The following is a 230,686-nucleotide window of genomic DNA, read 5'->3' on the forward strand; positions in this document are numbered from 1 at the left end:
ATGTTCCCCACGAACATGGCCGGGCAGCGGGACCGTCTGGTGGCGGCGCTGGGGCACGTGGTGTCCCACGTGGACCAGGTTGACCGGCTCGTCGGGTTCCTGCGGGACCTGGGCGCGGATCACCGCAAGTTCGCGGTGCGCGCCGAGCACTACCCGGCGGTCGGTGAGGCGCTGCTGGCCACGTTGCGGCACTTCTGCGGTGACGCGTGGACCGAGGAGCTGGCCGCCGACTGGACCGCGGCGTACGGGCTCGTGGCGCAGGTGATGACCGAGGGTGCGCAGGCCGCGGAGTCGCAGTCACCGCCGTGGTGGGTGGCGGAGGTGCTGACGCACGAGCAGCGCACGTTCGACGTGGCGGTGCTGACGGTGCGTCCGCAGTACCTGTTGCCGTTCACGGCGGGCCAGTCGATCGGGGTGTCGCATCCGGCGGTGCGGTCGTGGCGGTACTACTCGCCGGCGAACGCGCCGCGCCCGGACGGCACGGTGGAGCTGCACGTGCGGGCCGCGCCGGGTGGTGTGGTGTCGTCGCGTCTGGTGTACGGGTGCGCGGCCGGTGACCAGCTGCACCTGGCGTCGCCGGTGGGGGACCGGTTGACGTTGTGGCAGGCCGGGTCGTCGGATCTGCTGCTGCTGGCCGCTGGTACCGGCTGGGGGCCGGTGAAGGCGCTGGTGGAGCAGGTCGCGGCGGAGGGCTCGGGGCGGCGGGTGGACCTGTATGTGGGTGCCCGTTCGCGGGCGGAGTTCTACGACAGCGAGGCGATCGACAAGCTGGCGGCGACGCATCCGTGGCTGCGGGTGTCGTACGTGGCGGGTGCGGATCCGGCCCGGCCGGGGGAGTCGGTGCGGATCGCCGACCGGGTGCTCGCCGACGGGGACTGGCGGTCGCGGCACGTGTACGTGTGCGGGTCCGACGAAATGGTGGCTCATTCGGTGGCGGCGTTCACCGGCGCCGGCTACCAGCCGGGCCAGGTGCATCACGAGGGCTACGGCAAGCACTGGTACGGCCCGGCGTGGCGGACGATGACCGGCGCCGAGGGGCCGGGAACAACGGAGGTGGGCCGGTGAGCGCGAGGAGTGAGCCGGTGTTGCGAGCCCCGCAGCCGCGAACGGAGGTGGACCGGTGAGCGCGGGTCCGATCAGCAGTTACGACGCGCAGCAGGTGTCCGGTCCGGTGCAGGTGCGGTTGACCTCGGACCGGGTCCGGCGGTGGGAGTTCGGGTCGGCGGCGTTCACCCGGCGCGGCTACGACCAGACCGACGTGGACCGGTTCCGGTTGCAGGTGGCCGACGAGCTGGATCTGCTGGCGGCGCAGGTGGCGAACCTGCGGGCGGAGAACGAGCGGCTCAACGACCATCTGGAGCTGCATCGGCACGGGGTGATTCCGAGCGCCGAGGCGGCGGTGGCGCCGGCGGCGAAGGAGGTCAACCTGTTGTCGGCGGCGCAGCGGGAGGCCGAGCAGATCATCGCGCAGGCCCACGACTACGCCCGCCGGGTCGCCGAGTACGCCCGTACCCAGTACGAGAGTTACATGCGGGCGGCGGCGGAGGAGGCGAAGCGGGAGGCCGAGCGGGCGGTGACGGAGTACCGCAGCGCCGCCGGCAGCGGCTTCGACGACTCGGTGGCGACGCGTGAGGCGTTGCGGATCTTCGGCGAGATGATGATCTCGCACATGCAGGCGGCCGCCCGGCACCTCGACGACGGCAGTGAGCAGTTGTCGCGCACGATGGAGCGGATCGCCCGGGAGTTGCCGCAGGGCGGCGGGGGCGCGCCGCAGCCGGCGTTGTCGCGCCACCAGCGCTGATCCGGTGTCCCGGTCCGCCGCGGCGGCGGGCGGGCCGGGACGTACCCGGTGGGTCAGGCGTCGACCGCGGCGACCGCTTCGGCGATGGGGGTGTCTCCGCCGACGAGTTCCAGGGTGTGTCCGGCGGTGGCCGGGGCGTACAGCAGGGCGAGCAGCACCCGGGCCACGTCGGCGCGGCTGATCGCGCCCGATCCGGCGTGCCGGGTCAGGGTGATGCGGCCTTCGGGTTCGTCGTCGGTGAGCCGGCCGGGCCGCAGGACCGTCACGTCGAGGTCCCGCGCGGTGACGTCGTCCTCGGCGGCCTTCTTGGCGCGCAGGTACGCCGCCCACACGTCGTCGGTGCCCTCGGCGGGTGCGTTGTCCACGCCCATGGAGGAGACCAGCAGGTAGCGGCGTACCCCGGCGCGGACGGCGGCGTCGGCGAGCAGCACGGCGGCGCCGCGGTCGACGGTGTCCTTGCGGGCGGCGCCGCTGCCGGGTCCGGCGCCGGCGGCGAACACGACCGCGTCGGCGCCGGTGAGGTGGCCGGCGAGGGTGGCGACGTCGGTGTGTTCCAGGTCGCAGACGACCGGTTCGGCGCCGGCGGCGCGCAGCGCGGCGGCGTGGTCGGGGTTGCGGATCAGTCCGAGCGCGGTGTCGCCGCGTCCGGCCAGTTCCCGCTCCAGCAGTTTGGCGATCTTCCCGTGCCCTCCGGCAATCACGACGCGCATGCGCTCAACCTAGCCCGGGCCCGGCGGCCTCGCCGGGCGACGGGCCGCCGATCATGAGGTTGGCGGTACGACACGCCGGGCCGGACCGCCGCCAACCTCATGATCGACGGCACCGGGCGGGCGAGCGGTCGGGTGAGCGGGTGGGAGGCGCGGGGCCGGCGAGGGACCATGGACGGGTGAGTGAGGCGTTCGAGGAGTTGACACGGCTGGTGGCCGCCGGTGACGTGGTGGTGCTCAGCGGCGCGGGCCTGTCCACCGAGTCGGGCATCCCGGACTACCGGGGGCCCAGCGGCGCGGCCCGCCGGCACACCCCGATGACGTACCAGGAGTTCACCCGGGATCCGCTGGCGCGGCGGCGGTACTGGGCACGCAGCCACCTGGGCTGGCAGATGATCGCCCGGGCGGAGCCGAACGACGGGCACCGGGCGGTGGCCCGGTTGCAGGCGGCCGGGCTGCTCGGCGGCATCATCACCCAGAACGTCGACGGGCTGCACACCGCCGCCGGCGCCACCGGTGTGATCGAGCTGCACGGCCGCCTCGACGAGGTGACGTGCCTGGACTGCGGCAACGCCACCGGCCGCGACGAGCTGCACCGGCGCCTGTCGGAGGCGAACCCGGGATTCGACGCGCGGGTGGCGCGTGTCAACCCCGACGGCGACGTGGACCTGCCCGACGAGGCGGTGACCGGGTTCCGCACCGCCGACTGCGGCCTGTGCGGCACCGGCATGCTGAAACCGGACGTGGTGTTCTTCGGCGAGACGGTCCCCGCGCCGCGGGTCGCCGACTGTTTCGCGCTGGTCGAACGGGCCCGGGCGCTGCTGGTGCTCGGGTCGTCGTTGACGGTGATGTCGGGGCGGCGGTTCGTGCTGCGCGCGGCCCGCCACGGCATCCCGGTGGCGATCGTCAACCAGGGCGTCACCCGCGGCGACGGGTACGCGGCGCTGCGCCTGGACGCGCCGCTGGGCGCCACCCTGCGGGCGCTGGCCGACCGGTGCGCGGCGGCCCCGGCGCCGGTGTGATCAACCCCCGGGACATGAGCCGGAAACACGCCCGCTGGTAGCGTTGGGGGTGCCGGTACCACCCACGTGGGAGAGACCGTCGATTCGACGGCGCCGAAGGGGCAGATTCTCCCCGGAACCTCTCAGGCAAAAGGACCACGTGGGCAGGCGCTGTGGAGCGCGTCAGCGCGACTCAGGGGGAGGCCGACCCGTCGACCTCGCCCCCATCAAGGAGCGCAGCGCATGACCGCAGAGCAGTTCGCCGACCGGCACATCGGTCCCGGCCGCGACGACGAGCGCCGGATGCTGGAGACCGTCGGATACAGCTCCGTCGACGAGCTGATGGACGCCGCGATTCCCGAGGTGATCCGCTGGCACGGCACTCTGGACCTGCCCGCCCCGGCGAGCGAGCGGGAGGCGATCGCCGAGCTGCGCGCCCTGGCCGCCCGTAACACCGTCGCCGTGTCCATGATCGGCCTGGGTTACCACGGTACGCACACCCCGGCGGTGATCCGCCGCAACGTGCTGGAGAACCCGGCCTGGTACACCGCGTACACGCCGTACCAGCCGGAGATCAGCCAGGGCCGGCTGGAGGCGCTGCTGAACTTCCAAAGCATGGTGTCCGGCCTGACTGCGCTGCCAGTCGCGAACGCGTCGATGCTCGACGAGGGCACCGCCGCGGCCGAGGCGATGACGCTCGCCCGCCGCGCGTCCAAGAGCAAGAGCCCGGTGTACGTGGTCGACGCCGACGCGCTGCCGCAAACCGTCGCGGTGATCGCCGGCCGGGCCGAGCCGCTCGGCATCGAGGTGCGCGTGCTCGACGTCGAGCGCGACGAACTGCCGGCGGAGTTCTTCGGCCTGCACCTGCAGTACCCGGGCGCGTCCGGCACGGTCCGTGACCATCGGGCGCTGGTCGAGGCGGCGCACGGCGCGGGCGCGCTGGTGACCGTCGCGGCGGACCTGCTGGCGTTGACGCTGCTGCGCCCGCCGGGCGAGATCGGCGCCGACATCGCCGCCGGCACCACCCAGCGCTTCGGCGTACCGATGGGCTTCGGCGGTCCGCACGCCGGTTACCTGGCGGTGCGTTCGGGCCTGGAGCGGATGCTGCCCGGCCGGCTGGTCGGGGTGTCCCGCGACGCCGACGGCAACCCGGCGTACCGGCTGGCGTTGCAGACCCGCGAGCAGCACATCCGCCGGGAGAAGGCGACAAGCAACATCTGCACCGCCCAGGTGCTCCTCGCGGTGATGGCCGGCATGTACGCCGTCTACCACGGCCCGGACGGGCTGCGCGCGATCGCCCGGCGTACCCACGAGGCGGCGGCGCGGCTCGCGGCCGGCCTGCGCGCCGGCGGCGTCGAGGTCGCGGACGTCGCGTTCTTCGACACCGTCACCGCGACCGTGCCGGGCCGGGCCGCGCAGGTGGTGGCCGCCGCGGCCGAACGCAACGTGAACCTGCGGCTGGTCGACGCCGACCGGGTCGGCATCTCCTGCGACGAGACCACCACGGCCGCGCACCTGCAGGCGGTGTGGGCGGCGTTCGGTGTCGCCGGGTTCGACGGCGACACCGACGCGGCAGTGCCGGACGGCCTGGCCCGCACGTCGGATTTCCTCACCCACCCGGTGTTCCACAGCCACCACTCGGAGACGGCGATGCTGCGCTACCTGCGTCGCCTGGCCGACTTCGACTACGCGCTGGACCGGGGCATGATCCCGCTGGGGTCGTGCACGATGAAGCTCAACGCCACCACCGAGATGGAACCGATCACCTGGCCGGAGTTCGCGCACCTGCACCCGTTCGCGCCGGACACGCAGACCGCCGGGTACCGGGAGCTGATCGCGCAGCTGGAGGGCTGGCTGGCCGAGGTCACCGGCTACGACGCGGTCAGCGTGCAGCCGAACGCCGGGTCGCAGGGTGAGCTGGCCGGACTGCTGGCGATCCGCGCCTACCACCGGGAGCGCGGCGAGGGGCACCGCGACGTGTGCCTGATCCCGTCGTCGGCGCACGGCACCAACGCCGCGTCGGCGGTGATGGCCGGCATGCGGGTCGTGGTGGTCGGCTGCGACGCCGACGGCAACGTCGACCTGGTCGACCTCGACGCGAAGATCGACAAGCACCGGGACGCGCTCGCCGCGATCATGGTGACGTACCCGTCGACGCACGGCGTGTACGAGACCGGCATCGCCCAGCTGTGCGCGAAGGTCCACGACGCGGGCGGGCAGGTGTACGTCGACGGCGCGAACCTCAACGCGCTGGTCGGGTTCGCCAAGCCGGGCCGGTTCGGCGCGGACGTGTCGCACCTGAACCTGCACAAGACGTTCTGCATTCCGCACGGCGGTGGCGGCCCGGGCGTGGGCCCGGTGGCGGTGCGGTCGCACCTGGCGCCGTTCCTGCCCGGTGACCCCCTCGGAGCGCGCTCCGACGGACGGCCGGCGATCGCGGCGGCCAAGCACGGGTCGGCGGGGATCCTGCCGATCCCGTGGGCGTACCTGCGGATGATGGGCGCCGACGGGCTGGCCCGCGCCACCGGCGTGGCGGTCCTCGCGGCGAACTACGTGGCGGCGCGGCTGCGGGCGCACTTCCCGGTGCTGTACGCCGGCAACAAGGGCCTGGTCGCGCACGAGTGCATCCTGGATCTGCGGTCGCTGACCAAGGCGACCGGCGTGAGCGTCGACGACGTGGCGAAGCGGCTGATCGATTACGGTTTCCACGCGCCGACGATGTCGTTCCCGGTGGCCGGGACGCTGATGGTGGAGCCGACCGAGAGTGAGGACCTGGCCGAGCTGGACCGCTTCTGCGACGCGATGATCGCGATCCGGGCGGAGATCGACAAGGTCGGCTCGGGGGAGTGGCCGGCGGGGGACAACCCGCTGTCCAACGCGCCGCACACGGCGGCGATGGTGTCGGCCGACGAGTGGCCGCACCCGTACCCGCGGTCGGTGGGCGCCTATCCGGCGGGTGTGGACCGGGCGGGCCGGTACTGGCCTCCGGTGCGGCGCGTTGACGGCGCGTACGGCGACCGGAACCTGGTCTGCTCGTGTCCCGCGCCGGAGGCGTTCGAGGACTGAGCGGCGGACGCCGGGGCGGTGGGCTGTCGCCGCCCCGGCCGGTGCGCGCGCCGGTCATGACCGGCGCGTACGCTCACTGACGCTGCGTGATCGCTCAGGCGACGAGGGCGTGGCGGGCCGGACCCCGGTGCGGGGCGATGGTGCGCCCGTCGGGGAGCAGCTCACCGGTGTCCTCGAAGACGATGACACCGTTGCAGAGCAGGCTCCAGCCCTGCTCAGGGAAGCAGGCGAGGACGCGGGCGGCCTCTCGGTCGGTCGCGTCGGCGGAGGGGCAGGTGGGCTGGTGCTGACACATCGGGTTCTCCGGACTGTGGGGGCACTGTGTCATGGTTCACATGACCAGTGACGCACAGTACCAAGGAAAACTGAGCGGCAACGAGCAAGGATGCGTCTTGTTCACCCAGAATGGGCTGAACGGATGACCCGTAACCGCCCGGACGTCGTGGAAGCGCTCCCACTGGTGGAGGTCGATGCTCCCGGCGCGCCTCCCGGATGCCGCCGGCGGCTCGTCGAGACCGCCCGGCTGCACTGGTCGATCGGCGACGGGGGCGACCCCGCCGACCTGGCACAACGCTTCCTCGCCGCGCACGGCGTCGACCGCGTCGACCTCGCCCGGCCCGGTCGCCACGACCCGGACGCCGCGGTGTGCGGTGCCGCGCTGTACCTGTCCGCCGCCGCCGGCGCGTACGCCATCGGCGTGTCGCCCGGCGCGCCGAGTCCCGCGCCGGCGCTGCCCGACCTGGTCGTGGTCGTCTACCACCACACCGACATGCCCGCTGCGCCCCGGCCGGCGGCCCCGGCGCCGTGTCGGCTCGGGCCCTGGCGCGACAGCTGGACCCCGGCCGCGCACGCCGACGCCGTCGGCGCGGTCCGCGCCGCCATCGCCCGCGGCGACGTCTACCAGGTCAACGTCGTCGGCCACGCCGCCGCCGGCTACCGCGGCGACCCGCGCCCCGCGCTGGCCCGCCTCGCCGCGCTACCCGGCGCCCGCTACGGCGGCACCCTGCACGGCCCCGGCTGGGCGCTCGGCTGCGCCTCCCCGGAGACCCTCATCGCCGTCGAGCACGGCCGGCTGGTCACCCGCCCGATCAAGGGCACCCGCCCGGCCACCGCCGCCGGACGCCGCGACCTGCTCGCCTCGGCCAAGGAACGCGCCGAACACGTCATGATCGTCGACCTGGAACGCAACGACCTGGCCCGGGTGGCCCGTACCGGCTCGGTGCGCGTCGACGAGCTGTTCGCCGTACGCCGCTGGTGTGACCTGTGGCAGGCGGAGTCCACGGTGTCGGCGGCGCCCGCCGACGGCCTGGGCCTGGCCGACCTGCTGCGCGCGGTGTGCCCCGGCGGGTCGGTCACCGGCGCACCCAAACGCGCCGCCCTGGCCCGCATCGCCGCGCTCGAGCCCGTCGGACGCGGCGCGAGCATGGGCGCGCTCGGCTGGGTCGGCCCCGACCGCCTCGACCTGGGCCTGACCATCCGCACCGCCGCCGCCGACGGTGACCTGCTGCACCTGTGGGCCGGCGGCGGCATCACCTGGGACAGTGACCCGGCCGCCGAGGTCGCCGAGGCCGCCGCCAAGGCCGCCCCGATCCGCGCCCTGCTCGCCGGCTGACGGGCCGCCCGGGCGCCGGCGGGCCGCGCGCGGCGGCTCGGGAGCTGGCGGCCGCGCGGCGGCTCAGCCCGCGGCGGCGAAGGAGTCCAGGGCGGCGACCACGCGCTCGCTGATGCCGTGCCCGCCGCCGTGGCCGCCGGACTCCACGATCTCCAGCCGCGCGTCCGGCCAGTCCCGGGTCAGCTGCCAGGCGATGTCCGGCGGACCGCTGACGTCCAGCCGGCCCTGCACCAGCACCCCCGGAATGCCGGCGAGGCGGCCCGCCTCGCGCAGCAGCTGCCCGTCGGGCAGGAAACCCCGGTTGGCGAAGTAGTGCGTCACCAGCCGGGTGAACCCGTACCGGAAGACCGGGTCGGCGAACCGGGGACTCGGCGCGTACCCGCCGGCCAGGGACACGTGCACGTCCTCCCAGTCGCACCAGTCCCGCGCCGCCCGGTCCCGCACGGCCGGGTCCGGGTCGGCGACCAGCCGGGCGTACGCGGCGGACAGGTCACCGTCGCGGTCGGCCTCGGGCACGCCGTCGCGGAACCGCGCCCACTCCTGCGGGAAGACCCGGCCCATGTCCCGGGTCACCCACTCGATCTCGCGGCTGGTGTTGGCGACCACGCTGAACAGCACCAGCGCGCTGACGCGATCCGGGTGCCGCTGCGCGTACGCCAGGGCAAGGGACGACCCCCACGACGCGCCGCACAGCAGCCACCTGTCGATCCCCAGGTGTACGCGCAGCGCCTCCATGTCGGCCAGCAGATGCGCGGTGGTGTTCACCGACAGGTCGGTGGCCGGATCCGACGCCGGGGGAGTGCTGCGCCCGCAGCCACGCTGGTCGAACAGCACGATCCGGTAGGCGGCCGGGTCGAACAGCCGCCGCCAGGACGCGCCCGCCCCGGAGCCGGGCCCGCCGTGCACCACGAGCGCCGGCCGCCCGTCCGGGTTGCCGCACGTCTCCCAGTACACGTGCTGCCCGTCGCCGGCGTCCAACATGCCGTGGGCGTACGGCTCGATCGGTGGATACATCAGTGGCCTCCCCGAGTCAGATACAACAGCGCTGTTACATTAGTGGACGTGACCGCCCCCGACCGCGACGCCCTCGGCACCCTGCTACGCCACGTCCTGGACGTCCTCGACGGCGACGTCGCCGCCGTCCACGACCGGCTCGGCCTCACCGACTACCGGCCCCGCTACTCACCAGTCGTGCGCGCGCTCGTCGCCGACGGCCCGCTGCCCATCCGCGACCTCGCCGCCCGCGTCGGCGTCACCCACTCCGCCGCCAGCCAGACCGTCGCCCAGATGCGCCGCGCCGGCCTCGTCGACCTGCGCCCCGGCACCGACGCCCGGCACCGCATCGTCACCCTCACCGACCGCGCCCGCGCCCTGCTGCCCGCCGTCGAAGCCGAATGGGCCGCCACCACCGCCGCCGTACGTCACCTCGACACCGAACTGCCCGTGCCGCTCGCCGACGAGCTGTACGCCGTCCTCGACGCCCTGCGCCGCCGCCCCCTGCGCGACCGCATCGCCGACACCGGCCTGCTCGACACCGCAGCGGACACCCGGAACCGGTAAGCAACGGATAGCCTTCCGGACATGACTATGCGCCCGATCCGGATCATCGGCGACCCCGTGCTGCGCACCCCCAGCGAACCCGTCACCGCCTTCGACGCCGAACTGCGGGCCCTCGTCACCGACCTGATGGACACGCTGCTCGGCGCACCCGGCCGCGCCGGCGTCGCCGCACCCCAGATCGGCGTCAACGCCCAGGTGTTCGTCTACGACGCCGACGGTCACCGCGGCCACATGGTCAACCCCACCCTGGAGGTGTCCGACGAACTCCAGGACGACGAGGAAGGCTGCCTGTCCATCCCCGGCCTGTACTTCCCGACGCCCCGCGCGCTGCACGCCACCGTCCACGGCTACGACCAGCACGGCGAACCGCTCACCGTCACCGGCAGCGGCTTCCTCGCCCGCGCCCTGCAACACGAGACCGACCACCTGCGCGGACGCCTCTACGTCGACACGCTGCGCGGCGACACCCGCCGCCGCGCCCTGCGCGAGATCCGCGCCGGCCGATTCGACTCACCCAGCCGCGGCCGCTGACGTCAACGCGCACTCGGTGAACCCGGCCACCCGGGAGAACCCCAACCGCTCGTACAGCCGCACCGCCGCCGCGTTGTCCGCCCGCACGTTCAACGTCACGTGATCCACCGACGCGCGCAGCCGGGCGCACAACGCCGCCACCACACCCGCACCCAGACCCCGGCCCCGCACATCCGGATGCGTCGTCACGTTCCCCAGCGCCGCCACCCGCCACCGCGGCGAGAACACGTGCACCCCCGCCACCGCCACCAGCCGGCCACGCTCCCGCACACCCACGTACTGGCCCGTCTCCAGCATCCGCGCGTCGAACCAGTTCCCCGGATACGCCACCGCGTACAACCCGGAAAGCTCCGCCGCGTCCGCCGGACCCAACGGCTCACCCACCGCCGGCACCGCCGCCAGCCGCCCCGGATCCGTCAGCACCATCCGGTGATGCGCCGCCGCCTCCGACACCACGAACCAGCGCGACACCACCGCCTCCAGCCCGGGGGACAGGTGCGCCCACATCCGCGCCGGCAACACCGGCGCCGCCTCCGCCAGCAACCCCGCCAGCCCCGCCACCCGATCCGGCGCCGTGAACGCCAGCAACGTCGGCAACTCCACCCCGTGATACAGCAGCACCACCTGGTCGTCACGCCGGAACCACGACGTGTACGGCCAGAAGAAATCGTCCAGATCACCCAACTGGTACGCGTGCAGCACCGGATCCCGGCCCAGCAGACCCGCCAGCACCGCCCGGTCGTGCTCCGCCCGCACCGCCACCGCGATCAGCCCGCCATCCACTGGTCGTAACCCAGCCGGGCCACCAGCGCCAGCACCACCACCAGCAGCACCACCCGCACGAACCCGGCACCGCGCCGCAACGCCATCCGCGCGCCCACCGCCGCCCCCACCACGTTGCACAACGCCATCGCCGCGCCCAACGCCCACCACACGTGCCCGGTCAACCCGAACACCACCAGCGCACCCAGATTCGTGCCCGCGTTCACGACCTTCGCCATCGCGGAGGCGTGCACGAAATCCGAACCCAGAATCGCCGTGAACGCCAGCACCAGAAACGTCCCCGTACCCGGCCCGATCAACCCGTCGTACAGGGCGATGCCCACACCGGCCACCGCCACCGCCACCACCACCCGCTTCGGGGTCCGCCGCTGCGGCGACGCCACCACACCCAGCGACGGCCGCGCCAGCACGAACACCGCCACCGCCACCAGCACCACGAGCACCACCGGCCGGTACGCGCTACCCGGCACCGCACCCGCCAACGCCGCACCCAGGCCCGCCGTCAACACCGCCAACCCGGCCGCCGGACCCGCCACCGCCCAGTCCAGCTTCGTCCGCCGCGCATACGTCACCGCCGCCGTCGACGTACCGAAGATCGCCGCCAGCTTGTTCGTGCCCAACGCCGTCGCCACCGGCACACCCGGCGCCGCCACCAGCAACGCCGGCAACAACAACAGACCGCCGCCACCCACCACCGCGTCCACCCACCCGGCCAGCAGGGCAGCGCTCAGCAACGTCGTCAACGACAGGGCATCCACCGCCGCATTCTGCCCACGCCACCACCAGCCACGACGCCGCCTGTGGCCAGCCTCACCGCCCCCGGCGACGCCGTAACCACACCCCCACCGAGCCCACCGCCACGAACACCAGCATCGAACAGCACAACAGTTTCAGCACCCGGCAAGACTCCCACGACGACGTAGGGTGTCCAGGTGCGCCTGGCCACCTTCAACCTGCTGCACGGCCGATCCCTCACCGACGGGCTCGTCGACCCCGACCGGCTCACCGCCGCCGTCACCGACCTCGACGCCGACGTCCTCGCCCTGCAGGAAGTCGACCGCGACCAGACCCGCAGCGGCAAACTCGACCTCACCGCGGTGGCCGCCCGCGCCCTGCACGCCGACCACCACCGCTTCGCCGCCGCCGTCGTCGGCACCCCCGGCGAACAGTTCCGCCCCCTCACCCACGACGACGACGGCCACGGCGAACCCCTCTACGGCATCGGCCTGATCAGCCGCCACCCCGTCCGCTCCTGGCAGGTCACCCGGCTGCGCGCCGCCCCCGTCCGCTCACCCATCTACGCACCCGGCCCCGGCGGCGGACTCGTCCTGCTCCGCGACGAACCCCGCGTCGTACTCGCCGCCGTCCTCGACACCCCCCACGGCCCGCTCACCGTCGCCGCCACCCACCTGTCCTTCGTGCCCGGCTGGAACGTCTGGCAGCTACGCCGCGTCGTCCGCGTCCTGCGCACCCTGCCCGCACCCCGGATCCTGCTCGGCGACCTCAACCTGCCCGCCGGGCCCGCCGCCGCGATCAGCCGCTGGCAGCCCCTCGCGCGGCGCCCCACCTACCCGGCCGGGCAACCCCGCGTCCAACTCGACCACATCCTCGCCGACCGGCACGCCCTCGACCGGCTACCGGCCGTCACCGCCGTCCACACCCCGCTGGCCACCATCTCCGACCACCGGCCCCTCGTCGTCGACCTCGGCTGACCACTCAGCCCAGACCACTCTGCCGCCGCGCCGCCTCCACCGCGTTACGGAACAACATCGCCACCGTCGTCGGACCCACCCCGCCCACACGCGGCGTGATCGCCCCCGCCACCTCCGCGCACGACTCGTCCACATCCGGCAGCAGCCGCCGCCCCTCGTACCGCACCCCGCCGCCGACCACCACCGCACCCGGACGCACATGCTCCGGCCGCACGATCCCCGGCACCCCCGCCGCCGCGATCAGGATCTCCGCCCGCCGCGTGTACCGCGGCCAGTCCGCCACCCCCGTGTGCACCACCGTCACCGCCGCGTTCGCCGTCGGCCGCTTCTGCGCCAGCAACATCGCCAACGGCCGCCCCAACGTCGCACCCCGGCCCAGGATCACCACCTCCCGGCCCGCCACCGGCACACCGTGGAACGCCAGCAACGCCTCGATCCCCGCCGGCGTACACGGCAACGGACCCGGCAACCCCAACGCCAGCCGACCCATGTTCACCGGGTGCATCCCGTCCACGTCCTTGTCCGGATCCAGCACCGCCAACGCCCGGTCGTAGTCCAGATGACCCGGGATCGGATACTGCACCAGCACCCCGTGCACCGTGGCGTCCGCGTTGAAATCCGCCAGCACCGCATGCAGATCCGCCTGCGACGCCGACGCCGGCAGATGCACGTGCGGCGACACGAAACCCAGCTCCGCCGCCTGACGCTGCTTGATCCGGATGTAACCCGCGCTCGCGTCGTCGTCACCCACCAGCACCGTCGCCAGCGCCGGCGTCACCCCCGCCGCACACAGCTCCGCAACCGACGCGGCGACCTCCGACAACACCCGCTCCGCCACCGGAGCACCCGGCAACAACCGCGCAGAAGACATACGACACCTCGCCCGCGGAGGCCCAGGCGGTCGACCCCCACGACGAGCTCCCCGATGGTTCACCCATCCCCGTGCCGCCAGTCGCGTTGCCCCTCAGCCTGCCACAGCCTCCGCCGCCACCGCATCCACCACCGCCTGCCACCCCGGCAACGCCGCCAGCACCGCGTCCGCCCGCCGCCGCCGATCCGCCGCCGACGCCACCCCCAGATCCGCCAGCACCGCCCCGAACGCCCGCTCCCGCTCCGGTGCCACCGCCCCCAACACCACATGACACCGCGCGTACGTCACCAGCACCCAGAACATCGCCTCCCGATGCCGGCCCGCCGCGATCAGCTCAGCCGCACCGTCGAACACCACCGGCCGGCCCGCCGCACCCAGATCCGCCCCGAACGCGAACCCCTCCCGCGGCAACCGCGACGCCTCGTCGAACACCACCGCCAGCCCGTCCAGGTGCTCCCGCACCCGCGACGCGTCCACACCCGCCCCGCCGCCGTCGAGCGTGTCCAGCAACCCCGCATACCGATCCGCGAACCCGAACCGCGACAACACCCGATCCGCCCGCACGTACCGCCGCCGCACCGTCGGATCCGCCAGCCCCGCCACCGCCGGCCACACCGCCAGCAACGACGTCGGAAACACCCACGCCAACACCTGCTCCGCGGTCGACCGCTCGGCGTCGACCGCCCGCAACCCGCCCTCGATCCGCCGCCGCACACCCGCACAACGCGCCCGCACCCACACCGGATCCGCGAACCCCGCCGCCACCCGCTCCCGCACCGCACCCAGCCGGCCCGACGGATCCGCGATCACCCCATCGGTACGGAACATCGGCGCGAACACCCACGACCCCAGCACATCCTCCGGGCCGCCCAACTCCTCCCACGTGACCGTGCTGACCTCCAGCAGCACCCCCCGGTGCACGAACTTGCCCACCTTCACACCGGGCTCCCGGCGCACCAGCAACACGTCCACGTCCGACCACACCGGCAGCAGCGCGTCGCCCGGCAACCCCACAGTCGACCCGCTGAACAACGCCCCCTCGATCGACGGATCCGCCCGCATCCGCTCCCGCACCCACCCGACCGCCACCGCACGCGCCGCATCCACCCGCATCCGGCCGATCCTGCCAGCGCACCACCCCTCGCGCCGACCGTCACCGCCGCGGCGCCAACCCCGACAACGCCCGATTGGTACGGTTCGCCGCCACCGCCGCCCGCTGCTGACCCGCCGTCACCTCGATGTACGTCTGCGACGACGCCAACGACGCATGCCCCAGCAACCGCATGATCTCCGCCGCGCTCGCCCCGTCCTCCGCCAACCGCGTCGCGAACGTGTGCCGCAACGCGTGCAACCGCGCACCCCGCGGCACCCGGTCACCAATGCCCGCCCGCCGGTAACACGACTCCACCAGGTACTGCAGACCGCCCCGCCGCAACGCCTCACCCTGACGGTCCACCAGCAACGGCGAGTCCGGCCGCACACTGCGCGACCCGAACCGGTGCCGCCGGCTGTCCAGGTAACCCACCAGCACCCGGTCCACGGCGTCGTCGATCGGCACCGTACGCGGCCGCCCACCCTTACCCGCCACGTCCACCCGCCGCTCACCGTCGCGCCCGGCCACCGACGACACCCGCAGCGCCAGCAGCTCCGACAGCCGCAATCCCGCGCACAACGCCAGCGCCAGCACCGCCAGGTCGCGCTCCGGCCACGGATCGCGCTGCCGGCCCTCCGCGCGCGCCACCGCCGACAGCAGCTCCTCCGGGGTGTCCTCGCCCCGCAGCGGCTTGGGCCGGGGGAGAGGCGTGCGGGGCCGCCCCACCGCCGGCATCGGATTTCCCGGTACGACACCCTCGGCCACCAGGAACGTGAAGAAGCTGTTCCATGTCGACCAGGCGCGGTGGACCGACGCGGCGGCGCGGGGAGCGGCGAACCGCGCGAACGCCGCGCGCATCACGCGGGGGGAGAGGGCGCTGACCGCCAGCCGGTCCAGGGGGAGGGGAGTGGTGTCACCGTCCGCCGCGACCAGCTCGGCCACCGTGGTCAGATCCCTGCGGTACGCGGCCAGGGTGTGCGGGGAGGGCTTCCGGGTGGCCCGGGCGGTCAGGAACTCCTCGATCAGAGCACTTACCGTTTCGTCCGGTTTGTCATGCATAAGGGATATTATGCATGATTCTCGCGTTCCCGCCAGAAGTGGCCGCCGGGGGAGAGTGGCCCAATCCCGCCTTCGAGTCGACGCGCCCGTTCGGTGTCCGCAAGGGGAGGTGGGGACTCCATTGCGGGCGGTCGCGCAGACAGTGCCCGGACCAGCGTCGACCCGGCACCCGCCTCGCCGGCTCGCCCGACTCGTCGATCATGAAGTTGGCGGCGACAAAGTGGACGCCGACTGCCGCCAACCTCATGATCGACGAGGCGTGGGGGCGTGTGAGTGGCATGCCGGCTGCGGTGCGCGTGACCGAGCCCGACGCGTGGTTCGTGCTGCGACAGCGCTACGAGCGCGCCAGCGGCTCGACGTCGCCGGTCGGCCACACGTCGGTCCGGGTGTCCCTGCGCCGACGGCTTGCGTTCGCCGCGGTCGGCGGTCGCATGCTCCGGGTGCGCCCGGGGAGGCCCTTACCCGGGTTACTTGACATAATGTACATTATCGAACCCGGACGCCGGAGGGGATCAGGAGTGCTTGGCGTCCTCGTCCGTGGCGCTGAGAGCGTCCGATATCGCTTTGAGGACGTCGTCCAGTCGGGGCTCGCCGTCTCCGGCCGGCGCTGCGGGCCGTCGTCGCGCGAGTGCCGCGTCGACCTCTGCCTTGAGCGCCTGCCGCTGCGACGCGTCGCCCGAGTCGAGCGCCTTCTGCGCTCGCGGCATCAGCTCGGCCAACACGTTCAGCCCATCCAGGTCCGGCGCGTCGTGCCGGTGCGGAACTTGCTGCCGCGCGTCGGTGAAGCGGCTTCCCCCGAAGTGGGCCAGGGCGGCTGCCACCTCACCCGGCGGCTGCCGCACCTGGTCGGGAGATGGATGAGCACCAGGGCCGGCCGGCCGTCGACGGGGCTGCGGCCGGTGAGCCTGCGGTCGATGGTCGATGCGGTGGCCGGCACCAGCAACACCGATGCGGCTCTCTGTTTCCGGCCACCGGACGGCAGCGGCTGGTCGAGGACGACCGAGTCGATCTCGGCCCACGCCACCAGCCGGTTGAGCCCGGCGACGCGCAGGTCCAGTCCGTCGGCTCCGATGCGGAACCGGAACGGCCTGAGCTGGTAGGCGACGAACACGCCGGCCGCCAGCAGCCAGAGAAGGACGAGAACCCACCTCACGGTTGACGAGGGCGTCAGGTACAGCAGCGGGGCCACGCCGACGGCGAAGATCGCGAGGCCGCTCCACAGCGTCTGTCGGGTCTTGCGCAGCTCCATGCCGGACCTCATCCCTTGTGGCCGGTGACGGGAAGGGCCCTACATGGTGGCACGGGCGCCGTGTTCTGGTGATCATCCGAACGTCCCGGCGCGGTTCGGAGGAACAGAACCGGCGTCTCTCCCCTCCTCCCCCTCCCGGGCGTCCTCGACCGACCGCAGGTCCGGCATGGCGTGCACGGCGGGCGCGGTGGTCAGGCGCCGACGTAGTCGGCGAGGTGTTCGCCGGTGAGTGTGGACCGGGCGGCGACGAGGTCGGCCGGGGTGCCCTCGTAGACGATCCGTCCGCCGTCGTGCCCGGCGCCGGGACCGAGGTCGATGATCCAGTCGGCGTGTGCCATGACGGCCTGGTGGTGCTCGATGACGATGACGGATTTCCCCGCGTCGACGAGCCGGTCGAGCAGGCCGAGCAGCTGGGCGACGTCGGCCAGGTGCAGGCCGGTGGTGGGCTCGTCCAGGACGTACACGCCGCCCTTGTCCCCCATCCGGGTGGCGAGCTTGAGACGTTGCCGTTCCCCGCCGGACAGGGTGGTCAGCGGCTGACCGAGCGTGAGGTAGCCGAGGCCGACGTCGGCGAGCCGGTCGAGGATGGTGTGGGCGGCCGGGGTGCGGGCCTCGCCGTCGCTGAAGAACGTCTCGGCCTCGTTGACGGACATGGCGAGGACCTCGCTGATGTCGCGGCCGCCGAGGCGGTATTCGAGGACGGCCGGCTGGAAGCGCTTGCCCTCGCAGTCCTCGCAGGTGCTGGCGACGCCGGCCATCATGCCGAGGTCGGTGTAGATGACGCCGGCGCCGTTGCAGGTCGGGCAGGCGCCTTCGGAGTTGGCGCTGAACAGGGCGGGTTTCACGCCGTTGGCCTTGGCGAAGGCCTTGCGGATGGGGTCGAGCAGGCCGGTGTAGGTGGCCGGGTTGCTGCGGCGGGAGCCGCGGATGGCGGTCTGGTCGACGCTGACGACGTCCTCTCGCTTGGCCAGTGAGCCGTGGATGAGGCTGCTCTTGCCGGAGCCGGCGACGCCGGTGACCACGACCAGGACGCCGAGGGGGATGTCGACGTCGACGTCGCGCAGGTTGTGGGTGCGGGCGCCGCGGATCGGCAGGGCGCCGGTGGGCGTACGCAGCTTGTCCTTGAGGGTGGCGCGGTCGTCGAGGTGGCGGCCGGTGGTGGTGTCGCTGGCGCGCAGCCCGGCGACGGTGCCTTCGTAGCAGATGGTGCCGCCGGCGGTGCCGGCGCCGGGGCCGAGGTCGACGACGTGGTCGGCGATCGCGATGGTCTCGGGTTTGTGTTCGACGACCAGAACGGTGTTGCCCTTGTCGCGCAGCTGCAGCAGGAGGTTGTTCATGCGGGCGATGTCGTGCGGGTGCAGCCCGATGGTGGGTTCGTCGAAGACGTACGTGACGTCGGTGAGGGACGAGCCGAGGTGGCGGATCATCTTGGTGCGCTGGGCCTCGCCGCCGGAGAGGGTGCCGGCGGGGCGGTCGAGGCTGAGGTAGCCGAGGCCGATCTCGACGAAGGAGTCGAGGGTGTCCCCCAGTGCCTTGAGCAGCGGGCCGACGGAGGGTTCGTGCAGGTCGCGTACCCAGGTGGCGAGGTCGCTGATCTGCATGGCGCAGGCGTCGGCGATGTTGATGCCGTTGATCTTCGAGGAGCGGGCTTCCGGGGCCAGGCGGGTGCCGTCGCAGTCGGGGCAGGTGGTGAACGTGACGGCGCGTTCCACGAAGGCGCGGATGTGCGGCTGCATGGCGTCGACGTCCTTGGCGAGCATCGACTTCTGGATGGCCGGGATGAGGCCGGTGTAGGTGACGTTGATGCCGTCGACCTTGATCTTGGTGGGTTCCTTGTGGAGCAGGTCGCTCAGCTCGCGCTTGGTGTAGTCGCGGATGGGCTTGTCCGGGTCGAACAGGCCGCTGGAGCGGAAGATGCGGCCGTACCAGCCGTCCATGCTGTAGCCGGGGATGGTGATGGCGCCCTCGTTGAGCGACAGCTTCTCGTCGTAGAGGACGGTGAGGTCGAAGTCGGTGACGGCGCCGCGGCCCTCGCAGCGGGAGCACATGCCGCCGAGGCGGTTGAAGGTGCCCTTCTGGGTCTGGGTCTTGCCGGGGCCGCGGTCGACGGTGATGGCGCCGGCGGCGCGGACGGAGGGGACGTTGAACGAGTAGGCGTTGGGCGGGCCGATGTGGGGGTCGCCGAGGCGGCTGAACAGGATGCGCAGCATCGCGTTGACGTCGGTGGCGGTGCCGACGGTGGAGCGGGGGTCGGCGCCCATGCGTTCCTGGTCGACGATGATGGCGGTGGTGAGGCCTTCGAGGACGTCGACCTCGGGACGGGACAGGGTGGGCATGAAGCCCTGGACGAAGGCGCTGTAGGTCTCGTTGATGAGGCGCTGGGACTCGGCGGCGATGGTGCCGAAGACCAGCGAGCTCTTGCCGGAGCCGGACACGCCGGTGAAGACGGTGAGGCGGCGTTTGGGTATTTCGACGTCGACGTTGCGCAGGTTGTTCTCGCGGGCGCCGTGGACGCGGATGACGTCGTGGCTGTCGGCGTGGTGCAGGCCGGTGGTGGCCTTGCTCATGGTGTCTCCGTCCGGTGTTGCGGGTGTCAGTCGAGCCAGCGGCCGTCGCGCATCAGGGTGCGGCCGGGCAGCTCGTCGGCTTCGCGCCAGGCCTGGATGCGGCGTGGCGTGACGCGGTACCAGCGGTAGGGCGTGGTCAGGGTACGGGGATCGAAGCCGGTCCGGGTGGCGAAGCGGTCCCCTCGTTCGGTGGGCAGGGCGTCGATGGCGAGGGTTTCCACGTCGCCGTCGATCATGGTGACGTCGCGGGTGGGGCCGATGCCGATGCGGACGCGGCCGGTGGCGAGGTTACGGCCGGTGGGGCTGTCGGCCGGGGTGGCGACCAGCAGCGTGTCGCCGTCCCAGTCGAACGACAGCGGCACGAGGTACGGGGTGCCGTCGGGGTCGGCGGTGGCGACCCAGCAGTCGACGTCGTGGTCGAGGCGGTGGGTGGTGTCCTTGCGGCGCTGGGCGCGGGGGCGGGGTGCGTCGGTCATGGTTCAGCGCAGCTCGTTGATGCGGATGAGGTTGCCGGTGGGGTCGCGGAAGGCGCAGTCGCGGACACCGTAGGGCTGTTCGGTGGGTTCCTGCACGACGTCGGCGCCGCTTGCCTGGAGGCGGTCGAACAGGCTGTCGAGGTCGTCGGTGGCGAGGGTGAGCGCGCCGTAGCTGCCCTTGGCGATGAGTTCGAGGATGGTGCGGCGTTCGTCGTCGGTGATGCCGGGGTCGGCGGCCGGCGGGTGCAGGACGATGCTGGTCCCGGGCTGGTCGGGTGGGCCGACGGTGAGCCAGCGCATGTCCTGGTAGCCGACGTCGTTGCGCAGTTCGAAGCCGAGGACGTCGCGGTAGAAGGCGAGGGCGTCGTCGGCGCCTGTGTGTGGCAGGAACGCGTAGTGGATGGTGATCGTCATGGTGGTCACGCTAACGGTGGGCGGCCAGGGCGGGCTTCTCGATTTCTGATCGGTCGGCTGGCCTGCTTGATGAGGCACGGGGGTGGTTCGGCGGTGTCGGGCACGTGGCGGGCGCGGTAGGCGCTGGGTGGTTCGCCGACGAGTTCGGTGAAGCGGGTGCTGAAGGTGCCCAGGGACTGGCAGCCGACGGCGAAGCAGACATCGGTGACGCTGAGGTCGCCGCGGCGCAGCAGGGCCATGGCGCGTTCGATGCGGCGGGTCATCAGGTACGCGTACGGGGACTCGCCGTAGGTCTGGCGGAACTGGCGGCTGAGGTGCCCGGCGGACATGTGTTCGCCGCGGGCGAGGGCTTCGACGTCGAGGGGTTTGGCGTATTCGCGGTCGATGCGGTCGCGGACGCGGCGCAGCCGGGTCAGGTCGCGCAGGCGCTGGGCGAACGCGGGGTCGTCGGTGACCGGGTCCGGTGGCACGTCCGCATCTTGCCTGCTCGCCGGTGGGGTCGTCCACCTGTTCGAGCGGCGAGTCGCCGCCGGGTGCACCCGGCGGCGTCGCGGCGACGGCGGGTGCACCCGGACCGGGGTCAGCGCAGCCGGCGGGCGGTGAAGCGGGTGGGCGGGTCGGCGATGGCGTCCTGGGTGGCGACGAGTTGCAGTTCGCGGGTGCCGGCTTCGAGGGTCGCCTCGAGTACCGCGTAGATCGAGTTGGTGGTGCGTTCCAGCGCGGTCGGGGGTGAGCCGGTGGTGGCGAGGTGGGCGAGGTAGAGCGCGGCGGTGACGTCGCCGCCGCCGTTGGGGGCGATGGGCAGCAGCGGGGTGGTGACGGCCCAGGCGCCGTCGTCGGAGACGGCGACGACTTCCAGGTGCCCGGCGGGCAGGTCGCCGTGCAGGACGCTGGTGACCAGGACGTGGCGGGGGCCGGTGGCGCGCACGGTGTCGACGGCGGCGAGCAGGTCGTCCAGGGTGTCGGTGGTGCGGCCGGCGAGGAACTCCAGCTCGAACTGGTTGGGGGTGACGATGTCGGCGTGCGGGACGACGGTGTCGCGCAGGTACTCGGGGATGCCGGGGCGGACGAACATGCCGCGGCCGACGTCGCCCATGACCGGGTCGCAGCAGTAGACGGCGGCCGGGTTGGCGGCCTTGACCTGGGCGACGGCGTCGAGGATGACGGCGCCGACGGCGGGGTCGCCCTGGTAGCCGGAGAGCACGGCGTCGGCGGTGCCGAGCACCCCGCGGTCGGCGATGCCGGCGATGACGTCGGCGACGTCGGTGGGGGCGAGCAGGGGGCCGCGCCAGGCGCCGTAGCCGGTGTGGTTGGAGAAGTGCACGGTCAGTACCGGCCAGACCTCGTGTCGGAGGCGTTGCAGCGGGAACACGGCGGCGGAGTTGCCGACGTGGCCGTAGGCGACCGACGACTGGATGGACAGGATCTTCACCCGGTCATCGTCGCATCTCCCGGTGTGGTGACGGGTAGTCGTGGTGCGATGACGGGCGGGCGCGGCGGTGACCGTTCGGCTCACGGTTCCGACCGCCGGGCGCGGGGCGGGTTTGGGCGCAGCGTGTGGTGGGGGCATGAACTCCGGTGGTCTCGCCTTCTGGACGGAGGAAGCAACGATGCTTTCCGCACTCGATCGTCGGCACACCGTCGCGCCGCCGGGGTACAGCCGCTGGCTGATCCCCCCGGCGGCGCTGGCGATCCATTTGTGCATCGGGCAGGTGTACGCGACGAGCGTGTACAAGAACTCCCTTATCGCGCATTTCGACACGAGTCAGACGGCGATCGGGGTCATCTTCAGCATCGCGATCGTGATGCTGGGGCTTTCGGCCGCGGTGGCCGGTACGTGGGTGGAGGCGAACGGGCCGCGTAAGGCCATGTTCGTCTCGGCGTGTTTCTGGGCGGCGGGGTTCCTGGTCGGGGCGCTGGGCATCGCGACCGGGCAGCTGTGGCTGCTGTACCTGGGGTACGGGGTGCTGGGCGGGGTCGGTCTGGGGATCGGGTACATCTCCCCCGTCTCCACGTTGATCAAGTGGTTCCCGGACCGGCCGGGTCTGGCGACCGGGTTGGCGATCATGGGGTTCGGTGGCGGGGCGATGGTGGCCTCTCCCCTGTCCCGGCAGCTGTTGTCGTTCTTCGACTCGGGTTACGACCCGTCGAACAGCGGTTCCACGGCGTCGGGGTCGGCGCTGGTGTGGCTGTTCGTCACGCTCGGCATCGGCTACTTCGTGATCATGATGTTCGGGGTGTTCAACGTGCGGGTGCCGGCGCCGGACTGGCGCCCGGCCGGGTTCGACCCGTCGCAGGTGGCGGAGAAGCCGCTGGTGACCACGGCGAACGTGTCGGCGGCCAACGCGGTGAAGACGCGGTCGTTCTGGCTGCTGTGGGTGGTGCTGTTCTGCAACGTGACGGCCGGCATCGGCATCCTGGAGCAGGCCAGCCCGATGATCCAGGACTTCTTCCGGGACAACGGGACCTCGGCGGTGTCGGTGGCGGCGGCCGGCGGGTTCGTGGGGCTGCTGTCGCTGTTCAACATGGCGGGCCGGTTCGTGTGGTCGTCCACGTCGGACGTGATCGGCCGCAAGCCGATCTACATGGTGTATCTGGGTGTGGGCATGGTGCTGTACCTGCTGCTGGCCCTGGTGGGGCAGACCGCGACGGCGTTGTTCGTGCTGCTGGCGTCCGTGATCCTGTCGTTCTACGGCGGTGGGTTCGCGACGATTCCGGCGTACCTGCGGGACCTGTTCGGCACGTTTGAGGTGGGCGCGATCCACGGCCGGCTGCTGACCGCGTGGTCGGCGGCGGGGGTGGCCGGGCCGCTGATCGTCAACGGGTTCCTCGACGCGCAGGGTGAGCCGGGCACGTTGACCGCGGCGGCGTACCGGCCGGCGCTGTTCACGATGGTCGGCGTGCTGGCGGTGGGGCTGGTGGCGAACGTGCTGGTGCGGCCGGTGCCGGAGCGCTACCACGAGCCGGCGTCGGGTCGGGACGGAACAGCACCGGGTGCGACGGAGAGGAGCGGATCGTGAACGAGCACAGCGGTGGCGGGCAGCTGGTTCGCCTGGTGGTGTCGTGGCTGGTGGTGTCGGTGCTGCTGGGCTACGGCGTGGTGCAGACGGTGATCACGGCGGCGAAGCTGTTCACCGACTAGGAGACGCGACGCGGCGGCCCGGGGGCGGAACCCCCGGGCCGCCGTCGTGTCAGAGGCCGCCGCCGACGCGCAGGACCGCGCCGGTGGTGTACGAGGCGTCCGGGCCGAGCAGGTACGCGATCGCGCCGGCGACCTCCTCGGGTTCCCCGGCGCGGCCCATCGGGATCCGGCCGGCGGCGGTGTCGGGGCGGTCGGGCGCGCCGGAGCGGGCGTGGATGGTGGTGCGGATGATGCCGGGGGCGACGGCATTGACGCGGATGCCGCGCGGCGCGAGTTCCTTGGCGAGCCCGACGGTGAGGGTGTCGGTGGCGGCCTTGACGGCGGCGTAGTGGACGTACTCGCCGGGTGAGCCGAGCGTGGCGGCCACCGAGGAGACGTTGACGATGGCGCCGCCGTCGGTGAGCCGCCGGGCCGCCTGCTGGGCGCACAGCACGTACCCGATGAGGTTGACGTCGACGACGTCGCGCAGGTCGTCGACGCGCAGGTCGGTGAACGGGCCGATCGGGCTGGTGACGCCGGCGTTGTTGACCAGGCCGGTGAGCGGACCGAGCCGGTCGGCGGCGTCGAAGATGCGGCGTACCTGCTCGGGGTCGCATGTGTCGGCGGCGACGGTGACCGCGCGGCGGCCGGCGGCGCGCACGTCGGCGGCCACGGATTCGGCGGCGGTGTGATCGGTGCGGTAGCCGATGACCAGGTCGTGCCCGTCGGCGGCGAGCCGGCGGGCGGTGGCCGCGCCGATGCCGCGCCCTCCCCCGGTGACGATGGTGACGGAGGTCAATGCCCTTCTCCCCTGCCTGGCGGTGGGGGCGACGTTACCGTGGGCGGGACCATCCGGGGTGGAGAGGACTGTCACATGGGGCGCGCGTTGGTGCTGGGTGGCGGCGGGGTGACCGGGGTGGCCTGGGAGCTGGGTCTGCTGGCCGGGCTCGCCGGGCACGGGCTGCCGTTGGACGAGGCGGATCTGGTGGTGGGCACGTCGGCCGGGTCGGTGGTCGGGGCGCAGGTGCGTTCGGGTACGCCGGTGGCGGAGTTGTACGCGGCGCAGTTGCGGCCGCCGCGCGACGAGGTGCCGGCCCGGCTCGGGGCGGGGGTGCTGTTGCGCTGGGCGTGGGCCGGTGGGCGGGGCCGGGACGCGGCGCGGGCCCGGGCGCGTATCGGCGCGATGGCGTTGTCGGCGCGTACCCCGTCGGAGCAGTCGCGGCGGGCGGTGATCGCGGCCCGGTTGCCGTCGCCGCAGTGGCCGGCGGCGCGGCTGCTGGTCACCGCCGTGGACGCGGCGTCGGGTGAGTTCGTGGTGTTCGACGCGGACAGCGGGGTGCCGCTCGTGGACGCGGTCGGCGCCAGTTGCGCGGTGCCGGGGGTGTGGCCGCCGGTCACCGTCGGCGGCCGGCGTTACGTCGACGGCGGGGTCCGCTCGCCGGTGAACGCGGACCTGGCGGCCGGGTGCGATCGGGTGGTGGTGCTGGCGCCGACGAGCGCGGCGGTGGGTCCGATGCCGCGGCTGTCGGCGCAGGTGGCGGCGTTGCGGGAGGCGGGGGCGCGGGTGGCGGTGGTGGCGCCGGATCGGGCGGCGCGGACGGCGATCGGCCGCAACGTGCTGGATCCGGCGCGGCGGGCGGCGTCGGCGCGGGCGGGTTTCGCGCAGGCCGACGCGGTGGCCGCCGAGGTGGCCGGGGTGTGGCGGTGACCGCGATCAGGAGCCGGTCAGGCGCGCCAGCCGCCGGTTGAGGTAGCGCTGTTCGGGCAGGCTGCCGGTCAGCCGCGCGGCCAGCCGGTAGTGCTCGGCGGCGGCCTGCGCGTCGCCGTCGAGTTCGAGCAGGTGGGCGCGCACGGCGTGCAGCCGGTGGTGGCGGCGCATCGCCGGGTCGGCCAGCAGCGGTTCGAGCAGCGCCAGCCCGACGTCGGGGCCGTGCGCCATGGCCACGGCGACGGCCTGGTTGAGCGTGACGAAGGAGCTGGGGGCGACCCGGCTCAGCATGTCGTAGAGGACGCTGATCTGCAGCCAGTCGGTGTCGCCGAAGGCCGGTGCCTCGGCGTGCACGGCGGCGATGGCCGCCTGGAGCTGGTAGCGGCCCACCGGGCCGTGGGGCAGGGCCCGGCCGAGCAGCGTGACGCCCTCTTCGATGAGGTCACGCCGCCAGCGGGCGCGGTCCTGGTCGGCCAGCGGCACGAGGTCACCGGCGGCGTCGGTACGGGTGGGTGAGCGGGCGTGGGTGAGCAGCATCAGCGCCAGCGCGCCGGTGACCTCGTGGTGGTCGGGCAGCGCGGCGTGGACCTGCCGGGTGAGGCGGATCGCCTCCTCGGCGAGTTCCACGTCGACGAGCTGGTCACCGGAGGTGCGGGTGTAGCCCTCGCTGAACACCAGGTGGCACACGTCGAGCACGGCTGCCACCCGGTCGGGCAGCGCGTCCGGTGGCGGCATCGTGAACCGGGCGCCCGCCTCCCGCAGCGTCGCGCGGGCCCGGCTCAGCCGCTGGGTCATGGTCCGGGCCGGCACCAGGTAGGCGGCGGCGATCTGCTCCACCCGCAGTCCCGCCACCGCGCGCAGGGTCAACGCGACCTGGGAGGGGCGGCTCAGCGCCGGGTGGCAGCACAGGAACAGCAGCCGCAACATGTCGTCGGCGCCGGTCACGGGCGTGTCGTCGTCGACGGGTGGTACGACGCCGGCGCCGGGTTGCCGGACCGCGTCGAGCCGCTCGCGGCGGGTCCGGGCCTCCTCGGCGCGCATCCGGTCGATCAGGCGCCGTGCGGCGACCTGGATGAGCCAGGCGCGGGGTTCGTCGGGGACGCCGGTGAGCGGCCACCGGGCGGCTGCGGCCTCCGCCGCGTCCTGGACGGCGTCCTCGCAGGCGTCGGGTTGCCCGTATCGGCGCAGCAGCGCGGCGCGGACGTGCGACGCCTCCCGGCGCCACACGTCCGCGAGCGCCGCGGACTCACTGATCGGAGCCGCCCGGCCACATCAGGGGCCGCAGCTCGACCGTCTCGCCCGGGCCGGCGAACTTCGCGGCGACGGCCTCCGCGCGGGCCTGGTCCTCGACGTCGATCAGGAAGAAACCGGCGAGGTGTTCCTTCGCCTCGGAGTACGGGCCGTCGGTGGCCAGCGGTGCGCCGTCGGCCCACCGGTAGAGCCGCGCGGTACGGGGGTCGGCGAGCGCCTCGCCGACGACCAGTTCCCCGTTGGCGTGCAGCTCGGTCATCACCTGCTCGAAGTCGGCGTTGAGCCGGTCGCGTACCTCGGCGGGCAGCTCCTGGTGGGCGGCGAGGTATTCGGAGGTGGGGTGGCCCCACGGCTCCGGGTTGGAGTGGATCATGATCACGTACTTCACTGTCTGTCCTTCGCGTCGTGCGGCGGTGCCTCCCCGCCGCTCGCCAGGTACGACGGAGCGGGATCGCCGATGTCTACATATCCTCACGTCATGAGTGACGCGGTGGGTGTCGGTGACCTGGTCGAGGATTTCACGCTGCCGGACGAAACGGGCACGCCGCGGCGGCTGTCGGAGTTCCTGGCCGCCGGGCCGGTGGTGCTGTTCTTCTACCCGGCGGCGATGACGCGGGGCTGCACGGCGCAGAGCTGCCACTTCCGGGACCTGGCGGCGGAGTTCGCGGCGGTGGGCGCGCAGCGCGTGGGGATCAGCCGGGATCCGGTGCAGCGGCAGGCCGAGTTCGCCCGCCGGCACGGGTTCGACTACCCGCTGCTGTCCGACGCCGACGGGTCGGTGGCGCGGGCGTTCGGGGTGCGGCGGCGGCTGCCGCTGGGCGCGCTGAGCACCCGGCGGATGACGTTCGTGATCGGCACCGACCGGCGGGTCCTCGCCGTGGTGCACAACGAGCTGAACATGAACGAGCACGCCGACGCGGCGCTGCGGGCCCTCGGGGGCTGATCATCGAGGTGTCGCAGCCGGCTGGTATCAAGGCTGCGTCAGACAGGTGTACGGAAGAGGGCGTGATGGCGGGTCAGGGTTTGTCCACTGACGAGGTTCAGGGAATCCGGGAGGCCCTTGCGGCGGGCCGCAAGCCCCGGGTGGTGTTCACCGAGGCGGCCGGGCAGATGGCCGGGCAGCTCGGGCAGGTGGTGGAGCTGACCGACCCGGAGGCGTCGGAGGAGTTCGTGGTGGTGCGGTTCGGCCGCGACGAGCTGCCGTTCTCCCCCGCCGACGTGGCGATCGCCCCCAAGGGCGCCGGGCGGCGGCCGGCCACCGAGGCGAAGCCGGAACCGGAGCAGCCGCCGGCCGCGCCGGAGCCCGCGTTCGTGCTGGACACCCCGCGGGTGCCGGCGCCGCGGCGGGAGGAGCCGAAGACCGAGGCGCCGCCGGCGGAGCCGAAGCCGGCGAAGCGGGCGGTGAAGGCCGCCAAGCCGAAGACGCCGCCGGGGCTGACCGTGACGCTCGCGTACGCCGAGGGCGAGTGGACGGTGGCCGCGCAGCAGGGCGCGAAGGCGCTGGCCCGGCCGTACGTGGTGAAGCCGGCCGAGGCGCTGCGGATGGTGGCGCTGGTGGACGTACCGGGGGTGCAGGAGGCGGTGGAGCAGATCCTGGCCGCCGAGCGGGCCGAGGCCGAGCAGCAGGCGGAGAAGCTGCGCGCCGAGCTGGCCGAGATCGAGGCGCGACTGGCGGAACTGCGCGAGGCGCGCTGAACGCCCCGCGGGGCCGGTGCGACCCCCTCGCACCGGCCCCGCGTACCCCTGCGCCCACAGGTCGATCAGTGTTGCGGAATGTTCTGTACCCCGATTCGGCGGCGGAACACCCAGTACGTCCAACCCTGGTACGCCAGCACGATCGGCGTGAAGATCACCGCCACCCAGGTCATGATCTTCAAGGTGTACGGGGTGGACGCCGCGTTGGTGGCCGTCAGCGTGCCGGCCGCGTCCAGGGTGGACGGCATCACGTTCGGGAACAGCGCGGCGAACAGCGTCGCCACGGCCAGCGCGATCGCCACGGCGGTGCCGGTGAACGCCCAGCCCTCCCGGCGTACCTTGGCCGCGGCCAGACCGCCGAGCAGGGCGAGGGCGGCGCCGACGGCGAGCACGACGGCGGCGGCGCTGGAGCGGATGGTCAGCGACCAGCTCAGGAACGCCACGGCGGCCACGGCGGTGCCGACACCGAGCTTGACGGCGAGGGCGCCGGCGCGCTCCCGGATGTCACCGGTGGTCTTGAGCGCCAGGAACACCGCGCCGTGGGTGAGGAACAGCCCCAGCGTGGTCAGGCCGCCGAGCAGCGCGTACGGGTTGAGCAGGTCGACCAGGCCGCCGACGTACTCGTGGTCGGCGTCCAGCGGCACGCCGCGGAAGATGTTGGCGAACGCCACGCCCCACAGCACCGCCGGGATCGCCGAGCCCCAGAAGATGGCCTGGTCCCAGCGGCGCTTCCAGGACGCCTCGGGCCGCTTGTGGCGGTACTCGAAGGCGACACCGCGGGCGATCAGGGCCAGCAGGATCAGCAGCAGCGGCAGGTAGAAGCCGGAGAACAGGGTGGCGTACCACTCGGGGAAGGCGGCGAACATGGCGCCGCCGGCGGTGATCAGCCACACCTCGTTGCCGTCCCAGACCGGGCCGATGGTGTTGATCAGGACGCGGCGCTGCCGGTCGTCGCGGCCGAGCACCGGCAGCAGCATCCCGACGCCGAAGTCGAAGCCTTCGAGGATGAAGTAGCCGGTGAAGAGCACTGCTACGAGGAGAAACCAGACGGTAGTCAGTTCCACGGTTGGGCTCCGGGGTGTCAGTAGGCGAACGCCAGCGGGCGCTCGGCGTCGTCGGTGTCGTCGTCGGTCTGCGGGGTGACGTCCGGGACGCCGGCGCGGGCGTAGCGGACCAGCAGTTTGAACTCGACCACCGCGAGGACGGCGTAGATGAGCGTGAACGCGGTGAAGGAGGTGAGCACCTCGGTCAGGGAGACGCTGCGGGACACGCCGTCACGGGTGAGCATCTCGCCGAAGACGATCCACGGCTGACGGCCCATCTCGGTGAAGATCCAGCCGAAGGAGTTCGCGAGCAGCGGCAGCACGGGCATGACCAGGCCGGCGCGCAGCAGCCACTTGCTGGTGGGGGTGCGGCCCTTGCGCTGGCTCCACAGCACCAGCAGCGCGATCGCGGCGGCGGCCAGCCCGAAGGCGATCATGAACCGGAAGCTCCAGTAGGTGACCGGGATGATCGGGGCGTAGTTGCCGGGGCCGTACTGGCTGGCGTACTGGGCCTGCAGGTCGTTGATGCCCTGCACGGTGCCGTTGGGGTCGCCGGTGCCGAGGAACGACAGCAGGTACGGGATCTTGATGGCGAACAGCTCGCGGCTGCCGTCGAGGCTGCCGACGGTGAGCACGGAGAACGAGGCGGGGCTCTCGGTGGTGTAGAGGCCCTCCGCGGCCGCCATCTTCATCGGCTGCACCTCGGTCATGATCTTGCCCTGGATGTCGCCGGTGAGGATCACCAGCGCCGAGGAGACCAGGACCGTCCAGGAGCCGAGCTTGGTGGCGAAGCGGTACGCGCCGGTGTCGGCGCTGTCGCGGTTGCGCATCACGTGCCACAGGCCCACGGTCACCATCAGCGACCCGGCGACCAGGAACGCGCCGGCCAGGGTGTGCGGGAAGGTCACCAGGGCGACCTTGTTGGTGAGCACGGCGACGAAATCGGTCAGCTCGGCGCGGCCGCTCTCCGGGTTGATCCGGAAGCCGACCGGGTTCTGCATGAACGAGTTCGCGGCGAGGATGAAGTACGCCGACAGGTTGGTGCCGATCGCGGCGGCCCAGATCGAGGCCAGGTGCAGGCGCTTGGGCAGCCGGTCCCAGCCGAAGATCCACAGGCCGATGAACGTGGATTCGAGGAAGAACGCGACAAGGGCCTCGATGGCCAGCGGCGCCCCGAAGATGTCGCCGACGAAGCGGGAGTAGTCGCTCCAGTTCATGCCGAACTGGAACTCCTGCACGATGCCGGTGACCACACCCATCGCGAAGTTGATCAGGAACAGCTTGCCGTAGAACTTGGTGAGTTTGAGGTACCGCTCGTTGCCGGTGCGGTGCCACATGGTCTGGAGGATCGCCACCAGCACGGACAGGCCGATGGTCAACGGCACGAACAAGAAGTGGTAGACGGTGGTGACACCGAACTGCCAGCGGGCGACGTCCAACGCGTCCACCAGAAAACCCCCAGCTGTGCATACTACGAGACGTAGTAGATACTACTCGTCGTCGTAGAGAAAGCAGCAGGGCCGCAGGGCCCCACCCGGCCCGGGACCAATGACCCTGATCACCCTTGCCGGAGGACCTGCCGGTCCCGGGATCACCGTGGCGGGTGCCCGGGTCGCTGCGGCTCGTGCGACCATCCAGCACTGATGAACAGCACCCTCTGGCGCGCGCCGCTGCTGTGGCGGGGCGCGCAGACGCTCGCCCGCGCCGCCGTCGGGCTGGTCGGCCGGCTGGAGGTCACCGGCGACGTGCCCGACGCGCTGCGCCACGGCCCGCTGGTCCTGGCCGCCAACCACATCAGCCCCTTCGACCCGGTCGTACTCGCCGCCGCCTGCCGGGTCCGGCGCGTCGCGCCCCGGATCATGGCCACCGGCGGACTGTTCCGCGCCCCGGTCATCGGCGCGCTGATGCGCCGTGCCGGGCACATCCGCGTCGACCGGGGCACCGCCGCGGTGCACCGCTCCCTGGAGGTCGCCGCCCAGGCCGTGGCCGGCGGCTCGGTGGTGCTCGTCTACCCGGAGGGACGCATCGGGCTCGACCCCGGCATGTGGCCCGAGCGGGGCAAGACCGGCACGGCCCGGCTCGCGTTCGCCAGCGGCGCCGCCGTCGTACCGGTCGCCCAGTGGGGCTCGCACGAGGTGCTGCCGTACCGCGCGCCCAAGGGAATGCTGCGCGGCGTGGCGCGGGCGCTCGTGCGCCGGCCCGTCATCCGGGTGCACTTCGGCGCCCCGGTGGCGATCGACGACCTGCGGTCGGGCTCCCCCGGCGCGGCCCGGCAGGCCACCGACCGGATCATCGACGCGATCACCGAGGACCTGGTCCCGCTGCGCCCCGACGAGCCGGACCTGCCACGTCACGTCGACCCCGGGCGGCCGGTCGACACCGCACGGGCGCACCGCCGCCACCGCGCCGGCTGACGCATCCCGGCCCCGGTCGCGGGTATCAAGTCCCCGCACTCCCGAGGCGGAGAGGACCCGGCTATGACCGCTGTTCGCGCACTCGTACTCAACTGCACCCTGAAGCGTTCCCCGGCGACGTCCAGTTCGCAGGTGCTCGGTCAGGAGGTGCTCGACGCACTGGCCGATCAGGGCGTCGACGGCGAGATCGTCCGGGTGGTCGACCACGACGTGCGTTTCGGGGTCTCCGTCGACGAGGGCGACGGCGACGGCTGGCCCGCCATCCGCGCCAAGTTGCTCGCCGCCCAGATTCTGATCATCGCCACGCCGATCTGGCTCGGCCAGCCCGCGTCGGTGACCAAGATGGTCCTCGAACGGTTGGACGCCGAGCTGTCCGAGACCGACGAGCAGGGCCGCCTGCGCACCTACGGCAAGGTCGCCGGGGTGGCGGTGGTCGGCAACGAGGACGGCGCGCACCACACCATCGCCGAGGTGCAGCAGGCGCTCAACGAGGTGGGGTTCACCTGCCCGGCCGCCGGGGCGACCTACTGGGTCGGGGAGGCGCTGCACAAGACCGACTACGTCGACGCCCGCCCCAAGCCCGACACGACCGGCCGCACCACCGCCGCGCTGGCGCTCAACAGCGCCCACCTGGCCCGGCTGCTCGCGGAGCGCCCCTACCCGCCGCCCGGAACCCGCGACGCGGCCGTCGGCCCCAGCGCCCAGCCCGGCTGACCCCGCGCCCCGACCGCGCCGACCGCGCCCGCTGGCCGCCGCTGATCTTGCACTCGGTGCCCGGGCAAACCCGGCAATCCGCCCCCGACGAGGGCCGCAAGTGCAAGATCGGCGAGGCGCGGCGAGGCGGGGGCGAGGTGGGGCGGGGGTCAGGGGGTGGCGCGCAGGCGGGCGTCGAGCGCGTCGAGGTCGGGGACGAACCACACCTGGTCGTGCCGGTTGGACTCGGCCACCAGCGCCCGCAGCGCGCCACTGCGCTCCAGGTGCTCGGAGATGTCCCCGACGATCGCCAGGCGCAGCCGGTAGTTGACGAACTTCTGCATCACCTCACCGGCGAAGCGGGTGCCGAGCGCGAAGAAGTCGGGGTCGAGCCGGGCGGCCGGCACCGCCACCACGGTCGCGCCGAGGAACGCCGCGCCGATGAGGTCCAGCGCGTCGCGTTCGGTGGCGATCGGCGGGCCGTCCGGGTCGCAGACCAGCACCTGCTCGCCGGCGCGCTCCTGCATCAGGTCAGCCACGGTCGCGCTCCCCGCCGGCGAGCAGGCCGTTGCCGCCGTCGAGCACCCCGTCGAGCAGGCGCAGCAGGTCGGCGGTGGCGGTGAGGTCGCCCAGGATCACGATGGTCATGCGGTGCCGCTCCTCGTCGTGGACCGTCTGCACCCGCAGCGGACGGTCCGGGTCGTGGTGGGTGTTCACACCGGCCAGCACCAGCGTGCCGAGCCGGTCGGCGGCGACCCGGTCGACGCCGTCGAGCCGCACGACGCTCGACACCTCCGCCCCCGGTGCCGGCGCGGCCGGGGCGGGCCGGCCGGTCAGCGCGTCCAGGTCCGCGCGGGCGATCCGGTACTGCTTGCCGATCCGCGTCGCCCGCAACCGACCGGAGCGGATGTAGCCGCGCACGGTGCGCACGTGCAGGCCGAGCAGGTCGGCGACCTGCTCCACCGAATACATGTCGTTACTCATCGCACCCTATCCTAGCCGCGATAGGGAAGGATAGGTAATTTCACCTCCCGGCCATGTGCGCGCCAACCTGGACGGGCATACTGCCCGCGTGCAGCCCCGTCCCGGCTACCTCGACGCGCCCGCACCGCTGGCGTTCGCCCACCGCGGCGGCGCGGCCGACGGCGACGAGAACACCGCCGCCGCGTTCGCCCGTGCCGTCGCTCTGGGATACCGGTACGTGGAGACCGACGTGCACGCCACCGCCGACGGCGTACCTGTGGTGTTCCACGACCCGACGCTGCGCCGGGTCACCGGGGAACCCGGTCGCATCGCGGACCTGCGCTGGGCCGACCTGTCCTCGGTACGCGTCGGCGGCGCCGCGCTGGTGCCCCGCCTGGACGAGGTGCTCGGCGCCTGGCCGCAGGTGCGGTTCAACATCGACGTGAAGTCCGACGAGGGCGTGGCGCCCACCGTCGCCACCGTGACCCGGGCCGGCGCGGGCGACCGGGTGCTGCTCGCCTCGTTCAGCGACGCCCGGCTGACCCGGCTGCGGGCGCTGGCCGGGCCGACGGTCGCGACCAGCCTGGGCATGCGCGGCGTGGCCCGGCTGCGGCTGGCCTCGCTGCACGGACGGCCGCTACGACTGCCCCCGTCCGTGGTCGCCGCGCAGGTGCCCGTCTCCTTCGGGCGGGTGCCGGTGGCGGACCGGCGGTTTCTCGCGTACTGCCACCGGATCGGGTTGCAGGTGCACGTCTGGACGATCGACGAACCCGCCCAGATGCACCACTTACTTGATCTTGGGGTGGATGGCATCATGACCGATCACGTCAGCGTGCTCCGTGACGTCTACCGCAGTCGCGGCCACTGGGCCGCCTGAGCCCCCGAGGACGACCCCGATGGCCGATACGGTCACCCCCGCCGTCGCCGACCCCGCCGGACCGGGCAGCACCCGCCGCGAGCGCACCGGCTGGTACTTCTACGACTGGGCGAACTCCGCGTTCCAGACCACAGTCATCACCGTCTTCCTCGGGCCGTTCCTGACCACCGTCACCGAACTCGCCGCCGGCTGTGAACTGGGCGCGGACAGCTGCGACGGCGCCGTGTACCCGCTGGGCATCAAGGTCGCGGCCGGCTCGTTTTACCCGTACCTGATCTCGCTGTCGGTCTTCCTCACCGTGTTCGTGCTGCCGGTGATCGGCGCGATCGCCGACCGGTCGGCGCACAAGAAGCGGCTGCTCGCCGCCGCGGCGTTCACCGGCGCCGGCGCGACCATCGCGTTCGCGTTCGTCACCGGCGAGCGCTACCTGCTCGGCGGCGCGCTGTTCCTGATCGCGAACATCTCCTTCGGCGCCGCCGTGGTCGTCTACAACTCGTTCCTGCCGCAGCTCGGCGGCCCGGACGAGCGCGACGGCATCTCCAGCCGCGGCTGGGCCATCGGCTACCTCGGCGGCGGCCTGCTGCTCGCGCTCAACCTGGTCGCCGTCACGATGCTCAGCGAGGAGGGCAACGCCCAGCGCACCCTGGACCTGGCCCGCTGGTCGATCGTGTCGGCGGGCGTGTGGTGGGCCGCGTTCACCCTGGTCCCGCTGCGCTGGCTGCGCGAACACCCCACCGCCGCCGCCCTGCAGGCGGGCGGCAACGTGCTCACCGACGGGTTCCGGCAGCTCGGGCGCACGCTGCGCGAGATCAAGGCGTACCCGCTGACGCTGTTCTTCCTCCTCGCGTTCCTGGTCTTCAACGACGGCATCCAGACCGTCATCACCCTCGCCAGCCAGTACGGCACCGAGGAACTGCGGCTGGACCAGAGCACCCTGATCGTGACCATCCTGCTGGTGCAGTTCCTCGCCTTCGGCGGCGCGCTCGCCCTCGGCGCGCTCGCCAAGCGCATCGGCGCCTGGAAGACGGTGCTGCTGTCGCTGGTGCTCTGGACCGGTGTGATCATCGCCGCGTTCCGGCTGCCGGCCGAGGCGCCCGTACCGTTCATGATCCTCGGCGGCTGCATCGGTCTGGTGCTCGGCGGCAGCCAGGCGCTGAGCCGGTCGCTGTTCAGCCAGCTCATCCCGGCCGGCAAGGAGGGCGAGTACTACGGCTTCTACGAGATCAGCGACAAGGGCACCAGCTGGCTCGGCCCGCTGGCGTTCGGCCTGGTCTTCCAGCTGACCTCGTCGTACCGGGTGGGTCTGGTCTCGCTGCTGATCTTCTTCGTGGTCGGGTTCGCGCTGCTGGCCGCCGTGCCGATGCGCCGGGCCATCATCGCCGCCGGGAACACCCCGCCCCGGGTGCTCTGAGCCGCCGCGCCGTCCGGCCTGTGGATCATCGCGGGCCGGATCAGGCGGCGTCGATGGACTAGGCTGCCCCGACGTGACAGACGACGCCGCCCCGACCTGCCTGGCCCGCCCCCTGCCGGGGCCCGGCGACGACCGTGCCGCCGGCTGCGCCGCCGCCCGCGGCGTCGACGGCCGGCCGCTGCACGCCGCCGCGCTGAAGTTCTTCTGGGGGCCGATGGACTGCGGCAAGTCCACCATGGCGCTGCAGATGAACCACAACCACGCCCGGCAGGGCCGCCGCGGCCTGGTCACCACCCGCATCGACCGCTCGCTGGGCCCGCAGGTCACCACCCGCATCGGCCTGGCCCACGAGGCCGTCGAGGTCACCGACGACCTCGACCTGCGCGTCCTGGTCCGCGACGCGTGGGCCGAGGGGGTACGGGTCGACTACCTGATCTGCGACGAGGCGTCGTTCTACAACCTCGAACACATCGAGCAGATGGCCGAACTGGTCGACCGGTTCGACGTCGACGTCTACGCCTTCGGCCTGGCCACCGACTTCCGCTCCTGCCTGTTCCCGGCCGCGCAGCGGCTGTTCGAACTGGCCGACGAGGTGGCCCGGATCCAGGTCGAAGTGCTGTGCTGGTGCGGCCGGGAAGGGCTGCTCAACGCCCGCGTGGTCGGGGGCCGGGTGGTCCGGGAGGGCGCGCAGGTCGTCATCGGCGACACCGTGGACACCGCCGACGTGCGCTACCAGGTGCTGTGCCGGCGGCACTACCGCTCCGGGGACCTCGGCCCGCGCGCCTGACGGGCACCCGCCTGGTACAAACGGTCCGTGCGCACCGACATCGATGCCGCGACGCCGGCGCAGACCGCTGCCCCGCGACCCGCCCGGCTGCTCCCGCAGGGCGTCGGCGTGATCGCCGACGTGGCCGCGGTGGCCGCGCTGCTCGCCGGCGGCGGCCGGCCCATCGTCCTGGCCGCCAGCGCGGGCGCCGTCCTGGCCGGCGGCTATCTCGTGGTACGCCGGCTGGGGCAACCGGTCGACCGGTCCGCGCTGGTGGGCCTGGCCGTCGCGGTAGCCGGCGCGGCGATCTTCGGCTACGCCGTGCGGCCCACGCCCCAGGCGACGACACCAGCCGGCGCGGCACCCACCGGTGCGGCGGCCCCGGCCACCGGAACCCCGGTCGCGGCCACCACCGGCGCCGCGTCATCGCCCGTCGTCGCCGCCGGCACCTGGCTGTTCGACCTGCCGGCTGTCGACGGCGGGAACGGCTGGGAGCAGCGCGCGGAGACGGTCGACGGCAAACGGTACGACCACAGCCTCGTCGCGTCGACCTGCAGCGCCACCGACGACGAGTCGGAGTCGTTCAACCTCGGCAAGCGCTTCGCCGCGTTCCGGGCCACGGTCGGGGTGCCCGACGACGTCCAGGACTCGTTCCGCGCCCGGTTCACCGTCCTGGTCGACGGCGAGGTGGTCTTCCGACGCGATCTGGGGCTGGGCGGCACCGCCGCGCTGGACGTTCCGGTCACCGGCGCGCTGCGGCTGACCCTGCGGGTCGACAACGTCGGGCTCAGCGGGTGCGACGACGCCGCCTGGATCGAGCCGCGCCTGCGGTGACGTCCGGTGGTCAGAAGGGATCTCCGCACACCCGCCAGCCGCCGCCCTCCGGCACCACCGGCAACTCCCGCTCCTCACTGCCGCCACCGTCGCGGTTGATCCGCACGACTACCGTCCCGCGCGGGCGGCCGGACCGGGTCGCCACCGACACGTCAACGATCTCGTAACCGCTGACCTGCGGCGGGGTCCGCACCCAGCTGCCGAAACCGGTCTTGCTCCACCTACCCCGGGCCTCGGCGCACAGCCGCTCGTACGCCGCGTCGGTGTCACCGGAGGCGACCTCGCGGAAGAACCCGTCGGCGGTCTCCCGCACCGGACCGTCGGACTGGAGCACCACCTGCGCGTTCCACGCCGCCAGACCGGCCACCCCGATCAGGCAGGTGCCCACGCCGAGACCGGCGATCAGCACGCCCGCGCGTAGCGGCCGGCGTCGCCGGGCCGTGTGGTGCCACTCCTGCTGCCTGCCCATCACCGTCGACGGTAGGCAACCGGGACGCGCCGCGCAGGCGGTTGCGACGCGCGCTCGTGGCGGGCCGGAGATGTCAGGGGCCGGGGGCAGACTGTCGGCATGACAGTCAATGCCGACATCGCCATGATCAGCCTCGACAGCTCCGACCCGGCCGCGCACGCGGCCTTCTACGCCACGGCGCTGGGCTGGGAGATCACCCACAGCGAGGCCGAGTACGCCATGATCGTCAAGGACGGCACGTCGATCGGCTTCGGCCTGGTGCCCGGGTACGCGCCCCCGGCCTGGCCGGACGAGAGCGGCGGCAAGCGCTACCACCTGGACCTCTACGTCGACGACGTGGCGGCCGCGGAGAAGGAGCTGGTGGCGGCCGGCGCGACCCGGCCCGGGTTCCAGCCCGGCGGCGAGCGGTGGACAGTGCTGCTCGACCCGATAGGGCAGCCGTTCTGCCTCTGCCCCCGTCCGCAGGGCTGACCGGTCGGCGCAGCGGGCCGCGCAGCACCGCGGCCCGCATCGCGTCCGGTGACGGTTCAGCCGCGACGGCGCGCGCGGGCCGCCCAGATCGCGTACGCCGGATCGCGGTCCAGGTTGTGCCGGTCCCGGTCGTAGCGGCGGGTGGTACGCGGATCGGCGTGCCCCATCGCGTCCTGCACGTCCTCCAGCGGCACCCCCTCGGAGCGGGCCGTGGTGGCGAACGCGTGGCGCAGCGAGTGCGGCGACAGTTTCGCCCAGGCGGCGATCCCGGCGCGCTGCGCGAGGCGGCGCACCAGCCGGAACACGGCATGCCGGTCCATCCGGCCACCGGTGGCGGTGACCAGCAGCGGGCCGGTCAGCTCCGGCACCGTGACACCCTGCGCGGCGGCCCGGGCGGCCAGGTAGGCGTCGACCGCGTACGCGGTGCCCGGGGTGAGCGCGCGCCGGCGTACCTTGCCGCCCTTGCCGACGAAGCGGACGCTGCGGTGACCGCGTTCCGTGCCCAGGTCGGACACGTCCAGCGCGACCAGTTCCCCCACCCGCAGCCCCAGGTCGGCCAGCAGCGCGACGGCGGCCCGGTTGCGGGCGGCGGCCGGGCCGGTGTCGGCCTCAGCGGCGGCGATCAGCGCGTCGACCTCCTCCGGCGTCAGGCCGACGGTCGCGGAGTGGTCCCGGTCCACCCGGGGCCGGTCCGCCGCCGACACCGGATTGGCGGTGACCGCGCCCAGCTTGGCCAGGAAGTCGTACCAGCTCGACAACGCGGACAGCCGGCGCGCCACGGTGGCCGGCGTGAGCGTCCGGCCGTCGCGCCCACGCGGCGTGGACTCCAGTTCCCGGCCGTAGGCGTTGACATCGAGGAAGGTGGCCCGCAGCGGGTCGAGCCCTCGCTCGGCGCACCAGCTCAGCCAGCCGGTGACGTCACGCCGGTACGCGTCGCGGGTGTGCTCGGACAGGCGCCGGTTGCGCAGCCACGCCTCGGTGACGTCGGCGGGGCCGGCGGGCAGGGCGGCGGCGCGGGCGCGGGGCAGCACCTCGGGGCGAAGCATGTGAGAAAGGTTCTCAGCCGCCGGGGTGTTTGGCGACGAGGCGCGCTGAGCCGCCGGCGAGCAGACGCGGGGTCGGCCGGCGCTCCGGCCTCCCCCGCGTCGGCGTGACGTGCTCAGGCGGTGGTGAGCTGACGGTGGCCGTTGCTCTCGGCCGGCGTGCTCACGGCGATCCGGCGCGGCTTGGCGCGCTCGGCGATCGGGATGCGCAGCGTCAGCACCCCGTTGTCGTAGCCGGCCTCCAGCCGGTCGGTGTCGAGCGTGTCGCCCAGGAACAGCTGCCGGGTGAACGTGCCCATCGGCCGCTCGGCGGCGACCAGCTCGACGTTCTCGCCGGTCGGGCGACGGCGCTCGGCGCGGACGGTCAGCACGTTGCGCTCGACCGTGCAGTCGATGCTGTCCGGGTCCACGCCGGGCAGGTCGAACGCCGCGTAGAAGTGGTCACCGTCGCGGTAGGCGTCCAGGTGCATCACGGCGGGCCGGGCGGTGGTGCCGAAGAACTGCTCGGCGATCCGGTCGATCTCGCGGAACGGGTCGGTACGCATCAACATGGCTCTTGCCTCCTCGGTTCTCCTGGCCCAAGGTCTCAAGTTGAGTCCTAGTGACTCAAGTTCCTGGTTCCGTTTTAGCGCGCCTCCGCCGGGTCGTCAACTCGTCCCGCGAGCGCCTTCTCGAACCAGTGCTGCGCGTACGGGCCGCTGGTGAAGGCGGGGATCTCCCGGTAGCCGTGGCGGGCGTACAGGGCACGGGCCTCGACCAGGTCGGAGCGGGTGTCCAGCCGGATCCGCCTCGCCCCGCCGGCGGTCGCGTACGCCTCGACCGCGGCGATCAGCGCCGCACCGCCACCGGCGCCCCGGTGCTCCGGGCGCACGTACACCCGGGTCAGCTCGGCCCAGCCCGGTTGCCACCGCAGCCCGGCGCACCCGGCGAGCCGCCCGTCGCGGCGGGCCAGCACCAGCAGCCCGGTCGGCGGGGCCAGGTCGTCGCTCGGGTCTTCGGCCAGCGCGGCGTCCACCTCGTCGGGCCGCTCCGGACGGCCGTACCAGCGGCGCACCATCTCCACCATGTACTCGCGCAGCATGAGCGTCGCGTCCGGCTCGCCCGGATGAGCGACGTGCGTGCTCCAGACGCTCACGGCCCGGTCCGCCAGTAGACGCCCTGCTCGCGGGTGAGCAGCATGTCGTCGATCAGGTAGCGGCGCAGCGTCACGTGGTCGGCCTCGCCGCCCTCGCACCACCGGCGCAGCGCGTCGTCCACCTCCCGCTCCGGGTAACGGCGTCCCGGCTCGAAGGTGCGTTCGGTGATGTGCTCCAGCAGGACGCGACGGCGTCCCCGCTGCGCGGGCAGCCGGGTGAGCGCGCCGTCGCGCAGGAACGTGCGCAGGATCGTCTCGCGCGGGTTCGCGGCCGGAGCCGCCGGGGACGCCGCCCCGGCCCGGGCGAACTCGCGCAGCCGCTCGGCGTCGACCCGCAGCCCGTCCCCGTCGTCGGCGAGCACACCGGCGTCGGTGAGACGGCGGACGGCCACGGCGGCGTCGCGGGCGGGCAGGCCGGTCCGGGCCACCACGGACGGCACGTCCCGGGCGCCGAGCACGATCGCGGCGAACACGGTCCGGCGGCGCTCGTCGGCGAGCGCCCCGGCGAGGGCATGAGCGGTCATGGCGGGCAGCCTGTCAGCAACCCGCCGGATCCGGCGAGGCGTTTTCCGGCCGCCGCCCCGGTCGCCGCCGTGACGTCCGGTGCCGGCGGGTCAGGCCGTGAAGTCCACGTCGGCGGCCTCGACGGTGCCGGCCGTGCGCCCCGGCGCGGTCTGGAAACTCCAGTAGAGGTTGGTGTGGGCGATCACCTGCGCTGGCGGCGGTGCGCCGTAGGCGGACAGGTCCTCGGTGGTGTGCGCGTCGCCGACGAGCGTGGCGTCGTAGCCGCGGGTGAACGCCCCGTGCAGCGTGGAGCGGACGCACGCGTCGGTCTGCGCGCCGGTCACGACCAGCCGGCCCACCCGGGCGGCGGCGAGCACCGATTCCAGGTCGGTGTCCTCGAAGGAGTCGCCGTACGCCTTGTGCACCAGCGGCTCGTCGTCGCGGCGCGACAATTCCGGCACGATCCGCCACTGCTCGCTGTCGGGCGGCAGGTCGTCGCTGCGGTGCTGCACCCACACCACCGGAACGTCGGCGGCGCGGGCCCGGTCGACCAGGCCCGCGATGGTGGCGACCACCCGGTCACGGTCGTGGGCGCCGCGCACCACGCCGTTCTGCACGTCGATGACGAGCAACGCGGTGCGCGGGCGGTCGGTGAGCGTGGTCATGGCGCACGTCCTTCCGGACCGGGAATCGCGGTCAACCTATCCCCGGCCCCCGACAGGAAGACGCCGCCGCTTCACAGCCGACGGTGCATGACGTGCAGCCCCACCAGGCCCCGCGTCGGATGGGCGAACGACTCCGGCACGGTGCCGATCACCGTGAAGCCGAGCCGCCGGTACAGCTCCACCGCCGCCGTGTTGGTCTCCACCACGGCGTTGAACTGCATCGCGGCGAAACCCTCCCGCCGGGCCCAGTCCAGCGCCTCCTCGCACAGCGCGCGGCCCACACCCCGGCCGCGGGCGTGCGCCGCCACCATGAAGCTCGCGGTCGCCACGTGCGACCCCGGCCCGGGCCGGTTCGGGCCCATCTTCGCGGTGCCGCACACCGCGCCGTCGTGGTCCACCGCGACCGAGGTACGCCCCGGCGGGCGCTCCACCCACACCTCCCGCAACGTCTCCGGCGGCCAGTCCGGGTCGTACGCGAACGTGTCGGCGGCGGTGACGACATCGGAGATGATCGGCCGGACCTGGCCCCAGTCGGCACCTGTGTAGTCACGAATCAGCATCGGCGGGCACGCTAGCTGTCGCCCCGGCCGTCCGGCCACCGGTTTCCGTCCACCCGGCCGAGGGCGGCGGGGCACCGGCGGACCCCCGGCCCGGGCCATCATGGACGGGTGGCCGAATCAGTCGCCGACATCGATCGGAGCGAGGCCGCCGCGCCCGGTGGCCCGCCGACCGCCGGACCGCGTACCGCCGCGCCCCTGGTGGTGGGCGGGGTCCTCACCGCCGTGCTGTTGTCGCTGGCCGGCCGCTACGGCTACCACCGCGACGAGTTGTACTTCCTGCTTTGTGGCCGGCACCTCGACTGGGGCTACGTCGACCAGGGGCCCCTCGTGCCGGCTCTGGCCCGGCTGGCCGACACGATCGCACCGGGCAACCTGGTGGTGCTGCGTACCCCGTCGGCGTTCATCGGCGGCGCGGCGGTGGTCCTGGTCGCCGCGATCGCCCGGCAGTTCGGCGCCGACCGGGTGGCCCAGACGGCCGCGGCGGTGCTGGCCGCCGCCTCGGGCATCGTCCTGGCCGGCGGTCATTTGCTCAGCACCACGAGCGTCGACCTGCTGGTGTGGCTGGCCGCCACCCTCTGCGTGGTACGGATGCTGCGCACCGGCGACACCCGGTGGGCGCTCGGCGCCGGGCTCGCGCTCGGTGTCGGCCTGCTCAACAAGCCGCTGCCCGCCCTGCTCGGCGTGGGCCTGGTCGCCGGGCTGCTGATCGCCGGGCCGCGCGGGCTGCTGCGGGACCGGTGGGTGCTCGCCGGAGCGGGCGTCGCCGCGCTGCTCGCCGTGCCGTACGCGGCGTGGCAGGCCACGCACGGGTTCCCGCAGCTCGACGTCGCGTCGTCGATCGCCGGCGGCGACAGCTCCTACAGCGGCCGGGTCGACGCGGTGGTGCTCCAGTTCCTGATCATCAGCCCGTTCGCGGTTCCGGTGTGGGTCGCCGGGCTGGTCGCGCTGCTGCGCCGGCCGTCCTGGGCGGCGTACCGGTCGCTGGCCTGGGCGTGGGTGGTGGTGGTCGCGATCGTGGTGGTGGCCGGCGGCAAGGGCTACTACGACGCGCCGCTGCTGCTGGTGCTCACCGCCGCCGGGGTGGTGGCGGCCGTCGAGTGGGCGCGGCGGGGTGCGGCCCGGGTGCGGCGGGCGGTGCTGGTCACCGCCGTCGTGCTGATGGCCGCGAGCAGCGCGGTGCTGCTGCTGCCCACGCTGCCGGCCGACCGGCTGCCCGGGTTCGTGGTCGCGGCCAACTACGACGCGGGCGAGACGATCGGCTGGCCCGAGTTCGCCGACTCGGTGGCCGCCGTGCACCGCGCCCTGCCTCCGGCCGAGCGCGACCGGGCGGTGGTGCTGACCGGCAACTACGGCGAGGCCGGCGCGCTGGCCCGGTACGGGCCGGCCCGGGGACTGCCCCGCGCGTACTCCGGGCACAACAGCATGGCCACGTTCGGCCGGCCGCCCGACGACGCCGACGTGGTGATCGTCGTGGGCTGGTCCCGCCCGGAGCCGCTGCGCGCCTGGTTCACCGAGGTCACCGAGGCGGGCCGGGTCGACCAGCGGGTCGACGTCGACAACGACGAGAACGGCGAGCCGATCTTCGTCGCCCGGGGCCTGCGGCGTCCGTGGTCGCAGATCTGGGACACCGAGGTACGCCACGGCTCCTGAGATACTTGCCGTCATGCTCTGGGGAGTCAGCGGGCCGATCTTCCTCCTCGACTACCTCGGCGCGGTCGCCGTGGCAGTCGTGATCGCCCTGGCGGTACGCGAACTGACCGGCCGCCACGCGCGGGGTGCGACGCCCGACCGGGTCGAGCTGGCGTACCTCACCGATCGGGCGCTGCTGGCCTGCCAGGTCGGGGTGGCCGCGCTGCGCCGCGCGGGCGGGGTCGAGATCGGTGAACTCGCCACCCTGCAGGCGCAGGGGCGCCCGCCTGCCGGTTCGCCCGCGCTGGTGCGCGCCCTGCACTCGGCGTTGCGCCGTCCGCAGACCTGGGCGGCGGTGCTCGCCGATCCGGACGTGGGCCGGGCGCTGCGCCGTACGGTCGGGCGGCTGGTCCGCGACGGCTGGCTGCTCACGCGCGCGCAGCGACGGCGGATCGCGCTGGGTACGGTGCCGCTGTTCGCGGTCGCCGCGGTCGGGTTGACCCGGCTCGTGGACAGCGCGGTCGAGGGGCGTTCCGCCGGTGGTCCGGCTTCCGTCGCCGGGCTGCTGTTGTGCTGCCTGGCCACCGCGCTCGGCGGCTGGTGGCTGACCGAGGTGCCGGAGACCGGCGCCGCCGCCCGCGCGCTGGTGCGGCGGCTGCGCCGCGAGCACGCCGACCTCGACCCGGAGCGCCGCCCGGTCTGGCAGGGCCGCGACACCGGCACGCTGCTGACCGCAATGGCCCTGTTCGGCCCCAGGCCGCTGCTCGCCGTGGACCCGGCGTTCGCCGTGCAGGTGGGCGTCGACCCGGAACGGGACCGTCCTCGTCCCGACCGCAAACCCGCCCGCCGCTGACCGAACCTCCCATTTCGCGTCGATCATGAGGTTGGCGGCGCCGGGCGCCCGGTTTGTCCGGTACAACTTCATGATCGACGCGGGTAGGGGCAGGCCGTCGGCGAGAGCCGGTTTCCTTGTCTTGAGCGCCGGGAAGGCTCGGGCATGGCCGAGACATTCGTGAGCGAAGACCTGAAGACACTGCAGGCGATTGCGCGCGGGGCCGGGATACAGGAGGTCGACCGCCTGTCGCCGGACCAGCTGGTCGAGGCGTTGCGCCGGGCCGGGGTGACCAACGGTACGCAGGACCAGTGGCCGTCCCAGCCGATCGAGGACCCGGCGCACCTGGCCGGGCTGCCCCGCAGCTCGCTGACGCAGGGCGACGAGAGCACCGGCGGCCGGGCCGCCGAGGAGGCGATCGGCGCCATGCCGGGCGAGTCCGGCACCGAGATCAACGACCGTACCGAACGCTGACCGTACGCAAGGAAGGGGCCGCCCCCGGTGCTCCCGGGGGCGGCCCCACGCTCGTTCGGGCCGGGTCAGTGCATGCCGGCGGTGGCCGCCGCCTCCTCGCGGGCCCGGCGCTCGTCGCCGCTGAGTGTGTTCAGCGGCTTCTCCTTGATGAACAGCACGACGACCAGGGCGAGCAGCGCGAACGGCGCGCCGATGAGGAACATCTCCGACGTGGCGGTGCCGTAGACCTCCTGCACGATCCGCAGCACCGGCTCCGGCAGGGCCGACAGGTCGGGCACCTCGGCCGATCCACCGCCGGTGGCCAGCGGGCCGAGCTTCTCCGTGGTCAGCGACGTCACCCGGTTGGCCAGGACCGCGCCGAGCGCGCTGACCCCGACCGCGCCGCCCATGCTGCGGAAGAACGTCAGCACCGAGGTCGCCGCGCCGAGTTCCGCGGCCGGTACGTCGTTCTGCGCGGCCAGTACCAGGTTCTGCAGGAGCATGCCGACGCCGACGCCCAGCACCGCCATGTACACCGAGAGCATCGGCACGCTGGTGTTCGCGTCGATGGTGCTCAGCAGCAGCATGCCGACCGTCATCACCGCGGCACCGGCGACCAGGAACATCTTCCAGCGCCCGTACTTGGTGATCAGCTGGCCGGCCACCGTCGAGGAGACCAGCAGGCCGAGGACCATCGGCAGGCTCATCAGGCCGGCCGCTGTCGGCGACTTGCCGAGCGAGGTCTGGAAGTACTGCGACAGGAAGACGGTGCCGCCGAACATCGCCACGCCCACGAGGATGCTCGCGATCGTGGTGAGGCTGACGGTGCGGTTGCGGAAGATGCCCAGCGGGATGATCGGCTCCTCGGTGCGGGACTCGACGAAGACGGCGAGCGCGAGCAGCGCCAGCCCGCCGCCGACCAGCAGCGCGGTCCAGCCCGAGGCCCAGTCGAACTTGTTGCCGGCCAGCGACGACCAGATCAGCAGCGTGGACACACCCGAGGTGATCAGCAGGGCGCCGAGCCAGTCGATGCGGACCTTGCGGCGCACCACGGGCAGGTGCAGCGTCTTCTGCAGCAGCGCGATGGACAGCAGGCTGAACGGCACACCGATCAGGAAGCACCAGCGCCAGCCGAGCCAGGACGTGTCGACCAGGACGCCGCCGATCAGTGGGCCGGCGATGGTGCCGACACCGAAGACGGCGCCGAAGATGCCGGCGTACCGGCCCAGTTCACGCGGCGGGATCATGGCCGCCATGACGATCGTGGCGAGCGCCGTCATGCCGCCCGCGCCGATGCCCTGGATGACCCGGCTGAGCAGCAGCACCTCGACGTTCGGGGTGAAGCCGGCGACGAGCGAACCGGCCACGAACAGGCCGAGGGACAACTGGATCAGCAGTTTCTTGCTGTAGAGGTCGGCCATCTTGCCCCACAGCGGCACCGTCGCGGTCATCGCCAGCAGCTCGCTGGTGACGATCCAGGTGTAGACGGTCTGGCTGCCGTTGAGGTCGGCGATGATCCGGGGCAGCGCGTTAGCCACCACCGTCGAGGCGAGGATCGCCACGAACATGCCGACCATCAGGCCGGACAACGCCTGGAGGACCTCCCGGCGGGACATCCGCGTACCCGTCTCGGCGGGTGGAACAGTGGCGGTGGTCATCGAACTCCTTGTCGGTGTGCACGTGCGAGCGGCCGCGCGCGACGGCGGCGGCCGGTACGGATGGGAGGGGTCAGGACGGATCGGGCAGGCCGGCGGCGACGACGGCGAACGCCTCGGCGGTCAGTTCACGCAGCGTCGCCGTGTCGGGTCGCTCGACCCACTGCATCAGGGCCGTGCGGAACACCGCGCCGGCAACAGTGGTGACGAGCGTCGGGTGGCCGTGGCACGGGTCGAGCCCCAGCCGGGCGGCCACCGCCGCGACGATCACCTGCTCCGTCTCGGCGTTGCCGCTGATCAGACGCGGCAGCAGTGACGGGTTCGCCGCGATGACGCGCAGCCGCAGCAGCCACACCTCCCGATCGGCCTCGATGGCCTCGACCACCTCGTCGAAGGCCCGCCGCAGCGCGTCGAACGCGGACATCTCCGGCGGCGCGGCGACGATGCGGGCAGCGAGCACCTCGCGGTCGGCCGGCTGGTCGCCGAGCAACGCCTCGTCCTTGCTGGGGAAGTAGTTGAAGAAGGTGCGGGCCGACACGTCGGCGGCCTCGCTGATCTCCTCCACCGTCACCTGGTCCAGGCCGCGCTCGGCGACCAGACGCAGCGCGGCGGCGCTGAGGGCGGCGCGGGTCTGCCGCTTCTTGCGGTCACGCAGGCCGGGACGGGTCTGATCCGAGGTCACGCCACGAGACTACGAGCGATCTTGCAGAGCGTGCAAACTTTTAGTCAGTGAAGTGATGCGGCACGCATCGGTCCCGGAAAACGGGTTGAGAGTGGTTCCGGACGTCCCGTACGTTTCCCGCACTCCTGTCGCAGCGAAGAAGGACGATTCCGCGTGACCCCTCCTGCTCTCTAGAACCTGACACGTTCCCCACGCCTGTAGCCGGCCGTTGCGCGCCGGCTCCCCGGGCTGCCCTCGCGCGCCCGGCCACAGCGTCCGAGGCCGCGCGTAATCGGCCTCGCGTCAGGTCTTCAGAGATCAGGTCTCATGTCTTCCCAACCTCATATCGTGCTGCCCTGGGTCGTGCGCCGGACCCGCCTTCCGCTGCTGTCGCTGCGCTGCGTCACCTGCCGGGCGGAGTCGGCCACCGCCGCCCGGGGCCGGTTCCGCGTCAACGCCAACGGCAAGCTGCTGGACGTGTGGCTGCTGGTGCACTGCGTGTCCTGCGACCGGACCGTCAAGCTCACCGTCCGGGAGCGGGCGACTGTCGGTTCGTTCGACCCCGTCGATCTGCACGGCCACCACCTCAACGATCCCGACCTGGTGGCGGCCACCCTGCTGGACCCGGCGTTCGCCCGGCGCTGCCGCTTCACCCTGGACTGGACCGGCGCGTGGCGCCTGGACGCGCCGGTCGTGCCGCTCGACGTGTGGCCGGTCCAGGTGAACGTCACGTTCGACGACCCGGTGCCGGTACGCCCGGACCGGCTCATCGCGCACCGGTTCGGCCTCACCCGGTCCGAGGTGCTGCGTCGGGTCAAGTGCGACATTCCGCTGAAGCGTCCGACGAGCTCCGCCTTCACCTTCACCGTGCTGGCGGAGGACTGACCGGGCGTGGTCGCGGCGGCCGGGTTGCCGCCGCGACCACGCCTCACCGGCCGCTCGCGGCACCGCCCCGTACCGCGGCGAGCTCGGCCTCGATCAGATCGGCGGCCCGGTCCGCGCCGCCGGCGGCGCGGGCCTGCCGCTTCAGCTCGGCGGTGCGGGCCGCCACGGCGGGGTCCGAGGTGAGGGCGAGCAGCGCCTCCCGCAGCTCCGCGGCGGTGACGCCGGCCGAGTCGACGACCCGGGCGACGCCGAGGGAGGCCAACTGCTCGGCGTTCGCGAACTGGTCGGCCGCCTGCGGTACGGCGATCATCGGCGTCCCGCAGAAGAGACCCTCGCTGCTGCCGCCCATGCCGGCGTGGGTGACGAAGGCGTCCGCCTGCTCCAGGACGGCCAGCTGCGGCACCCACCGGTGGACCTCGACGCTGTCCGGGACGGCACCGAGTTCGGCGGGATCGACGTGCGTGCCGATCTGCAGAACGGTGTGCCAGCCGGGCAGGTCACCGAACGCGGCGACGCAGCGGCGGTAGAACTCGGGCTGCCGGGTGAAGGCGGAGCCGAGCGAGACGAGCAGCACCTTCTCGGCGTGCGCCGGTCGTACCCAGGAACCCTGGTCGGAGCGGTCGCCCAGCACCGGGCCGACGAAGCTGTAGACCGACCGGTCCACCCGGTCGGCGTTCGGCTGGAGCGCCTCCGGCGGCAGGACGAGGCTGCGCACCGGCCGCCCCTGGAACGCCATGCTGTCGGTGACCGACGAACCCTCGGCGGTCAGCCACGCCGTGAACCGCCGGTAGTAGTCGGCGCCACGCGGATCGGCCCGCATCGCCTCCACGGCGGGTGCCATCTCCTGCTCGTAGCCGTCCCAGGCCACGAACGTCGAGGAGAGCTGGACGGCCGGAATCCCCCACTGCTCGCCGAGCAGGCGGGCCGGCGCACCCGCGATGTCGTAGAGGAACAGGTCCGGCCGGTCGTCGGTGTAGGCGGCCCGCAGCTGCGGCAGCATGGCGATCGCGTCGTCGAGGAAGAGCGTGAGCTGCGCGATCGGGTCGTCGATGCCGGCGCCGCCGTCGGCGGGCAGCGTTGAGGCGTACGGCTTCAGCTCCGCCCCGGTGCGCTGGACGACCTCGGCGAAGGCGGGGTCGTTGGCGTAGGTGACCCGGTGGCCGCGCCGCACGAGGGTACGGATGATCTCCAGGCTCGGGTTGACGTGGCCGTGGAACGGAATGCTGACCATGGCGATGTGCGGCACGTGAACTCCTGATCTCTGCTGAGACGAGACGTCCCGTCTCGCTCGACAAGCAGAGCACGGCGGAGCCGCGCCGTCAAGACGATACGTCTCGTCTCGCTGTATGCTCGTGGCGTGACCCCGCAGCCCGCCCGCCGCAACGAGCAGTCCCGCCGCGCGATCCTCGCCGCCGCCCTGGAACTGCTGACCGAGACCGGCTACCCGGCCCTGACCGTCGAGGCGATCGCCGCCCGCGCCGGCGTCGGCAAGCAGACCATCTACCGCTGGTGGCGCGGCAAGGGCGCGGTCATCCTGGACGCGCTCGCCGAGGACCTGCCCGAGGTCATCACCCTGCCCGACACCGGCGACCTGCGGGCCGACCTGCGCCAGGTTCTGCGGGCCACCGTCGCCGAGTTCGCCGATCCACGGCTGTCGGCCACCACCCGCGCCGTCACCATCGAGACACTCGCCGACGAGGATCTGGCCGGCCAGGCACGCGACCGGCTGCTCCGTCCTCAGTTGAACGCGGTCCGCGCCCGCCTGGAGGCCGCGCGCGAGGCCGGCCAGGTCCGGCCCGATGCCGCGTTGGACCTGGTGGTGGAACTGCTGTTCGGCCCGCTGTACCACCGCTGGCTGCTGCGCAACGGCCCACTGACCGCCGACTACGCCGACGGCATCGTCGACCTGGTCGTCGCCGCCGTCACGCCGTCACCGAGCACCGGCTAGCCATTCACCTGCGGCCTGTCGCGGGCGGCCAGCTCCTGCGACAGCCGATCGAGTCCGTCCCTTATCAGCTTCCCGTAGCCGTCGTCGCCGAGCGCGCCGATCCCCTCCCGGGCCCGCCGGACGTGGTCCCGCGCCTGGTCGAGTTCGCCGAGCTTGCGGTAGCACTCCGCCAGGTTGAGATGCAGCGACGGATACAGCCCGGCAACCGACATCGGCACCCCGGCCTGCGCGACCCGCTCGTCGGTGAGCAGGTCGGCCGCCGCGAGCGCCCGCCGGTCCCAGGCCAGTTCCTGGCGTACGTCGTCCTGCACGTCGGCCATCGCGTGGGCGAGGACGCAGACGTGCAGGGGGTCGCCCCGCTCCCCGCCGATCTCGTCCCAGATCTGGGCGAACAGGTCGCGGGCGTCCTCCCGTCGGCCGTACTGGTGGTGCATCTGTACGCCGTCGTTGATCCGGGTCAGCGTCGCGTCGAACACCATCGCCTGCTTCCTGGGGGTCGGCTGCGGTGGCGTGATCGTACGCCGACAGCGGTCTCTGAACCCGCGCGCACATAACTGTCATTATGGTGTGCTGACGATTCGTCCCTTTTGGCCAGACTATTTAAACAATTGGCGTTACTGGAAATCCAATAATCTACGTCCGGTGCGGGGTTGCCTCGGCGCTGATGTTTGGAAGGATCGAGGCGTGCGAGCCGCGAGCCGGAGACGAGGTCACGTCGCCGTGACCACCTGCCTGCTGATCGCGGCGGCCGGCTGCACGAGCGAGAACGATGCGCGGCGACCCGAACCTGCCGTGTCCGGCTCCGTCGCCCCGGCCACGCCGCTGCCGCCACTGCCGGACGGCGGGCAGCGCCTGCGGTGCGCCGACGCGGTCACCACGACACCGGCTCCCGGTGAGCACTACCGCGTCGTGGCCGACGCCGTGACGGTGCCGTCGACTGTGGTGCAACCCAACGCGTCGTCCGAGGCACCAGGTCCGACGCGTCTCTTCGCCAAATGGGGCCTGCACGTACGGGCCGGAGCGGCGGTGGAGGTGCGGGTGGCGCCCGGCTGGGAGGACCGCGCCCGCATCGGGTGGGGCCCGGGTGCCGTCCCGACGACCACGGTGCAGGTCGAGGCGTGCCCGGCCACGAGCGCGTCGGCCGCATGGTCGGTCTACACGGGCGGCACCTGGGTGGCGAAGCCGGCGTGCGTACAGCTGGTGATCCAGTCTCGGGGACGGCAGGCCGAGGTGCGCCTCGCGGTAGGCGCCGCGTGCGACGGGGGCACCTAGCGTACGAACGGTCTGATGACCTCGAAGGGCTCCGGGAACCGTACGGTGATGCCGGTCTCCCGGCTCTTGCGGTCGAGAAACGCCCTGGCCACGGCGAACCTGTCGAAGAACCTCGGCAGCGGCCGCAGCCCACGGTCCAGGGAGACGAAGAAGTCGTCCCAGTGGATCGGCACGATCAGGCCGGGCCGGGTCGCGTCCACGGCGTGCCGCCAGTAGTCGTCCCGGAACCGGTCGGACTGCGCGCCCAGTGCGCCGATCGCGAGGTAGAGGACGTCGACGTCGAGCCCGTCGAACGCGTGCGGTACGACGTTGGCGCTCGGGTGGATCAGCAGCGAGCCGTCGGGGTGGGTGACGAGGAAGGAGAAGCATCCGCCGTCGCGGTATCTGCTCGCCCTGACCGGGGGGACGAGCGGCTTCGCGATCGTGCCCGGGAACCGGTTGCCCGGGCTGTGAACGCCGCCGAGTACGCGGACGGTGAACGCGCCGACGCTGTACTCGTCCCCGTCCTCGATCCGCGTCATCGACTCCTCGCCGAGGCCCGCGCCGCGTCCGACGTTCAAGGTCGACTCGGAGCCGAACAGTCTGCCGCCGAGATGCTTGACGACCTCGGGGGCGTCCATGACGTGGTCGTAGTGGGAGTGGGCGACGAAGAGCGCGTCGAGACGTTTCAATCCGGCCCGGGCAAGGGTGCTGGTGATCCGGCCGAGGTCGGGGGCGATGCGGCCGAACGCGACGCGGAGCAGGGAGGGCCTGCTCAGGAAGCCGTCGATCAGGATTTCCGACGTGCCGTCGGACAGCCAGACGGTCGAGGTGCCGAAGAAGACGACCTCCACAGATGCCCCGCCGGAGCCCACGCGCAGATGGTAGTGCGCGGGATCTCGGGCTACCGGGTGCCACCACGGGTGCTGCGCAGGCTCCACCCGATCGACACCGCGATCGTCGCCACGATCACGCCGAGGGTCACCGGGATCGGCAGCTTGCCGACCGGCGTCTCCGAGAGGATCAACTTCACGCCGGCGAAGGCGAGCAGCACGGCCAGGCCGTAGTGCAGGTGCACGAAGCGGCGCAGGAGCCCGGCGAGGCAGAAGTAGAGGCTGCGCAGGCCGAGGATGGCGAACGCGTTGGCGGTCCAGACGATGAACGTGCTGGTGGTGATGGCGAGGATCGCGGCGACGCTGTCGATCGCGAAGATCAGATCGGTCGCCTCCACGGCGATCAGAACCACGAACAGCAGAGTCGCGACCCGCCTGCCGGCAACCCGGGTGAAGAACCGGTCACCGTGGAAGGCCGGGTCGGTCGGAACGACCCGGCGGACCAGCCGGACGACGGGGTTGCGGTCCGGCGGGGTCTGCTCGTCGTGGCGGAACGCCATCTTGTAGCCGGTCCAGACGAGGAACGCGCCGAACACGTACGCGGTCCAGAAGAACGTCTCGAGCAGCTCGGCGCCGACGAAGATGAAGACCAGCCGGAAGGCCAGGGCACCGATGACACCCCAGAACAGCACCTTGTGCTGCAACGCGGCGGGCACGGCGAAGGAGGTGAAGATCAGGGCGAAGACGAAGACGTTGTCGATCGACAGTGCCTTCTCGATCAGGTAGCCGGCGTAGTACGTGCCGGCCACGTCACCGCCCTGCCAGGCCCACAGGACGACGCCGAAGAGCAGGCCGGCGGCGATCCAGATGCCGGACCACACGGCGGCCTCACGGAAACCGATGACGTGGTTGTCGCGGTGCAGGAACAGGTCGACGGCGAGCATCGCCGCGATCGCCAGCATGAGGAGGGCCCAGATCCACCAGGACACGGACATCGCGAAGAGACCTCTCGCCCGGCCGGCGGATGCCGGCGCTGCTGGACGAAGGTCTCCCCGGGCCGCTCGCAGCAGCGGCTGCATCGCCGGGATCCGGATGGGCCGGGCCCGTACTGACGGCGGTGCGTGGGTCGTCGGGTACTCCCCCTCGAACTACGATCCAGTATTCACGAAGCGCTGTTCGTACGTCAAGGGACACGTCCCGTCGCTAGGGTGACCGGATGGACGAAGACGCACGACGTCGGCACTCCTCGTCGTTCGGCGCGGCGGCCACCGCGTACGCCGAACACCGCCCCGACTACGCGCGGGCCGCCCTGCGGTGGGCGCTCGAGCCCGCGCCCGGCGCGCGCGTGCTCGACCTCGGCGCGGGCACCGGCAAGCTCACCGCCACGCTGGCCGAGGTGACCGACGACGTCACGGCCGTGGAGCCGGACCCGGCGATGCTCGCCGAGCTCCGCCGCACCCTGCCGGGCGTACGGGCGCTTCCCGGCAGCGCCGAGGCGATTCCGCTGCCGGACGCCTCCGTCGACGCCGTGGTCGCCGGCAACGCCATGCACTGGTTCGACATGGCGGTGGCCGGGCCGGAGATCGCCCGGGTCCTCTCCCCCGCCGGTGTCCTGGCCGGGCTGTGGAACGTGGTGGACGACCGGGTCGACTGGGTGGCGGGGCTCGCGACGGTCAGTGGCAGCGCCGCCATCGGTCCCCGGGACACGCGCGCGAGCTGGCGCGCCGCGACGGCGACCATGCACCTGCCGAAGACGGGCGAGGCACGGTTCGACTCGCCCGAGCAGGCGGAGTTCCCGCACGGGCAGCGCCGTACCGCCGACTCGCTCGTGGCGACGCTGGCCACCCGGGCCGGGATGCTGGTCATGCCGGAGCGGGAGCGCGCGGCGGCGCTCGACCGCATCCGCGCGTACCTGGCGAGCCGGCCGGAGACGGCCGACGGGGAGTTCACGCTGCCGATGCTCACCTGCGTGCTGCGGGTGCGGCGCCGGTGAACGGCGCGGATGTCCGGTCCGCCGCCGCCGTGATGACCGCCGTGCTGCGGCCCGCCGCCGACCGCGACTGGACGGTACGCGCGGGAGACCTGGACTGGTCCTGCTGGACCACGGCCGCGCACATCGCGCACGACCTGGTCGCGTACGCCGGTCAGGTGTCCGGCCGGCCCGACGGCGGCTACCTCCCGTTCGACCTGCGGGTACGCGCCGACGCCGCGCCCGCCGAGGTGCTCACCGTCGCGGCGGCCGCGGCCGGGATGCTCGCCGCCACGATCGACGCCGCCGATCCGGAGGACCGGGCGTGGCACTTCGGCCCGTGCGATCCGGGCGGGTTCGCCGCGATGGGCGTGGCCGAGATCCTGCTGCACACCGACGACCTGACCCGGGGGCTCGGCCTGGACTGGTCACCGCCCGCCGGGCTGTGCGCCGAGGTGGTGCGCCGGTTGTTCCCCGACGCGCCGGACGGCGACCCGGCGCCGGTGCTGCGGTGGCTGACCGGCCGCGCGCCGCTGGGCGACCGGCCGCGACGGACCGCGTGGACCTGGCAGGCGGCGCGTCCCTGAGCGCTCTCAGCGGCGCCACCAGCGCCGACGACGGCGCGGGCGGGCTGACGTGGCGCGCTGCGGCTCCGGCGCCGTGACGACCGGCGCGGCGCGTTCCCGGTCGGCGCGCCAGCGGCGTACCGCCTCCTCGACGTTGACCGGGCGGACCACCACGCGTGGCCCGGTCGGGGTACGCAGCCAGGCCACCACCTCGGTGTTGAGTGCGGCCACGTACGAGCGGACGGCGTCCTCGGTGGGCAGGTCGCGCAGCTCGGCCGGAAGCTGTTCGATGCGGCGGCGCAGCTGCAACGGTGTGGGCAGCAGCAGGTCGGACGGGATCTGCTCGCGCTCCATGAAGCTGCGGATCCACCAGCCCTCGTCGTAGGGCATGTCGCGCCCCGGGATGGGCTTGCCCGCGCCCGGCAGGTTGTCGAACTCGCCGCGTTCCTGGGCCGAGCGGATCTGCGCCTCGACCGCGGCCTCCCAGCCTGTCGTCACCGCCGTCACCTCCCGTACCCACGATAACCGCCACCGTCCGACAAGAGTCAGCGTCGCGCGGGGCCGGGCTGTTCCCGGGCGCCGGGCGGGGCCGCCGCGTAGCGTGCCCCGGGTACGGAAAGGGGTGTCGGCGTGCGCGACTGGCTCATCGGTCTCGGGGTGGCGACGGTCGGTCTGATCGTGAGCTGGGCGGTGCTGGTGCTGCTCGACGCGTGGCCGGGTGAGCCACGGCTGCTGCTGCGTCTGCTCGGCTCCTGACCGCGGCCGCGGGCCGGCCCCGGGTCAGGCCAGGTGCCGGACGTGACGGTGGCCGTCCCGGGGGAAGGGCGCGCGGGCCGGCAGCACCTCGGCGAAGGCGTACCCGCTCTTCTCCGCCACCCGGCAGGAGGCCGGATTGTCGACCTGGTGCAGCAGCTCCAGGTGGGTCAGCCCGGCGGCGGCGAACCGGGCGAACGCCCACGCGGTGACCGCCTCCACCGCTCGCGGCGCGACGCCACGGCCGCGCGCCGGCGCGGCCGTCCAGTAGCCGACCTCGGCGGCCGGGCGGCCCGGGCGGACGTCCTTGAGCACGACGCAGGCCGCCACCCGATCCTCCTCCAGCACCGCGAACATGAACCGGTGCCCGGCGGCCCACCCCTGGTGGCTGCGGCGCAGGAACAGCCGCGCCTGCGCCGGGCCGGTCACCGGATGCCTGGTCCAGGCCCGCAGCACCGGATCCCGGTACGCCTCGATCAGCGCGTCGGCGTCGCCGTCGCGCCACGGGCGCAGCAGCAGGGCGGGCGCGGTCGCGGTGGCCGGCGCGGACAGCACGATCGACATGCGACAAGTATCACCGCCACCGCGTCCGACGCCGACCCCTGCGGCGCCCCGAGCGCCCGCCGCAGCCTCCGGCGATCATGAAGTTGACTGCTGTCGGCGACCGATTTGTCGCCGCCAACCTCATGATCGCCGGGGAACAAAGGGGGGCGGGGACAAAGCGGGAGCGGGGCGGGGGTGCGTGGGCGTAGGGTCCGGTGCACGGGCGGGGAACGGGGAGGCAGCGTGGTCACTGTCGGTGCGGTGATGGGAATCGGCCTGGTGGCGCTCGGTCTGGTGCTCACGCCCGGGCCGAACATGGTCTACCTGGTGTCCCGGTCGGTGACCCAGGGCCGGCGGGCCGGGCTGGTGTCGCTGCTCGGTGTGGCGGCCGGTTTCCTGGTCTACCTGACCGCAGCGGTGGCCGGCATCGCCACCGTGTTCGTGCTGGTCCCGCCGCTGTACACGGCGGTGAAGCTGGCCGGTGCGGCGTACCTGCTGTGGCTGGCCTGGCGGACGCTGCGCCCCGGTGGCACGTCGGCGTTCACCCCGACGCCGCTGCCGCCGGACCGGCCCCGGCGCCTGTTCACCATGGGGCTGGTCACCAACCTGCTCAACCCGAAGATCGCCATCCTGTACGTGTCGCTGCTGCCGCAGTTCGTCGACCCGGCGCGCGGGCACGTCGCGGTGCAGAGCCTGCTGCTCGGCCTGACCCAGATCGTCGTCGCGCTCACCGTGAACGCGCTGATCGTGCTCAGCGCCGGCTCGGTGTCGGCGTTCCTCACCCGCCGCCCGGGCTGGGCGCGTCTGCAGCGCTGGGTGATGGGCACCGTGCTGGCGGCGCTCGCGGTGCGGATCGCCGCCGACCGCTCCCGCGCCGCCGTCGCCACCCCCTGACCGGGGTACGCGCCACGCCGTCAGCCCGCTACCGCCTCCGGGGCGGTGTCACGGGACCTCCTCGCGTACCACCGCCACGCCACCCGGCGCCACCGTCACCACGCCGTCGACCGTCGCGCCGGTGAGCATCTCGCACCCCGCGGCCGGCACCCGCTGCGGTTCGTCGGTGTGGTTGAGCAGGTAGAGCAGGCCGTCGTCGCGGCGTACCGCCTCGACACCCGGCGGCGCGCCCGGACAGGTGGGTGTCACACCCGCGAGCCCTGTTGCCTCGGTGAGCAGGTGCCGGTACGTGTCGTCGTCGAGGCGGGTGGAGACGTACCAGGCGTACGCGTCGCCGACGCGGTGCCGGGTGATCGCGGGCCGCCCGTCCAGCACTCCCCCGGCGTACGCGCTGACGGTCTCGGCGCCGGCCGGGTGCACCGTCTCCGACCAGATCCGGCCGGTCCCGCCGCCGCTCAGCGGCACGTGTTCGTCGTCGGCGAGGGGGTGGAACTCCTCCACCCGCACGCCGAGCAGGTCCCGGTACGCGCCCGGGTAGCCGCCGAGGCGTACCCGGCCGTGCTCGTCGGCGACGCCGCTGAGCCAGGTCACCAGCAGGTGCCCGCCGGCGTGGACGTGCCGGCGTACCCAGTCGACTGTGGCGTCCGACGCCAGGTAGAGAGCGGGGAGCACGAGCAGCCGGCAACCGTCGAGCGGGGCGCCGGGCGGCACCACGTCGGCGGTGACGTCCGCGTGCCAGAGGGCCCGGTGGGCGGCGGCCGCCTCGCCGGGGTGGTCGAGCCCGTCGCGGGGCATCCCCGGGTGCCGCAACGCCCAGCCGCTCGCCGCGTCGTACGCGATGGCCACCGCCGCCTCGACGCGGCCCGGCGCGGTCCCGGCGAGCCGGGCCAGCGCGGCGCCCAGGTCGGCGGCCTCGCGGAACACGCGGGTGTCCGCGCCGGCGTGCGACACCACCGCGGAGTGGAAGCGTTCCGCGCCGCCGGCCGGGGCGCGCCACTGGAAGAACATCACCCCGGCGGAGCCGCGTGCGACGTGGGCAAGGCTGTGCCGGGTCATCCGGCCGGGCTCCTTGGTGTGCATCCGCCCGGCGGTGTGGATCTGGTTGGGGGCGCTCTCCATCAGCAGCCACGGCCGCCCGGTGCCGTGACGGGCCCAGCCACGGGCGAGGTCGGCGGCGAACGCGGTCTGCTCCTCCGCGCCGGCACCGGTCGCGGACGGGTAGTGGTCGACCGCGACCAGGTCGACCTCGCGCGCCCAGCGGGCGTGGTCGACGGGCACCCAGTCGCCGAGCACGTAGTTGGTGGTGACCGGCAGCGCCGGGTTCGCCGCGCGCAGCAGGTCCCGCTGCTCGGTGTACGCGGACAGCAGCGTGTCGGACCAGAAGCGGCGGAAGTCGAGCAGCTGGCCGGGGTTGGCGAGATATTGCGTGGCGCGGGGCGTGCCGATCTGCGCCCAGCCGGAGTAGTGCTGGCTCCAGAAGCTGGTGACCCAGGCGTCGTTGAGCGCGTCGAGGTCGCCGTACCGGGTGGCCAGCCAGCGGCGGAACGCCGCCTCGGTGTGCGGGCAGTGGCAGGTGGTGCCGTACTCGTTGTGCACGTGCCACAGCGCCAGCGCCGGGTGGTGCGAGTACCGGGCGGCCAGCACCTCGGCGATGCTCCGCGCGGCGTCGCGGTACGCGGGCGCGGCGGCGCAGTAGGTGTCGCGGCTGCCGTGGGTCAGGCGGACGCCGTCGGCGGTGACCGGCAGCGCGTCCGGGTGGCGCAGCGAGAACCACGGCGGCGGCGACGCGGTGGGGGTGGCCAGGGCGGCCCGGATGCCGGCCGAGTGCAGCAGGTCCAGCACGCGGTCGAGCCAGTCGAGCGTGTACCGGCCGGGCGAGGGTTCCAGCCGGGACCAGGCGAACACCCCGACCGTGACGAGGTTGACCCCGGCGGCGCGCATCAGGGCGACGTCCTCGCGCCACACCTCGGGCGGCCACTGTTCCGGGTTCCAGTCCCCGCCGTAGCAGAGCGGACCGTCGTCCCACGGCGCTTTAGTTGTCATCCCGGCCAAAATAGGAACAGGTGAGAAGGAAAGTCAATGGCGTCGATCATTGACAGTTAGTTGGGCTTCCAAAGAAACTGGCGGGACCGCCCGTGGACGCCGCGAGGAGACGCCCATGCCGTACCGCCCGCCGCTGGTCCCGTACGAGACGTTCGTGGCCGACCCGCCCGACCTGCCGGTCCGCGCCCCCGGCGAGGAGGGCGCCGACGACGTGCTGCGGGCCACTGTGGCCGGGACCGACGCGCACGGGGTCACGCTCACCGCGACCTGCGCGTCCGGCCGCACGCTCGTCGCGCGCATCGAGGCCGCCGGGGACGGGATCATCCGGGTACGCCTCGCCGACGACCTCTCGGTCCGCAGCCGGTCCGCAGCCGCGCTGACGCTGGTCCACCCGCAACCGCACCCGGCCACCGTGACCGTCGACGGCACGCACGTGCGCGTCGGTGCCGGCGGCGTGGTCGCCGAGGTGCGCCTGGACCCGTGGGAGCTGTGCTTCCGCACCCCGGACGGGCGGCTGCTGCTCGCCTCCGACGCCGGTACCCGGGACATCAGCGGCCGGCGCCGGACGCTGCCGCTGGGCCGCTCCACAGTCGACGGCGAGCCGGTCGCCTGGCACGAGAGCTTCGTGGCGCCGGGCGACGAACGGTTCGCCGGCTTCGGTGAGAAGTTCACGCCGCTGGACAAGCGCGGCCAGCGGCCGCTGATGTGGAACTTCGACGCCTTCGGCGGGGAGTCCGACCGGTCGCACAAGAACGTGCCGTTCTACCTGTCCGACCGGGGCTACGGCGTGCTTGTCGACAGCGGGCTGCCGGTGCAGTTCGACGTGTGCGCGAGCACCCACAGCAGCGTGCAGATCCTCGTCCCGGACGACCTGCTCGACTACTACGTGCTCGCCGGACCCGCCCCGGAGCGGGTCCTCGACCGGCTCGACGCGCTGACCGGGCGGCCGTACCTGCCGCCGCGGTGGGCGTTCGGCGCGTGGATCTCGTCCGGCTTCTTCCCGGACAGCCAGCAGCGGGTGCTGGAGCGGGCCCGGCGCCTCCGCGAGCGGTACGTCCCCTGCGACGTGCTGCACCTGGATTGCTACTGGCAGGTCGCCGGGCACTGGTCGGACCTGCGCTGGGACACCGACGCCTTCCCCGACCCGGACGGCATGCTCAAGGACCTCACCGAGCAGGGCTTCCGGGTGTGCCTGTGGATGAACCCGTACCTGATGACCGGCAGCCCGCTCTACGCCGAGGCCGAGGCCGCCGGGTTCTTCCTGCGGCACCCCGACGGCGGCACGTACGTCGCCGACACCTGGCACGGCAGCTACCCGGCGGGCGCCATCGTGGACCTCACCAACCCGGCCGCGGTGCGCTGGTTCCAGGGCCTGCTGCGGCCGCTGCTGGCGCAGGGCGTCGCGGTGTTCAAGACCGACTTCGCCGAGGGCGTACCCGCCGACGCGCTCGCCCACAACGGCATGACCGGCGTGGAACTGCACAACGTGTACGCGCTGCTGTTCAACGACGCGGTCGCCGACGTCACCGAGGAGGTGGCCGGGCACCGCACCGTGTGGGCGCGCTCGTCGTACCTGGGCGGGCAGCGGCACAGCGCCCAGTGGAGCGGCGACGTCAACGCCACCTGGCCCGGCATGGCCAGCACGCTGCGCGGCGGCCTGTCCCACGGGCTGTCCGGGGTGCCGTTCTGGAGCCACGACACCGGCGGCTTCCACGGCACGCCCGAGCCGGACCTGTATGTGCGCTGGACCCAGTTCGGCGCGCTGTCCCCGCTGGTGCGGCTGCACGGCACCACCAGCCGCCTGCCGTGGGAGTTCCCGCCCGAGGCGGAACGGCACGCGGTGGACGCGTTGCGGCTGCGCTACCGGCTGCTGCCGTACCTCTGGTCGGCGGCCGTGGCGAGCGCCCGCACCGGCGGCCCGATGATGCGGGCGCTGCTCGTCGACACCCCGGACGACCCGGTCGCCTGGACCACCGACCTGCAGTACCGCCTCGGCCCCGATCTGCTGGTGGCGCCGGTGCTCGACCCCTCCGGCGAACGCGCCGTGTACCTGCCGGTGGGCGACGACTGGCTGGACGCGTACACCGGGCAGCGGCACCCCGGCGGCCGGCACCTGCGGGTGAGCGTGCCGCTGGACCGGCTCCCGCTGTACGTGCGCCACGGCGCGCTGATCCCCACGGTGGCGCCCGCGGCGACGGCCGGGACCGGCCCGTTCCGGGACGTGACGCTGGTGGCCTGGGGCGGCGTCGACGGCGTGAGCGTGGTGCGGGACCCCGACGGCGACACCACGATCACCGCCGTGCGCGACGGCGACACGCTGCGCGTCCGGGTGGACGGGCCGCTCGACGTACGGCAGGTGAGCGTGGTCGGGACGGACCCGCCGCGCCGGGTGGTGCTCGACGGCGAGCCGATCCCGGTCACGCCGTTCGCGCCGTGGTTCCCGGGCCGGGCCCACCCGGCCGGAATCGCGCCTATTTAGTTTAAGCTGTAGCCGAACCCACGGCCGGGCGCAGGAGGCGGGCAGTACGTGATCAGCATCGACCGGCCGACGGCCGACCTCGGCGACGTGCGGGTGACCAACCGGGCCGCGGTGCTCCGGCACGTGCGCCGGCACGCCCCCTGCTCCCGGGCCGACGTCGCCGCGCGCACCGGGCTGAACAAGGCCACCGTCTCCAGCCTGGTCGCCGAGCTGATCGAGCACGGCCTGCTGCGTGAGACCGGGCTGACCGAGAACCGCGTCGGCCGCCCGGCCACCATGCTCGTCCTCGACGGCTCCCGCTACGTCGGGCTCGGCCTGCGCGTCGGCGCGGACGAAATGGTCGCGGTCGCCGCCGGCCTCGGCGGCGACCCGGTGCTCACCTGGCGGCGCGCATTCCCCGCCGCCACCGCCGGCCCCGAGGAGACGGTGAAGGCGCTCGTCGCGCTGGTCCGGCGCGCCGTCACCCGGGTCGGCGCGGACCGCACGGTGCTGGGCCTGACCGTGGCCGTGCCGGGGCTGGTGAACCCCGACGGCGACGTGCCGGTTGCCCCCGCGCTGGGCTGGCGCGGCGTGCCGCTGGCCGCGTCGGTGCGCCGCGCGCTGCGCGACCCCGGCTTCCCGGTCGCCGTCGACACCGAGGCCAACCTCGCCGTGCTGGCCGAGCGGCGGCACGGTCCGTACGCCGCCACGGCCGACCTGATCCACCTGACCGGTGGCCCGTCGATCGGTGCGGGCCTGATCAGCGGCGGCCGGCTGCTGCGCGGCGGCCGGGGCTTCGCGGGCGAGATCGGGCACCTGCCCCTCGCCGCGGACGGCCCGCCCTGCGACTGCGGGCGGCGCGGCTGCCTCACCGCGCTGCTCGGCGTGGACGCGGTGATCGGCCGCCTGCTACCCGGCGACGGGCCGGTCACCGACCACCTGCCGGAGATCGAACGGATCCAGGCCCTGGCCCGAGCCGGCGAGGAGCCGGTACGGACCGGGCTGACCGAGATCGGCCGGCTGCTCGGGCAGGCCGTGTCGGTCCTGTCCGGACTGCTCGACCCGGAGGTGGTGGTGGTCGGCGGGCACCTGGCGGCGCTCGCGCCGTGGCTGCTGCCGGCCGCCCACGCCGAACTCGCCGCCCGCACACCGGTCCCGCCCGGGGTGCGGCTGGAGGCCAGCACGCTCGGCTCGGCCGCCGGTGCGCTGGGCGGCGCCACCGCCGCACTCGCCACAGTGGAGGCGGGACGCCTGCCCGCCGGATGACCCCTTGACCGCACCCGCCGGAAGGTGTCAACCTCGGTAGCGCCGCGTTCCGGGACCGGGCAACCTGCGAAGCGGCGTGTTTTTCGGCGGTTGTCGAAGCGCTTCACCACCGCTCCGGGCCGACACCGCCGACCCCACCACCACCCCTTTTTCGCGTACGCGTCGCCGCATCACCGGCTCGTCCGTCGAAGCGCTTCGACGGACGAGCGGCGGCCCGAACGCCGACCGGAGGCGCCCGCCATGACCGACCCCGTCCCCCACCGTCTCGACGACCTGCTGGCCCGGCTCACCCTCCCGGAGAAGCTCGGCCTGCTGCACCAGTGGCAGGCACCGGTGCCGCGGCTCGGCCTGCGCGCCTTCCGCACCGGCACCGAGGCGCTGCACGGCGTCGCGTGGCTCGGCACCGCCACCGTCTTCCCGCAGGCGATCGGTCTCGCCGCGAGCTGGAACCCGGATCTCATCCGGGCGGTCGGTGCCGCCGTCGGCGACGAGGTGCGGGTCAAACACCGGGCCGACCCGGACCGCGTCGGCCTCAACGTGTGGGCGCCGGTGGTCAACCCGCTGCGCGACCCCCGATGGGGACGCAACGAGGAGGGCTGGTCCGAGGACCCGTGGCTGACCGGCGAGCTGGCCACCGCGTACGCGCTCGGGTTGCGCGGCGACCACCCGATCCGGCTGCGCACCGCGCCGACGCTCAAGCACTTCCTCGGCTACAACAACGAGACCGACCGGGCCACCACCTCCAGCGACCTGCCGCCGCGGGTGCTGCACGAGTACGAGCTGCCGGCGTTCCGCGCCCCGCTGGCCGCCGGCGCGGCGGTGGCCGTGATGGCGTCGTACAACCTGGTCGACGGCGTACCGGCGCACCTGAGCCCGCTGATCGAGGGCGAGCTGCGCGGCTACGCCGACGACGAGATCATGGTGGTCGGCGACGCCGGAGCGGTCGGCAACATCGCCGGAGTGCAGGAGTACCTGCCCGACCACGTGGCCGGCTTCGCCGCCGCGCTGCGCGCCGGGATCGACAGCTTCACCGAGGACGAAGAGGACAGCACCCCCACAGTGGAGCGTCTCACCGAGGCGTTGGCGCGCGGGCTGATCGAGCCCTCCCACGTGGACCGGGCGGTGCGGCGGATCCTGTCCGTCCGGTCCCGCCTGGGCGACCTGGACCCCGATCCCCACGACGACGTACCGCCCCACACCCTCGACAGCCTCGCCCACCGCGAACTCGCCCGCGAGGCCGCCCGCCAGTCGGTCGTGCTGCTGCGCAACGACGGCCTGCTGCCGCTGCGCCCCGGCACCCGCGTCGCGGTGCTCGGCCCGCTCGCCGACGCCGTGCTCACCGACTGGTACAGCGGCACCCCGCCGTACACGATCAGCGCGTACGCCGGGCTGCTCGGACGGCTGCCCGAGGTGACCACCCACCCCGGCACGGACCGGATCACGCTGCACGCCGGCGACCGCGCGGTACGCCTCGACGGCGACGGCCCGCTGGCGCTCGGCGACACCGCGACCGAGTTCGAGGTGGTCGACTGGGGGCAGGACGTGGTGGCGCTGCGCGCCGTGGACACCGGCCGGTACGTCGGCGCCGACGACACCGGTGCCCTGGTGGCCGACCGCGACGGACCGGGCGGCTGGGTGGTCCACGAGACGTTCCGCCTGCACCACCGGCCCGACGGCTCCGCGCTGCTGCACCACCTGGCCACCGGACGGCACGTCGGCGTCACACCGGACGGACGGCTGAGCGTCGCCACCGGCGACCCGGCCGCGTTCACCGTGACGCTCCTCGCCGACGGGGCCGCCGACGCCGCCGCGCTCGCCGCCGCCGCCGACGTGGCCGTGGTGGTGCTCGGCAACCACCCGATGGTCAACGGCCGGGAGACCGAGGACCGCGCCGACCTGGCGCTGCCCACCGGCCAGGCGGAGCTGCTGCGGGCCGTGCACGCCGCGAACCCGCGTACCGTGCTGGCGCTGACCAGCAGCTACCCGTACGCGGCCGGCTGGGCGCAGGAGCACCTGCCGGCGGTGCTGTGGAGCGCCCACGGTGGACAGGAACACGGCAACGGGCTGGCGGACGTGCTGCTCGGCGCCGCCGACCCGGGCGGGCGGCTCACCCAGACCTGGTACGCCGACGCCGCCGAACTGCCCGACCTGCTCGACTACGACGTCATCGGCGCCGACACCACCTACCTCTACCACCGGGGTGAGCCGCTGTACCCGTTCGGGCACGGGCTCAGCTACGCCGAGTTCGACTACGCTGACCTTCGGTTTAGCACCGCCGCGGCGCGTGCCGGCGAGGAGGTGGAGGTGAGCGTCGAGGTCACCAACACGGGCCGCCGCCCGGGCACCGAGGTCGTGCAGCTCTACACCCGGCAGCGGCGCTCCCGGGTCAAGCAGCCGCTGCGGCAGTTGCGCGACTTCGCCCGCGTCACGCTCGACCCGGGCTGCGCCGCCCGGGTGACGCTGTGCCTGCGTACCGCCGACCTGGCCTGGTGGGACGAGACCAGGGCCGCGATGGTGGTGGAGGACGCGGTCCACTCGGTGCTGGTCGGCCGGTCCGCGCGGGACATCCGGCTGGCCGGCGCGCTGACGGTGACCGGTGGCGACGCGACCGCCGAGCCGGCGGGCTCCCGCTCCGGGGCGGCCCGGTGAACGGGCGGACCCCCGGTGAGCAGGTCACCATCGCCGACGTGGCCCGGCACGCCGGGGTGGCGGCCAGCACGGTGTCGTACGTGCTGAGCGGCAAACGCACCATCTCGGCCACCACCCGCGTGCGGGTGCTCGCCAGCGTCCGCGCGCTGGGCTACCACCCGCACGCCGGGGCCCGCGCGCTGGCCAGCCGCAAGGCGAACGTGATCGCGCTGGTGCTGCCGCTGCGTACCGGCATGCAGGTGCCGGTGGTGATGCGCTTCGCCACCGCCGTGGTCACCACCGCCCGCCGCTACGACCACGACGTGCTGCTGGTCACCGCCGACGAGGGCCCGGCCGGGCTGCACCGCATCGCCGGCAGCGCGCTCGTCGACGGCGTGCTGCTGATGGACGTGGAGCTGGAGGACTCCCGGGTGCCGCTGCTGCGGGAGCTGGCGCTACCCGGCGTCCTGATCGGGCACCCCGCCGACAGCACCGGGCTGGCCTGCGTGGACCTCGACTTCCGGCGCGCCGGTGAGCTGTGCGTGGAACACCTGGCCGCCGCCGGGCACCGGCGGATCGCGCTGCTCGGCGCGCCCGCCGCGGTCTACGACCGGGGCACCGGGTTCGCCCACCGCACCCGCGCCGGGGTACGCGCCGCCGCCGAGCGGCTCGGCGTCGACGCGGTGACCCGGCCTTGCGAGGAGGGACCGGCTGCGGTGCGCCGCGACCTGGAGGCGCTGCTCGCCGACCACCCGGACGTCACCGGGCTGGTGGTGCAGAACGAGTCGGCGGTCGGGCCGGTGCTCGCCACGCTGCCGCTGCTGGGCCGCCGGGTGCCCCGCGACGTGTCGGTGGTCGCGATCTGCCCGGACGAGCTGGCCGAGCAGTCCGGGCTCACCTGCGTACCGGTGCCCGCCGAGGAGGTCGGCCGGCAGGCGGTGGCGCTGCTGATGCGGCGGTTGAGCGGCGAGGCGGTGCCGGAGGTGACGCTGCTGGAACCGCACCTCACCGTGCGGGACACCAGCGCCGGCCGGTGACGGCGCACCGCATCCACGACACCGCCCCGGCCGCCGACTGGACCGACGCGTTCCTCACCGGCAACGGTGAGCTGGGCCTGATGGTCCACGGGCAGCCGTACGCCGAGCGGATCGTGGTCAATCATCACCGGCTCGTCCTGCCCAACGGCACCCGGGACGCCCGCGCGCCCGAGCTGGCCGGCCGGATGCCGCACATCCGCGCGCTGGTGCTCGCCGGACGCCGCGCCGAGGCCGCCCGGCTGCTCACCGGCGGCCGGGAGCTGGAGTGGACCCAGTCGTTCCACCCCGGGTACGCGCTGACCGTCGACGCGCCGCCCGGCCCGGTACGCGACTACCGGCGCCACACCGACTTCACCACCGGGGAGGTGACCGTCGAGTGGTCGGGCGGGCGGCGGCGCTGCTTCGCCTCCCGCGCCGACGGTGTCGCGGTGCTGCACCTCGACCAGGGCGACTGCGTCGTCGGGGCGACGGGTGAGCTACCCGGCAAACCGGCCGACGTGGTGTACGAGCAGGCCGCGTACGGCCGTGACGGTCTGGTGTTCCTGCGGGTCCGTGCCCGCTACCCGGCTGCCGGCGGGGCGTACGGGTTCGAAGGGCTCACGCTGCTGCGCGGCGACGTGAGCGTCGACGGCGACCGGGTACGCGTACGCGGACCGGCGCTGCTCACCACGCTCGTCGACCGGCCCGACGCGCCGCCCTGGCGGACCCGGGCATCGGAGCAGCGGCTCGCCGCGGCGGCCGGGGACTACGACGCGCTGCTGGCCCGGCACGTGCCGCGCCATCGCGGCCCGTACACCCGGGTCGGCCTGGACCTCGGCGTGCCCGCCGCCGACCGGGCGCTACCAGTGGGTGAGCTGCTGGCCCGGCAGGCCGCCGCGCCGGACCGGCTGGACCCGGCGCTGCTGGAACGGCTGTTCCACTCCGGCCGGTACCTGCTGTTCAGCGCCAGCGGGGTGCTGCCGCCCCGGCTGACCGGGCTCTGGCTGGGCTCCTGGAACGCCGCGTGGGCCGGTGACTTCACCACCGACGCGAACCTGAACCTGCAACTCGCCGGCGCGAACGTGGGCGCGCTGCCGGAGGTGACGGCCGCGCACGCCCGGCTGGTCGCCGCGCAGGTGGACCACTGGCGCGCCAACGCCCGGGCCGTGTACGGGGCGCGCGGGCTGCTCGCGCCCAGCCGCACCGACGGCGAGCACGGGCACCTGTTCCACGTACACCCCGACTGGCCGTTCACCGCGTGGCTCGCCGGCGCGGACTGGCTGCTGCATCCGCTGCACGAACACCACCTGGTCACCGGTGAGCCGCTGGGTGAGGTGGCCGGCTGGCTGGCCGAGGTGGCGGACTTCTTCGCCGACGTGCTGACCGATGTGGACGGGCAGCCGACGCTGGTGCCGTCGTACTCGCCGGAGACCGGCCCGTACGACGACACCGGCCGGACCGCGCCGGTCGCAGTCAACGCCACCATGGACGTCGCCGCCGCCCGGCACGCGCTGCGGCTGGCCGCCGAGGTCACAGGCGAGGACCGGTGGGCCGGGGTGCGGCCGCCCGGCTACCTGGTCGACGGGCGCGGCGCGCTCGCCGAGTGGGCGTGGCCCGGCAGCACCGGCGACGAGGACCACAGGCACGTCAGCCACCTGTATCCGGTGTGGCCGCTGCACGAGATCGATCCGGACGACACACCGGAGCTGGCCGCCGCCGCGCACCGGGCGCTGACGCTGCGCGGCGACGAGAACATGTCCGCACACGGCAGCCTGCACCGGGCGCTCGCGGCGGCGCGGCTGCGCGACGGCGACCTGGTCGCGGCGAACCTGCGCAAGATCGTCGGCGCGGACATGTTCTTCCGGTCGCTGATGAGCGCGCACAACCCGGGCCGGAGGACGTACAACGCCGACGCCGCGCACGCGCTGCCGGCGGTGCTGATCGAGTCGCTCGTGCAGTCCCGGCCAGGGACGCTGCGGCTATTGCCCGCGCCGCTGCCGGGCCTGCCCGCCGGGACGCTGCGCGGCGTCACCTGCCGGGGCCGGGTCACCGTCGAGGAGCTGACCTGGGCGCCCGGCCTGATCCGGGCGCGGCTGGTGTCGCCGGTGGCGCAGCGCGTGGTGGTGCACGCGCCCGGCGGCCACCGTGCGGTGGATCTGGCCCCGGACCGGCCGTGCGAGATGGCGTTCGGCTAGAGGTTGTCGGGCTGGCGCAGCGCCGGGTGGCTCTGCCCCGGCGCGGCGTACCAGGGCGGGGCGTCCTCGGTCAGCGCGGTGCCGATCCGCAGCCGCGCCCAGTCGTCCAGGGCGGGCAGCGCGTCCGGGGCGAACCAGGCCACCGCCAGCGACTCGTCGCCGTCGGCGGCCGGCGCCCCGCCGATGGCCCGGCAGCGGAACCAGATGTTCAGGTATTCGCAGGCGTCGCCGTTGGGGTAGACCACCGGGTGGGTGGCGACACCGGCGAGCCGGTCGATCGCCACGGTGACGCCGGTCTCCTCGTGGACCTCGCGCACCAGCGCGTCGGCCGGTTGCTCGCCCGGGTCGACGGTGCCGGCCGGGATCGACCAGCGGCCGTTGTCGCCCCGGCGGGCCAGCAGCACCCGTCCCGCGTCGTCGGTGACCACGCCGCTGACGCCGTACAGCATGAGCAGGTCGTGGCCGACGTGGCGGCGCAGCCGGGCGATGTAGGGCGAGACGGCCATGGCGAGCAGGCTACCGGCGGTCCTGCCGGTGCCGCCGGACCATGCCCTCGGCCAGCGCCGCACCGTCCAGGTCCCCGGCGGCCAACCTGCCGGCGACGGTACGGCGCACCATCCGGTCGGCCAGCGCGGGTGCGTGCCGGGCCAGCGCCAGTTCGATCCGTCCGCGCCGGGTGGTGGCCACGTCCCGTGGTGCGCGCCGGGCCGTGGCGGCGCGCAGGATCGCGGCCACCACCCCCTCGACCGGTTCCGGACGGGACACTCCGTTCAGCGACAGCCCGGCCGCCACGGTGCTGTCGTGGATCGGGGACGCGACCATGCTGGGGTAGACGACGCTGACGCCGACGTGGGTGCCGACCTCGTGGCGCAGCGCGTCGGCGTACGCGACGAGCGCCCGCTTGCTGACCCCGTACGCGGCGGCGAGCGGCAGCGGCAGCACCGCCATCCGGCTGGCCACGAAGATCACCCGCCCGCGGGCCGCCTCCAGGGCCGGCATCGCGGCGGCGGTGGTCCGCCAGGCGGCGAGCAGGTTCACCTCGATCTGGCGGCGTACCACCTCGTCCGGCGGCAGCTCGGCGGGTGCGGGCCCGCCGACACCGGCGTTGTTGACGAGCAGGTCCAGCCCGCCGAGCCGGTCGATCGCGGCGGCCACCGCCGGTGGCGTCGCGGCCGGGTCGGTCAGGTCGACGCCGAGCACCGCAGGGGTGGCATCGGGGTCGGCGTGCAGGTCAAGCCCGACCACGTGGGCGCCGGCGGCGGTGAGCGCGGCGCCCAGATGCTGCCCGAACGTACCCCGGGCACCGGTGACCAGCACCCGCCGTCCGGCCAGAGCGCCTGCTCCGGCGGCCGGGTTCCGGCCTGCCGCGCTCATCGTCCCGCTCCGGCGCGGCGACGGCCGGCGGCCAGTTCGCGGCCCAGCTCGGCCAGGTAGACGTCGAAGTCGACGCGCATGTGCGGGCGGCGCTGCCCCCACCGGGCGGTGGCGGCGCGCAGCTCCTCGCGGCAGGCGGCGGCCTGACGGGCCGGATCCGGTGGCGCCCAGGTGCCGGCCAGCCGCGCGGCCACCAGCCGGGCCTGCGCCTCGACCAGGGGGAACGCCGCGCCGGTGGACTGCATCAGCCCGACGAACGCCAGCCCGGGGGCGTCCAGGTGGAACACGTGCCGGTACAGCGGCAGCCGGTCCGCGCCGTCGCCGAGCAGCGCCGGGTCGAGGAACGGCATCTCGACGCGGTAGCCGGTGCACCAGACGACCAGGTCGACCTCGTCGTGGCGGCCGTCGGTGAACTCGACCCGGTCGCCGTCGAAGCGGGCGATGCCGGGCCGCGCCTGGATGTCGCCGTGGGTGAGCCGGGACAGCAGCGCGTCGGACAGCGTCGGGTGGTCCTGGAGGAAGCCGTGCGCCGGTGCGGGTAGCCCGTACCGGGTGGGCGGCCCGACCGCTGTGGTGATCATGGTCTGGCTGATCCGCTGGCGCAGCCGCCACGGCAGCCGGCGGGCCAGCGCGCCGTTGAGCGTGTCCGACGGGCGGCCCAGCAGGTACTTGGGCACCACCCACACGCCGCGGCGCAACGACAGCAGCGTGCGCGTGGCGGCGTACGAGGCGTCGACGGCGATGTCCATGGCGGAGTTGCCGCCGCCGACGACGAGGACCCGGCGCCCGGCGAGCTGCTCCGGGCCGCGGTAGTCGTGGCTGTGCATCTGCTCGGCGGTGCACTCGCCCGGGTACGGCTCGGGCCGCTTCGGCACCCGGTTGTGCCCGTTGGCGACCACCACCGCCTCGACGTCGACATCGACCGGGCCGTCCGGGCCGGTGGCCCGCACCCGCCAGCCGTCGCCGGTGCGGGTGACCCGCTCGACGGTGTGGCGCAGCCGTACCGCCTCGCGCAGCCCGAACCGGTCGGCGTAGTCGCCGAGGTAGCCCGCGACGCGCGTGTGGTCGGGGTAGTCCGGCCAGTCGGTCGGCATCGGGTGGTCGGCGAACTCGGTACGCCCCTTGCTGGTGTTCAGGTGCAGCGTCCGGTACGCGGGCGAGCCGGGTGCGCCGTACACCCAGAGGCCACCGAGCGTGTCCGCCGTCTCGAACGCGACGGCCGGGACGCCGGCGTCGGCCAGCGCCTTGAGTGTGGCCAGTCCGGCGGCTCCGGCGCCGACGACAGCGACCCTCGGTGTGGCCATACCCGCCCCCTTAATCCAACGACTGATGGATAATCCCCGGAGCGCGGGCCGGCGTCAAGGGCGGGCGTCTCCCGGATCGGCCCGGTACAGCGCGTCGAGGAAGCGGTGTACGAACGCCCGGAACTCGCGCCGCTCCCGGGCACCGGAGCCGGCCCCGGCGGCGAGCGCCACCACGTGCCCGTGCACCGCCCAGACCAGGGAACGCACCGTCACGTGCGGCGTCGGCTCGGTCAGCGCGCCGGCACCGGCCGCGGCCACCAGCAACTCCTCGACCAGCCCGTACAACGGCGCGGCGTAGCGGCGGTCCAGTTCGCCGTGCCGCTGCGGCTCCAGCCAGCGGCGCAGCCACAGCGCGGTCGTCTCCGGCCGGTCCTCCAGGAAGTCGACGAACACGTCCACCAGGTCGTGCAGCGCCCGCAGCGCGTCGCGCGGCCCGGCCGACAGGGCCGTCCGGGCGCGTTCCCCGGCCGCCTCGATGACCTCCCGTTCGGCGCTGAACACGCGGGCGAAGCAGGCGTCGTAGAGCTGCGCCTTGGTGCCGGTGTGGTGCACGACGGTGGCCGCGTCCACTCCGGCGGCGGCGGCGACGTCGCGGACGCTGACCGCGTCGAAGCCCCGCTCGGCGAACAGCGCGGTGGCGGCGGCGAGCACCAGGTCACGGGTCGGCCGCTGGTCGTCGCGGCGGGGCCGGCCCGGCCGGCGGCGAGGCATGGTCATCCGGCCATTGTTCCCCCTACAATCCAGCAACCGTTGGATTGGGGGCGGCGCGCCCCGAGGACAGGAGACCGCCATGACCGGGCTGGATCAGCGCTCCGACGCGGTCACCCTGCCGCGCGGCCCGCTCGTCGGGTTCGCCACCGGCTCACTCGGCATGGGTGTCTGGGTGACAGTGCCCGGCCTGCTGCTGCTCTACTTCCTGACCGACGTGCTGGCGGTCGCGCCGTGGCTCGCCGGGCTCACGCTGCTGCTGCCGAAGATCGCCGACGTGCTGCTGCACCCGTGGATCGGGCACCGCTGCGACGTGGAGCAGGCCCGCCGCGGGCACCGCCGCCGGCTGCTGCTGGCCGGGTGCGCGCTGCCGCTGGCGTTCGCCGCCCTGTTCGCCGTCCCCGGCGGGCTCACCGGCGCCGCCGCGGCCGGCTGGGTGGCGGTGTTCTTCGTCGCCGGCAACCTGCTGTTCGCCGCGTACCAGGTGCCCTACCTGGCGACGCCGGCGGACCTGCGGATCGGCTACCACGAGCGGACCCGGCTGATGGCGTTCCGGATGGTGGTGCTGACGCTCGGCATCCTCGTCTCCGGGCTGCTCGCGCCGCTGCTGGCCGGCGGCGACGACGCCACCCGCGACGGTTACCTGCTGATGGGCGTGGTGCTGGCGGCCGGGATGTTCGCCGCGATGCTGGTCGGTGTCGCCGGGATCGGCCGGTTGCGCCGTACCGCCGCCGACACGGCGCCGCCGCACGGCCCGGGCGGGTGGCGGGCGCTGGCGGCGAGCCTGCGGGACCGGCAGTTCCGCTGGCTGGTCGGCGCGTACCTGGCCATGTCCACCACCACCCACCTGGTGCTCGCCGGTGTGCCCTACTACGCCGAGTACGAACTGGGCCGCCCCGGCCTCACCACGGTGCTGGTGGCCGCGTTCGTCGCACCGGCGCTGCTCGTCACCCCGGGCTGGCTCGCGGTGGCGCGGCGGATCGGCAAGCAACGTGCCCTGCTCGCCGCGCAGGCCGCGTTCGCCGCCGGGTCGCTGGTGCTGGCCGTCGGCCGCCCCGCCGGGCTGCCGGTGCTGGTGGCCGCCGTGGCGGTGCTCGGGGTGGCGTTCGCCGGCATGCAACTGCTGCCGTTCTCGATGCTGCCCGACGTGATCCGCGCGGCCGGCGGCACCGAGCGGGCCGGCACGTACACCGGGGTGTGGACCGCCACCGAGGCCACCGGCGCGGCGCTGGGCCCCTACGCGTACGCGCTGTGCCTCGCCGCCGGCGGGTTCGTGGCCTCGACCGCCGGGCAGAGCGTGACCCAGTCCCCGGCCGCGCTGGACGCGCTGCGCTACGGCTTCGGGCTGCTGCCCGCCGCCGTGATGGTGGTCGCGGTGCTGCTGCAGCGCCGCTACACCCTCGACGGCACGGCCCGCGTGGACGCCGCCGGATAGACTTCGCCCCCGATGGACGCCGAGCTCGCCACCGACACCCGACCCTGCGCCCACTGCGGACGCGACGTGCCGCAACGCGCCGGCGCGGGCCGCCCGTTCCGCTACTGCCGGGACAACGACGGCGCCTGCCAGCGGGCCGCCCGCAACTCGCGGATGCGCCACCGCAACTCCCCCGGCCTGCCCGGGCAGGTGGCGCGCACCTGGGAGGCGGTGGACCGGCTCGACCAGATCGTGGAGACGCTCACCGAGGCGCTGCACGCCGAGCTGTCACCGGCCGGTGTGGAACGCCAGCTCGCCGAGTTGCGCGCGGAGACGTCGGCGCAGGTCGCGGCCGCGCACGCCGAACGCGACGAGGCCCGCCGCGAGGCCGAGGACGCCAGCGCCGCGGCGGCCCGGGACCGGCAGCAGGCCCGCGCCGCGTACGCCGACCGCGACGCCGCCGCCGACCGCGCCGAGCGGGCGGAGGCCGCCGCGTCCGCCGCCGCCGACCGGGCCGCCGCCGCCGAGGAGGCCCGCGACGCCGCCCGCGCCGAGGCGGGCGCCGCGCAGGCGCTGCGGGTGCAGGCCGAACGCGACCGCGACACCGCCCGGCAGGAACTGCGCACGGTACGCACCGAACGCGACGCCGAACGCCGCCGCGCGACCGAGCTGGCCGCCGAACGGGACGCCGCCCGCGCCGACGCCGAGCGGGCCACCCGCTCCGCCACCGAGGCCCTGGACCGGGCCGAACAGTCCCGCGCCGACGCGCAGGCCGCCCAGGCACGAGCCGGCGAGGCGGAACGCGCGGCCCGGGCCGCCATCGAGCGGGCCGACGCGCAGGCAGCCACCGCGCGGCAGGCAGTCGTCGAGCGGGACCGCGCCGAGGCGGCACGCGCCGACGCCGAGGCGGCGCTGGAGCGGGTCCGGGCCGAATCGAGCGCGGCGGTCGAGCACGCTCTGGCCGAGGCGGCAAGGGCGACTGAGCAGGCGCGCGCCGCCGCCGGCGAGCGGGACGCGCTGGCCGCGGAGCTGGCCGAGGCGCGGCGGGCGGTGAGCGCCGCCGAGGCCCGGGCGGCCGAGCTGGCCGCCCGGACAGCGGTGATCGAGGCCGACCGGGACGCCGCGCAGCGGCGCGCCGGGCAGCTCGCCGACCAGGTCAGTGATCTCGCGACGGCGCTGGCGCGGCTCGGTACGCGTACCGTCTGAGCGGCCACGGGCTGGGAACGGGGCAGCGCCGCACCCGGCTCTCCGGCGAGGATCGAAGGCATGGGAAAGACGTACGAGCGCATCGACGGCCGGCTGCGGGACTTCGTCGAGGCGCAGCCGATGTTCTTCGTCGCCACCGCCCCGCTCTCCGGTGACGGCACCGTCAACCTGTCCCCGAAAGGCCTGCGCGGCTGCTTCGCGGTGCTCGACGAACACACCGTGGCATACCTCGACTTCGCGGGCAGCAACGCCGAGACCATCGCCCACCTGCGGGAGAACGGCCGGATCACGCTGATGTGGTGCGCGTTCACCGGCCCGCCCAACATCGTGCGGGTGCACGGGCGCGGCGAACCGGTGTTCCGCGACGACCCGCGCTGGCCCGGCCTGCTGAAGCACTTCCCCGACATCGACCCGGGTCCGCACGGCCTGCGCGCGATCATCGTGGTGCACGCCGAGCTGATCCGCGACACCTGCGGCTACGCGGTGCCGTTCATGACCTACGACGCCGACCGGGACCTGCACGAACGCCGGTTCGCCCGGGAGGACGACGCGTCGCTGAGCGCGTACTTCGCCGGCAAGGACCACGTCGCGACCAGCATCGACGGGCTGCCCGGCCTGCCGTTGCCGCTGCCGCCCACCCCGGCGGTGTGAGCGCGGTCAGTGGATGCCGGCCATCAGGCGCCGGATCTGGCGGGTGAACATCACCGCGGCCAGGCCCAGCACCACCGAGGCCAGCCCGAAGGTCAGGAAGTACACCGGCTGGGACCACCTGTCGGCCAGCCGGGCCACCTGACCGCCGATGGCGTCACCGACGGCGGTGGCGAGGAACCACAGGCCCAGCATCTGGCTGGCGTACTTGACCGGCGCGAGTTTCGTGGTGGCGGACAGGCCGACCGGGCTCAGCGACAGCTCGCCGGCGACCTGGATGGCGTACACCGCGACCAGCCACAGCGGTGAGACCAGGTCGCCGCCGACAGCGGCCCGCGCGGCGGCGGCCATCAGCACGAACGACAGGCCGTTGAGCACCAGGCCGACGGCGAACTTCGTGGGCGTGGACACCCGGTGCCCGAGCTTGAGCCACAGCGCGGCGGCCAGCGGCGCGCCGATGATGATGAGGATCGGGTTCACCGACTGCAACCAGGACGCCGGGAACGTGAACCCGCCCACCGACCGGTCGGTCTGGTCGGCGGCGAAGATGTTCAGCACCGACCCGGCCTGGTCGTAGATGAGCCAGAACGAGGCGGCGAACACGAACAGCCACACGTACGCCTTCATCCGGCTGCGTTCGGTGCCGCTGATCTCCCGGTCGGTGAGGATCCGCGCGAAGTAGCCGACAGTGACCAGCACCGTCACCACTGTGAGCAGGTTGACCACCGTGGTGACGGTGAACCAGCCGGCCACCAGCAGCACGAGCAGCGCGGCGAGCACCACGACGCTCGCCGCGCCGATGCGGGTCAGCGCGCGCCGCCGGTCCGCGCCGAGCAGCGGGTCCGCCGGGCGGGCGCCCGCGTCGCCGAGGTTGCGCCGGCCCAGCACGTACTGCAGGACGCCGAAGGTCATGCCGACCGCGGCGGCACCGAACCCCAGATGCCAGTTGATCTTCTCGCCGAGGAAGCCGGTGATCAGCGGGGCGATGAACGCGCCCAGGTTGATGCCCATGTAGAAGATGGAGAACCCGGCGTCGCGGCGCGGCGAGTCCCGCTCGTACAGGTCGCCGACCATGGTGGAGATGTTCGGCTTGAGCAGGCCGGTGCCGAGCACGATCAGGGCCATGCCGGCGAACACGCTCCACCCGGTGGGGATCGCCATCACGTAGTGACCGGCGGCGATCACCACGCCGCCCCACAGCACGCTGCGCCGCGCGCCGATCAGCCGGTCCGCGACCCAGCCGCCCGGCAGCGCCATCAGGTAGACCATGGCGTTGTAGGTGCCGTACACGGCGTTGGCGCTGGACTCGCCGAGGTCCAGGCCGCCGTCGGCGACCGCGGCGGTCAGGTAGAGCACCAGGATCGCCCGCATGCCGTAGAAGCTGAACCGCTCCCACATCTCGGTGAGGAAGAGCGTGGACAGCGCGCGGGGATGACCGAAGAAGGTCTTCCCGGCGGGTGGTCGGGCTCCGACCGGCGCGTCACTGCTCATCGTCACCTCCGGCGCGCAAACAGGTGGGTAACATCCCCGTTGGCAGGCGAAACACTCCACCGATTCGGCCCGGCCGGGGACGACCCCGCCGGGCAGCTGTCATGGCCGGTTACCCTTGACTCTCCCGACCCGCGTACGGCCCTGTCGCCGTGGGCCGGGGAATGGGCGAGCGGTGACCGGTCGTTACACGTGAAGACCAGCACCACGAACGAGGGGAAGTCGATCATGGGCGAGCGCATGCTGCGCGGTAGCCGACTGGGCGCGGTCAGCTACGAATCCGACCGCAACACGGAGCTCGCGCCGCGCCAGACCCGCGAGTACCTCTGCGCCAAGGGCCACCAGTTCGAGGTGCCGTTCGCCGTCGACGCCGAGGTCCCGACGACCTGGGAGTGCAAGTTCGACGGCAGCGTCGCCCGCCTGGTCGACGGCACCGAGCCGGAGCAGAAGAAGGCCAAGCCGCCGCGTACCCACTGGGACATGCTGCTGGAGCGGCGCTCGATCGCCGAGCTGGAGGACATCCTCGCCGAGCGGCTCCAGGAGGTCCGGACCCGCCGCGGTCGTGCCTGACCGTCCGTAACGCGCCGAAACGCCCCCGGGATCACCCGGGGGCGTTTCGCTGTCTACACCGCGCCTCAGCGGTCGACGATCTCGCCCTCGATGGCCTTGCCCGGGTCGGTGACCGGCTGCGGCGCAGGCGCGGGGGCCGGCTCCGGGGCCGGCTGCGACGCGCCCCGGTACACGCGGACCCGGCGCGGCCCGAACAGGTCACCGGCGACCATCGACGACACTCGCCGCTCGGTGGCCCGGCGCACCCCGCCACCGGCCAGCCGGCGCAGCGGCGGCACCAGCAACAGCAGGCCCACCACGCCGCTGACCAGGCCCGGCAGCGCCAGCAGCAGCGCACCCAGCAGACCCACGAGGCCGTCTGTCACCTCGGGGCCCGGCGGACGGCCGGCCTGCGCCGCCGCGCGGAAGCCGCGCCACGCCCGCATGCCCTCGCGGCGCAGCAGCACCAGCCCCAGCAGGGACGCCCCGAACACCAGCAGCACCGCCGCGCCGAACCCGACGGCCCGGCCGACCAGCACGAAAACGGTCAGCTCCAGCAGCGCCAACAGCAGCAGGGCCGGTGGTACGTACTTCAGTCCTCGGCGCATCTCACCTCATCAGCCCGGGGTCATCACGCCCCTCAAGCATGACACGCCCCGGCTCAAGGCCAGCGCGCGAGCGCATCCGGGCGCGACGGCGCGGTCGCCAGACGGTCCCGCACCCCCCACCGGGTGACCCGCCACAGCGCCTCCGCCACGATCAGCGGGCTCATCTTGCTGTCGCCGTGTTCCCGCTCGGCGAACGTGATCGGCACCTCCACGATCCGCACCCCGGCGCGGTGCGCCAGCCGCGACAGCTCCACCTGGAACGCGTACCCCTGGGACCGCACCGAGTCCAGGTCGATCGCGTCCAGCGCGCTGGACCGGTACACCCGGTAGCCGCCGGTGGCGTCGCTGACCGGCATGCCCAGCGCCAGCCGCGCGTACAGGTTGCCCACCCGGGACAGCAGCAGCCGCCGCCACGGCCAGTTCAGCACCCGCGCGCCGCGCGTCCACCGGGAACCGATCACCACGTCGGCGTCGCGGGCGGCGTGCAGCAGCGCCGGCAGGTCCTCCGGGGCGTGCGAGCCGTCGGCGTCCATCTCCACCACCGCGTCGTAGCCGCGGGAACGCGCCCAGGCGAAACCGGCCAGGTAGGCCGCGCCGAGCCCTTCCTTGCCCTCGCGGTGCAGCACGTGCACCCGCGGGTCGTTCCCGGCGATCGTGTCGGCGATCGCGCCGGTGCCGTCGGGGCTGTTGTCGTCGGCGACGAGGACGTCCACCGCCGGCGCCGCCTCGCGTACCCGGGCGACGATGCGCCCGACGTTGTCGGCCTCGTTGTAGGTGGGGATGACCACCAGGACCCGCCCCACCCCGGGATGGCCGACCGTCCGCCTGTCGGCTGCCACGCCCACCGTCGCACCGCCTCTCGTCGGCTCAGCCGGGAGCGGCCTCCCGGCGGCGGCGCAGCACGGCCGCGCCGGCCAGGGCCGCGACCGCCAGCGCCGTCAGCGCCACCTCCGGCCACACCCCGGCCGTGGTCGCCGGGGTACGCCCGTCGCCGAGTTCCATCTGCCGCACCACCACCGCGGCGGTGTTGAACCCGGTCGCACCGTCTACCCGTCCGTCCGGGGAAACGAACCCGGACACCCCGACCGTGGAGGCCATCAACGCGGCCCGGCCGTGCTCCACGGCCCGCAACCGCACCATGGCCAGCTGCTGGCGGGCCTCGGCCACGTCGAACGTGGCGTTGTTGGTCTGCACCACCAGCAGCTGCGCGCCGCCGGTGACGGTGTCCCGGACGATGCCGTCGTAGGCGACCTCGAAGCAGATCACGTCGCCGAGCACAGCCGGGCCGGTGTTCAGCACGCCGGGACGGTCACCGGCCACGAAATCGGACCGGACCCGGTCGACCTGGGAGCTGACCTTGCGGGCGATGGAGCGCAGCGGCACGTACTCGGCGAACGGCACCGGATGCCGTTTCGTGTACACCTGGTCCAGATCCGGGCCGGTGCCCGGGCGCCACAGCAGCCCCGCGTTGCGCACCTCACCCTGCCCGGGCCCGACCAGCACCGCGCCGACCAGGATCGGCGCGCCGATCGCGTCGGCGGCCTGGGAGATCCGCTCCCCCGCGCCCGGGTTGCGCAGCGGGTCGATGTCGCTGGAGTTCTCCGGCCACACCACCACGTCGGGGCGTTCCTGCCCGCCTTCGGTGACCCGCCGCGCCAGCTCCAGCGTCGCGTCGACGTGGTTGTTCAGCACCGCCTGCCGCTGCGCGTTGAAGTCCAGCCCGAGGCGGGGCACGTTGCCCTGCACGATGGCCACGGTGACGGTGTCGCCCGCGCCGCGTACCCCGGTCGGCACGGCCGAGCCGGCGGCCAGCAGCGCCACCAGCGCGGCGGTCAGCCCGGCGACCGGCCGCCACTGCCCGGGCGTACGCCGCCAGTCCCGCCACGCGGCGGCGACCAGCAGCCCGCCGGCGACCGCGACGGCGAACGTGACCAGCGGGGCGCCGCCGAGCGCGGCGAGCTTCAGCAGCGGCGAGGTGTCCTGGCTGAACGCGAGCCGCCCCCACGGGAACCCGCCGAACGGGGCGCGGTCGCGCAGCGCCTCCTGCCCCACCCACAGCACGCCGGTGAGCAGCGGCCACGCCGCCCGGTGCCGGTCCGCCAGCGGCGACACCCAGGCGGTGGCGGCGCCCAGCAGCGCCAGGAACGCGGCCTGCAGCAGCGACAGCAGCGCCCACGGCAGGTAGCCGGTGTGCAGGTTCGTCCACTCCAGCAGCGGCGCGAACAGCGCCAGCCCGGTCAGGAAGCCCAGCCCGGCGCCGGCGCGCAGCCGCCGCCGGTGCACGGCGGCGGCCAGCAGCGCCACCCCGACCGGTGCGAGCGGCCACATCCCGTACGGCGGGAACGCCAGCAGCAGCGCCACCCCGGCCAGCACGGCGGCCGGCACGGCGAGCGTCAGCGGCAGGGGACGCGCGCCGCCGTCACCGGGTGCCCCGTCGGTGGCACGCGGCTGTTCCCGGTCCAGCGTCGTCACCGGCTTCTCCCCACGATCACGGGCCGAAGGCTACCCGCCCGTACCGGCCGTCGGCCGAACCGGTGTGGGGCGTGCCACCGACGCGGCGCCGGCAGGCGACAATCGGGCGCATGCGGTTCGGTGTGCTCGGCGCGACCCAGGCGTACGCGGCCGACGGCAGCGTGCTGCCCGTCACCGGTGGGCGGCTGCGCGCGCTGCTGGTGCTGCTGCTGCTCGACGCCGGCCGGACCGTGCCGCCGCGGCGTCTCATCGACGGCGTCTACGGCGACCGGCCGCCCGAGCAGGCCGCGAACGCGCTGCAGTCGCAGGTGTCGCGGCTGCGCCGGCTGCTGCCCGACGCGCCCGTCGAGTTCGGCCCGGCCGGCTACCGGCTGGCGATCGATCCGCAGCGGGTCGACGTGCACCGGTTCTCCGGGCTGGCCGCGGCCGGGCGGGCGGCGCTGGCCGCCGGTGACCCGGCCGGGGCGGCGGCGCTGCTGCGCGACGCGCTCGCGCTGTGGCGCGGCGAACCCCTGGCCGACGTGACGGACGCGCCGTTCGCCGACGCCGAGGCGGCCCGGCTGCGTCAGGCGCGCCTGGCCGCGGTCGAGGACCGCGTCGAGGCGGAACTGGCCCTCGCGCCGGCCGGCGCGCCGCTGATCGCCGAGCTGCGGGACCTGGTGGCGGCGCATCCGCTGCGGGAGCGGCTGCACGGGCTGCTGATGCGGGCGCTGCACGGCGCCGGCCGCCGCGCCGAGGCGCTCGCCGTCTACGCCGACGCCCGCCGGATCCTGGCCGAGGAGCTGGGCACCGACCCGTCGGCGGAGCTGGCCGCCCTGCACACGGCGCTGCTGCGCGACGACGCCGCGCCGCCCGCCCGGCTGCCCAGCCCGCTCACCAGCTTCGTCGGCCGGGAACCGGAGCTGCGGCGCGTGCACGAGCTGCTCGGTACGGCACGGCTGGTCACCCTGCACGGCCCGGGCGGCGCCGGCAAGACCCGGCTGGCCACCACCGTCGCGTCCGGCCACGACGGGCCGGTGTGCCTGGTGGAGCTGGCCGCCGTGGCGCCCGGCGCACCGGTCGCGCCCGCCGTGCTGGCCGCGCTGGACCTGCGCGACGCGGGCCTGCGCACCCCCGGCGGCCCGGCCGACCTCACCGACCGGCTGGTCGCCGCGCTGGCCGACCGGCGGCTGCTGCTGGTGCTGGACAACTGCGAGCACGTCATCGACGACGCGGCCCGGCTGACCGGCCGGCTGCTCGCCGCCGCGCCCGGGCTGCGGGTGCTCGCCACCAGCCGGGAACCGCTGGGCCTCACCGGCGAGGCCCTGTGCCCGGTCGGTGGGCTGCCCGCCCCGGACGGGCCGGCCGCACCGCGGGCAGCCGCCGCGTACCCGGCGGTGCGGCTGTTCACCGACCGGGCCGCCGACGTGTCGCCCGGGTTCACCCTCGACGCCGGCACCACCCCGGCGGTGCTGCGGATCTGCCGTACCCTCGACGGGCTGCCGCTGGCCCTGGAGCTAGCCGCGGCGCGGCTGCGCGCCCTGCCGGTGACGCAGGTCGCGGCGCGCCTGGACGACCGGTTCCGGCTGTTGCGCCGCGGCGACCGCACCGCTGCGCCCCGGCACCGCACGCTGGAGGCGGTCGTGGGGTGGAGCTGGGACCTGCTCGACGCCCCGGAGCGGCGGCTGGCCGCCCGGATGAGCGTGTTCGCCGGCGCGGCCGACCTGGCCGCGGTGCAGGCGGTGTGCGCGCCGGACGCCGGTGACGTACTCGACGTGCTGACCGGCCTGGTGGACAAGTCGCTGGTGGAGGCCACCGGCGGGCGCTACCGGATGCTGGAGACGATCCGCGAGTTCGCGGCGGCCCGGCTGGCCGAGGGCGGCGAGACCGGGCGGGTGCGGGCCGCGCACGCCGCGTACTTCCTGGATCTGGCGCTGGCCGGCGACGCGGGCCTGCGCGGCGGCGGCCAGGACCGGTGGCTGCGCCGCCTCGACGCCGCCCGCGACGACCTGCACGCGGCGCTGCGGCACACCGACACCGCCACCGGGTTGCGGCTGGTCGCGGCGCTGGCGTTCTACTGGTGGCTGCGGGGCCTGCGCGGGGAGGGCGCGGCGCTGGCCCGGCGGCTGGTCGACCGGCTCGACGGCCCGCCCGACGGCCTCGCCGAGGAGTACGCGCTGGGCCTGCTGGTCGCCACGCTCGCCGGTGGCGGCGAGCGCAGCGAGGTCGACACCGCGTCGCGGATCCTGTGGACCATGGCCCGGCCGCCCCGGCATCCGTTCCTGCTGTACCTGTCCGGCATGGCCAGCGGTCCCCCGTCGCCGCAGGACGCGGCGGCGCTGCACGAGCAGGCCGTCCGGGACCGGCTGCTCGGCACCGATCCGTGGAGCAGGGCGCTGGGCCGGCTGGGCACCGCGATGGTCGGTCTGCTGCACGGCCGGCACGAGCAGGCCCGCACCGAGCTGGACGCCGCGCTGGCCGGTTTCCGGGCCCTCGACGACCGCTGGGGGATGATCGTGACGCTGTCCACCCGCGCCGAGGCCGCCTACCGCACCGGTGACGTCGCATCGGCGGCCGCGCCGATGGCGGAGGCCCTGGAGCTGGCCGAGCAGCTCGGCTCCACCCTGGACCTGGCGGAACTGCTGCGGACCCGCGCCGACGGGCGGCTGGTCGCCGGTGACCTGACCGGCGCGGCGGAGGACTACCGGCGGGTGCGGCGCATCGCCGGGCCGGCCGGCGCGCCGGAACTGGTGGCCGCCGCGGATCTGGGCCTCGGCGAGATCGCCCGCCGCGACGGCGACCCGCAGCGCGCGCGGACGTTGTGCGAACGGGCCGTCGCGCAGTGCCCGTCGGGCTGGTTCGGCGCCGATGTGGTGCGGCTCGCGGCGCTGGTGACGCTCGGGCAGCTCGCCGACACCACCGGCGACCCGGCTGCGGCCCGCGCCTACTACCGGCAGGTCCTCACCGCCGGCGTCGGCGTGTGGGACGTGCCGGTGGTGGCCGCGGCGGCCGACGGGCTGGCCGGGCCGCTGCTGCGCGCCGGCGACCCCGAGTCGGCGGCCCGGCTGCTGGGCGCGGCGGCGGCGCTGCTCGCAGGCACCGGCGCCGCCGACGCCCCGGCCGGCACGCCGACCGCCGTCACGCTGCGGGAACACCTGGGCGAGGCGGCGTTCGCCACCGCGTACGCCGGGGGCGCGGGCCTGCCCCGGCAGCGGGCGCTGGCGCTGGTCGACGGGCGCTGACCGGCGCGGCGCCGCCCGGTGCGCGCGCGGTACGCGCCCGGTCAGCGGCGCCGGTGACGCTGACACCATGACCGACGACGCGACGGCCGTGCTGGCCGACGGGATACGAAAAACGTACGGACGCACCACCGCCCTGGACGGCTTCGACCTGGCCGTGCCGGCCGGCACCGTCTACGGGGTGCTGGGCCCCAACGGGGCGGGCAAGACCACAGCGGTGCGGATCCTCACCACGCTGCTGCGTTTCGACGCCGGCCGGGCCCGGGTGGCCGGGCACGACGTCGCCGCCGCCCCGGACCGGGTTCGTGAGGCGATCAGCCTGACCGGCCAGTACGCGGCGGTCGACGAGGTGCTCAGCGGCCGGCAGAACCTGGTGCTGTTCGGGCGGCTGCGCCGGCTGTCCGCGCGCCGGGCCCGCCTCCGCGCCGAGGAACTGCTGGACCGGTTCGGGCTGACCGAGGCCGCCGACCGGTCGGCGGGCGGCTACTCCGGTGGGATGCGCCGCCGACTGGACCTCGCGGCCAGCCTGGTGGTGCCGCCGCGGGTGCTGTTCCTCGACGAGCCGACCACCGGCCTGGACCCGCGCAGCCGCAACGGCCTGTGGACGGCGGTGCGGGAACTCGTCGCCGACGGCACCACCGTGCTGCTCACCACCCAGTATCTGCAGGAGGCCGACCACCTCGCCGACCGGGTGTGCGTCATCGACGCCGGCCGGGTCGTGGCCGAGGGCACCCCGGAGCGGTTGAAGGCCCGCATCGGCGCCGACCGGCTGGAACTGGTGGTCCGCGACGCGGCGGACCTGCCCACGGCCACGGCGGTGGTGCAACGCGCCACCGGCGCGACCGCGACGGTGGACGCCGAACTGCGGCGCGTCGACGCGCCGGTGGCGGACCGGATCGCCGTGCTCACCGCCGTGCTGCGGGCCCTCGACGACGCCGGGATCGCGGTGGAGGACGTGCTGGTGCGCCGGCCGACGCTGGACGAGGCGTTCCTGCGGCTCACCGGCGCCCACGCCGACGCGCAGCGGGTGGGGGTGGCGTCGTGAGGGCGCTGACCGACGGGTGGCTGATGGCCGGGCGGAACATGCGGCACGTCGTGCGCGCCCCGGAGGAGATCATCCTCTACTTCACCCTGCCGATCATGTTCGTGCTGGTGTTCGGCTACGTGTTCGGCAGCGGCATGACCGTGCCGGGCCAGGGCAGCTACCGGGAGTTCCTGCTGCCCGGGGTGTTCGTCATGACGATGCTCTACGGCCTCGGCGCGACCGCGTCGGCGGTGGCGGTGGACGCCGGCCGGGGCGTGGTGGACCGGTTCCGGTCGCTGCCGATGGCCCGTTCGGCGCTGCTGTCCGGCCGCGCCGGCGCCGACCTCGTACGGGCCTGCCTGGAGATGACCACGCTGGTGGTGTGCGGGCTGCTGGTGGGCTGGCAGTGGCGCGAGGGCGTCGGCCCGGCCCTGGCGGCGGTGGCGCTGATCCTGCTGCTGCGCGTCGCGATGACCTGGCTGGGCATCCTGTTCGGGCTGCTCGTGCCGAACCCGGACACGGTCGCGGTGGTGGTGTTCCCGCTGGCGTTCCCACTGACCGCCCTGTCCAACGTGTTCGTGGCGCCGGAGCTGATGCCGGACTGGCTGGGCGCGGTCGCCGCCTGGAATCCGCTGTCGGCGACGGTGGCGGCGGCCCGGGACCTGTTCGGCAACCCGGGCCTGGGCGGTGACTCGTGGCCCGCCCGGCACGCACTGGAACTGGCGATCGCCTGGCCGCTGGCGCTGATCGCGCTCGCCGCCCCGGCGGCGGTGCGCCGCTACCGGCGGCTCGGCCGCTGACCGGGGTATCCGGGGGGATGAAATCGGGGCGCGGCCGAAGCCGCGCCCCGATGCTCCCAGGCCCTTCCCGGCCGGTGGGGCGAAGACGATCGGCGCCGACCTTCGGACCGACCCGACGTGGACTGGCTGCCCCCGCCTGGCCGTTGTCTACTGGCCGTGCCTCTCACCCTGCCCGTACACCGGTAACCGCGGCCGGTTCGCGCCGCCCCGCCGACCCCCGCCCGCTGGACCTGGCCGCCGCAACCTTCCGGTCGCTCGGCCAGCGGACGAAGGGACGAAGCGAACAACAGCCGCTTCCCGTGGTAGGACTCAAAGACGGTACGGCGTAGACCCCCGCCGCTGTCAACCCACCCGGGCCTGTCGTGTGTTGCGACACGGCGTGTCGCGTCGGCGCGTCTCGATTTCCGCGCCCTGTTCGCGGCGTGCGTCAGGCGCCGAGGTGGTGCCGCAGCATCGCCGCCGCCGCACCCGGATGGTCGGCGGCGAGCAGCCCCGCGGCGGCCAGCACGTAGTCCACGTCGACGACCGGCCGGGCCGCCCGCGGCAACGCCCACCCGCCGGCGTGGTCGGTGAGCACCGCGTCGAGCACCGCCGCCGCGTCGCCCGGGTCGGCGTGCCGCAGCACCCCGCCGGAACCGACGAGCAGCTTCACCTCCCGCAGGTCCCGCCCGGCCCGCTCCCCCGTCGCCGCACCCCGGGCGTGCCGCCGCAACGCCACCGTCGCGGCCAGCGCCGCGATGCGCCGGTCCGCGGCCCGGTCGGCGTCACCGGCGGGCAGGAAGCCCGGGTCGGCGGCCCGCACCGCCGCCGCGGCCGTCAGCTGCGCCTCCCCGGCCGGGTCGAGCAGCCGCTCCTCGGCCGCGGCGCGCACCACACCGGGCGCGCTCCACCGCATGCCCAGGTCCCCTTCGACGGTGCGGGCCCGCCACAGCGTCCCCGCGACCTCCTGACTGGGGCCGCTGTCCCGCTCGTCGGGCGTGAGCACCGAGTACACGTCGGTGGTGGCCCCACCGACGTCCACCACTGCCAGGTCACCGCCGAGCGTGCCGGCGAGGACCTCCACGCCGGTGAGCACCGCGTCCGGGGTGGCGGCGCGGACCAGCCGCGCGAACCGGGTACCCCGGGACAGCTTCTTGCCGCCGATGACGTGCCGCAGGAACACCTCGCGGATCGCCGCCCGCGCCGACGCCGGCTCCAGCACCCCGATGCGGGGCAGCACGTTGTCCGCCACCGTCACCGGCACCCCCGCACCAGCCAGCAGCGCGTGCAGCTCGTCGCGCACGTCGGCGTTGCCGGCGAGGACCACCGGCACCCGGAACCGGGCCTTCGCCAGCCGCGTCGCGTTGTGCGTCACCGTGTCGGCGTCCCCGCCGTCGGTGCCACCCACGAGCAGCACCACGTCCGGGCGGGCCGCCCGCAACGCCGCCACGTCCGCCCCGGCGAGCCGCCCGGCAGCCACGTGCACCACGTTCGCGCCCGCCGACAGACCGACCCGCCGGCCCGCCTGAGCGGTCACGAGCGGCTCGTAACCCACCACCGCGAGGCGCAGCCCACCCCCGGCCGACGAACACACGTACCAGGGCACCTCAGCGACCCCGGCCGACGCGGTGGCCGCGCCGACCGCGGCGTCCAGGCCGTGCAGCACATCCGTGCCCACGGTGGTGGGCGCCGAAGCCGCCGCGACCAGCCGGCCGCCGTCGAGGTCCACCACCGCGGCCTTGGTGTACGTCGACCCGACGTCCGCGCAGACGACGACGCTCACGGCCGTTGTGGCACGACCACCGTGCCGGTCGCGGTGACCGCCACGATCGGCTCGTCGAGCACCTCGGCGGCCGACTCGCCCTTGTCCGGGCGGCCCCGGCACACCACCGTCGCGGCGAAGTCGACGGTGCGGCTGCGGGTGCCCACCCGGGTCACCGTCGCCGTCACCTCCAGCACGTCACCGGCCTTCATCGGCGCCCGGAACTGCACGTCGGAGTACGAGGCGAACAACCCCTCGTCGCCGTCGGTGCGGATGCACACCTCGGTCGCCACGTCACCGAACAACCCCAGCGCGTACGCCCCGTCGACCAGGTTGCCCGCGTAGTGGGCGTGGGAGTACGGCACGTACCGGCGGTGGGTGACTGTCAGACCGACACGCGGATCGCTCATCAGGTGTTCGCCTTCCTGGAGGTGATCAAAGCGTGGACGAGGTAACTGGCGACCTCACCCGGGGTGGTGCCACGGCCGAAGATCCGATCCACGCCCAGCTCGCCGGTCATCGTCTCGTCGAACCGCGGCCCGCCGACGATCAGCAGCGGCCGGCGCCCGGCCGGCATCGCCTCCCGGAACGCCGCCGACATCTCCCGCGTGTTGTGCAGGTGCGCGTCGCGCTGCGTCACGACCTGCGACACCAGCACCGCGTCGGCGCGCTCCCGCCGGGCCGCCTCGACCAGCTCCGGCACGCTCACCTGCGCGCCCAGGTTCGTGACCTTCAGCTCCCGGTAGTACTCCAGGCCCTTCTCGCCGGCGATGCCCTTGACGTTGAGGATCGCGTCGATGCCGACGGTGTGCGCGTCGGTGCCGATGCAGGCGCCCACCACCGACAGCTTGCGGCGCAACTGCCGCTTCACCACCGCGTTGACCTCCTTGGCCGACAGCAGCGGATAGTCACGCTCCACCACCTGCACCTTCGCCAGGTCCACCAGGTGGTTCACCCGCCCGTACACCACGAAGAACGTGAACCCGTCACCGATCGGTTTGGCGTGCACCAGCATCGCCGGGTCCATGCCCATCTTGTTTGCCAGCTGCACCGCCGCGCCCTCGGCCCGCTTGTCGTGCGGCACCGGCAACGTGAACGACACCTGCACCATGCCGTCACCGGTGGTGTCCCCGTACGGCCGCACAATCGTCTTCTCGCTCACGGGGTCTGCTCCAGGATCTCGGTGGCCGGGTTGTAGTAGTCCGCCTCGTGCCGCGCCACCCCGGACAGGCCCTTCCCGCGGTCCGCCGGCCGCTTCATGATTCCGAACGTGCCCTCGGCGATCGCCGTCAGCAACGACTGGTCCCCGATGCGCTCCAGCAGGTCCACCGCCTCACCGAGCACCCGGTGCGCCCGCGCCTGGATGAACCCGCCCGGCGCCGGCACGAAGTCCTCGTGCAGGCCGCCCGCCGCGCCCAGCACGTACCGCACGTTCTGCAGGGCGATGTCCCGGTCCGACAACCACGGCGTCACCACCGCCTCGGTCATCATCCCCACCAGCAGAATCCCCTGCCCGGTCATCGTGCCCACCAGGTTGAAGAACCCGTCCAGCAGGTTGCCCCGGAACACGTCGCCGGTCATGTGCTTCGTCGGCGGCATCCACTTCAACGGCGCGTCAGGGAACAACTCCCGCGCCAGCAGCGCGTGCGCCAGCTCCAACCGGAACGACTCCGGCACATCCGGGTTGATCTCGAACGCGTGCCCCAGCCCCAGCTGCCAGTCCGCCAGCCCCGCCTCGTGCGCGAAGAACTCGTTCAGCAACTGCGACACCGTCACCGTGTGCGCCTCGTCCACCGCGTCAGCGGTGGTCAGGTAGTTGTCCTCACCGGTGTTGATGATGATCCCCGCCCGCGCGTGCACCTGCCGCGAGAACCGCTGGTCCACGAACGTGCGGATCGGGTTGATGTCGCGGAACAGAATCCCGTACATCGAGTCGTTGAGCATCATGTCCAGACGCTCCAGCCCGGCCAGCGTCGCCATCTCCGGCATGCACAGACCCGACGCGTAGTTCGTCAGCCGTACGTACCGGCCCAGCTCCCGCGACGTCTCGTCCAGCGCCGCCCGCATCAGCCGGAAGTTCTCCTGCGTCGCGTACGTCCCGGCGAACCCCTCCCGGGTCGCCCCCTCCGGCACGTAGTCCAGCAGCGACTGCCCCGTCGACCGGATCACCGCGATCACGTCCGCGCCGGCCCGCGCCGCCGCCTGCGCCTGCGGAATGTCCTCGTAGATGTCACCCGTCGCCACGATCAGGTAGATCCACGGCCGCCGCGCCGGATCCCCGAACCGCTTCACCAGGCGGTCCCGCTCCGCGCGCCGCCGATCGATGCTGCGGATCCCCGCCGCGACCGCCTTGCGCGACGCCCGCCGCGCCGCCGTAGCCGCCTTCCCCGACGGCTGCGCGAACCGCACCGACCCGGCCGCCGCCTTCTGCGCCAGCAACGTCACATCCGTGATGCCCTCACGGGCCAGCGCGTCGAACACCGGCGCCGCCACCCCGTGCCCCAGCCCCACGTCCGCGACCACCGCGTCCACGAGGCGGTTCACCCACGGGATGCCGTCCGGGTCCGCGCCGGTCACCCCGGCCAGCCGCAGCACCGCCCGCTCCACCGACACCGTGGTGTGGCTGCGCGCCAGATCCACCACCGGTTGCCCGGCCCGGCGCGCCAACTCCCGCGCCCGCGCCACCAGCGCCGGATCCAGCCCAAGCTTCCCTGTCACGAAGACCCTTCCTCATAGATCACGTCACCGCGCAACACAGTGGCCCGGCACACCGGCAGCGGCGTCGGATCGTCCGCGCCCCGCAACTCCGGATCCTCGGCCAGCACCACCGGCAGCCCCCGCTCCACGCCCGCCGGGGTGTCCCACACCGCGAACGTCGCCGGCGCCCCCAACGCCAGCACACCCTCGTTGTCCAGGTGCACCGCCCGCCACCCGCCGCGCGTGTGCGCCGCGAACGCCGCCCGCACACTCATCCGCTGCGCCGGGTTGTGATGCGCCGCCGCCGCCCGCACCGACCCCCACGGATCCAGCGGCGTCACCGGCGAATCCGACCCGAACGCCAACGCCACACCGACACCGTGCATCGCACCCATCGGATTCGACTCCAACGACCGCGCCAACCCCAGCCGCGACTCGTACATCCGGCCCGCGCCGCCCCACAACCTGTCGAACGCCGGCTGCATCGACGCCACGATCCCGTACTCCACGAACCCGGCGATCAGCGCCTTGCTCATGATCTCCGCGTGCTCCACCCGGTGCCGGGCCGCCCGCAACCGGTCCACGCCCACCGACCGGGCCGCCAGCGCGAACCCCTGAAGCACCGTCCCGATCGCCGCGTCCCCGATCGCGTGGAACCCGCCCTGCAACCCGTGCGCCGCACAGTCCAGCAGATGATCACGGACCTGCTCCGCCGACACGTAGCCGTGCCCGCACGCCCCCGCCTCGCCGTCCAGGTACGCCGCCGACACGTGCGCCGTCCGCGACCCCAGCGCCCCGTCGGCGAACAGGTCACCACCCGCGCCCACCGCACCCAGCTCCCGGGCCTTCGCCGCACCCAGCAGCTCACCCCAGTACCCGTACACCTCCGGCACACCGGCCCCCGAGATCGCCAGCAGCCCGGTGAAGTCCTCCTCGTCGGAGATGTCCGGACCACCGCACTCGTGCACCGCCGCGATACCCAGCGACGCCGCGTGCTCCAGGGCCCGCCGCTGCGCCGCCACCCGCTGCGCCCGCGTCACCGAGGCGAACGCCGCCGCCCGCACCACATGATGCGCGTCGCGCCGCAGCCACCCCGACGCCTCGTACCCGGCCGCCGACGCCACCTCCGGGCACGCCGCCAGCAACGCTGCCGACACCAGCGCCGAATGGATCGACGCCTGCGACAGATACACCCGCCGCCCACCGGCCGCCCGGTCCAGCGCCGCGGCGTCCGGCAACGTCGCGTCCGCCCAGCCCGACTCGTCCCAGCCGTGCCCCAGCACCACCGCGTCACCCGGCAGGCCCGCCGCGAACGCCGACACCGCCTCCAGCAGCCCACCCGCCGACCGCACCGCCGACAGATCCAGCCCCGACAACGCCAACCCGGTGTCGGTCGCGTGCACGTGCGCGTCCACGAACGCCGGCGTCACCAGCGCACCGCCCAGCTCCACCACCCGGTCCGCCCGCGGCGCCTCCGCGTCCGTGCCCAACCAGGCGATCCGCCCGTCCCGCACCAGCAGCGCCGTCGCGCTCGGGTCGGCCGGGCAGTGCAGCACTCCGCCGCGATACAGCGTCGAGGGGTTCGTCATGGTCTCAGTCTGCCGTCAGACGCGCCTCGAACAGGCCGCACACCCCCGGCTCGGCCCGCAACAGATCCAGCGCCAGCGCCGCGTGTCCCGGCACGTACCCGTTGCCCACCAGCATCGTCACGTCCGCCGCCAGGCCCTCCGCGCCCAGCGCCGCCGCCGCGAAGCTCGTCGCCATCGAGAAGAAGATCACCGTACCGCCGTCCGCCGTGGCCAGCACCGCGCCGTGCTCACACCCCGGCACGTCCACGCACACCACTGTCACGTCCGCCGGCACACCCAGCGCCGTCGTCACCGCCGTCGACAGCCCCACCGGATCCCGCGCGTCGGCCAGCGCCACCACGTCGGCCAGCCCGGCCGCCGTCAGCGCGTCCCGCTCCGCGTCCACCGGAACCACCCCGACGGTACGGGCGGCGCCCGCCCGCCGTGCCGCCGCCAGCGACAACGACCCGCTCTTGCCGGCCCCGCCGATCACCGCCACCGACACCGGACGCGGATCACCCTCCCGCGAGCGCCGCGCCACCTGCTCGGCCACCACCCGCGCCGTAAGCGCCGGCGCCCCGCACACGTCCAGCACCGCCAGGGACAGCTCGGGGTGCAGGTCCGGCGGCAGCACCGCCGCGATCGACCGGGCGAACAGAATCGCGTACCCGTCGCACGGCACCTGCTCGCTGCGCCCGTCCCAGCGGGCCAGCCCGTCGGTGATCGTCAGCGGCGTCAACGTCAGCGACACGAGCGTCGCCACCCGGTCACCGGGCTTCAGCCCCAGCGGCGAGCGGCGGCCCGCCTCCTCGACGGTGCCGATCAGCATCCCGCCGGAACCGGTCACCGGGTTCTGCATCTTCCCCCGGGCCGACACGATCTCCAGCACCTCGGCGCGGACCTTCTCCCCGTCGCCGCCGTGCTTCTCCGCCAGCTGCCGGAAACTCGCCGCGTCCAGGTTGAGCCGCTCGACCCGGATCCGCACCTCGTTCGCCGCGATGCGCGGGTCGGGGTCCAGCCGCCAGGCCGCCTGCGGGAGCACTCCCACCGGTTCCACGACTCGGTGCAGACCCACCGGTGACGTCACGCCGACCCCCTATGTCCAGCCGCCCGAACCCCCGGTCAGGGCTCGCGTCGCGGGAAAACTTCCGGCAGACTAATTTCTTCACCGCAGATTTTCCAGTAGCCTACGCATCCGTTGATCAACCCGCACGCAGACGAGGAGGGGCCGTGACCCAGACCCAACCGGTGGAGACCATCCCGACGCCCCGCCACGCGCCGGCCGCCGTCCCGGCCGCCGGACAGCCCTACGAATACCGCCGCGCACCCCTCGTCGAACCCGACTGGACCCGCTTCCCCGGCTGGCGCCACGTCACCCGCGACCAGTGGGAGAGCGCCCAGTGGCAACGGGTCAACTGCGTCAAGAACATCAAGCAGCTGCGCACCGTCCTCGGCGACACCGTCGACGAGACCTTCTACGCCGACCTGGAAGCCGACCAGAAGGCCCTGGCCACCATGTCCATGCTGGTGCCGCCGCAGATGCTCAACACGATGGTGCCGCATCAGCCGATGAGCACCGAGGCGCTGCTCGCCGACCCGATCCGCCGCTACATGATCCCGGTCGCCTCCGACCGCCGCACCGACTGGCCGTCGCACCCGTACGCCAGCCGCGACAGCCTGCACGAGCACGACATGTGGGTCGCCGAGGGTCTCACCCACCGCTACCCCACCAAGGTCCTCGCCGAACTGCTCTCCACCTGCCCGCAGTACTGCGGCCACTGCACCCGCATGGACCTCGTCGGCAACTCCACCCCCGCCGTCGACAAGCTCAAGCTCACCCTCAAGCCGGTCGACCGCTACGACGCCCACATCACCTACCTCAAGGCCCACCCGGGCGTCCGTGATGTTGTCGTCTCCGGCGGCGACGTCGCCAACGTGCCGTGGCGCAACCTCGAGTCGTACCTGATGCGCCTGCTGGAGATCGAGACGATCCGCGACATCCGGCTCGCCACCAAGGCGCTCATGGGCCTGCCCCAGCACTGGCTCCAGCCCGACGTGGTCGAGGGCCTCGAACGCGTCGCCCGCACCGCCGCCCGCCGCGGCGTCAACCTGGCCATCCACACCCACGTCAACCACGCCCAGTCGCTGACCCCGCTGGTCGCCAAGGCCGCCCAGACCGCGCTCGACGTCGGCGTCCGCGACGTGCGCAACCAGGGCGTGCTCATGCGCGGCGTCAACGCCACCAGCGCCGACCTGCTGGACCTGTGCTTCGCGCTCCAGGGCGAGGCGGGCATCCTGCCGTACTACTTCTACATGTGCGACATGATCCCCAACGCCGAGCACTGGCGCGTCCCGGTCTGGCACGCCCAGCAGCTCCAGCACGACATCATGGGCTACCTGCCCGGCTACGCCACCCCGCGGATCGTCTGCGACGTGCCGTTCGTCGGCAAGCGCTGGGTGCACATGCTCACCGACTACGACCGTGAGCGCGGCATCTCGTACTGGACGAAGAACTACCGCACCTCGATCGAGTCGGCCGACCTGGAGGCGCTGAACAAGCGCTACGCCTACTACGACCCGATCGACACGTTGCCCGAGGCCGGCCAGGCCTGGTGGCTCGCGCACCGCGACGACTGACCCCCGGACACCCGACGGCGGGCCACCTCTGCGATGAGGTGGCCCGCCGTTCGCGTACTCACTTGTTGAAGGCGTCCTTGACGTCGCGGCCCGCCTGCTTGGCGTGCTCCCCGGCCTGCCGGGCGCGCGCCGTGCTCTGCTCGGAGGCGCCCTCGGCCCGCAACCGCTCGTTGTCGGTCACGTCGCCGATCCGCTCCTTGGCCATGCCGCTCATCTCCTGGGCCTTGTTCTTCGCCTTGTCGGTGAAGCTCATGTCGCCCTCCCTCATCCGGCTACGCCTTGCCCTTGTCGCGTCCCCGGTGACTGTCGGGTCAAACGCTGTTGACCGGCGCACATCGCGTAAGACGTCCTAGGACAATAGGTTGAAGGCGTGACGCCCGGCCGACGCCGCCAGGCCGTGGTTGACTGGGCCGGTGAACGAGATCCTGCTGATCCGGCACGGCGAGACCAGCTGGAGCGCCGCGCACCGACACACCTCGTACACCGATCTGGACCTGACCCCCGACGGCGAGCGGCAGGCCCGCGCGCTGGCCCCTCTGCTCGCCGGCCGGCGCTTCGCCCGGGTGCTGTCCAGCCCCCGGCAGCGCGCCACCCGCACCGCGGCCCTGGCCGGGCTCACCGTCGACGCGATCGAGCCCGACCTGGCCGAATGGCACTACGGCGAGTACGAGGGACGCACCAGCGCCGACATCCAGACCGAGCGGCCCGGCTGGTCGATCTGGGCCGACGGCGGCCCCGGCGGTGAGTCACCGGAACAGGTGGGCGCCCGCCTGGACGCCGTCCTGGAGCGGGTCGCGCCGCTGCTGGACGACGGCGACGTCGCGCTCGTCGGGCACGGGCACAGCCTGCGGGTGCTCGGGGCACGCTGGATCGGGTTGCCGCCCTCGGCCGGCGGGCTGCTGCGGCTGGACACCGCCACGCTCAGCGTCCTCGGTCACGAGCACGGCCGGCGGGTGATCAGGCGGTGGAACCTGCCGGCTCCGCCGACGGGCGGGGACGACCCCGGCCGGTCAGCTCGCCACTGATCTTCGGCGGCCGGTTCTCGTACGGCGTGGACAGCACCACGGTGGTGCGCGTGGTGACGTTCGCGGAGGTGCGGATCTCCTGCAGCACCCGTTCCAGGTCGGCCGGACCGGCCACCCGCACCAGCAGGAGGTAGAAGTCCTCCCCCGCCACCGAGTAGCACGAGTCGATCTCGGGCAGGTGCGCCAGCCGTTCCGGCGCGTCGTCCGGCTGCGACGGGTCGAACGGCCGGATCGCCACGAACGCGGTCAGCGGCAGGTCCAGCGCCTCGAACGACACCCGCGCGGCGTACCCCTTGATCACCCCGCGCTGCTCCAGCCGGCGGACCCGCTGGTGCACGGCCGACACCGACAGGCCCACCCGCTCGGCCAGGTCCGTGTACGACAGCCGACCGTCCCCGGTCAGCGCGGCGACGATGGCACGGTCGATCTCCTCCACGCGCTGCACCCTAGCCGGAAAAGCGCTCCCACGCCGCACCCGGCCCGCCAGGGTGACGCTCAGCGCGCCGTCCGGTCGCGCACCGCGTCCGCGGCGTAGTTCAGCACCTCCGCCATGTCCTCCTCGTCCAGGAACGGCAGGTCGGTGAGGATGTCGGTGACGGACATGCCCTCGGCCATCATGGCCAGCAGGGTGGCCACGGGGATGCGCGACTGCCGGACGCAGGGCGCACCCCCCATGACGTCGGGGTCGGCGGTGATCCGGGGGAAGGTCACCGCGACAGGCTAGCCCTTGGCCAGCGCGCGCGAGATGACCAGCCGCTGGATCTGGTTGGTGCCCTCCACGATCTGCAGCACCTTGGCCTCGCGCATGTACCGCTCGACCGGGTGGTCGGCGACGTACCCGGCGCCGCCGAGCACCTGCACCGCGTCGGTGGTCACCCGCATCGCCATGTCCGTGGCGAACAGCTTCGCCTTCGCCGCCTCGATCGAGTACGGGCGGCCGGCGTCGCGCAGCCGCGCGGCCGCGAGCGTGAGCGCCCGGGCGGCGGAGATCTGGGTGGCGGCGTCGGCGAGGTTGAACCCGAGCCCCTGGAAGTCGACGATCGCGCGGCCGAACTGGCGGCGCTCCCGGGCGTAGCGGACGGCGTAGTCGAGCGCGCCCTGGGCCAGGCCCACCGCGCAGGCGGCGATGCCCAGCCGGCCCGAGTCGAGCGCGGACATGGCGATGGTGAACCCGGCGCCCTCGCCGCCGATCAGCCGCTCCGCCGGCACCCGGGCGTCGTCGAAGGCGATCTGCGCGATCGGCGAGGCGTGCAGGCCCATGGTGCGCTCGGCGGCCTGCGGGTTGATGCCCGGCGTGGCCCGGTCGGCGAGCAGGCAGGAGATGCCCTTCGGGCCGGGGCCGCCGGTGCGGCAGAAGATGTTGTAGAAGTCGGCGACCCGGGCGTGCGTGATCCACGCCTTGGTGCCGGTGACCACGTACGCGTCGCCGTCGCGCACCGCCCGTGTGGTCAGGGCCGCCGCGTCCGAACCACCCTGCGGCTCGGAGAGGCAGTACGCCCCGAGCAGTTCCCCGCCGATCATGTCGGGCAGGAGTTTGCGCTGCTCGTCGGTGCCGAACTGGGCCACCGGGTAGCAGGACAGCGTGTGCACGCTGACCGCCTCGGCCACGGCCAGCCACCGGCTGGCGAGGATCTCCAGCACCTGCAGGTACACCTCGTACGGCTGGGCGGCGCCGCCGTGTTCCTCGGCGTACGGCAGGCCGAGCAGCCCGGCGCGGCCCAGGGTGCGCAGCACCTCCCGGGGGAACTCGGCGCGGGCCTCGAAACCGGCGGCGGCCGGGGCCAGCTCCCGGTCGGCGAGTTCGGTGGCGAGGTCCAGCAGGTCGTGGGCCTCGTCGGTGGGGAGGATCCGGTCGACGTTCATAGCGCGGTGAGCTCCGTGGGGGTGGTGGTGAGCCGTTGCGGGCGTCCGGGGTACGGACCCTCTCAGCTTAACGGTCGTTTGGGCGCGCGCGGGAACACCTCCGCACACGCCCTGTGGTCACCCCTTGACCGCACCGTCAGAATGGTGCGTGCTCGGCCGCATCGATCGGAGGGTACCGATGGCATACGCCGCCGGTGTCGGGGACCGGACAGTCGACGTGAAACGGTCTCCCCTGCTGCGATCATGGACGTCCATCGCCGCCGCCCGTCGCCGTGCCGTCGCGGCCCCACCGGCCGGCACTGTTCACCCGCCGCGTGACGAACCGGATGGCACATGACGCAGCATCCGTCCCCAGGCGCCGACCCCCGGCGTCACATCGAGGGGGAACTGGTCGACCTGCTGTCCGGGATGCACCTGCTCCACCAGCCCGACAGCCGCCGGCTCCTCGTCGGCAAGCTCCGCGAGCGGCTGTCCGACCACGGCGTCAACGACTACGACAACCCCCGCATGCAGAGCATCGAGATCGTCCGCGTCTGCCTGCTCGACCTGGCCACGCTGATCGAGGTGCTCGCGTTCTTCGAGCCCGCCGCCGCCCACCTCGGCCCGCTGCACCGGCTGCGCCACGAGATCGACGCGGTCGAGCTGCTGACCGTCGAGGACTGGACCGAACTGCGACCGGCGCTGTCCGCCCACCGCCCGGACTCGCTCGGCTGGCTCTACCAGCGGGCCACCGACCACAAGACGGCCACACCCCCGTCGTGGTGCGTCAGCGCCTGGGACGTCTTCGTCTACCTGACCGGGCAGAACGCGCCGGCGCACGGGCTGCCCCCGAACATGCTGTTCCTGGTGCTGCTCGAGTACGAGGTGGACCGGGCCACGGCCCGGCTGATCCGCGAGCGCAACCGGCGTCAGGCCAGCCTGCTGGATCTGACCGAGGACCTGGACCTGCGGCGGGCCCGGGTCAACGCCGGTGACCGGACCCCCGAGCCGTACGTCTACCTGGTGATCCAGGTCGAGCCGGACCTCGCCCCCGGCAGCACCGTCTACACCGTCTCCCACTACCGGCAGTGGCAGGGTGCGCAGGGCTGGCACTCCCGCCGCCACGGCCAGCTCACCGACGTCGCCCACGCCGACCTGGAGTCGACGGTGGAGCGGATCGTCCACCAGATGGAGATCGAGTGGTCGGACCGGCGGGCCGACGTCGCCGTCGAGCTGGTCCTGCCGGTGGAACTGCTCAACGAGGACGTCGCGTGGTGGCGCAAGGAGCCGGCCAGCGCCCACCTGGAGCAGAAGGTGCTGGCGATGGACTACCCGGTGGTCGTCCGCAGCCTCAACCGGCTGCGTCAGCCCGAGTGGCACCGGGCCTGGCGCCGCCGCTGGGAACACCTCCAGGCCGAGCCGGCACACAGCCGCCTCTTCCGCAGCCGCCCCGACGGCGCGGCGTACCTCACCCGCCTGGAGGCCGAGCTGACCGCCGACCCGCGCTGGTCGACGCTGCTGCTCAGCGCCGCGCCGACGCCGGGGAACCCGCTCGGCTTCAAGGAAGTGATGACCGCCCTGCGGGCGGGCCTGCCGGTGATCGTCTGGCATCGCGCCCGCCCGTCCGACACCGAGTTCTGGGAGGAGATCCGGGACATGACCGCCGACGGACGCATCGCGCGCCTCCCGGTGCACGCCCGGCAGGCGCGACTGGACGCGCTCGCCCTGGAGCCGCACGCCGACCGGCACAGCGGCCGCCACCTGGTGGTGCTCTGGGACGACCCGGACCGCACCCCCGAGCTGCACCCGCCCGGCGACCGGCTGGGACGGCCGGCATGAGCGCGCCGGGGACCACCGACTGGCGGATCTACCGGGGCACCGGCGAGCCGCTCGACCCGGCCGAGCGGGACCGGCGCTGGCCCGCCCCGCCGCGCTGGCGCACCTTCGACGGCGGGCCGGACGAGCCGCCGGCGCCCGCCGAGGACCCGGACCTCGAGCGTCGGCTCGGACCGGTCCGGACCCGGCGGCCGGACCCACGCGAGGTGGACGTGGTGAACGCGGCGCTGCTGCTGCGCCGTCCCCTGCTGGTCACCGGCCGCGCCGGGTCCGGCCGGTCCAGCCTGGCCTACCGGGTCGCCCGGGAGCTGGGCCTGGGCCGGGTGCTGCACTGGCCGGTCAGCACGCACGACACGGTCCGCGCCGGTCTCTGGCAGCACGACCCGCTGGGGCGGGTCCGGGCCGGGCAGAGCCCCGGCCGGTCCGTCGGGGAGGAACTCGGCGAGCACCTCAGCCTCGGGCCGCTGGGCACCGCTCTGCTGCCCTACCGCACGCCCCGGGTACTGCTCATCGACGAGCTGGACCAGAGCGACATCGACCTCCCCCAGCAGCTGCGTACCGTGTTCGACGACGGCGGCTTCGCCATTCCCGAGCTGGTCCGGGCGGCGCCGCGCAGCCCCGAGGTGACGGTGCACACGGCCGACCCGGGCGGCCGCGCCACAGTGCGCGGCGGCCGGGTGCGGTGCCACGAGTTCCCGCTGGTGGTGATGACCTGCACCGAGGACCGGGCGTTCCCGCCCGCGTTCCTGCGCCACTGCCTGCGGCTGCGGCTGGCCGACCCGAACGAGGCGACCCTGCTGGGCATCGTGGACGCCCACTTCGCCGAGCGGCCTCCGGCCGCCGCCGGGCTGGTGCGGGCGTTCCTCGACCGGCAACGCGATCCGGAGGCGCCCACCCTGGACCAACTGCTCGACGCGGTGCAGCTCGCCTCGATCGACGGCGGCGAGGCCGACTGGGACCGGCTCGCCGAGGTGCTGTGGCGCGGCGGGCCGACGGCGGACCCGGAATGACCCTGCCGGCCCGGCTCTCCGTCGGCCCGGCCGGTACCGGCACGGCCCCCGGCGAGGACACGCTCGCCGAGGTGCTGCGTCCCTTCCGGCGGCTGGTCTCGTCGCGGGAACTGATCGTGTACGACGAGGAGGCCACCGCCGCGCAGGCCGAGGCGGGACTGGTCCGGCCCGTGCTGCGACGCGCCGCCCGGGCTCGCTGGGACGTGGTGCTCGTGGTGGACGAGCACCCGTCGATGACGGTCTGGTCGGCCCGGGTGCGGACCTTCGCCGCGTTGCTGCGCCGGCACGTCGCCTTCCACGACGTACGCGTGTGCCGCCTCGCCACCGGCGGAACCCGCCCCGAGGAGGTCCTGCTGCGCCGGGGCCGCGCCGGTCCGCCCGTACCCGCGGCGGCGGGCCTTCCGGTGGTGCGGCGGCACCGGATCGTCCTGGTGCTCTCCGACGGGGCGGCCCCGGCGTGGCGGACCGGCGCGGCGCTGCCGCACGTGCACGCGTGGGCGCAGCGCCACCCGGTTGCCGTCGTCCACCTGCTGCCACAGCAGATGTGGCACCGGGGCGGCCTCGCCGCGCAGCGTCTGGGCCTGCGGGCGCCCCGGGCCGGGGTGCCGAACGCCCGCCTGTGGTGGCGGCAGCCGGACCCGCTGCGTGCGCTGGCCGACCTCGGCCGGCCGGCGGACCCCGACGCGATCCCGGTACCAGTGGTGGAGCTGCGGACCCGCTGGCTGGCCGCCTGGGTGGACCTGGTCGCGGGACGCCATCCGCGCTGGGTCGATCTGCCCGCCGTGCTGGCGTACGCCAGGCCGCCGCAGCCGCCCGACTGGCGCCCGCCGCAGCGGTGGGATCCGGCCGCGGCGGTACGCGAGTTCGTCTCCTGGGCGTCACCGCCGGCGCTGCGGCTTGCCACCGGGCTGGCGGCGGCGCCGCTGGACCCGGCGTCGATCGCGGCGGTCCGCGGCGAGGTGGTGCCGGAGGCGGGCGACGTGCACCTCGCCGAGGTGTTCACCGGCCCGCTGGTCGAGCCACGACCGGGCCGCCCCGGCGTCGACTTCCGGCCCGGGGTCCGGGAGGAACTGCTGGCGATCGGCCGGCGGGCCGAGACGGTACGGGTGTGGCGGGCGCTCGCGGCGCGGCTCGGCCCGGACCGGCCGGAGCTGGCGGCGTGGGGCAGGGTGCTGTCCGACCCGGACGGTGTCCCGCTGGATTCTGCCGGGTCCGTCGCCGACGCCCGGATCGAGACCGCGGTGCTGCGCGCGCTGTCCGGCCGCTACCTGGGGCGGGCCCGGCGGCTGCGCACGGCGATCGAGCGGGACACGCCGGGCGAACCCGACGTCCGCGACACTCCCGCATCGCGGGGCACGAATGTCATCATGGCGGTAGGCGAAGATGCCGACGTCCCCCGTAGCGTCCCCGCTGAAGGAGCCGGTTTGTCGTCGACCCCAGTGGACGCCACCACCCCCGGCCGGACTCCCGCCGTGTGGGGCAACGTCCCGCCCCGTAACCCGAACTTCACCGGCCGCGCCGACCTGCTCGCCCTGCTGCACCGGCAGATCAAGGGCGGCACCACGGCGGTGCTGCCGCACGCGCTGCACGGCATGGGCGGGGTGGGCAAGTCGCACCTCGCCGTCGAGTACGTCTACCAGCACCAGGGCGAGTACGACCTGATCTGGTGGATCCCCGCCGAACGCGCCACCCAGATCGGCGCCTCGCTCGTCGAGCTGGCCCACCGGATGAACCTGACCGCCGGGCCGGACGTGAGCAGCGCCCGCCTCGCCGTGCAGGAGGCGCTGCGGCTGGGCCGGCCCTACCCACGCTGGCTGCTGATCTTCGACAACGCGGAGAGCCCCGAGGTGCTCCTGCCGTACCTGCCCATCGGCGGCTCCGGCAGCATCATGATCACCTCTCGCAACCCGCAGTGGGCCTCCATGGCGCGCACGCTCGAGGTGGACGTCTTCACCCGTACGGAGAGCATCGAACTGCTCCGCCGGCGCGGCCCGGAACTCACCGACGAGGAGGCCGACCAGCTCGCCGAGGCGCTCGGCGACCTGCCGCTGGCCCTGGAGCAGGCCGCCGCCTGGCGCGCCGAGACCGGCATGCCGGCCGAGGAGTACCTGCGGCTGTTCGAGGAGAAGCGGGTCGAGCTGCTCGAACAGGCGCCCCCGATGGACTACCAGCTGCCGGTGGCCGCCGCGTGGAACGTCTCGCTGGACCGTCTGGTGGTCGCCAACCCGGCCGCGTTCCGGCTGTTGCAGGTGTGTTCCTTCCTCGCCCCCGAACCCATCCCGCGCACGCTGTTCAGCGGCGCGCAGAACGCCGACATCCACCCCGACCTCAACGGCGCGCTGCGCGACCCGATGCGGCTCGGCCGGGCGATCCGCGACATCAACAGGTACGCGCTGGCCCGGGTCATCCACCGCACCAACTCGATCCAGATGCACCGGCTGATCCAGGCGGTGCTCCTGGACCGGATGACCGCCGCCGAACGCGACGCCATGCGCGCCAGCGCCCACCGGCTGCTCGCCACCGGCGACCGCAACGACCCGGACACGCCTGGCAACTGGCCCAGCTACGCCGACCTCTACCCGCACGTGCTGGTCTCCGGCGCGGTCGAGTCCGCCCAGGGCTGGGTGCACCAGCTGGTCTACAACGAGGCCCGCTACCTCTACTGGTGGGGCGACATGGAGGCGTCGCTGGAGCTGTCCCGGCACGCCTACCAGACCTGGCGGGAACGGCTCGGCGAAACCGATCCGACCACCCTGCGGATCGGCCAGTGGCTCGGGTTCATGCTCTACCGGCTCGGCCGGCACGCCGAGGCCGCCGACCTGAACACCCGGATCCTGCGGGACCACGAGAGCGCCACCGCCGAGGACACCGAGGAGCTGTTGAGCGCCCTCGGCGCGGTCGCCGCCGACCTGCGGGTCGCCGGGGACTTCGCGCAGGCCCTCCAGATCGACGAGGACGTCTACCGGCGGCACGTGGTGCTGCTCGGCGAGGACGACCCGAGCACGCTCAACGCCGCCCACAACCTCGCCGTCAGCCTGCGCCTGAACGGCGACATGCGGCGGGCGTTCACTGTCGACCAGGCCACCTACGCGCACCGGGTGCTGCTGTTCGGCGAGGACCACGCGCAGACGCTGGAATCCCAGCTGAACCTCATCATCGATCGCCGGGAACTGGGCGAGTACCTGCCCGCCCGGGCCGAGATGCAGAACGTGGTGGACCGGCTGCCACTGGTCTGGGGCAGCGCCCAGACGCAGACGCTGCTGGCCCGCCGACGGCTGGCCTCCGCGGTGCGCAAGGCCGGTGACCACGTGGCCGCCCGCGCCCTCTCCCAGGAGGTACGTGACGGCTTCGCCGCCCGCTACGGCGAGGCCCACCCGGACACGCTGCTCGCCGCGTTCGGTCTCGCCGTCGACCTGCGCGCCACCGGCGAACTGGACGCCGCGGCGCAGCTCAGCGAGGAGATCGGCGAGCACTACCGGCAGCTGTTCGGTGACGAGCACCCGTACACGGTGGCGGCCCGGGCGAACCTGGCGATCGTGCACCGGCTGCGCGGGGACGCCACGCTGGCGCGGTCGGTGAACGAGGCGGGCCTGGCGGTCCTCACCCGCCGGCTGGGCCGGGACCATCCGCTGGTCCTGGCCGCGTCCATCAACCTCGGCAACGACCTCTACGTGCTCGGCGAGCACCAGCCCGCGTACGAGCTGGACCAGGCGACTGTGGAGCGGGCGCGGGAGGTGTTCGGCCCGGAGCACCCGACCACGCTGATCGCGCTGGGCAACCTGGCGATGGACCTGATCGCCCTGGGCCGGGAGGCGGAGGGTCGGGCGCTGCTCGACGAGATCGGCCCGACGTTCCGCCGAACGCTCGGCGACACGCACCCGGCGACCCGGGCCGGCCTGGACCCGACCGTCCGGGGCAACTGCGACCTGGACCCGATGCCGTTGTAGCCGACGGTCCACGGTGGCGGGCTCCCCGCCACCGTGGACGGTGGTGTCACCCGGCAGACGGCCCCACCCAGGCCGCCAGGTCCACCGGGTCGACGGGCGACGCGGTGGCGACCCGGTGGTAAACGGCCCGGACCAGTTCCGGCCGGCTGCGCAGCGCCTCGGCCGCCGGGGCGTGGCCCAGCGCGGCGGTGGTCAGTCCCAGCCCGGCCCACGCGGAGGGGCCGGCCGAGCCGGTCGCCAGCTCCGCGAGGTAGAGCTCGTGTGCCTGCCCGAGGTCACCGGCGGCGTAGGCCAGGTCGGCCGCGGACGCACCGGTGACCTGCTCACCGACCGTCGACGGGTCCTTACGCAACCGCGCGAAGCCCTCCGCGTCGGTGAGCCGCCACAGCAGCAGCACCGCGCGGGTGTCGAGCCGCCGCGCGCCGGGGTCCGCCTCGACCGGCGGCTCCGGGTAGTCGTCCGGACGGGCGTCGCCGGCCTCGCGAGCCGCCGCGAACGCCCGCACCGCCGCCGGGTCGGGACGCCGGTGGTGCAGCCGCCACTGGGCCCGGTGGTCGTCGACCGCAGCGTCGGCCGCGGCGAGCACCTCCGCCGGCACCGGCTCGGACCACCAGGTCTCCGCGGTGGCGGCCAGGCCGTCCAGCAGATGCCGGCCGACGTCGGTCAGCTCGGGCCGGGCGCGCAGCGCCGCCAGCGTCGCGGTGACCTGCCGCCGCCACCTGGCGAACTCGAAGTGCGCCACGGTCCGCGCCGCGCCGGTGGCCACCGGACGGTACGCCCGCCAGAACTCGGTGATCCCGACGAACGCGTACACGCCCTGGAGCAGACCACCCAGCGGGCGCGGGTCGTCCCGCCACGGCGCGTAGAGCCGCTGCGACGGCTCGCCGGTCGTCAGCGGGGTCAGGTGCAGCAGGCCGCCGAGCTTGATGTGCTGGAACTCGTGGATCAGCGTGACAGCGAGTTCCGGCGCGTCCTCCGGCTCGGAGATGAGCATGCTGCCGAACGCGTCCCCGGCGGACGCGCTCATGGTGCGGAACCGCTCCGCCGGGCGTTGCGGCACCACCGAGAACAGGCCGCGGGCGATCGGCGCCGCCCGCTCCGGGCACACCCGGACCAGCAGGTCCCACGCCTGGGTGAGCAGCGTCCGCCAGCGGTCGATCGCCGCGACCGTGTCCAGGTCCGGCGGGGTCGGGCTGCGCAGGTTCCGGTACGGGTCGAGGAAGTCCAGCGCGACGGTCAGCGTCTGCCCGTCCGCCTCCGCCCGGACGGTGGGCAGCGCGAACCAGCCGTCCGCCCCACCGCCGTCGCCGTGGAACGCGACCCGGTGACCGTCCAGCGCGACGGTCGCCTCGCCACCGGCGGCTGCCACCTCGGCCACGCTCCACCGTTGCCCGGCCGGCAGCACGGCGCCACCGAGCGTGGGCAACGCGGCGAACCCGTCGCGGACCGGCACCCGCAGCGTGAACGACGGCAGGCCCGCGCGTACGCCGGCGGCGGCCGCTAGGGCGTGCAGGTAGCCGAGGTCCACCCAGAGTGGACCCTCGGCGGTGGTTGCGGAGCCGCGCAGCCGGCGCAGCACGTAGCCGGCCCAGGTGCCGACGTGTGGATGCGTGAGCAGCCGGTCGACGACGTCCGGGGCGTGGCGTTGCGCCGCCACCAGCAGGGCCCAGGCGTCGGCCACCGGAGGCAGCGGACCCGCCGCCTCCGGTGTCGCGGACACCGCGTCCAGCACGGCGCGCAGTTGCAGGAGCCGCCAGCTGTGCTCGGCGGCCAGGAGCTCGTCGACGGTGCCGGCGTCGCCGCCACCCGCCGCCAGGGCCCCGAAGTGGTGGCGGCCGAGCCGGTGCCGCACCGGCTCGGCCAACGGCAGCGTGACGGTCATGCGTCCTCCACCCGGACGGCCGATATCAGTCGAGTCGTTGCGGATTGTAACCACTGGTGATGCTCTCGGGATCGTCGACACGACGCAGCAGCCGGCCCATGACCGGACCGAGAATCTCCTGGTCAAGCTCAGGAAGGCGGTCCAACGAGACCGCGTTGAGGTCGACAAGTTCAGAGTCGACGTCGATTGCGTACGGTTGATTCACGGGGAGTCATTATCCATATTGGCGGCCCTCGACAGCGGTCGCCTTGCCGATTGGCCACGGCGTGGCGCGCGACGGCTTTCGGACCACCGTCCACGAGCGGCACGATGCTAGCGTGACGTCGTGGCCACCACCACAGTGTTCGTCCACGGATTCCTCTCCTCGGACCACGTCTGGTCCGCCTTCCGCGATCTGATCCGCGGCGACCCCGCGCTCGGCGACGTCGAGACCCACGCCTTCCGCTACGCCTCGCCGCTGCTGGCCTGGCACCCACTGCGGCGGATACCGACGTTCGACGAGGTGGCCGACAGCCTGCGCACGTTCCTGCGCCACGACCTCGCCGACCGCCCCCGGCTGGCGCTGGTCACGCACAGCCAGGGCGGACTGGTGGCGCAACGCGCCCTGGCCCGGATGCTCACCGACAACGACCCCGACCTGGGCCGCCTCCGCCTCCTGCTGATGTACGCCTGCCCGACGGCGGGGTCCGACCTCGGCCTGCCGGCACGCCGGACGCTGCTGCGCAACCCGCAGGAGCGGCAACTGAGGCCGCTCAACGCCGCAGTGCTCGACGCCCAGCGCGCCGTGCTGCACCGGCTCGTGCACGTGCCCGAGCCGTCGATGCGGGTGCTGGCGTTCGCGGGCGAGAGCGACGCCGTGGTGCCGCCGGCGTCGGCCCGCAGCGTCTTCCCGGACGCCGGTGTGCTGCCCGGTGACCACTTCAGCATCGTCCGGCCGGACTCACCCCAGCACCGGTCCTACGTCGTCCTGCGGCAGGCGCTGTGGCACCTGGCCGACGACGAGGTCCGGCCACCGGCGCACCCCGTTCCGCGGCCCCGCACGGCCACCGCGGCGTCGTCACCGCTGAACGACAGCGAGCTGGTGGACCTGCTCCTCGAGGTGCCCGGGATGACCGACCCGGCGTTCCGCGCGCAGGCGTACGCGCGGTTGCCGCTGCGCGTACGCGAGCAGTTGTCCCGGCCCGGGCCGGCGCGGCTGGAACTGCTCGCGGCGCTCGGCACGTTGCGCGACTACCGGCACCTCGCCCCCGGCCGGGCCCTGGCCGACGCCCTGGCGGCCCTGGTGCCGGAGCACCCGGTCGTCGACGAACTGCGGGAGCGGCTGGTGGCCCTGGACGCGGGCTGACCGGCACCGCCACGGCACGCGGTCAGAGCGCGACCAGCTCCGTGGGAGTGGCGTTGAGCCGCTGCCCGCCGTCGGGCGTGCAGACGACGATGTCCTCGATCCGGGCGCCGTGCCGCCCGGCGAGGTAGATCCCGGGTTCGACCGAGAACGCCATGCCGGCCTGGAGCGGCAAGCGGTTGCCCGTCACCACGTACGGCTCCTCGTGGCCGTCGAGGCCGATGCCGTGCCCGGTGCGGTGCAGGAAGGCGTCGCCGAAACCGGCGGCGGTGATGACGTCCCGGGCGACCGCGTCGAGGGCTTCGGCGGTCACTCCCGGCGCGACCGCGGCCACGGCGGCGCGCTGCGCCTCCCACAGCACCGCGTAGTAGTCGGCGAACTCGGCCGGGGCGGGGCCGCCGGCGACGTACGTGCGGGTGCAGTCGGAGCGGTAGCCCGACGGCATCGTGCCGCCGATGTCGACCACCACGGGCTCACCGGCGCCGATCGGGCGGTCCGAGGTGCCGTGGTGCGGGCTCGCGCCGTTGGGGCCGGCGGCCACGATGACGAAGTCGACAGCGGCGTGCCCGGCGGCCCGGATCGCGGCGGCGAGGTCGGCGGCGACCTCCCGTTCGGTGCGGCCGGGGCGCAGCCACTCCCCCATCCGCAGGTGCACCGCGTCGATCGCGGCACCCGCCTCGGCCAGCGCGGCCACCTCGGCTGGCGACTTGCGGATCCGCATCTCGCGCAGCACCTCGGAGGCGAGCCGCTGAGCCACGCCGGGCAGGACGTCGCGCAGCGCGAGGACCTGCTGAGCCCACATCCGGTCGGCCAGCCCGACGGCGCGGACCGGCCCCGGTAGCGCCGCGCGGACGAGCGGCCACGGGTCGGTGCCGTCGGCGTGGTCGACGATCCGGAACCCGGCGCCGGGTGCGGCCTCGGCGTCCGGCCGTTCCAGCACCGGCACGATCAGCGTCGGCTCGCCCTCGGCGGGCAGCACCAGGCAGGTGAGCCGCTCGCCCTCGCGGGCGTCGTAGCCGGTCAGGTAGCGCAGGTCGGAACCGGGGGTGAGCAGCAGCGCGTCCAGGCCCGCCGCGGCGGTGGCGCGCTGGGCGTCGGACAGCCGTGCGGCCGGGTACAGCTCCTCGATTCCCACAGCCGCAGCCTAATGTTCGTTCGGGTGCGGACGGGAGCCCGTCCGGTGCTCACACACACCGGCCGTCCGGTCCGCCTCGATCTTGGTCATGCCCGACGCCTGGAGCAGCTCCAGGGGGGCGGCGAGCGCGTTCGCCGTACGCGGCACGGCCAGGTCCGGGGCGTTGGGCTCCACTGTGCCCAGCAGGACGGCGGTGCTGCCGGCCTGCACCATGACGGCGCCGCCGCCCCGGATCACCACCGCCCGACGATGACATACCGGCGCAGCCGCTCGTACGCCTCCCGGACGTGCCGGCGCGCCACCGGAACGACAGCGGTCACGGCACCGCCCGTGCGCCCGGGCGCCACAGGCACGACGGCTCGGACTCGATCACGCCCTCCTCTACCCGGCGGTCACGCCGGTATTCCCGCGGCTCCCGCTTGCGGGGGCGAGCGATCATGGAGGGGTGATCCGTTTTCTGCTGAACCTGCTGTGGCTCGTCTTCGGTGGCGGCTTCTTCCTGGCCCTCGGCTACGGCGTGGCCGCCCTGATCTGCTTCGTCCTCGTCGTCACCATCCCCTTCGGCGTCGCCTCGCTGCGGCTCGCCCTGTACTCGCTGTGGCCGTTCGGGCGCACCATCGTGCCCAAGCCGGGCGCCGGCCTTCCCTCCGGCCTGGCGAACGTGCTCTGGGTGGTGCTGGCCGGCTGGTGGCTGGCGCTGTCGCACATCCTCGCCGGTGTCGCGCTCTGCGTGACGATCATCGGCATCCCGTTCGGGGTGGCGAACTTCAAGCTGGTCCCGGCGGCGCTGTGGCCGCTCGGCCAGGAGGTCGTCGAGACCCCGTAACCCGCTCCCCGGCCCCGGTGCCGCCGGGTCGAGGCCGGGCGAGGTCTGCTGCGCCGGGCAGGCCGGCGGACACCGGGACAGCTTCCAGCCGTTGTCGACGCCTGTCCGTCTGCCCGTCCCTCCCCTTCCGGTCCGCGCGCCCGCGCCGCCCCCGGCGGGTGGAACGTCATGGGCGTCTCCGCCCGTGTTTGACACCCATGACGTTCCACCCACCGGTCGGCACCCTTCCGGCAGCGAGCGCACGACCAATTGGCGGGATACGCGTCCCGACTCCTGGGAACGCTCCAGATCTTGGTACGAAAAGGCCCTCATTGGGGCCGTCTCGTACCAAGATCTGCCGAGGGCCTGGCGCACCACCTCTACGGCGTCCTAGGAGGATGGGGTGGTTGCTGGAGGGACGCGAATGGGGCTCGCGGGGCGGGTTTGCTGGCTAGCGTCGGAGGGGTGCGGGACGGGGTGATCGAGACGCTCAAGGCGGACCCGGAGATGTCCGGTCTGCGCCGCTCGCTGGACTTCTATCACGGCGACCCGGTGCGCGACGCCGCGCTCGACGCGTTCTACGCCCCGCTGGTCCGCGCCGGTGACCTGGTCTTCGACGTGGGCGCGCACGTGGGCGACCGGCTGGGCAGCTTCCGCCGGCTGGGTGCGCGCGTGGTGGCTGTCGAACCGCAGCCGCTGTGCGCGCGGGCGCTGCGCGAGATGTACGCGGGCGACGACGCGGTGACGGTGGTGGAGGCGGCGTGCGGGCGTACCGCCGGGCCGGTGGGGTTGCACGTGAACTCGGCCAACCCGACGGTGTCCACCGCCTCCCCCGGGTTCGTCCGCGCCGCCGACGGCGCGCCCGGCTGGGAGGGCGAGACCTGGGACGCCCGGATCGAGGTGCCCGGCACCACGCTCGACGCGCTCGTGGCCGCGTACGGCGTGCCGGCGTTCGTGAAGATCGACGTGGAGGGGTTCGAGGACGCCGTGCTGGCCGGGTTGAGCCGGCCGGTCCCCGCGTTGTCGTTCGAGTTCACCACCATCACCCGGGTGCTGACGGCGCGCTGCCTGGACCGGCTCACCGCGCTCGGCTTCACCCGGTTCACCGTGGCGCTCGGTGACGAGATGCGGTTCGCGCTGCCCGGCTGGCACCAGGCGGCCGCTGTGGCCGCGTACCTGCGCGCGTTGCCGGACGAGGTCAACTCGGGCGACGTGTACGCCCGCCCCTGACCATCCATTTCGGACGGCCGAGGGCCGGGAAACAAGGCATCGACCCTGTTCATCGCCGTGATCGGCAGACGCCCAGCCGGGACACTTTTTTCAAGGCTCGAACTTAGGAGTACATCGTTACTCATCTGTGATTGACGGGACCGACGCCACTTGGGTTGACTGCCACGGAACCGCTTCCGCAACCGGTTCCGAAACACCCCGCTCATCCCTGCGATCCGGGAGCGTCACGTGCCGATCACCATCGCCGACGTCGCCACCCGCGCCGGGGTGAGCAAGACGACGGTCTCCCGGGTGCTCAACGGCAAGGGCGAGGTGCACGTCCGCACCGCCGACCGGGTCCGCGCCGTGATCAGCGACCTCGGGTACGTACCCAGCGCCCGCGCGGTCGGGCTGGCCCGGGGCCGTACCCGGGTGGTGGGGATGCTGGTGCCGGCGCTGACCTGGCCCTGGATGGGCGAGGTCCTCCAGGGCGCGGCCGACGTGGTCGAGGCCGCCGGCTACGGCATGCTGCTGTTCACCTGCACCCACGGCGACGAGTCGATGCGCCGGTTCGCCTCCCAGGTCTCGGCCAAGTCGTTCGACGGCCTGCTGGTGGTCGAACCGGAGGGGACGCTCGACTACATCACCGAGCTGCACCGGCGCGGCCTGCCGGTCATCCTCATCGACGACCGGGGCCACCAGCCCGGCTTCCCGTCGGTGCGGACCACGAACGAGGACGGCGCCCGGGCCGCCGCCACGCACCTGCTGGCGCTGGGCCGGCGCCGGCCGCTTGTCGTCACCGGCCTGCGCCGGTTCGGCTGCACCCGGGAACGGCTCGCGGGGTTCGCCGGCGCCTACGCCGACGCGGGCGTGCCGATCGAGCCGGACCGCGTGGTGGAGGGCGACTTCACCTTCGAGTGCGGGCGCGCGGCGGTGCGGCGGCTGCTCGCCGACGGCGTACCGTTCGACGCCGTCTTCGCCCACAACGACCTGTCGGCCGCCGGTGCGTTGCAGGCGCTGCGCGACGCCGGGCGGCGCGTCCCGCAGGACGTGGCGGTGGTCGGCTTCGACGACCTGCCGCTGGCCGGGCACACCCACCCGCCGCTGAGCTCCGTGCGCCAGCCCCTGCGGGAGATGGGTACGGCGGCCGCCCGGCTGCTCATCGGCCACCTCGCCGGCACCCCGCTGCCGGACACCCCGACCGTCATCCCGACCGGCTTCGCCGCCCGCGACTCGACCGGCGCGGACGAGAACACCAGCGACCCGATCGACGCCCACGTCACCTGACCCCCACCCCCGCCGCACCCGGCGACCACGCCGGCGGGCCCGCCCGCCGGTGGCTCCACCGCACACCCTCCATCCACCACATCCCGCCCGAGGAAATGCGGGACCACCGAGGGAGACCTCCATGAGAAGACGGCAACTCCTCGCCCTCGCGCTGGCCGGCGCGATGGTCACCGGCGCCGCCGCCTGCGGCGACAGCCCGAACGCGAACAAGAAGAGCGGGCAGGCCGCGACGGTGCTGAACGTCGGCATGCCCAACGGCCCGCAGGCGGAGAACAACAACCCGTTCCTCACCACCTCGGCCGGCGCGTCGCTCGGCTACCGGTGGCAGATCTACGAGCCGCTGATGATGTGGAACCCGGTCAAGCCGGCCGAGCCGTTCAAGCCGTGGCTGGCCACCAAGGCCGAGTGGTCGTCGGACTACAAGTCGGTCAAGGTGACCATCCGCGAGAACGCCACCTGGTCCGACGGGCAGAAGGTCACCGCCGAGGACGTCGCGTTCACCTACAACCTGGTGAAGAAGTTCCCGGCCCTCAACGACCAGGGCGTTCCGTACACCGACGCCGTCGCCAGCGGCAACGAGGTCACCATCTCGATGGCCAGCCCGCAGTTCGTCAACCAGCAGAAGGTGCTGTGGCGGGTGCCGATCGTGCCCAAGCACCTGTGGGAGAAGATCGCCGACCCGGCCACCGACCCGGTGAAGCAGCCGGTCGGCAGCGGCCCCTACACGCTGAAGTCGTTCACGCCGGCGACCACGACGCTCTCCGTGCGCGACAGCGGCTACTGGCAGGACCCGCCGAAGGTCAAGGAACTGCGGTACACCTCGTACACGGACAACAGCGCGCAGACCACCGCGCTGGCGAACGGCGAGTCGGAGTGGAGCTTCGTCTTCATCCCGAACTACCAGACCGTGTTCGTGGCCAAGGACCAGAAGAACCACAAGATGTGGGCGCCGCCGGTGCTGGGCATCCACGGCCTCTACGTGAACACCACGAAGAAGCCGTTCGACGACCCCACGCTGCGCAAGGCGATGAACATGGTCATCGACCGGGCGGACATCTTCACCACCGCCGAGGCCGGCTACTTCCACCCCGAGGTGAAGAGCGTCACCGGTCTGCCCAGCCCGGCCGGTGACTCGTTCATCGCGCCCGAGTACAAGGGCCAGGAGCACAAGGTCGACGTCGAGGGCGCCAAGGCGCTGCTCACCGGCGCCGGCTACAAGCTCGACGGCACCACGCTCAAGGACAAGAGCGGAAAGCCGGTCACCATCCGGCTCACCGACCCGGCCGGCTGGTCCGACTACCAGACCAGCCTGGAGATCGTGAAGGGCAACCTGGCGAAGATCGGCATCGCGGCCACCGTCGACAAGGCCAACCAGGACGCCTGGTTCCGCAACGTCGAGCAGGGCAACTTCGAGGCCACGTTCCGGTGGACCGAGAGCGGCGCCACGCCGTACGACATCTACCGGACCATCATGGACGGCCGCGTGCTCAAGCCGATCGGCACCGCCTCCCCGGCGGGCAACTTCGGCCGGTTCCAGAGCAAGGAGGCCACCGACGCGCTGGTGTCGTACGCCAACGCCACCGACGACGCCACCCGCACCACCGCCATGGCCACCCTGCAGAAGATCTTCGTCGAGCAGATGCCGATGATCCCGGTCGGCGCGGACAACATCGGCGGCGCGTACAGCACGAAGAACTGGACCGGCTGGCCGGACGACTCGAACCCGTACGGCGCGCTCCAGCCCACCCAGCCCAACGCGGTGGACGTGGTGCTGCACCTCGAGCCGGCCAACGGCTGACCCGGTGCCGCCGGCCCGGCCACGATCGCCCGGCCGGGCCGGCGGCGCCCGCCCCTCGCTACCGGCAACCCCAGACAGGAATGCGGCATGACGTTGACCGAGAGCGCACCGGCGCCGGCCGACGAGGTGGTGCTGGAGGCCGTCGGCCTGACCAAGCACTTCCCCGTCCGCCGGCGGCTGCGTGACCTCCTCTCCCGCACCCCGGCGGTGGTGCACGCCGTCGACGACGTATCGATCGCGCTGCGCCGCGGCCGGGTGACCGCGCTCGTCGGCGAGTCCGGCTCCGGCAAGTCCACAGTGGCGCGGCTGCTGGCCCAGCTCTACCCGCGCACGGCCGGCGACATCCGCCTGCACGGCGAGTCGACCCGGGTCCGCGGCGGGCGCCGCTTCCGGGCGTACGTGCGCCGGGTGCAGCTGATCCTGCAGGACCCGTTCGCCTCGCTGAACCCGGTGCACACGGTCCGCTACCACCTGACCCGGTCGCTGCGCATCCACGGCAACGCCGGGACCGGCCCGGACGGGCTGGAGAAGGCGCTCGCCGACCTGCTGACCCGGGTCGCGCTCACCCCGCCGGAGCGCTACCTGGACGCGTTCCCGCACGAGCTGTCCGGCGGGCAGCGCCAGCGGGTGGCGATCGCGCGGGCGCTCGGCGCCGACCCCGAGGTGCTGCTCGCCGACGAGCCGGTGTCCATGCTGGACGTGTCGATCCGCCTCGGCGTGCTCAACCTGCTCCAGGACCTGAAGGACCGGCTCGACCTGGCGATCCTCTACATCACCCACGACATCGCCTCCGCCCGCTACTTCGCCGACGAGACGATCGTCATGTACGCCGGGCGGATGGTCGAGGGCGGCGACAGCGAGACCGTCACCCAGCGCCCGGCCCACCCGTACACCCGGTTGCTGATCGAATCGGCGCCGGACCCGGAGCGGATCACCGGCGCGGGCGGCGACGGCGCGGCGGCGGCCGAGCGGGGGCACGGCGAGCCGCCGAGCCTGATCCGCCCGCCGGCCGGCTGCCGGTTCCACCCGCGCTGCCCGGCGGCCATGCCGCGCTGCGCCACCGACCTGCCGCCACCGATCCCGGTCGACGACGCGCCGGGGCACTGGGCCGCGTGCTGGCTGTTCGACGCCGAGACCGTCGCGGCGGCGAAGAGCGGAACCGACACGGCCGGGACGGAGGCGACGCGGTGAGGTTCCTGCTGCAACGGGTGGCCTTCTACCTGTTCACCGCCTGGGCGGCGATCACCCTCAACTTCTTCATCCCGCGGATGGTGCCGGGCGACCCGGTGCAGTCGCTGATCTCCCGCAACCAGGGCCGGATCAGCGCCGACGCGATCGCATCGCTACGGGTGCTGTTCGGGCTGGACTCCGACCGGTCGCTGTGGGAGCAGTACGTCGCCTACTGGGGACAGCTCCTGCGCGGCGACCTGGGACTGTCGTTCACGTTCTTCCCCGCCCCGGTGTCGGAGGTGATCGGGAGCAGCCTGCCGTGGACCGTCGGCCTGGTCGGCGTCACCACGATCGTCAGCTTCCTGCTCGGCACCGCGCTCGGCGTCGGCGCGGGCTGGCGGCGCGGCTCGTGGATCGACGGGCTGCTGCCGGCCACCACGTTCCTGTCCTCGATCCCGTACTTCTGGCTGGGCCTGGTCGCGATCGCGCTGTTCGCCGGGCCGGGCAGCTTCTTCCCCTCCTCCGGCGGCTACGAGCCGGGCCTGGTGCCGGCGTTCGACGCGTACTTCGTGCCGAGCGCGATCCAGCACAGCATCCTGCCCGCGGCGACCATCCTGGTGTCGTCGATGAGCGGCTGGATCCTCAGCATGCGCAACATGATGGTCACCGTCGCGAGCGAGGACTACATCACCGTGGCGCACGCCAAGGGGCTGTCCGAGCGCCGGGTGGCGCTCAGCTACGCCGCCCGCAACGCGCTGCTGCCGAACGTGTCCGGGTTCGCGCTGTCCCTGGGCTTCATCGTCGGCGGCACGCTGCTCGTGGAGATCGTCTTCTCGTACCCGGGTCTGGGGTTCCAGCTCTTCCAGGCCGTCGGCGCGAAGGACTACCCGCTGATGCAGGGCATCTTCCTGATCATCACGATCTCGGTGCTGGTGGCGAACCTGCTCGCCGACGTGGCGTACCTGCTCCTCGACCCGCGGACCCGAAAGAGCTGAACGATGACACTCTCCCCGTCCAGCATCGAGCAGGTCATCCCCGGCCAGGGGGCGATGGCGCAGCCGTCGGCCCGGGCGCGCCGCCGCCGGTTCCGCTTCGTCGCCAACGCCAAGGCCGCGACCGGCCTCGCAGTCCTCGGGGTCTACGTGCTCCTGGCGGTGATCGGGCCGTGGATCGCGCCGTACGACCCGGACGCGCGCAGCGCCGACGTGCTCCAGGCGCCCTCGGCCCGGCACTGGTTCGGCACCACCCATCTCGGGCAGGACATCTTCAGCCAGATCCTGGTCGGCGCGCGCAGCGTGATGGTGGTGGGCCTGACCGCCGGCGTGCTCGCCACGATCCTGTCCGTCCTCATCGGCGTGACCGCCGGTTACCTGGGCGGCGCGGCCGACGAGGGCCTGTCGGCGGTGTCGAACGTGTTCCTGGTGATCCCGGCGCTGCCGCTGATCATCATCGTCACGTCCCTCGTCGACCAGGCCAGTGACACGCTCGTGGCGCTCATCATCGGCCTCACGTCGTGGGCCTGGGGCGCCCGCGTGCTGCGCGCCCAGACGCTGTCGTTACGCCGCCGCGACTACGTCGAGGCCGCCCGGGCCACCGGCGAGCGGACCTGGCGGATCATCGGCTTCGAGATCCTGCCGAACCTGACCGCGATCATCGCCTCCGGCTTCGTCGGCACCGTCATCTTCGCGGTGATGTCGGAGATCACCCTGGCGTTCATCGGCGTCTCGTCGATGACGTCGTGGAACTGGGGCACGATCCTGTTCTGGGCCCAGGGGCAGCAGGCCCTGGCGCAGGGCGCCTGGTGGTGGTTCGTGCCGGCCGGGCTGGCCATCGCGCTGCTCGGCACCGCGCTCGCGCTGATCAACTTCGGCATCGACGAGTTCGTCAGCCCGCGGCTGCGCACCGGCGGCCGGACCCGGATCCGGACCGCCGACGGCCGCACCGTCGCGATGCGCGTCGGGTTCACCCCGGTGCTCGCGCCGAACCCGGCGCCGGTCCCGATGCGGCGGCCGGCGGACCCCACCCGAGAGGACGCGACCCCATGAGCGACCAGGTGCTGGAGATCCGCGGGCTGTGCGTCGACTACGGCGTCGGCGCGGACGCGGTCCGTGCGGTCCGCGACGTCGACCTGACGCTGCACCGCGGCGAGGTGCTCGGCCTGGCCGGGGAGAGCGGCAGCGGCAAGTCCACCCTGGCGTACGGACTCACCCGGTTGCTGCCCCCGCCCGGCGTGGTCAGCGGCGGCCAGGTGATCTACCACCCGGCCGACGGCCCGCCGGTCGACGTGCTCACGCTCAGCCCGGCGAAGCTGCGCGAGTTCCGCTGGGCGGAGACGTCGATCGTGTTCCAGGGCGCGATGAACTCGCTCAACCCGGTGCACAAGGTCTCCACCCAGCTGCTCGACGTGATCCGGGCGCACGAGCCGAAGAGCACGGCGGCGGGCCGGCTGGCCCGCGCGAAGGATCTGCTGCGCCTGGTCGGCATCTCCGCCGACCGGCTGGACAGCTACCCGCACCAACTCTCCGGCGGCATGCGGCAACGGGTCATGATCGCGATGGCGCTGGCGCTGGAACCGCAGGTGGTCATCATGGACGAACCGACCACCGCGCTGGACGTGGTGATGCAGCGGCAGATCCTCGGCCAGCTCGCCGAGCTGCGCGAACGTCTCGGCTTCGCGGTGCTGTTCATCACCCACGACCTGTCGCTGCTGGTCGAGTTCTCCGACCGCATCGCGATCATGTACGGCGGCCGGATCGTCGAGGAGGCGCCCGCCGCCCGGCTGTACGCCGAACCGCTGCACCCGTACACCGAGGGGTTGCTGCACTCGTTCCCGGCGCTGCACGGGCCGCGCCGCGAACTGACCGGCATCCCCGGCTCCCCGCCGGACCTGCGTGCCATGCCGTCCGGGTGCGCGTTCCACCCCCGCTGCCCGAAGGCGTTCGACGGGTGCGACGAGCAGGTGCCGGTGCTCGGCGCGCCGCGCGTCGACGACCCGGCGCGGGCCGTCGCGTGCCATCTGCACCCGGCCGTCGCGCCGCTGTCCCGCTGACCCGCCCGACACCACCACCCGCCAACCGCGAGGAGAACCATGGACACCGACCTCACCCGCCCGTCGTCAGTCACCGGTCCGGACCCGATCGACACGCTGCCGCCGACCTTCCGGTGGGGGGTGGCGACGTCGTCGTACCAGATCGAGGGCGCGGTGGCCGAAGACGGCCGCACCCCGTCGATCTGGGACACGTTCTGCCGGGTGCCGGGCGCGGTGGCGAACGGCGACCACGGCGACGTGGCGTGCGACCACTACCACCGGATGCCGCAGGACGTCGCGCTCATCGCGGACCTGGGGCTGGACACGTACCGGTTCTCGGTGGCCTGGCCCCGGGTGCAGCCGGGCGGGCGCGGCCCGGCGAACGTGGCCGGGCTGGCCTTCTACGACCGGCTGGTGGACGAACTGCTCGGCCGGGGCGTCGAGCCGTGGGTGACGCTCTACCACTGGGACCTGCCGCAGGAGCTGGAGGACGCCGGCGGCTGGCCGAACCGGGACACCGCGTACCGGTTCGCCGACTACGCGGAACTGGTCTTCGCCGCGCTCGGCGACCGGGTCCGCACCTGGACCACGCTCAACGAGCCGTGGTGCTCGGCGATGCTCGGGTACGCCTACGGCAACCACGCCCCGGGCCGGCGCGACCTGGGCGACGGCATCGCCGCGGCGCACCACCTGCTGCTCGGGCACGGGCTGGCGACGCGGCGGCTGCGCGAGGCGGCCCGGTCCCCGATCGAGCTGGGCCTCACGCTGAACCTGGCCACCGCCGACCCGGCGACCGACAGCGCGGCCGACCGGGACGCGGCGCGCGCCGCCGACGGGCTGGGCAACCGGCTCTACCTCGACCCGGTGCTGCGCGGGGAGTACCCGCGCGACGTGATCGCCGACCTGGCCGCCGAGGGCGTGCGGATCCCGGTGGAGGACGGCGACCTGGACGTCATCGCCACCCCGATCGACGTGCTGGGCGTCAACTACTACTTCGGGCAGCTGCACTCCGGGGTGGACGAGCAGGGCCGCGACCGCGACGACGACGGCAAGCCGGTACGCCGGGTGGTCCGCCGCGACCTGCCGCGTACCGCGATGGACTGGGAGATCGTGCCGGAGTCCTTCACCGACCTGCTGGTGCGGCTGCACCGCGACTACCCGGGCACGCCCATGGTGATCACCGAGAACGGCGCCGCGTTCGACGACGAGCCGGACGCCGACGGGTTCGTCGCCGACGACGACCGGGTCGGCTACCTCACCGAGCACCTGCGGGCGGTGGCCCGCGCCCGGGCCGCCGGCGCGGACGTGCGCGGCTACTTCGCCTGGTCGCTGCTGGACAACTTCGAGTGGGCGTACGGCTACGACAAGCGGTTCGGCATCGTCCGGGTCGACTACGACACGCAGCGCCGCACCCCCAAGCGCAGCGCGCTCTGGTACCGCGACACCGTGCGGCGGGTACGCGGGCAGCGCTGACGTCGTCCGGCGTGGGGGCAGGGCCGGTCAGGTCAGTGACGGCGGCCCGGACCCCACGCCGGGCCCGGGCGGGCGGCCGGGTCGCGGGGCACGCCGCCGTCGCGCAGCAGCCGGGTCATCGGCAGGGTGGCGGCGCCCATCGCGACCGCGTCCGGTCCGAGCCGGCACAGCTCGATCGAGGTCTGCGCGTACGGCTGGCGCAGCGCGTGCCGGGCGGTCGCCGCGCGGATCGCGGGCAGGTGCCGTTCGCCCAGGGCCAGCCCGGCCCAGCCGCCGAGCACCACCCGCTCCGGGTTGAACAGGTTCACCAGGTTCGCCACCCCGGCGCCCAGGTAGCCGACCGTCTCGTCGACCACCTTCGCGGCGGTGCGGCCGGTGGAACGCAGCAGCTCGCCGAAGGCGGACTCCTCGTCCGCGCCGGGTGCCGGGCGGCCCCGGTTGGCCTGGCGGAACCGGTCCAGCACCGCCTCCGCCCCGACGTACGCCTCCAGGCAGCCGAGGTTGCCGCAGCGACAGCGGCGGCCGCCGTACACGATGGTGGTGTGGCCCCACTCCCCGGCGCTGCTGTGCGCGCCCCGGTAGCCGACGCCGTCGGCGACCACGCTCGCGCCGACGCCGGAGCCGACCAGGGCGACCACCGCGTGCCGGACGCCGCGGCCGGCGCCGAACCACATCTCGGCCTGGCCGAGCGTCTTCGCGCCGTTGTCCACGTGCACCGGTACGTCGGTGCCGGCGCGCAGCATCGCGCCGAGCGGGACGCCGTCCCAGCCGAGCGTCTGGGCGTGCACCACGGCGTCGGCGGTGCGCTCGACGGTGCCGGCGACGGCGACGCCGAAGCCGAGCACGGCGGCGGGGTCGACGCCTGCCTGGTCGATGACCGCGGCGAGGCCGTGCCGCAGGTGCGCGGCGACCCGCTCGGGGTCGGGATCGGCCGCGGTGATCGGGTACTCCGCCTTGGCCAGCGCGGTCATGCTCAGGTCGAACAGCTCCACCTGGACCCGGGTCTCGCCGACGTCGGCGCCGACCAGGTAGCCGTAGCCGGGCGCGACGCGCAGCAGGACCCGGGGGCGGCCGCCGTCGGACTCGACCGAGCCGGCCTCCTCGACCAGACCCTCGTTGATCATCTCGCCGACCAGGTTGCTGACGCTCGCCAGGCTGAGCGCTGTGGACTGGCCCAGCTCGTGCCGGCTGAGCGGGCCGTCCAGCCAGATCCGGGTCAGCAGGACCGACCGGTTGGCCCGGCGCATGTCGCGCACCGTGGTGCGTCTGGCGTCCACGTCCGCCGCCGTCCTTCCCGGCCGCTCGCGGCGGCCTGCGTTCCTGCTTCACGCCGTGAACCGGGTGGTGACAGGGTACGCCGCATTTACATTTAACAAAGTTAACTGATAACCTCCGGCGCATCGATGAGGAGGTATGTCATGCGACTCGGACGTGGGATGACCGCTCTGCTCGGTGGCGTCGCGCTGCTCGCCGCCACCGCCGCCGCCCTGCCCGCCACCGCCGCCACCCCGGCCGGCGCCGTCGGCACGCTCGTCGCGTGTGACGCGCCGGTCTGGGCCGAGGGCGTCACCTGGACCGCCGGCAGCCGCGCCACCTATGGCGGCCGGCTCTACCAGGCGCTCGTCACGCACACCCCGCCGGCCGGCGCGGGCTGGAACCCGGCCGCCGTACCGGCCCTCTGGACCGACCTCGGCGCCTGCACCGGCGGCACGCCGTCGCCGAGCCCGACCACCCGGCCGCCGTCGCCCACCCCCTCCGCCTCTCCGACGGCCTCCCCCACGCGGACGCCGACCGCCTCCCCGACCCCGACGACGCCGGGCGGGGACACCTGCGCGCTGCGGTCCCGGCCGTCGGGCAGGGTGCTCCAGGGCTACTGGGAGAACTGGGACGGTGCCGCGAACGGCGTGCACCCCGGGCTCGGCTGGATCCCGATCACCGACTCCCGGATCACCGGACACGGCTACAACGTGGTGACCGCCGCGTTCCCGGTCATCCGCGCCGACGGCACCGTGCTCTGGGAGGACGGCATGGACGCCGGCGTCAAGGTGCCAACCCCGGCGCAGGTGTGCCAGGCCAAGGCCGCCGGGCTCACCGTGCTGCTGTCCATCGGCGGCGCCACCGCCGGCATCGACCTCAGCTCCAGCGCGGTGGCCGACCGGTTCGTCGCCACCGTCGTGCCGATCCTCAAGCGGCACAACTTCGACGGCATCGACATCGACATCGAGACCGGCCTGACCGGCAGCGGGAACATCAACCAGCTCTCCCCCTCGCAGGCCAACCTGATCCGGATCATCGACGGGGTGCTGGCCCAGATGCCGGCCGGCTTCGGGCTCACCATGGCGCCGGAGACCGCGTACGTCACCGGAGGCAGCGTCACCTACGGCTCGATCTGGGGCGCGTACCTGCCGATCGTGAAGAAGTACGCCGACAACGGGCGGCTGTGGTGGCTGAACATGCAGTACTACAACGGCTCGATGTACGGCTGCGCCGGTGACTCGTACCCGGCCGGCACCGTGGCCGGTTTCGTCGCCCAGACCAACTGCCTCGACGCGGGCCTGGTCATCCAGGGCACCACCATCCGCGTACCGCTGGACCGGCAGGTCCCCGGGCTGCCCGCGCAGGTCGGCGCCGGCGGCGGCTACATGGGCCCGGCGCTGGTGGCCCAGGCGTGGAACACCTACCAGGGGCGCCTCAAGGGCCTGATGACCTGGTCGGTCAACTGGGACGGGTCGAAGGGCTGGACGTTCGGCGACAACGTCCGGTCCCTGCAGGGCCGCTGAGCCGGCGGGGCTCCACGCTCCACCCCCGGCGCGGAGCCCCGCCGCTGGCGCCTCTTGCCAGACCCTGCGAGGCTGGCGCTCGTGTATGACTACGACCTGCTGGTGCTGGGCTCCGGACCGAGTGGACAGAAAGCGGCGATCGCCGCGGCCAAGCTGGGCCGCCGGGTGGCGATCGTCGACCGCCGCGACATGCTCGGCGGGGTGTGCATCAACACCGGGACCGTGCCCTCCAAGACGCTGCGCGAAGCCGTCCTCTACCTGACCGGGCTGAGCCAGCGCGACCTCTACGGCAGCAGCTACCGGGTCAAGGAGGACATCACCGTCGCCGACCTGGCCGCCCGCACCCAGCACGTGATCACCCGGCAGACCGACGTCATCCGCAACCAGCTGGCCCGCAACAAGGTCTCGCTGATCACCGGCACCGGCCGGTTCGCCGACGCCCACTCCGTGTGGGTGGACGCCGGCTCCGGCCGGGAGACCCGGGTCAGCTTCGACAAGGCGGTCATCGCCGCCGGCACCCGCCCGGCCCGCCCGGACAGCGTCGACTTCGACGACCGGACGATCGTCGACTCCGACGGCGTCATCAACCTCCAGGCCGTCCCGCGCAGCATGGTCGTGGTCGGCGCCGGCGTGATCGGCATGGAGTACGCGTCCCTGTTCGCCGCGCTCGGCACCAAGGTGACTGTGGTCGAGCGCCGCCCGCGGATGCTGGACTTCTGCGACGAGGAGATCGTCGAATCCCTGAAGTACCACCTGCGGGACCTGTCGGTGACCTTCCGCTTCGGCGAGGAGGTGGCCGCCGTGGAGAAGCACCGCAGCGCCGCGCTCTGCGTGCTGCGCAGCGGCAAGAAGATCGCGGCGGACACCGTGATGTACTCCGCCGGGCGCCAGGGGCAGACCGACGACCTCGCGCTGGAGGCGGCCGGGCTCACCGCCGACCACCGGGGCCGGATCACCGTCGACGCGGACTACCGCACCGGCGTCGAGAACATCTACGCCGTCGGCGACGTGATCGGCTTCCCCGCGCTGGCGTCCACCTCGATGGAACAGGGCCGGCTGGCCGCGCAGCACGCCTGCGGCGAACCGGCGCGCGGCATGTCGGACCTGCAACCGATCGGCATCTACACCATCCCGGAGATCAGTTTCGTCGGGAAGACCGAGGAGGAGCTGACCGACGCGTCCGTCCCGTTCGAGGTGGGCATCGCCCGCTACCGGGAACTGGCCCGTGGCCAGATCGTCGGCGACTCGTACGGGATGCTGAAGCTGCTGGTGTCACCCGAGAACGGGCGGCTGCTCGGGGTGCACGTGTTCGGCACCGGCGCCACCGAGATCGTCCACATCGGGCAGGCGGTGATGGGCTGCGGCGGTACCGTCGACTACCTGCTCGACGCGGTGTTCAACTACCCGACGCTGGCCGAGGCGTACAAGGTGGCCGCGCTGGACGCCGCCAACAAGATCCGCAACATCACCCGCATCGACACCTGACCCCGCCCCTCCCCCGCCCGCCCCGCCCCTCCTCGTTGATCTTGCACTTTCGGCCCGCCGCCCACCCGTTATGCCGGCTATGCCCGGGCGACACGTGCAAGATCGGCGGGGATAGTCGGCGGGGCGGGGCGGGGCGGGGCGGTGGGAGGGTGGGTCAGCGGCCTACGGCGTAGCCCTGGGCGCCTCGAGGATTCGCCGCGGCGGACAGGACGCCGGTGCGCGGGTCGCGTGTCACCGCGCACATGCGGCCCAGGCTCCACGGGTCGGACAGGCGGACGGTGTGGCCGCGGGCGCGCAGGCCGGCCAGCACGTCCGGGTCGATCCGGTCCTCCAGCACCAGCACGCCGGGCTCGACCTCGCGCGGATAGAACGACGCCGGAAAGCTCGTGGCGTGCCACGTGGGGGCGTCGATCGCCTCCTGCAACTCCTGCCCGCCGGCCAGGTGCCGCAGCAGGAACAGCAACTGCCACTGGTCCTGCTGGTCACCGCCGGGCGTGCCGCAGGCCATCACCGGCTCGCCGTCGCGCAGCACGAGCGTCGGGCTGAGCGTGGTACGCGGTCGCCGGCCCGGCCGCAGCGTCGACGCGAGCCCCTCCTCCAGCCAGCACATCTGCAACCGGCTGCCGAGCGGGAAGCCCAGTTCCGGGATGGTGGGCGAGCTCTGCAGCCAGCCGCCGCTGGGCGTGGCAGAGATGATGTTGCCCCACCGGTCCACCACGTCGACGTGGCAGGTGTCGCCGCGGGTCACGCCGTCGGCCCGGACCGTGGGCTCGCCGGTGCTCGGGTCCTGCGGAACGGCCCCGCGACGCACGTCGGCGTGCAGGTGGGACGGAAGCCGGGGCGGCTCGCCCACCGGGCGGCCGGGGCGCAACCCGGCCGACGCCCGGTCACCGACCAGCGCGGCCCGCGAACGGGCGTACTCCGCCGACAGCAGCGCGGAGCCCGGCACGTCGGTGTCGCCGTACCACGCCTCCCGGTCGGCGAACGCGAGCTTCAGCGCCTCGGCCTGCGCGTGGATGCCGTCCAGGCTGGACGGATCGTAGACCGCCGGGTCGTCGAGCGCGTCCAGGACGGCCAGGGTCTGCAGCAGCACCGGGCCCTGGCCCCAGAAGCCGGTCTTGGCGACCGTGTGCCCGTGCCAGTCCAGCGTGACCGGCGCCTCCCAGGTGGCCGACCATCCGGCCAGGTCGTCGCCGGTGACCAGCCCGGCGTGGGCACGCCCGCTGGAGTCGCGGAACGGCAGCCGGCTGAACGCGTCGATCGCCTCGGCGACGAAACCCTCCCGCCAGGCGCGCCGGGCCGCCTCGATCTGCGCCTCCCGGTCCGTGCCGGCGGCCCGTCCCGCGTGGACGAGGCGGCGCAGCGTGTCCGCGTACGCCGGGTTGGTGACCATCTCCCCCGGCGCGGGCGGGCGGCCGTCGCGGAGCCATTGCCGCGCGGAGGTCGGCCAGTGGTCGGTGAACAGCGACCGGACCCGCGCGACGGTCTGCCCGGCGGCGCCGACCAGCGGGTGACCGGCGGCGGCGTAGCCGATCGCCGGTTCCAGCACCTGGGCGAGCGTGCGGGTGCCGTGGTCGCGCAACAGCAGCAGCCACGCGTCGACAGCGCCCGGCACGACCGCGGCGAGTGGGCCGGCGCCGGGCACCAGGTCCAGGCCGAGCGAGCGGAAGTGGGCGACGGTGGCGGCGGCCGGGGCCGGGCCCTGACCGCAGAGCACCCGCGGCGTGGGGTCGGCCGCGGTGGCGAGGATCGCGGGCACCTCCCCGGCCGGGCCGTTGAGGTGCGGTTCCACCACGTGCAGCACGAACCCGGCGGCCACCGCGGCGTCGAAGGCGTTGCCGCCGCGTTCCAGCACGCCCATCGCGGACTGACTGGCGAGCCAGTGCGTGGAGGAGACCATGCCGAACGTCCCGCGCAGCGTCGGCCGGGTGGTGAACGCCATGGGCGGCAGCCTACGGCGTGCCGGCGACGTCGGCGCGTTCCGTCGCGCCGCCCGCGCCCGCACCGCCGTCGCGCTCGGCGTCGAGCGGGAACAGGCACGCGGCCTCGTGGCCCGGACCGACCTCGGCCAGCGCCGGGTCGGTCTCGGCGCACGCGGGGCGGGCCTGGGGGCATCGGGTACGGAAGCGGCAACCGCTCGGCGGGTCCACCGGGCTGGGGATGTCGCCGGTCAGCACGATCCGGCGGCGCTCCCGCTCGACGCGGGGGTCGGCCACCGGCACCGCGGACAGCAGCGCTGCCGTGTAGGGGTGCGCCGGGCGCCGGTAGATCCGCTCCGGTGGGCCGGTCTCGACGATGCGGCCCAGGTACATCACCGCGATCCGGTCGCTCATGTGCTCGACGGCGGCCAGGTCGTGCGCGATGAACAGGTAGGTGAGCCCGAGGTCGCGTTGCAGGTGCCGGAGCAGGTTCATGATCTGCGCCTGGACGCTCAGGTCGAGCGAGGCGATCGGCTCGTCCAGGACGATCAGGTCCGGCTCGCCGGCCAGCGCCCGGGCCACGCCGACCCGCTGGCGCTGGCCGCCGGACAGCTCGTGCGGATACCGGCCGGCGGTGTCGGCGCGCAGGCCGACCAGGTCCAGCAGCTCGGCGACCCGGGCCCGCCGGGCGGCGGCGGACGTGGCGAGCCGGTGCACGACGAGCGGTTCGGCGATGCTGTCGCCGACCGTACGGCGGGGGTCGAGGGACGCCTGCGGATCCTGGAAGACCATCGCCACGTGGCGGCGCGTCGCGCGCAGGCGGCGGCGCGACCAGCGGGTCACGTCCGCGCCCGCGACCCGGACCCGGCCGCCGGTCGGGTCGACGAGCCGCAGCAGCGCCAGACCCGCGGTGGACTTGCCGCTGCCCGACTCGCCGACGAGCCCCAGCGTCTCGCCCCGGCGTACGGCGAGGCTGACGCCGTCGACCGCGCGGACCGTTCCGGCCGGCGTCGGGAAGTGCACCTTCAGGTCGTCCAGCTCGGCGACCAGGTCCGGGGTGTCGGCGCTCATCCGGCCTCTCCACGGTAGAAGGTACGGACCGTGTGCCCGTCGCCGACCGGCGTCAGCGGGGGCAGCTCGTGCTCGCAGCGGGGATCGGCGCGGACCGGGCAGCGCGGCCAGAACGCGCAGCCGGGCGGCAGGTCCAGCGGGCTCGGCGGCGAGCCGGGGATGGCGACCAGGTCCTCGCCGCGCCGCGACGGGTCCGGCCGGGCCGCCAGCAACGCCCGGGTGTACGGATGGGTGGGCGTGTCGAACACCGCGTCGACGGGGCCCTGCTCGACGATCCGTCCCCCGTACATGACCGCCACGGTGTCGGCGATGCCCGCGACGACGCCCAGGTCGTGGGTGACCCAGACGACGGCGGTGCCCAGCCGTGCCTGCAGGTCGGCGACCAGTTCGATGATCTGCGCCTGGGTGGTGACGTCGAGCGCGGTGGTCGGCTCGTCGGCGATCAGCAGGTCCGGCTCGCAGGCGAGCGCCATGGCGATGGCGACACGCTGGCGCATGCCGCCGGAGAACTGGTGCGGGTACGCGTCGACGCGCCGCGCGGCCGACGGGATGCCGACCAGTTCCAGCAGCTCCACCGCCCGGTCGCGGGCGGCGCGGCGGGTCAGGCCGAGGTGTTCCTCGGCCGCCTCGGTGACCTGCCGCCCCACCGGCAGCACCGGGTTGAGCGAGGTCATCGGATCCTGGAAGACGAAGCCGACGTGCCGGCCGCGAACCTTGCGGCGGCGGTCGTCGGGCAACGCGGTCAGCTCCGTGTCGAGCAGCCGCACCCGGCCGGTGACCGTGGCGGCGCGCGGGGCCAGGCCGGTGGCGGCGAGCAGGGTCATGCTCTTGCCGCTGCCGGACTCGCCGACCAGCGCGAACGTCTCCCCCGGCCGCACCTGCCAGGACACCCCGGCGACGGCACGGACCGGGCCACGGCGGGTGCCGACGGTCACGGTGAGGTCGTCCACGGACAGCACCGTCGAGTCGGTGCTCGGCCGCTGACGCCGGCTCGGCATGCGTTCGGTGCGCTCGGTGGGTTCGGTGCGCTCGGTCATGGGGTGCTCCTGCGGGCCTCGCCCAGGGTGAGCTGGCGCGGGTCGAGCACGTCACGCAACGCGTCGCCGACCAGGTTGAACGCCAGCACGGTGAGGAAGATCGCCGCGCCCGGGAACACGCCCAGCCACCACGCGTCGGTGACGAAGCCGCGCCCGTCGAACAGCATCCGGCCCCAGGCCGGCGCGGGCGGCTGGATGCCGAGGCCGAGGAAGGACAGGGCGGCCTCGGAGAGGATCGCGAACGCCAGCGACAGCGACGTCTGCACGATCAGCGGGGCGGCGATGTTCGGCAGCACGTGCCGGCGCATGATGCGCAGGTCGGACGCGCCGATGGAGACGGCGGCCCGGACGAACACCTGCTCGCGTACGGAGAGCACGCCGGCGCGGGTGATCCGGGCGAAGATGGGTGTGTAGACCACGCCGATGGCGACCATGGCGGTGAGCAGGCCGGGGCCGAGCACCGCCACGATGGCGACCGCCAGCAGCAGCACCGGGAACGCGAACAACACGTCCATGCAGCGCATGAGCACGCTGTCCAGCCAGCCCCGGTAGTAGCCGGCGAACAGCCCGAGCGTCACGCCCGCGACCAGTGCGATGCCGACGCTGACCGCCCCGACCTGAAGCGACACGCGGGCGGCGACGAGCACCCGGCTGAGCACGTCGCGGCCCAGCTCGTCGGTGCCGAACGGGTGTGCGCCGCTGGGCGGGCGCAGCATCTGGTCCACGTCGACGTCGTTGACGCCGGCCGGGGCCAGCCACGGGCCGGCCACCCCGACCACGACCAGCAGCACGAGCACGAGCGTGCCGCCGACGGCGAGCGGGTCGCGGCGCAGCGCGTCCAGGACGCGGCGTGCGGTGCTCTCGGTCGTGGCGCTCACTTGACCGTGATCCTCGGGTCGAGGCGGGCGTAGAGGATGTCCACCAGCAGGTTGACCAGCAGGAACAGGGCGGCCACCAGCAGCACCGCGCCCTGCAGGACGGGATAGTCGCGGGCCTGGACGGCGTCGAAGGTGAGCCGGCCGATGCCGGGCCAGGCGAACAGCACCTCGATGACGATGACGCCGCCGAGCAGGCTCGCGAGCTGCACCGCGACCACCGTGACGACCGGGATGAGCGCGTTGCGCAGCACGTGCCGCAGGATCACCACCCGGTTGCGCAGCCCCTTCGCCTCGGCGGTCCGCACGTAGTCGGCGGAGAGCACCTCCAGCACCGAGGAGCGGATGAACCGGGTGAGGATCGACGCGGTGACCAGGCCGACGGTGACCGCCGGCAGCGCCACGTGGGTGGCCCACCGGCCGGGGTCGTCGGTCAGCGCCACGTAGCCCGAGGGCGGCAGCCAGCCGAGCACCCCGGCGAACAGCAGGATGCCCATGATGCCCATCCAGAAGTCCGGCACCGAGACGCCGAACTGGCTGAACACGCGGGCGGCGTGGTCGATGGCGGAGCCGCTGCGGACCGCCGCGACGATGCCCAGCGGGAACGCCACCAGCAGCGCGAACACCACGGCGGTGACCGCGAGCGACAGCGTGGCGGGCAGCCGTTCCAGCACGATCGCGCTCACCGGCTGACCGGTGCGGAAGCTGACCCCCAGGTCACCGGTGAGCGCGTGCCCCAGGTAGCTGGCGTACTGCACCGGCAGCGGCTGGTCGAGGCCGGCGCGTTCGCGCAGCGCGTCGTACGTCTGCGGGTCGAACCGGGTGCCGAGCGCCACCCGGACCGGGTCGCCCGGCACCAGTTGCAGCAGCAGGAACACCACGAGTGTCACGCCGAGCAGGACGACCGCCGACTGGAGTACCCGCCGCAGGACGAAGCGGGCCATCACTTCGCCAGGGCGACCGACCGGAACCGGATCGCCCGGTCGGTGCGCACCTCGTAGCCGGAGACCTTCTTCGACCAGCCCTGCACGACGTCGGGGTTGTAGAGGTAGAGGTAGCTGGCGTCGTCGACGATCTGCTTCGCCGCCTGCTCGTACGCCTGCTTGCGGGCGCCCTGGTCGGTCTGGGTGCGCGCGTCGTCCAGCAGCTTGTCGACCGCCGGGTTCTTGTACTTGTGGAAGTTGAAGGTGCCGCCGCTGTGGTGCTGGGCGTAGTAGAACTCGTCCGGGTCGATGTTGCCGAGCCAGCCGAGCATGAACCCGTCGAAGTTGCCCTTGGCCTGCTCGTCGAGCCACTGGGCGAAGTCCAGCGTACGGATCTTCACGGTGATGCCGACGTCTTTGAGCTGCGCGGCGATGACCTGCGCGGCGGTGACCGTCTCCGGGTACTCGCTGGTGACCATCAGGTCCATGGTCAGGTTGCCCACGCCGGCCTGGCCGAGCATCTGCTTCGCCTTGCCCGGGTCGTGGCTGTAGGGCGCGTAGTCGTAGTAGAACGCGCTGTCCTTCGGGATGGCGGTCTGGTTGACGGTGGCCAGGCCGAACTTGGCCGCCTTGGTGATCGCCTCGCGGTCCAGCGCGTACCCGATCGCGCGCCGCACCTCGGGGTTGTCGAACGGCTTGCGGGCCTCGTTGAGCGCCACGTACCAGTAGTCGGTGGACGCCGCCGACCTCACCACCGGGTCGTCGCCGTCCTGCAACGACTTCACCTGCTGGGGCGGCAGGTTGTCGGTCCACTGGACCTGGCCGCTGCGCAGGTTCTGCAGCGCCACCGTCGGGTCCTTGACGAAGGTGAACGTGACGCCGTCGAGCTTCGGCTTCTCACCCCAGTAGGCGTCGTTGCGCACCAGCTTGATGCTGTCGCCGGAGGTGTAGCCGGCCACCGTGAACGGGCCGCTGCCGACCGGCGCGGTCTTCACCTTGCCGGACTCCACGTTGGACTTCTCCACGATCGCCACGCCCTTGAACCCGCCGAGGTTCGCGAGCAGGTTCGGGGTGGGCGCGCTCAGCGTCACCACCACCGTCGTCGGATCCGGCCCGGTGACCGACTTGACGGTGGCGAACTTGTACGCGTTGTTCAGCTTCTCCTTGATGATCCGCTCGAACGAGTAGACGACGTCCTCGGAGGTCAGCGGCGACCCGTCGGAGAACGTGACGCCCTCGCGCAGCGTGAACGTCCAGGTGAGCTGGTCGTCGCTGGTGGTCCACTTCGTCGCCAGCGAGGGCACCATCTTCAGGTCGGCGTCCGGCTCGACGAGTGTGTCGTAGACGTTCTCCAGCACCTGGAAGCTGTAGTAGGCGGAGGTCTTGTGCGGGTCGAGCTGGTCGGGTTCGCCGCCGATCGCGGCGTTGAGGACTCCGCCGGAGCCGCCGGCGTTCCCCCCGCCGCCGACGTCGACCGCCTCGCCGCCGGTGCATCCGGACAGGACACCGATGGTGAGGGTGAGTGCGGCGCCGAACACGCCGAGCTTGTTCCTGGACACAGGCCCCCCTTGCCACTTCCCGGACAAAAGAAAGTTTCGGCGAGTCTTATCTCCGAGCCGGATGATGTCAAACGAATCCAGCCAAACTGACTGGTCGACGGGGTGTTGCCGGTGCGGAGTGAACGGTGGTTCAATCCGGGCCCCGACCCGATCCGCCACCGCCGCTGGGAGTTGCCGCCGTGACCACACACGATGTCGTCAACCAGGTTCCCCCGATGGTCGGCCACGACACCGCCGACGATCCGGCGCTGCGCGACGGCGTGGACCGCGAGGGCGCCGGCTGGGCGCTGCCCGGGCTGCGCGAGCTGGGCCGGCTCGCCGGCGGCGAGGAGGCGGCCGAACACGGGCGGCTCGCCAACGAGCACCCGCCGGTGCTGCGCACCCACGACCGGTACGGCCACCGGATCGACGAGGTGGAGTTCCATCCGTCCTGGCACGAGCTGATGCGTACCGCTGTCGGGCACGGCCTGCACGCCGCGCCGTGGGCCGACGACCGGCCCGGCGCGCACGTCGCCCGCGCGGCCGGCTTCTACCTGTGGCGGCCCGACGCCGGGCACGGCTGCCCGATCTCGATGACCTACGCGGCGGTGCCCGCGCTGCGGCACAGCCCGGACCTGGCCGCCCGCTTCGAGCCGCTGCTCACCACCCGCGAGTACGACTTCGGTCTGCGCCCGCCGCAGACCAAGCGCGGCCTGCTCGCCGGCATGTCGATGACCGAGAAGCAGGGCGGCTCGGACGTACGCGCCAACACCACCACCGCCCACCCCGAGCCGGACGGCAGCTACCGGCTCGTCGGGCACAAGTGGTTCACCTCCGCGCCCATGTGCGACCTGTTCCTCACGCTCGCCCAGGCGCCCGGCGGCCTCACCTGCTTCCTGGTCCCCCGCGTGCTGCCCGACGGCACCCGCAACCCGATGCGGCTCATGCGGCTCAAGGACAAGCTCGGCAACCGTTCCAACGCCTCCGCCGAGGTCGAGTACGAGCACGCGGTGGCGTGGCGCGTCGGCGACGAGGGCCGGGGCGTGCGCACCATCATCGACATGGTCAACCTGACCCGGCTCGACTGCGTGATCGGCGCGGCGGCCGGGATGCGCCACGGCGTGACCACCGCCGTGCACCACGCCACGCACCGGCGGGCGTTCGGCGCCTACCTGGCCGACCAGCCGTTGATGCGCAACGTGCTGGCCGACCTGGCGGTCGAGTCCGAAGCGGCCACCGTCCTGATGGTCCGGCTGGCGGGCGCGACCGACCGGTCGGCGCGCGGCGACGACGGCGAGACCGCGTTCAAGCGCCTCGCGCTCGCCGTCGGCAAGTACTGGGTGTGCAAGCGCTGGCCGGGACACGCCGCCGAGGCGCTGGAGTGCCTGGGCGGCAACGGCTACGTGGAGGAGTCCGGCATGCCGCGGCTGTTCCGCGAGTCGCCGCTGAACTCGATCTGGGAGGGCTCCGGCAACGTCGCCGCGCTGGACGTGCTGCGCGCGCTCACCCGGGAACCGCAGGTGCTCGCCGCGTACGAGGCGGAGGTGGCCGCCGCGGCCGGGGCGGACGCCCGGCTGGACACCGCGGTGCGCCGGGTGCGCGACGAACTGGCCGACCACACCGACCTGGAGCTGCGTGCCCGGCGGGTGGTCGAGCGGCTGGCGCTGGTGCTGCAGGGCGCGCTGCTGGTGCGCCACGGCCACCCGGCGGTCGCGGACGCGTTCTGCGCGTCCCGGCTGGACGGCGACCACGGGCAGGCGTACGGGACGCTGCCGGGCGGGCTGGACCTGGCCGCGATCATCGACCGCGCCACCCCCAAGATCGGCTGAGGGAGTGGTGATGCGGCTCGCCTCGATCCACCTGTACCCGGTCAAGTCCCTCGGCGGCGTCGACGTCGACCGGGCCGACGTGCAGCCGTGGGGGTTGCGTCACGACCGCCGCTGGGTGGTGCTGCGCCCCGACGGCGGCAAAGTGGGCTCGACCGCCCTGCCGGCGCTGCTCGGCCTGACCGCCGCGCCCGGCCCCGGGTCGATCACGCTCACCGCCCGCGACGGCTCGACGCTGGCAGTCGCCGAACCGGTCGACGGGCCGGCCGTCCCGACCGACGTGTCGCGGCTGGACACGGTCCGGCTCGCCGCCGACGAGGCCCACGACTGGCTCTCCGCCCGGCTGGGCCGGCCCGTACGGCTGGCCTGGCTGGACGATCCGCGCCGCCGGCCGATGTCGCCCGAACACGGCGGCCGGCCCGGTGATCCGCTGAACCTCTCCGACGCCGGGCCGCTGCTTGTCGCCACGGCGCCGTCGCTGCGGCGGCTGCGGGACTGGATCGTCGAGGGCGCGCTGGAACGCGGCGAGCCCGCGCCGGAGCCGCTGGCGATGGCCCGGTTCCGGCCGACGGTGGTGCTGGACGGGCCGTTCGCACCGTTCGCCGAGGACGGCTGGACGCGGGTGCGCATCGGCACCGTCGACTTCCGGTTCTCCGAACGCTGCGACCGCTGCTCGGTGACGCTCATCGACCCGGAGACGCTCACCAGCGGGAAGGAACCGATCCGCACGCTGTCCCGGCACCGGCGCCACGACGGGAAGACGTGGTTCGGCGTCCGCCTCGTGCCGCTGAGCACCGGCGAGATCCGCGTCGGCGACCCGGTCGCCGTCTCCTGATCCCGCGGCTCAGCCGCGGCGCCACTCGTCGGCCAGGATCGCGTGGACGAGCTGGTCGGCCCAGCCGTCCCGGAACCGGTAGCTGCGCACGTGCCGCGCCTCCCGCCGCATCCCGAGCCGGGCCATCAGGCGCGCCGACGGCTCGTTGTCCGCGTGGCAGCGGGCCACCACCCGGTGCAGCCCGAACTCCCCGAAACCCCAGTCCAGCAGCGCCCCGGCCGCCTCCGTGGCCAGCCCGCGGCCGCCGTGGTCGGGGTGGAAGACGTACCCCAGCTCGGCGGTGCGGTCCGTCGCGCTGCGCCAGACCAGCTCGACCGCACCGATCACCCGCCCGTCGCGCACCACGGCGAGCGTCAGGCAGTCGCCCTCCGCGCGCAGCGCGTCCTCGCCGGCCATCGCGGTCACCGACGCCAGGGACTCCGCCCGGGTACGCGGCGCGGCGCCCGCCATCCAGCGGACCACGTCCGGGCGGCGCTGCCAGGCGTGCACGTCGTCGAGGTCGTCGAGGGTGACCGGGCGCAGCAGCAGCCGGGACGTGCGCACCGGGTACGCCGGGTGGGTCATCGGGCGATCGTAGGAGGAACCTAGTGTGGGGCGCATGGTCGTTTCCGCCGACGACGGCAACCCGCTCACCCGGCTCACGCTCGACCAGCTCCGGCAGCGCACCAGCGTGAAGTGGCGGCTGTACCCGCCGGACGTGCTGCCGCTGTGGGTCGCCGAGCAGGACGTGCCGCTGGCGCCGCCGGTGGCCGAGGCGCTGCGCCGGGCGGTCGAGCTGGGCGACACCGGCTACTCGTACGGCACCGCGTACGCCGAGGCGGTCGGCGGGTTCGCCGCGCAGCGGTGGGGCTGGGCCGACTTCCCGGTCGGCCGGGCCACGCTGGTGCCGGACGTGATGATGGGTACGGTCGAGGTGCTGCGCCTGGTCACCGGCCCGGGTGACGCGGTGGTGGTCACTCCCCCGGTCTACCCGCCGTTCTACGCGTTCGTCGCCAACGCCGGACGGCAGGTGCTCGAGGCGCCGCTCGGGACGGACCTGCGGCTCGACCCGGCCGCGCTGGAGGAGGCGTTCCGGCGCGCCCGCGCGATCGGCGACCGGCCGGCGTTCCTGCTCTGCAACCCGCACAACCCGACCGGTGTGGTGCACCGCCCCGACGAGCTGGCCACCGTAGCCGAGCTGGCCGCCCGGCACGGCGTCCGGGTGGTGTCCGACGAGATCCACTCGCCGCTGGCGCTGCCCGGAGCGCGGTTCACCCCGTACCTGACGGTGCCGGGTGCGGAGAACGCGTTCGCGCTGCTGTCGGCGTCGAAGGCGTGGAACCTGGCCGGGCTCAAGGCGGCGCTGGCGGTCGCCGGGCCGGACGCGGCGGACGACCTGGCCCGGATGCCGGAGGAGGTCAGCCACGGCCCCAGCCACCTCGGGGTGCTCGCGCACACGGCCGCGTTCCGGGCCGGCGGGCCGTGGCTGGACCGGCTGCTCGACGGCCTGGACGCGAACCGGGCGCTGCTCGGGTCGCTGCTGGCCGAGCACCTGCCGGCGGTGTCGTGGCGGCCGCCGGAGGGCACGTACCTGGCCTGGCTGGACTGCCGCGACCTGGGCGTGCCCACCGAGGCGGGCGACGGACCGGGGGTGGCGAGCGATCTGGCCGGGCCGGCGCGGATGTTCCTCGACCGGGCCCGGGTGGCGCTCAGCTCCGGGCACGTCTTCGGCTCCGGCGGCGCTGGCTTCGTGCGGCTCAACTTCGCCACCTCCCCCGCCGTGCTCACCGAGGCGGTCACCCGGATGGGCCGCGCGACGCGCGCCTGACCGGCAGCCCACGGTCAGCGCGCGGCGGCGCGTACCCCCTGGTTGTCGCCCTCGGACAGGAACGACGCCAGGGCGCTGCCCTCGGCGGTGACGGCCGCGCGCTCGGCGCGGGTGACCGCACGCAGCGGCGTGACCACCACGACGCCCGCGTCGACCGTCCAGGTGGCGGCGACCCGGCCGTCGACGAGCACGAACCGGGCCCCCGCCACGGACAGGTTGCGGTAGGCGTCGTCGATGATCCGGCTGCGGTCGTGGTAGCCGAGCACGGCGTTGTCGAAGGCGGGCAGGAACCGTACCGGCGCGGGGGTGTCCGGGTCGGGCCGGGGCGCGTCCGGCAGGTCCAGCAGGGTCCGGCCCCGCGCGTCCCGGAAGGCCACCAGCTCGTCGCGGACCGCCGCCACCGCCGCGGGCAGCCCGGCGAGGCCGCACCAGGCGCGCAGGTCCGCCGACGCGGCCGGCCCGAACGCGGCCAGGTAGCGCCGCACCAGCGCCCGCCCGGCCCTGTCGTCGCCGTCCGGCGCGGCCGGGTCGGTGTCGTGGCCCAGCCACCGGGCCAGAGCGACGGTACGGACGCCGGCCGTGGTCCGCCACAGTCCGCGCGGCGGCGCCTGCACGGCCGGGACCAGCGCGAGCACGATCTCGCCGAGCGCCCGCCGGTCGGTCGCCGGCCAGCGCGCGGCGAGCGCCGCCACGATCTCGGCGGTGGTGCGGGGCTCGCCGTCGGCCAGGACCTCCCGGGCCGCCGCGGCGAGTTCGTCGAGGTCGACCCCGTCGAACTCGCCGCGGTAGACGCCGAGCACCCGCTGCCGCAGCATCGCGTCGTGCCGGGACCGCCAGGCCAGCACGTCGCCGGCCGCGAGCAGGTGCACGGTGCGGCGCATCAGATGGGTACGCACCAGGCGGCGGCGCACCAGCAGGTCCGACAGGACCGCCGGGTCGAAGGCCCGCAGCCGCGACCACAGCCCGACGTACGGCTCCTGCGGCTCCTGGGCCTGCAACCCGCACAGGTGCGTCACCGCGTCGGTCACCGGCAGGTCGGCGCGGTCGAGCAGCAGTTGCCGGGCGAGCGTGGCCCGGTTCAGCGCACGCCGGTCGAGAACTGTCACGGCCGGCTCAGGTGGTGGTCTGGCCGTCGATGCTCTCGCGCAGGATGTCCGCGTGCCCGGCATGCTGGGTGGTCTCGGCGATGACGTGGATCAGCACCCGCCGGATGCTGCGCACCGAGCCCGGCTCGTTCCACGGCGCGTCCGGCACCGGCCAGGTCGCCGACAGGTCCTCGACGCCGGCGACGATCTCCTCGGTACGGGCGGCGACGCGGGCGTACCGGTCCAGAATGGCCGGCAGCGTGTCCTCGGGCAGCATCTGGAAGTCCCGTCCCCGCTCGATCGCCCACTGCGGCAGCTCGCGGGCCTGGCCGGACATGAAGTCCTCCCAGGTGACGCCCTCGGGCAGGGCGAAGGACATCGCCGACGGGCCCTCGACCACGAACCGCAGCCACGCCTCCTCGGTGGACGCGACGTGTTTGATCAGCCCGCCCAGGCAGAGCGCGCTGACCGTCGGCTTCTGCCCGGCCTGCTCGTCGGTCAGGCCACGCACCGTGTTGATCAGCATGTTCCGCGCGTCGGCCAGCTCGGCCAGCAAGTCGGCCCGCTCGGCGTCCAGGGTGGTGGGGGTCGTGGTGGTGGGGGTCGTCGTGGTGTCGGTCATCGTCATCGTTCCTTCCGGTCCTGATCGGGTACGGGTCCACCCTCGCAGGCGTAGCGGTCAGAAAGTGTCCTCTTCTCGCGGCAGAATGCGTGTCGTGCCGAAGACTTCCGCCCGGCTGCTCTCGCTGCTGTCCCTGTTGCAGGCGCGACGGGACTGGCCCGGGTCGCTGCTCGCCGAACGGCTGCGGGTCAGCCCGCGTACCGTGCGCCGCGACGTCGACCGGCTGCGTGAACTGGGCTATCCGATCGAGAGCGCCAAGGGCCCGGACGGCGGCTACCGGCTGGGCGCCGGCTCCGCGCTGCCGCCGCTGCTCTTCGACGACGAGCAGGCCGTCGCGCTCACCGTGGCGTTGCAGACCGCGGCCAGCGGCGTAACGGGCATCGAGGAGGCGGCCGCGCGGGCGCTGACCACGGTGCGGCAGGTGATGCCGCCGCGGCTGCGGCACCGGGTCGACGCGCTGCGGGTGGTCGACGTGCAACGCGCCGGTACGCCCGCCCGGCACCGGGTGGAACCGGCGTTGCTGATGACGTTGAGCGCCGCCGTCCACGCCCGCGAGGAGCTGCGCTTCGACTACGAGTCGGTGTCCACCGCGCCGCCGGATCCGGACCGGCCGCCGCGCCGGGTGCAGCCGCACCACCTGGTCACCTGGGGCGGGCGCTGGTATCTCGTCGCCTGGGATCTCGACCGTGACGACTGGCGCACGTTCCGGGTCGACCGGATCAGCCCGCGTACGCCCACCGGCCCCCGGTTCACGCCCCGTGAGCTGCCCGGCGGGGACGTGGCCGCGTACGTCGCCGGGCGGTTCAAGGGCGCCACCGGGCCGGGCGACTGGCCCTGCCGGGGCGAGGTGATCCTCGACCTGCCCGCCCGGGTGGTGTCCGGGTGGACCCGCGACGGAGTCGTCGAGGAGCTGGGCCCGGACCGCTGCCGCCTGGTGCTCGGCGCCTGGTCGTGGGCCGGGCTGGCCGCCGTGCTCGGCCGCTACGACGCCGACATCGAGGTGGTCGGGCCGCCGGAGCTGCGGGAGGCGTTCGCCCGCCTGGCCCGCCGCTACGCCGCCGCCGCTGCCGGGAGCCCGGACACGCCGGGCCCCCGGTAGCGCCCGCCGCCTGGTCGCGGCGGGCCGGCGCTCACGCGGCGGAGCGGCGGTCGCCGGGGTCGGTCGTGTCGGCCAGGCCGGCGTACCGTCCCCTGTGGTAGAGCAACGGCGAGCCGACGTCGGCGTGCCGCAGCAGTTCCGGTTCGGCCAGCACGACGGCGTGGTCCCCGACGACCACCCGGTCCACCACCCGGCACAGCAGCCAGGCCAGTGTGTCGTCGAGGACCGGCACCCCTTCCGGGCCGGGCCGCCAGCGGGTCGGCCCGGCGAACCTGTCGATCCCGCTGGTGGCGAACGTCCGGGCCACCTCGTGCTGGCCGTGCCCGAGCAGGTGCACCGCGACGTGCCGGGCCCGGGACACCACCGGCCAGCTCGACGAGCCCAGGTCCAGGCAGAACGAGACGATCGGCGGTCGCAGCGACACCGCCGTGAACGAGGTGGCGGTGAACCCGGCCGCGGGCGGTCCGGCGGCGGTGACCACTGTGACGGTGCTGGCCTGGTGCCGCAGCAGCGTCCGCAGCGCCTCGACGTCGGCGTCGACCGGGGTGTCGGCGGGCTCGGTCACGGTGTTCCTCCAAGGTGTACGGGCGGGACCGGTCAGACCGTGAAGCCGTGGAACAGCACCGACGCCAGTCCGAGCGCCAGCACCAGGTTGAACACGGTGGCGGCGCCGAACACGGTCACCGGCCGCCAGCCGGCCTCGCGCAGCGACGACACACGGACCTCGAGGCCGATGCTGACGAACGCCAGGATGAGGAACCAGACGCGCAGGTCGGTGACGATCGCCATGGTGGCCTTGCCGTCCGACCCGGCCGCGTCGAGGTACCAGGTGGCGATCACCGAGGCGGCGACGAACCCGAGGACGAACTTCGGGAACCGGCGCCACAGCTCGCCGAGCCCGGGGCGCGGGGAGTCCGGGCGGCGTTCCACGCGCAGCGCGAAGTACGCGGTGAGGGCGACCGCTACCACGCCCATCAGCGCGTTCTGGGTGACCTTGACGATGCTGGCGATCTGCAGCGCGTCCTCACCGGCGAGCGCGCCGGCGGCGGTGACGGCGGCGGTGGTGTCGATGTTGCCGCCGATCCAGGCGCCGGCGACCGCGTCGGAGAGGCCGAGCACGTCGGCCAGCCAGGGCAGCAGGAAGATCGACGGCAGCGCGAACGCGATGACCAGGCTGGCCGTGTACGCGAGCTGTTCCCTTCGTGCCCGCACCGCGCCGGCGGCAGCGATGGCGGCGCTCACTCCGCAGATCGACACCGCCGAGGCGAGCAGCGCCCGCAGCTTCTCGTCCAGGCCGAACCGCCCGGCCAGCCACCAGGTGAACAGGAACACGCCGCTGATCAGCAGCAGCGCCTGGGCGATGGCGGGACCGGCGGCGCTCGCGATCACGGCGAGGTTGATCGAGGCGCCGAGCAGCACCAGGCCGGTCTTGATGAAGAACTCGGTACGGAACGCGGCGGAGATCCGGTCCCGCAGGCCGGACACGGTGACGACGAGGTTGCCGAGCAGGCCGAGCAGGATCGCGTAGACCGGGTACTCGACCGCGCCGGCCACGTCCTCGATCGCGCTGCCCTCGGCCCATAGCGGCACGTTCTGTTCCAGGTAGCGGGTGAGCGCGGCGAGACCGAGCACCACCAGCAGACCCAGTGCGGTCCAGCCCCAGAACGCGCCGGAGCGCAGGTCGGCCGGGGGCGGGGCGATCGACGGCGTACCGTCCGGCCGGTCCACCGAGGTCGCGGCGGCCGGGGCGTCCTCGGTGGAGGCCACGGACGGCCCGGCGGCGGTGCTGCGGACGGCGGGCTCCGGGGTGGCGGCCATCACGGCACCAGCCCGGCGGGGATGGCGCCGGCCAGCACCAGGAGCAGCAGCGCGAGGCCGAGGACGGTGGCGGCCCAGTCCTCGTTGAGGGCGAGCCGGGAGGTGCGTGCGGTGGGCGGTTCGGGTGGCGTGGGCGCGTTGCTCATGAGGGGCTCCTACGGGTACGCGCGGGCGACGGAGGGCAGCCGGAGGCGAGGGGTGACGGGGGATCATCGACCCCGGTAAGAGTTTCCTACTTAACTAGTAGGATTACAAGGTCTTCCCGCGCTCCGGCTCACCGGCGGCACGATCGGCCACCACCACGGAGATGCCGTCGAGCACCCGCTGCAGACCGAACTCGAAGGCGTGATCCGGCCCGTACGCCGCGCCGTGCGCCATCCCGGCGGCGGTACCGACCCGCGCGGCGAGCGGGAAGCTGCCGGCGGTCATGAACTTCTCCAGCCACGGCCCGTGCGTCTGCCACCACTGGTCGTCGGTCATCCCGGTCTCCCGCTCCAGCTCGACCACGTCCAGCGCGACCCGGGCCGCGTTCTTGGCGTGCCCCAGCACGAGCGTGAGCACCGCGTCCATCTCCACGTCGTCCAGCCCGATGTCCGCGACGGCGTGCAGTTCGTAGTCGTACTTGGCCAGTACGTTCGGGCCGAGCACCGGGCGGGTGGTCTCGGCGCGCAGCAGCCACGGGTGGGCCCGGTAGAGCGCGAGATTGTCCCGCGCGATGCGCTCCAGCCGGCCGCGCCAGCCACCCGGCACGTCGGACGGGCGCGGCAGGTCACCGAGGACGGTGTCCACCATGACGTCCAGGAGTTCCGCCTTGCCCGGCACGTACGTGTAGACGGACATGGTGCCGACGCCCAGCGCCTCACTGACCCGGCGCATGGTGAGCGCGTCGATGCCCTCGGCGTCGGCGATCTCGACGGCGGTACGCACGATCCGGTCGACGCTCAGACCGGGACCGGCGCCACGGCTGGCCGGCTCCCGGGTACGCCAGAGAAGGGCCAGGCTGCGGGCGGGATCGGCCTTGCGCCGGCGCTCCTTCGACATGGTGCCGTCATCCTACCGGCCGCGCCGGCAGGCGGCCGTCGGCGGGACGCGAAAAAGGCGGCCCGAGAATTGTTCGGGCAAAAAGAATGGCGGGTTCTCCCGCCACTACCAACATATAGCGCACCCCCGGTCTTGGCGCAAGACCGGGGTGACGGCGCACAATTGCCGGCCGTAACCCATTGCCGAGCCATTCGAAAAGCCGCGAGGAGCGGAGGCTCGGCCGTGCCCGTGATCGGAGACGAGTTGAATCTGCCTGCCACGAGCGTTTTCGATCTTCCCGAGCGTCTGTCGGCCAAGGCCGACCCGAACCTGATCGCCGCCGACGAGCGGCACTTCGCGGCCATCGCGGACAGCCTGCGCCGCTCGATCGCCGAGTTGACCGACCGGCTCGACGAGACACGCCGGGCCGCGGGCGGCCGGGGCCGGCAGGCGGTCGACCGGGACCAGGAGGTGCGGCGGCTGAGCGCGCGCCTGCGTACGCTGCGCCGCTACGGCCTGGACCTGTGCCTGGGCCGGATGGTCGGCGCGGACGGCGGCGACCCGGTGTACGTGGGCCGGCTCGGCCTGACCGACGGCGCGGGCGGCCGGCTGCTGCTGGACTGGCGCTCCCCCGCCGCCGAGCCGTTCTTCGGCGCGACCCACGCCGACCCGATGGGCCTGGCCAGCCGCCGCCGGTACCGGTGGAGCCGAGGGCGGATCACCGACTACTGGGACGAGGTGTTCACCGCCGACGCTCTGGCCGGGCACGCCGCGCTCGACGACCAGTCGGCGTTCATCGCCAGCCTGGGCGCGACCCGGTCGGCGCGCATGCGTGACGTGCTGGGCACCATCCAGGCCGACCAGGACGCGATCATCCGGGCCGGTTCCCGGGGCGCGCTGGTGGTCGACGGCGGTCCCGGCACCGGCAAGACGGTGGTGGCGCTGCACCGCACCGCGTACCTGCTGCACGCCGACCCGCGCCTCGGCGAGCGCCGGGGCGGGGTGCTGGTGGTCGGGCCGCACCAGCCGTACCTGAACTACGTCTCCGACGTGCTGCCCAGCCTGGGCGAGGAGGACGTGCAGATCTGCACCCTGGCCGACCTGGTGCCGGAGGGTGCGGCGGCGGCGCCGGAGACCGACCCGGAGGTGGCCCGGCTGAAGGCCTCGGCGGACGTGGTGCGGGTGGTCGACGCCGCGGTCCGGTTCTACGAGGAGCCGCCCACGACCGGGATGACAGTCGGCGTCGGAGACGCCGAGCTGCGGCTCACCGCCGACGACTGGACGACGGCGTTCGAGGCGGCCGGTCCGGGTGTTCCGCACAACGAGGCCCGTGACGACGTGTGGGAGGAACTGCTCACGATCCTGGTGGAGAAGTACCGGGGGGACGAGCCGGAGGAGGCGGTCCGCCGGGCGCTGGGGGGCGACCGGGAACTGGCCACCGCGTTCGGCCGGGCGTGGCCGCTGCTGGACCCGCTCGACGTGGTGGCCGACCTGTGGTCGGTTCCGGCCTACCTGCGCCGGTGCGCACCCTCGTTGAGCGTCGAGGAGATCCGTACGCTGCGGCGGGCCGACCCCCGGGCCTGGACGGTCGCCGACCTGCCGTGGCTGGACGCGGCCCGGCGGCGCGTCGGCGACCCGGAGGCGTCGCTGCGGCGGCGCCGTGACGAGGCGGTGCTGGCCGCGCAGCGCGCCGAGATGGACACGGTGGTCGACGCCCTGATCGCGTCGCACGCCTACGACGACGGCGAGGGTCTGATGACCATGCTGTACGGCGAGGACATGCGCACCAGCCTGGTCGACGAAAGCGCGCTGAGCGTGGCCGATCCGGACCTGCTGGCCGGGCCGTTCGCGCACGTCGTGATGGACGAGGCGCAGGAGCTGACCGACGCGCAGTGGCAGATGCTGCTGGCGCGCTGCCCGTCGCGCAGCTTCACCGTGGTCGGTGACCGGGCGCAGGCGCGGCACGGGTTCACCGAGTCGTGGCCGCAGCGGCTCACCCGGGTCGGCCTCGACCGGGTCGAGGTGGCGACGCTGACCGTCAACTACCGCACCCCGGCGCAGGTGATGGCGGCGGCCGAGCCGGTGATCCGGGCCGTGCTCCCGGATGCCAACGTGCCCACGTCCATCCGCGACGGCGCCCCGGTGCGGTACGGCGCCCGCGCCGAGCTGCGCGCGGTGGTGGACGGCTGGCTCACCGCCCACGGTGAGGGCGTCGCGTGCGTCATCGGCGATCCCGGGTTCCCGGCGACGGACCGGGTCCGGTCCCTGAGCCCCGTACTGGCCAAGGGGCTGGAGTTCGACCTGGTGGTGCTGGTCGACCCGGAGTCGTTCGGCGACGGGATCGCCGGCGCGGTGGACCGGTACGTCGCGATGACCCGGGCCACCGGCCAGTTGGTCGTGCTCACCGGTCCGTGACCGGCGCCCCGGGGGCGGCCGCGCGCCGCCCCCGGGGCCCCGGCTCAGCGGCTCAGCGCCCGGTAGCGGCGCAGCGACAGCGGCAGGAACACCGCGACCAGCGCCAGCGGCCAGAGCACCGCCAGCAGCGGGTGATGCGCCGCCACCCACGAGTCGCCGCCCCAGCCGGGGTTGCCGAACAGCTCCCGGGTGGCGCCGACCGTGGCGGACAGCGGATTCCACTCGGCGACCGCGCCCAGCCACGCGGGCATCGTGGACGGCGCCACGAACGCGCTGGACAGGAAGCCGAGCGGGAACTCCAGCGTCTGCACGGCGGTGACCGCGCTCTGCCCCTTCACCGTCAGGCCGAGGAAAATGCCCACCCAGACCAGCGCGAACCGCAGCAGCAGGATCAGCCCGAACGCGGCGAGCGTGTCGCCCAGGTCGCCGCGCGCCCGCCAGCCGACGGCCAGGCCGACGAGCAGCATGACGGCGAGCGTCACCACCGCGAACATCAGGTCGGCCACAGCGCGGCCGAGCAGCGGCGCCAGCCGCGACACCGGCATGCACCGCAGCCGGTCGGTGACGCCCCGGTCCAGGTCCGCCGAGACCGCCATGGTGGTCATGCTGATGCCGAAGACCATGGTCATGGCGAACATGCCGGGCATCAGGAACTCCCGGTAGCTGCCGCCGCCCGGCACCTGGAGCGCGCCGCCGAACAGGTACGCGAACATCAGCACCATCAGGATGTCGAAGCCCAGCGAGCCGATCAGCGGCCCGGGCTCGCGCCGCCAGTGCGCCAGCGCACGCCCGGTGAGCGTCAGGCCGTCACCGGCCAGGGACGGACGCCGGGCCGGGTTCACCGTCGCGGTCACGCGGTCACCTCCACGCCGGTACGGGCGGCGGCCGACGCGCCGGTGAGCTGGAGGAACACCTCGTCCAGAGTGGGCCGGCGCAGCGCCACGTCGGCCACGACCACGCCGTCGGCGTCCAGCGCGCGCAGCACCTCGGTGAGCGCGCCGGCCCGGTCGCCGACCTGGGCGCTGACCGCCCGCCGGTCCGGATCAAGCGCCGGTTCGGCCACGGCGACCGCGCGCAGCCGGGCGGCGGCGGTGGCCAGGTCGGCGGCGTCGCGGACGACCAGGTCGATCCGGTCGCCGCCGAGGCGGGACTTGAGCGCATCAGGGGTGCCCTCGGCGATCACCCGCCCGGCGTCGAGCACGCAGACGCGGTCGGCCAGCTGGTCGGCCTCGTCCAGGTACTGCGTGGTCAGCAACACCGTGGTGCCGGCGCGTACCAGGTCCCGTACCGCCTCCCACACCTCGTTGCGCCCGCGCGGGTCCAGCGCCGTGGTCGGCTCGTCGAGGAACAGCACCGACGGCGCGAGGATCATGCCTGCGGCCAGGTCGAGGCGGCGGCGCATGCCACCGGAGTACGTGCGGACCGGCCGTCCGCCCGCGTCGGCGAGCCCGAACCGGTCGAGCAGTTCGGTGGCCCGCCGTCGCGCAGCGGCCCGGTCCAGGTGGAACAGGCGCCCGAAGATCACCAGGCTCTCCCGGCCGCTCAGTGCCTCGTCCACCGCCGGGTGCTGGCCGACCAGGCCGATGCGGTGACGCACCCGGTCGGCCTGCCCCGCCACGTCGTAGCCGGCCACCTCGGCCCGCCCGGCGTCGAAGCGCAGCAGCGTGGCCAGGATGCGCACGGCTGTGGTCTTGCCCGCCCCGTTCGGGCCGAGCAGCCCGCACACGGTGCCCGGCGGCACCCGCAGGTCGAAGCCGTCCAGCGCCACGTTGTCCCCGTACCGCTTGCGCAGGCCCTCCGCGAGGATTGCGTGTTCCACGTCTGTCCCCCTCCGTTGACGACGGCCACTAACGTACAACGTACGGTAGGGCGTCCGCCAACGGATTCAGTCGACCACGCGGTGCTCCCACGCCCAGACCGCGATCTCGGTACGGTTGCGCAGGCCGAGCTTCGTCTGCACCGCGGAGACGTGGCTCTTGACGGTGCTCAGCGAGATGAACAGCTCGGCACCGATCTCCAGGTTGGTGCGGCCCCGGGCGATCTCGCGCACCACCTCGACCTCCCGCTCGGACAACGCCGGGCGGCGGTCGTCGCGGGATGGTGCGGGCGGGGTCAGGTGGCGCAGCAGCCGGACCGTCACCGACGGGGAGACCAGCGCGTCGCCCTGGTGCGCCGCCCGGACCGCCTCCACCAGCAGGGCCGGTCCGGCGTCCTTGAGCAGGAACCCGGCCGCTCCCCCGCGCAACGCGCCGTAGACGTACTCGTCCAGGTCGAACGTGGTGACCACGACGACCCGCAGTGGGTCGGCCACCTCGGGCCCGGCGAGCGCCCGGGTCACCTGGAGCCCGTCGAGCCGCGGCATCCGGATGTCCACCAGGCAGACATCGGGACGCAGCCGGCGGGCCTGGGCGACCGCGTCGACGCCGTCGGACGCCTCGGCCACCACTGTGATGTCGGGCTGGTCCTCCAGGATGAGCCGCAGCCCGCCGCGCACCATCGCCTGGTCGTCGGCGAGCAGCACCCGGATCGCCATCACTGCCGCCCGCACGGCACGGAGGCCCGCACCGACCACCCGGCGCCGGGGCGCGGTCCGGCGTGCAGCGTGCCGCCGAGGGCCTCGACGCGCTCCCGCAGGCCGATCAGTCCGTATCCGCCCCGGGACTCGGCGGGCGCGCCGGACGCGTCGTCGGTCACCTCGACAACCACCGCGTCCGGCTCCCGCACCACGTCCACAGTGACCTGCCCGGCGTGCGGGGCGTGACGGGCCACGTTGGTCAGCGCCTCCCGGACGATCCGGTGCACGGTGCTGGTGACCTCCGGCGGCCAGGCCGTCTCCTCCGGTAGCCACAGCCGCACCGGCGGGCCCTGCCGGCGGAACCGCTCGACCAGCTCCTCGATCTGCTCGGTCCCGGCCGAGGCCGGGGGCGCGTCGGCGGTGTCGCGCAGCACCCCGACCAGGCGGCGCATGGCCCGCAGCGCCTCGCCGCCGGCCGCCTCGATCCCGGCCAGCGACGCCGTGGCGCGCGCCGGATCACGCCGCCCGACCAGGTGGGCGGCCTGCGCCTGCACCACGATGCCGGTGACGTGGTGGGCCACCACGTCGTGTAGTTCCCGGGCCAACTCCAGGCGCTCGTCGCGGCGTACCCGCTCGGCCGTGGCCCGGGCCCGCTCGTCGAGCAGCCGCAGCGTGAGCCCGGTGGCGGCGCCGCCGAGCCAGCACAGGGCGTTGAGCGCGACCACCCCGGAACCGCCCGCGCCCGGCCGGGCCGCCGCCCACGCCCCGGCCGCCACCGCGAGGCCACCGGCGGCGATCAGTCCGGCGGGCAGCGGCGGCAACGCGCGTACCGCCGATCCGACCAGGACCGCCGACGCCAGCGCCAGCGCGGGCCCCGGCTCGGTCGGCAGGTCGGCCAGCCGGGCGGCGGCGACCACCGACGCGGTGACGACGAGGCCGGCGGTGGCGGTGACGACGCGCTGCCTGTGGCGTACCAGAGCGAGCACGCCGACCACGACGGCGGCCGCGCCGCCGGCGAGCCAGTACCGCAGGCCCCAGCTCGCGGCGATCGCCACCGCCTGGACGCCGATCGCGGCGAGCAGCACCACGGCGAGTCCCGCCGTCGCCGCCACCCGGGTGAGCCGTTCGGTAGCCATGCCCAGCACGCTAGGAGATCGACGGCCGGGCCGAACCGGCCGAAAGGAGGGTCCGTCGCGCGCCGGACCCTGCTCCGGACCGATGCCCGCCGGTCCCGGCGTGCCCAGGATGAGCAGCATGCATCCACCACTCGCCCTGCACGCCGAGCGGCTGACCAAACGGTACGGCCGCCGCACCGCGCTTGCCGACTGCGACCTGAGCGTCCCGCGCGGGCACGTGGTCGGCCTGGTCGGCCCCAACGGCGCCGGCAAGTCCACGCTGCTGCAACTGGCCTGTGGGCTGATCGCACCCACCTCGGGTTCGCTGACGGTGCTCGGCTCGCCGCCGGCCGCCGACGCCGCGCACCTGGCCCGGGTCGGTTTCGTCGCCCAGGACACACCGGTCTACGCCTCCCTCACCGTCGCCGAGCACCTGCGGATGGGCGCGTGGCTCAACCCGTCCTGGGACGCGGCGCTGGCCGGGCGGCGGATCGACGAGGTGGGCCTCGATCCGGCGCAGAAGGCGGGCCGGCTCTCCGGCGGCCAGCGCGCGCAACTGGCTCTCGCGCTGGCCGCCGCGAAGCGTCCCGAGCTGCTGATCCTCGACGAGCCGGCCGCCGCGCTGGACCCCCTCGCGCGCCGCGAGTTCATGCACGGCCTGGCCGGTTTCGTGCGGGAACTCGGCGCCGGGGCGGTGCTCTCCTCGCACCTGCTCGGCGACGTGGCGCAGGTCTGCGACCACCTGGTCGTGCTCTGCGCCGCCCGCGTCCAGGTGGCCGGACCGGTCCCGGACCTGCTCGCCACGCACCACCGGACCGCCGCCGCGCCCGCCGGGGCCGAGGTGGTCTGGGCCGAGCCCGGCCGCGTCGTGGTCCGGGGCCCGGCGGTACGCGACGGCGCGCCCGTCACGCTGGAGGAGCTGGTCCTGGCGTACCTTTCCCGGGCCGCCGCCCGCCCGGCGGTGACCAGGTGATCCGGCTGACGCTGCGGCAGTTCCGCCTCCCGGCGCTCGCCGGCGCGGTCCTGCTGGTGCTGGCCGCCGCCTACCTGCTGCGCCTCGGCACGGACATCCGGGCCGTACCGGATCCGGCCCGGCTGCCCGGCCGGTACGGGCAGACGATGCTGTTCCTCGCCGGCGGGTTCGCGCTGGTGCCCGCGCTGATCGGCGCGTTCTGGGGCGCGCCGCTGGTGGCCCGGGAACTGGAACAGGGCACGCACCGGCTGGTGTGGAACCAGAGCGTGCCGCGCCGCCGCTGGCTGGCGGTCAAGCTCGCCGTGCTGTCGGCCGCCGCCGCGCTCGTCGCCGGGCTGCTCGGCGCGCTGCTGACCTGGGCGGCCTCGCCCGTCGACCGGGTCGCGGGCGACCGGTTCAGCACCGTGCTGTTCGGCGCGCGGGGCGTCGCGCCGGTCGGGTACGCCGTGTTCGGCCTCGTCCTCGGCGTGGTGGCCGGGCTGCTGCTGCGCCGCACCCTGCCGGCCATGGCGGTGGTGTTCCTGGCCGTGGTCGTGGTGCAGCTGGCGGTGCCGAACCTGCTGCGCCCGCACTACCTGCCGCCGGAGCGGGTCACCGTGCCGATGACCGCGGAGGCGGTCAACCGGGCCCGCAACCTGGGCAGCATCACCGGCTCACCGGTCGTCGGCGGGCTGGACGTACCGGGTGCGTGGGTCACCGACATCAGCCCGCTGCGTACCGCCGACGGGCGGCAGCTCTCCGACGCCGCGTTCGGCACCTGTTTCCGCGAGCCGCCGCGCACCGGCGCCACCGGCACGTTCGGTGACACGGCGGTCTGTCTCGGCGCGCTCGACCTGCACGTGGACATGGCCTACCAGCCGAACCGCCGGTTCTGGGCGTTCCAGTGGATCGAGCTGGCGCTCCACCTCGGCGCGGCCGGTCTGCTGGCGGCGCTCGGCCTGTGGCACGTACGGAGACGGGCCGGCTGAGCGGACGGGGGCGGACGGTCCGGGCGCCTTACGCGCGCCCGGACCGCCGTACCTAGCGCTTCAGCAGCGCGCGCAGCGCCTCGGTGATCTCGCCCGGCGCCTCCTCGGCCATGAAGTGCCCGGCCGTCGTGGTGCGGTGCTCCAGGTCCGGTGCCCACGCCCGCCACACCGCCGCCGCGTCGTAGCCGAGCGCGGCGCCCCAGTCCTGCTGGATGACGGTGACCGGCATGGTCAGCCGCCGGCCGGCGTCCCGGTCCGCCCGGTCGTGCGCCACGTCGATCCCGGCCGACGCCCGGTAGTCGGCGACGATCGAGTCGACTGCCTCGCGGGAGGCCCGCAGGTACTCGGCGCGCACCTCGGCCGGCATGGCCGCCGGGTCACCGGCCCAGGCGTCGAGGAAGTGCCCGAAGAACGCGTCGGCGCTGGCCGCGATCATCTGCTCGGGCAGGCCGGGCGGCTGGGCCATCAGGTAGAGGTGGAACGCTACAGACGCGGACACGCCGTGCAGCACGTCCCACATGTCGAGGGTCGGCAGGACATCAAGCGACGCCAGGTGGGTGACCGCGTCCGGGTGGTCCAGGCCGGCCCGGACCGCGACCAGGGCACCCCGGTCGTGCCCGGCGAGCGCGAACCGCTCGTGGCCGAGCGCGCGGGCCAGCGCCACCACGTCGGCGGCCATTGTCCGCTTGCTGTACGTGTCCTCGGTGTCCGCGGCCGGCTTGTCGCTGGTGCCGTAGCCGCGCAGGTCCGGGCAGATCACCGTGTGCTCGCCCGCCAGGTCGGCGGCGACGTGCCGCCACATCAGGTGGGTCTGCGGGAAGCCGTGCAGCAGCACGACCGGGCTGCCGGTGCCTCCCACCGCCACGTTCAGCGCCACACCCTCGGCGACCGGAACGCGCTGGTAGTCGAATCCCGCGATGGCGGTGCTCATCTCGAATCCCTCTTTCGTCTCGTCGTACCTGACCAGCGTGGCGGCGCCCGATGAGCAACCGATGAGCGCGATACGGTGACCCCTGTCGAGGAGGGGTCGGTGCCTGTCGGTTTCGGTGTGCTGGGTCCGGTCACGGCCTGGGACGACGCGGGCGAGCCGGTCGACCTGAAGGGGCCCCGGCACCGGGCCGTGCTGGCGCGGCTGGTCGCCGCCCGGGGCCGGACCGTGCCGGTCGGGCAGATCGTCGACGACCTGTGGGACGACCCGCCGGCCGGTGCGGTGGGCGCGGTCCGCACGTTCGTCGCGGCGCTGCGCCGCCGCCTGGAACCGCACCGTCCGCCCCGCGAGCCGGCCCGGCTGCTGGTCACCGACGGACCGGGGTACGCGCTGCGCGCCGACCCGGACACCGTCGACGCCTGGCGGTTCGAGGACGCCGTCGCCGCCGTCGCCGACGCGCTGCCCCGCGCGGCGCTAGACCGGCTCGACGAGGCGCTGGGCTGGTGGCGCGGCCCCGCGTACGCCGACTTCGACCAGCCGTGGGCGCACGCCGAACGTGCCCGGCTCGACCAGATCCGGCTCACCGCCGTCGAGCGGCGGGCCGAGGCGCTGCTGGCGCTGGACCGGGCCGCCGACGCCGTACCGGATCTCGACGCGCACGTCGCGGCGCACCCGTGGCGGGAGGACGGGTGGGCGCTGCTGGCGTCGGCGCTCTACCGGGCCGGGCGGCAGGCCGACGCGCTCGCCGTGCTGCGCCGGGCCCGGGACCTGCTGCGCGACCAGCTCGGCCTGGACCCCGGAGCGCGGCTGCGGCGGCTGGAGACCGACCTGCTGCGCCAGGCCGAACCCGAACCGACCGGCCCGGCGCGGGTGTGGGCGGAGACCGCGGCGGCGTACGAGCGCAGTGTGGTGCCCGGAGCGCGGGCCCGGCTGGAGTCGACAGTCGGGCTGCTGCGCAGCCTCGCGGTGACCGGGCCGGGCGGACTGGAGGCCGCCCGGGACCAGCGCGAGGCGGCCATCACCGCGGCCGAGCAACTGGGCGACCCGGAGTTCACCGCGCGGGTGATCGGCGGGTACGACGTACCCGCGATCTGGACCCGCTCCGACGACCCGGCGCAGGCCGCCCGGGTCGTCGCGGCGGCGCAGCGGGCGCTCGCCGGCCTGGGCCCTGAAGCGCCGGAGACGACCCGCGCCCGGCTGCTGGCCACCGTCGCGATCGAGTCCCGAGGTACGGCGTCGCCGGGCCCGGCGCAAGCCGCGCGGGAGGCGGAGGCGATCGCCCGGCGCGTCGCCGACCCGGCGCTGCTGGCCCAGGCGCTCAACGGCGTGTACATGCAGACGTTCCACCGGGCCGGGCTGGCCGCCGAGCGGGACGCGATCGGCGCCGAACTGGTCGCCCTGGCCGCCCGCCACGGGCTGCCCACAGTGGAGATCCTCGGGCACCTGATCCGGGTGCAGGCGCGCGGCGCGCTCGCCGACTTCACCGCCGCCGACGCGCACGCCGACGCGGCGGACCGGCTCGCCGCCCGGCACGAGAGCCCCCTGGTGGGCGTGTTCACCGGCGGCTACCGGGCCATGCGGACCGCCGCCACCGGCGCCGCGTACCCGGACGCGGAGGCGGCGTACCGGTCCTGGGCGACCGGGCTGGCCGGGTGTGGGATGCCCGGCGTGGAACGCGGGCTGCTGCCGCTGGCGCTGCTCTGCCTGCGGGTGTGGCACGACCGGCCCGCCGACTTCCCGGCCGGCACCGACTGGGGCCCGTACGCGCCCTGGGTCCGCCCGCTGCTCCTGCTCGCCGACGGCCGCCGCGACGAAGCCGCGAGAGCGTTGCGGCGCATCCCGGCCCCGCCGCGTGACCTGCTGCTGGAGGCGCTGTGGTGCCTCATCGCGCGGGCCGCTGTGTCGCTGGACGACCGGGACGCGATGCTCCGGGCGCGGAGCGCGCTCGCCCCGGCGGCGGGAGAGCTGGCCGGGGCGGGCAGCGGCCTGCTCACTGTCGGGCCGGTCGCCGCGCATCTGGACCGGCTCCACGCCGCACTCGGGGTGACCGGCGGTCAGGACCGTCCATGAGGGCCGCTCGGACGGAACGCGCCCTCGGCTAGGGTGCGGCGATGGACGAGCTGAGGCACCTGCTCCGGCGCGCCGCCGACCACGCGGCCGACTACCGGCTGTCACTGCCGGACCGGCCGGTCGGCGTACCCGTCGACCAGGCCGCGCTGACCACGGCGTTCGCCGGCCCGCTGCCGGACGCGCCCACCCCGCCCGGGCAGGTCCTCGCCGACCTGGTGGCCGCCGCCGAACCCGGCCTGGTGGCCACCGCCGGGCCGCGCTACTTCGGCTTCGTCGTCGGCGGCGCCTCCCCCGCCGCCACCGCCGCGGACATGCTGGCCGTCGGCTGGGACCAGCTCGCGTTCAACGCGGTCACCTCCCCCGCCGCCGTGGCCGCCGAGACGGCAGCCGGCACCTGGCTCAAGGAGCTGCTGGGCATCCCGGCGACCGCATCGGTCGGCTTCGTCACCGGCGCGCAGGCCGCGAACACCGCCGGGCTCGCCGCCGCCCGCCACCAGGTGCTCACCGACGCCGGTTGGGACGTGGAACGGCGCGGCCTGTCCGGCGCACCTGCGGTACGCGTGTTCGCCGGGGCTGAGCGGCACGCCACCATCGACAGGTCGCTGCGCCTGCTCGGCCTCGGCGCCGACGCGCTGCGCCCGGTGCCGACCGGCCCGCAGGGCGCCATCGACCCGCACGCCCTCGCCGCGGCGCTGCGCGACGCCGGTCCCGGCCCGACCATCGTGTGCCTGCAGGCGGGCAACGTGAACACCGGCGCGTGCGACGACCTGCGCCGCGCCTGCGACCTGGTCCACCGGTACGGCGGCTGGGCGCACGTGGACGGCGCCTTCGGGCTGTGGGCGGCTGCCAGTCCCGCCACCCGGCACCTGGTCGACGGGTTGGAGGCGGCCGACTCGTGGGCCTGCGACGGTCACAAGTGGCTGAACCTGCCGTACGACACCGCGTTCGCGTTCTGCGCCCGGCCCGACGCGCACGCGGCAGCCATGTCGCTCGCGGCCGCGTACCTCGTGGGTTCCGGTGGGGTGCCCGCGGGCGCCGATCTGACCGCGGAGTCCTCCCGGCGCGCCCGTGGCTTCGCGGTCTGGGCCGGCCTGCGGGAGCTGGGCCGCGACGGCGTCGCCGCGCTCGTCGAACGGTGCTGCGCGCTGGCCCGGCGATTCGCCGACGGGCTGGGCGCGGCCGGGTTCGAGGTGGTCAACGAGGTGGTGCTCAACCAGGTGCTGGTCGGGTTCGGCGACGACGCGCGCACCGACCGGGTGGTGGCCGCGGCGCAGGCCGACGGGACGTGCTGGGTGGGCGGGACGACGTGGCGGGGACGGCGGCTGATGCGGATCTCGGTGTCGAACGCGATCACGACGGAGGCGGACGTGGACCGGTCGGTGGCGGCCATCACGCGGCTGGCCCGCTGAGCCTGAATCCACCGGGGTGTGGTCGGGGTAGGGCGTGTTGAACGAGTGAGGGTGCTTCCTGAGCAGGGAAAATCGTGGTTACCACACCAATGATTCACCTACGCAAGGAGCACCCTCGTGGTGTCAGCATCGCACAGCTTGGATCGGCTCGTTGTCAGCGCGGATGACGGTAATGCCGTGTCGGATGCGGGTCTGCTGGTGGCGGCGTCGTTGGGGCAGCGGCTGGGTCTGCCGGGGCTGTTGCGGGAGCATGTGACGGTGCCGGGCAGTCTGGGCGCACATCCGGACGACAAGTGCCTGACGGTGATCCACTCGCTGCTGGCCGGTGGGGACTGCATCGATGATGTGGCCGCGTTGCGGGCGGGGTCGACCCAGGCGGTTCTAGGTCACCGGGTGGCGGCGCCCTCGACGGTCGGGTCGTTTCTGCGGGCGTTCGGGTTCAATCACGCCCGGCAACTCGATGTGGTCGCCCGTCGGTTGCTGGCCCGGGCGGTGACCGTGGGGGCGTCACCTGGCCTGACCGAGTCGGTGACGGTGGACATCGACTCCACGCTGTGTGAGACGTTCGGGTTGGGCAAGGCCGGCGCGCGGGAGGTGATGCGCACTGGCCGGCGGGGCTATCACCCTCTGCTCGCGGTGATCGCCGGCACCGGCGACGTCGCGCACGCCCGGCTGCGAAGGGGCCGGTCCAACGACGCCACCGCCGCGCCGGTGTTCATCAAGGAGACCATCGGCCGTATGCGGGCCGCCGGCGCAGCCGGGGAACTGGTTCTGCGGATGGACTCCGGGTTCTACCTGCACGACGTGGTCGCCGCCTGCCGGGCCGCCGGGGTGCGGTTCTCCATCGGCGCCCGCATGATCGGCAACCTGAAGCACGTCATCCCCGCCATCGACGAGGACGCGTGGACCCCGATCGACTACTTCCTACCCGGCGCCGCCGTCACCGAGATCGCCTGGACCCCGTTCACCCAGGACACCCGCGGCCACGACCGACCCGACCCGGCCCCGGTCCGGCTGATCGTGCGCCGCACCCCCTGCACCGACGCGTTGGCCCGCAACACCGGCCGCGCCACCCAGCAGGCACTGTTCCCCGTCTACGACTACCACCCGTTCATCACCGACCGCGACGGACCGATGCTCGACCTGGAAGCCGACCACCGCCGCCACGCCGAAGTCGAACTGGCCATCCGCGACCTCAAACACGGCATGGGCCTGGCCCACCTGCCCACCAAAAGCTTCGGCGGCAACGCCGCCTGGCTGGTCCTGAACACCATCGCCCACAACCTGACCCGCTGGACCGCCCGCCTCGGCCTCGGCCTGCCCCGCGTCACGGCGAAGACCATCCGCCGCAAGATCTACACCGTCGGCGCACGCCTCACCCGCACCGCCCGCCGCCTCCACCTGCACCTACCCCGCGCCTGGCCCTGGGCCGACACGCTCCTCAACGCCCTGCACCGCATCCGCAGCCTGCCCCCACCCGCCGGCTGACCACACCAACACCGACCACCACGACCAGGACCACGGAGCAAGCCGGGCAGACCGGCAGACCTACCCTGCCCAGCACTCCCACCCATCAGCAACAGTCAATCCCACGCACCGACACGCCCATCTCACCAACCACCGGTGGATTCAGGCTGAGCGGCGTCAGCCGGACGCCGCTCAGCCCAGGGTGAGGCGTCCCTCCTCGTCGTGGCGGATCCGCCGGCCGGTGACCGCGACGTGCAGGCCGTAGCGCAGCAGCCGGTCGATCTTCTCGGTGCGCCGCCGGTAGCCGAGGCGTTCCAGTCCGGCTCGCAGCAGCCGTTCCTCGTCCATGCTCGTCACCTCGCGCAGGACGTGGACGAGCGCGTTCGCGATCTCCTCCGGCGGCACCTCCTCGAACGCCCGGTCGGTGCTGGACTGGGTGACGCGGTACGCCTGCCATGATCGCGGATCCGTCCCCTCCGGCCAGGCGTATCGGCCCAGGGTCGGGTGGTCGTAGAGGCGGCGGGCGTCGACGAGTGCGAGCACGGCGAGCCGCCGGTCCTCGCGGGTGCGCAGAAATCCGAACCGGGCCAGGGTCAGCCGGGCCAGGCGGTGCTGCTCGATCGGCCCTTCGGCCTCGATGATCTCCCATAGGGCGTCCCGGACCAGCCGGCGTACCCGCTGGTCGGTACCGAGCTGGTCGAGGTCGCCCTGGTCGCCGAGCGGCGTCGGGACGTACGGGATGAAGGGCCGGACCTCGACGACGTCGGCAGCCGGGGCGGTGCCGGTCGGCGACGGCGCGGCGGCCAGGCCGGTGACCGGTACGGGCGCCGCAGTCTCCGGTGTGGGGAAGACGGTCTCCGGTGTGGCGTGGACGGTGTCCGGCACGACGGGCGGGTCCGGCGGCTCGGGTGCGCGGGGCGCCGGGACCTCGGGCGCGTCGCGCGGCGGCTCGGACCGCGGGGCGTCCGCCCGCTCGACGGCCTCGTCCACGCGGTCCAGCAGCGCGGCCCGGTCGTGGATCCACGCCGGCAGCCAGAACCGGACCACCTCCGGCCAGCCCATGATGGTGCGCAGCAGCGCCGGTGCGCCGTCGCGGTCGGCGACCGTCGGGCGGGCACTCCAGTCGGGGCCGTCGAGCATGACCGCGACCTGCCACCGGGGCGCGCCCGGCCGGCGTACGGCGATGTCCACTGTGAAGTCGGACAGTCCGTGGCCCGTGCGTACCTCGTGGCCGCGCTCACGCAGTGCGGCGGCCACCTCGTCCCGGACGCGGTTGCGCCGCTCGGCGTGATCGGCGGTCAGGTCACCGAGCCGATCCACGCCGGCGGCGGCCATCTCGCAGTACGCGCGCAGATGCTGGGTCCCGACCGCCGAGGTGCGGGTCAGGTCGATGTCGGACGGATCGAACGAGGAGAAGAGCACGACCTGCCGGCGGGCGCGGGTGATCGCCACGTTCAGCCGGCGCTCGCCGCCGGTCTGGCTCAGCGGCCCGAAGTTCAGCGGGAGCTGACCGTTGTCCGGGTTGGTGGAGAACGCCAGCGAGAACAGCACCACGTCCCGCTCGTCGCCCTGCACGTTCTCCAGGTTCTTCACGAAGATCGGTTCGGCGGCGTCGGCGGACAGCCGGTCCCGCACCAGCGGGTCGCCGCTGTCCTCCAGCAGGTTCAGGATCAGGTCGCGCTGCTGGATGTTGAAGGTGACCACGCCGATGGACTGGCCGGCGGTGGCCGGGGCGTGCAGGCGGCGGAGGATGTCGGCGAGAACCGCGTGGGCCTCGACCTCGTTGGTGCGGGTGCCGCCGCGGTCGTACCGGCCGTCGACCCGCTGCCAGGTGATGCCGGCGTGGCCGGCGCTGCCGGGCGACGGGAGGCTGGAGAGCTTGTTGTCGTAGTAGTAGCGGTTGGAGAAGGCGATCAGCGACTCGTCGTGGCTGCGGTAGTGCCAGGACAGCCACCGCTGCGGCAGCCCCGACTCGACCGCCTCGCTGAGGATGCTCTCCAGGTCCTCCAGCACCGGTTCCGGACTGTCGTCGACCTCGTCGGCGGCGTGGCTGGCCTGCATAAAGCTGCTCGGCGGCATCTGCCGGCTGTCGCCGACGACCACCACGGCCCGCCCCCGTCCCATCGCGCCGACCGCCTCGGCGACCCGGATCTGCGACGCCTCGTCGAAGATGACCAGGTCGAACCGCTCACCGCCGGGGGCCAGGAAGTTGGCCGCCGACGCGGGGCTGACCAGCACGCACGGGGTCAGGGCCAGCACCGCGTCCGGATAGCGTTCGAACAGCTCCCGGAAGGACCGGCCGCCGCGCTTACGGCGCAGCTCGGCGGCGAAGTCGGCGAACCGTCCCCGCCGGTCGGACGGGCTGAACGGCCGGCGGCCCACCAGCACCGAGGGCAGACGCTCCGGCAGGGCAGCGCGCAACTCCCCGGCGGCGGACTCGAACTGGGCGATCTCGTCGTCGTGCAGGTCCGGATCGAAGTACTGCAGGCCACCGGCCCGAAGCCGCTCGGCCAGGCTCGTCGCGGCGAGCCCTCGCCGGTACGCCTCCTCGGCGACCCGCCCGCCCACGTCGGCGCGCAGCAGCAGGTCACGGTATTCGGTGAGGCCGGCGGCGGCCAGCACGTCGGCGTGCCCGAGCACGGTGGCCCAGCGGCGCAGGGGGAACAGCTCCTCGGCCCGCAGCTCGTGCAGCCAGGTGCCGCCGTCGCGCTGCCAGGCGTCGCACCAGTGCCCGCCGGCCGCCCAGAGCGCCAACTCCGGCTCCGCCGAGCGCAGCACCCCGCGCCAGGCCCGCCAGCGGGAGGCGACCCGGTCCAGCAGCGTCGCGTCGGCGTCGGTGACGCCCCGCTGGAACAGCTCCCACGCCTGCGGGTGCCGGGCCAGCAGCGCCCGGCCGACGCGGGTCGCCTCCACCGCCTCGGCCAGCCGCCGTAGCGCATTCAGGTGGGTGGGCTGCCAGCCGGGCAGGTGCAGCCCGCCGAGCGCGGCAGCCTGCCGGTGCAGCGCCGCCGACTGCGCCTGGGCGGCGACGAGACGTCCCGTGCTCACCTCGACCTGCTCGACGTCGAGGCGCGCGCCCGCGACCACGTACACGGCTAGCCGGTCGGCCACCGCCTGCCGGCGCTTGCGTTTGCCGAACAGCTTCTTGGCCGCCTCCTGCGCCTCGGTGTGCCAGGCGGCCAGCTCCGGGCGGGCGTACACGTCGGGCCGGAACGTGGCCAGCTCACCGGCGAAGTTCTGGTGGAAGGCGGCCAGCTCCGCCTGGAGCCGGGCCACGGCCTCGTCCCACCGCCGGTCGCCGGCCCGCGCGGTGGTCTCCCGGTCGGGCAGCAGTCCGCGTACGGCCAACCAGGCCCCCGCCTGCACCTCGCCGACCGCCTCGGGGGTCGGGAAGGTGCGCAACAACGCGGCCAGGTGCGGCCGGGCGGCCACGTCGGCGCGGACGGCCTCCAGGTCGGCGGCGATCGCGGCCAGGGCATCGGCGTGCAGCCCGTCGAGGGTGCGGCAGCCGCTGAGCGCCCACGGGTGCTGCGGCCGGAGCCGGGCCGAGCGGGCGGCGGAGGGGAACTCCCGCAGCGTCCGCTCCACCCCGGCCCGCACCTCGTCGGAGGTGTGCGGGTAGGCCGCCGGGATCGGGGCGACCGGCCCGTCCCCGTACGCGAGGACCTGCTCGTAGGCCGACCAGAGCGACATCCCGGCGGGGTTGGGGGTGTGCACCTGCGCCGGGTAGTCGGCCAGCGGCCCGAGCCGGGTCCGATAGGCGGTCTCGACGGCGGTCCAGGTGCCGTCGCCACCGGTGTCGTACTGCTCCAGGGCGTCACGCAGCTGCTGGCGGATCGCGTTGAGCGACTGCTTGCGCCCGTGCAGGTCCAGCGCGAACGGACCGAGCCCGACCTGCTTGAGCCGGCGCTTGACCACCTCCAGCGCGGCCTGCTTCTCGGCGACGAACAACACGGACCGGCCGGCGGCGACAGCCCGGGCGATCATGTTGGTGATGGTCTGCGACTTGCCGGTGCCGGGCGGCCCTTCGAGCACGAACGACTGGCCGCGCTCGGCCATTACGATGGCCTGCATCTGCGAGCCGTCGGCCGGAATGGGCAGGTGCAGCTCCGCCTCGTCGACCATCACCTCGACCTCGGGCTCCGGCCGCGCCGGGTCGTCGAAGGTTGCGCCCGAGGACTCGACCAGGTGCCGCACCACCCGGTTCTCCAGGAACCGGGGCCAGTGCTCGCCGAGGTCGCGCCACATCTGGAAGGTCGAGAACTGGAGCAGCCGCAGGCTGGCGGTCTCGTCGATGCGGTAGTTCAACCGGTTGTCGACCAGCCCGGCGTTGATCGCCGCGAGCGTCTTCGCCACGTCGATGCCGCGCTCGTCGCGGGCCGGCGTCTCCAGCTCCGGGATGCGCACGCCGTGCTTCACCCGCAACCACTCGACCAGGCAGTGGTTGGGACTGGCGACCTCCGCGCCGTCGATGACCATCGCGTACGGCCGGCGGCCGGTGCCGCCCTCGATGCGCACCGGGAGCAGGAACAGCGGCGCGTACGCCTCTCCCCCGGTCGCCCGGGGATGCACCAGCGTGCCGATGGTCAGGTATAGGTAGTTGCTGCCGGTCTCCTGTTCCATCGTGCGCGCCTCGCGCTGCAGCGCCCGCATGACGGTCTTGTAGCGCGTCTCGGTGACCGCGCCGTAGACCCGCCGGTCGGTGCGCAGCTCCCGGGTCAGGATGTCGGCGTCGAGGTCCTGGGCCCGCCGGGCACCGGCCAGTTCGTGCACGCCGCTGATGTCGTCCTGCGGGATGACCTGCACCTGGCGGCCGTCGTGGATAAGGTCGTCGAGCAGGGCCAGCGCCCCGGCCGGCACGTGCAGGTCCAGCCCCCGGCCGCGTTTCGGCAGGTTCAGCAGCGGGTTGCGCAGGCTCAGGTCAAGCAGCGACTTGCGCCACTGCTGGATGCGGGCCGGTGAACCGTCGGAGGACTGCCGCAGTTCGCCACCTTCGTCGGCGAGCCGGCGCAGCGTCGCCGCCGCGACACCGTCCGGCAGGTCCAGCGACACCGCGGCGTTCGTACCGGCGGCCGGGGCGGCGCCGGACGGCGCGGTCAGCTCGTCGGCCGACGGGAGCGGCCGGATCCCGGAACGGTGCGCCAAGTGCACGTCGACCACGCCGCGCAGCCGGTGGGTCTCGCCGCGGAAGTGCCCGAGCGCGACGCGCGCCGCCTCGGTGAACGTCGCCGACTGCTCGCCCGGCCCGATGCGGGTCAGCTCCACCGGCACCGCCCGGCCGGAGTCGACGAGCGACACCAGCAGGTTCGCCTCGGCCACCGCGGCGGCGCCGAGCCGCTCCTCGGCCAGCAGGAAACCACCGAACGCGTGCCCCTCGCTGACGAAGATCAGCGGGTGCAGCCCGGCCGCCTCGAGGCACGCCGCGTACGTGACCGACAGGTCGAGGCAGTTGCCGAGCCGCCCGTCCAGCACCGCCGCCGTCGTGCGTACCTTCTGGCCGGTGTGCTCGAACGACGCGGGCAACGTCTGGTAATGGATCTCGAGTTGGCGCAGCGCCTCGTAGACCGCAGCGGCGATCACCGCGGCCCGCTCGGATCCGTCCTGGTAGCCCTGCAACGACCCGGAGCCGGTCCGCGTCACCAGGATGTCCGCCGCCGAGCGCAGCACCGCCTCAACGGCGCGGGTGTTCGGCTGCACGAACGCGGCCAGGCTGTCGTAGAGGGCGGGGCTGTTGAACCATTCGTTGTGCGCCAGCACCAGCGACGGAGCGACCAGGGTCAGCGGGGTGTCACCGGCCTGCACGGTGAGCCGGTAGTCGACGGGGAACGCCTCGTCGGTGCGGTGCAGCAGCGCGCGGTCCGGGGTGACGTCGCGGAAATCGTCCCAGCCGGTACTCTGCCCCGGCCGCAGCGAACCGGTGAGCGTGCGGGTCCACGGCGGCGTCAGGGCGGCACCGTCGGGGCCGACCAGCTCCAGCGTCACCGTCACGTCGGCCAGCGGCTGGGCGCCCCGGTTGGCCAGGGTCAGGTGCCGGACCAGCGGCACCCGGTTGTGCACCAGGGCGGCATTGATCGCCGGCTGCACGAGCAACGCGACGGCGAGCCGGTCGTCGTCGGCGGTGAACTGCGCGAAGACGCTGTCGGACATGGGTGTCACTCCAGGTGGCGCGGCCGGGAAGCGCCAGCCTAACGGTCGGCCGGTCGGCCGCGGCTCTCCGGCCGACCGTTCAACGTGCTGCGCCGGGTTGGCTAGCCTCGTCGCGCACGCCGCACTGCAGCCAGACGCGCACACTCTCGGTCACCTCTGCCCTCCCGCCGAGCGCATCACGAAGCTCGGCGGCGAAGCGCTCGCGTTGCTGTTCAGTCGGTAGATGTTCGGCCGACATGGCGGAGAAGACGCCGCCGACCATGTCGTCGACAGCGAGCGGCGCCTCGTACCGCACCGACGTCTCCTCGTACCGATAACCGGCCCGCACGAGCGCCTCCCGGTTGCGCCGACGCCCGTCCTCGTCGGTCTGGCATCTTCCGGTCACCGGGTGACCGAGCATCCGTTCCAGGCATCCGCGCAGCGCACGCGACCATTCGGTGTCCTGCGTCCACAGGGGTTCGCCGTTGGTGACGACGGCGACCCCACCTCCCGGGCGCAACAACGGCCGGGTCGCCTCGAACAGGGTGTCCCGGTCCATGAAGTGGATAGCGACGGCAACGGTCAGCGCACCGACACTCCCCTCGCCGAGCAGCCGGGACAACGCGGGCACGTCACTGTCGCTGCCGAGTACCCACGTGGCGTTGGCCATGCCCTGGTCGAGGGCGGTACGCCGGGCGATGGCCAGCATGTCCGGCTCCGGATCCACGCTGATAACCCTGTCCACCCGGTCGGCGAGCGGAAGGCTCAACTGACCGGTACCGCAACCGAGGTCGACCACCGTGTCGTCGCCGCCGAGACGGAAGGCTGCCGCCAGCGCGTCGACCACCTCGGGCGGATAACCGCGCCGATGCCGTGCGTAGTACGTCGCCACCTCACCGCCGAAGCCCGTTGCCATGCCGGCAGCCTGCCCGCCGAAGCCTTCTCGAAGCCAGCGGTTCTGCTCAGGGCACGCTCCAAAACGCCCCGACCGCCGCGCCTGTCCCCCGTGCGAGCTACCCGCAAGTGTCCACCGCACGGTGACGATTCCCGGCCTGCGAATCCATAGCGTTTCCGGTGAACCGCGGCGCTCCGGCCGCGGACCTCTCGAAGGAAACGTCATGCGTGTGGGGAAGCAGTTCCTGGCCGTCGTCGCGGTCAGTGTCGTCGGCAGCCGCGCGGTCGTCGCGGCACAGGACAACGCCGTGCTCAGCCTGATCCTCGGCGTCGCGACCGCCGCGGCCGCGATCATCGTGTACGGGTGGGTGGTGCGCCGAACCGAACGACGCGAGGTCACCGAGCTGGCCCGCGACGGCGCCGCCACCCGGCTCAACCGCGGGATGCTGATCGGGTTCGCCATGTTCGCGGCGGTCATCGCTACCATCGCCCTGATGAGCGGCTACCACGTGCACGGCATCGGGTCGGTGTCCGGCGCGGTGGCCATCTTCGGGTTCATGGCCGCCGCGGCGGTGACCGAGGAGCTGATGTTCCGTGGTCTGCTGTTCCGCCTGGTCGAGGAGCGGCTCGGTACCTGGCTCTCGTTGCTGCTGACCGGCGTGCTGTTCGGCCTGATGCACCTGCTGAACCAGGACGCCAGCCTGTGGGGCGCGACAGCCATCGCGATCCAGGCGGGCTTCATGCTCGCGGCCTGCTACGCCGCGACCCGCAACCTGTGGGTTCCGATCGGGCTGCACTTCGGCTGGAACTTCGCGCCGGCGGCATCTTCGGCGTCGTCGTTTCCGGCAACGGCGAGTCGGAAGGGCTGCTGGATGCCAGCACGTCGGGTTCGATGCTGCTCAGCGGCGGCGACTTCGGTCCGGAAGGCAGCCTCTACACGGTGGCCGCCGGGGCGGCGCTGACTGTGGTCTTCCTCTGGCTGGCCCACCGCCGCGGCCACATCGTGCGGCGGTGCCGCCGCGCGGCCGAGGCCCCGGCGGAGAGCGTTACGGTCTCCTGATCATCACCCGACGGATGTTCCCGGACTCGTGGCGGCGCTGGCCCGTCACGGTCCGGGATCTCCCGCTCGCGCTGGTGATCGCGCTCGCATCAGTGACCCCACCGCTGCGCGGCATCGGTACGCAGCTCGGCGACCTGCCCGCCCGGCCGTTCGACGCGCTGACCGTGGTGGTGATCGCGCTGGAGTGCCTTCCGCTGGCGCTGCGCCGCAGCCGACCGGCGCTGTCCCTCGCCCTGGTGTCCCTCGGCTTCGCGATCGACCAGGTACGCGCGTATCACACCTTCGCGGGCACGGCGCTCGCCGTGGCGCTGGTGAGCGCGGGCGCCCACCTGGCCCGAGGCCGCCGCACCACGGTGCTCGCCGGCTCCCTCGCGTACGTCGCTCTGGCGGTCGCCCTGGACCGGCAGGGGTCGACCGAAGGGGTGGTCGGCTTTACCACGTTCTATCTGCTGCTGGCGCTCGCCTGGGGCACCGGGTCATGGCTGCGGCAGAGCCGCGCCGCCGAGGCCGAGCGCCGCCGGCACGTCGCCGAGACCGCCCGCGCCGCCGAACGCTCGCGCATCGCCGGGGAGCTGCACGACGTGGTGACCCACCACGTGACGGCGATGGTGGTGCAGGCCGAGGCGGCCCGCTACCTGACCGCCGCGCCCGACCGCCTCGACACCACCCTGACCGCCATCACCGACACCGGCCGCCGCGCCATCGGCGACCTGCGGTTGCTGCTCGACGTGCTGAACCCCGACCACGGTACGGAGCCACGCGCACCATCGGTCGGCGAGCTGCACGCCCTGGTGGAGCAGACCCGGCAGGCCGGGCAACCGGTGGAGTTCACGCAGCAGGGCACCCCGGCGGAGGTGACCGGCGGCGCGGAGATGGCCGCGTACCGGGTGGTGCAGGAGGCGCTGACGAACGCCCTGAAGCACGCACACGGGCGCCCCACCGCTGTCCGCGTACACCATGGAGACCGGGAGATCACGGTGGAGATCAGCACGGACGGCCCCGGCACGGACGCCGCCGGTCCGGGCGGAAGCGGACGCGGCCTGGCCGGCCTGCGCGAGCGCGTCTCGGTGCTCGGCGGCGAGTTCGACGCGGGGCGCCGGGCCGGCGATGGCTTCGTCGTCCGCGCGCGCATCCCCACCGGGAGCGCGTCGTGACCACGCCGATCCGGGTGCTGGTCTGCGACGACCAGGCGCTGATCCGTACCGGATTCACCACCATCATCGACGCGCAGCCGTACATGGCAGCGGTGGGCGAGTGCGGCGACGGCCGCGCCGCTGTCGACCTCGCCGGCCGCCTGCGGCCCGACGTGGTGGTAATGGACGTACGCATGCCGGTGCTCGACGGCATCAAGGCCACCCGCCTGCTGGCCGGCGCGGGCGTCGCCCACCCGGTCAAGGTGCTGGTGGTGACGACGTTCAACCTCGACGAGTACGTCTACGAGGCGCTGCGCGCCGGCGCGAGCGGATTCCTGCTCAAGGACGCCCCACCGGCGCAGCTGCTGCACGGCATCCGCACTGTCGCCTCCGGCGCCGCACTGCTGGCGCCGGAGGTGACGCGGCAGCTCGTCGGCCGGTACGCCGCGCGGATCCGCCCGGCCGAGGGCACGCCGGCGGACGTGGGGCTGACGCCGCGTGAGCTGGAGGTGCTGCGGCTGATCGCCGACGGGCTGTCGAACAGCGAGATCGCGGCACGGTTGGTGATCAGCCAGGAGACGGTGAAGACGTACGTGTCGCGGATCCTGACGACGCTGGACCTGCGGGACCGGGTGCAGGCGGTGGTGTACGCGTACCGCACCGGCCTGGTCTCCTGAACAGCGCGTCAGACCCCATTCGTCACGCGTGCTCTCCACCAAGTCGAGGCAACTCATCCGGCCGGATTGCCGCTGGCGTACCTGCAGCCGGTCCGGTCGGAACGAATAGGGCCTATACGGAAAGGGCGTCAAGGGCCAAGATCGGACGGGTCGACGTGGACAGCACAGGGAGCAGGCATGCCGGACGACCTTCGCTACGAGCCACCGGAACAGCGCTATGAATGGCTGACCGCGATCAGCCCGGCCTCATGTCTGGTGGTCGGGAATGTGGCGGACGACGCCCGGGACGACATTCTCGGCTTGGCGCCGGAGACGCGTGCCGTCGGCTCCGGCCAGTTTGATCACCTCGTCCACCGCGGCACCTACGCCTTCCAACGCGCCGGCATCTGGCACGCGGTAGTGGTGGGCAGCGGCAAAGGGCCAACCACCCCCGCGAGTGGAAGGCGTCGCTACCTGGAGGACGACGACCATCTTCTCGCAGCGACCTTTCTGTACACGGCGCTCTGGCCGAGCGCGGGCGCATTTGCCGGGCGCTCATTGTTCCAGGTAGGCGACATAGTGCGGGCCAAGGGTGCAGCGGGCGTCTTAGGGCGGGTCAAGGCAATTACCCCGGTTGCCGGCAGCTACCAGTACCAGATCGACATACAGGGCGACATCAAACGGTTCAGCGAAGAAGCCCTCGTCTTGGAGGAGGGCGATCCACGCGATCCCAGCTTCTGGCTGGCACAGACGCCAGCCGGTGCAGAGGGACTGTCGCTGACGCTGACCTGGACGAAGCTACGGCACCCTCTGACCGACACCCTGTATTCGTTCGCGTCGAGCAAGACCATGTTCCGGGCGTACCAGTTCAAGCCGGTCCTCAAAGTGGTTTCCACGTCTTCCGGTCGGCTGCTGATCGCCGACGAAGTCGGTCTGGGCAAGACCATCGAGGCCGGTTTGGTCTGGAATGAGTTGGAGCAACGGTCACGGCTCGACCGCGTCCTCGTCGTCGCACCCGCCGTGCTCACGTTGAAGTGGAAGTCCGAGTTGCGTCGGCGGTTCGACAGGTCGCTCGACATCGTGCAGCCGCGGGATCTGAGCGACTTCGCCGAGCGGCTGGCCGGCGGCGAGGATCCGCCGTTACGCGGCATCATCTCCCTGGAGTCGCTGCGGGCGGCAAGCGATCTACTGGAAAGACTCACGGAGCTGCATCCGCGCTTCGACCTGGTGATCGTCGATGAAGCACACTACCTCCGCAACAGCGGAAGCAAGTCGCACGCCCTGGGCCGGCTCCTGGCCGACTGGTCGGACTATCTGATCTTCTTGTCTGCCACGCCTCTGAACCTCGGCAGCAACGACCTCTTCAACCTGATAAATCTCCTCGACGAAGTCAACTTCGCTGATCCCGCTACCTTCGAGCGCCAGCTCGAACCAAACCAGGTCCTCAACGCGGTCGCGCGCTCCCTGTTGGATGATGGCCGGCGGGAACCTCGGAAGCTGCTGAGCCAGCTCAACACCCTGGATGCGATGGAGTTCGGCTCATCCGTGACCGATCGACCCGACTATGGGTTCCTGCGGCAACTGCTCGATGTCGACCGGCCGCTCGGTCACGCAGAGATCGCCCGTGTACGTCGGCTACTTGCCGATCTGAACATGTTGGGGCGTGTTCTCACCCGTACCCGCAAGGCGGATATCCCTGACCGGAAGGCGATCCGCGTTCCGCAGGCCATTGATGTCAGATGGACCGATCCGGAGCGGAGGTACTACGAATCCGTCTACGCCTGGTACATGGCCCGGGCTCTGGAAATGAACACACCGCCCGGCTTCGCTATGCAGATGCCATTGCGCCAAGCGGCAAGCTGCATCCCCGCCTCCCAGGAGTTGATGCGGGAGCGGAATCCGAACTTGTTCAGCGAGGAGATCGACGACGCCGACGAGGATGTCGCAGCGGACGTCGCCGACCTTCTCCAGCTTCCAACCCTGGCGATTCCGGTGCGGGTCGACACCAAGTACGACGAGCTCCGGGCAAGGCTGCTGGAAGTTCGTGAAGCGGGCCTGCAGCAGGTCATGATCTTCTCCTTCTTCCGGCGGACACTCGCGTATCTCGCGCGGCGCCTGAGCGAGCACTTCACCGTTCGCGTCATGCACGGCGGCGTTGCGATGGCCGACCGGGAGCGGATCATGGATGAGTTTCGACGGGGAGAGTTCGAGATCCTGCTGCTGAGCGAGGTGGGTTCCGAGGGTCTCGACTTCGAGTTCTGCAACGGGCTGGTCAACTACGACCTGCCGTGGAACCCGATGCGCGTTGAACAGCGCATCGGGCGACTCGACCGCTTCGGCCAAGAGCACGAGAAGATCTTCATCCTCAACATGAACGTTCCCGGCACGATCGAGACGGACATCTTTCAGCGGCTCTACGACCGGATCGGTGTCTTCGAACGATCCATCGGCGAGCTCGAGCCCATCCTTCGCGATGAGCTGGGCGGCATCACCAAACGGCTCCTGGATCCGCGGTTGAGCGCGGAGGAGCGGCAACGGGAGGCGGAGCGTGTCGGTGTCGCGCTGCGCCTACGTGCGCAGGACACCGACGATCTGCGCGCCGCGCAGGCGCACCTGGCCGGTCTGGACGGCTTGCTGGTCGAGGGCCTGACCGAGGATGGCCCAGACAACGGCCGATTCATTGGCGCGGCAGAAATCCAGCGCATGCTGGATGAGCTTTTCAAGCGCACGGGCGGCCGCCGCACCAAGCTGGACAAGAACGGGGTCTTCAAGATCATCGGTACAGCTCGGCTCGCCGAACGGTTGCGGTCCAGCAGGGTCAGTGAGGATGGCGGTAAGCACACGCCTCACGGACTGGCAGCACTGCTGCAGAATGGAACGCCTCTGCCCTGCACATTACGGCCCGACGTCGCCAGCAAGTCCGACGCGGAACTCCTGTCGGCACGGCATCCGCTGGTGAAACTGGCCCAGGAGATCCTCAGCGGAGAGACCCTGGCACTCCCCCGCTTCGGCGCGGTCCGGGTACCGGACATCCCGAAGGGCCGCCGGTACCTCGTTACGCTGGACTTGGCCGAGACAACCGGACTCCACAAGCAGGTGGAGTTGTGGGCCACCGCGATCGATGTCGAAACCGGCGAGCTACGTGACGAGGTCGGCAACCTGCTGCTGACCGCGCTTGCTGAGGGCCGTCTGGAGGATGCGACGGCCGCACCGCCGACCAACCTCCAAAGGCTCTGGGAGCAGGCGCAACGGCATCTGGCGCTGCGGCACCGAGAGGTGGAACGCGTCCGACGGCAGGAGAATACAGCCCTTGTGCAGGGCCGCATCCGAGCGCAACAGGGATCAGTGGACCTCGCGATCAGCAAGACCGAGGAAATGGTGGCGGGCCTGCGCCGCGATGGCCGCGGCGCGAGCATCATCCGGCTGCATGAGGGCCGGCTACGCAAGCTCAGGACACGCAAGGACGAGATCCGTCACGAGTTGGCAGCTCACCGGGAACTCGCTGTTTCACTCTCGGCGGTGGCCGTCGTGCTCATCGAGTAGGCGGTGCCCACTCCTTTTCCATGTACCAAGGCGTGGGTGGAGTCGGGGAGTTCCGCTGTGCGCTCCGCAGGACAAGCTGAGCGTGGTCGCGGCCACGCATCACGGGCCACCGGTCGACTTTCATGTCGAGTCGCTTACCCGAACCGTCCCGGAGCAGGATCCGGCCATCACAGTAGAGCTTGAAGCTCATACTGCGTCCGAAGGTCAGGCCGATGCCGTCCATGACCTGATCGTCGAACTTCAGCCCGAGTGACTCGCCGGTCGTTGCACGCACGCGTAGCCGGCCTCTGCCGTGCTTCGGTCCAGGGAAAGCATGGTCGTGCCGCTCGTAGCCGAGGTTGGCCTGGCCAGACAGCACCTGCCAAGCCTCATAGAAAGGGGTGTGAGCGGCGTACAGGGTTTCCTGGCAGGTCTGGCCGTTCTCGTCCCACTCCACGATGAAGTCGAATCCAGGGCGGTGCAAATTGAGCCGGTCATACCCAGCAGTGTCGGCCAGACCGGCGACGATCGCCTCATCGGCTTGGACGCCCGCGTCGTCGAAGACCTGCGCGTGGGGGAAAAGTGCGCCGACTCGGCGCCCCACGTATGGAATCCGGCTCATACCTCCCGCGAGCAGTACGTAGTCGACGTCGCGGATCAGTTCTGCCGGGCCCAATGCGCGCAACTGTTCGGGAGAGCCACTTTCACGTTCAGTCAGCCGTGCGGCGCGCAAGGCTGCCCACACGAGGCGTTCGGCCTCATCCATCTGTGGACGAAAGGCCTCTTCGAGCTGCTCTCGCGTGTAGGTCAGGACGGGAACAGCGCCAAGCTGACGGGACGGCAGAACGACACGGTGCTCCGCCAGCCGGGACAAGTTCACCTTTGCTTCGCGAGCTGCTCGCATCACCAAAGCGTCGAGCAGCTCGGGATGCCGACTCCCCGACAGATCATACCCCTTGGCAGTGAGATCTTCGTACAGATCTCGCGCGATGGCATGGTCCAGCATGTCACCGGCGTACTCCGCGCCGAGTGCGGTCAGTACGGAGATCTCGGGATGAGGACCGCCCACGACGTCAAGGACAGCAATGTCCAAAGTGCCGCCACCCATGTCGAACACGAGTAGTCGGCCCTCCGGCTGCTCGCTGTAGGCGAGGTACCGATGGCTGACCCAGGCGATGCCGGCGGCGATCGGCTCGTCGACCAAGGCCGAGCCGTCTGTCGGCAACCCAGCCTTCTCCGCCAGTTCCAGCAGCCGATTCCGTTGCGCCCCGTCCCACATGGCGGGGCAGCCCAGCCGGAATTCGCGATCCTGGTTCAGTGGCTCGCCGGCACGGGTCGCACGGGCACCGATCTCCGCCAGCAGGGCGATCATGACCTCGTCTGCCGAGATCTCCAGGGTTCCGGCCGGCCCGAAAACGGCCACCCTGTCCTCGTTTCGAGTGATGGCCCGTTTGATGGATCGGATCACCTGGTCGCTGGGCAGTGCATCGGCTTCCTCACCCACGACAAGCTTGTCGCCGCGGTAGCCGGCGACGGAGGGGAACCATCTTGTGCTGTGGCCCAACGGTGCGACTTGAACAGGCCGACGACCGGCTCGCGTCGCCACCAACGAAGTCGACGTGCCGAAGTCCACCCCGACTGCGTGGCCGTGGGCTCCTCCCATGCGTACTCCTAAGTCGTCACCAGCGCCTTGTCGATAAGCACGTCTTCACCCAGCGGCCGCCAGCGGTAGCCGGGCCGGATGACCTTAACCTCGGTTCCATCCTGCGGAACACCGACGATGGGGTCATGCGCAGTCGGATCAAAGGGCACTTCGAAACCGACCTGCCCGATCGGCTCCAGCGCTTGCCCCATTGCCAAGGCGCGCACACGTTCGACAAGAACTCCCGGCTCGGTTTCCCCTGCGGCCAGCTCCTCGACCTCGGCTGCCAGGGTCGCCAATGAACGAATAACATCGATCTGAATCTGCCGGTCCTGTGCAGCTCGTAGGGAGGCGCTCTCGCGGTGCTCCGCTCGGAGCGTCTCCTCCAGTTGGGCGCATCGGTCGGCGAGGGCAGTAATACGGTCTTCGGCCGCTCGGGCCCGCACTTCCGCCGCTTGGGCGGCTGCCTGTGCCTGCTCGGCGTCGTGGCGCAGGGCCTGTACCCGCTGCTCCTGCGTTAGCGCCGCAGCCCAACCGGCAACGATGCGGTCGATCGCCGCGACCCGGCGGAGCGCGGCGGCCAGCACCTCGCCGGAAACGCCAGCCAAGAACTCGCTGGGCACGCCCATCAGGAACGCAAGCCGCCCGCGCGACTCGACTAGAGACAGTTCTCGCAGCATCAGCGGCCACAGGAATTCAGCGCATACCTCCGGTCGTGAGGTGACGGCGCCGAGTGGCCCGCTCGCACAGGCGACGAGTTCGTCGAGGCTGGCGCCGCTCCACCACGCGTCACTCAGCACACTCTTGCTGTGCACCTTACTCACGGTGGCAATAAGCGCGGCGCGGCCTCCATCGCGGGTGAACGGAAGCGGCGCCACGAGCGGTGCCAGACCTTCGAGATCAATGCTGACTCGCTCGTCACGGGACAGACTCCTCAAGAGTCGGCTCAGAACCAGCGCCACCGCTTCGAGCACCTGCCGTGCTTCGGGCCCGCGCCCGAGCGCGACGGCATGCCCGACAGTGACTAGCGACGGAATCGCGGCAGTCGGCAGATCGACGCTGCTAGAGGCACGCCGCAGCAGGGCTTCTGCGGTCACGGAGATCTCCGGATCCAGCACTGCCTGCGCTTCGACCTCAGCAGCAGCCGCCGCCAGCAGATCTGTCATTCTCTCGCCATCGAGGGAACGATCGGCGGCGGACGAAGATCGGGACGTTACGAGCAGGAACAGTTCAAGAGCAGGAGCGTCGTCGGGAGCGAGCGATCCGAGCAGGGTTTCGAGTTCCTCGCCGGTCAGCTTCTGCAAGCGTGCACCGACTGCTAGCGGCTTTGACAGGTAGTGCCGCAAAGGTTGGGACTCGTCCTCGCCCATCATCTGTGCAAGCCTCGCCGCCAGCGATGCCGGTGCTGTACTGGACGCCGTCGTGCTGCCATCGATCACTTCCGCCGGTGCGCTCTCCCGATTCGGATGTCCGGCGGATTCCGCCCCTGGCGAGGAAGCCGACGATGCTCCGGGCTGGGCGAAGGCTTCCGAACCGTGGTTCGCCGCTCCCCCGATCGCTTCGGCTGCCGCTACCGGGGCGTGCTGTTCAGCTTGAGGCAGGATTCTGGTCGGTTCTGACCTGGACCTGGCCCTTTCAGCCTTTACCTTCGACTGGAATATGGCGGCTACGCCCTTGCCGCTAACCAAGATCTCGTCGCTACTCGTGAGCGCCTGCTCGATGCGCCTCCAGCGCGGGCTGCCGCTGCCGATGTCGACGCCCAGATCGGTCAGCTTCTCCCTGATCTGCTTGCGGGTGAGTCCCTTCTCGTTCTCCTGCAGCAGCCGTGTCACCGCGTCGAACGGGTTTGCCTCGAACGCGGCGACCGCCGACGCTCGGTCCCGGAGAAACGCAAGGCGGAGTGAGCCGCGGGGTGCCCCGGCGATCCGGCCACCAAGCCGGACGCTTTCCTCGGACCCGTCGTCCCAGCGAACGTGAAAGAGGCTGCCCTCCTTCGACAGAACCGTACCGATCCGGACCGGCTCGTCAGGCCGGTCGGGCTCACGCACCATCACCAATTCCGGCTGTTCCACGGCTGAGACTGTAGACGTCCGTGCGACCGGACGTCCGAGCGCGGTGGCGTTGCCGGGCGTCGCAACGGCACCGCGCAGATCGGCCCGTGATGCGACGAGCGGCGGCCGCTCAAGGCTGTCGCTGCCACGCCCTACGTAAGCATCATCAGCGTGTGCTCACCGTGGGTATCGTCAGGACGTGGTGGATTCGCCCAGCTCAGCCCGGCATACGGCCGCGTTGTTCCGGCAGTCCTCTAGTAGGTCGGGGTACCCGCCCACGCGGTTCAGGTCCTCCGCGAGATCGTCGAATGCCTGCCGCGCCTGCCGGTAGTCGCCGGCCAGCAGGTGCAGGTTGGCGAGGTCGTACCGCAACGGAACCTGCTCCTCAACGGCCGTTCCGGCGGCGAGAACCCCCGTGAGTAGCTCTGCCGCCTGCACGAACCGCTCCTGCTCGGCCAGTTCCCCGATCTGCGACCGCACATCCGCGAGCGTTCTCGTGGGTGGCTGCGCCGCCATAGATTTCGCGGAGGCGGTGGCGACCGGATCGATGCCGGGAGGGCTCGGCACCAAGGCTCGTCCCTCGCCAGTGAAGGGAGCAAGGAGTTGTCCGACTTCGCCAGCCGAGACCGGCCGATCCGATGGGTCCTTGGCCAGGAGGCAGAACAGAAGATGTGCCAAGTCGTCCGGCACGTCCGCTCGGTACTCGGTGACGATCGGGACCGGCGATCGCATGTGCCGGTGCAGCATCTCCAGAGAGCTGCCGGCCTCGAACGGTGGCACGCCGGTGAGCATCTCGAACAGGATGCACCCGAGCGCGTACAGGTCGGCTGCCGGGCCGACCGACCCACCCGCGGCTTGCTCCGGCGCAATGTAGGCAGGGGTACCGAGGGTCTGACCGGTGGCGGTCAAACGGGACTGTTCAGCCGGCCCGAGCAGCGCGGCGACTCCGAAGTCCAGGACCTTGACCGCGCCCGAGGGCGTGACCATCACGTTCTGCGGCTTCAGGTCGCGGTGCACGAGTGAGGCGGCATGAGCGGTTGCCAGCACGGAGGTGATCTCCACGGCGATCGCCGCGGCCTCCTCCACCGGCAGTCGGTCGCGTTCCGCCACAAGATCGGCCAGCTGGCAGCCACGGACGAGCTGCATGGCAATGTAGAGATCGTCGTGGTGTCGGCCGAGGTCGTGGATGACCGGCACACCGGGATGGTCGAGACGGGCGGTCACCCGTGCCTCCCGCCGAAAGCGCTTGACCGCGACCTCGCGCTCGTCCTCGGGCACTTCGCTCGTTCGAAGGAACTTGACCGCGATCGGCCGGTCGAGACGTTCGTCGTAGCCGGCCCAGACCTGGCCCATTCCCCCACGACCGATCGGATACGTCAGCTCGTAGCGATCAGCGATACGGTCCCCCGCCTGCACCTGCCGCCTCTCCCTTGTCGTACGTCGGCCCCGACCTCACCACCGGCAGACTCTCACGTCGCCTGTCGTTGCACGAGACGGGCGGTGAGGAACGGGCTCGGAGTGCCGTGCCAGAACACCGCCAGCTCGTCGCGGGGTCGGGTGGCGGCGACGAAGAGAAGGGACCTGTCGCGCTGGCGTTCCCGCTGGTATCGCTTCGGATCGCTGTCCCGGTACCGGCTGATCACCTGCCGGGGCACCAGACCGTCACTGACCCCGGCGATGATCATGCGCTGATACTCAAGGCCCTTGAACCTGTGCATCGTGCCGACATGGATGCCATCCGGCTGCTTCGGGCCATCCGGGCCGATCTCCACGACGGGCAGCCCTTCTGCCGCAACCCGGCTTAGCACGTCGGCCGCCAGTTCCCGGGTGGGGACGCAGATAGCCAGCGACCCGTCGACCGGATCGCCCCAGGATCGTAGCTGCGTGACGATCAAGTCCTGCTCCTGCGTCCAGGTCGCGGCACCGTGGAACACGGGCCGGGCACCCCGCAGAAGGGAACGGTAGCCCGCCAGGTCCTCCTCGCCTCCGTCCAGGTCGTCGTACACCTCCCCGGTCATGATTTGGAGCGCGTCGGCGAGGATCTGTCTGGTGGTGCGATAGCTCAAGGTGAGACGGGACGACCGACCGCGGATGTTGATACCGAGGCTGCCGAGCGTGACGTGGTTGTCGTAGATGCGCTGATGGGTGTCACCAGTGAGGAAGAGGTCGTCGGGACCCGGGGGCACCATGGCACGCAGCATCTTCCAGTGGGCCGCGCTGAGGTCCTGCGCCTCGTCCACCACGACGTGGCCGTAGCGAGGGCGCCGGAACCCACTGGACGACTCACCGGACTCCGCTGCCCGGTCCATCTCCAGGCGCGCCGCCCGCTGAGCCACCTGGCGCCAGGTCCAGACGCCGCGGGCCTCCAACCACAAGGTGAACCGCTCGGTCAGCTGCCAGATCTGATCCCGTTCCATCCGGGTGAGGCTGCGACCCCGGTTGGGCCGGCGCGCCTTGAAGTACTCGGCGCGCGAATTCAGCACCTGGCCGAGGATCACCTGTGTCCACTCGGCAGCGAGGAAGTCCGCGTCCCAACCGGAGGCGCCGGCCTCAAGCAGGAACTCACCCCAGAGGTCGGGCACCTGATTGTCGCTGACGACGTTGCGGTTCGCGCCCGCCTTCGCCTCGGTCACGACGCGGCTGGCCAGCCGATCGATGTTGATGATGTCCACCCGGGCCACCAGTTCCTGACCGCCGAGGGCCAGCAGACGGGTCCGGAGATCGGCGGCGAGGTTGCGGTTGAAGGTGGTCAGCAGGATCGGTTTGTCGGTCCCCGGCGGCAGGTGCCGGGCAAGATGGGCCACCCGGTGCAGCGCGACGATGGTCTTGCCGGTGCCCGGGCCCCCACCGACGCGCGCCGGGCCGTTGTACTTGCGTTCGACCAGCTTCCGCTGCGTCGGGTGCAGGAAGATCTGCCAGCGCTCGAACGCCTCGCCGATGATCGCCTGCAGAGCCTCGTCGTCTGACGTCACCTGCGTCGCGGGGCGCTGCACGGCCGCCTCGAAGTCCTCCGGGTCCACCGGCTCGTCCGCGCGTACCGGCTCGGTGACCTGTTGGAGCACCTCCTCGTAGGGCTTGCCGTCGAAGAGCGCGAAGAGGACATCTGTGGTGAGCTGCGGCGCACGATCAAGCAGTTCGAGCAGCTCGGCCTCGGTGGTGAGTTCCCGGATCTGCGGCAGCAGCGGCTCGGACACGCCCAGCTCCAGGAGCTGGGCGTCACTGTAGGAGTCGAAGAGCGGCTTCTGCGTCAGCGTCGGCTCGGCTTCCGGTGGTATGACCCGCCCGACGATGCTGTCCCCGACCGGTGCCAGGTCGACGACCTCGATGCCACCTGTCACCCGGTTGATCCGGTACGCGTAACGCGACAGGTCGTCGTACACCTCGCCCCGGTGCTTGACCGCGACGAGCAGGTAGTCCCGGTCGGCGATGTGCAGCAGGAGCGCCCGGTAGTCACGGCTGACCCGAGCGGACATCAGTCGCGAGTCACCGTTGAGCGACTTTAGCTTGAGCCCGGGATTGTCCGGGTTGTTGCGGAACTTGTGCATGAACTCGTACACCGCGCCGATGTCGGCGCGGGTCAACTTCATGACCTCCTTGTCCGCGCGGTCCAGGATGCGCAGCATCGCTCCGGTGCTCATCAGTCCTCTCCCCCACTCGTTGCCGCGAGCTGCGCCGCCAGTTCCTCGGCCGACCATTCCCGTGCGGTACGCGCATGCCAGCCCGCTTCCGTGTACGCCCGGTCGCGGTCCTCCGTCTCCGGGTCGCCGGGCGCGCCGGTCAGCACGATGGCGATCCGCCGCGCCGGCCAGGCCAGCTCGGCCGGCCATGCCTGATCACCCAGCTCGTAGCCGACGACCGGGGCGGGCAGGTTCTGCCGCGCCAACTGCTGCACCAGCAATTCCAGCGTGCTCTCCTCGCGGTCCATGTAGCGCAGGACGTCGTGCCAAGGCGACTCGTCCTCGACCGGTTCCGTCCCGCCGGCCGGCGACTGCGGCGCGGTACCGAGCCAGGTGGCAGTCTCCTCGTCCAGTGGCAGAGCCCGCTGCGCCGACACGAGCCCGGTGCCCTCGGTGACGGCCAGCGACATCGGGTCGAACGAGTCCAGGGCGGAAACCGCGAGCTGCCCCGCGTCACCTCCGCCGTGCGTGAGGAACTGGATGACGTTTCCCCAGGTGAGCCACGCCGCCCAGCGGGCCTTGTGTCCACCGTCGGCCATCGCGCCCGGCAGATCGTTGACCAAGGCGAGCGCCGACCACGTGGGCAGCGGCTTGGTGCGGGCATCCATGACGACGGTTATCAGGCAGCCGGTGTTGTCCTGCGCACGGGCCACCATGATGTGCCGTGCCGCGGCGGCACCGGGCAGCGGCTCGTCCCGGAGGGAAGCGACCACTCGTTGCGCGACACCACTGGAGTCGGTGGTGGAGTTGTCCCGAGCCTGCTTCAGCAGGCCCGCCAGGACGGCCTCCGCACGCCGCTGCCACCGGGTGAGGTCAGGCTCGGCGAGGAACCGCATCAGCTGCTCGATCGGGTTGGTCCAGACGGCCTGTTCCAACTCGTCCGGGTCGGCGCCGGGCAGGAACTGCCGGTACCGCTCGCGGGCGGTCTGCCTGGAGACGCCGCCGTACGGCGTCCACCGGCCCGACCCGTCGCTGCTTCCCCACGCCTTGACGTCGTCCCAGGTGGCGGCGAAGACGAGATAGCCGTGGGCACGCAGGCGCGCGCGCTTGTCGGCGTCGTCGGCCAGCCTGTTGTACTGCGGCGAGGCGTGGTACTTGAACCCGTCGAGGTAGACCGCCACTTCCGGGGACGGCGCGTCGAGGCGCGTGAAGTGCACGTCCGGCCGAGTACCGCGGACGGTGTTCTGCAGCTTCATCTGCCAGTGTGTGACGTTCTGCCCGCCGTCGCTGACGAATCGCAGGTCAGCGATCCGGGCGCCGTCGTGATCCCGCCGCCGGTCGATGCGCAGCCCCGAGCCCGGCGTCTCGCCGAGGGCCAGCAGCTTGGTGAGGAACTGCAACTCCAGCTCACTCTCCACCTGATGGATCAGCGAGATCTCGTCAGTACGGGTGCCCTCCTCGACACCCCAGTTGTCGAGCAGCTTGTCGAGCATGCCCAGCGCCTCGTCGCGGCTCATCAGCGCGAAGTGCTCGTTGCGGGCGTACCGCAGCAGGCACCTGTGGCACACGGGCTTCGCCTCGTTGCGGCACTCGCAGTCGGCGATCTGCCGGCGGGCAAGCCGCAGGACGGCCCGGAACTCCTCGGGCTCGGCAAGGCGGTGCAGATAGCCGGTGCCCTGCGGCTGGGTGTCGTAGACGACGACGAAGTTGCGGGTGCCGTCGCTCTGGCCATCCGGCATGGTGGCCGAGACGGTCTGCAGGTGGGCGGGCTCGCCGCCGTACTGGGCTGCGATACCGAGCCGGACCGCCGCCGCGAAGGACAGCAACCGCTCCTGCACCATCGCGGTCGCTGCCGGGATCAGGATGCGCAGCGCCTCGGTCTCCAGTTCGTGCGCCAGGACCAGGTCGACGTGCGTGTCAGGCCCGGCGGCGGACCGCCGGTACGGGCACCAGGGTCGGTGGTGTTCAGCCCCTTGGATGACCGTGGCACCCGAGGCCTGCGCGGCGAGCTGCTGGCCGGTCACCGGAGCTCCGTCAACGGTGGTGCCGCCACAGGACGTGCAGGTGTGGAACCTGTTGATCCGCACCTCCTCGCCGGCGAATAGTTCGGCAGCCCGGTCGTAGCGCTGGGCCCCGAGGTTGAAGTGGCGGATCACCGCGTGGCGGCTGTAGTCGACGCCGAAGGTGTCGTGCGCGTGCCGCCAGGACGATCCCACCTTGGCCGGGTCGATGTCGACGGCGACGGTGGTGGCGTAGAAGCGGCGGTCCCGGTCGTCGCTGTCGTCCCGGATGCGGGCGTCGTCGCGCTTGTCCCGGCTGTAGACCCGTTTCGGCTGCAGCACCTGGAACAACCGGCCGTGATCGGCGATGCCCCGGTCCGCGCAGCGCGGGCATGCGCTGGTGTCCTCCTTGGCCAGGTGGGTACGCACGTACCCGCACTGCGCGCAGATCCGCCACTGTTCGTATGTCGGCCGGTCGGGCGGGCCGACGTCGAGCCCGGAGATCTCGTGCTTGTAGCCCCGGACGTAGTAGCTGTTGCCGGGGGCGATCTCGACGAGGGCCGGACGGGCCGGGCGTGCGTACTCGCGCAGCTCGCTGTGGAACCGGCGGTCACCGTCGACCTGCTCCTCCCAGGTCAGTGTCGCTTCGAGATCGGTACGGCTGTCGATGAGCGCGTAGTTCGGGAGCAGCCCGAACTCGACCAGCGTGCCGTGGGCGGCAGCGGCGCTCACATCGCGCAGCCGACGGCGGACAGCGGCTTCCTCCGCCTTCAGCATCCGGATCTCGCGGGCGTGATCGGGGTCGCTGGGTACGAGCGTGGCACGGGCCTTGGCGATCTCCCGGAGCCGACGTCGCAGGTCCGCCAACCGGAGCTCCCAGGTCTCGTCCGCCTCCTTGACCCGGTGGACGATCCCGTCGACGGCGAACTCCCGCAACTCCTCGACAGCGGAGGTCAGGACCTTGTTGCCGAAGAGCGCCAGGAAGCCCGTCACCAGGTCGACGCCGTCGCGCCGGGCCGCCTCCGCGAGGTTGGCGAGCCAACCGCTCGGGCCGAAGAGTACGTGCGCGCGGCGCGGCATGGGCAGCACCCCGGGGAGCCGGCCGCGCGCCGCCAGGTCGATCAGGTGCGCGAGGTACTGCCGGCGCAGGATCTCCACGGCGGACAGGAAACAGCCGGGCGGCACGATCTGCCCGGCGATCATGTCTCTCGGCTCGGTCAGGTAGTAGCGGTCCCGCTCACTGCGGCCGACGAGTGTGAGCACGAGAGCATTGCCGCTCTTACGGCCGGCCCGGCCGGCCCGCTGTACGTAGTTCGCCGGGCCGTGCGGCAGCGACGCGAGCACAACCGCGGACAGCGCGCCGATGTCGATGCCCATCTCCAGGGTGGGCGTGCAGGACAGGACGTTCGGGTCGGTGTACCGCCGGCCGTCGCGGAACTGCTTCTCCACGTTCTCCCGCTGGGCGCGGGTGAGCATGCCGGTGTGTTCGCCGGTGACGACCCGGAAGACCGAGCTCTCCAGGTAGAGCCGCCGGTAGTAGTCGTCCGGCGCGGTGTCGTCGTGGGCGGCCCGCAGCAGGCCGCGGCAGCGGTACTGCCGGCAGGGCTGGCCGACCCATCCGGCCACCCGGTCCGGGTGTTCCGTCTGCTGCCAGTGGCAGGTGTCGCAGGCAACCCCCGCTCGTTTGGCGGCGTCGTCGTCGAGCCGGGTGACGCGCAGGTGGCCGGGCGTCAGGCCGTACACCTGGTTGCCGTCCTCGGTGTCGCCGACCGCGACGATGCCGGCGGCGGCCAACGCCGGCATCAGGCTGGACAAGTAGGCAGCGGCCGCAGCGAGATCCACGCCAAGGCAGCGCGAGGTCCAGTCCTGATACCAGTTGCCCCGCGCGGTGATGGCGTCGAACTCGGACTTCGACTTCGGCGTCGCGAGCAGGAAGGCAGGTGCGGAGACGCCGCGCGGGAAGGCGGGCATGCCGGCGGGCCGGCCGCCCCACACCTGCCACCGGGTGCCGCCCCGCTTGAGGTATGGCACCAGCCACTCGTGGTAGATCGCGCCGCGGGTGCGCAGCCGCTCCAGCAGGCCGCGGAGGAAGGCGAGGTAGCGAGCGTCGTCCGGAGGCGTGCCACCGAGTTGGCCCGGCGCGGTCCTCTGCACGTCGCGACAGATCGCGGTGGCCTTCGCGGGATCGTCGAGGGCCACCTCGACCGCGACGCTGCGCGTCAGCTCCAGGGTGCGTCCCTGGCGGGAACGCAGACCGGTCTCCATCACGGTGGCGAAGACGAGCCGCTCGCTGATCAGCGACCAGGTCTCCCGGGTGCCGTTGTGCTCACCGGCGAGCAGGCTGTCGACGTCCGGCCGATCGTGCAGGTCGGGTGGGACGACAGTGGAGAGGATCTCCGGTTCGGCGGCCTTCTCGATCATCTCGACGAAGAGGTCGTCCAGCCCCACCGACTGTCCGGGCCGCAGGCGGCTGGCGAGCAGCGAGCGCAGGGAGAAGGCGTACGACCGGTTGGCGACGAACCCGGCACGGTGCGCGGCGTCCTGCACCGAGTCGTTGAACAGCAGCGTCTTCTTCTCGTGCTCGTCGAGCTCGCCGCCGGTGAACAGCTGGGTGATCGCCACCGAGGCGAGCGTGGCGAGCCCGGCGCCGAGGAACCGGATGCCGTGGTCCATCGAGCAGGACGGACAACGGTCCTTCTCCGCCGCGTCGATGGCGCCGAGGTCGCCGAGTACGACGAGCGTGTCGTCGGACCGCACCCGGTCGCGCTGCTCGTCGAAGGGGCGGACCCGCCGACCGTACTCCAGCACCAGCAGCCCTCCGGTACGCTGCTGGATCTCGTCGTCGGTGGCGGCGATCAGCGCGCGGACCCGGCGCTTGTCCCGTCCGACACTGGCTCGGTAAATCTTGTCCGGGTCGGTCTCCAGTTCCTGCGGGTCCTTCTCCGGCGACAGCGCCATCCAGCCGGACCGTCCGCAGTGCCGGCAGTAGACAGCGGGCAGGCGCGGGTAGCGGTTGTCGGCGATGACGACGTCGGCGTCCGGCACGTACGGGTCGATTTCCCGGGGCGGCTCGCCGTACCAGCCGAAGGCAGGCTGACGGGACGTGCCGCGCAGCAGCCGCGAGACGGACCGCACCCACAGGTGCGTCTCGATGTTGAGCAGCGGACGACCCGGTACCTCCGGGTTCCCGGCGAGCGACAGCAGGCCCACGAACCGGGCGAGCGCCTTGGCGGTCACCTCCGGCCGTGTCTTCATTGCGCTGCCCCAGCCAGTGGCGTTCTTGCGGGGCAGCACGTCGATGATCTCTTCGAGAGTGCAGGGCCGGGCCTGGAGCGAGTCGAGCACCGCCTTGGTGAGCGGATGCCGGCGCAACAGCTCACCGAGACGTCGCGGATCGTCGGCACAGCGCTGGCCGACCACCAGCTCGGCGACCTCGGCCATGAACCCCGGGTTCCGGTCGTCGACGGCGGCGAGCTGTTCCGGGGTGGGCAGGGGCAGCCCGAAGTCCTGATGCTCCATGAACTCGCCGGGCTCGTAGCGGTCCTCACCGACGAGCGAATCGGCGTCGAAGGCCACGCCGAACACCTGCTCGGCGACCTCCCGGATGGCCGTACGGCCGTCCCGGCCACCGCCCTCACCCAGGGTGGCGGAGGTGGCAACCGGGCAGATGCCACCCAGCGGACGGTCCGCCTCGGCCAGCCCGAGCGCGGCACCGAGCCGGCGCAACAGCATCGCCACGTCCGTACCCTGGGCGCCGTCGTAGGTGTGGAACTCGTCCAGCACCACGTATGCCGGTTCCGCGCCCTCCCACAGCGGCAGGTCGTCACCGCGCTGGAGCAGCAGGTCCAGCATCTTGTAGTTAGTGATCAGAATGTCCGGCGGGGTCCGCCGCATCTCCGACCGCTTCGTCATCACGTGGCGGTACTCGATGGCCGCGACGTCCCCGATGTAGAGGCCGGCCGTGATCCCCGCCAGCGCCGGATCGGTCAGCAGATCGTTGATGCGCTGCGTCTGGTCGGTCGCCAGGGCGTTCATCGGGTAGAGCAGGATCGCCTTGACACCGACCCGCCCCTGCTGGCGCTGCCGACGACAGTGGTCGAGCACCGGGATCAGGAACGACTCCGTCTTGCCGGAGCCGGTGCCGGTGGTGATCAGGGTCGGCTCGGCCGCCTTGCCCCGAGTCGAGAGCCGGGCGAACGCCTTCGCCTGGTGCAGGTAGGGGGTGAAGTCGGCCGGCGCCCAGTCGAGGCACGCGCGCCAGTCACCCGCCGCCGGGCGGAAGGGCGTGCGGATTCGCAGGTACGGCCCGCGAAAGATGCCCTGCTGCTGGTGAGAAAAGAAGCCTTCCAGGCCTTGGCGTACGTCGTCCTCGGTCAGACCGAAGGTCGTGGTCAGGTACTGGGTGAGGGTCTGGCGCAGGGTGTCGGCGGCGATCGTCGGTCTCATGAGCGGATCACCGCCGCATGCTACTTCACCCCTTACCGGGCTCTGACCTGCCGGATGGGCTGAACCACGCATAAGTCAGATTCGCGACAGGCAGTAGTCGGGAGCGCATCTTCGCATTCCTGCCCGCCAGCATCGATCACCTCGACGCCGGCGGGCAGGCTCTTTATGCGGCTGCCGGCTCCTCGCCTTCCCCGTCTTCGCTGGTGTCGAGACCAACCTCGCGCGCTAGTTCGGTGGCGGTCATCCGCTGGTCAGCTGCCGCCCGACCCGCATGGTCGAAGCGCACACCCTCGGCCTCCAACACGGTCCGTGGGTCGTCTCGGCGTTGAGGGTCGGGCCAGCGGAAGTCTGCCGAGATGGCGCCGTCGATCTTCAAGACTCGGTGGGCGTTCGGAACCTGGACACTGGCGAGGCGTCCGGCAACCGCGCGGTGGAATACGCCGATCACCTCCGCGATGTCCGAGTAGCTGGTCCAGCGGCCGGCAGGAATGCTGGCAAGAGCCTGGTTCATCAGGGACCAGCGTGGGCTGGGTGGAGTCACCGCGGCCGATTCGTCGGGGCCCGGCCAAATGAGCAGGACTCGGTCAGCGAGGGCTCGGCCACGCGCGAGGATCTCCGTTCGACCCCACCGGGGCGAGTCAGCGATTTCACGATTCATCGCGAGTCCGCTGTCGCGGAGGATCTTCTTCTTGGCCTCGAATCCGTCGTTGGCCAGCTTGGGGTTGTACGCGGTCAGGCTGAGATTCCCGAGAGTGTGCACCAGAGAGCTGTGTAGTTCCTCGACCGTCTCGTCGGCCTCCAGGTCGGGAGCCAGCATCTCCCGCCACTCGTCCGTCAGGGACTGCGGCAACACGTGCTCGATGGTGACCTTCGCGGTGTCGAAGTTGATGGGCTCCTTGTGCTCGAAGTCCTCCTCGATACAGCGCAGCACGTAGCTGCGCTGCGGACCGCGCCCCAGCCAGTAGAAGCTGTTCACCAGCACGGCTTCGCGGATGTACTGGTCGGTGGGGAACTTCTTTCGGACCCCTGAAAGCGCCCGCGTGATCGCTTTGGCCGAGGGGACCTGTTCTCCCAGGTCCTTGACCAGCGACATCAAGATTCGATTGGTGTTGGCACTGGCGATGCCCGCGATCATGCGACGGACCAGGTAGCTCTCGACGACCCGTAGTGCATCAGCGGCTTCGACCGAGCTGAGGCGGCGCGCCTCGTGCGCCAGCAGGACATAGAGAGCGATGGGGTGGACCACTGCCGCACCCCAGCGGTCGAGCCGGTCCAACGCCCGCCGCAGGATCGGATCTGCGACTTCGCCCGGCTTCAGAATCTTGCGGAACAGGCGCGCTTTGTGGTGGAGATCGATGATCCACTCCTCGATCGCGGCCTCACCGGACAATTGGCCGAGGCGCAGCTGCTGCGACTGGTAAATCGCCTCCTGGGTGGCGCGGTCGTCCCCACGGAGCACCAGGTCCAGCCAGACCAGGTCCTCAAGCTGCTTATCCGTGAGCAACTCCTGAAGAGGCAGCCAATGCCGTTCGTAGACGTGGTCACCCCGAGCGGGCAGGCGCATGAAGAGGTAGTTTCGCAGCAGGTCCGCCTGGGTGAGAGGCTGGCCGGTGTAGTTGAGTGACTCGAAGATGCGGTGGACGTTGTCATCCGGGTGGGCGGCGATTTCCACGAGGCTCAACCTCGCCGCTACCGCCTGCTCGATCCGAATCAGATCATGGTCATCGTCCGGGTCGTCGGCTTGGACGAGCGCGGCCCGAAAAAAGCGATAGGCCTCGCCGATCCGATCCTCACCACCAGCACCGGGGTCCCTTTCCACGAGCGCCAACCACGCCGCTCGGTCGGCCTTCGTGGGTAGAAGCGTGTATCGCTCCATCCCCGACGCATACTTGTTGAACAGGTACATGTCGTCGATCTTGGCCGCTAGCTGCGCGTCGGACTCTTGAACGTGATCCCGAATCGCACACAGCAGGATACTCAGTGTCGTCAACCGTTGTTGCCCGTCCACGACGAGCCAGCTCTGCACGCCGGTCGGCGTGTTAGCCGGACTCGGCGCGAGGACCACCGAACCGAGGAAGTGTGTGGCGTTGTCACTCACCTCCGTCACCCGCATCACGTCAGCCCAAACCTGTGCGAGATCTTTGCGCTTCCAGCTGTAGCGGCGCTGGTAGAGCGGTACGACATACTGCTTCTCGCCTTGCAGCAGGTTTCGGACGGTCGTCTCGTTCGCCTTCAAGTAATCTCCCCGGGGACGATGCAGCTCAGCCGCGCGGGCGCGGAAGCCGTGCCCAATACTGCTACCGGTCCATTCCGGATGGTGTCAATGAGACTGTAGGAATATCGGCTGTTCGACCTCGTCGCCGAAATCGCCACGAGCGCCCATGCGGGGTAGCCGCTTCCACCTCCGTAGCATCTTGACGCCCGCCTCGCCTGCGGCTTGGCGCCTTCGCCCCTGGGACCGCGCCATTGCTCCTGACGCCGGGCTGCCACCGCCCAGGACTGCCCAGACCAACCAGAACTCTGCGCGCGGCACTCCGACCGCATTGACAGTGAGCATTTGATCGGCAACCCTGGGTGTCCGAGACGAACGCTGTGCCTCACCCTGGGGGTAAGCGTGAAGATCGAATCACTGGTGCGCTCTCTCGGTGCCGAGTCGACACTCGCGGCCGAGTCCTCCGAGCAACTCGTCAGCGACGTGCTCGCGTACGCCAAGGAACGCGCCCGGGACAACGACGCCTACCGCTACGGCAAGCCGCCGACGTGGATCCGCATCGGTGCCGCGATTCGCACCAGTCCGGCACAGGTGCTGCACGAACTGGGCGTGGCCACCACGTTCCTGACCGCGTCGCCGCTGGCGCAGGTGGCCCGACACTGGGCCCATGTCCGCTACTGCGCGACGCTGGACGTACGCGATGGTCATCTCGCGTTGTCCCAGCATGCTGGCAACGTCGTTCATCACCACAAGGTGGCCCAGTCGGAGCAGTTGGGCATCGGCTTGGCCCTGGTAGTGGCGAAGGAGGTGCTGCGACGGCAGTATCCGCGCTGGGACTTCCACGCCGTCGACGCGGAGGTGGCGTTGAAGGCCGGCTTCCTCGACGGCGTGGGCGAGGTCGCCACCACGCCGAGGACCACGAAACGACCGGACTACATCCTGCTGGGCCACCACCGCTCCGGCCGGCGCAACGGCATGAAGATCGTCGTCCTGGAGTGCAAGGGCACCCACCAGTCCCCGGGCTTCGCTCATGGACAGCTTGCCCGCGCGGCCGTCCAGGTGGACGCGCTGCGGGTGGGCGGGCGCAGCCAGCCGTCGCTCATGGTGGCCTCCTACCTGTCCCGGACACGGATCACCTCGTACGTGCTTGACCCGCCGGGGGACGACGAGCTGTGGTCGGGCGCGGACGACGAGCTGGACGAGCTGCTGGGTGGTGCACCCGGCGACCAGGACTGGCGGCCGCAACCCGCACCGCCCGACGAGGCCCGCACCTGGGAGGTGCCGGCCGACGCCGATCTCCGGGCCGAGGCTTCGGACGTCTCCCCTGCCGAGGATCTGCCCCCCGGTCGCCCCGACGTGTTCGACATTCCCGCTGAGCGGCGTGGCTGGTTCACCCAGATCCTGACCCGCGCCGCAGCGGCGACGGCACTTCTCTTTGCGGGGGACAACGGCACCGCGCGTGCGTACGCGACACCTCGCCAGCGTGACGAACAGCCCGATCTCGGCCAGCAGACGTTGTTCGAGATCGACCTGCCGTGGGCGTCGAGCACTGCGCGTACGCTCCGGCTGCCCAACGGTCTGCGAGCGGAGGGCACCCGCTACCGAGCGCCCCTGCCGGACGGCGAGATTCTGGAGGTCTTCCGCGGTGTGGAGAGCAGCCTCTACCGGCAGCTCGCGGACGGTCAGCTCGGCGCGTATTTCCGCGCAGCACCGCAAACCTTTCGCCAGTGGGCGCGAACCCCGCTGAACGGCGGGGTGCTGTCGGTCGGCCGCGATGGCACGGTCCTCGCCGTGCGACGCGCAGAGAGGCACTGATCAGGGCGACCGCCCTCGACGAACCGGTTTCGTGCTAGACCGCGGGTAGGTCATTTCGCGATGTCCGTCCCGGCCGCCCGACGCCATACACCTTCTACCCACATCTCGTTGAGACCACTTCACCGGCGCGCAAAGCCAGCATCCGAGATGCAGAACAACCTACAACCGTACGCAAAAGGTTGACGCCCGTTGATCGTGATCGACCAATCATGCGGATCAGTCAGATCGCCGTACGAACGAAGGAGCCGTTCGTCATCCGGCCAGAACGTTCGGTGAATTCCCGCCGCAGCACGTCCGCCATAGTGTCGACAGCCTCACATACGTGGTCACGCACCCGACGACATCGGAGGCCACCGTGGTCATGCGGCGCACCATCGGCGACTGGTATGCTAACGCGGAGGGCCGCGATTCGGCCGACTTCCGGCGCGACTGGGACAACGACGACCGGCCTGACCGCACTCCCGACTCCTGGCTCGACCGGTTGAAGCCGTCGGAGCGGCCGGCTGCTGTCCGCCCTTCGCGCCGTTCCGCATCCACCTCGCCGGGCAGCCTTCGTGGCACAGTGCCCACCCAACGCGGTTTGGCGGATGCCGCCCGCGAGCTCCAGCGCCGGATGCCCGGCATCAAGGACAAGACGCTCGTCCGGCACCTCCGGCAAAGCGGCTGGCTCGACGTCTCCGAAGAGCAGATACGCAAGGCGCTGCGTGCGAACCCGGCCCGGCTGAGCTCGCAGTCACGAGGAACCACGACGGCGACCACGCCGCCGAGCGCGAACCCGAAGCCGGCGAAGACGAGAACGAAGGACGGCGGGACCATCACGATGATCTACCCGCCCACCGACCCTCCCCCGCCGAAGTCGAAGGCCCGAGGAACCATCGAGGTGGTCTCGCCCTCTCCCGCCACCCGAAAGCCGGCGAAGACCGGCACACCCAGCCGCGAGCGACCCACCTTGGCGGACGTGGTCCGCGAAGTCCAGGCGAGCCGCCCCGGGCTCGGCACAAAGAGGTTGACCCAGGAGGTCAGAGCGCGCGGCTGGCAGGGGGCCACCGAAAAGCAGGTCAAGGCCGCCCGGAAGTCCCTCCCCCCGAGCCCACCCGCGCCCACGCCACCGCCCCGAAGGATCCAGGTTCCGCCCCCGCTTCGGACCGTGCGGACTCCGCGCCCCGACGCCTGCTTTGCGTGTGGCGTCGTGCCTTCACCACTCGGGTCGTGCCGTTGTTCCTGACAACGCCAACCGTTCAGATCAGCCGCCGAACCGTTGCGCCGAGCCGATACAGCGGCCCGGCGCGACGACCGATGGTGTCAAGGTGACATCGGTGGGAGCGGATGAACATGACGTGGTCGCCGAGTGGCCTTTTGTACCGAGTGGACGGACGCTTCTGATCTATCGGCGGCCAGGTGCGCCCGCGTAGCCTGACCCACTGCGGCCGAGCGCGACGTGGCTCAGACCGCCCACCCCACGCGCCTCGACCCCAAGGAGTTCCCGGCATGACCTCGGATGCCCTCGACGGATCGGTTTCGGAAGCAGCCGTACCCGGGCAGCGGGTCCTCGACCTTTTGGACAAGGCCATCGCCGTTCAAAGCCCGCTGGTACGCAAGAACATCGCCCGGGCCGCCAGCGAAACCCGGAGGCGACACCTGAGGAGGTGATCCGCAACCTGGAGCGGATGTACGTCAGCGCCTTGACCGGTACGGGCGCCGCGGTCGGCGGGGCTGCTGCCGCGCCCGGCGTCGGAACGGGCATCGCCCTGGCGCTGTCGGCCGGCGAGGTGCTCTCCTCCCTCGAACTGAGCGCCCTCTTCGCGCTCTCGATCGCCGAAGTCCATGGAGTCGGCATCGACGAAATCGAACGCCGCCGCACCATCGTCATGGGCATCATGCTCGGCGGATCCGGCTCCGCCACCATCACCAAGGTCGCTGAGCGCACGGGGCAACACTGGGGCCGCCAGGTCGTCGCGAAGGTGCCGCTGGAAACGTTGCGGCAGATCAACAAGATCCTGGGCAAGAACTTCATCACGAAGTACGGAACCAAGCAGGGAATCATCGTTCTCGGGCGGGTGGCGCCGTTCGGGATCGGCGCGTTGATCGGTGGCGGTGCCAACGCCGCTATGGCCACCCTCGCGGTAAAGGCCAGCCGCCGCGCGTTCGGCCCGCCCCCGCCGTCGTGGCCATAACGGGGGTACGCGCTGCCGTCAGCCACCGGCCGTCCCGTACGCGCCGCGCTCGACAACGGAGGGCTTGGCCGGAAACTGCGCCAGGTCGGTCCAGTCCTCCAGCGCGGCGACGAGGATCTTCTTGACCTGAGTCTTGGTCTCCTCAAGCGCAAGGTCGATGAAGCACTGGCATCTCGTCAGGTCGTCCCCGTTGATCACGCACAAGAGCACGCCAGCCACCTGTAGTCCCCGGGCCGTCGCGACCATCTTGGCGTCCGATGGCAGCGGGATGCGGGACGCGAGTTCGCGGGCGAACGACTGCACGACCCGATTTCCGCCCAGGAGTGAGGCAAGCCAGGCGGCGACCGCTCCGACCAGGTCGTGCAGCTTCTTCTTGCCCGCCAGGATCGCCCCGGCCAGGCGTGCCAGCAGCTTGCACCGCCTCCGCCGCCGGCGGCTGAAGAGTCGCTTCCAGGTCTCCTCGGTCACGTACTCCGTGGCGCGGTCCGACACGACCTCGACCCACCCGTCGGTGAGGACGGTGGCGCAGAATTCGGCGGCCTTCTGGACCCGCTCCTGATCGCGACGGTCCCTGGCACCACCGCCTACGCCTCGGGGCGCGGCGCTCATGCCGGTGACCCGCCGCCTCGGGTGTGACGCGCGGGCACTCCCCCGCGTCTTCCTCTCCTTGGGATGCCGTGGGCCCGCCTCCGGCATCCCGGGGTGCTTGTGGCAACGAATCCCCGCGATCCGTACAGGGTTCTTGCAGAGGGTGTTGTCCTGGCACCGCGCGCGGCACTTCGGCATCTGACAATCATCACCACGCCCGGCCGGAATGACTGTCAGAAGATATACGGGTGCGCATTCGCGGTTTTCGGAAGTACGTCGTCTTCACGGCCCCGGCATGGGAATTGCATGAGCGTGAATAGCGCGTCGTGGTCTTGTAGAGTTAGGTGTCGTAATTGTTTTGCGGTCACGGTTCCGAAGAATAGTCATGCCAGCGGATAGGCGTTGCGGCGGCGGCTTGGCTTCTCGTGCCTTCATGACCGCTCACTTTTCAGGCCACAGTCGCGTTACCTTGCAGGTCAGCGGCGCAGGCGGCGGGAGCACTCGCCGTCGTGGCCGTCGCGGAGCACGCAGCGCCGACCGCCCGGCATCCGCAGATCGCAGAAGACGCGGTGCCGCAGGGACTGCTTGTCCTCCTCGGAGACGGTCATCTCCCCCGGGTCCATCATCGGCAGCACGGTGATCCACCGGCCGACGACCCGGGCCAGCCGCTGCGCGGCCGGCAGGTCGGCGGCGACGACCGGGAGGTGAATCACGTACCGTCCGCTCACCGCCGACCGCCCTCGGCCTGCTCGGACTGCCACCGGCGCAGCGCGACCTTGATCCGCAAGGTCTCCCGCCGGCTCTGCGCCAGCGCGTCGTAGACGGCAGCCATGTCAACGGCGACCCGGTCGAGGAAGGCGTACACCTCATCGGGGTTGAGGCCGCGGCGCCCGAGCCGGGCGGGCGGGAAGCGGCGCTCACGCACCTGCCACGGCAGCAGACTGGGGTACGCGCGGGAGCGGTACGTCGTCCCGGCGCCCTCGGCGAACGGCCTCTGGTTGCGGACGGTCATAGGTGCCTGCCTTCCTGGTCGTGGATGGGGTGGGTCCACCCGCCCTCCCCGCACGGGCCGACCCACCCCGCCCGAACACCGCAGCTTCGCTCAGCGGTACGGCATCCGGGCTGGTCGGTGAGGGGTTGCTTGGGGAGCGCGGCGGCCGATTCGGGGGCACCTCGGCCGCCGCACTGGCCATCCTGGGACAGTTCCCGGTGAATGAGCAACATTTACGGCCACGATTTCCGCGGTCTGCGCCGATTTTCTTTTCCGGAGCCGCGAGACGTTCCACGGGAAGGCCCGGCAGTGTTGCGCAACGGAAGAGGCAGCCGCTCATGGGAATTGCGTGATGATGACTGGTGTCGGGGGTGTCTTGTATGGTCAGACACGTGAGTCGCTTCGTCAGCACGAAGCGCAAGGCAAGCGCTTTTCAGATAACCGTTCCGCGTTTCACCGATGGCGTCCGGATGTAACAAAACGCAACAAGAAAGGGGTGGCCGATGGCCGACGACATGGGCTCGACAGTCCCCAGGAGACAGCTCGGGCGAGCGCTACGCGACCTGCGCACCGAAGCCCGCATGACCCTCGACGGCGCGGCCGAGGCCATGCAGTGCAGCCGGCAGAAGATGTGGCGCATCGAGACCGGCCTCGGCCCCACCCGCGCCGTCGACGTCAAGGCCATGTGCGAGCTGTACGCCGCCACCCCCGAGCTGACCACCGCCCTCGTCGCCCTGGCCAACGAGACCAAGGCCAAGGGCTGGTGGCACTCCTACGGCGACGCCATCCCCGACTGGTTCGAGCTGTACGTCGGCCTGGAATCCGCCGCCTCCCGCCTACGCGGGTATGACGAGTCGCTGATCCCCGGTCTCCTTCAGACCGAGGCGTACGCCCGAGGCGTCTTCCAGAACCGCACGGACATGAGCGATGACGACTTGGAGCAGTTCATCAGTGTGCGACTTCAGCGACAGGGTCTCCTGCGGCGACGCCTGCCAAAGGCACCCACGCTCAGCTCCGTGCTCGCCGAGTCGCTGCTGATCAAGCAAGTTGGCGACCGAGCGGTGATGGCCGATCAACTACGACACCTGCTCGACCTCTCCGAGTCGCCGAACATCTCCGTCCGCATCCTGCCCCTGTCCGCAGGAGCGCACTACGGAGCCCTCGCCGGGACCTTCATGATGCTCGACTTCCCGCTGACCAACCGGACCACCCCGGAGCCGTCTGTCGTCTACAGCGAATCCCTCACCGGCGCCCTCTACCTCGACCGTCCCGATGAGATCGCCGCCTACGAAAAAGTGTGGGCCAGCCTCGATCTGCTTGCCCTCGATGAGCAACAATCGAGGCATCTGATCAACAAGATCATCGGAGAGGTTCACCATGGCTAACCTGACCGGCGCCCACTGGCGCAAGAGCACCCGCAGCGGCGACAACGGCGGCGCGTGTGTCGAGGTCGCCGACAACCTCCCCGGCCTCGTCGCCGTACGCGACAGCAAGGACCCGGCCGGGCCGGCTCTCACCTTCTCCCCTACCACTTGGATGAGCTTCGTCCGGGCCACCAAGACCGGCCGCTGAACCACGTCGCCATCGGGAGCGCAGCCAGCAGAGATGCCGGAGGCGCTCCCGTCGTACTGTCGCTCAGGGGCTTGTGTCGCCCTCAGGCTTCGCTGCCCGGTCGAACAGCGACCAACAGCTCCGCCACGCCACCACCTGGGCTGGGTAGATAGCAGTGTGGCGACTATCGGGGTTACGCGGGCGCACGCCTCCGACTCTCGACATGAACTCCTGGTGCCGCTCATCGATTCCCGCTGCGCAGGTCGGCTCCGGGCACGACGTAGAAGTCCCGCCGCCCGTCGGTGACATCCACTAGGACGTGAAGTCAATCGAGGCAGCCGTGGCCTTGTACACGTCTGCAATCATCCATGCGCCCTGGGCGGCGGCCTGAACCGCTGCCCGCCTGCCGTTGATCTTCACAAACGTCTGCGGACCCTCGCGGCTCGCCGAATAGCCCTGCAACAGCGCCTCGGCCACTGCAAGGTGCCGCCCAGCCTGGTGCTTCTGATGGTTGCTCGGAGCCATCTGTTCTCAAAGGGTGAGAAGGGGAAGGACTACGACCGCCAGCCCGCGTCAATCGCATCCTGAAGCCGCTTACTGAATACGGCATGCGCCTGCCGATACTCGTTCTCCCGATCAGCTTTGTAGAACGGCGCAGCATACCCCTCGGGCGGCCGGTTCCGCTCGGGATCGTCCAAGTACGCCATCAACTGTTCGTGATGCTCCTTTGTCTGACCGAAGCCGAAGGTGCTGTGGCTGGCAGCTATTTTTCGGCTTTTTGAATCGAACCACGCCCCGCGATCATAATCTGCTAAAACGGGGTAGCGCGAGCGATAGATTGCAACGAGTTGATTGGCGGTTACGCCAAGCCACACCGAAACTAGGGCATCGATCTCCACCAAGGCAGCACGCCTAGCGCGTTCGGTTCGCAAAGCAGTTTCCCGAGTCCACTCTGCTCTAGCGGTAGCGAGCGGACTTAGGCCAGGCCAGTCCAGTGCCCACGATTCGCGCGACAGCCGATCAAAGTCACACAGTTCCTCCCAGAGCTTTGCGTAAGCTTCAGTCAGGCAACTTAGGCGCAAAACGCGAAGCAGCAGAGCGTTCGCCAACGGGTGATCAACCAGGGCGCCCGGCATGTTTGCTGCGTCAGCTCCACGAAGATCCGCACGGCCGGTTACTCGGAGGATGTAATCCAAGGGCAACGCCGCCCAGAAACCCGCGTTCATGACTGTCTCGCGGTTCGTCGGAAGGGCCAGCGAGTGCACGGAGTCGACGTGCGCGGGTCCAGGGGGAATAAGCGCGGCAAAAAGGGACCTTTCGCCGTCGAAGGATATCCGCCGGCGCCATGCAATGCGGTAGTAGTCCGTGTATCGGCGACCGTCCCACTGATCTTGAAGCCCATGGTATCGGCTCAGATTACAAGCGCGGACATAGTTGGTTGAAGGAACTGCTGATGAAGACAGCTTCGCTGGATCAACCAAATGCCAGTCCTGAATACTGTTACAGGGAACCTTGGGCACCTTGTAGAAGGGCAGCGCAACGGAGAAGTGCGGTCCTTGCAGTATGACATCCGAGAAGTGCACAGGGCTCGCGCTCTCCTCACGAATAACACCCGCCTCCCTAGAACCTCGCTCATGATATCCGCCGCTTATGCGCGGGCCAAGCCAGCCCAGCCGCTGGCCAACGGCAGCAAGAGCAGAGATGGCCCCCTGCTCGTCTAATGTCACGGGATATAGCAGCGGACTTCGAACTACAGGGAGACTATCGTCTCCGAGAAGCCGACTCCACTCGCGAAGCACCCTCTCATCAACAGTGGTCAACCTAGATCGATGCGGCCGGAGCTCCCACGCCCCGTTGTGTTTGATGCCGGGACGATCACCGGAGCCATCATGCGAAAGCGATTCCACCAAGGTCATCGGATGGAACAGCCAACTGGCGTGAACGAAGTTGATGTCTTGTTGACATCCATAGACATTCACGCCATATTGGCGCGTTCCTTGAATCTCTGGAAATAGCTGTTTGCGGTTTGAGAAGTGAGCATGGAACCGGAGATGGCGGTACGTTGCCTCACGTAAAACCCCTTCGTTTGCACCACTGAAATGACTATCAGGATGGATTAGCGCCGCCATCCCTCTCGGAGCCTGGTTACCCCACACCCGCACCATAAAGGCTCGGTAGAGATCCGGCTGTGTGCCGACCAAGAGCTGATACATTCCAGGCGATCCGAAGGCCCGCGCACCGCCGACATTCGTGGTTAGTTCCCGAAGCAGGAACCGCCATCGGCGAGTTTGGAGGGTCTGCTTCTTCCGCTCACGCCACTGCTGCGTCGACTGTCTTCCGGAGAGCACAAACCAGGGATCCAACTCCGCCAACACAAGCGTCTCATCCCAGATTGGACGTACCCACGGCGGGTTGCCGACCTGGAGGTCGAAGCCGCCCTTGGCGAACGCCTGCGCGAACGTCAGCTCCCAGTGGAAGAAGCCCTGCTGCTCCGCGATCCGCTCGGCCGCCAGCAGCCACGGGAACCGGTCGGCCAGCATCCACGGCGAGTCCACACCGATCACCCCGTCGAGCTTCTGCTCAAGCTCACTCATCTCGGCCAGGCTGTCGAGCTTGCGGCCGTAGAAGCGTTCGGTGTTCTCGTCCACGTCGCTGCGCCCGACCAGCGCCTCCGCGAACGTCAGCCAGTCGTCCAGGTTGGTCAGCGGCACCTGCTTGCGGAGCTGTTCGGCCACGGTCATCCGGCGGGTGCCGGTCGCCTTGGTCGGCAGGGTCATCTGCCGTGGCTCCACGTTGCCGAAGATGTCCGGCGTCTCGTATACCACCTGCTCCTCGTACGCCGGAATGTCCTTGACGTGCGACACCTGGACGGGCGCGGCCGGGTATGCCGCCAGGTCCGAGCCGTCGAGCAGGCCGACCTTGTCCAGCGGCCAGAACCACAGCGCGCACCAGACGTCCATCAGGGTCTTGAGCCGCCAGTACGGCGTGCCGGGCGCGGTGAGGTCGGCGAGGATCTTCTCCCGGGGCACCGCCCCGGTGACCGGCGGCAGGTCGTCAGCGCCCCAGACGGCGATGTCGCGGCGGATCTCCCGCTCGGAGATGGCGAGCCGCTGCTGCACCAGCCCCCACAGGAACTCGACCCGCCCGGCCAGCGCCTGCAACCGCTTGACCTGCGAGTTCTTCCCCTTGCCAGACGGCACCCGCTTCATCGCCGTACGCCAGGATTTGAGCTTGGCGGTTTCGGCCGGCGCCAGCTCGCGGGCCTCCTTCTCCCCCGCGACCGCGCCCCACCCGTCGGCGGGGAGCAGGAAGTGGTGGACGGTGTCCTCGTCGATCGGCCCGTCCCGGAACGGCTTCTCCGCCGGGGCCGTGGTAAGCCAGGACTTGTCGGCGAGCTGCTTCGGTTCGTAGGTCTTGCGTCCGCAGCCGATGAGGGAGTTGCCGCGTTGCAGGTGCAGGCCGAACCAGGGCGCCTGGAGGCCGGCGTGCATGACGTTCAGCCAGAGTGAGACTTCGGCCAGCTCGACGGCGGTGCGGTTGAGGTCGACGCCGTAGCTGTTGTGCAGCGCGATGTACGCCTTCACCCGCTGGAGTTCGAGGTGGTACTGCTCCGGGTCCAGGTCGACCTTCAGCTCGCGGGCGCGGCGGCGTAGGTATTCAGCGGCGACCTGGTTGATCGCCTCGTTGAGGAACGCGCCGGAGCCGAGCGCTGGCTCGCAGATCGTCCAGTCCAGCAGCTCCCGCGCCGGGGTGGTGGTGCCGTCCTGGTCGAGGCGGTACTTCAGGGCGAGCTGGACGGTGACCTCGGTCAGCGACTGCGGGGTGTAGTAGGAGGCGCTGGTCTGCCGGTCCCGGCCGGCGAGACGGTAGACGAACGCGCCGGGGGCGTAGCTGACCCGGCTGCGCACACCCGTGTACGGGTCCTCCTTGTAGACGAAGACGCTGTCCTCGTACTCGTCTGCCTTGGAGGCCGGGATCATCCACGAGCCGTCCTTCGGGTCGCCGCCCTTGGCGACCTCGTAGAGCTGCTCGGTGGCGACGAACCCGGTGTAGGACATCAGGCCCTCGTAGACGGCGCCGAGCTGGTTGATGCCGAGCTGGGCGTACGAGATGAAGCCACCGCGGCGCCGCTTCGCGCCCTTGGTCAGCATGAGCCGGCGCAGCACCTGGTAGAGGACCTTGTTGCGCAGCCGGGTGTCGATGATCGGCGCATCCGGGTCGTCCTCGTCGCCGTCCGGTGCGAAGACCCGGCCGATGAGCTTGGTCTTCTCCGGCAGGAACAGGTCCGAGCGCATCGGCTCGAAGCGAAGCCCCTCCCCCTCGCTGGCCTTGTCGTCGACGTCCGCCCCGGCACGCGGGCGGTGGCCGTCGTTGACCATGCGGAACAGCAGGTCCAGCGACTCGTACAGGTGTAAGCCGCCCTCGGCGGAGGGAGCGAGCCGGCGCGAGACCAGGTCACCGACGCGAGCGAGGCTGTAGCCCTCGACGTACTCGCGGTCGTTGACCGGCAGGACGCCCAGTTCGGGCCGGGCTTCGGCGTAGAGCAGGAACAGGATCCGGTAGAGGTAGCGCAACGCCTCCCGCCCGAGTTCCCTGGCCAGTTCGTCGAGCTCCATCACGTCCTGCGGCTGGTAGCCGGCCTGCCGGATGCGGTCGAGGACCTCGTTGGCGATGAGTTCGACGGAGACCTTCAGGCCCTCGCGCAGCTCGCTGGAGACGCCGACAGCGTGCTGGCGGGAGCCGGCGACCAGATCGGCGAGGGGTTCGGTGCCGCCCTCGGCGGGCGGGCGCAGCGAGTCGGCGCCGAACAGCGCGGCGACGACGTCGTACTCCCGGTCGTCGTTGCGGGCGTAGGCGGTGTCCAGGCTGACGGCCAGGTAGCGGCCCTCACCCCAGGCGGTGCGGTCGGCGAGGGTCACCACGCCGCCGCTGAGGATCAGGACGTACCGGGGTTTCGGGTCGTCGGCGGCGAAGAGCCACGACGCGAGCTTGGCACCGGTGTCAATCGTCTCGGTGCCGTTCAGGGTGACCGGGGCGAGCAGGCGGCCGGCGTCGTCCGGGTCCTGCGCGGCCTCGGCGTCGACGGCCCAGCCGCAGCCGAGTGCGACGATGCCGTGCGCGGAGGTGAGCTCCGCGTGCGCGACAGTGATCTGATGCTCCTGGCCGGCGCGCTCGACGGTGATGGTCTGCGGCTGCGGCTCGAAGCCGAGGGCCCGCAGCATGTCCTGGTGCAGCTTGCGCAGCCGCTCCGGGTCGAAGAACTCGTCGTCGGCCAGCTCCGTCTTCGCGTCGAAGTAGGGTCGGCGCAGGCCCCGCAGCCCGGTGCGCGGTGTCTGGTCGCCCGCCTTCTCCCGCTCGGCCCACTGCTTGAGCAGGCCACTCTTCAGGGTGGTGGGCAGGATCTCGGCGAGGTAGTGGGCGGAAAGGTACTCGCCGCGGTTGGTCAGCGCTTCGAAGCTCATGCGGCACTCTCCGGGGACGGGACGAGGACGGCGAGAACCCGCAGCAGCGGATCCCCCGCGGTCTCCAGACGATCGAGCAGATCGTGCTGCTCGGCGACGGTGTTCCGCGCCCGTTCACGGCGCTTCGCACGGTGCGAGGCGGGCAGCTCGTCAAAGATGCTGGCCTGCTCGAAGGTCTGCAGCCGCCGCCGGTAGTGCTCCAACGGTTCGGCGTTCGCCGCATCCCACTCGGCGCGTTCGGCCTCAAGGTGCCGGCGGGCTGCCGCGACGGCCTGCGGCAGGAGCTGACGGAACGGGTCGAGCGCCAGGGCCTCCGCGCGGTTGACCATGGCCGGGCCGACGTTGGCCTCGCGCAGCACCTCGTCCATCGGCCGGATCTCCGGCGCGGCGGGCAGGCCGGAGACGGCCATCCACTGCACCACTGTGGGCTGGCCGAGGCGGTTGGCGTAGACGCCCTGGATCAGGTAGGTCGGCTTGGTCACGTCGGCGGTTAACACCGGGGCCTGCTGGCGGCCGAGCCGAATGAGCACCTTGTCGACGAGCCAGTCGACCATCGGGTGGACGTCGCTGAGGAAGGCGATCTCCGGCCACATCGGGGTCTTGCTCTGCCGGGCCTGGTCGAGCTTGCGCTGGGCGAGTGTGCGGTCGAAGGTGACCTTCAGCCGCAGGTCCTCGCCCTCACGGTGGGCGCGCAGGTAGGAGCGGGGTAGGTCGGTGAGCCGGTGCACCAGGTCGTCGGGGGCGAGGAACGTGAGCAACTCGTCCTCCCGGCGCAGGTCGATGTGGTCCTCGGGCCGGTCCTCGTAGATTTCCCGCAGCGCCGCGTCAACGAAGTCCTCGGTGGAGTCGAAGAGCTTCGGCACCCGGGCCACGGCAACGTCCGTCATGACGGGGGCGGTGCCGACATCTCCGAAGAGGTCGGCCATCACGTCGATCTCGGCGTGGGCAGCCTCGTAGGACTCGTCGATGCTCTTGCCGGCCAGCAGGTCGCGGACCAGCCGGTCCTCCTCGGCCTTGGCGTCGTAGAGACCAGTTGCGGCTTCGACGCTGCCCAGGCTGCGATGGGCCACCGCTTCCCGGTCGAGCAGCTTCTCGGAGACCGTCCGGTCGTCCTTGGCGTCGTCCCGCTCCGAGGTGAGGATGAGCGCGCGGAACTGCGGCTGGTGCTTCTGCCCATACCTGTCGATGCGGCCGTTGCGCTGCTCGATCCGGATCAGGCTCCACGGGATGTCGTAGTGGATCAGGTGATGGCACTGCTGATGCAGGTTGACGCCCTCGGAGGCGACGTCGCCGGTGAACAGCAGCCGCACCTCGCTGCCGGCCAGCTCGAACTCCTGGAGGATGCGCTGCTCGTCCTGGTCGGCGACGCCGCCGTGCAGCACCCGCACGGCGTTCGGCTTGAGGCCGAGCATGCCCGGGACCGTCTCGGCCAGCCACTTGATGGTGGGAACGCGCTCGGAGAACACCACCGCCCTGGTGTCGCTGCCCCTGCCCACGCCGATCTTCTTCAACTCCTCGACAAGCTTTACGAGCTTGCTGGAGTCGTGGTCGGTCATCGCCGAAGTCAGCTCCGCGAGCCGGTCCAGCGCGGCGCGCTCGGCGCCGGTGGCTTTCTTGCGCCGGTTGGTCACCGTCTCGTGCAGCGCCCGGTGCGAGGAGAGGAAAGACTTCAACAACGTGTACGGGAAGAGCCGGTGCTGCCCGGTGACCGCCTCGTCGGTCCACTTGCCGGCCAGCCACACGTCGGTCAGCTCGTCGAAGATTTGCTCCTCGATCGGGCCGGCCGTGCAGTACACCGCCCGGGACGGGCCCCGGTCGGCCCAGCGGTCGCCGATCTGGTCCCGCACCTCCGGGCTGATCTTCGTACGGCGCAGGTAGAGGTGGGCGATGTCCTTGGCCTCGTACTGCTTCTCGTTCGCGATCGCGGCCGGGTCGAGCAGCGAGATCAGCTGCGCGAACGACTCCTTGTCACCGTTGTGCGGAGTGGCGCTGGCGAGCAGCAGGGCATCGGTCTTCGCGGCGAGCCGGCGGGCCAGCTCATTGCGCTTGGTGCCCTTGTTGATGAGGTTGTGCGACTCGTCGATGACCACGACGTCCCAGGTGGTGGCGTCGAGGTGGTGGCCGAACTGGGCGGCGTCCTTGAGCGTGTCGACGGAGATGATGGCCCGCTTGAAGTAGGTGAACGGATTCCGGCCAGCCGGGATCTCCTGCTGGATGCGCTGGATTCCGGTCGAATCCAGTCGCACCAGCGGGATGGCGAACCGGGTCCACAGTTCCCGCTGGAACTGTTCGAGCACCTGCTGCGGTGACACCACCAGGATCCGGTCGCCCCGGCCCCGGCGGATCAACTCGGCGAGGATCAGCCCGATCTCCAAGGTCTTGCCGAGGCCGACCACGTCGGCGAGCAGGATGCGCGGGCGCAGGCCGGACAGGGCCAGTTCGACCGGGCGCTGCTGGTAGGTGAGCGGGTCGAGCAGGAACCGGTCGGCGAGGGCGAGGCCGCGTTCGGTGCGCGGCAGTGGCGTACGCCGCAGCACCGCTTCCAGGAACAGCCTGCTCTGCCGGAACCGCGACGAGGTGTCCACGACGAGTTCCGTCTGCTCGGGAACCAGCGGTGTGATGCCCTCGAGGCCGGTGAAGAATGTCGCCTCGACGTCCTGGACGAATTCCGACACCCCGACAGCCTTGATCATGATGCCGTCGGCGGTGCCGGTCTTGACGCCTCGGACAAGCCACTCCTCGTCCCGGACGACGATGCGGGAGCCCGGGGCGAAGGTGGCGTCCTGGGAGGTGGTCATCGGTGGAGCCTTCCTACAGGGTCGAGCGTCGGGCGTACTGGCGGCGGATCCTCTCGACCAGCCATGTGACGTCGGGGCCGGAATCGGTCTGTCGCTCCGGGTCGACCACGGTGGGCTTCGGGTCCGGCACCGGCACTGTGTCGTCCTCGGGCTCGACCGAGGTGTCCTCCGGGTCCCGCTGGGGATCCTGCAGATCCGCTGGGACGAGCAGTTCAGTGTCCCCGTCATAGGTCAGGCCGGCGACCTCCTGACGCAGGCCGGACGCTGTCTTGCCGCTACTCGCTGTGGCGACGGCCAGCAGGCGGGCACCGACGTCGTCCAGGCCGGGCCGGGCGTCGGGGTCGTGGGCCAGCATCGCGCCGAGCAACGGCGTCAGCTCGGCGGGCACGCCCGACAGGTCGGGCAGGTCGCTGGGCTCTGTGATGCGCAGCAGCAGGTTCCACGAGTTGGTCGGCGGGTAGAGGCCGTGACCGGTCAGGGCGAACACCAGCGTCGCCGCCAGCCCGTAGACGTCCACCGCCGCGGTCAGCTCCCGCTCACCGCGTACCTGCTCCGGTGACATGTAGGCGGGCGTGCCGACCAGGGCGCCCGGCTCGGTCAGATAGTCGCTGCGGTCGATCAGGATCGCCAGCCCGAAGTCGATGAGCTTCGGGCCGTCGGGACCGAGGATGATGTTCTGCGGCTTGAGGTCGCGGTGGAGCAGACCGGCCTGGTGCACCTTGCCCAGCCCGTCGGCGAGCATCGCGCCGACCATGGCGGCAAGCGGCAACGGCAGCGGGCCACGGGCGTCGACGTGCTGCCGCAACGTCGCGCCGGGCACGTACTCCACGGCCAGCCACGCCGGGTCACCGTAGGGGTCGGCGTTCTCCAGGCGGGCGATCCGCGAGCCGAACACCAGCTTGAGACTGTCGACCTCGGCGGCGAATCGGTCCCGGATCGTCGGCTCCTCGATCAGGTGCTTCCGGATCACCTTGAGCGCGACACGATCGGCGGTCGGGGACACGGCGAAGAACACCTCACCCATCCCGCCCGAGCCCAGCGGCTTGACCAACTCGAAGCCGCCGATGGTGCCCAGCGTCATCCCGCCCCCTCACGATGACACCCAACCGAACTGCCGTCCCGACCGCCGGACCGGAGCCCGGCGGACGCACGACCGTACAACGTTGTTCGATCAAGGAGCTAGTGCCCCTTCGGCGATTTCCGCTGGTACGCACGTCGTGCCGCCGGTGCGAGCCCGCCCCGGGCCAGTCCGTCCGCGGTCAACTGGGCGAGTTCCGCGCCCAGTGAGGCGGCCTGTCGGATTGCCGACTCGAACTCGTGCAGCCGCCGGAACGCCTCCCCGTACCGCTCCTGTTCCTCCCGCGACACCCGCCGCACCTGCGCCCGCCGCACGTCGAGCCGCAGCGTCCCCGACAGGCTCGACGCCTGCCGCTCATTCGTCGACGTCCGCAACTGCCCGGCCAGGAACCACGAATCCAGCGCCGCCGGATTCGGCCGCAGCAGATACAGGTTGCGCCCTAACAGCACGCCTTCAGCCGTCACCACCCGCGCGACGAGCTGCCGCGCGATCATCGGCACCACCACGTCCCCGCCGGCCAGCGCGATCTCCTGCCCGAGCCGCCCGTCGTCCCGCCCCGACGGCTCACCGCCGCCCAACACGTCCGGCACGGTCAGCACCGGCCTGCCGTCGCCGGCAAGCTCACCGTCGTCGCCGGAGGCAGCGCCTCGGATTGGCCCCAGAAGCTGCAACGCGCCGGCCCGGACCAGCTCGCCGACCGTGAGGAACTCCCCCTGGGCCTCGTCGGCTACGGGCGTGACCTGCGGCATCAGCGTCGGCAGGTCAGCGACGACGGCGGCGAGGCGCTCACGTGTGCGTACCAGATGTTCGCCTGTCGCCTCGCCCGCGACGGCGGGCTGGCGACGTGCGGGGGTGAGGTCGATCTCCTCGTCGAGCAGTTCGATGACCGGGACGGCGCGGGCGTACCCGGGCTCATCGATCTCGCCGTCGTTGGCGAAGAACCGCCAGGTGTCGAGGATCCGGGGGTGGTCGCCGGTCGCGGCGTCGATGAGCAGCGTCCGCGCCGGTGGCGGCGCGTCGGCCGGTGGGCGGCGCAGCACCCACAGGTGCAGGGGTACGCCGTGCGGCGCCGCCGCCCCCGGCGGCAGCGCGATGACGGCGCGCAGCACGCCGCGGCGCAGCAGTTCGGCGCGGATGCGGCGGCCGGGTCGTCGGCCGGCCACGGCGGGCGGCATGAGGAGTACGGCGTGGCCGCCCGGCCGCAGGTGGGCGAGCGCGTGCTGGACCCAGGCCAGCTCCGGTTCGGTACGTGGGGTCGTGCCGACGATCCAGCGGGGGTCGTGGACGAGTTCCTCGTCGCCCCAGTTGCTGGCACCGAAGGGCGGGTGGCAGACGACCGCGTCGAACATGCGTCCGGAGTAGTCGTCGGCGCGGAGCGAGTCGCCGGTGGTCACCTCGCCCGGTACGTCGCGCAGCGCCAGCCACAGTCCGGCCAGCCGGGCCAGGTCACTGTCGAGTTCCTGCCCGTACGCGGAGGTGCAGCCGGCGCGGACGGCGGCGCGCAGGGTGGCGCCGGTGCCGGCGGCGGGGTCGAGGACGGAGCCGCCGGCGACGGCGGCGAGCCCAGCCATCAGGTCGGCCACGTCGTCGGGGGTGGCGTGCGGGCGAGCCGGTCCGGGGGCGGAGAAGCGTTGCCAGAGCGCGTCGAAGGCGCCCTGTGGGCCGAGTTCGTCGGCGAGGGCGTCGACGTCCGGCGCCAGCGCCTTCAGCTGTGGGTCTGCCGGGCGGGTGGGGCGCTGGCCGCGTTGCCGGGCGAGCAGCCGGGCGCCGACGGCGGCGAGCCCGGCAGCCGGTGACGTGCCGGCCGAGGCGAGGTGCCGCCAGAGCCGGTCGGCGGTGGCGAGTTCCGGAAGCTTGCCCTGGGCGTGCAGCCAGCGCTCGACCTGGGCGAGGTCGAACTCGGGGCTGGTGGCGCTGCCGCCGACGGGTTCGGGGAAGTCGCCGTGCCGTTTGCGCCAGTTGCTGACGGCGGCCCGGCCGACACCGGCGAGCCGGGCGATCTCCGCTGCGGTGATTGTCGGTGTCTCTTGCACGTTCGGAGTGTGTCACATCTGTCAAGCATCATGCTTGTTGACAGCGTTCACAGATGATGCTTTTATTGACGCCGCCACGTTCACAGCAGGAGGAAAACGATGCGCAAGACCACCACGCTCGCCCTGATCGCCGGCGCCCTCGTCGCCCTGGGCTGCGGCGCCGGCACCACCGACGACACCACCGGCAGCAAGGCCGATTCCGGCACCGAGGCGGCCGCCGGCGACACCGATGGCGGCAAGGCCGACACGGGCAAGAGCGACGACAAGCCGAAGACCGCGAAGATCGGCCAGCCGGCCCGCGACGGCAAGTTCGAGTTCACCGTCAAGTCCGCCAAGTGCGGCGTCAGCAAGGTCGGCTCGTCGGCGTTCGGCGCCAAGGCGCAGGGCCAGTTCTGCCTGGTCACGATCAACGTGAAGAACATCGGCAAGGAGGCGCAGATGTTCGACGGCAGCAGCCAGAAGGCGTACGCCGCCAACGGCACCGAGTACTCCGCCGACGGCTCGGCCGCCCTCTATGCCAACAAGAACGCCGAGACGTTCCTCAACGACATCAACCCCGGCAACCAGGTCACCGGCGTGGTCGTCTTCGACATCCCGAAGGACGTCAAGCTCGCCAAGCTCGAGCTGCACGACTCGCCGTTCTCCGGCGGCGTGACCGTCTCCCTCACCTGACCCACTCCCCGACCCGGGGCGGGCAACCCGCCCGCCCCACCCACCCCCCGGGTGTTCACAGAAGGAGACCGTCATGACCGACCCGTCCAGTCCCGCGCCGCCCGACGAGTCCGCCACCGCGGGCGGCGTGTCGCCGCAGCCGGACCCGCCCTCGCCGGTGCCGCCGCGGACCCGCCCGCCACCGGTGCCCCTCGGGACGCCGCGCTCGCCGAAACGGACAGCCCCGCAAGGGCTCCCACGCGCTCCAACGCTCGCGCGTGGGCCGTCGGCGGCATCGTCCTCGTCGTCGCCCTCGGCGTCGGTGGTGCCGTGGTCGCGACGAACGGCGACGACACGCCCCGGGCCGGCGCCGCGTCCGCGAGCCCGAGCACCGCCCCGCCCACCACCGCCGCCCCCACGAAGGCCTCTCCCACCAGCGCCGCGCCCTCATCGACGAAGACTGCCGCGCCGCCGAAGCCGCCGTCCTACAAGACGCTGTCCGCGCGGCAGTGAAAGCTCGTCGCCAAGAACCCCGACGGGCACATCGGCGAGCACTACGTCTTGTACGGCCGGGTGACCCAGTTCGACGCGGCGACCGGAACCGACACGTTCCGTGCCGACGTCGCCCACCGGCGGATGTCCGACGAGTTCGACTACGAGACCAACACCATCCTCTCCGGCTCCGGAACGGACCTTGCGGACCTCGTTGAGGACGACATCTTCCGCGCCAAGGTCATTGTCCTCGGCTCGTTCAGCTACGACACCCAGATCAGCGGCTCGACGACCGTGCCGCTGCTCCAGATCGACTCCATCAAGGTGGTCTGACCCTCGACACGACAGGAGGCGTCGTGCGTCCCGATGAGTTCCGCCACGCCCTGAACCTGCTCCCCGCCGCTCTGCACGCTCGCGCCCTTCCGCTGCGCGGCTATGTCCTCGGTGCCGACTGCGCGGACTGCCTGCGGATCGGCGACGCCGTGACCCTCGCGCTCACCGCCGCCCACTACGACGAGATCAGCTCGGCCGGGCAACTCCTGGACACCGCCACGCGGCTCGCCACCGCGCACGGCACCGCCTGCCCGTCGCAGCCGGACCAGCAACGCGGCCCCGGCCCGGCCGACCGGTGGGCGGAGGCACCAGCCGTCGCGACCGACCACATCTGGAAGGGACGCAGCGGCGGGGTCGCATACGTGGTCAGCGACGGCCTGCGACCGCACCGGCGGGCCGGGCAGCCGCCCCTGGTCCGGCTCGCCGAGCAGGTGCGCCGCCGGCCGGGCCGGTCCTGCGACGACTCCAGCACCTCAAGGGGCACGGCGGCGTTCCTCCGCGACTGGCACGCCAGCCTCACCCGCTGACCGCTCCGCGACTTCACACCACCCAGCAGCGAATCGACGCGCTGTCGATCCGCAGATCGCACGCGCCTGGAGACGATGATGACATTCCTCCCCGACTCCGACCGGACCCGCCGGATCGGTTCCGGCCTGCCGCGGCGCCGGCCCGCCGGTCTGCTGCTCGCCACCGCCCTCGCGACCGTCGGCCTCAGCGCGTGCGGCGACGACGCCAAGACGCCCGCCGCCCGGTCGACGCCGCCGGTAACGCCGTCGGCCACGGCGGCATCCCCCACTCCCAGCCCGACGCCACTGGCCGACCAGGACGGCGACGGCATCCCGGACAGCAGCGACACCTACCCGCATGACCCGAAGAACATTCCGCAGCAGGAGGCACTCGTTCTCACCTGCTACCTCACGGACAGCTTGGACGAGCGCCGGACGTTCACCGTCATCACCGGCAAGGACGGCCGTCCCGACTTCAGCGAAGCCTGGGCCGTGAAGCCCGTGTCCTGCGATGCCGGCCAGGAGATCCGTCCGGTCAGCCCGGTCGAGATGGCGGCGTACAAGACGTCCGGCTACGACGACAGCGACATCGCGGTGCTGTATCAGATGTGCGCGGAGGTCGACGCCGAGGACGTGTACGCCGAGGCGGGCTTCGCCGCAAGCAGCGAGCAGGTCCCGGAAATCAACGCGGCCTTGACGCTGTGCCCCGCCCATCCATACGCGAGGAAGTGGCGTGCGGCGGTGCGGCAGGGCCGGGCGGACGCGCAGCTGGCGGCGCAGGGGCGGCTGTTCGAGGACGGCACCTACCGCGTCGGCAAGGAGATCAAGCCGGGCACGTACGTCACCACGGATGTCGACGGCTGCTACTGGGAGCGGCAGGACCGCTCGGGCAACACGATCGACAACTACTTCACCAACGGCGCCCGCCGCGTGCAGGTCACCATCCGCTCCTCCGACTATGCCTTCCACTCGGAGAGCTGCGGCAAGTGGCGCCCGGCCCGCTGACATCCCCGGTCCTCGCATCACCACCGCAGCGAGCCGTGACGAGCTCGCTTCCCTGCCCCTCCCAGGAGGTTGCCTGATGAACCACACCGAGCCCCTGGTCGATCTGATCTTCGACCGACTCGCCGCCGACCGCGTGCCCGATGACACCGCCGAGGTGGTCCTCGCCGCGCTGAGCGGCGGGGCCGACCTGGACGCGGCGCTCTCCGGCGCGCCGACCGCACTGGAGCCGCAGCGCACCGGCGCGGACGAGTCGCGGGAGCGGATCTGGCTCTCGTCGGTCACCGTCGCCGGGTTCCGCGGCGTCGGCCCGGAGCGCACCCTCCCCATCGAGCCCGGCCCGGGGCTGACCGTGGTCGTGGGCCGCAACGGCTCCGGCAAGTCCAGCTTCGCCGAAGCGGTGGAACTGGCCCTGACGGGAGACAGCGCGCGCTGGGCGGACCGCAACAGCGTGTGGCGTACCGGGTGGCGCAACCTGCACGCCGCCGACCCGTGCCGGATCGCCGTCGAGTTGCGCGTCGACGGGGTCGCGACGCCCACCCGGGTGGTCCGTTCCTGGCCGTCGGACGGGGAGCTGGGCGACGCGGCGCTGACGATCACCAGCGCCGGCGGCACCCATCGGGATCTTGCCGAGCTGGGCCTGGCCCGGCCGCTGGAGCTGTACCGTCCGTTCCTCACCGCCGCCGAGCTGGGCCGGCTCACCGCCGGCACGCAAAGCCAGCTGTTCGACGCCATCTCCGCGATCCTCGGGCTGGAGGCGATCACCGACGCCGACCGCCGGCTGATGGCCGCTGCCCGTCCCGCCGACGCCGCCGTCAAGGAGGTACGCGGGCAGCGCGCCACCCTCGCCGCCGCGCTCGCCGAGGTGCCGGACGACCGGGCCCGGCGGGCCGCCGCACTGCTCGCGGTGAACCAGCCGGACCTGGCAGCGCTGACCGGGATCCTCGACGAGCCGGAGGAACCCACCGCCGACGCGGAGGTGTCGTTCTGCCGGCGGCTGGTGGCCGTGCGGGTGCCCGACGGCGACGAGGTGGCCCGCCTGGCCGGGCAGCTGCGGGACGCCGCCGCGCAGGCCCGCCGACACGACGGCGGCCGGTCGCGGGCCTCGCTGCGCAGCGCCGAGCTGCTCCGGTTGGCCGTCGAACACCACGACAACCAGGGTGACGGGCCGTGCCCGGTCTGCGCGACGGGCCGGCTCGACGACGACTGGCGGACCCGCGCCGCCGCGGCCCTGGGCGAGCTGCGCGACCGGACCCTCGCCGCCCAGGCCGCCGCGTCCCGGCTGACCGCGCTGCGGCAGCGCGCGCACTACCTGATCGACGACCTGGACGTGCCCGCCGGTGACGCCGACGGGGTGCCGGTCGGCGACCTGCGCGCCGCGGTGACCGCGCTGCGCCAGATGCCGGGCGGGCCGGAGGAACTGGCCGACCACCTGACCGCCCGATACCCGGCGGTGTCCGTCGCGGCGGAGACCGCGCGGGCGTACGCCGAGGATCTGCTGCGCCGGCGCGACACCGGCTGGCAGACGGTGGCCGCGCAGCTGCGGACGTGGATCGCGGCGGCCGGGACGCTGCCGGAGCGGGAGCGCGCCCTCGCCCGGCTGAAGGCGGCACGGAGTTGGCTGAAGGCCACCGGGACGCAGCTGCGCAACCAGCGGGTCGCGCCGTTTGCGGAGCACTCGCAGCGGATCTGGGCGCAGCTTCGGCAGGAAAGCAACGTCGAACTGGGCGCGATGACCCTGACCGGCGCGAACACCCGGCGGCGGGTGGTCATCCCGGTGAGTGTGGACGGCGCGGACAACGGCACCGCGCTCGGCGTGATGAGCCAGGGCGAGATGCAGGCCCTCGGGCTGGCCACGTTCCTGCCGCGCGCCTGCGCGCCGGAGAGCCCGTTCCGGTTCGTCGTGGTCGACGACCCCGTGCAGAGCATGGACCCGGCCAAGGTGGACGGGCTGGCCCGGGTGCTCGCCGAGTTGTCCGAGCAGCGGCAGGTGGTGGTCTTCACCCACGACACCCGGCTGCCCGACGCGCTCGCGCGGCTCGACCTCGGCCGGTCCCGCATCGTCGAGGTGACCCGCGCGGAGCGGTCGGTGGTGAACCTGAGGCCCGGCTCCGACCCGGTGACTCGCTACCTGGACGACGCGTACGCGCTTGCCCGCACCGAGGAGATCGCGTCCGAGGTACGCGGGCCCGTGGTGGCGGAGCTGTGCCGCTCGGCGATCGAGGCCGCCTGCCACCGGGTCGTGTGGCGGCGGCAGGTGGCACGCGGTGTGCCGCACGACGACATCGAGGCGGCCGTCGTGGCCGCGTCCCGCAGGCTCACCACCACGGTGGCGCTGGCGCTGTTCGACGACGCCGACCGGGGCGGTGACGTACTCGGGTACCTGGGTCGCCGGCACGGGTCGCGGGCGGTGGGTGCGTACCGGGCGTGCAAGGAGGGCGTGCACGGCGCCTACCTGTCCGACCTGCCCGAGCTGGTCTCCGACGTCCGGCACCTGGTGGCGACGTTGCAGCCGTCCCCGCCTGCCGCACCCGCGCCCCGCGACGGCGCCGAGGTGCGGTCGTGACCGCGCCGACGCCCCGGGCCTGCCTGGCGGTGGCCGACCAGATGCTGCGCGGCGCCGGCCCGCTCGGCGCAGCCGCGGTGTCCGCCGGATGGTGGCCGCGGGCGTGCGCCTGCCTGATCCGGCTCGCCCTCGAAAGCGGGATCGACGCCTACTGGCGGCGCACCCGTCCGATGGTCGCCGCCTGCCGGCAGGGCCGGGCGAAGCAACTGATGCTGCGCGGCCGGCTCGGGCCCGGCCCCGCCGTCGCCCGGCGGGTCGCCTTCGCCTGGGCGGCCCTGTCGGCCGCCGCCCACCACCACTGCTACGAGCTGGCTCCGACGGCCGCGGAGCTGCGCCGCCTGCACACCGAGGTGAGCGTCCTGCTCACCCACCTCGACGGAAGAACGGAACCCCACCGATGACCTACCCGCAGCCCGCCAACGATCCGGCCCGCTCGCAGCCGCCGCTACCGGCGATCGCCGGCCCGTACCCGCCGGTGTCTGCCGTCCCCCGGCCCTACCCGCCGGTGTCCGGGCCTGCCGGCACGTATGGTCCGGTGCCGGCCGTGCCCTATCCGGGCCCGCAGGACCTGCGGCTGCCGCCGGTGCGGCCCGTGCTGACCTCGGGCATGGCGACGGCGTCGCTGGTGCTCGGCGTCCTCGGTGTGCTCGGCGGCTGGTGCCTGTTCGGCCTGCCCTGCGTCCTCGCCGTCATCCTCGGCCACCTGGCCCTGAGTGAGACCCGTGACGGCAGGCGGTCCGGGCACGGCATGGCGATCGCCGGTCTCGTCCTGGGTTACGTCTTCGTCGGCCCGATGATCCTGTTCACCGTCATGATGTTCTTCGGCAGCGCCATGACCGCAGCCACCACGGTGCCCTGACGACGGCACCGCCCTCACCGGGCTCGGCCGGGTCACCAGTCGCGGGCCCAGTCCGGCGGCGGTACGACGGCGAGCTGCGGCTCCCCGCTGATCGGCTCCAGCGCGTGCACGATCCGCAGGTCCCCGTCGGCGGCGGCGTCGGGGTCGGTCAGCACCCGGCCGCTGCTGCCGTCGGCGCTCACCAGCACCCACCGGTCAGGATGGATGCCGCCGTCGTCGACGAGCGCCCGTACGCCGACCGCGCGGGCGAGGGCCACCGCGAGGTCGTGTTCGCGCAAGCCGGTGGCGTCACCCAGGTCGGCGTCGCCGGTGAGAATCCAGCCGAAGCCGTCGCCCCCGTCGGGCGGGATGAGCATCGCCACCGGCCGGGGATCGTCCACGGCCCGGTCCTCGATCCGCCCCACGTACACGCTTTCCGGCGCGATGCCGTACTCGGTCAGCAGGAACCGGCGGAGGGCATCCGCCGGCAGGTCGGTGTCGAAGTGGATCCGGTACCGCACTCTCTGCCCCTCTCCCAGCCCACTGCGTAACCCGTCACAGTGCTTGCCCCGGCGGCCCGCCGGGGCGTTGGCTGTCGGGTATGGCCCGCATCGCGTACCACGACGCCGACGCCGAGGCGTTCGCCGCTACCCGGCATCTCACCGACGACGGTCTCACGGCCTGGCGTGCCGCCGTCGCCCGGCACCTCGCCCCGCGTCCGGGCATGCGACTGCTCGACCTGGGCGCCGGGACCGGCACCTGGGCGCGGGCGTTCACCACCTGGTTCCCCGGTCTTGAGGTCGTGGCCGTCGAGCCGTCGGCGGCGATGCGCGCCCGCTGCGTGTTCGCGCCGCTCGTCGCGGGCGACGCCGGGCATCTCCCGCTGGCCGACGGCAGCGTGGACGGCGCCTGGCTGTCCACAGTCGTCCACCACGTGCCCGACCTGGCCACCGCTGCGCGCGAGCTGCGCCGGGTGCTGCGGCCCGGTGCCCCGGTGCTCATCCGGTCCGCGTTCGCCGGACGGCACGCGGCGATCACGCTGTTCGACTACTTCCCCGAGGCGGTCCGCGTGCTGGACACGTACCCGAGCATCGCCGACGTCGAGGGCGCCTTCGCCGCCGCCGGCTTCGCCACCGCGGCGGTCGAGGCGGTCCCGCAGGTCACCGCACCGTCGCTGCGGGCGGCGGCGGCCGGCCTGCGCCGGGAGGCGCACACGCCGCTTCAGCTCATCACCGATGCGGAGTACGCCGCCGGCGTCGAGCGGTTGCGGGAAGCGGCAGGGACGGTCGACGGCCCGGTCGTCGACGCCTTGGATCTGCTCGTGCTGCGCTGACACGCGGTTAGGGTGGGGCGATGGACCCTCGTAGGTGGACTGTCGTCGGGGCGCCGTCGAGCGCGGGCGCGCACACCCCCGGTGTCGAGGGCGCACCCGCCGCTCTGCGCGCCGCCGGCCTGCTCGGTCTGCTGGGTGTCGACGTCGAGGACGCCGGCGACGTGGCCGGATTCCGGTGGCGGCCGGATCCGGCGTACCCCAGGGGTCAGAACGCGGGCGCGGTGGCCGCCGTCGCCTCGGCGGTGGCCGACCGGGTCGCGGCGGCGCTGCGCCGGGGGCGCGCGCCGCTGGTGCTCGGCGGCGACTGCACCGTGACGGTCGGCCTGGTCGCCGGTTGCGCGCGGGCCGGGCTGTCGCCAGCGCTGGTGTACGTGGACGGCGGCCCGGATCTCTACACGCCGGTGACGCGCGCGAACGGCAACCTGGACGCGATGGGGCTGGCGCACATGCTGGGCCTGCCGGGGACGGTGCCCGAGGTGGCGGGTGTCGGGCCGGCGGTGCCGTTGCTGTCGCCGGAGCGGGTGGTGGTGTACGGCGACTCGCTGCCTCCGGGTGACCACGAGCGCGATCTGGTGGCGGAGCTGGGGCTGACGTACGTGCCGGCCGAGGAGGTGCACGCCGACGCGCGGGCGGCGGCGCGCCGGGCCCGGTCGGTGGCCGAGGGTGCGGCCGACGGGTTCGTGGTGCACTTCGACGTGGACGTGCTGCGTTTCGTGGACGCGCCGCTGGCGGACGTGCCGGAGCCGTTCGGGCTCAGCCTCGGCGATGCGGCGGCGACGCTGGCGGAGCTGGTGGCGAGCCCGCGGTTCGCCGGGTTGTCGGTCACCGAGATCAACCCGGACCATCTGCCCGACGACGAGCTGCTCCCCCGGTTCGTCGAGGTGCTCGCCGGGGCGCTGACCGGGCGCTAGACGGCGTCCGCGAGGTGCAGCGGCAGCACCTTCGCGGCGCTCACCGCCAGGTCGCGGTCGAGCACCTGGTCGCGGGGCACGAACACCATCGCCTGTCCCTCGCCGAGCACCACGTCCTCCTGCCGGGCGTCGGTGCTGCCGCGGAATACGTACACGGTGACGGTGTGCGGAAATCCCTCCTCGTGCGGGCGGGGTCCGCTCCACAGCAGGTGCAGCTCCCCGGCGGTCAGGCCGGTCTCCTCGCGTAGCTCGCGCCGGGCGGCCTGCTCCGGTGTCTCGCCGGGTTCGATGCTGCCGCCGGGCAGGCTCCACTGGTACGGCGAGACAGGCGCGTTGCCGTCGCGGTGCTGCATGAGGATCGCGCCGGTCGGGTCGACGAGCAGGACGAGGGCGACGTCGTAGCTGGCCACGATCCGAGCATGCCACGCGCCACTCAACTTTCGTCCGCGCGCGACGAAAGTTCTTCCAGAGTCAATGAAAGCTATAGACATATCGACATGGCTTTTGTAGCGTCGGCCGCAGGCGTTGACGTTTCGCCCCCACTCCTCCCACCTCCCGGCATGGCGTTCCGCCGCGCCCGCACCAGCTTGCGAAGGAGAACCCTGCCCGACCCGTCCCCAGCAAGGAGAGGCAGTTGACCAGACGATTCGCGCTCGCCGTGGCCACTATGACCGCCACGGCCCTCGTCGCCACCCCCACCGTCGCCACCGCCGCGCCGGGCACCGCCGCCCCGCCGCCGGACAGCGACTTCCAGAAGGTCACCCTCAACGACACCCCCGGTGAGCCGATGGACCTGGCGGTGCTGCCCGACCGCCGTGTACTGCACGTGACCCGCGCCGGCCAGGTCTGGCTGCACAACCCCGCGACCGGCCGCAACACGATCGCCGCAACGCTCGACGTCTACCGGCACGACGAGGAGGGCCTGCAGAACGTCGCCGTCGACCCGAACTTCGGCCGGGGCGGCAACAACTGGGTCTACCTCTACTACTCGCCGCCGGGTAACACACCCGTCGACGACCCGGCCACGCCCGGCGTCAACGAGGGCGACGCGCCCGGTTGGGGCACCGCCGAGGACTTCGCACCGTTCCAGGGCGTCCTGCGGCTGTCCCGGTTCCGGCTGGTCAAGGACACGCTGGACCTGCGCACCGAGCAGAAGATCCTCGACGTGCCGGTGGACCGGGGCATCTGCTGCCACGTGGGTGGCGACATCGTCTTCGACGCCAAGGGCAACCTCTACCTGTCGACAGGCGACGACACCAACCCGTTCGAGTCCGGCGGCTTCACGCCGATCGACGAGCGGCCCGGCCGCAACCCGGCGTACGACGCGCAGCGCACCTCGGCAAACACCAACGACCTGCGCGGCAAGATCCTGCGGATCCGGGTGGGACTGAACGGGTCGTACACGGTCCCGGACGGCAACCTGTTCCGCCGGGGCACGCCGGGCACCCGCCCGGAGATCTACCTGATGGGCCTGCGCAACCCGTTCCGGATCGAGCTGAACCGGGCCACCGGTGAGCTGTACGTGGCGGACTACTCGCCCGACGCGCGCGCGGCCGACCCCAACCGTGGACCGTCCGGGCACGGCAAGTGGCTCGCTACCCGCAAGCCCGGCAACTACGGCTGGCCGTACTGCGCCACCGACGCGCTGCCCTACGTCGACTACGACTTCGCCACCGGGCAGTCCGGTACGCCGTTCGACTGCGCCGCGCCGGTGAACGACTCGCCGCACAACACCGGGCTGCGCAAGGTACCGCCGGTGCAGAAGCCGCAGGTGGCGTACACCTATGGCGTCTCGCCGCAGTTCCCGGAACTCGGCGACGGCGGCATCGGCCCGATGGCCGGCCCGGCGTACGACTTCGACATCCGCACAACCCGGGGCCGTACCGCGGTGGCCTGGCCGTCGTACTACGACGGGCTGCCGCTGTTCCACGAGTGGACCCGCGACTACGTCAAGGCGTTCCGGCAGGACGCGCGGGGCGCGGTGACCGGGATCGAGCCGGTGCTGCCCTCGGTGGTCTTCGACAACCCGATGGACCTGGAGTTCGGCCCGGACGGCGCGCTCTACGTGCTGGAGTACGGTGACGGTTACTTCAGTGAGAACCCGGACGCGCAGCTCGCCCGGATCGACCACATCGGATTCACCGGCAACCACACGCCGGTGCCGCAGGCGTCGGCTACGCCCACCGCCGGGGTGACCCCGCTGACCGTCGCGTTCTCCAGTGCCGGCACGACCGACGCCGACGGCGACGCGTTGCGCTACGAGTGGTACCTGGACGACGACGACCGGGTGGACTCCCGCTCCCCGAACCCGACGTTCACCTACCGGGAGAACGGCATCTACCGGGCCACGCTGAAGGTGACCGACCGGGCCGGACGGTCCGCGTCCACCGAGGTACGGGTCGTGGTCGGCAACGCCACCCCGGTGGTGGAGCTGGTGAACCCGGTCGAGGGGCAGCCGTTCTCGTTCGGTGACACGGTGACCTTCGAGGTCCGGGTGACCGACGACCAGCCGGTCGACTGCGCCCGGGTCACAGTCACCTACATCCTCGGCCACGACAGCCACGGCCACCCGCAGACCACCGCGAGCGGCTGCACCGGCTCGATCACCACCACCGTCCCGGAGGGCCACGACCCGGAGACCGACAACCTCACCGGCGTCTTCGTCGCCAGCTACACCGACAGCGGCAGCGACGGCCTGCCCGCGCTGACCGGCACCGACCAGGTCGTCCTGGTCCCGTCCGCCCGACCTTGAGGAAGGAGTACGACCATGTGCTACGGACATGACGGACAGGCCGCGCTGGAGCGGTCGCTTGATCGGCGTGGTCTGCTGCGTGGCTCCCTCGCCGCGCTGGCCGGTGTGGGCCTGGCGACCGGGCTCGGCGCGACGGCGGCGCAGGCCGGCGGCGGGCACCACCACGGCCGGCGTCCGGTGCCGAAGGAGCTGATCAGCCTTCAGCTCTGGACGGTCCGCGACGCGCTCAACGGCTCGCCGGGATACGACGCGACGCTGGCGCACCTGGCCCGCATCGGCTACCCCCGGGTCGAGCTGGCGCTTGGTTACTTCGGGCGTACCGCGCGGGAGCTGCGCCGCTTCCTGGACCGCACCGGCATCAAGGCCAGTTCCAGCCACGACGGGATCGCCGCCGACGCCGCCGCGCTGGAGCAGAAGATCGCGAACGCCCGGACGCTGGGCCAGCGGTTCATGGTGGTGCCGTACCTGAACTCCGACCGCGAGGACGACTGGAAGCGCTGGGCGGAGCAGATGAACGTCGAGGCCGCCGCCGCGCGCAAGGCCGGTCTGCGGTACGGCTACCACAACCACGCGCACGAGTTCACCATCGACTTCGGCAACGGCCGGCGGCCGTGGGACGTGCTGACCGAGGAACTCGACCCGCGCCTGGTGCACCTGGAGATCGACATCTACTGGGCGGTCACCGGCGGCATCAACTCCGGCGACGGCGTCGACGACCCGGAGGGCTTCACGCTCGACGTGATCCGCTCGGCGCCGCAGCGGGTGTTGCAGTACCACGTCAAGGACCGCGACCCGGCCACCGGCGACATGGCCGACCTGGGCACCGGGATGATCGACTTCGCGCGGATCTTCCGGGGGCACCAGGTGATGGAGTACATCGTGGAGAACGACACCCCGGACGTGACGCCGCAGCGGACCGCCGAGGTCGGCTACCGCTACCTGCGCCGCCTGCGGTTCTGACGCCCCATCGCGCCCGCCGGGACCGGCTCACCACCGGCCCCGGCGGGCGCGCGGACCGCCGTCGAACGTGACACGCTCGGCACCTGTCACGCACCGAGGGGGTACGCGATGACCGACGAGCCGGACGACGTCCACTACGACCGCCTCTACCGCGACACCGACCGCCCGCCCTGGGAGATCGGCGGACCGCAGCCGGCGCTCGCCGCCGTCCTCGACACCGGGGTACGCGGCCCGCGCGTGCTCGACGTCGGCTGCGGCACCGGGGAGCTGGCGCTCGCGCTGGCCCGCAGCGGCCACGACGTGACGGGCGTCGACATCTCACCGGTGGCGATCGGTCAGGCCCGGGCCAAGGCGGCCGAGGCGGGACTGCCGGTGCGCTTCGAGGTGTGCGACGCCACGGTGATCCCGGTGCCGCCGGTGCCGTACGACTCGGTGTTCGACTCCGGGCTGCTGCACTCGCTGGACCGGCGGGGCGCTGCCGTACGCGACTACCTGGCGTTGCTGCCGCGCCTGACCGCGCCCGGCGGGGCGGTGTACGTGCTGGCGGTGTCGCCCGAGGCGGGCCAGGGCTGGGGCCTGGACGCCGACGCCCTGCGCGCGGCGTTCCCGGAGCCGCTGTGGTCACCCGTCACGGTGGAGCGGATCGACGTGCTGGCCCGCGTCGAGGGCGCGGACCTGCGCCTGGCCGGCAACCTGCTGCGCGCCACCCGCTCCCCCGGTGGCCGGTAGCGGAACGGTCCGGCAGCGGCGTCAGCGGCGCCAGTGCTGGCGCGGGGCGTACCCCTCGCGGCGAAGCCAGTGTTCGGTGTAGACGATCCGATCGGCCTCGATCACGACGAGCGGGTCCTCGGGTGGCTCGGACAGCGACCGGCCCCGCTCGGCGTGCTCGTTCTCCCAGCGGAACGCGGCCCAGTGGCGGGCCCGCTCGGGGTGCTCCGGGCCGAGCACCCGGGCGGTGCCGAACACCTGCGCGCCCCGGCTGCTGGCCAGCCCGACCAGCGGGGCGAAGACCCCGACCGACACCCGCGGGTCGGCGGCGATGTTGCGCATTTTGGGCGAGCGCGGCGCGGCGGTGAACATCAGCGTGAAGTCGAGCGGGTAGTAGCGCACCGGCGTGGCCAGCGGACCGTCCGGCCCGGCGGTGGCGAGCACGCACATGTTCTGCGACGACAGCAGGTTGAGGATGCGCTCCTCCAGGCGGTCCCGGTCCAGCTTCCTCGTCGGCGCCGGCCCGGTCAGCCAGGGGTTCGTCAGCGGCACGGGCTGTCCTCGATCATGACGGCACCCTACCGGCCGGGCTCAGGCGACCGGCGCCGTACTGGCCCGCATCAGCACCTCGCCGGGCAGGCGGACGATCCGGCGGCGCCGACCGGCGTTCTCGGTCAGGGCCAGTTTCATCGCCTCCTCGCCGAGCCGGTGCAGCGGCAGCGCCACAGTGGTCAGCGGCGGGCTGAGGTCACGCACGACCGGGATGTCGTCGAAGCCGGCGACCGAGACGTCGCCGGGCACCGACAGCCCCCGGTCGCGCAACGCCGCGTACGCGCCGACGGCCATCACGTCGGTGCACGCGAACACGCAGGTGGCGTCGAGCCCGCGGTCGAGCAGCGCGGTCATCGCCCGGTAGCCGCCGTCGCGGGTGAACGCCGCCTCGGCCACGGCGCCCGGGTCGAGCGCCACACCGGCGGCGGTCAGCTCGTCGCGGAACCCGCCGATCCGGTCGGCGACCGTGGTCAGCTCGGGCGGGCCGGAGAGCACCGCGAAGCGGCGGTGCCCGAGGCCCAGCAGCGCGCGGGCCAGCTCGGCGGCGCCGGCCCGGTTCTCCGGCAGGACACTGTCGACCTTCAGGGTGCGGTGCCGGCTGACCACCGCGACCCGGCCGCCGCCGTCGAGGTACGGCGCCAGCTCGGCGGCCATCGCCCGCTCCCAGCGGGGGTCCTCGAAGCCGGAGCCGATGAGCAGGATCGCCGGGGCGCGTTCGGCGCGCAGCATCGACACGTACGCGATCTCGCGTTCCGGGTCGCGGAACGTGCTGGCGAGCATGACCAGCAGGTCGTTGTCGGCGGCGACCCGCATGACGCCACCGGCGACGGCGGCGAAGTAGGGGTCGGTGACGTCGTGGCAGACGACGCCGACGCTGCGGCGGGACCCGCCGGCCAGCGCGCGGGCGTGGGCGTTCGGGGTGTACGCGAGCCGCGCGGCGGCGGCCAGGACGCGGTCGTGCAGGTGGGGGGTGACCCGCCGCCCGTTGAGCGCCCGGGAGGCGGTGGCCAGGGAGACGTCGGCCGCCCGGGCCACGTCTTCCAGCGTCACGTGCGACATCGATGCGTCTCCCTGCGGAACGTCTTGACCCGGTGTTCCGGCGTGGCTACGGTAGCACCCTGAAAGCGCTTACTGAAAGCGCATTCAACGCCGGGGAGGCACAGTGGAACGCAGGTCCGTCGGCATCATCCTCAACGGCGTCACCGGCCGGATGGGCTACCGGCAGCACCTCGTCCGGTCCCTGCTCGCCATCCGGGAGCAGGGCGGCGTGCCGGCCCGCGACGGCAGCCGCATCTGGCCCGAGCTGACCCTCGTGGGCCGCGACGAGAACCGGCTCGCCGGGATCGCCGCCCGGCACGGGCTGTCGGCGTACACCACCGACCTGCACGCGGCCCTCGCCGACGACGCCCACCAGATCTACTTCGACGCGCAGGTCACCGTCGCGCGGGAGAAGGCGATCCGGGCGGCGATCGAGGCCGGCAAGCACGTCTACACCGAGAAGCCGCTCGCCGAGGGGTTCCTCGCCTCGCTGGAGCTGGCCCGGCTCGCCGCCGCCAAGGGCGTCCGCAACGGCGTCGTACAGGACAAGCTGTTCCTGCCCGGCCTGCGCAAACTCAAGCGGCTCGTGGACGGCGGCTTCTTCGGCCGGATCCTGTCCGTACGCGGCGAGTTCGGCTACTGGGTGTTCGAGGGCGACTGGCAGGCCGCGCAGCGCCCGAGCTGGAACTACCGCGCCGAGGACGGCGGCGGCATCACGCTGGACATGTTCCCGCACTGGCACTACGTGCTGGAGCAGATCATCGCCCCGGTCACCGCCGTCACCGCCGTCACCGCCACGCACATCCCGGAACGCGTCGACGAGACCGGCGTCCGCTACCGGGCCACCGCCGACGACGCCGCGTACGGCATCTTCGAGCTGGCCGGCGGCATCGTCGCGCAGGTCAACTCCTCCTGGGCGGTCCGGGTGCACCGCGACGAGCTGGTCGAGTTCCAGGTCGACGGCACGCACGGCAGCGCGGTGGCCGGGCTGCGCGACTGCCGCATCCAGCACCGGGGCGCCACCCCGATGCCGGTGTGGAACCCCGACCTGCCGGTCACCGAGCCGTTCCGCGCGCAGTGGCAGACGGTGCCGGACAACGGCGAGCACGACAACGCGTTCAAGGTGCAGTGGGAGGCGTTCCTGCGGCACGTCGTCGACGACGAGCCGTTCCCGTGGGACTTCCTCGCCGGCGCGCGCGGCGTGCAACTGGCCGAGGCCGGGCTGCGCTCGGCCCGCGAGGGGCGGCGGGTGACGATCGAGGAGATCCCCCGGTGAGCACGCGGATCACGCTGCCGACGCCGGACGGCGGCACCGAGCGGCTGACGCTGCGGGAACCCCCATCGTGGCGCCGGCCAGCCGCGCCACCGGCCAGCCGGATCGCGTACGCGGCGGCGCACGTCATCGCCGACCCGTACGCCGACAACTCCCCCGGCCGCCCGGCGCGGCTGGACTGGGACGCGACGCTCGCGGTGCGGCGTGACCTGTGGTCGTGGGGCCTCGGGGTGGCCGAGGCGATGGACACCGCGCAGCGCGGGATGGGGCTGGACTGGGCGGCCACCCGCGAGCTGATCCGGCGTAGCGCCGCCGAGGCCGCCGCCTGCGGCGGGCGGATCGTCGCCGGGGCCGGCACCGACCAGCTCACCGGCGCGCCCGGCACCCTGGACGAGGTGGTCGCCGCGTACGCCGAGCAGGTCACAGTGGTCCAGGAGTGCGGCGCCACGCCGGTGCTGATGGCCAGCCGGCACCTCGCGGCGCTCGCCAGCGGCCCGGAGGACTACCTGCGCGTCTACGAGCTGGTGCTGCGGGAGGTGGGCGGGCCGGTGGTGCTGCACTGGCTCGGCGACATGTTCGACCCGGCGCTGTCCGGCTACTGGGGTTCGACCGACCTGGACGAGGCGACGGCGACGTTCGCCGCCCTGGTGCACGCCCACGCTCACCTGGTCGACGGGGTGAAGGTGTCGCTGCTGGACGCCGGGCGGGAGGTGCGGCTGCGGGAGCTGCTGCCACCAGAGGTGAAGGTCTACACCGGCGACGACTACCACTACCCGGAGCTGATCGAGGGCGACGGGAAGCGGTTCAGCCACGCGCTGCTCGGCGCGTTCGCGGCGATCGCCCCGGCCGCGTCGGCGGCGCTGGGCCGGCTCGACGCGGACGACCCGGCCGGGTTCCGGGCCGTCCTCGACCCGACGGTGCCGCTGTCCCGGCACCTGTTCGCCCCGCCCACGCCGTACTACAAGACCGGCATCGCGTTCCTGTCCTGGCTCAACGGGCGGCAACCCGGCTTCACCATGGTCGGCGGCCTGCACGCCGGGCGCAGCGTCCCGCACCTGGTCGAGGCGTTCCGGCTGGCCGACGCCGCCGGGCTGCTGCGCGACCCGGAGCTGGCGGCACGGCGGATGCGCGCGTACCTGGACGTCGCGGGCGTGCCCGGATGACCGCCGACGCGCGGCTGGCGCGCCTGTCGCTCAACCAGCGCACCACGCAGCGCTGGTCCGTGGCCGAGGCGGTCGGCGGCTGTGTGCGCGCCGGCATCCCGGCGATCGGGCTGTGGCGCGAGCCGGTGGCCGAGATCGGCGTACCGGCCGCCGCGCGGCTCGTCGCCGACGCCGGGTTGCGGGTGTCGTCGCTGTGCCGGGGCGGGTTCCTCACCGCCGCCGACGACGCCGGACGGGCCGGGGCGCTCGCGGACAACCGGCGCGCCGTCGACGAGGCCGCCGCGCTACGTGCCGCCTGCCTGGTGCTCGTGGTCGGCGGCCTGCCGCCCGGCTCCCGCGACCTGGTGGGTGCCCGGCAGCGGGTGGCCGACGCGCTGGTCGAGCTGGCGCCGTACGCCGCCGAGCGCGGGGTACGCCTCGCACTGGAGCCGCTGCACCCGATGTACTGCGCCGACCGGGCGGTGCTGTCCACGCTCGGGCAGGCGCTCGACCTGGCCGAGGCGTTCCCGGCCGAGCAGGTCGGCGTGGTGGTGGACACGTTCCACGTCTGGTGGGATCCGGACGTGTGGCGGCAGATCGCCCGCGCCGGGGCGCGGATCGCGAGCTTCCAGATCTGCGACTTCCTCACCCCGCTGCCGGCCGACGTGCTGCTCGGGCGCGGCATGATGGGCGACGGGCACATCGACTTCCCGCCGCTGCGCCGCGCGGTCGAGGCCGCCGGATACGCCGGCGACGTCGAGGTGGAGATCTTCAACGCCGAGGTGTGGGCCACCGACCCGGACCGGGTCCTCGCCACCATGATCGACCGGTACGTGGATCGGGTGCTGACCGACTGACCCGGCGTCACGAGTCCGGCCTGTCGGATAAATCAGGTGGCCGCCCTCCGGATCCGGGGGCAGGATCGGGATCATGGCATCCCCGCACCTCACCACTCCGATCACCTCCGACCTGCTGCGTGGCGCGCTCGACCTGGAACAGACCGCCGACGGGGTGCTGCCGCACCGGCTGCCCGCGTGGGCCCGGGCGCAGAACATCGACCCGCAGCTGATGACGGCGGAGGCGATGCCCTCGGGCGTACGGCTGGTGTTCCGCACCCGCGCCACCACAGTCGAACTGGACGTCCTGCCGATGAAGATGGTCTACCGGGGCACCGGGCCGCGTCCCGACGGCCGCTACGACCTGGTCGTCGACGGCCGCCTCGCCGGTCAGGCCACCGCCGGTGGCGGCAAGGTGCTCACCATCGACCTGGCCACCGGCACGTCCGGCATCGAGCCGGGGCCGGTCGGCACGGTGCGCTTCACCGACCTGCCCGCCACCGACAAGGAGGTGGTGATCTGGCTGCCGCAGCGGGAGATCACCGAGCTGGTGGCGCTGCGCACGGACGCGCCGGTCGAGCCGGCCGGCACTGGTGACCGCCGGGTGTGGCTGCACCACGGCAGCTCGATCAGCCACGGCTCGGACGCGGAGAGCCCCACCGGCACCTGGCCGGCGATCGCCGCGACGCTGGCCGGCGTGGAGCTGGTCAACCTCGGGTTCAGCGGCAGCGCGCTGCTCGACCCGTTCACCGCGCGGGCGATGCGCGACACCCCGGCCGACCTGATCAGCGTCAAGATCGGCATCAACGTGGTGAACGCCGACCTGATGCGGCTGCGCGCGTTCGGCCCGGCCGTGCACGGCTTCCTGGACACCATCCGCGAGGGACATCCGGAAACCCCGCTGCTTGTCGTGTCGTCGATCCTGTGCCCGATCCAGGAGGACACACCCGGACCGGGCGCTGTCGAGTTCGTCGACGGACGGGTGCGGTTCCGGGCCACCGGCGACCCGGCCGACGTGGCATCCGGCCGGCTCACGCTGCGCGTCATCCGCGCCGAGCTGGCCCGGATCGTGGCGTCCCGGGCCGGCGCCGACCCGAACCTGCACTACCTCGACGGGCTGGAGCTGTACGGCGAGGCCGACTACGCCGAACTGCCGCTGCCCGACGAGCTGCACCCCGACCCGGCCGCCGACCGCCGCATCGGCGAGCGGTTCGCCGCGCTGGCGTTCGGACCGAAGGGACCGTTCGCCGCGGCGGAGTGACGGACTGCCTCCCACGGCGCGGTGTGACCCAGGTCACGCCGCGCCGTGATCCGTCGGAGGTGCCGTGAACGACCATCTAGGCGTGGGAGGAAGCAAACAGGACGAGGAGCGGCTGCTGCGGCGGGTCGCACGCGCCGACCTGGACGCGTTCGACGAGCTGTACCGCCGGACGTCGCCGTGGCTCGCGATCCGGCTGCGGCGGCGGTGCGCCGACGACGGCATCGTCGCCGAGGTCCTCCAGGACACGTACCTGACCGTGTGGCGGGCCGCCGGTTCGTTCAGCGGGCTCCGCCCCTCCGGCGGCGCGGACGCGCCCGGTGGCTCGGCCGCCGGCTGGATCTGGACCATCGCGGCCCGGCGCCTGGTCGACGCGTTGCGCCGCCGCGCCCGCGTGCAGGAGGTGCCGACCGACGTGCTGCCGGTGCGCAGCGCGCCGGCCGCCGAGGACGAGGCGCTCGCCGGGTCGTTCGGCTCGGAGGTGGGCGCCGCGCTGGACGCGCTGGCGCCGGAGCTGCGGGCGGTGCTCGCCGCCATGGTCCTTGACGGGCTGACCGTCCGGGAGACCTCCGTCCTGCTGGGGGTGCCCGAGGGCACCGTGAAGAGCCGGGCGCGGCGTGCCCGCAACGCGCTCCGGGAGGCACTGGCATGACCGTTCACGTTCCCCCGCCCGCACTGGCCGCGTACGCCGCGGGAACCCCCGACGACGCCGCTGCCTGGACGATCGAGGTGCACCTGGAGGGCTGCGCCGAGTGCCGCGACCGGCTCGGCGACCTGGCCTCCCCGCCGCTGCGCGCGCTGCTCGGCGACGCCCGGGAGACGATCCTGGAACAGGCCCGCACCGGGCCGCGACCGGCACGGCGGCGCCCGCTGCGCCGGTGGTGGCTGCGCTGGACCGACTGGTCACTGCTGGCCTGGGCCGCCATGACCTGCACGGCGATCCTGGCCGCGGTGCTGCTGGACCGCAACTACCCGGATCAGCCGTCGGCGGTGCTGCTGCTCGCGCCGGTGGCGCCGCTCGCCGGGCTCGCGGTGGCCTGGTCCCGCCGCGCCAACCCGAACTGGGAGGTGGTCGCCGGCACCGCCCGCGCCGGGCTGGAACTGCTGCTGCGCCGTACCCTCGCGGTTCTGCTCCTGGTCGCGCCCGTGCTCGCGGTGGCCGGGCTGGCAGTCGGCCGCAACCCCGCGCTGTGGTTGCTGCCCTGCCTGGCGTTCACCGCGGCGACGCTGCTGCTCGGCAGCCGTGTCGGCGTGCCGCTCGCCGCCGCCGTCCTCGGCGGCGGCTGGCTCACCGCGGTCGCGGCCGTGTCGTTCACCGGCGACGCGGACGCGGCCCGCGCCGCCGCCGCGACCGAGACCCTGCTCCGGCCCGCCACCATGCCCGCCTGGGCGGCGGCCGCCGTCGTGCTCACAGTGCTGACCGCGCTGCGCGCCGAGCATCTGCGGCGGCCCGCCGGCTGACGCCGGCCCCCGGAACCACGCCACGGCGCCCCGACGGCGCCGCGGACCACCCTGCCCCGAGAAGGAGACGACATTGGTACGCGCAGTGAGCGCCGACGAGGTGGCGCCGACCCGGCACGCCTGGCGGATCGAGGCGGTGGGACTGTCGGTGAAGGCCGGGCGGCACCTGGCCGTCGACAACCTCGGCCTGACGCTCGGCACCGGTGTGCACGGGCTGCTCGGCCCCAACGGCGCCGGCAAGAGCACCCTGATGCGCGCGCTCGCCACAGTGGTCAAACCGCACGGCGGCACGCTGCGGCTGCTCGGCGCGGACGCCGCCACGACCCGTGAGCTGCGGCCGATGCGCCGCCGGCTCGGCTACCTGCCGCAGCAGTTCGGCTACTACCCCCGGTTCACCGTGCGGGAGTACGTCGAGTACGTGGCCTGGCTGCGGGAGATGCCCGCCGCCGCGGTGCCGGGCGCGGCGCAGCGGGCCATCGACCGGGTACGCCTCACCGACCGGGCCGACGCCAAGCTCAAGTCGCTGTCCGGCGGCATGCTGCGCCGGGCCGGCATCGCCCAGGCGATCGTGAACGAACCGGACCTGCTGCTGCTCGACGAACCGACAGTCGGCCTGGACCCGGAGCAGCGGGTCGAGTTCCGCGAGCTGATCCGCGAACTCGGCGCGGACGCCTGCGTGCTGGTCTCCACCCACCTGGTGGAGGACGTGGTGGCGGCCTGCTCGGACGTCATCCTGATGGACCACGGCACCCGCGTGTTCCAGGGCCTGCCCGCCGACCTGGTCCGCCACGGCGAGACCGGAGGCGTCGGCGACAGCGCCGCCGAACGCGGCTACTCGTACCTCCTCCAGCAGCACCGGGGTGCGTGATGATCCGACAGGTACGCGTCGAACTGCGCCGCTCCAACGCGCCCGCCGTGGCGGTGCTGCTGTTCGCCATCGGGATCCTCGGCGCCGCCAGCATGTACAGCTTCTGGCAGGGACAGTGGCTGCGGCTGGGCTACGTGCACGCCTCCGGCATGTTCCTCCTGATGCCACTCGCGCTGGCCGGTGGCGCGGTGCTGGGCCGCCGGGACCGGCGTACCCGCGCCGACGAGCTGATGAACAGCACCGGCCGGCCCCGCTGGCAACGCGCGCTGCCCGCTATGACCGCGCTCGGCGTCGCCGTCGCGGCCGCGCACCTGCTCGTCCTCGCCGGCGGTGCGGCGGTGATCGCCACCGGCGGCACCTACCTCGGCGTACGCGGGCTCGCCGGGCCGCTTGTCGACGTGCTGGTGCTCGCCGGCGCGGCCTGGGTCGGTGTGGCAGCGGGCCGGCTGTGGTCCTCACCGCTGCTGCCGCCGCTGCTGGCCGCCGCCGGCCTGGTGGCGCAGGAGGGCACCGCCATGCTCGGCGGTCCGGCCGGTAGCCGGCTGACGAACGCGTCCCTCATGATCTCCTGGCCGCCGGACACGCCGTGGGAGACGCTGTCCGACCGGCTGCTGCTCAGCCGCCTGGCGCTGGGTGTCGGGCTGGTCCTCGCCGGACTGCTGCTGACGGCGGGCCGGTCGTGGCCGCTCCGGGCCGGCGCGGCGGCGAGCCTCGCCGCCGGTGTCGCGGGACTCCTGCTGATCAGCGCACCGGGTCCGGCCGGCATCTGGCAGCTCGACCAGTCTGCGCGCCGCTACGTCTGCGCCGACGGCACGCCGCAGGTCTGCGTCACCGCCGTCAACGCGCACCTGCTGCCCGACGTCACCACCGAGGCCCGCCGAGGGCTCAAGGCGCTGGCGAAGCTGCCGGGCGCGCCGACCCGTGCCGTGGAGGTGCGGCTGGACACCATCGGCAGCAACGACAGCGAGCAGTGGCACCGGCCCAAGCCCGCACCCGGCACCGTGCAGTTCCTCCTCGAGGTCGACCCGGACACCGGGCGGGCTGCCGACGTGGCCGAGCGCATCGCCCTGGGTGGTGGCACCATGTGGTCCGGCTGCGGGCGCAGCGGGGACGACATCGCTCCGGCGATCGTCGCGGCCTGGCTGCTCGACGCCGAGACGGTGCGGCTGTGGGACTCCTGGACCGGATACCGGTACGCCGACGAGCAGCAGGAGGAGATCCGGGCCGGGGTGCGGCAACTGCGCGCGCTGCCCGAACCGGAGCAGCTGCGGCGGGTCACCGCGCTGCGGGACGCGGCCGCGCGGTGCGAGCCGGACCTGATGCCGGCGCTCACCGGACGGGCCGCGCCGTGACCCGCTGGCTGCCGCTGTACGTGCGGTCCCGCCGGATACCCGCCGCCCTGGCCGGATCGGCTGTCGCCGTCGCCGTGATGGCCGTCGCCTGGTCCGCCTTCACCGACCGCCCCGAGGTGCCCGCCGGCCTCGCCGTGCTCACCACCGCGCTGGCGGTGGCGCCGCTCGGGCCGACGCTCGCCGGCACCGACCCGGCGCTGGAGCGGACCGCCGCGTGGCAGTGGGCGCCACGCCGGGCCGGGCACCTGCTCGGGTACGGCGCACTGGTGGTCGGCCTGCTGGCCGCCGCCCGCGTCCTCGGCGCCGACTTCGGGCCGCTGTCCGTGCTGGCCCGCAACACCGGCGGCCTGATCGGGCTGGTCGGACTCGGTGCCGCGCTCGCCGGCGCACGGGCCGCCTGGCAGGTGCCGACCGCCTGGGCCGCGCTGGGTGCGTTCCTGACCGCGCCGGGTGGGCCGCAATGGCGGCAGGTCGCGCTGTGGATGGTGCAGGAACCGGGCAACCGGATCGCCGCCGTCACCGCCACGACGTTCCTGCTCGGCGGCGTGGTCGCGTACGCGATGCGGGTGGGGCCGCAGGTCGCGGCGGCCGAGGCGGCGCTGGAACAATGACCTTGCCGGGCCTCGCCGTGGTCGCGGCGAGGCCCGGTCGTCGGCGTCAGGTCAGCGGCACCCAGGCCAGGGTGGTCATGCCGGACAGGGCGGTCGCCTTGAGGCCGACGTCGGAGACCGTCCAGAGCACGCCGTCGACCATCAGCGAGCGGCGGATCGGCGCCCACTCCCTGCCGTCGCCGGCCAGGACGCCCGGGTGGTCGACCGCACCGGCCACGGTGAAGCCCTTGTCGCCGACGCGCAACGCCAGCACGCCGCCGGACGGGGTGCCCTTGACGCCGTCGGCGCGGTCGGTGACCACGCCCGGCCGGGTCACCGGGATCACCACCAGGCGCTCCGGCGGCCAGTACAGGAACGCGTGCGGGTCGTTCTCCGCCTCGGACCAGCCGCCCGGGACATGGTGCTGAGCGATCCGCGCCGGCCGGGCCGGGTCGGCCACGTCGAACAGCGACACCTGGGTGCCCGTCACCCGTCCCTGGTTCGTCGCGTCCTGTCCGATCCCGATCAGGCGGCCGTCGCCGGCCGGGTGCAGGTACGACGAATACCCGTTGATCTTCAGCTCGCCGGTGACCCGGGGTGCGGCCGGGTCGCGCAGGTCCACACCGTACAGCGGGTCGGTCTGCCGGAACGTGACCACGTAGCCGGTGCCGCCGACGAACCGCACCGAGTAGATCCGTTCGCCCTTGCCCAGGCCGGTCACCGCGCCGACCCGCTTCAGCGTGGCACCGTCGGCGCGCAGCACGTAGACGGCGGACTGCGACGACGTTCTCCGGCCCCAGGTGTCACCCGTCGTGGTCGCCACTCGCAGGTGACCGTCCCACTCGGACAGCGCGTACTGGTTGATCAACCAGCCGGGCACGGACCCGGCGGCGACGAAGCGTGGCGTGCCCGCCGCGGTGTCGAACTGGTAGATCTCGGTGCCGGCATCACCTGCCCCGGACCCCCCGCCACGCCACATCCGCAGGCGTTTGTCGTTCGTGACATAGAGGCGCTGGCCGTTGCCGTAGACGGTGTCACCGTCGGCGAACACGGTGACCGGGTCACCGGCGCCGAGTGCCGACGCGCCCAGGTCGAAGCTGAGCACCGTCACCATCGACGCGCCGGAGAATCCGGCCGGACGGCTCACCCGGTCGCAGCCCATCCGTCCGGTCCCGACGGTCCGCACGCCGTCGCGGATCTCGTAGCGGGGCAGCCAGTCGTCGAGCGTGGCCTTGTCGATGACCGCCCGGTTGGCCGCGATCCGCTGGGCGTCGGTCCGGCGGCCGGGCAGGTGGGGAAAATTCAGCCGGTCCGAGGACCGGACCACGACCCGGGCGGTCGCGCCGACCTGCCGGGCGTCGACCAGGAGGCCGTCGATCCGGTAATCCCCCACCACGCGGGGCGACCCGACGAGGTCCAGCAGGACCAGCCGGGCCTGCGAGGTCCTGACGGGGCGGTTGTGCCCGTCCGGGACCGGGCCCTTGACGATCCGACCCGCGTGCAGCAGCACGAGCGCCCGGTCGCCGTGCAGCAGCAGGCTCCCCTCGCCGCCGGACGACTGCCAGGCGTCGGTGTCGAGCGCCAGCCGGCCGGTCACGCGGCGGCTCGCCGGATCGACCACCGACAGCACGCCCCGGTTGACCGTGACGATCCGCCGGCCGTCGGTCTTGACCAGGTCCGGTTCGTCCACGCCTGCCTCGTGCACGTTGGTGCCGGAGAAGTCGGGCGTGGACGCCGACGTCGCGCCTTCGGCGGCGCCGCCGACCGCCCCCGCCCGTTTCACGTCCAACTGCATGAAGCCGTCCGGGCCGAGGCCCCACGGCCCGACCGCCGCCTTCGCGGCCGTACGGAGCTGCCGCAGCGCCTCGTCGCAGCCGTCGAAGGCCACCAGCCGCAGCCCGCCGGCCGGTACGACCCGTCCGGTGGGCGGGTCGGCGGCCGGCGGTGACGCGGTGCAGCCGGCGAGGGCCAGCGCGGCGGCCATCGTCCATCCAAGCGTCCGGGTTCCGGTTCCGTGACGGGTCATGCCGGTCAGACGTGGCGGTGACGAGCGCGGTTCCCTGCCGTGCCGCTCAACCGCCGGCCGTGCCGCTCAACCGCCCGCCATCGCGCCGAGCACGATGAACGGCTCCTTCCCCGCGACCACCTCCTCCGGCAACGGATCGTCCGGGGAGTCGTTGGAGAGGTCCAGCTCGCAGGCGTAGAAGCGGACGAACGGCCGGCGCTTCCCGCTGTGCCGGTCGCGGATCGTGCCGAGCAGCATCGGGTACGCGGCCTCCAGCGCGTCGAGCACCTCCCGCTGGGTGGGCGGCCCGGCCACCTCGACGCGGACCTCACCGGTGACGTGCGCCAGGTTCTTCAGGTGCGCCGGCAGCACCACCCGGATCACGGCAGCACCTGGACCTCGACCGAGAGCACCCCCGGCAGGTCCCGCACGATCGGCGCCCAGGTGTCGCCGCCGTCGGCCGAGTGGTAGACCTGACCGCCGGTGGTGCCGAAGTAGATGCCGCACGGGTCGAGCGTGTCGACGGCCATCGCGTCGCGCAGCACGTTGACGTAGCAGTGCGACTGCGGCAGCCCTTCGGTGAGCGGCTCCCAGTGCTCGCCGCCGGTACGGCTGCGGTAGACGCGCAACTTGCCCTCCGGCGGGTAGTGCAGCGAGTCGCTGGTGATCGGCACCACGTAGATCGTCTCCGGCTCGTGCGCGTGCACCGCGATCGGGAAGCCGAAGTCCGTCGGCAGGTCGCCGCTGACCTCCCGCCAGTTCGCGCCGGCGTCGTCGGTGCGCATGACGTCCCAGTGCTTCTGCATGAACAGCGTGTCCGGCCGGGACGGGTGCTGCGCGAGACGGTGCACGCAGTGCCCGACCTCGGAGTCGGTGTCCGGGATCTCGCCCGAGCGCAGACCCTTGTTGATCGGCAGCCAGCTCGCGCCGCCGTCGTCGCTGCGGAACGCGCCGGCCGCCGAGATCGCCACGTAGATGCGGTCCCGGTCGGCCGGGTCGAGCAGGATCGTGTGCAGGCACATCCCGCCCGCGCCGGGCTGCCAGGACGGGCCGGTCGGGTGCTGCCGCAGGGCGGTCAGCTCGGACCACTTCTGACCGCCGTCGGTGGACAGGTAGAGGGCGGCGTCCTCGCCGCCCGCGTACACCGTGTCGGGGTCGTGCCGGGACGGCTCCAGGTGCCAGATCCGCTTGAACTCCCACGGGCGTGGGGTGCCGTCGTACCAGAGGTGCTCCCCCACCTCGCCGCTGTAGGCGAAGTCGTTGCCGACCGTCGTCCAGTTCCGCCCGCCGTCGTCCGAGCGCTGGATCAGCTGCCCGAACCAGCCGCCGGACTGGGACGCGTACAACCGGTCCGGTTCGACAGGGGACCCGGTCAGGTGGTAGATCTCCCAGCCGCCGAAGTGCGGCCCGTCGACGGTCCAGTCGCCACGCTTGCCGTCCGAGGTCAGGATGAACGCGCCCTTGCGCGTGCCGACAAGTACTCGTACGCCGCTCATGTCTCGTCCTCTCGTCCGAGGGTTCTCCCCGCATTGACCGTGCGGCTCACCGAAACTCATCGCTGTCGTACTCCCCGGCTACGACATTTCCCCGCCGCAGGCACGGCGGCGAGGCGGCACGCCGGTGCGGCCGGAATGTCGGAGGCCGCGGCTAACCTGCGCGCATGACCGGCCCCGGAGACGTCCCACCCGAGCACCTCGACCGCCTGCGGCCGATCTGCCTCGGCCTGCCGGAGACCTACGAGGAAGCGGCCTGGGTGGGCGTCCGCTGGCGCGTGCGCGGCCGCACCTTCGCCCACGTGCTCACCGTCGACCCGGGCCACCAGGCGGCGTACGCGCGAGCCGCGGCGACCGACGAGCCGGTCTGCGTGATGATGTTCCGCTCCCCCGGCGACGAGATCGCCGGGCTGCTCGCGGCCGGTCCGCACTTCTTCAAGCCGGACTGGGCCGCCGACGTGGTCGGCCTGCGGCTGGACGCCGAGACCGACTGGACCGAGGTCGCCGAGCTGCTCACCGAGAGCTTCTGCGTGCTGGCCCCGAAGAAGCTGGTGGCACTGGTCGACCGGCCCGGCTGAGTCAGCCGAGCTTCTTGCGCAGCGTCTCGAACGCCAGGTCCGGCCGCAGCGGCACGCCGAAGCGCTCGTCGCCGTACGGGAACGGGCTCCGCTCGCCGGTGCGGACGTAGCCGCGCCGCTCGTACCAGGCGATCAGGTCGTCGCGCTGGACGATCACGGTCATCCGCATCTCACCGGCGTGCCACTGCTCGGCCGCGTAGCGCTCGGCCTCGGCCAGCAGGTCCCGGCCCAGGCCGCCGCCCTGCCGGCCGGGGGCGACAGCGAACATCCCGAAGTACACGTGGTCGTCGCGGCGTTCCAGCTGGCAGCAGGCCACCAGGTCGCCGTCCTGCTCGGCGACCAGCACCACGCCGTCCGGGCCGGTGACCGCCGCGGTCACCATCTCCGGGTCGGTGCGCTGCCCGGCCAGCAGGTCCGCCTCGTGGGTCCAGCCCTGGCGGCTGCGCTCGCCCCGGTACGCCGACTCGATCAGGTCGACGAGGGCGGCCACGTCGCCGGGGCGGGCGACCCGGACGGTACGGGATGCGGGGCTGGTCATGGCGGTTCTCCACGGTCGGCGACGTACCTGGTCAGCGTACGCACGCGGGTGTCCCGGACGGCGGCCGGGACCACCGGGGGCGGGCGCTTCGTGGTTCACTGCCCGGCATGGAGACGACTGTCGGCGCGGCGGGCCTGCCGGCGGTCCTCGACCTGCCGTCCGGGCCGGTGCGCGGCGGCCTGGTGGTGCTGCACGGCTCGCAGGCCGGGCAGCGGTCCCACTTCCTCTACGAGCATCTGGCCCGGCTGCTGCCGCCGGCCGGGGTCGCGGTGCTGCGCTACGACCGCCGCCCCCGTGCCGACGGGCACGACGTGCCGCTGGCCGACCAGGCCGACGACGCCTCCGCCGCGCTC

Annotated in this window: 205 protein-coding genes, 2 pseudogenes and 1 riboswitch (2 of these 208 cut by a window edge); of the genes and pseudogenes, 104 read left to right on the plus strand and 103 right to left on the minus strand. The window is 72.8% G+C overall.

Going from position 1 to position 230,686, the window contains the following annotated elements; genetic code table 11:
* Nucleotides 1–1,065, plus strand: partial view of a globin domain-containing protein gene (locus O7604_RS23660; protein WP_281577814.1) — the 3' portion only. Its footprint begins 111 nt before the window's first position; 1,065 of the gene's 1,176 nt are visible here — the last part of the coding sequence; the start codon falls outside the window, past its left edge; its stop codon occupies nt 1,063–1,065.
* Between the two features lie 55 nt (nt 1,066–1,120).
* On the plus strand, nt 1,121–1,801 hold the full coding sequence (locus O7604_RS23665; RefSeq protein WP_281577815.1) for a DivIVA domain-containing protein: 681 nt from the start codon (nt 1,121–1,123) through the stop codon (nt 1,799–1,801).
* Between the two features lie 53 nt (nt 1,802–1,854).
* Here the strand turns inward: O7604_RS23665 and O7604_RS23670 are convergent, their stop codons facing one another.
* Nucleotides 1,855–2,511: an NAD(P)H-binding protein gene (locus O7604_RS23670; protein ID WP_281577816.1), complete on the minus strand. Its 657-nt coding sequence runs from the start codon at nt 2,509–2,511 to the stop codon at nt 1,855–1,857.
* 176 nt (nt 2,512–2,687) lie between these two features.
* Here O7604_RS23670 and O7604_RS23675 point away from each other — a divergent pair, with 176 nt between their 5' ends.
* Together O7604_RS23675 and gcvP are read left to right on the plus strand one after the other, a co-directional pair.
* Nucleotides 2,688–3,530, plus strand: coding sequence for an NAD-dependent protein deacetylase (locus tag O7604_RS23675; protein WP_269706071.1), 843 nt, complete (start codon nt 2,688–2,690; stop codon nt 3,528–3,530).
* Between the two features lie 57 nt (nt 3,531–3,587).
* Nucleotides 3,588–3,678: riboswitch (glycine riboswitch) on the plus strand.
* A 74-nt stretch (nt 3,679–3,752) separates the two neighbouring features.
* Entirely contained in the window at nt 3,753–6,575 is a 2,823-nt protein-coding gene (gene gcvP / locus O7604_RS23680; RefSeq protein WP_281577817.1) for an aminomethyl-transferring glycine dehydrogenase, read from the plus strand.
* 94 nt (nt 6,576–6,669) lie between these two features.
* Here gcvP and O7604_RS23685 read toward each other — a convergent pair whose 3' ends face one another.
* The gene (locus tag O7604_RS23685; protein ID WP_013286363.1) at nt 6,670–6,870 is read right to left on the minus strand and encodes a DUF5999 family protein; all 201 of its coding nucleotides are present in this window, start codon (nt 6,868–6,870) and stop codon (nt 6,670–6,672) included.
* Between the two features lie 123 nt (nt 6,871–6,993).
* Here O7604_RS23685 and O7604_RS23690 point away from each other — a divergent pair, with 123 nt between their 5' ends.
* Complete coding sequence (locus O7604_RS23690) at nt 6,994–8,187, plus strand: chorismate-binding protein (RefSeq protein ID WP_281577818.1); 1,194 nt, start codon at nt 6,994–6,996, stop codon at nt 8,185–8,187.
* A 63-nt stretch (nt 8,188–8,250) separates the two neighbouring features.
* Here the strand turns inward: O7604_RS23690 and pip are convergent, their stop codons facing one another.
* Nucleotides 8,251–9,201, minus strand: coding sequence for a prolyl aminopeptidase (gene pip, locus O7604_RS23695; RefSeq protein ID WP_281577819.1), 951 nt, complete (start codon nt 9,199–9,201; stop codon nt 8,251–8,253).
* A gap of 48 nt (nt 9,202–9,249) precedes the next feature.
* On the opposite strand from pip, the gene O7604_RS23700 reads away from it, so the two are divergent.
* Together O7604_RS23700 and def are read left to right on the plus strand one after the other, a co-directional pair.
* Nucleotides 9,250–9,747 (plus strand): MarR family transcriptional regulator, encoded by a 498-nt coding sequence (locus O7604_RS23700; protein ID WP_281577820.1) that lies wholly within the window; start codon nt 9,250–9,252, stop codon nt 9,745–9,747.
* Nucleotides 9,748–9,768: 21 nt separating this feature from the next.
* Entirely contained in the window at nt 9,769–10,278 is a 510-nt protein-coding gene (gene def, locus O7604_RS23705) for a peptide deformylase (RefSeq protein ID WP_281577821.1), read from the plus strand.
* Here the strand turns inward: def and O7604_RS23710 are convergent.
* Together O7604_RS23710 and O7604_RS23715 are read right to left on the minus strand one after the other, a co-directional pair.
* Complete coding sequence (locus O7604_RS23710; protein ID WP_281577822.1) at nt 10,258–11,061, minus strand: GNAT family N-acetyltransferase; 804 nt, start codon at nt 11,059–11,061, stop codon at nt 10,258–10,260. The two genes, def and O7604_RS23710, sit on opposite strands and share 21 nt — an antisense overlap.
* Nucleotides 11,046–11,819: a TSUP family transporter gene (locus O7604_RS23715; protein WP_269706083.1), complete on the minus strand. Its 774-nt coding sequence runs from the start codon at nt 11,817–11,819 to the stop codon at nt 11,046–11,048. The genes O7604_RS23710 and O7604_RS23715 overlap by 16 nt, the downstream gene beginning before the upstream one ends.
* Nucleotides 11,820–11,993: 174 nt before the next feature.
* Here O7604_RS23715 and O7604_RS23720 point away from each other — a divergent pair, with 174 nt between their 5' ends.
* A complete protein-coding gene (locus O7604_RS23720; RefSeq protein ID WP_281577823.1) occupies nt 11,994–12,773 on the plus strand; it encodes an endonuclease/exonuclease/phosphatase family protein in 780 nt (259 codons plus the stop codon).
* A gap of 4 nt (nt 12,774–12,777) precedes the next feature.
* Here the strand turns inward: O7604_RS23720 and O7604_RS23725 are convergent, their stop codons facing one another.
* The 10 genes from O7604_RS23725 to pdxY form a co-directional block, all read right to left on the minus strand.
* Entirely contained in the window at nt 12,778–13,644 is an 867-nt protein-coding gene (locus tag O7604_RS23725) for a tetrahydrofolate dehydrogenase/cyclohydrolase catalytic domain-containing protein (protein ID WP_269706087.1), read from the minus strand.
* Nucleotides 13,645–13,737: 93 nt separating this feature from the next.
* Complete coding sequence (locus tag O7604_RS23730; protein ID WP_281577824.1) at nt 13,738–14,757, minus strand: hypothetical protein; 1,020 nt, start codon at nt 14,755–14,757, stop codon at nt 13,738–13,740.
* A 40-nt stretch (nt 14,758–14,797) separates the two neighbouring features.
* On the minus strand, nt 14,798–15,796 hold the full coding sequence (locus O7604_RS23735) for a tyrosine-type recombinase/integrase (protein WP_281577825.1): 999 nt from the start codon (nt 15,794–15,796) through the stop codon (nt 14,798–14,800).
* Nucleotides 15,797–16,308: 512 nt separating this feature from the next.
* Nucleotides 16,309–16,515, minus strand: a complete 207-nt coding sequence (locus O7604_RS23740; protein WP_281577826.1) for a hypothetical protein — start codon at nt 16,513–16,515, stop codon at nt 16,309–16,311.
* Nucleotides 16,516–16,520: 5 nt separating this feature from the next.
* Entirely contained in the window at nt 16,521–17,045 is a 525-nt protein-coding gene (locus O7604_RS23745) for a hypothetical protein (protein WP_281577827.1), read from the minus strand.
* Nucleotides 17,046–17,236: 191 nt separating this feature from the next.
* Nucleotides 17,237–19,612 carry an excinuclease ABC subunit UvrA gene (locus O7604_RS23750; RefSeq protein ID WP_269706094.1) on the minus strand — a complete coding sequence of 792 codons (2,376 nt, stop codon included), beginning with the start codon at nt 19,610–19,612 and terminating at the stop codon, nt 17,237–17,239.
* Between the two features lie 26 nt (nt 19,613–19,638).
* Nucleotides 19,639–20,088: a pyridoxamine 5'-phosphate oxidase family protein gene (locus tag O7604_RS23755; protein WP_269706096.1), complete on the minus strand. Its 450-nt coding sequence runs from the start codon at nt 20,086–20,088 to the stop codon at nt 19,639–19,641.
* A gap of 3 nt (nt 20,089–20,091) precedes the next feature.
* The gene (locus O7604_RS23760) at nt 20,092–20,502 is read right to left on the minus strand and encodes a VOC family protein (protein WP_269706099.1); all 411 of its coding nucleotides are present in this window, start codon (nt 20,500–20,502) and stop codon (nt 20,092–20,094) included.
* A gap of 5 nt (nt 20,503–20,507) precedes the next feature.
* Nucleotides 20,508–20,972 carry a helix-turn-helix transcriptional regulator gene (locus O7604_RS23765; RefSeq protein WP_269706102.1) on the minus strand — a complete coding sequence of 155 codons (465 nt, stop codon included), beginning with the start codon at nt 20,970–20,972 and terminating at the stop codon, nt 20,508–20,510.
* 110 nt (nt 20,973–21,082) lie between these two features.
* Nucleotides 21,083–21,934, minus strand: coding sequence for a pyridoxal kinase PdxY (pdxY, locus tag O7604_RS23770; RefSeq protein WP_269706103.1), 852 nt, complete (start codon nt 21,932–21,934; stop codon nt 21,083–21,085).
* 178 nt (nt 21,935–22,112) lie between these two features.
* On the opposite strand from pdxY, the gene O7604_RS23775 reads away from it, so the two are divergent.
* Together O7604_RS23775 and O7604_RS23780 are read left to right on the plus strand one after the other, a co-directional pair.
* Complete coding sequence (locus O7604_RS23775; RefSeq protein ID WP_269706106.1) at nt 22,113–23,522, plus strand: OFA family MFS transporter; 1,410 nt, start codon at nt 22,113–22,115, stop codon at nt 23,520–23,522.
* The gene (locus O7604_RS23780; protein ID WP_269706107.1) at nt 23,519–23,644 is read left to right on the plus strand and encodes a hypothetical protein; all 126 of its coding nucleotides are present in this window, start codon (nt 23,519–23,521) and stop codon (nt 23,642–23,644) included. The genes O7604_RS23775 and O7604_RS23780 overlap by 4 nt, the downstream gene beginning before the upstream one ends.
* A 49-nt stretch (nt 23,645–23,693) precedes the next feature.
* On the opposite strand, the gene O7604_RS23785 is transcribed toward O7604_RS23780, so the two are convergent.
* The gene (locus O7604_RS23785) at nt 23,694–24,422 is read right to left on the minus strand and encodes an SDR family oxidoreductase (RefSeq protein WP_281577828.1); all 729 of its coding nucleotides are present in this window, start codon (nt 24,420–24,422) and stop codon (nt 23,694–23,696) included.
* 75 nt (nt 24,423–24,497) lie between these two features.
* On the opposite strand from O7604_RS23785, the gene O7604_RS23790 reads away from it, so the two are divergent.
* Nucleotides 24,498–25,331, plus strand: a complete 834-nt coding sequence (locus tag O7604_RS23790; RefSeq protein WP_281577829.1) for a patatin-like phospholipase family protein — start codon at nt 24,498–24,500, stop codon at nt 25,329–25,331.
* A gap of 6 nt (nt 25,332–25,337) precedes the next feature.
* Here the strand turns inward: O7604_RS23790 and O7604_RS23795 are convergent, their stop codons facing one another.
* Together O7604_RS23795 and O7604_RS23800 are read right to left on the minus strand one after the other, a co-directional pair.
* Nucleotides 25,338–26,558 carry a DUF6596 domain-containing protein gene (locus O7604_RS23795; RefSeq protein WP_281577830.1) on the minus strand — a complete coding sequence of 407 codons (1,221 nt, stop codon included), beginning with the start codon at nt 26,556–26,558 and terminating at the stop codon, nt 25,338–25,340.
* Between the two features lie 19 nt (nt 26,559–26,577).
* Nucleotides 26,578–26,970, minus strand: a complete 393-nt coding sequence (locus O7604_RS23800) for a YciI family protein (protein ID WP_269706116.1) — start codon at nt 26,968–26,970, stop codon at nt 26,578–26,580.
* Nucleotides 26,971–27,060: 90 nt separating this feature from the next.
* Between O7604_RS23800 and O7604_RS23805 the strand changes: the two genes are divergently transcribed.
* Nucleotides 27,061–27,525: a peroxiredoxin gene (locus O7604_RS23805; protein ID WP_281577831.1), complete on the plus strand. Its 465-nt coding sequence runs from the start codon at nt 27,061–27,063 to the stop codon at nt 27,523–27,525.
* 65 nt (nt 27,526–27,590) lie between these two features.
* Nucleotides 27,591–28,277 (plus strand): hypothetical protein, encoded by a 687-nt coding sequence (locus O7604_RS23810; protein WP_281577832.1) that lies wholly within the window; start codon nt 27,591–27,593, stop codon nt 28,275–28,277.
* A gap of 65 nt (nt 28,278–28,342) precedes the next feature.
* Here O7604_RS23810 and cydB read toward each other — a convergent pair whose 3' ends face one another.
* A complete protein-coding gene (gene cydB / locus O7604_RS23815; protein WP_269706123.1) occupies nt 28,343–29,341 on the minus strand; it encodes a cytochrome d ubiquinol oxidase subunit II in 999 nt (332 codons plus the stop codon).
* 17 nt (nt 29,342–29,358) lie between these two features.
* Nucleotides 29,359–30,768, minus strand: a complete 1,410-nt coding sequence (locus O7604_RS23820; protein ID WP_281577833.1) for a cytochrome ubiquinol oxidase subunit I — start codon at nt 30,766–30,768, stop codon at nt 29,359–29,361.
* A gap of 195 nt (nt 30,769–30,963) precedes the next feature.
* On the opposite strand from O7604_RS23820, the gene O7604_RS23825 reads away from it, so the two are divergent.
* Nucleotides 30,964–31,734, plus strand: a complete 771-nt coding sequence (locus O7604_RS23825; protein ID WP_281577834.1) for a lysophospholipid acyltransferase family protein — start codon at nt 30,964–30,966, stop codon at nt 31,732–31,734.
* 63 nt (nt 31,735–31,797) lie between these two features.
* Nucleotides 31,798–32,448, plus strand: a complete 651-nt coding sequence (locus O7604_RS23830; protein WP_281577835.1) for an NAD(P)H-dependent oxidoreductase — start codon at nt 31,798–31,800, stop codon at nt 32,446–32,448.
* 149 nt (nt 32,449–32,597) lie between these two features.
* On the opposite strand, the gene O7604_RS23835 is transcribed toward O7604_RS23830, so the two are convergent.
* Nucleotides 32,598–32,966, minus strand: coding sequence for a DUF4180 domain-containing protein (locus O7604_RS23835; protein WP_269706132.1), 369 nt, complete (start codon nt 32,964–32,966; stop codon nt 32,598–32,600).
* The gene (locus O7604_RS23840; protein WP_281577836.1) at nt 32,959–33,411 is read right to left on the minus strand and encodes a helix-turn-helix domain-containing protein; all 453 of its coding nucleotides are present in this window, start codon (nt 33,409–33,411) and stop codon (nt 32,959–32,961) included. The genes O7604_RS23835 and O7604_RS23840 overlap by 8 nt, the downstream gene beginning before the upstream one ends.
* 88 nt (nt 33,412–33,499) lie before the next feature.
* Here O7604_RS23840 and O7604_RS23845 point away from each other — a divergent pair, with 88 nt between their 5' ends.
* The 4 genes from O7604_RS23845 to O7604_RS23860 all read left to right on the plus strand — a co-directional run bounded on the left by O7604_RS23845 (nt 33,500) and on the right by O7604_RS23860 (nt 37,278).
* Complete coding sequence (locus O7604_RS23845) at nt 33,500–34,267, plus strand: glycerophosphodiester phosphodiesterase (RefSeq protein WP_269706136.1); 768 nt, start codon at nt 33,500–33,502, stop codon at nt 34,265–34,267.
* Nucleotides 34,268–34,286: 19 nt separating this feature from the next.
* Nucleotides 34,287–35,678, plus strand: a complete 1,392-nt coding sequence (locus tag O7604_RS23850) for an MFS transporter (protein WP_281577837.1) — start codon at nt 34,287–34,289, stop codon at nt 35,676–35,678.
* Nucleotides 35,679–35,790: 112 nt separating this feature from the next.
* Complete coding sequence (locus tag O7604_RS23855; protein ID WP_085983679.1) at nt 35,791–36,465, plus strand: thymidine kinase; 675 nt, start codon at nt 35,791–35,793, stop codon at nt 36,463–36,465.
* Between the two features lie 27 nt (nt 36,466–36,492).
* Nucleotides 36,493–37,278, plus strand: coding sequence for an NPCBM/NEW2 domain-containing protein (locus tag O7604_RS23860; protein WP_281577838.1), 786 nt, complete (start codon nt 36,493–36,495; stop codon nt 37,276–37,278).
* 10 nt (nt 37,279–37,288) lie between these two features.
* Here O7604_RS23860 and O7604_RS23865 read toward each other — a convergent pair whose 3' ends face one another.
* Nucleotides 37,289–37,747 carry a hypothetical protein gene (locus O7604_RS23865; RefSeq protein WP_281577839.1) on the minus strand — a complete coding sequence of 153 codons (459 nt, stop codon included), beginning with the start codon at nt 37,745–37,747 and terminating at the stop codon, nt 37,289–37,291.
* A gap of 99 nt (nt 37,748–37,846) precedes the next feature.
* Between O7604_RS23865 and O7604_RS23870 the strand changes: the two genes are divergently transcribed.
* Nucleotides 37,847–38,218, plus strand: coding sequence for a VOC family protein (locus O7604_RS23870; RefSeq protein ID WP_281577840.1), 372 nt, complete (start codon nt 37,847–37,849; stop codon nt 38,216–38,218).
* Between the two features lie 56 nt (nt 38,219–38,274).
* On the opposite strand, the gene O7604_RS23875 is transcribed toward O7604_RS23870, so the two are convergent.
* The 6 genes from O7604_RS23875 to O7604_RS23900 form a co-directional block, all read right to left on the minus strand.
* The gene (locus O7604_RS23875) at nt 38,275–39,264 is read right to left on the minus strand and encodes a tyrosine-type recombinase/integrase (protein WP_281577841.1); all 990 of its coding nucleotides are present in this window, start codon (nt 39,262–39,264) and stop codon (nt 38,275–38,277) included.
* A 113-nt stretch (nt 39,265–39,377) separates the two neighbouring features.
* On the minus strand, nt 39,378–39,812 hold the full coding sequence (locus tag O7604_RS23880) for an Hsp20/alpha crystallin family protein (protein ID WP_018784337.1): 435 nt from the start codon (nt 39,810–39,812) through the stop codon (nt 39,378–39,380).
* 74 nt (nt 39,813–39,886) lie between these two features.
* Nucleotides 39,887–40,396 carry a GNAT family N-acetyltransferase gene (locus O7604_RS23885; protein ID WP_281577842.1) on the minus strand — a complete coding sequence of 170 codons (510 nt, stop codon included), beginning with the start codon at nt 40,394–40,396 and terminating at the stop codon, nt 39,887–39,889.
* Nucleotides 40,393–40,920 (minus strand): DUF2087 domain-containing protein, encoded by a 528-nt coding sequence (locus O7604_RS23890; RefSeq protein ID WP_269706150.1) that lies wholly within the window; start codon nt 40,918–40,920, stop codon nt 40,393–40,395. Before O7604_RS23890 ends, O7604_RS23885 begins: the two co-directional genes overlap by 4 nt.
* A gap of 90 nt (nt 40,921–41,010) precedes the next feature.
* Nucleotides 41,011–41,565: an isochorismatase family protein gene (locus O7604_RS23895; RefSeq protein WP_281577843.1), complete on the minus strand. Its 555-nt coding sequence runs from the start codon at nt 41,563–41,565 to the stop codon at nt 41,011–41,013.
* Between the two features lie 71 nt (nt 41,566–41,636).
* Complete coding sequence (locus tag O7604_RS23900; protein WP_281577844.1) at nt 41,637–42,125, minus strand: GNAT family N-acetyltransferase; 489 nt, start codon at nt 42,123–42,125, stop codon at nt 41,637–41,639.
* Nucleotides 42,126–42,233: 108 nt separating this feature from the next.
* Between O7604_RS23900 and O7604_RS23905 the strand changes: the two genes are divergently transcribed.
* From O7604_RS23905 to O7604_RS23915, 3 genes are all read left to right on the plus strand, one after another.
* Nucleotides 42,234–43,775, plus strand: a complete 1,542-nt coding sequence (locus tag O7604_RS23905) for a glycosyltransferase family 39 protein (protein WP_281577845.1) — start codon at nt 42,234–42,236, stop codon at nt 43,773–43,775.
* A 13-nt stretch (nt 43,776–43,788) separates the two neighbouring features.
* On the plus strand, nt 43,789–44,607 hold the full coding sequence (locus tag O7604_RS23910; protein WP_281577846.1) for a TIGR04222 domain-containing membrane protein: 819 nt from the start codon (nt 43,789–43,791) through the stop codon (nt 44,605–44,607).
* A gap of 144 nt (nt 44,608–44,751) precedes the next feature.
* Nucleotides 44,752–45,060 carry a hypothetical protein gene (locus tag O7604_RS23915; protein WP_269706160.1) on the plus strand — a complete coding sequence of 103 codons (309 nt, stop codon included), beginning with the start codon at nt 44,752–44,754 and terminating at the stop codon, nt 45,058–45,060.
* Nucleotides 45,061–45,125: 65 nt separating this feature from the next.
* Here the strand turns inward: O7604_RS23915 and O7604_RS23920 are convergent, their stop codons facing one another.
* Entirely contained in the window at nt 45,126–46,697 is a 1,572-nt protein-coding gene (locus O7604_RS23920) for an MDR family MFS transporter (RefSeq protein ID WP_269706162.1), read from the minus strand.
* A 70-nt stretch (nt 46,698–46,767) separates the two neighbouring features.
* A complete protein-coding gene (locus O7604_RS23925; RefSeq protein ID WP_281577847.1) occupies nt 46,768–47,376 on the minus strand; it encodes a TetR family transcriptional regulator in 609 nt (202 codons plus the stop codon).
* A gap of 327 nt (nt 47,377–47,703) precedes the next feature.
* Here O7604_RS23925 and O7604_RS23930 point away from each other — a divergent pair, with 327 nt between their 5' ends.
* The gene (locus tag O7604_RS23930) at nt 47,704–48,240 is read left to right on the plus strand and encodes a DUF1062 domain-containing protein (RefSeq protein WP_281577848.1); all 537 of its coding nucleotides are present in this window, start codon (nt 47,704–47,706) and stop codon (nt 48,238–48,240) included.
* A gap of 43 nt (nt 48,241–48,283) precedes the next feature.
* Here the strand turns inward: O7604_RS23930 and O7604_RS23935 are convergent, their stop codons facing one another.
* On the minus strand, nt 48,284–49,486 hold the full coding sequence (locus O7604_RS23935) for a macrolide family glycosyltransferase (protein ID WP_281577849.1): 1,203 nt from the start codon (nt 49,484–49,486) through the stop codon (nt 48,284–48,286).
* A 111-nt stretch (nt 49,487–49,597) separates the two neighbouring features.
* Between O7604_RS23935 and O7604_RS23940 the strand changes: the two genes are divergently transcribed.
* A complete protein-coding gene (locus tag O7604_RS23940; protein WP_281577850.1) occupies nt 49,598–50,188 on the plus strand; it encodes a TetR/AcrR family transcriptional regulator in 591 nt (196 codons plus the stop codon).
* Here the strand turns inward: O7604_RS23940 and O7604_RS23945 are convergent.
* Entirely contained in the window at nt 50,185–50,667 is a 483-nt protein-coding gene (locus O7604_RS23945; RefSeq protein ID WP_281577851.1) for a tetratricopeptide repeat protein, read from the minus strand. The genes O7604_RS23940 and O7604_RS23945 overlap by 4 nt on opposite strands.
* A 205-nt stretch (nt 50,668–50,872) precedes the next feature.
* Between O7604_RS23945 and O7604_RS23950 the strand changes: the two genes are divergently transcribed.
* Nucleotides 50,873–51,460: a hypothetical protein gene (locus O7604_RS23950; protein ID WP_281577852.1), complete on the plus strand. Its 588-nt coding sequence runs from the start codon at nt 50,873–50,875 to the stop codon at nt 51,458–51,460.
* Here O7604_RS23950 and O7604_RS23955 read toward each other — a convergent pair.
* Nucleotides 51,457–52,314: an MBL fold metallo-hydrolase gene (locus tag O7604_RS23955; RefSeq protein ID WP_281577853.1), complete on the minus strand. Its 858-nt coding sequence runs from the start codon at nt 52,312–52,314 to the stop codon at nt 51,457–51,459. The two genes, O7604_RS23950 and O7604_RS23955, sit on opposite strands and share 4 nt — an antisense overlap.
* 29 nt (nt 52,315–52,343) lie before the next feature.
* Nucleotides 52,344–53,267, minus strand: a complete 924-nt coding sequence (locus tag O7604_RS23960) for a TerC family protein (protein ID WP_269706177.1) — start codon at nt 53,265–53,267, stop codon at nt 52,344–52,346.
* A gap of 221 nt (nt 53,268–53,488) precedes the next feature.
* Here O7604_RS23960 and O7604_RS23965 point away from each other — a divergent pair, with 221 nt between their 5' ends.
* Both O7604_RS23965 and O7604_RS23970 read left to right on the plus strand, forming a co-directional pair.
* Complete coding sequence (locus O7604_RS23965) at nt 53,489–54,265, plus strand: class I SAM-dependent methyltransferase (protein WP_281577854.1); 777 nt, start codon at nt 53,489–53,491, stop codon at nt 54,263–54,265.
* Entirely contained in the window at nt 54,262–54,828 is a 567-nt protein-coding gene (locus O7604_RS23970) for a maleylpyruvate isomerase N-terminal domain-containing protein (protein ID WP_281577855.1), read from the plus strand. The genes O7604_RS23965 and O7604_RS23970 overlap by 4 nt, the downstream gene beginning before the upstream one ends.
* A 6-nt stretch (nt 54,829–54,834) precedes the next feature.
* On the opposite strand, the gene O7604_RS23975 is transcribed toward O7604_RS23970, so the two are convergent.
* The gene (locus tag O7604_RS23975; protein ID WP_269706182.1) at nt 54,835–55,305 is read right to left on the minus strand and encodes a DUF1992 domain-containing protein; all 471 of its coding nucleotides are present in this window, start codon (nt 55,303–55,305) and stop codon (nt 54,835–54,837) included.
* Nucleotides 55,306–55,437: 132 nt separating this feature from the next.
* Between O7604_RS23975 and O7604_RS23980 the strand changes: the two genes are divergently transcribed.
* A complete protein-coding gene (locus tag O7604_RS23980; protein WP_281577856.1) occupies nt 55,438–55,563 on the plus strand; it encodes a hypothetical protein in 126 nt (41 codons plus the stop codon).
* A 24-nt stretch (nt 55,564–55,587) separates the two neighbouring features.
* On the opposite strand, the gene O7604_RS23985 is transcribed toward O7604_RS23980, so the two are convergent.
* Nucleotides 55,588–56,124 (minus strand): GNAT family N-acetyltransferase, encoded by a 537-nt coding sequence (locus O7604_RS23985; RefSeq protein ID WP_281577857.1) that lies wholly within the window; start codon nt 56,122–56,124, stop codon nt 55,588–55,590.
* 222 nt (nt 56,125–56,346) lie between these two features.
* Between O7604_RS23985 and O7604_RS23990 the strand changes: the two genes are divergently transcribed.
* Nucleotides 56,347–56,997, plus strand: coding sequence for a LysE family translocator (locus O7604_RS23990; protein ID WP_269706188.1), 651 nt, complete (start codon nt 56,347–56,349; stop codon nt 56,995–56,997).
* Between the two features lie 48 nt (nt 56,998–57,045).
* Here the strand turns inward: O7604_RS23990 and O7604_RS23995 are convergent, their stop codons facing one another.
* Nucleotides 57,046–59,040: a beta-galactosidase gene (locus tag O7604_RS23995; RefSeq protein WP_269706190.1), complete on the minus strand. Its 1,995-nt coding sequence runs from the start codon at nt 59,038–59,040 to the stop codon at nt 57,046–57,048.
* A gap of 115 nt (nt 59,041–59,155) precedes the next feature.
* Between O7604_RS23995 and O7604_RS24000 the strand changes: the two genes are divergently transcribed.
* From O7604_RS24000 to O7604_RS24020, 5 genes are all read left to right on the plus strand, one after another.
* Nucleotides 59,156–61,519, plus strand: coding sequence for a TIM-barrel domain-containing protein (locus tag O7604_RS24000; protein ID WP_269706192.1), 2,364 nt, complete (start codon nt 59,156–59,158; stop codon nt 61,517–61,519).
* A 48-nt stretch (nt 61,520–61,567) separates the two neighbouring features.
* Nucleotides 61,568–62,764, plus strand: coding sequence for an ROK family transcriptional regulator (locus O7604_RS24005; protein WP_269706194.1), 1,197 nt, complete (start codon nt 61,568–61,570; stop codon nt 62,762–62,764).
* Nucleotides 62,765–63,004: 240 nt separating this feature from the next.
* Nucleotides 63,005–65,413, plus strand: coding sequence for a glycoside hydrolase family 3 C-terminal domain-containing protein (locus O7604_RS24010; protein ID WP_281577858.1), 2,409 nt, complete (start codon nt 63,005–63,007; stop codon nt 65,411–65,413).
* The gene (locus O7604_RS24015; RefSeq protein ID WP_281577859.1) at nt 65,410–66,429 is read left to right on the plus strand and encodes a LacI family DNA-binding transcriptional regulator; all 1,020 of its coding nucleotides are present in this window, start codon (nt 65,410–65,412) and stop codon (nt 66,427–66,429) included. The genes O7604_RS24010 and O7604_RS24015 overlap by 4 nt, the downstream gene beginning before the upstream one ends.
* Nucleotides 66,426–68,603, plus strand: coding sequence for a glycoside hydrolase family 95 protein (locus tag O7604_RS24020; protein WP_281577860.1), 2,178 nt, complete (start codon nt 66,426–66,428; stop codon nt 68,601–68,603). The genes O7604_RS24015 and O7604_RS24020 overlap by 4 nt, the downstream gene beginning before the upstream one ends.
* Here O7604_RS24020 and O7604_RS24025 read toward each other — a convergent pair.
* From O7604_RS24025 to O7604_RS24040, 4 genes are read right to left on the minus strand one after another with little or no spacing between them, the layout of a single operon-like run.
* Nucleotides 68,600–69,109 carry an NUDIX domain-containing protein gene (locus O7604_RS24025; RefSeq protein WP_281577861.1) on the minus strand — a complete coding sequence of 170 codons (510 nt, stop codon included), beginning with the start codon at nt 69,107–69,109 and terminating at the stop codon, nt 68,600–68,602. The two genes, O7604_RS24020 and O7604_RS24025, sit on opposite strands and share 4 nt — an antisense overlap.
* A gap of 10 nt (nt 69,110–69,119) precedes the next feature.
* Nucleotides 69,120–69,977, minus strand: coding sequence for an SDR family NAD(P)-dependent oxidoreductase (locus O7604_RS24030; RefSeq protein WP_281577862.1), 858 nt, complete (start codon nt 69,975–69,977; stop codon nt 69,120–69,122).
* Nucleotides 69,974–71,281, minus strand: coding sequence for an NAD(P)-binding domain-containing protein (locus O7604_RS24035; protein ID WP_281577863.1), 1,308 nt, complete (start codon nt 71,279–71,281; stop codon nt 69,974–69,976). The genes O7604_RS24030 and O7604_RS24035 overlap by 4 nt, the downstream gene beginning before the upstream one ends.
* Nucleotides 71,282–71,335: 54 nt before the next feature.
* Nucleotides 71,336–71,992: a TetR/AcrR family transcriptional regulator gene (locus O7604_RS24040; RefSeq protein ID WP_348651012.1), complete on the minus strand. Its 657-nt coding sequence runs from the start codon at nt 71,990–71,992 to the stop codon at nt 71,336–71,338.
* 79 nt (nt 71,993–72,071) lie between these two features.
* Between O7604_RS24040 and O7604_RS24045 the strand changes: the two genes are divergently transcribed.
* Genes O7604_RS24045 through O7604_RS24055 form a run of 3 tightly spaced genes read left to right on the plus strand, consistent with a single transcriptional unit; the run spans nt 72,072 to nt 75,260 of the window.
* Complete coding sequence (locus O7604_RS24045) at nt 72,072–73,424, plus strand: MFS transporter (RefSeq protein ID WP_269706207.1); 1,353 nt, start codon at nt 72,072–72,074, stop codon at nt 73,422–73,424.
* Nucleotides 73,425–73,436: 12 nt separating this feature from the next.
* Nucleotides 73,437–74,609, plus strand: a complete 1,173-nt coding sequence (locus O7604_RS24050) for a hypothetical protein (RefSeq protein ID WP_281577865.1) — start codon at nt 73,437–73,439, stop codon at nt 74,607–74,609.
* Between the two features lie 60 nt (nt 74,610–74,669).
* Nucleotides 74,670–75,260: a pyridoxamine 5'-phosphate oxidase family protein gene (locus O7604_RS24055; RefSeq protein ID WP_281577866.1), complete on the plus strand. Its 591-nt coding sequence runs from the start codon at nt 74,670–74,672 to the stop codon at nt 75,258–75,260.
* A 6-nt stretch (nt 75,261–75,266) separates the two neighbouring features.
* Here the strand turns inward: O7604_RS24055 and O7604_RS24060 are convergent, their stop codons facing one another.
* Complete coding sequence (locus O7604_RS24060) at nt 75,267–76,748, minus strand: peptide MFS transporter (RefSeq protein WP_281577867.1); 1,482 nt, start codon at nt 76,746–76,748, stop codon at nt 75,267–75,269.
* A gap of 225 nt (nt 76,749–76,973) precedes the next feature.
* Here O7604_RS24060 and O7604_RS24065 point away from each other — a divergent pair, with 225 nt between their 5' ends.
* Entirely contained in the window at nt 76,974–77,315 is a 342-nt protein-coding gene (locus tag O7604_RS24065) for an RNA polymerase-binding protein RbpA (RefSeq protein ID WP_007070998.1), read from the plus strand.
* Nucleotides 77,316–77,380: 65 nt separating this feature from the next.
* On the opposite strand, the gene O7604_RS24070 is transcribed toward O7604_RS24065, so the two are convergent.
* Genes O7604_RS24070 through lnt form a run of 3 tightly spaced genes read right to left on the minus strand, consistent with a single transcriptional unit; the run spans nt 77,381 to nt 80,374 of the window.
* Nucleotides 77,381–77,902: an FxsA family protein gene (locus O7604_RS24070; RefSeq protein ID WP_281577868.1), complete on the minus strand. Its 522-nt coding sequence runs from the start codon at nt 77,900–77,902 to the stop codon at nt 77,381–77,383.
* 53 nt (nt 77,903–77,955) lie between these two features.
* A complete protein-coding gene (locus O7604_RS24075) occupies nt 77,956–78,747 on the minus strand; it encodes a polyprenol monophosphomannose synthase (RefSeq protein WP_269706217.1) in 792 nt (263 codons plus the stop codon).
* A gap of 22 nt (nt 78,748–78,769) precedes the next feature.
* Nucleotides 78,770–80,374, minus strand: coding sequence for an apolipoprotein N-acyltransferase (lnt, locus tag O7604_RS24080; protein ID WP_269706219.1), 1,605 nt, complete (start codon nt 80,372–80,374; stop codon nt 78,770–78,772).
* Between the two features lie 110 nt (nt 80,375–80,484).
* Between lnt and O7604_RS24085 the strand changes: the two genes are divergently transcribed.
* From O7604_RS24085 to O7604_RS24095, 3 genes are all read left to right on the plus strand, one after another.
* Nucleotides 80,485–83,595, plus strand: coding sequence for a BTAD domain-containing putative transcriptional regulator (locus O7604_RS24085; protein WP_281577869.1), 3,111 nt, complete (start codon nt 80,485–80,487; stop codon nt 83,593–83,595).
* 67 nt (nt 83,596–83,662) lie between these two features.
* On the plus strand, nt 83,663–84,637 hold the full coding sequence (locus O7604_RS24090; RefSeq protein WP_281577870.1) for an ATP-binding cassette domain-containing protein: 975 nt from the start codon (nt 83,663–83,665) through the stop codon (nt 84,635–84,637).
* On the plus strand, nt 84,634–85,416 hold the full coding sequence (locus O7604_RS24095) for an ABC transporter permease (protein ID WP_281577871.1): 783 nt from the start codon (nt 84,634–84,636) through the stop codon (nt 85,414–85,416). The genes O7604_RS24090 and O7604_RS24095 overlap by 4 nt, the downstream gene beginning before the upstream one ends.
* Before the next feature lie 427 nt (nt 85,417–85,843).
* Here O7604_RS24095 and O7604_RS24100 read toward each other — a convergent pair whose 3' ends face one another.
* The 6 genes from O7604_RS24100 to O7604_RS24125 are packed head-to-tail and all read right to left on the minus strand — an operon-like array spanning nt 85,844 to nt 92,509.
* Complete coding sequence (locus O7604_RS24100) at nt 85,844–87,178, minus strand: glutamate mutase L (RefSeq protein ID WP_281577872.1); 1,335 nt, start codon at nt 87,176–87,178, stop codon at nt 85,844–85,846.
* Nucleotides 87,175–87,567 (minus strand): hotdog domain-containing protein, encoded by a 393-nt coding sequence (locus tag O7604_RS24105; RefSeq protein WP_281577873.1) that lies wholly within the window; start codon nt 87,565–87,567, stop codon nt 87,175–87,177. Before O7604_RS24105 ends, O7604_RS24100 begins: the two co-directional genes overlap by 4 nt.
* On the minus strand, nt 87,567–88,319 hold the full coding sequence (locus tag O7604_RS24110) for an OAM dimerization domain-containing protein (protein WP_269706228.1): 753 nt from the start codon (nt 88,317–88,319) through the stop codon (nt 87,567–87,569). The genes O7604_RS24105 and O7604_RS24110 overlap by 1 nt, the downstream gene beginning before the upstream one ends.
* Nucleotides 88,316–89,875: a lysine 5,6-aminomutase subunit alpha gene (locus tag O7604_RS24115; RefSeq protein WP_281577874.1), complete on the minus strand. Its 1,560-nt coding sequence runs from the start codon at nt 89,873–89,875 to the stop codon at nt 88,316–88,318. Before O7604_RS24115 ends, O7604_RS24110 begins: the two co-directional genes overlap by 4 nt.
* A complete protein-coding gene (locus tag O7604_RS24120) occupies nt 89,872–91,443 on the minus strand; it encodes an amidohydrolase family protein (RefSeq protein ID WP_281577875.1) in 1,572 nt (523 codons plus the stop codon). The genes O7604_RS24115 and O7604_RS24120 overlap by 4 nt, the downstream gene beginning before the upstream one ends.
* Nucleotides 91,444–91,447: 4 nt before the next feature.
* The gene (locus O7604_RS24125; RefSeq protein WP_281577876.1) at nt 91,448–92,509 is read right to left on the minus strand and encodes a zinc-binding alcohol dehydrogenase; all 1,062 of its coding nucleotides are present in this window, start codon (nt 92,507–92,509) and stop codon (nt 91,448–91,450) included.
* A gap of 143 nt (nt 92,510–92,652) precedes the next feature.
* Between O7604_RS24125 and O7604_RS24130 the strand changes: the two genes are divergently transcribed.
* A complete protein-coding gene (locus tag O7604_RS24130) occupies nt 92,653–94,059 on the plus strand; it encodes a lysine 2,3-aminomutase (RefSeq protein ID WP_269706236.1) in 1,407 nt (468 codons plus the stop codon).
* A gap of 58 nt (nt 94,060–94,117) precedes the next feature.
* On the opposite strand, the gene O7604_RS24135 is transcribed toward O7604_RS24130, so the two are convergent.
* Nucleotides 94,118–94,312, minus strand: coding sequence for a CsbD family protein (locus O7604_RS24135; RefSeq protein ID WP_073829538.1), 195 nt, complete (start codon nt 94,310–94,312; stop codon nt 94,118–94,120).
* 160 nt (nt 94,313–94,472) lie between these two features.
* On the opposite strand from O7604_RS24135, the gene O7604_RS24140 reads away from it, so the two are divergent.
* On the plus strand, nt 94,473–95,084 hold the full coding sequence (locus O7604_RS24140) for a histidine phosphatase family protein (RefSeq protein ID WP_281577877.1): 612 nt from the start codon (nt 94,473–94,475) through the stop codon (nt 95,082–95,084).
* Here O7604_RS24140 and O7604_RS24145 read toward each other — a convergent pair.
* Genes O7604_RS24145 through O7604_RS24155 form a run of 3 tightly spaced genes read right to left on the minus strand, consistent with a single transcriptional unit; the run spans nt 95,017 to nt 96,947 of the window.
* Nucleotides 95,017–95,520, minus strand: coding sequence for an Lrp/AsnC family transcriptional regulator (locus O7604_RS24145; protein WP_043330145.1), 504 nt, complete (start codon nt 95,518–95,520; stop codon nt 95,017–95,019). The two genes, O7604_RS24140 and O7604_RS24145, sit on opposite strands and share 68 nt — an antisense overlap.
* A gap of 59 nt (nt 95,521–95,579) precedes the next feature.
* Nucleotides 95,580–95,795: a DUF433 domain-containing protein gene (locus O7604_RS24150; RefSeq protein WP_030502405.1), complete on the minus strand. Its 216-nt coding sequence runs from the start codon at nt 95,793–95,795 to the stop codon at nt 95,580–95,582.
* 9 nt (nt 95,796–95,804) lie between these two features.
* Nucleotides 95,805–96,947 carry an acyl-CoA dehydrogenase family protein gene (locus O7604_RS24155; RefSeq protein ID WP_281577878.1) on the minus strand — a complete coding sequence of 381 codons (1,143 nt, stop codon included), beginning with the start codon at nt 96,945–96,947 and terminating at the stop codon, nt 95,805–95,807.
* 333 nt (nt 96,948–97,280) lie between these two features.
* Between O7604_RS24155 and O7604_RS24160 the strand changes: the two genes are divergently transcribed.
* The 4 genes and pseudogenes from O7604_RS24160 to fxsT all read left to right on the plus strand — a co-directional run bounded on the left by O7604_RS24160 (nt 97,281) and on the right by fxsT (nt 103,719).
* Nucleotides 97,281–98,765 (plus strand): hypothetical protein, encoded by a 1,485-nt coding sequence (locus O7604_RS24160; RefSeq protein WP_281577879.1) that lies wholly within the window; start codon nt 97,281–97,283, stop codon nt 98,763–98,765.
* Entirely contained in the window at nt 98,762–99,772 is a 1,011-nt protein-coding gene (locus O7604_RS24165) for a MoxR family ATPase (protein ID WP_281577880.1), read from the plus strand. Before O7604_RS24160 ends, O7604_RS24165 begins: the two co-directional genes overlap by 4 nt.
* Nucleotides 99,685–100,845 (plus strand): annotated as a pseudogene (locus tag O7604_RS24170) (SAV_2336 N-terminal domain-related protein); the annotation flags it as partial. The gene O7604_RS24165 and the pseudogene O7604_RS24170, both read left to right, overlap by 88 nt.
* 168 nt (nt 100,846–101,013) lie before the next feature.
* The gene (gene fxsT, locus O7604_RS24175) at nt 101,014–103,719 is read left to right on the plus strand and encodes an FxSxx-COOH system tetratricopeptide repeat protein (RefSeq protein WP_348651013.1); all 2,706 of its coding nucleotides are present in this window, start codon (nt 101,014–101,016) and stop codon (nt 103,717–103,719) included.
* 46 nt (nt 103,720–103,765) lie between these two features.
* Here fxsT and O7604_RS24180 read toward each other — a convergent pair whose 3' ends face one another.
* Together O7604_RS24180 and O7604_RS24185 are read right to left on the minus strand one after the other, a co-directional pair.
* Nucleotides 103,766–105,601 carry an HEXXH motif domain-containing protein gene (locus O7604_RS24180; protein WP_281577881.1) on the minus strand — a complete coding sequence of 612 codons (1,836 nt, stop codon included), beginning with the start codon at nt 105,599–105,601 and terminating at the stop codon, nt 103,766–103,768.
* A gap of 25 nt (nt 105,602–105,626) precedes the next feature.
* A complete protein-coding gene (locus tag O7604_RS24185; RefSeq protein WP_269706249.1) occupies nt 105,627–105,806 on the minus strand; it encodes a hypothetical protein in 180 nt (59 codons plus the stop codon).
* Nucleotides 105,807–105,926: 120 nt separating this feature from the next.
* Here O7604_RS24185 and O7604_RS24190 point away from each other — a divergent pair, with 120 nt between their 5' ends.
* A complete protein-coding gene (locus tag O7604_RS24190; RefSeq protein WP_269706251.1) occupies nt 105,927–106,946 on the plus strand; it encodes a hypothetical protein in 1,020 nt (339 codons plus the stop codon).
* 22 nt (nt 106,947–106,968) lie between these two features.
* Here O7604_RS24190 and O7604_RS24195 read toward each other — a convergent pair whose 3' ends face one another.
* Both O7604_RS24195 and O7604_RS24200 read right to left on the minus strand, forming a co-directional pair.
* Nucleotides 106,969–108,078, minus strand: a complete 1,110-nt coding sequence (locus O7604_RS24195) for a Xaa-Pro peptidase family protein (protein WP_269706253.1) — start codon at nt 108,076–108,078, stop codon at nt 106,969–106,971.
* A gap of 9 nt (nt 108,079–108,087) precedes the next feature.
* Nucleotides 108,088–108,318 (minus strand): hypothetical protein, encoded by a 231-nt coding sequence (locus O7604_RS24200; protein WP_269706255.1) that lies wholly within the window; start codon nt 108,316–108,318, stop codon nt 108,088–108,090.
* 205 nt (nt 108,319–108,523) lie between these two features.
* On the opposite strand from O7604_RS24200, the gene O7604_RS24205 reads away from it, so the two are divergent.
* The 9 genes from O7604_RS24205 (at nt 108,524) to O7604_RS24245 (ending at nt 118,848) form a co-directional block, all read left to right on the plus strand.
* Nucleotides 108,524–108,904 carry a YccF domain-containing protein gene (locus O7604_RS24205; RefSeq protein ID WP_269706257.1) on the plus strand — a complete coding sequence of 127 codons (381 nt, stop codon included), beginning with the start codon at nt 108,524–108,526 and terminating at the stop codon, nt 108,902–108,904.
* A gap of 486 nt (nt 108,905–109,390) precedes the next feature.
* Nucleotides 109,391–110,113, plus strand: a complete 723-nt coding sequence (locus tag O7604_RS24210; RefSeq protein ID WP_269707088.1) for an FkbM family methyltransferase — start codon at nt 109,391–109,393, stop codon at nt 110,111–110,113.
* A gap of 228 nt (nt 110,114–110,341) precedes the next feature.
* Nucleotides 110,342–111,379: a LacI family DNA-binding transcriptional regulator gene (locus O7604_RS24215; RefSeq protein ID WP_269706258.1), complete on the plus strand. Its 1,038-nt coding sequence runs from the start codon at nt 110,342–110,344 to the stop codon at nt 111,377–111,379.
* Between the two features lie 121 nt (nt 111,380–111,500).
* The gene (locus O7604_RS24220) at nt 111,501–113,177 is read left to right on the plus strand and encodes an ABC transporter substrate-binding protein (protein WP_281577882.1); all 1,677 of its coding nucleotides are present in this window, start codon (nt 111,501–111,503) and stop codon (nt 113,175–113,177) included.
* Between the two features lie 87 nt (nt 113,178–113,264).
* The gene (locus tag O7604_RS24225) at nt 113,265–114,368 is read left to right on the plus strand and encodes an ABC transporter ATP-binding protein (protein WP_281577883.1); all 1,104 of its coding nucleotides are present in this window, start codon (nt 113,265–113,267) and stop codon (nt 114,366–114,368) included.
* Entirely contained in the window at nt 114,365–115,342 is a 978-nt protein-coding gene (locus tag O7604_RS24230) for an ABC transporter permease (RefSeq protein WP_269706264.1), read from the plus strand. The genes O7604_RS24225 and O7604_RS24230 overlap by 4 nt, the downstream gene beginning before the upstream one ends.
* 3 nt (nt 115,343–115,345) lie before the next feature.
* The gene (locus O7604_RS24235) at nt 115,346–116,392 is read left to right on the plus strand and encodes an ABC transporter permease (protein WP_269706266.1); all 1,047 of its coding nucleotides are present in this window, start codon (nt 115,346–115,348) and stop codon (nt 116,390–116,392) included.
* The gene (locus O7604_RS24240) at nt 116,389–117,396 is read left to right on the plus strand and encodes an ABC transporter ATP-binding protein (protein ID WP_269706268.1); all 1,008 of its coding nucleotides are present in this window, start codon (nt 116,389–116,391) and stop codon (nt 117,394–117,396) included. Before O7604_RS24235 ends, O7604_RS24240 begins: the two co-directional genes overlap by 4 nt.
* 39 nt (nt 117,397–117,435) lie before the next feature.
* Nucleotides 117,436–118,848: a GH1 family beta-glucosidase gene (locus tag O7604_RS24245; RefSeq protein WP_269706270.1), complete on the plus strand. Its 1,413-nt coding sequence runs from the start codon at nt 117,436–117,438 to the stop codon at nt 118,846–118,848.
* A gap of 32 nt (nt 118,849–118,880) precedes the next feature.
* On the opposite strand, the gene O7604_RS24250 is transcribed toward O7604_RS24245, so the two are convergent.
* Entirely contained in the window at nt 118,881–120,125 is a 1,245-nt protein-coding gene (locus O7604_RS24250; RefSeq protein ID WP_269706271.1) for an ROK family transcriptional regulator, read from the minus strand.
* Nucleotides 120,126–120,266: 141 nt separating this feature from the next.
* Between O7604_RS24250 and O7604_RS24255 the strand changes: the two genes are divergently transcribed.
* Both O7604_RS24255 and sthA read left to right on the plus strand, forming a co-directional pair.
* Nucleotides 120,267–121,628 carry a glycosyl hydrolase family 18 protein gene (locus O7604_RS24255; RefSeq protein WP_281577884.1) on the plus strand — a complete coding sequence of 454 codons (1,362 nt, stop codon included), beginning with the start codon at nt 120,267–120,269 and terminating at the stop codon, nt 121,626–121,628.
* Nucleotides 121,629–121,709: 81 nt separating this feature from the next.
* Nucleotides 121,710–123,113, plus strand: coding sequence for a Si-specific NAD(P)(+) transhydrogenase (sthA, locus tag O7604_RS24260; protein WP_269706275.1), 1,404 nt, complete (start codon nt 121,710–121,712; stop codon nt 123,111–123,113).
* A gap of 154 nt (nt 123,114–123,267) precedes the next feature.
* Here the strand turns inward: sthA and O7604_RS24265 are convergent, their stop codons facing one another.
* From O7604_RS24265 to O7604_RS24290, 6 genes are read right to left on the minus strand one after another with little or no spacing between them, the layout of a single operon-like run.
* A complete protein-coding gene (locus O7604_RS24265) occupies nt 123,268–125,055 on the minus strand; it encodes a gamma-glutamyltransferase family protein (RefSeq protein WP_281577885.1) in 1,788 nt (595 codons plus the stop codon).
* Nucleotides 125,056–125,065: 10 nt separating this feature from the next.
* Entirely contained in the window at nt 125,066–126,103 is a 1,038-nt protein-coding gene (locus tag O7604_RS24270) for an ABC transporter ATP-binding protein (protein ID WP_269706279.1), read from the minus strand.
* Nucleotides 126,100–127,101, minus strand: a complete 1,002-nt coding sequence (locus O7604_RS24275; protein ID WP_269707089.1) for an ABC transporter ATP-binding protein — start codon at nt 127,099–127,101, stop codon at nt 126,100–126,102. Before O7604_RS24275 ends, O7604_RS24270 begins: the two co-directional genes overlap by 4 nt.
* Nucleotides 127,102–127,136: 35 nt before the next feature.
* Nucleotides 127,137–128,018, minus strand: coding sequence for an ABC transporter permease (locus O7604_RS24280; protein WP_269706280.1), 882 nt, complete (start codon nt 128,016–128,018; stop codon nt 127,137–127,139).
* Nucleotides 128,015–128,959, minus strand: a complete 945-nt coding sequence (locus O7604_RS24285) for an ABC transporter permease (RefSeq protein WP_269706282.1) — start codon at nt 128,957–128,959, stop codon at nt 128,015–128,017. The genes O7604_RS24280 and O7604_RS24285 overlap by 4 nt, the downstream gene beginning before the upstream one ends.
* Entirely contained in the window at nt 128,959–130,497 is a 1,539-nt protein-coding gene (locus O7604_RS24290; RefSeq protein WP_281577886.1) for an ABC transporter substrate-binding protein, read from the minus strand. Before O7604_RS24290 ends, O7604_RS24285 begins: the two co-directional genes overlap by 1 nt.
* A 179-nt stretch (nt 130,498–130,676) precedes the next feature.
* Here O7604_RS24290 and O7604_RS24295 point away from each other — a divergent pair, with 179 nt between their 5' ends.
* Both O7604_RS24295 and O7604_RS24300 read left to right on the plus strand, forming a co-directional pair.
* Nucleotides 130,677–132,305 carry an acyl-CoA dehydrogenase family protein gene (locus O7604_RS24295; protein ID WP_281577887.1) on the plus strand — a complete coding sequence of 543 codons (1,629 nt, stop codon included), beginning with the start codon at nt 130,677–130,679 and terminating at the stop codon, nt 132,303–132,305.
* A gap of 10 nt (nt 132,306–132,315) precedes the next feature.
* Complete coding sequence (locus O7604_RS24300) at nt 132,316–133,137, plus strand: MOSC N-terminal beta barrel domain-containing protein (RefSeq protein ID WP_281577888.1); 822 nt, start codon at nt 132,316–132,318, stop codon at nt 133,135–133,137.
* Nucleotides 133,138–133,146: 9 nt separating this feature from the next.
* On the opposite strand, the gene O7604_RS24305 is transcribed toward O7604_RS24300, so the two are convergent.
* On the minus strand, nt 133,147–133,701 hold the full coding sequence (locus tag O7604_RS24305) for a GNAT family N-acetyltransferase (protein WP_281577889.1): 555 nt from the start codon (nt 133,699–133,701) through the stop codon (nt 133,147–133,149).
* 34 nt (nt 133,702–133,735) lie between these two features.
* Between O7604_RS24305 and O7604_RS24310 the strand changes: the two genes are divergently transcribed.
* The gene (locus tag O7604_RS24310) at nt 133,736–134,944 is read left to right on the plus strand and encodes a MalY/PatB family protein (RefSeq protein ID WP_281577890.1); all 1,209 of its coding nucleotides are present in this window, start codon (nt 133,736–133,738) and stop codon (nt 134,942–134,944) included.
* 14 nt (nt 134,945–134,958) lie between these two features.
* Here O7604_RS24310 and O7604_RS24315 read toward each other — a convergent pair whose 3' ends face one another.
* Entirely contained in the window at nt 134,959–136,050 is a 1,092-nt protein-coding gene (locus O7604_RS24315) for a winged helix DNA-binding domain-containing protein (protein ID WP_281577891.1), read from the minus strand.
* A 7-nt stretch (nt 136,051–136,057) separates the two neighbouring features.
* A complete protein-coding gene (locus tag O7604_RS24320) occupies nt 136,058–136,651 on the minus strand; it encodes a DinB family protein (protein ID WP_269706294.1) in 594 nt (197 codons plus the stop codon).
* Between the two features lie 85 nt (nt 136,652–136,736).
* On the opposite strand from O7604_RS24320, the gene O7604_RS24325 reads away from it, so the two are divergent.
* Complete coding sequence (locus tag O7604_RS24325; protein WP_281577892.1) at nt 136,737–137,750, plus strand: WYL domain-containing protein; 1,014 nt, start codon at nt 136,737–136,739, stop codon at nt 137,748–137,750.
* 31 nt (nt 137,751–137,781) lie between these two features.
* On the opposite strand, the gene O7604_RS24330 is transcribed toward O7604_RS24325, so the two are convergent.
* The 4 genes from O7604_RS24330 to O7604_RS24345 all read right to left on the minus strand — a co-directional run bounded on the left by O7604_RS24330 (nt 137,782) and on the right by O7604_RS24345 (nt 140,609).
* Entirely contained in the window at nt 137,782–138,315 is a 534-nt protein-coding gene (locus O7604_RS24330; RefSeq protein ID WP_281577893.1) for a flavin reductase family protein, read from the minus strand.
* Nucleotides 138,316–138,347: 32 nt separating this feature from the next.
* Nucleotides 138,348–139,568 carry a putative sulfate exporter family transporter gene (locus tag O7604_RS24335; RefSeq protein ID WP_281577894.1) on the minus strand — a complete coding sequence of 407 codons (1,221 nt, stop codon included), beginning with the start codon at nt 139,566–139,568 and terminating at the stop codon, nt 138,348–138,350.
* Nucleotides 139,568–139,714: a hypothetical protein gene (locus O7604_RS24340; protein ID WP_269706300.1), complete on the minus strand. Its 147-nt coding sequence runs from the start codon at nt 139,712–139,714 to the stop codon at nt 139,568–139,570. The genes O7604_RS24335 and O7604_RS24340 overlap by 1 nt, the downstream gene beginning before the upstream one ends.
* 103 nt (nt 139,715–139,817) lie before the next feature.
* Nucleotides 139,818–140,609 (minus strand): TetR/AcrR family transcriptional regulator, encoded by a 792-nt coding sequence (locus O7604_RS24345; protein WP_269706301.1) that lies wholly within the window; start codon nt 140,607–140,609, stop codon nt 139,818–139,820.
* 222 nt (nt 140,610–140,831) lie between these two features.
* On the opposite strand from O7604_RS24345, the gene helR reads away from it, so the two are divergent.
* Nucleotides 140,832–143,003, plus strand: coding sequence for an RNA polymerase recycling motor ATPase HelR (gene helR / locus O7604_RS24350; RefSeq protein WP_281577895.1), 2,172 nt, complete (start codon nt 140,832–140,834; stop codon nt 143,001–143,003).
* 44 nt (nt 143,004–143,047) lie between these two features.
* Here the strand turns inward: helR and O7604_RS24355 are convergent, their stop codons facing one another.
* The 4 genes from O7604_RS24355 to O7604_RS24370 all read right to left on the minus strand — a co-directional run bounded on the left by O7604_RS24355 (nt 143,048) and on the right by O7604_RS24370 (nt 146,654).
* On the minus strand, nt 143,048–143,857 hold the full coding sequence (locus O7604_RS24355; RefSeq protein ID WP_281577896.1) for an ABC transporter permease: 810 nt from the start codon (nt 143,855–143,857) through the stop codon (nt 143,048–143,050).
* A complete protein-coding gene (locus tag O7604_RS24360) occupies nt 143,854–144,822 on the minus strand; it encodes an ATP-binding cassette domain-containing protein (RefSeq protein ID WP_281577897.1) in 969 nt (322 codons plus the stop codon). Before O7604_RS24360 ends, O7604_RS24355 begins: the two co-directional genes overlap by 4 nt.
* Before the next feature lie 66 nt (nt 144,823–144,888).
* Nucleotides 144,889–145,536 carry a response regulator transcription factor gene (locus O7604_RS24365; protein ID WP_281577898.1) on the minus strand — a complete coding sequence of 216 codons (648 nt, stop codon included), beginning with the start codon at nt 145,534–145,536 and terminating at the stop codon, nt 144,889–144,891.
* Complete coding sequence (locus O7604_RS24370; protein ID WP_281577899.1) at nt 145,536–146,654, minus strand: histidine kinase; 1,119 nt, start codon at nt 146,652–146,654, stop codon at nt 145,536–145,538. The genes O7604_RS24365 and O7604_RS24370 overlap by 1 nt, the downstream gene beginning before the upstream one ends.
* Nucleotides 146,655–146,772: 118 nt before the next feature.
* On the opposite strand from O7604_RS24370, the gene O7604_RS24375 reads away from it, so the two are divergent.
* Both O7604_RS24375 and O7604_RS24380 read left to right on the plus strand, forming a co-directional pair.
* Nucleotides 146,773–147,606 carry an ABC transporter ATP-binding protein gene (locus tag O7604_RS24375; RefSeq protein ID WP_281577900.1) on the plus strand — a complete coding sequence of 278 codons (834 nt, stop codon included), beginning with the start codon at nt 146,773–146,775 and terminating at the stop codon, nt 147,604–147,606.
* A complete protein-coding gene (locus O7604_RS24380) occupies nt 147,603–148,574 on the plus strand; it encodes an ABC transporter permease subunit (RefSeq protein WP_281577901.1) in 972 nt (323 codons plus the stop codon). Before O7604_RS24375 ends, O7604_RS24380 begins: the two co-directional genes overlap by 4 nt.
* Before the next feature lie 52 nt (nt 148,575–148,626).
* On the opposite strand, the gene O7604_RS24385 is transcribed toward O7604_RS24380, so the two are convergent.
* Nucleotides 148,627–149,505 carry an alpha/beta hydrolase gene (locus O7604_RS24385; protein WP_281577902.1) on the minus strand — a complete coding sequence of 293 codons (879 nt, stop codon included), beginning with the start codon at nt 149,503–149,505 and terminating at the stop codon, nt 148,627–148,629.
* Nucleotides 149,506–149,604: 99 nt separating this feature from the next.
* Between O7604_RS24385 and O7604_RS24390 the strand changes: the two genes are divergently transcribed.
* From O7604_RS24390 to O7604_RS24400, 3 genes are all read left to right on the plus strand, one after another.
* Nucleotides 149,605–151,572 (plus strand): BTAD domain-containing putative transcriptional regulator, encoded by a 1,968-nt coding sequence (locus O7604_RS24390; RefSeq protein ID WP_281577903.1) that lies wholly within the window; start codon nt 149,605–149,607, stop codon nt 151,570–151,572.
* A gap of 41 nt (nt 151,573–151,613) precedes the next feature.
* A complete protein-coding gene (locus O7604_RS24395; protein WP_281577904.1) occupies nt 151,614–152,981 on the plus strand; it encodes a pyridoxal-dependent decarboxylase in 1,368 nt (455 codons plus the stop codon).
* Nucleotides 152,982–153,101: 120 nt separating this feature from the next.
* Nucleotides 153,102–154,469 (plus strand): IS1380 family transposase, encoded by a 1,368-nt coding sequence (locus O7604_RS24400; protein ID WP_269706888.1) that lies wholly within the window; start codon nt 153,102–153,104, stop codon nt 154,467–154,469.
* 171 nt (nt 154,470–154,640) lie between these two features.
* Here O7604_RS24400 and O7604_RS24405 read toward each other — a convergent pair whose 3' ends face one another.
* Both O7604_RS24405 and O7604_RS24410 read right to left on the minus strand, forming a co-directional pair.
* Entirely contained in the window at nt 154,641–160,595 is a 5,955-nt protein-coding gene (locus O7604_RS24405; protein ID WP_281577905.1) for a DUF4011 domain-containing protein, read from the minus strand.
* Nucleotides 160,596–160,674: 79 nt separating this feature from the next.
* On the minus strand, nt 160,675–161,490 hold the full coding sequence (locus tag O7604_RS24410) for a class I SAM-dependent methyltransferase (RefSeq protein WP_281577906.1): 816 nt from the start codon (nt 161,488–161,490) through the stop codon (nt 160,675–160,677).
* Nucleotides 161,491–161,692: 202 nt separating this feature from the next.
* Here O7604_RS24410 and O7604_RS24415 point away from each other — a divergent pair.
* The 4 genes and pseudogenes from O7604_RS24415 to O7604_RS24430 all read left to right on the plus strand — a co-directional run bounded on the left by O7604_RS24415 (nt 161,693) and on the right by O7604_RS24430 (nt 167,860).
* Nucleotides 161,693–162,528, plus strand: a pseudogene (locus O7604_RS24415) (CPBP family intramembrane glutamic endopeptidase).
* Between the two features lie 14 nt (nt 162,529–162,542).
* Complete coding sequence (locus O7604_RS24420) at nt 162,543–163,682, plus strand: histidine kinase (RefSeq protein ID WP_281577907.1); 1,140 nt, start codon at nt 162,543–162,545, stop codon at nt 163,680–163,682.
* Nucleotides 163,679–164,338 carry a response regulator transcription factor gene (locus tag O7604_RS24425; RefSeq protein WP_281577908.1) on the plus strand — a complete coding sequence of 220 codons (660 nt, stop codon included), beginning with the start codon at nt 163,679–163,681 and terminating at the stop codon, nt 164,336–164,338. The genes O7604_RS24420 and O7604_RS24425 overlap by 4 nt, the downstream gene beginning before the upstream one ends.
* 177 nt (nt 164,339–164,515) lie before the next feature.
* Entirely contained in the window at nt 164,516–167,860 is a 3,345-nt protein-coding gene (locus O7604_RS24430) for a helicase-related protein (RefSeq protein ID WP_281577909.1), read from the plus strand.
* On the opposite strand, the gene O7604_RS24435 is transcribed toward O7604_RS24430, so the two are convergent.
* From O7604_RS24435 to O7604_RS24460, 6 genes are all read right to left on the minus strand, one after another.
* Nucleotides 167,850–169,502: an Hsp70 family protein gene (locus tag O7604_RS24435; protein ID WP_281577910.1), complete on the minus strand. Its 1,653-nt coding sequence runs from the start codon at nt 169,500–169,502 to the stop codon at nt 167,850–167,852. The genes O7604_RS24430 and O7604_RS24435 overlap by 11 nt on opposite strands.
* A gap of 8 nt (nt 169,503–169,510) precedes the next feature.
* On the minus strand, nt 169,511–171,553 hold the full coding sequence (locus O7604_RS24440) for a hypothetical protein (protein ID WP_281577911.1): 2,043 nt from the start codon (nt 171,551–171,553) through the stop codon (nt 169,511–169,513).
* A 171-nt stretch (nt 171,554–171,724) separates the two neighbouring features.
* Nucleotides 171,725–172,948 carry a serine/threonine-protein kinase gene (locus tag O7604_RS24445; RefSeq protein ID WP_281577912.1) on the minus strand — a complete coding sequence of 408 codons (1,224 nt, stop codon included), beginning with the start codon at nt 172,946–172,948 and terminating at the stop codon, nt 171,725–171,727.
* 53 nt (nt 172,949–173,001) lie between these two features.
* On the minus strand, nt 173,002–175,170 hold the full coding sequence (locus O7604_RS24450) for a UvrD-helicase domain-containing protein (RefSeq protein ID WP_281577913.1): 2,169 nt from the start codon (nt 175,168–175,170) through the stop codon (nt 173,002–173,004).
* Nucleotides 175,170–181,595 carry a DEAD/DEAH box helicase gene (locus O7604_RS24455; RefSeq protein WP_281577914.1) on the minus strand — a complete coding sequence of 2,142 codons (6,426 nt, stop codon included), beginning with the start codon at nt 181,593–181,595 and terminating at the stop codon, nt 175,170–175,172. Before O7604_RS24455 ends, O7604_RS24450 begins: the two co-directional genes overlap by 1 nt.
* Nucleotides 181,596–181,758: 163 nt before the next feature.
* Nucleotides 181,759–183,831: a DUF262 domain-containing protein gene (locus O7604_RS24460; protein ID WP_281577915.1), complete on the minus strand. Its 2,073-nt coding sequence runs from the start codon at nt 183,829–183,831 to the stop codon at nt 181,759–181,761.
* A gap of 378 nt (nt 183,832–184,209) precedes the next feature.
* On the opposite strand from O7604_RS24460, the gene O7604_RS24465 reads away from it, so the two are divergent.
* The 4 genes from O7604_RS24465 to O7604_RS24480 all read left to right on the plus strand — a co-directional run bounded on the left by O7604_RS24465 (nt 184,210) and on the right by O7604_RS24480 (nt 187,796).
* Nucleotides 184,210–185,622: a hypothetical protein gene (locus O7604_RS24465; RefSeq protein ID WP_281577916.1), complete on the plus strand. Its 1,413-nt coding sequence runs from the start codon at nt 184,210–184,212 to the stop codon at nt 185,620–185,622.
* 322 nt (nt 185,623–185,944) lie between these two features.
* Nucleotides 185,945–186,847: a hypothetical protein gene (locus O7604_RS24470; protein WP_281577917.1), complete on the plus strand. Its 903-nt coding sequence runs from the start codon at nt 185,945–185,947 to the stop codon at nt 186,845–186,847.
* Between the two features lie 263 nt (nt 186,848–187,110).
* Complete coding sequence (locus tag O7604_RS24475; RefSeq protein ID WP_281577918.1) at nt 187,111–187,272, plus strand: hypothetical protein; 162 nt, start codon at nt 187,111–187,113, stop codon at nt 187,270–187,272.
* A complete protein-coding gene (locus O7604_RS24480; protein WP_281577919.1) occupies nt 187,269–187,796 on the plus strand; it encodes a hypothetical protein in 528 nt (175 codons plus the stop codon). The genes O7604_RS24475 and O7604_RS24480 overlap by 4 nt, the downstream gene beginning before the upstream one ends.
* Nucleotides 187,797–187,814: 18 nt before the next feature.
* Here O7604_RS24480 and O7604_RS24485 read toward each other — a convergent pair whose 3' ends face one another.
* The 3 genes from O7604_RS24485 to O7604_RS24495 form a co-directional block, all read right to left on the minus strand.
* Nucleotides 187,815–188,405, minus strand: coding sequence for a hypothetical protein (locus O7604_RS24485; protein WP_281577920.1), 591 nt, complete (start codon nt 188,403–188,405; stop codon nt 187,815–187,817).
* Between the two features lie 455 nt (nt 188,406–188,860).
* Nucleotides 188,861–189,112: a hypothetical protein gene (locus tag O7604_RS24490; protein WP_281577921.1), complete on the minus strand. Its 252-nt coding sequence runs from the start codon at nt 189,110–189,112 to the stop codon at nt 188,861–188,863.
* Nucleotides 189,109–189,396, minus strand: a complete 288-nt coding sequence (locus tag O7604_RS24495; protein ID WP_281577922.1) for a DivIVA domain-containing protein — start codon at nt 189,394–189,396, stop codon at nt 189,109–189,111. Before O7604_RS24495 ends, O7604_RS24490 begins: the two co-directional genes overlap by 4 nt.
* Nucleotides 189,397–189,878: 482 nt before the next feature.
* On the opposite strand from O7604_RS24495, the gene O7604_RS24500 reads away from it, so the two are divergent.
* Both O7604_RS24500 and O7604_RS24505 read left to right on the plus strand, forming a co-directional pair.
* Nucleotides 189,879–190,760, plus strand: a complete 882-nt coding sequence (locus tag O7604_RS24500) for a helix-turn-helix transcriptional regulator (protein ID WP_281577923.1) — start codon at nt 189,879–189,881, stop codon at nt 190,758–190,760.
* Complete coding sequence (locus tag O7604_RS24505; protein ID WP_281577924.1) at nt 190,753–190,947, plus strand: DUF397 domain-containing protein; 195 nt, start codon at nt 190,753–190,755, stop codon at nt 190,945–190,947. The genes O7604_RS24500 and O7604_RS24505 overlap by 8 nt, the downstream gene beginning before the upstream one ends.
* Nucleotides 190,948–191,238: 291 nt before the next feature.
* Here O7604_RS24505 and O7604_RS24510 read toward each other — a convergent pair whose 3' ends face one another.
* The 5 genes from O7604_RS24510 to O7604_RS24530 all read right to left on the minus strand — a co-directional run bounded on the left by O7604_RS24510 (nt 191,239) and on the right by O7604_RS24530 (nt 202,297).
* Entirely contained in the window at nt 191,239–191,451 is a 213-nt protein-coding gene (locus tag O7604_RS24510; RefSeq protein WP_281577925.1) for a hypothetical protein, read from the minus strand.
* Nucleotides 191,452–191,480: 29 nt separating this feature from the next.
* On the minus strand, nt 191,481–196,388 hold the full coding sequence (locus O7604_RS24515) for a class I SAM-dependent DNA methyltransferase (RefSeq protein WP_281577926.1): 4,908 nt from the start codon (nt 196,386–196,388) through the stop codon (nt 191,481–191,483).
* A complete protein-coding gene (locus tag O7604_RS24520) occupies nt 196,385–199,186 on the minus strand; it encodes an SNF2-related protein (protein ID WP_281577927.1) in 2,802 nt (933 codons plus the stop codon). The genes O7604_RS24515 and O7604_RS24520 overlap by 4 nt, the downstream gene beginning before the upstream one ends.
* Nucleotides 199,187–199,199: 13 nt before the next feature.
* Nucleotides 199,200–200,267 (minus strand): serine/threonine-protein kinase, encoded by a 1,068-nt coding sequence (locus tag O7604_RS24525; protein WP_281577928.1) that lies wholly within the window; start codon nt 200,265–200,267, stop codon nt 199,200–199,202.
* Between the two features lie 98 nt (nt 200,268–200,365).
* A complete protein-coding gene (locus O7604_RS24530) occupies nt 200,366–202,297 on the minus strand; it encodes an N-6 DNA methylase (RefSeq protein ID WP_281577929.1) in 1,932 nt (643 codons plus the stop codon).
* Nucleotides 202,298–202,396: 99 nt separating this feature from the next.
* On the opposite strand from O7604_RS24530, the gene O7604_RS24535 reads away from it, so the two are divergent.
* The 8 genes from O7604_RS24535 (at nt 202,397) to O7604_RS24570 (ending at nt 208,706) form a co-directional block, all read left to right on the plus strand.
* Nucleotides 202,397–202,969 carry a DUF4352 domain-containing protein gene (locus tag O7604_RS24535; protein ID WP_281577930.1) on the plus strand — a complete coding sequence of 191 codons (573 nt, stop codon included), beginning with the start codon at nt 202,397–202,399 and terminating at the stop codon, nt 202,967–202,969.
* A 309-nt stretch (nt 202,970–203,278) separates the two neighbouring features.
* Entirely contained in the window at nt 203,279–203,461 is a 183-nt protein-coding gene (locus O7604_RS24540; protein WP_281577931.1) for a hypothetical protein, read from the plus strand.
* 60 nt (nt 203,462–203,521) lie between these two features.
* Nucleotides 203,522–203,773 carry a hypothetical protein gene (locus tag O7604_RS24545; protein WP_281577932.1) on the plus strand — a complete coding sequence of 84 codons (252 nt, stop codon included), beginning with the start codon at nt 203,522–203,524 and terminating at the stop codon, nt 203,771–203,773.
* A gap of 23 nt (nt 203,774–203,796) precedes the next feature.
* Entirely contained in the window at nt 203,797–204,300 is a 504-nt protein-coding gene (locus O7604_RS24550) for a hypothetical protein (RefSeq protein ID WP_281577933.1), read from the plus strand.
* Between the two features lie 78 nt (nt 204,301–204,378).
* Complete coding sequence (locus O7604_RS24555) at nt 204,379–205,284, plus strand: hypothetical protein (RefSeq protein WP_281577934.1); 906 nt, start codon at nt 204,379–204,381, stop codon at nt 205,282–205,284.
* 76 nt (nt 205,285–205,360) lie between these two features.
* Nucleotides 205,361–207,847, plus strand: coding sequence for an AAA family ATPase (locus tag O7604_RS24560; protein WP_281577935.1), 2,487 nt, complete (start codon nt 205,361–205,363; stop codon nt 207,845–207,847).
* On the plus strand, nt 207,844–208,248 hold the full coding sequence (locus O7604_RS24565) for a hypothetical protein (RefSeq protein WP_281577936.1): 405 nt from the start codon (nt 207,844–207,846) through the stop codon (nt 208,246–208,248). Before O7604_RS24560 ends, O7604_RS24565 begins: the two co-directional genes overlap by 4 nt.
* Nucleotides 208,245–208,706, plus strand: coding sequence for a DUF4190 domain-containing protein (locus O7604_RS24570; protein WP_281577937.1), 462 nt, complete (start codon nt 208,245–208,247; stop codon nt 208,704–208,706). The genes O7604_RS24565 and O7604_RS24570 overlap by 4 nt, the downstream gene beginning before the upstream one ends.
* A 32-nt stretch (nt 208,707–208,738) precedes the next feature.
* On the opposite strand, the gene O7604_RS24575 is transcribed toward O7604_RS24570, so the two are convergent.
* On the minus strand, nt 208,739–209,206 hold the full coding sequence (locus O7604_RS24575) for a hypothetical protein (protein WP_281577938.1): 468 nt from the start codon (nt 209,204–209,206) through the stop codon (nt 208,739–208,741).
* Nucleotides 209,207–209,286: 80 nt separating this feature from the next.
* Here O7604_RS24575 and O7604_RS24580 point away from each other — a divergent pair, with 80 nt between their 5' ends.
* Together O7604_RS24580 and O7604_RS24585 are read left to right on the plus strand one after the other, a co-directional pair.
* Nucleotides 209,287–210,018, plus strand: a complete 732-nt coding sequence (locus O7604_RS24580; protein ID WP_281577939.1) for a methyltransferase domain-containing protein — start codon at nt 209,287–209,289, stop codon at nt 210,016–210,018.
* Between the two features lie 20 nt (nt 210,019–210,038).
* Nucleotides 210,039–210,929, plus strand: coding sequence for an arginase family protein (locus tag O7604_RS24585; protein ID WP_281577940.1), 891 nt, complete (start codon nt 210,039–210,041; stop codon nt 210,927–210,929).
* Here O7604_RS24585 and O7604_RS24590 read toward each other — a convergent pair.
* The gene (locus tag O7604_RS24590; protein ID WP_269706356.1) at nt 210,926–211,339 is read right to left on the minus strand and encodes an NUDIX hydrolase; all 414 of its coding nucleotides are present in this window, start codon (nt 211,337–211,339) and stop codon (nt 210,926–210,928) included. The genes O7604_RS24585 and O7604_RS24590 overlap by 4 nt on opposite strands.
* Before the next feature lie 257 nt (nt 211,340–211,596).
* Here O7604_RS24590 and O7604_RS24595 point away from each other — a divergent pair, with 257 nt between their 5' ends.
* From O7604_RS24595 to O7604_RS24605, 3 genes are all read left to right on the plus strand, one after another.
* Complete coding sequence (locus tag O7604_RS24595; RefSeq protein ID WP_281577941.1) at nt 211,597–213,681, plus strand: PQQ-dependent sugar dehydrogenase; 2,085 nt, start codon at nt 211,597–211,599, stop codon at nt 213,679–213,681.
* Nucleotides 213,682–213,696: 15 nt separating this feature from the next.
* Complete coding sequence (locus tag O7604_RS24600; RefSeq protein ID WP_269706358.1) at nt 213,697–214,641, plus strand: sugar phosphate isomerase/epimerase; 945 nt, start codon at nt 213,697–213,699, stop codon at nt 214,639–214,641.
* Between the two features lie 108 nt (nt 214,642–214,749).
* Nucleotides 214,750–215,370, plus strand: a complete 621-nt coding sequence (locus O7604_RS24605; RefSeq protein ID WP_281577942.1) for a class I SAM-dependent methyltransferase — start codon at nt 214,750–214,752, stop codon at nt 215,368–215,370.
* Between the two features lie 21 nt (nt 215,371–215,391).
* On the opposite strand, the gene O7604_RS24610 is transcribed toward O7604_RS24605, so the two are convergent.
* On the minus strand, nt 215,392–215,901 hold the full coding sequence (locus O7604_RS24610; RefSeq protein WP_281577943.1) for a pyridoxamine 5'-phosphate oxidase family protein: 510 nt from the start codon (nt 215,899–215,901) through the stop codon (nt 215,392–215,394).
* A gap of 39 nt (nt 215,902–215,940) precedes the next feature.
* Nucleotides 215,941–216,960 carry a LacI family DNA-binding transcriptional regulator gene (locus O7604_RS24615; protein WP_281577944.1) on the minus strand — a complete coding sequence of 340 codons (1,020 nt, stop codon included), beginning with the start codon at nt 216,958–216,960 and terminating at the stop codon, nt 215,941–215,943.
* Between the two features lie 103 nt (nt 216,961–217,063).
* On the opposite strand from O7604_RS24615, the gene O7604_RS24620 reads away from it, so the two are divergent.
* The 9 genes from O7604_RS24620 (at nt 217,064) to O7604_RS24660 (ending at nt 225,740) form a co-directional block, all read left to right on the plus strand.
* A complete protein-coding gene (locus tag O7604_RS24620) occupies nt 217,064–218,215 on the plus strand; it encodes a Gfo/Idh/MocA family oxidoreductase (RefSeq protein ID WP_281577945.1) in 1,152 nt (383 codons plus the stop codon).
* Nucleotides 218,212–219,375, plus strand: a complete 1,164-nt coding sequence (locus O7604_RS24625) for a dihydrodipicolinate synthase family protein (RefSeq protein ID WP_281577946.1) — start codon at nt 218,212–218,214, stop codon at nt 219,373–219,375. The genes O7604_RS24620 and O7604_RS24625 overlap by 4 nt, the downstream gene beginning before the upstream one ends.
* Nucleotides 219,372–220,211, plus strand: a complete 840-nt coding sequence (locus O7604_RS24630; protein WP_281577947.1) for a sugar phosphate isomerase/epimerase family protein — start codon at nt 219,372–219,374, stop codon at nt 220,209–220,211. Before O7604_RS24625 ends, O7604_RS24630 begins: the two co-directional genes overlap by 4 nt.
* 73 nt (nt 220,212–220,284) lie before the next feature.
* On the plus strand, nt 220,285–221,451 hold the full coding sequence (locus O7604_RS24635) for an SGNH/GDSL hydrolase family protein (protein ID WP_269706365.1): 1,167 nt from the start codon (nt 220,285–220,287) through the stop codon (nt 221,449–221,451).
* A gap of 64 nt (nt 221,452–221,515) precedes the next feature.
* Nucleotides 221,516–222,100 carry an RNA polymerase sigma factor gene (locus O7604_RS24640; protein ID WP_269706366.1) on the plus strand — a complete coding sequence of 195 codons (585 nt, stop codon included), beginning with the start codon at nt 221,516–221,518 and terminating at the stop codon, nt 222,098–222,100.
* Nucleotides 222,097–222,909 carry a zf-HC2 domain-containing protein gene (locus O7604_RS24645; protein ID WP_281577948.1) on the plus strand — a complete coding sequence of 271 codons (813 nt, stop codon included), beginning with the start codon at nt 222,097–222,099 and terminating at the stop codon, nt 222,907–222,909. Before O7604_RS24640 ends, O7604_RS24645 begins: the two co-directional genes overlap by 4 nt.
* A 73-nt stretch (nt 222,910–222,982) precedes the next feature.
* A complete protein-coding gene (locus O7604_RS24650) occupies nt 222,983–223,777 on the plus strand; it encodes an ATP-binding cassette domain-containing protein (protein ID WP_281577949.1) in 795 nt (264 codons plus the stop codon).
* Entirely contained in the window at nt 223,777–225,129 is a 1,353-nt protein-coding gene (locus O7604_RS24655) for a hypothetical protein (protein WP_281577950.1), read from the plus strand. Before O7604_RS24650 ends, O7604_RS24655 begins: the two co-directional genes overlap by 1 nt.
* Complete coding sequence (locus O7604_RS24660; protein ID WP_281577951.1) at nt 225,126–225,740, plus strand: hypothetical protein; 615 nt, start codon at nt 225,126–225,128, stop codon at nt 225,738–225,740. The genes O7604_RS24655 and O7604_RS24660 overlap by 4 nt, the downstream gene beginning before the upstream one ends.
* Nucleotides 225,741–225,786: 46 nt before the next feature.
* On the opposite strand, the gene O7604_RS24665 is transcribed toward O7604_RS24660, so the two are convergent.
* From O7604_RS24665 to O7604_RS24675, 3 genes are all read right to left on the minus strand, one after another.
* The gene (locus tag O7604_RS24665) at nt 225,787–227,703 is read right to left on the minus strand and encodes a beta-propeller domain-containing protein (protein WP_281577952.1); all 1,917 of its coding nucleotides are present in this window, start codon (nt 227,701–227,703) and stop codon (nt 225,787–225,789) included.
* Between the two features lie 108 nt (nt 227,704–227,811).
* Nucleotides 227,812–228,108: a MoaD/ThiS family protein gene (locus tag O7604_RS24670; RefSeq protein ID WP_281577953.1), complete on the minus strand. Its 297-nt coding sequence runs from the start codon at nt 228,106–228,108 to the stop codon at nt 227,812–227,814.
* Complete coding sequence (locus O7604_RS24675; protein WP_281577954.1) at nt 228,105–229,220, minus strand: exo-alpha-sialidase; 1,116 nt, start codon at nt 229,218–229,220, stop codon at nt 228,105–228,107. The genes O7604_RS24670 and O7604_RS24675 overlap by 4 nt, the downstream gene beginning before the upstream one ends.
* 164 nt (nt 229,221–229,384) lie before the next feature.
* Here O7604_RS24675 and O7604_RS24680 point away from each other — a divergent pair, with 164 nt between their 5' ends.
* The gene (locus tag O7604_RS24680; protein WP_281577955.1) at nt 229,385–229,795 is read left to right on the plus strand and encodes an MmcQ/YjbR family DNA-binding protein; all 411 of its coding nucleotides are present in this window, start codon (nt 229,385–229,387) and stop codon (nt 229,793–229,795) included.
* 1 nt (nt 229,796) lies between these two features.
* Here the strand turns inward: O7604_RS24680 and O7604_RS24685 are convergent, their stop codons facing one another.
* Nucleotides 229,797–230,333 carry a GNAT family N-acetyltransferase gene (locus tag O7604_RS24685; RefSeq protein ID WP_281577956.1) on the minus strand — a complete coding sequence of 179 codons (537 nt, stop codon included), beginning with the start codon at nt 230,331–230,333 and terminating at the stop codon, nt 229,797–229,799.
* A 107-nt stretch (nt 230,334–230,440) separates the two neighbouring features.
* Here O7604_RS24685 and O7604_RS24690 point away from each other — a divergent pair, with 107 nt between their 5' ends.
* Nucleotides 230,441–230,686 carry the beginning of an alpha/beta hydrolase gene (locus O7604_RS24690; RefSeq protein ID WP_281577957.1) on the plus strand. The gene runs 633 nt beyond the window's last position, so only the first 246 of its 879 coding nucleotides appear in the window; the start codon lies at nt 230,441–230,443; its stop codon lies beyond the right edge, outside the window.

This window comes from Micromonospora sp. WMMA1947 (assembly GCF_027497355.1).
GTDB lineage: Bacteria > Actinomycetota > Actinomycetes > Mycobacteriales > Micromonosporaceae > Micromonospora.

Bases quoted from the DNA above. Each gene is read 5' to 3' on its own strand.
- O7604_RS23670 (WP_281577816.1), bottom strand. From the start codon at position 2,511: ATGCGCGTCGTGATTGCCGGAGGGCACGGGAAGATCGCCAAACTGCTG.
- gcvP (WP_281577817.1), top strand. From the start codon at position 3,753: ATGACCGCAGAGCAGTTCGCCGACCGGCACATCGGTCCCGGCCGCGAC.
- O7604_RS23685 (WP_013286363.1), bottom strand. From the start codon at position 6,870: ATGTGTCAGCACCAGCCCACCTGCCCCTCCGCCGACGCGACCGACCGA.
- O7604_RS23690 (WP_281577818.1), top strand. From the start codon at position 6,994: ATGACCCGTAACCGCCCGGACGTCGTGGAAGCGCTCCCACTGGTGGAG.
- pip (WP_281577819.1), bottom strand. From the start codon at position 9,201: ATGTATCCACCGATCGAGCCGTACGCCCACGGCATGTTGGACGCCGGC.
- def (WP_281577821.1), top strand. From the start codon at position 9,769: ATGACTATGCGCCCGATCCGGATCATCGGCGACCCCGTGCTGCGCACC.
- O7604_RS23725 (WP_269706087.1), bottom strand. From the start codon at position 13,644: ATGTCTTCTGCGCGGTTGTTGCCGGGTGCTCCGGTGGCGGAGCGGGTG.
- O7604_RS23730 (WP_281577824.1), bottom strand. From the start codon at position 14,757: ATGCGGGTGGATGCGGCGCGTGCGGTGGCGGTCGGGTGGGTGCGGGAG.
- O7604_RS23735 (WP_281577825.1), bottom strand. From the start codon at position 15,796: ATGCATGACAAACCGGACGAAACGGTAAGTGCTCTGATCGAGGAGTTC.
- O7604_RS23745 (WP_281577827.1), bottom strand. From the start codon at position 17,045: ATGGAGCTGCGCAAGACCCGACAGACGCTGTGGAGCGGCCTCGCGATC.
- O7604_RS23750 (WP_269706094.1), bottom strand. From the start codon at position 19,612: ATGAGCAAGGCCACCACCGGCCTGCACCACGCCGACAGCCACGACGTC.
- O7604_RS23755 (WP_269706096.1), bottom strand. From the start codon at position 20,088: ATGACCGACGCACCCCGCCCCCGCGCCCAGCGCCGCAAGGACACCACC.
- O7604_RS23760 (WP_269706099.1), bottom strand. From the start codon at position 20,502: ATGACGATCACCATCCACTACGCGTTCCTGCCACACACAGGCGCCGAC.
- O7604_RS23775 (WP_269706106.1), top strand. From the start codon at position 22,113: ATGCTTTCCGCACTCGATCGTCGGCACACCGTCGCGCCGCCGGGGTAC.
- O7604_RS23790 (WP_281577829.1), top strand. From the start codon at position 24,498: ATGGGGCGCGCGTTGGTGCTGGGTGGCGGCGGGGTGACCGGGGTGGCC.
- O7604_RS23805 (WP_281577831.1), top strand. From the start codon at position 27,061: ATGAGTGACGCGGTGGGTGTCGGTGACCTGGTCGAGGATTTCACGCTG.
- O7604_RS23810 (WP_281577832.1), top strand. From the start codon at position 27,591: ATGGCGGGTCAGGGTTTGTCCACTGACGAGGTTCAGGGAATCCGGGAG.
- O7604_RS23825 (WP_281577834.1), top strand. From the start codon at position 30,964: ATGAACAGCACCCTCTGGCGCGCGCCGCTGCTGTGGCGGGGCGCGCAG.
- O7604_RS23830 (WP_281577835.1), top strand. From the start codon at position 31,798: ATGACCGCTGTTCGCGCACTCGTACTCAACTGCACCCTGAAGCGTTCC.
- O7604_RS23840 (WP_281577836.1), bottom strand. From the start codon at position 33,411: ATGAGTAACGACATGTATTCGGTGGAGCAGGTCGCCGACCTGCTCGGC.
- O7604_RS23850 (WP_281577837.1), top strand. From the start codon at position 34,287: ATGGCCGATACGGTCACCCCCGCCGTCGCCGACCCCGCCGGACCGGGC.
- O7604_RS23865 (WP_281577839.1), bottom strand. From the start codon at position 37,747: ATGGGCAGGCAGCAGGAGTGGCACCACACGGCCCGGCGACGCCGGCCG.
- O7604_RS23870 (WP_281577840.1), top strand. From the start codon at position 37,847: ATGACAGTCAATGCCGACATCGCCATGATCAGCCTCGACAGCTCCGAC.
- O7604_RS23875 (WP_281577841.1), bottom strand. From the start codon at position 39,264: ATGCTTCGCCCCGAGGTGCTGCCCCGCGCCCGCGCCGCCGCCCTGCCC.
- O7604_RS23880 (WP_018784337.1), bottom strand. From the start codon at position 39,812: ATGTTGATGCGTACCGACCCGTTCCGCGAGATCGACCGGATCGCCGAG.
- O7604_RS23890 (WP_269706150.1), bottom strand. From the start codon at position 40,920: ATGACCGCTCATGCCCTCGCCGGGGCGCTCGCCGACGAGCGCCGCCGG.
- O7604_RS23895 (WP_281577843.1), bottom strand. From the start codon at position 41,565: ATGACCACGCTCACCGACCGCCCGCGCACCGCGTTGCTCGTCATCGAC.
- O7604_RS23900 (WP_281577844.1), bottom strand. From the start codon at position 42,125: ATGCTGATTCGTGACTACACAGGTGCCGACTGGGGCCAGGTCCGGCCG.
- O7604_RS23910 (WP_281577846.1), top strand. From the start codon at position 43,789: ATGCTCTGGGGAGTCAGCGGGCCGATCTTCCTCCTCGACTACCTCGGC.
- O7604_RS23915 (WP_269706160.1), top strand. From the start codon at position 44,752: ATGGCCGAGACATTCGTGAGCGAAGACCTGAAGACACTGCAGGCGATT.
- O7604_RS23920 (WP_269706162.1), bottom strand. From the start codon at position 46,697: ATGACCACCGCCACTGTTCCACCCGCCGAGACGGGTACGCGGATGTCC.
- O7604_RS23945 (WP_281577851.1), bottom strand. From the start codon at position 50,667: ATGGTGTTCGACGCGACGCTGACCCGGATCAACGACGGCGTACAGATG.
- O7604_RS23960 (WP_269706177.1), bottom strand. From the start codon at position 53,267: ATGTCCGTGTCCTGGTGGATCTGGGCCCTCCTCATGCTGGCGATCGCG.
- O7604_RS23965 (WP_281577854.1), top strand. From the start codon at position 53,489: ATGGACGAAGACGCACGACGTCGGCACTCCTCGTCGTTCGGCGCGGCG.
- O7604_RS23985 (WP_281577857.1), bottom strand. From the start codon at position 56,124: ATGTCGATCGTGCTGTCCGCGCCGGCCACCGCGACCGCGCCCGCCCTG.
- O7604_RS23995 (WP_269706190.1), bottom strand. From the start codon at position 59,040: ATGACAACTAAAGCGCCGTGGGACGACGGTCCGCTCTGCTACGGCGGG.
- O7604_RS24000 (WP_269706192.1), top strand. From the start codon at position 59,156: ATGCCGTACCGCCCGCCGCTGGTCCCGTACGAGACGTTCGTGGCCGAC.
- O7604_RS24010 (WP_281577858.1), top strand. From the start codon at position 63,005: ATGACCGACCCCGTCCCCCACCGTCTCGACGACCTGCTGGCCCGGCTC.
- O7604_RS24025 (WP_281577861.1), bottom strand. From the start codon at position 69,109: ATGGCCGTCTCGCCCTACATCGCCCGGCTGCGCCGCCACGTCGGCCAC.
- O7604_RS24030 (WP_281577862.1), bottom strand. From the start codon at position 69,977: ATGAGCGCGGCAGGCCGGAACCCGGCCGCCGGAGCAGGCGCTCTGGCC.
- O7604_RS24035 (WP_281577863.1), bottom strand. From the start codon at position 71,281: ATGGCCACACCGAGGGTCGCTGTCGTCGGCGCCGGAGCCGCCGGACTG.
- O7604_RS24040 (WP_348651012.1), bottom strand. From the start codon at position 71,992: ATGCCTCGCCGCCGGCCGGGCCGGCCCCGCCGCGACGACCAGCGGCCG.
- O7604_RS24045 (WP_269706207.1), top strand. From the start codon at position 72,072: ATGACCGGGCTGGATCAGCGCTCCGACGCGGTCACCCTGCCGCGCGGC.
- O7604_RS24050 (WP_281577865.1), top strand. From the start codon at position 73,437: ATGGACGCCGAGCTCGCCACCGACACCCGACCCTGCGCCCACTGCGGA.
- O7604_RS24055 (WP_281577866.1), top strand. From the start codon at position 74,670: ATGGGAAAGACGTACGAGCGCATCGACGGCCGGCTGCGGGACTTCGTC.
- O7604_RS24060 (WP_281577867.1), bottom strand. From the start codon at position 76,748: ATGAGCAGTGACGCGCCGGTCGGAGCCCGACCACCCGCCGGGAAGACC.
- O7604_RS24065 (WP_007070998.1), top strand. From the start codon at position 76,974: ATGGGCGAGCGCATGCTGCGCGGTAGCCGACTGGGCGCGGTCAGCTAC.
- O7604_RS24070 (WP_281577868.1), bottom strand. From the start codon at position 77,902: ATGCGCCGAGGACTGAAGTACGTACCACCGGCCCTGCTGCTGTTGGCG.
- O7604_RS24085 (WP_281577869.1), top strand. From the start codon at position 80,485: ATGCGGTTCGGTGTGCTCGGCGCGACCCAGGCGTACGCGGCCGACGGC.
- O7604_RS24090 (WP_281577870.1), top strand. From the start codon at position 83,663: ATGACCGACGACGCGACGGCCGTGCTGGCCGACGGGATACGAAAAACG.
- O7604_RS24105 (WP_281577873.1), bottom strand. From the start codon at position 87,567: ATGAGCGATCCGCGTGTCGGTCTGACAGTCACCCACCGCCGGTACGTG.
- O7604_RS24120 (WP_281577875.1), bottom strand. From the start codon at position 91,443: ATGACGAACCCCTCGACGCTGTATCGCGGCGGAGTGCTGCACTGCCCG.
- O7604_RS24135 (WP_073829538.1), bottom strand. From the start codon at position 94,312: ATGAGCTTCACCGACAAGGCGAAGAACAAGGCCCAGGAGATGAGCGGC.
- O7604_RS24155 (WP_281577878.1), bottom strand. From the start codon at position 96,947: ATGAACGTCGACCGGATCCTCCCCACCGACGAGGCCCACGACCTGCTG.
- O7604_RS24160 (WP_281577879.1), top strand. From the start codon at position 97,281: ATGACGCAGCATCCGTCCCCAGGCGCCGACCCCCGGCGTCACATCGAG.
- O7604_RS24165 (WP_281577880.1), top strand. From the start codon at position 98,762: ATGAGCGCGCCGGGGACCACCGACTGGCGGATCTACCGGGGCACCGGC.
- O7604_RS24180 (WP_281577881.1), bottom strand. From the start codon at position 105,601: ATGACCGTCACGCTGCCGTTGGCCGAGCCGGTGCGGCACCGGCTCGGC.
- O7604_RS24210 (WP_269707088.1), top strand. From the start codon at position 109,391: ATGTCCGGTCTGCGCCGCTCGCTGGACTTCTATCACGGCGACCCGGTG.
- O7604_RS24220 (WP_281577882.1), top strand. From the start codon at position 111,501: ATGAGAAGACGGCAACTCCTCGCCCTCGCGCTGGCCGGCGCGATGGTC.
- O7604_RS24225 (WP_281577883.1), top strand. From the start codon at position 113,265: ATGACGTTGACCGAGAGCGCACCGGCGCCGGCCGACGAGGTGGTGCTG.
- O7604_RS24235 (WP_269706266.1), top strand. From the start codon at position 115,346: ATGACACTCTCCCCGTCCAGCATCGAGCAGGTCATCCCCGGCCAGGGG.
- O7604_RS24240 (WP_269706268.1), top strand. From the start codon at position 116,389: ATGAGCGACCAGGTGCTGGAGATCCGCGGGCTGTGCGTCGACTACGGC.
- O7604_RS24245 (WP_269706270.1), top strand. From the start codon at position 117,436: ATGGACACCGACCTCACCCGCCCGTCGTCAGTCACCGGTCCGGACCCG.
- O7604_RS24255 (WP_281577884.1), top strand. From the start codon at position 120,267: ATGCGACTCGGACGTGGGATGACCGCTCTGCTCGGTGGCGTCGCGCTG.
- O7604_RS24265 (WP_281577885.1), bottom strand. From the start codon at position 125,055: ATGGCGTTCACCACCCGGCCGACGCTGCGCGGGACGTTCGGCATGGTC.
- O7604_RS24270 (WP_269706279.1), bottom strand. From the start codon at position 126,103: ATGAGCGCCGACACCCCGGACCTGGTCGCCGAGCTGGACGACCTGAAG.
- O7604_RS24275 (WP_269707089.1), bottom strand. From the start codon at position 127,101: ATGCCGAGCCGGCGTCAGCGGCCGAGCACCGACTCGACGGTGCTGTCC.
- O7604_RS24285 (WP_269706282.1), bottom strand. From the start codon at position 128,959: ATGGCCCGCTTCGTCCTGCGGCGGGTACTCCAGTCGGCGGTCGTCCTG.
- O7604_RS24300 (WP_281577888.1), top strand. From the start codon at position 132,316: ATGCGGCTCGCCTCGATCCACCTGTACCCGGTCAAGTCCCTCGGCGGC.
- O7604_RS24305 (WP_281577889.1), bottom strand. From the start codon at position 133,701: ATGACCCACCCGGCGTACCCGGTGCGCACGTCCCGGCTGCTGCTGCGC.
- O7604_RS24310 (WP_281577890.1), top strand. From the start codon at position 133,736: ATGGTCGTTTCCGCCGACGACGGCAACCCGCTCACCCGGCTCACGCTC.
- O7604_RS24320 (WP_269706294.1), bottom strand. From the start codon at position 136,651: ATGACCGACACCACGACGACCCCCACCACCACGACCCCCACCACCCTG.
- O7604_RS24325 (WP_281577892.1), top strand. From the start codon at position 136,737: ATGCGTGTCGTGCCGAAGACTTCCGCCCGGCTGCTCTCGCTGCTGTCC.
- O7604_RS24335 (WP_281577894.1), bottom strand. From the start codon at position 139,568: ATGGCCGCCACCCCGGAGCCCGCCGTCCGCAGCACCGCCGCCGGGCCG.
- O7604_RS24340 (WP_269706300.1), bottom strand. From the start codon at position 139,714: ATGAGCAACGCGCCCACGCCACCCGAACCGCCCACCGCACGCACCTCC.
- O7604_RS24345 (WP_269706301.1), bottom strand. From the start codon at position 140,609: ATGTCGAAGGAGCGCCGGCGCAAGGCCGATCCCGCCCGCAGCCTGGCC.
- O7604_RS24365 (WP_281577898.1), bottom strand. From the start codon at position 145,536: ATGGCGATCCGGGTGCTGCTCGCCGACGACCAGGCGATGGTGCGCGGC.
- O7604_RS24370 (WP_281577899.1), bottom strand. From the start codon at position 146,654: ATGGCTACCGAACGGCTCACCCGGGTGGCGGCGACGGCGGGACTCGCC.
- O7604_RS24375 (WP_281577900.1), top strand. From the start codon at position 146,773: ATGCATCCACCACTCGCCCTGCACGCCGAGCGGCTGACCAAACGGTAC.
- O7604_RS24385 (WP_281577902.1), bottom strand. From the start codon at position 149,505: ATGAGCACCGCCATCGCGGGATTCGACTACCAGCGCGTTCCGGTCGCC.
- O7604_RS24395 (WP_281577904.1), top strand. From the start codon at position 151,614: ATGGACGAGCTGAGGCACCTGCTCCGGCGCGCCGCCGACCACGCGGCC.
- O7604_RS24405 (WP_281577905.1), bottom strand. From the start codon at position 160,595: ATGTCCGACAGCGTCTTCGCGCAGTTCACCGCCGACGACGACCGGCTC.
- O7604_RS24410 (WP_281577906.1), bottom strand. From the start codon at position 161,490: ATGGCAACGGGCTTCGGCGGTGAGGTGGCGACGTACTACGCACGGCAT.
- O7604_RS24420 (WP_281577907.1), top strand. From the start codon at position 162,543: ATGTTCCCGGACTCGTGGCGGCGCTGGCCCGTCACGGTCCGGGATCTC.
- O7604_RS24430 (WP_281577909.1), top strand. From the start codon at position 164,516: ATGCCGGACGACCTTCGCTACGAGCCACCGGAACAGCGCTATGAATGG.
- O7604_RS24435 (WP_281577910.1), bottom strand. From the start codon at position 169,502: ATGGGAGGAGCCCACGGCCACGCAGTCGGGGTGGACTTCGGCACGTCG.
- O7604_RS24450 (WP_281577913.1), bottom strand. From the start codon at position 175,170: ATGAGCACCGGAGCGATGCTGCGCATCCTGGACCGCGCGGACAAGGAG.
- O7604_RS24455 (WP_281577914.1), bottom strand. From the start codon at position 181,595: ATGAGACCGACGATCGCCGCCGACACCCTGCGCCAGACCCTCACCCAG.
- O7604_RS24475 (WP_281577918.1), top strand. From the start codon at position 187,111: ATGACCTCGGATGCCCTCGACGGATCGGTTTCGGAAGCAGCCGTACCC.
- O7604_RS24485 (WP_281577920.1), bottom strand. From the start codon at position 188,405: ATGAGCGCCGCGCCCCGAGGCGTAGGCGGTGGTGCCAGGGACCGTCGC.
- O7604_RS24495 (WP_281577922.1), bottom strand. From the start codon at position 189,396: ATGACCGTCCGCAACCAGAGGCCGTTCGCCGAGGGCGCCGGGACGACG.
- O7604_RS24500 (WP_281577923.1), top strand. From the start codon at position 189,879: ATGGCCGACGACATGGGCTCGACAGTCCCCAGGAGACAGCTCGGGCGA.
- O7604_RS24505 (WP_281577924.1), top strand. From the start codon at position 190,753: ATGGCTAACCTGACCGGCGCCCACTGGCGCAAGAGCACCCGCAGCGGC.
- O7604_RS24510 (WP_281577925.1), bottom strand. From the start codon at position 191,451: ATGGCTCCGAGCAACCATCAGAAGCACCAGGCTGGGCGGCACCTTGCA.
- O7604_RS24515 (WP_281577926.1), bottom strand. From the start codon at position 196,388: ATGAGCTTCGAAGCGCTGACCAACCGCGGCGAGTACCTTTCCGCCCAC.
- O7604_RS24520 (WP_281577927.1), bottom strand. From the start codon at position 199,186: ATGACCACCTCCCAGGACGCCACCTTCGCCCCGGGCTCCCGCATCGTC.
- O7604_RS24525 (WP_281577928.1), bottom strand. From the start codon at position 200,267: ATGACGCTGGGCACCATCGGCGGCTTCGAGTTGGTCAAGCCGCTGGGC.
- O7604_RS24535 (WP_281577930.1), top strand. From the start codon at position 202,397: ATGCGCAAGACCACCACGCTCGCCCTGATCGCCGGCGCCCTCGTCGCC.
- O7604_RS24555 (WP_281577934.1), top strand. From the start codon at position 204,379: ATGACATTCCTCCCCGACTCCGACCGGACCCGCCGGATCGGTTCCGGC.
- O7604_RS24560 (WP_281577935.1), top strand. From the start codon at position 205,361: ATGAACCACACCGAGCCCCTGGTCGATCTGATCTTCGACCGACTCGCC.
- O7604_RS24570 (WP_281577937.1), top strand. From the start codon at position 208,245: ATGACCTACCCGCAGCCCGCCAACGATCCGGCCCGCTCGCAGCCGCCG.
- O7604_RS24580 (WP_281577939.1), top strand. From the start codon at position 209,287: ATGGCCCGCATCGCGTACCACGACGCCGACGCCGAGGCGTTCGCCGCT.
- O7604_RS24585 (WP_281577940.1), top strand. From the start codon at position 210,039: ATGGACCCTCGTAGGTGGACTGTCGTCGGGGCGCCGTCGAGCGCGGGC.
- O7604_RS24595 (WP_281577941.1), top strand. From the start codon at position 211,597: ATGACCGCCACGGCCCTCGTCGCCACCCCCACCGTCGCCACCGCCGCG.
- O7604_RS24600 (WP_269706358.1), top strand. From the start codon at position 213,697: ATGTGCTACGGACATGACGGACAGGCCGCGCTGGAGCGGTCGCTTGAT.
- O7604_RS24605 (WP_281577942.1), top strand. From the start codon at position 214,750: ATGACCGACGAGCCGGACGACGTCCACTACGACCGCCTCTACCGCGAC.
- O7604_RS24615 (WP_281577944.1), bottom strand. From the start codon at position 216,960: ATGTCGCACGTGACGCTGGAAGACGTGGCCCGGGCGGCCGACGTCTCC.
- O7604_RS24630 (WP_281577947.1), top strand. From the start codon at position 219,372: ATGACCGCCGACGCGCGGCTGGCGCGCCTGTCGCTCAACCAGCGCACC.
- O7604_RS24635 (WP_269706365.1), top strand. From the start codon at position 220,285: ATGGCATCCCCGCACCTCACCACTCCGATCACCTCCGACCTGCTGCGT.
- O7604_RS24645 (WP_281577948.1), top strand. From the start codon at position 222,097: ATGACCGTTCACGTTCCCCCGCCCGCACTGGCCGCGTACGCCGCGGGA.
- O7604_RS24655 (WP_281577950.1), top strand. From the start codon at position 223,777: ATGATCCGACAGGTACGCGTCGAACTGCGCCGCTCCAACGCGCCCGCC.
- O7604_RS24665 (WP_281577952.1), bottom strand. From the start codon at position 227,703: ATGGCCGCCGCGCTGGCCCTCGCCGGCTGCACCGCGTCACCGCCGGCC.
- O7604_RS24675 (WP_281577954.1), bottom strand. From the start codon at position 229,220: ATGAGCGGCGTACGAGTACTTGTCGGCACGCGCAAGGGCGCGTTCATC.
- O7604_RS24680 (WP_281577955.1), top strand. From the start codon at position 229,385: ATGACCGGCCCCGGAGACGTCCCACCCGAGCACCTCGACCGCCTGCGG.
- O7604_RS24685 (WP_281577956.1), bottom strand. From the start codon at position 230,333: ATGACCAGCCCCGCATCCCGTACCGTCCGGGTCGCCCGCCCCGGCGAC.